This is a genomic window from Arthrobacter burdickii (assembly GCF_030433645.1).
In the GTDB taxonomy this organism is placed as follows: Bacteria; Actinomycetota; Actinomycetes; order Actinomycetales; family Micrococcaceae; genus Arthrobacter_D; species Arthrobacter_D burdickii.
The window spans coordinates 1,479,487-1,706,872 of sequence record NZ_JAROCG010000001.1 but is presented as its reverse complement, the minus strand read 5'-3'; the positions used below and the strand labels follow the sequence as shown (position 1 = coordinate 1,706,872).

At 68.2% G+C, this 227,386-nt stretch carries 219 protein-coding genes and 4 tRNA genes (2 of these 223 running past the window's edge); 91 read left to right on the top strand and 132 right to left on the bottom strand.

The features are described from left to right. Positions 1-260, bottom strand: the start of a protein-coding gene (locus P5G52_RS07990) for a PfkB family carbohydrate kinase (RefSeq protein WP_301226291.1). Its footprint begins 874 nt before the window's first position; 260 of the gene's 1,134 nt are visible here — the first part of the coding sequence; the start codon lies at positions 258-260; its stop codon lies beyond the left edge, outside the window. Between the two features lie 115 nt (positions 261-375). Here P5G52_RS07990 and P5G52_RS07985 point away from each other — a divergent pair, with 115 nt between their 5' ends. Next, positions 376-1,746 (top strand): family 4 glycosyl hydrolase, encoded by a 1,371-nt coding sequence (locus P5G52_RS07985; RefSeq protein WP_301226289.1) that lies wholly within the window; start codon positions 376-378, stop codon positions 1,744-1,746. A 25-nt stretch (positions 1,747-1,771) separates the two neighbouring features. Here P5G52_RS07985 and P5G52_RS07980 read toward each other — a convergent pair whose 3' ends face one another. The 9 genes from P5G52_RS07980 to glmS all read right to left on the bottom strand — a co-directional run bounded on the left by P5G52_RS07980 (position 1,772) and on the right by glmS (position 15,483). After that, positions 1,772-2,524 carry an HpcH/HpaI aldolase family protein gene (locus tag P5G52_RS07980; protein ID WP_301226287.1) on the bottom strand — a complete coding sequence of 251 codons (753 nt, stop codon included), beginning with the start codon at positions 2,522-2,524 and terminating at the stop codon, positions 1,772-1,774. Between the two features lie 90 nt (positions 2,525-2,614). Then, positions 2,615-3,661 carry an L-glyceraldehyde 3-phosphate reductase gene (gene mgrA, locus P5G52_RS07975; protein ID WP_301226285.1) on the bottom strand — a complete coding sequence of 349 codons (1,047 nt, stop codon included), beginning with the start codon at positions 3,659-3,661 and terminating at the stop codon, positions 2,615-2,617. 55 nt (positions 3,662-3,716) lie between these two features. Next, entirely contained in the window at positions 3,717-4,916 is a 1,200-nt protein-coding gene (locus tag P5G52_RS07970; protein WP_301226283.1) for a GGDEF domain-containing protein, read from the bottom strand. 158 nt (positions 4,917-5,074) lie between these two features. After that, a complete protein-coding gene (gene treZ / locus P5G52_RS07965; RefSeq protein WP_301226281.1) occupies positions 5,075-6,829 on the bottom strand; it encodes a malto-oligosyltrehalose trehalohydrolase in 1,755 nt (584 codons plus the stop codon). Next, positions 6,826-9,147 carry a malto-oligosyltrehalose synthase gene (gene treY / locus P5G52_RS07960; RefSeq protein WP_301226279.1) on the bottom strand — a complete coding sequence of 774 codons (2,322 nt, stop codon included), beginning with the start codon at positions 9,145-9,147 and terminating at the stop codon, positions 6,826-6,828. The genes treZ and treY overlap by 4 nt, the downstream gene beginning before the upstream one ends. A gap of 48 nt (positions 9,148-9,195) precedes the next feature. Then, positions 9,196-11,382 carry a glycogen debranching protein GlgX gene (glgX, locus tag P5G52_RS07955; protein WP_301226277.1) on the bottom strand — a complete coding sequence of 729 codons (2,187 nt, stop codon included), beginning with the start codon at positions 11,380-11,382 and terminating at the stop codon, positions 9,196-9,198. Positions 11,383-11,518: 136 nt separating this feature from the next. Next, entirely contained in the window at positions 11,519-13,072 is a 1,554-nt protein-coding gene (locus P5G52_RS07950; protein WP_301226275.1) for a bifunctional ADP-dependent NAD(P)H-hydrate dehydratase/NAD(P)H-hydrate epimerase, read from the bottom strand. 44 nt (positions 13,073-13,116) lie between these two features. Continuing rightward, positions 13,117-13,488 carry a holo-ACP synthase gene (locus P5G52_RS07945; protein WP_301226273.1) on the bottom strand — a complete coding sequence of 124 codons (372 nt, stop codon included), beginning with the start codon at positions 13,486-13,488 and terminating at the stop codon, positions 13,117-13,119. A 54-nt stretch (positions 13,489-13,542) separates the two neighbouring features. Next, the gene (glmS, locus tag P5G52_RS07940) at positions 13,543-15,483 is read right to left on the bottom strand and encodes a glutamine--fructose-6-phosphate transaminase (isomerizing) (protein WP_301226271.1); all 1,941 of its coding nucleotides are present in this window, start codon (positions 15,481-15,483) and stop codon (positions 13,543-13,545) included. A 61-nt stretch (positions 15,484-15,544) separates the two neighbouring features. On the opposite strand from glmS, the gene coaA reads away from it, so the two are divergent. Both coaA and P5G52_RS07930 read left to right on the top strand, forming a co-directional pair. Next, a complete protein-coding gene (gene coaA, locus P5G52_RS07935; RefSeq protein WP_301226269.1) occupies positions 15,545-16,522 on the top strand; it encodes a type I pantothenate kinase in 978 nt (325 codons plus the stop codon). 2 nt (positions 16,523-16,524) lie between these two features. Continuing rightward, positions 16,525-17,343 carry a D-alanyl-D-alanine carboxypeptidase family protein gene (locus tag P5G52_RS07930; RefSeq protein WP_301226267.1) on the top strand — a complete coding sequence of 273 codons (819 nt, stop codon included), beginning with the start codon at positions 16,525-16,527 and terminating at the stop codon, positions 17,341-17,343. Between the two features lie 59 nt (positions 17,344-17,402). On the opposite strand, the gene P5G52_RS07925 is transcribed toward P5G52_RS07930, so the two are convergent. The 3 genes from P5G52_RS07925 to P5G52_RS07915 all read right to left on the bottom strand — a co-directional run bounded on the left by P5G52_RS07925 (position 17,403) and on the right by P5G52_RS07915 (position 20,188). Then, on the bottom strand, positions 17,403-18,137 hold the full coding sequence (locus P5G52_RS07925) for an SDR family NAD(P)-dependent oxidoreductase (RefSeq protein ID WP_301226265.1): 735 nt from the start codon (positions 18,135-18,137) through the stop codon (positions 17,403-17,405). Positions 18,138-18,297: 160 nt separating this feature from the next. Beyond that, positions 18,298-18,663 carry a VOC family protein gene (locus tag P5G52_RS07920; RefSeq protein ID WP_301226263.1) on the bottom strand — a complete coding sequence of 122 codons (366 nt, stop codon included), beginning with the start codon at positions 18,661-18,663 and terminating at the stop codon, positions 18,298-18,300. Between the two features lie 109 nt (positions 18,664-18,772). Further along, positions 18,773-20,188: an amino acid permease gene (locus tag P5G52_RS07915; protein ID WP_301226261.1), complete on the bottom strand. Its 1,416-nt coding sequence runs from the start codon at positions 20,186-20,188 to the stop codon at positions 18,773-18,775. A gap of 193 nt (positions 20,189-20,381) precedes the next feature. Here P5G52_RS07915 and P5G52_RS07910 point away from each other — a divergent pair, with 193 nt between their 5' ends. The 4 genes from P5G52_RS07910 (at position 20,382) to sigJ (ending at position 24,050) form a co-directional block, all read left to right on the top strand. Continuing rightward, positions 20,382-20,750 carry a hypothetical protein gene (locus P5G52_RS07910; protein WP_301226259.1) on the top strand — a complete coding sequence of 123 codons (369 nt, stop codon included), beginning with the start codon at positions 20,382-20,384 and terminating at the stop codon, positions 20,748-20,750. Between the two features lie 128 nt (positions 20,751-20,878). Then, complete coding sequence (locus P5G52_RS07905) at positions 20,879-21,958, top strand: phosphotransferase family protein (protein ID WP_301226257.1); 1,080 nt, start codon at positions 20,879-20,881, stop codon at positions 21,956-21,958. A 74-nt stretch (positions 21,959-22,032) separates the two neighbouring features. Beyond that, positions 22,033-23,169, top strand: coding sequence for an FAD-dependent oxidoreductase (locus tag P5G52_RS07900; RefSeq protein WP_301226255.1), 1,137 nt, complete (start codon positions 22,033-22,035; stop codon positions 23,167-23,169). A 14-nt stretch (positions 23,170-23,183) separates the two neighbouring features. Continuing rightward, complete coding sequence (gene sigJ, locus P5G52_RS07895) at positions 23,184-24,050, top strand: RNA polymerase sigma factor SigJ (RefSeq protein WP_301228710.1); 867 nt, start codon at positions 23,184-23,186, stop codon at positions 24,048-24,050. 5 nt (positions 24,051-24,055) lie between these two features. Here sigJ and P5G52_RS07890 read toward each other — a convergent pair whose 3' ends face one another. Further along, the gene (locus P5G52_RS07890) at positions 24,056-25,426 is read right to left on the bottom strand and encodes a TrkH family potassium uptake protein (protein WP_301226253.1); all 1,371 of its coding nucleotides are present in this window, start codon (positions 25,424-25,426) and stop codon (positions 24,056-24,058) included. A gap of 134 nt (positions 25,427-25,560) precedes the next feature. Next, positions 25,561-27,543 (bottom strand): APC family permease, encoded by a 1,983-nt coding sequence (locus P5G52_RS07885; protein WP_435868656.1) that lies wholly within the window; start codon positions 27,541-27,543, stop codon positions 25,561-25,563. Between the two features lie 260 nt (positions 27,544-27,803). On the opposite strand from P5G52_RS07885, the gene P5G52_RS07880 reads away from it, so the two are divergent. From P5G52_RS07880 to P5G52_RS07860, 5 genes are all read left to right on the top strand, one after another. After that, positions 27,804-28,802, top strand: coding sequence for a TIGR03885 family FMN-dependent LLM class oxidoreductase (locus P5G52_RS07880; RefSeq protein WP_301226249.1), 999 nt, complete (start codon positions 27,804-27,806; stop codon positions 28,800-28,802). A gap of 253 nt (positions 28,803-29,055) precedes the next feature. Continuing rightward, entirely contained in the window at positions 29,056-29,520 is a 465-nt protein-coding gene (locus P5G52_RS07875) for a DUF4383 domain-containing protein (protein ID WP_301226248.1), read from the top strand. A gap of 124 nt (positions 29,521-29,644) precedes the next feature. Then, positions 29,645-30,535, top strand: coding sequence for a diacylglycerol/lipid kinase family protein (locus tag P5G52_RS07870; protein ID WP_301226246.1), 891 nt, complete (start codon positions 29,645-29,647; stop codon positions 30,533-30,535). A 228-nt stretch (positions 30,536-30,763) separates the two neighbouring features. After that, entirely contained in the window at positions 30,764-31,513 is a 750-nt protein-coding gene (locus P5G52_RS07865) for an alpha/beta fold hydrolase (protein WP_301226244.1), read from the top strand. 130 nt (positions 31,514-31,643) lie between these two features. Continuing rightward, a complete protein-coding gene (locus P5G52_RS07860) occupies positions 31,644-31,886 on the top strand; it encodes a hypothetical protein (protein WP_301226242.1) in 243 nt (80 codons plus the stop codon). A 63-nt stretch (positions 31,887-31,949) separates the two neighbouring features. Here P5G52_RS07860 and P5G52_RS07855 read toward each other — a convergent pair whose 3' ends face one another. Then, on the bottom strand, positions 31,950-32,150 hold the full coding sequence (locus tag P5G52_RS07855) for a hypothetical protein (RefSeq protein ID WP_301226240.1): 201 nt from the start codon (positions 32,148-32,150) through the stop codon (positions 31,950-31,952). 331 nt (positions 32,151-32,481) lie between these two features. Between P5G52_RS07855 and P5G52_RS07850 the strand changes: the two genes are divergently transcribed. Genes P5G52_RS07850 through P5G52_RS07840 form a run of 3 tightly spaced genes read left to right on the top strand, consistent with a single transcriptional unit; the run spans position 32,482 to position 37,562 of the window. Continuing rightward, on the top strand, positions 32,482-33,891 hold the full coding sequence (locus P5G52_RS07850) for an MFS transporter (protein WP_301226238.1): 1,410 nt from the start codon (positions 32,482-32,484) through the stop codon (positions 33,889-33,891). A gap of 3 nt (positions 33,892-33,894) precedes the next feature. After that, entirely contained in the window at positions 33,895-36,051 is a 2,157-nt protein-coding gene (locus P5G52_RS07845; RefSeq protein ID WP_301226237.1) for a molybdopterin oxidoreductase family protein, read from the top strand. Next, a complete protein-coding gene (locus P5G52_RS07840) occupies positions 36,048-37,562 on the top strand; it encodes an FAD-dependent oxidoreductase (RefSeq protein WP_301226236.1) in 1,515 nt (504 codons plus the stop codon). Before P5G52_RS07845 ends, P5G52_RS07840 begins: the two co-directional genes overlap by 4 nt. Before the next feature lie 149 nt (positions 37,563-37,711). Here the strand turns inward: P5G52_RS07840 and P5G52_RS07835 are convergent, their stop codons facing one another. From P5G52_RS07835 to nirB, 3 genes are read right to left on the bottom strand one after another with little or no spacing between them, the layout of a single operon-like run. Further along, positions 37,712-38,833 (bottom strand): uroporphyrinogen-III synthase, encoded by a 1,122-nt coding sequence (locus P5G52_RS07835; RefSeq protein WP_301226235.1) that lies wholly within the window; start codon positions 38,831-38,833, stop codon positions 37,712-37,714. Then, positions 38,830-39,882, bottom strand: a complete 1,053-nt coding sequence (gene cobA, locus P5G52_RS07830) for a uroporphyrinogen-III C-methyltransferase (RefSeq protein WP_301226234.1) — start codon at positions 39,880-39,882, stop codon at positions 38,830-38,832. The genes P5G52_RS07835 and cobA overlap by 4 nt, the downstream gene beginning before the upstream one ends. Positions 39,883-39,885: 3 nt before the next feature. Next, entirely contained in the window at positions 39,886-42,555 is a 2,670-nt protein-coding gene (nirB, locus tag P5G52_RS07825; RefSeq protein WP_301226233.1) for a nitrite reductase large subunit NirB, read from the bottom strand. A gap of 266 nt (positions 42,556-42,821) precedes the next feature. Here nirB and nirD point away from each other — a divergent pair, with 266 nt between their 5' ends. The 3 genes from nirD to P5G52_RS07810 all read left to right on the top strand — a co-directional run bounded on the left by nirD (position 42,822) and on the right by P5G52_RS07810 (position 45,651). Further along, positions 42,822-43,211, top strand: coding sequence for a nitrite reductase small subunit NirD (nirD, locus tag P5G52_RS07820; RefSeq protein WP_301226231.1), 390 nt, complete (start codon positions 42,822-42,824; stop codon positions 43,209-43,211). A gap of 37 nt (positions 43,212-43,248) precedes the next feature. Continuing rightward, positions 43,249-44,046, top strand: coding sequence for a sirohydrochlorin chelatase (locus P5G52_RS07815; protein ID WP_301226229.1), 798 nt, complete (start codon positions 43,249-43,251; stop codon positions 44,044-44,046). 216 nt (positions 44,047-44,262) lie between these two features. Continuing rightward, complete coding sequence (locus P5G52_RS07810) at positions 44,263-45,651, top strand: MFS transporter (RefSeq protein WP_435868694.1); 1,389 nt, start codon at positions 44,263-44,265, stop codon at positions 45,649-45,651. A 33-nt stretch (positions 45,652-45,684) separates the two neighbouring features. Here P5G52_RS07810 and glmM read toward each other — a convergent pair whose 3' ends face one another. The 4 genes from glmM to P5G52_RS07790 form a co-directional block, all read right to left on the bottom strand. Then, positions 45,685-47,043, bottom strand: a complete 1,359-nt coding sequence (gene glmM, locus P5G52_RS07805; protein WP_301226225.1) for a phosphoglucosamine mutase — start codon at positions 47,041-47,043, stop codon at positions 45,685-45,687. 223 nt (positions 47,044-47,266) lie between these two features. After that, positions 47,267-47,764: a 30S ribosomal protein S9 gene (rpsI, locus tag P5G52_RS07800; RefSeq protein WP_301226223.1), complete on the bottom strand. Its 498-nt coding sequence runs from the start codon at positions 47,762-47,764 to the stop codon at positions 47,267-47,269. Between the two features lie 41 nt (positions 47,765-47,805). Then, positions 47,806-48,249, bottom strand: a complete 444-nt coding sequence (gene rplM / locus P5G52_RS07795) for a 50S ribosomal protein L13 (RefSeq protein WP_301226221.1) — start codon at positions 48,247-48,249, stop codon at positions 47,806-47,808. Positions 48,250-48,522: 273 nt separating this feature from the next. Next, positions 48,523-49,722, bottom strand: coding sequence for a glycosyltransferase family 87 protein (locus tag P5G52_RS07790; protein WP_301226220.1), 1,200 nt, complete (start codon positions 49,720-49,722; stop codon positions 48,523-48,525). A gap of 547 nt (positions 49,723-50,269) precedes the next feature. Here P5G52_RS07790 and P5G52_RS07785 point away from each other — a divergent pair. From P5G52_RS07785 to P5G52_RS07745, 9 genes are all read left to right on the top strand, one after another. Next, entirely contained in the window at positions 50,270-50,458 is a 189-nt protein-coding gene (locus P5G52_RS07785; protein ID WP_301226218.1) for a Flp family type IVb pilin, read from the top strand. An 80-nt stretch (positions 50,459-50,538) separates the two neighbouring features. Continuing rightward, positions 50,539-50,928 (top strand): TadE/TadG family type IV pilus assembly protein, encoded by a 390-nt coding sequence (locus P5G52_RS07780; protein WP_301226216.1) that lies wholly within the window; start codon positions 50,539-50,541, stop codon positions 50,926-50,928. Further along, positions 50,925-51,950 (top strand): pilus assembly protein TadG-related protein, encoded by a 1,026-nt coding sequence (locus tag P5G52_RS07775; protein ID WP_301226215.1) that lies wholly within the window; start codon positions 50,925-50,927, stop codon positions 51,948-51,950. The genes P5G52_RS07780 and P5G52_RS07775 overlap by 4 nt, the downstream gene beginning before the upstream one ends. A gap of 55 nt (positions 51,951-52,005) precedes the next feature. Beyond that, positions 52,006-52,782, top strand: a complete 777-nt coding sequence (cpaB, locus tag P5G52_RS07770; RefSeq protein ID WP_301226213.1) for a Flp pilus assembly protein CpaB — start codon at positions 52,006-52,008, stop codon at positions 52,780-52,782. After that, positions 52,779-53,978 carry a CpaE/TadZ family protein gene (locus P5G52_RS07765; protein ID WP_301226211.1) on the top strand — a complete coding sequence of 400 codons (1,200 nt, stop codon included), beginning with the start codon at positions 52,779-52,781 and terminating at the stop codon, positions 53,976-53,978. The genes cpaB and P5G52_RS07765 overlap by 4 nt, the downstream gene beginning before the upstream one ends. A 14-nt stretch (positions 53,979-53,992) precedes the next feature. Then, complete coding sequence (locus tag P5G52_RS07760; RefSeq protein WP_301226209.1) at positions 53,993-55,504, top strand: TadA family conjugal transfer-associated ATPase; 1,512 nt, start codon at positions 53,993-53,995, stop codon at positions 55,502-55,504. Beyond that, positions 55,501-56,445, top strand: a complete 945-nt coding sequence (locus tag P5G52_RS07755; RefSeq protein ID WP_301226207.1) for a type II secretion system F family protein — start codon at positions 55,501-55,503, stop codon at positions 56,443-56,445. The genes P5G52_RS07760 and P5G52_RS07755 overlap by 4 nt, the downstream gene beginning before the upstream one ends. Before the next feature lie 53 nt (positions 56,446-56,498). Further along, entirely contained in the window at positions 56,499-57,338 is an 840-nt protein-coding gene (locus tag P5G52_RS07750; RefSeq protein ID WP_301226205.1) for a type II secretion system F family protein, read from the top strand. A gap of 119 nt (positions 57,339-57,457) precedes the next feature. Next, on the top strand, positions 57,458-57,835 hold the full coding sequence (locus P5G52_RS07745) for an Hpt domain-containing protein (protein ID WP_301226203.1): 378 nt from the start codon (positions 57,458-57,460) through the stop codon (positions 57,833-57,835). Between the two features lie 20 nt (positions 57,836-57,855). Here the strand turns inward: P5G52_RS07745 and P5G52_RS07740 are convergent, their stop codons facing one another. Further along, positions 57,856-58,647 (bottom strand): response regulator transcription factor, encoded by a 792-nt coding sequence (locus P5G52_RS07740; RefSeq protein ID WP_301226202.1) that lies wholly within the window; start codon positions 58,645-58,647, stop codon positions 57,856-57,858. 233 nt (positions 58,648-58,880) lie between these two features. On the opposite strand from P5G52_RS07740, the gene P5G52_RS07735 reads away from it, so the two are divergent. The 3 genes from P5G52_RS07735 (at position 58,881) to P5G52_RS07725 (ending at position 63,265) form a co-directional block, all read left to right on the top strand. Then, positions 58,881-60,527: a sensor histidine kinase gene (locus tag P5G52_RS07735; RefSeq protein ID WP_301226200.1), complete on the top strand. Its 1,647-nt coding sequence runs from the start codon at positions 58,881-58,883 to the stop codon at positions 60,525-60,527. Continuing rightward, positions 60,528-61,151 carry a prepilin peptidase gene (locus tag P5G52_RS07730; protein WP_301226198.1) on the top strand — a complete coding sequence of 208 codons (624 nt, stop codon included), beginning with the start codon at positions 60,528-60,530 and terminating at the stop codon, positions 61,149-61,151. A gap of 263 nt (positions 61,152-61,414) precedes the next feature. Then, a complete protein-coding gene (locus tag P5G52_RS07725) occupies positions 61,415-63,265 on the top strand; it encodes an HNH endonuclease signature motif containing protein (RefSeq protein WP_301226196.1) in 1,851 nt (616 codons plus the stop codon). Positions 63,266-63,291: 26 nt separating this feature from the next. Here P5G52_RS07725 and P5G52_RS07720 read toward each other — a convergent pair whose 3' ends face one another. The 39 genes from P5G52_RS07720 to P5G52_RS07530 all read right to left on the bottom strand — a co-directional run bounded on the left by P5G52_RS07720 (position 63,292) and on the right by P5G52_RS07530 (position 97,554). Then, positions 63,292-64,236 carry a tRNA pseudouridine synthase A gene (locus P5G52_RS07720; RefSeq protein ID WP_301226194.1) on the bottom strand — a complete coding sequence of 315 codons (945 nt, stop codon included), beginning with the start codon at positions 64,234-64,236 and terminating at the stop codon, positions 63,292-63,294. A 22-nt stretch (positions 64,237-64,258) separates the two neighbouring features. Continuing rightward, the gene (gene rplQ, locus P5G52_RS07715; protein WP_301226192.1) at positions 64,259-64,852 is read right to left on the bottom strand and encodes a 50S ribosomal protein L17; all 594 of its coding nucleotides are present in this window, start codon (positions 64,850-64,852) and stop codon (positions 64,259-64,261) included. A 64-nt stretch (positions 64,853-64,916) separates the two neighbouring features. After that, positions 64,917-65,927, bottom strand: coding sequence for a DNA-directed RNA polymerase subunit alpha (locus P5G52_RS07710; protein WP_055769255.1), 1,011 nt, complete (start codon positions 65,925-65,927; stop codon positions 64,917-64,919). A gap of 151 nt (positions 65,928-66,078) precedes the next feature. Continuing rightward, positions 66,079-66,480, bottom strand: a complete 402-nt coding sequence (gene rpsK, locus P5G52_RS07705) for a 30S ribosomal protein S11 (protein ID WP_026531448.1) — start codon at positions 66,478-66,480, stop codon at positions 66,079-66,081. A gap of 169 nt (positions 66,481-66,649) precedes the next feature. Next, the gene (gene rpsM, locus P5G52_RS07700) at positions 66,650-67,027 is read right to left on the bottom strand and encodes a 30S ribosomal protein S13 (protein WP_087076867.1); all 378 of its coding nucleotides are present in this window, start codon (positions 67,025-67,027) and stop codon (positions 66,650-66,652) included. 162 nt (positions 67,028-67,189) lie between these two features. Next, positions 67,190-67,303 carry a 50S ribosomal protein L36 gene (rpmJ, locus tag P5G52_RS07695; RefSeq protein WP_043440658.1) on the bottom strand — a complete coding sequence of 38 codons (114 nt, stop codon included), beginning with the start codon at positions 67,301-67,303 and terminating at the stop codon, positions 67,190-67,192. A gap of 21 nt (positions 67,304-67,324) precedes the next feature. Further along, the gene (infA, locus tag P5G52_RS07690) at positions 67,325-67,546 is read right to left on the bottom strand and encodes a translation initiation factor IF-1 (protein ID WP_019481515.1); all 222 of its coding nucleotides are present in this window, start codon (positions 67,544-67,546) and stop codon (positions 67,325-67,327) included. A 307-nt stretch (positions 67,547-67,853) separates the two neighbouring features. Further along, a complete protein-coding gene (map, locus tag P5G52_RS07685) occupies positions 67,854-68,681 on the bottom strand; it encodes a type I methionyl aminopeptidase (RefSeq protein WP_301226185.1) in 828 nt (275 codons plus the stop codon). An 11-nt stretch (positions 68,682-68,692) separates the two neighbouring features. Beyond that, positions 68,693-69,256, bottom strand: coding sequence for an adenylate kinase (locus P5G52_RS07680; protein ID WP_301228708.1), 564 nt, complete (start codon positions 69,254-69,256; stop codon positions 68,693-68,695). A 5-nt stretch (positions 69,257-69,261) separates the two neighbouring features. Further along, complete coding sequence (secY, locus tag P5G52_RS07675) at positions 69,262-70,572, bottom strand: preprotein translocase subunit SecY (RefSeq protein WP_301226183.1); 1,311 nt, start codon at positions 70,570-70,572, stop codon at positions 69,262-69,264. A 223-nt stretch (positions 70,573-70,795) separates the two neighbouring features. Continuing rightward, positions 70,796-71,293, bottom strand: a complete 498-nt coding sequence (gene rplO / locus P5G52_RS07670) for a 50S ribosomal protein L15 (RefSeq protein ID WP_301226181.1) — start codon at positions 71,291-71,293, stop codon at positions 70,796-70,798. Continuing rightward, complete coding sequence (rpmD, locus tag P5G52_RS07665) at positions 71,293-71,511, bottom strand: 50S ribosomal protein L30 (RefSeq protein ID WP_301226179.1); 219 nt, start codon at positions 71,509-71,511, stop codon at positions 71,293-71,295. Before rpmD ends, rplO begins: the two co-directional genes overlap by 1 nt. Further along, positions 71,511-72,248 carry a 30S ribosomal protein S5 gene (rpsE, locus tag P5G52_RS07660; RefSeq protein ID WP_435868655.1) on the bottom strand — a complete coding sequence of 246 codons (738 nt, stop codon included), beginning with the start codon at positions 72,246-72,248 and terminating at the stop codon, positions 71,511-71,513. Before rpsE ends, rpmD begins: the two co-directional genes overlap by 1 nt. After that, the gene (rplR, locus tag P5G52_RS07655; protein WP_087076881.1) at positions 72,245-72,628 is read right to left on the bottom strand and encodes a 50S ribosomal protein L18; all 384 of its coding nucleotides are present in this window, start codon (positions 72,626-72,628) and stop codon (positions 72,245-72,247) included. Before rplR ends, rpsE begins: the two co-directional genes overlap by 4 nt. A gap of 2 nt (positions 72,629-72,630) precedes the next feature. Continuing rightward, positions 72,631-73,167 carry a 50S ribosomal protein L6 gene (gene rplF, locus P5G52_RS07650; RefSeq protein ID WP_087076883.1) on the bottom strand — a complete coding sequence of 179 codons (537 nt, stop codon included), beginning with the start codon at positions 73,165-73,167 and terminating at the stop codon, positions 72,631-72,633. Positions 73,168-73,185: 18 nt separating this feature from the next. Continuing rightward, on the bottom strand, positions 73,186-73,584 hold the full coding sequence (rpsH, locus tag P5G52_RS07645; protein ID WP_043440638.1) for a 30S ribosomal protein S8: 399 nt from the start codon (positions 73,582-73,584) through the stop codon (positions 73,186-73,188). A gap of 87 nt (positions 73,585-73,671) precedes the next feature. Beyond that, complete coding sequence (rplE, locus tag P5G52_RS07640; protein WP_301226172.1) at positions 73,672-74,247, bottom strand: 50S ribosomal protein L5; 576 nt, start codon at positions 74,245-74,247, stop codon at positions 73,672-73,674. Next, positions 74,247-74,621 (bottom strand): 50S ribosomal protein L24, encoded by a 375-nt coding sequence (rplX, locus tag P5G52_RS07635; RefSeq protein ID WP_301226170.1) that lies wholly within the window; start codon positions 74,619-74,621, stop codon positions 74,247-74,249. Before rplX ends, rplE begins: the two co-directional genes overlap by 1 nt. Positions 74,622-74,624: 3 nt before the next feature. Next, positions 74,625-74,993, bottom strand: a complete 369-nt coding sequence (rplN, locus tag P5G52_RS07630) for a 50S ribosomal protein L14 (protein WP_049829173.1) — start codon at positions 74,991-74,993, stop codon at positions 74,625-74,627. Positions 74,994-75,368: 375 nt separating this feature from the next. Then, positions 75,369-75,680 (bottom strand): 30S ribosomal protein S17, encoded by a 312-nt coding sequence (gene rpsQ, locus P5G52_RS07625; RefSeq protein ID WP_087076889.1) that lies wholly within the window; start codon positions 75,678-75,680, stop codon positions 75,369-75,371. After that, positions 75,677-76,021, bottom strand: a complete 345-nt coding sequence (gene rpmC / locus P5G52_RS07620; RefSeq protein ID WP_087076891.1) for a 50S ribosomal protein L29 — start codon at positions 76,019-76,021, stop codon at positions 75,677-75,679. Before rpmC ends, rpsQ begins: the two co-directional genes overlap by 4 nt. 2 nt (positions 76,022-76,023) lie before the next feature. Then, on the bottom strand, positions 76,024-76,440 hold the full coding sequence (gene rplP, locus P5G52_RS07615; RefSeq protein ID WP_049829176.1) for a 50S ribosomal protein L16: 417 nt from the start codon (positions 76,438-76,440) through the stop codon (positions 76,024-76,026). Next, positions 76,441-77,286, bottom strand: coding sequence for a 30S ribosomal protein S3 (gene rpsC, locus P5G52_RS07610; RefSeq protein ID WP_104118808.1), 846 nt, complete (start codon positions 77,284-77,286; stop codon positions 76,441-76,443). Beyond that, the gene (rplV, locus tag P5G52_RS07605) at positions 77,287-77,652 is read right to left on the bottom strand and encodes a 50S ribosomal protein L22 (RefSeq protein WP_049829178.1); all 366 of its coding nucleotides are present in this window, start codon (positions 77,650-77,652) and stop codon (positions 77,287-77,289) included. 37 nt (positions 77,653-77,689) lie between these two features. Next, positions 77,690-77,971, bottom strand: coding sequence for a 30S ribosomal protein S19 (gene rpsS, locus P5G52_RS07600; protein WP_026549122.1), 282 nt, complete (start codon positions 77,969-77,971; stop codon positions 77,690-77,692). A gap of 12 nt (positions 77,972-77,983) precedes the next feature. Further along, complete coding sequence (gene rplB / locus P5G52_RS07595; RefSeq protein ID WP_055768070.1) at positions 77,984-78,823, bottom strand: 50S ribosomal protein L2; 840 nt, start codon at positions 78,821-78,823, stop codon at positions 77,984-77,986. Between the two features lie 31 nt (positions 78,824-78,854). Then, a complete protein-coding gene (rplW, locus tag P5G52_RS07590; RefSeq protein WP_087076895.1) occupies positions 78,855-79,160 on the bottom strand; it encodes a 50S ribosomal protein L23 in 306 nt (101 codons plus the stop codon). Then, a complete protein-coding gene (rplD, locus tag P5G52_RS07585; protein ID WP_301226160.1) occupies positions 79,157-79,780 on the bottom strand; it encodes a 50S ribosomal protein L4 in 624 nt (207 codons plus the stop codon). Before rplD ends, rplW begins: the two co-directional genes overlap by 4 nt. A gap of 4 nt (positions 79,781-79,784) precedes the next feature. Next, the gene (rplC, locus tag P5G52_RS07580) at positions 79,785-80,441 is read right to left on the bottom strand and encodes a 50S ribosomal protein L3 (protein WP_301226158.1); all 657 of its coding nucleotides are present in this window, start codon (positions 80,439-80,441) and stop codon (positions 79,785-79,787) included. A 16-nt stretch (positions 80,442-80,457) separates the two neighbouring features. Next, positions 80,458-80,766 (bottom strand): 30S ribosomal protein S10, encoded by a 309-nt coding sequence (gene rpsJ, locus P5G52_RS07575; RefSeq protein WP_026531952.1) that lies wholly within the window; start codon positions 80,764-80,766, stop codon positions 80,458-80,460. 510 nt (positions 80,767-81,276) lie between these two features. Next, positions 81,277-82,467, bottom strand: coding sequence for an elongation factor Tu (tuf, locus tag P5G52_RS07570; RefSeq protein WP_087076901.1), 1,191 nt, complete (start codon positions 82,465-82,467; stop codon positions 81,277-81,279). 202 nt (positions 82,468-82,669) lie between these two features. After that, entirely contained in the window at positions 82,670-84,784 is a 2,115-nt protein-coding gene (gene fusA, locus P5G52_RS07565) for an elongation factor G (RefSeq protein ID WP_301226155.1), read from the bottom strand. An 87-nt stretch (positions 84,785-84,871) separates the two neighbouring features. Continuing rightward, the gene (gene rpsG / locus P5G52_RS07560) at positions 84,872-85,342 is read right to left on the bottom strand and encodes a 30S ribosomal protein S7 (RefSeq protein WP_087076905.1); all 471 of its coding nucleotides are present in this window, start codon (positions 85,340-85,342) and stop codon (positions 84,872-84,874) included. A 1-nt stretch (position 85,343) separates the two neighbouring features. Continuing rightward, positions 85,344-85,718 (bottom strand): 30S ribosomal protein S12, encoded by a 375-nt coding sequence (rpsL, locus tag P5G52_RS07555; protein WP_087076907.1) that lies wholly within the window; start codon positions 85,716-85,718, stop codon positions 85,344-85,346. 366 nt (positions 85,719-86,084) lie between these two features. After that, positions 86,085-89,978 (bottom strand): DNA-directed RNA polymerase subunit beta', encoded by a 3,894-nt coding sequence (locus P5G52_RS07550; protein ID WP_301226153.1) that lies wholly within the window; start codon positions 89,976-89,978, stop codon positions 86,085-86,087. 175 nt (positions 89,979-90,153) lie between these two features. Then, positions 90,154-93,663 carry a DNA-directed RNA polymerase subunit beta gene (gene rpoB, locus P5G52_RS07545; protein WP_301226152.1) on the bottom strand — a complete coding sequence of 1,170 codons (3,510 nt, stop codon included), beginning with the start codon at positions 93,661-93,663 and terminating at the stop codon, positions 90,154-90,156. A gap of 313 nt (positions 93,664-93,976) precedes the next feature. After that, positions 93,977-95,596, bottom strand: coding sequence for a phytoene desaturase family protein (gene crtI / locus P5G52_RS07540; RefSeq protein WP_301226150.1), 1,620 nt, complete (start codon positions 95,594-95,596; stop codon positions 93,977-93,979). Further along, positions 95,593-96,486: a phytoene/squalene synthase family protein gene (locus tag P5G52_RS07535; RefSeq protein WP_301226148.1), complete on the bottom strand. Its 894-nt coding sequence runs from the start codon at positions 96,484-96,486 to the stop codon at positions 95,593-95,595. The genes crtI and P5G52_RS07535 overlap by 4 nt, the downstream gene beginning before the upstream one ends. Positions 96,487-96,492: 6 nt before the next feature. Next, positions 96,493-97,554, bottom strand: coding sequence for a polyprenyl synthetase family protein (locus P5G52_RS07530; RefSeq protein WP_301226146.1), 1,062 nt, complete (start codon positions 97,552-97,554; stop codon positions 96,493-96,495). A 127-nt stretch (positions 97,555-97,681) separates the two neighbouring features. Here P5G52_RS07530 and idi point away from each other — a divergent pair, with 127 nt between their 5' ends. Both idi and P5G52_RS07520 read left to right on the top strand, forming a co-directional pair. Next, on the top strand, positions 97,682-98,290 hold the full coding sequence (idi, locus tag P5G52_RS07525) for an isopentenyl-diphosphate Delta-isomerase (protein ID WP_301226144.1): 609 nt from the start codon (positions 97,682-97,684) through the stop codon (positions 98,288-98,290). A 79-nt stretch (positions 98,291-98,369) separates the two neighbouring features. Continuing rightward, positions 98,370-99,569 carry an acetyl-CoA C-acetyltransferase gene (locus tag P5G52_RS07520; RefSeq protein ID WP_301226142.1) on the top strand — a complete coding sequence of 400 codons (1,200 nt, stop codon included), beginning with the start codon at positions 98,370-98,372 and terminating at the stop codon, positions 99,567-99,569. A 105-nt stretch (positions 99,570-99,674) separates the two neighbouring features. Here P5G52_RS07520 and rplL read toward each other — a convergent pair whose 3' ends face one another. The 8 genes from rplL to P5G52_RS07480 all read right to left on the bottom strand — a co-directional run bounded on the left by rplL (position 99,675) and on the right by P5G52_RS07480 (position 105,096). After that, the gene (rplL, locus tag P5G52_RS07515; protein ID WP_133082401.1) at positions 99,675-100,055 is read right to left on the bottom strand and encodes a 50S ribosomal protein L7/L12; all 381 of its coding nucleotides are present in this window, start codon (positions 100,053-100,055) and stop codon (positions 99,675-99,677) included. 57 nt (positions 100,056-100,112) lie between these two features. Then, positions 100,113-100,712 carry a 50S ribosomal protein L10 gene (gene rplJ / locus P5G52_RS07510; protein ID WP_301226138.1) on the bottom strand — a complete coding sequence of 200 codons (600 nt, stop codon included), beginning with the start codon at positions 100,710-100,712 and terminating at the stop codon, positions 100,113-100,115. 264 nt (positions 100,713-100,976) lie between these two features. Then, on the bottom strand, positions 100,977-102,068 hold the full coding sequence (locus tag P5G52_RS07505) for a GNAT family N-acetyltransferase (protein WP_301226136.1): 1,092 nt from the start codon (positions 102,066-102,068) through the stop codon (positions 100,977-100,979). A 103-nt stretch (positions 102,069-102,171) separates the two neighbouring features. Next, positions 102,172-102,876, bottom strand: coding sequence for a 50S ribosomal protein L1 (gene rplA / locus P5G52_RS07500; protein WP_301226134.1), 705 nt, complete (start codon positions 102,874-102,876; stop codon positions 102,172-102,174). 147 nt (positions 102,877-103,023) lie between these two features. Beyond that, a complete protein-coding gene (rplK, locus tag P5G52_RS07495) occupies positions 103,024-103,455 on the bottom strand; it encodes a 50S ribosomal protein L11 (protein WP_087030133.1) in 432 nt (143 codons plus the stop codon). Between the two features lie 123 nt (positions 103,456-103,578). Beyond that, positions 103,579-104,508 (bottom strand): transcription termination/antitermination protein NusG, encoded by a 930-nt coding sequence (gene nusG, locus P5G52_RS07490; protein ID WP_301226131.1) that lies wholly within the window; start codon positions 104,506-104,508, stop codon positions 103,579-103,581. Between the two features lie 104 nt (positions 104,509-104,612). Beyond that, positions 104,613-104,870, bottom strand: a complete 258-nt coding sequence (secE, locus tag P5G52_RS07485; RefSeq protein ID WP_225437453.1) for a preprotein translocase subunit SecE — start codon at positions 104,868-104,870, stop codon at positions 104,613-104,615. Between the two features lie 153 nt (positions 104,871-105,023). Next, positions 105,024-105,096, bottom strand: a tRNA-Trp gene (locus tag P5G52_RS07480). Positions 105,097-105,408: 312 nt separating this feature from the next. Between P5G52_RS07480 and P5G52_RS07475 the strand changes: the two genes are divergently transcribed. Beyond that, the gene (locus P5G52_RS07475) at positions 105,409-106,644 is read left to right on the top strand and encodes a pyridoxal phosphate-dependent aminotransferase (RefSeq protein WP_301226128.1); all 1,236 of its coding nucleotides are present in this window, start codon (positions 105,409-105,411) and stop codon (positions 106,642-106,644) included. Between the two features lie 15 nt (positions 106,645-106,659). Here P5G52_RS07475 and P5G52_RS07470 read toward each other — a convergent pair whose 3' ends face one another. Together P5G52_RS07470 and P5G52_RS07465 are read right to left on the bottom strand one after the other, a co-directional pair. Beyond that, positions 106,660-107,340: a LuxR C-terminal-related transcriptional regulator gene (locus tag P5G52_RS07470; RefSeq protein ID WP_301226127.1), complete on the bottom strand. Its 681-nt coding sequence runs from the start codon at positions 107,338-107,340 to the stop codon at positions 106,660-106,662. Between the two features lie 92 nt (positions 107,341-107,432). Then, positions 107,433-108,740 carry an ATP-binding protein gene (locus tag P5G52_RS07465; RefSeq protein ID WP_301226125.1) on the bottom strand — a complete coding sequence of 436 codons (1,308 nt, stop codon included), beginning with the start codon at positions 108,738-108,740 and terminating at the stop codon, positions 107,433-107,435. 124 nt (positions 108,741-108,864) lie between these two features. Between P5G52_RS07465 and P5G52_RS07460 the strand changes: the two genes are divergently transcribed. The 4 genes from P5G52_RS07460 (at position 108,865) to P5G52_RS07445 (ending at position 112,063) form a co-directional block, all read left to right on the top strand. Continuing rightward, on the top strand, positions 108,865-110,553 hold the full coding sequence (locus P5G52_RS07460; protein ID WP_301226123.1) for a PspC domain-containing protein: 1,689 nt from the start codon (positions 108,865-108,867) through the stop codon (positions 110,551-110,553). Further along, positions 110,550-110,804 (top strand): hypothetical protein, encoded by a 255-nt coding sequence (locus P5G52_RS07455; protein ID WP_301226121.1) that lies wholly within the window; start codon positions 110,550-110,552, stop codon positions 110,802-110,804. Before P5G52_RS07460 ends, P5G52_RS07455 begins: the two co-directional genes overlap by 4 nt. 106 nt (positions 110,805-110,910) lie before the next feature. Further along, positions 110,911-111,153, top strand: coding sequence for a PspC domain-containing protein (locus P5G52_RS07450; protein WP_301226119.1), 243 nt, complete (start codon positions 110,911-110,913; stop codon positions 111,151-111,153). A 106-nt stretch (positions 111,154-111,259) separates the two neighbouring features. Further along, positions 111,260-112,063 carry a carotenoid biosynthesis protein gene (locus P5G52_RS07445; RefSeq protein ID WP_301226117.1) on the top strand — a complete coding sequence of 268 codons (804 nt, stop codon included), beginning with the start codon at positions 111,260-111,262 and terminating at the stop codon, positions 112,061-112,063. A 97-nt stretch (positions 112,064-112,160) separates the two neighbouring features. Here the strand turns inward: P5G52_RS07445 and P5G52_RS07440 are convergent, their stop codons facing one another. From P5G52_RS07440 to P5G52_RS07430, 3 genes are all read right to left on the bottom strand, one after another. Continuing rightward, entirely contained in the window at positions 112,161-112,850 is a 690-nt protein-coding gene (locus P5G52_RS07440; RefSeq protein WP_301226115.1) for a DUF305 domain-containing protein, read from the bottom strand. 91 nt (positions 112,851-112,941) lie between these two features. After that, positions 112,942-114,369, bottom strand: a complete 1,428-nt coding sequence (locus P5G52_RS07435; RefSeq protein WP_301226113.1) for a phytoene desaturase family protein — start codon at positions 114,367-114,369, stop codon at positions 112,942-112,944. Beyond that, positions 114,366-115,232 carry a UbiA family prenyltransferase gene (locus P5G52_RS07430; protein ID WP_301226111.1) on the bottom strand — a complete coding sequence of 289 codons (867 nt, stop codon included), beginning with the start codon at positions 115,230-115,232 and terminating at the stop codon, positions 114,366-114,368. Before P5G52_RS07430 ends, P5G52_RS07435 begins: the two co-directional genes overlap by 4 nt. A 235-nt stretch (positions 115,233-115,467) precedes the next feature. On the opposite strand from P5G52_RS07430, the gene P5G52_RS07425 reads away from it, so the two are divergent. The 3 genes from P5G52_RS07425 to P5G52_RS07415 all read left to right on the top strand — a co-directional run bounded on the left by P5G52_RS07425 (position 115,468) and on the right by P5G52_RS07415 (position 117,798). Beyond that, complete coding sequence (locus P5G52_RS07425; RefSeq protein ID WP_087076953.1) at positions 115,468-116,493, top strand: 6-phosphofructokinase; 1,026 nt, start codon at positions 115,468-115,470, stop codon at positions 116,491-116,493. 7 nt (positions 116,494-116,500) lie between these two features. Continuing rightward, positions 116,501-117,220 (top strand): GNAT family N-acetyltransferase, encoded by a 720-nt coding sequence (locus P5G52_RS07420; protein ID WP_301226099.1) that lies wholly within the window; start codon positions 116,501-116,503, stop codon positions 117,218-117,220. 206 nt (positions 117,221-117,426) lie between these two features. Further along, a complete protein-coding gene (locus P5G52_RS07415; RefSeq protein ID WP_301226097.1) occupies positions 117,427-117,798 on the top strand; it encodes a DoxX family protein in 372 nt (123 codons plus the stop codon). A 16-nt stretch (positions 117,799-117,814) separates the two neighbouring features. Here P5G52_RS07415 and P5G52_RS07410 read toward each other — a convergent pair whose 3' ends face one another. The 4 genes from P5G52_RS07410 to P5G52_RS07395 form a co-directional block, all read right to left on the bottom strand. Further along, positions 117,815-118,249, bottom strand: coding sequence for an ankyrin repeat domain-containing protein (locus tag P5G52_RS07410; RefSeq protein WP_435868693.1), 435 nt, complete (start codon positions 118,247-118,249; stop codon positions 117,815-117,817). Between the two features lie 80 nt (positions 118,250-118,329). After that, positions 118,330-119,418, bottom strand: coding sequence for a CAF17-like 4Fe-4S cluster assembly/insertion protein YgfZ (gene ygfZ / locus P5G52_RS07405; RefSeq protein ID WP_301226095.1), 1,089 nt, complete (start codon positions 119,416-119,418; stop codon positions 118,330-118,332). A gap of 112 nt (positions 119,419-119,530) precedes the next feature. Beyond that, on the bottom strand, positions 119,531-120,130 hold the full coding sequence (locus P5G52_RS07400; RefSeq protein ID WP_087076961.1) for a heme-binding beta-barrel domain-containing protein: 600 nt from the start codon (positions 120,128-120,130) through the stop codon (positions 119,531-119,533). 210 nt (positions 120,131-120,340) lie between these two features. Then, positions 120,341-121,093: a hypothetical protein gene (locus P5G52_RS07395; RefSeq protein WP_301226092.1), complete on the bottom strand. Its 753-nt coding sequence runs from the start codon at positions 121,091-121,093 to the stop codon at positions 120,341-120,343. A gap of 182 nt (positions 121,094-121,275) precedes the next feature. On the opposite strand from P5G52_RS07395, the gene P5G52_RS07390 reads away from it, so the two are divergent. The 9 genes from P5G52_RS07390 to asd all read left to right on the top strand — a co-directional run bounded on the left by P5G52_RS07390 (position 121,276) and on the right by asd (position 130,671). Then, positions 121,276-121,983, top strand: a complete 708-nt coding sequence (locus P5G52_RS07390) for a winged helix-turn-helix transcriptional regulator (RefSeq protein WP_301226090.1) — start codon at positions 121,276-121,278, stop codon at positions 121,981-121,983. Between the two features lie 219 nt (positions 121,984-122,202). Then, the gene (mshD, locus tag P5G52_RS07385) at positions 122,203-123,174 is read left to right on the top strand and encodes a mycothiol synthase (RefSeq protein ID WP_301226089.1); all 972 of its coding nucleotides are present in this window, start codon (positions 122,203-122,205) and stop codon (positions 123,172-123,174) included. 75 nt (positions 123,175-123,249) lie between these two features. Then, complete coding sequence (locus P5G52_RS07380) at positions 123,250-125,472, top strand: RNA degradosome polyphosphate kinase (protein WP_301226088.1); 2,223 nt, start codon at positions 123,250-123,252, stop codon at positions 125,470-125,472. Beyond that, positions 125,472-126,440 (top strand): NUDIX hydrolase, encoded by a 969-nt coding sequence (locus P5G52_RS07375; RefSeq protein ID WP_301226087.1) that lies wholly within the window; start codon positions 125,472-125,474, stop codon positions 126,438-126,440. Before P5G52_RS07380 ends, P5G52_RS07375 begins: the two co-directional genes overlap by 1 nt. Positions 126,441-126,557: 117 nt before the next feature. Beyond that, positions 126,558-127,097 (top strand): VOC family protein, encoded by a 540-nt coding sequence (locus P5G52_RS07370; RefSeq protein WP_301226085.1) that lies wholly within the window; start codon positions 126,558-126,560, stop codon positions 127,095-127,097. Between the two features lie 53 nt (positions 127,098-127,150). Then, positions 127,151-127,903 (top strand): MerR family transcriptional regulator, encoded by a 753-nt coding sequence (locus P5G52_RS07365; RefSeq protein ID WP_301226083.1) that lies wholly within the window; start codon positions 127,151-127,153, stop codon positions 127,901-127,903. 180 nt (positions 127,904-128,083) lie between these two features. Further along, on the top strand, positions 128,084-128,863 hold the full coding sequence (locus tag P5G52_RS07360) for a thymidylate synthase (protein WP_301228705.1): 780 nt from the start codon (positions 128,084-128,086) through the stop codon (positions 128,861-128,863). Then, a complete protein-coding gene (locus P5G52_RS07355) occupies positions 128,860-129,423 on the top strand; it encodes a dihydrofolate reductase (protein ID WP_301226081.1) in 564 nt (187 codons plus the stop codon). Before P5G52_RS07360 ends, P5G52_RS07355 begins: the two co-directional genes overlap by 4 nt. A 108-nt stretch (positions 129,424-129,531) precedes the next feature. Next, entirely contained in the window at positions 129,532-130,671 is a 1,140-nt protein-coding gene (gene asd, locus P5G52_RS07350) for an aspartate-semialdehyde dehydrogenase (RefSeq protein WP_301226079.1), read from the top strand. Here asd and P5G52_RS07345 read toward each other — a convergent pair. Next, positions 130,668-131,480 carry an ANTAR domain-containing protein gene (locus P5G52_RS07345; RefSeq protein ID WP_301226078.1) on the bottom strand — a complete coding sequence of 271 codons (813 nt, stop codon included), beginning with the start codon at positions 131,478-131,480 and terminating at the stop codon, positions 130,668-130,670. The two genes, asd and P5G52_RS07345, sit on opposite strands and share 4 nt — an antisense overlap. Before the next feature lie 159 nt (positions 131,481-131,639). Here P5G52_RS07345 and P5G52_RS07340 point away from each other — a divergent pair, with 159 nt between their 5' ends. After that, positions 131,640-132,068, top strand: a complete 429-nt coding sequence (locus P5G52_RS07340) for a hypothetical protein (RefSeq protein ID WP_301226077.1) — start codon at positions 131,640-131,642, stop codon at positions 132,066-132,068. A gap of 42 nt (positions 132,069-132,110) precedes the next feature. Here P5G52_RS07340 and P5G52_RS07335 read toward each other — a convergent pair whose 3' ends face one another. From P5G52_RS07335 to P5G52_RS07310, 6 genes are all read right to left on the bottom strand, one after another. Next, positions 132,111-133,202: a UDP-N-acetylmuramate dehydrogenase gene (locus P5G52_RS07335; protein ID WP_435868654.1), complete on the bottom strand. Its 1,092-nt coding sequence runs from the start codon at positions 133,200-133,202 to the stop codon at positions 132,111-132,113. Beyond that, on the bottom strand, positions 133,199-133,639 hold the full coding sequence (locus tag P5G52_RS07330) for a MaoC family dehydratase (protein ID WP_301226075.1): 441 nt from the start codon (positions 133,637-133,639) through the stop codon (positions 133,199-133,201). The genes P5G52_RS07335 and P5G52_RS07330 overlap by 4 nt, the downstream gene beginning before the upstream one ends. A 2-nt stretch (positions 133,640-133,641) precedes the next feature. Next, positions 133,642-134,091 (bottom strand): FAS1-like dehydratase domain-containing protein, encoded by a 450-nt coding sequence (locus P5G52_RS07325; protein ID WP_301226073.1) that lies wholly within the window; start codon positions 134,089-134,091, stop codon positions 133,642-133,644. Between the two features lie 82 nt (positions 134,092-134,173). Further along, positions 134,174-134,404 carry a hypothetical protein gene (locus P5G52_RS07320; RefSeq protein ID WP_301226071.1) on the bottom strand — a complete coding sequence of 77 codons (231 nt, stop codon included), beginning with the start codon at positions 134,402-134,404 and terminating at the stop codon, positions 134,174-134,176. A gap of 35 nt (positions 134,405-134,439) precedes the next feature. Then, the gene (locus P5G52_RS07315; protein WP_301226069.1) at positions 134,440-135,429 is read right to left on the bottom strand and encodes a DUF2797 domain-containing protein; all 990 of its coding nucleotides are present in this window, start codon (positions 135,427-135,429) and stop codon (positions 134,440-134,442) included. A gap of 53 nt (positions 135,430-135,482) precedes the next feature. Then, the gene (locus P5G52_RS07310; RefSeq protein ID WP_301226067.1) at positions 135,483-136,532 is read right to left on the bottom strand and encodes an ATP-dependent DNA ligase; all 1,050 of its coding nucleotides are present in this window, start codon (positions 136,530-136,532) and stop codon (positions 135,483-135,485) included. Between the two features lie 166 nt (positions 136,533-136,698). Between P5G52_RS07310 and P5G52_RS07305 the strand changes: the two genes are divergently transcribed. The 5 genes from P5G52_RS07305 to P5G52_RS07285 all read left to right on the top strand — a co-directional run bounded on the left by P5G52_RS07305 (position 136,699) and on the right by P5G52_RS07285 (position 140,466). Then, positions 136,699-137,760 (top strand): phosphatase PAP2 family protein, encoded by a 1,062-nt coding sequence (locus P5G52_RS07305; protein ID WP_301226065.1) that lies wholly within the window; start codon positions 136,699-136,701, stop codon positions 137,758-137,760. Between the two features lie 131 nt (positions 137,761-137,891). Further along, entirely contained in the window at positions 137,892-138,521 is a 630-nt protein-coding gene (locus tag P5G52_RS07300) for a class I SAM-dependent methyltransferase (protein WP_301226063.1), read from the top strand. A 71-nt stretch (positions 138,522-138,592) separates the two neighbouring features. After that, positions 138,593-139,762: an RtcB family protein gene (locus P5G52_RS07295; protein WP_301226061.1), complete on the top strand. Its 1,170-nt coding sequence runs from the start codon at positions 138,593-138,595 to the stop codon at positions 139,760-139,762. A 73-nt stretch (positions 139,763-139,835) separates the two neighbouring features. After that, positions 139,836-140,264 carry a hypothetical protein gene (locus P5G52_RS07290; RefSeq protein ID WP_301226059.1) on the top strand — a complete coding sequence of 143 codons (429 nt, stop codon included), beginning with the start codon at positions 139,836-139,838 and terminating at the stop codon, positions 140,262-140,264. Positions 140,265-140,292: 28 nt separating this feature from the next. After that, positions 140,293-140,466, top strand: a complete 174-nt coding sequence (locus P5G52_RS07285) for a hypothetical protein (protein WP_301226057.1) — start codon at positions 140,293-140,295, stop codon at positions 140,464-140,466. 125 nt (positions 140,467-140,591) lie between these two features. Here P5G52_RS07285 and P5G52_RS07280 read toward each other — a convergent pair. The 7 genes from P5G52_RS07280 to P5G52_RS07250 all read right to left on the bottom strand — a co-directional run bounded on the left by P5G52_RS07280 (position 140,592) and on the right by P5G52_RS07250 (position 147,657). Continuing rightward, positions 140,592-140,665: transfer RNA gene (locus tag P5G52_RS07280), tRNA-Met, on the bottom strand. Positions 140,666-140,719: 54 nt separating this feature from the next. Next, positions 140,720-140,791 (bottom strand) — tRNA-Thr (locus P5G52_RS07275). A gap of 131 nt (positions 140,792-140,922) precedes the next feature. Further along, positions 140,923-142,842: a DEAD/DEAH box helicase gene (locus tag P5G52_RS07270; RefSeq protein ID WP_301226055.1), complete on the bottom strand. Its 1,920-nt coding sequence runs from the start codon at positions 142,840-142,842 to the stop codon at positions 140,923-140,925. A gap of 335 nt (positions 142,843-143,177) precedes the next feature. Next, a complete protein-coding gene (locus tag P5G52_RS07265; RefSeq protein WP_301226053.1) occupies positions 143,178-143,834 on the bottom strand; it encodes an MOSC domain-containing protein in 657 nt (218 codons plus the stop codon). A gap of 36 nt (positions 143,835-143,870) precedes the next feature. Beyond that, a complete protein-coding gene (locus P5G52_RS07260) occupies positions 143,871-144,545 on the bottom strand; it encodes a response regulator (protein WP_301226051.1) in 675 nt (224 codons plus the stop codon). Then, a complete protein-coding gene (locus tag P5G52_RS07255) occupies positions 144,542-146,278 on the bottom strand; it encodes a sensor histidine kinase (protein ID WP_301226049.1) in 1,737 nt (578 codons plus the stop codon). Before P5G52_RS07255 ends, P5G52_RS07260 begins: the two co-directional genes overlap by 4 nt. After that, a complete protein-coding gene (locus tag P5G52_RS07250) occupies positions 146,278-147,657 on the bottom strand; it encodes a glycosyltransferase 87 family protein (protein ID WP_301226046.1) in 1,380 nt (459 codons plus the stop codon). Before P5G52_RS07250 ends, P5G52_RS07255 begins: the two co-directional genes overlap by 1 nt. A gap of 141 nt (positions 147,658-147,798) precedes the next feature. On the opposite strand from P5G52_RS07250, the gene P5G52_RS07245 reads away from it, so the two are divergent. Both P5G52_RS07245 and P5G52_RS07240 read left to right on the top strand, forming a co-directional pair. Next, complete coding sequence (locus P5G52_RS07245) at positions 147,799-149,004, top strand: amidohydrolase (RefSeq protein ID WP_301226044.1); 1,206 nt, start codon at positions 147,799-147,801, stop codon at positions 149,002-149,004. A 12-nt stretch (positions 149,005-149,016) separates the two neighbouring features. Continuing rightward, positions 149,017-149,442: a hypothetical protein gene (locus P5G52_RS07240; protein ID WP_301226042.1), complete on the top strand. Its 426-nt coding sequence runs from the start codon at positions 149,017-149,019 to the stop codon at positions 149,440-149,442. Between the two features lie 164 nt (positions 149,443-149,606). Here P5G52_RS07240 and P5G52_RS07235 read toward each other — a convergent pair whose 3' ends face one another. Together P5G52_RS07235 and P5G52_RS07230 are read right to left on the bottom strand one after the other, a co-directional pair. After that, positions 149,607-150,770, bottom strand: coding sequence for a cystathionine gamma-synthase (locus P5G52_RS07235; RefSeq protein WP_301226040.1), 1,164 nt, complete (start codon positions 150,768-150,770; stop codon positions 149,607-149,609). A 27-nt stretch (positions 150,771-150,797) separates the two neighbouring features. Next, entirely contained in the window at positions 150,798-152,174 is a 1,377-nt protein-coding gene (locus P5G52_RS07230) for a cystathionine beta-synthase (protein WP_301226038.1), read from the bottom strand. Positions 152,175-152,309: 135 nt separating this feature from the next. Between P5G52_RS07230 and P5G52_RS07225 the strand changes: the two genes are divergently transcribed. Further along, positions 152,310-153,464 (top strand): SLC13 family permease, encoded by a 1,155-nt coding sequence (locus P5G52_RS07225; protein WP_301226036.1) that lies wholly within the window; start codon positions 152,310-152,312, stop codon positions 153,462-153,464. A 45-nt stretch (positions 153,465-153,509) separates the two neighbouring features. Next, entirely contained in the window at positions 153,510-154,592 is a 1,083-nt protein-coding gene (locus tag P5G52_RS07220; RefSeq protein WP_301226034.1) for a tartrate dehydrogenase, read from the top strand. Here the strand turns inward: P5G52_RS07220 and P5G52_RS07215 are convergent. Next, positions 154,589-155,863, bottom strand: coding sequence for a CapA family protein (locus tag P5G52_RS07215; RefSeq protein ID WP_301226032.1), 1,275 nt, complete (start codon positions 155,861-155,863; stop codon positions 154,589-154,591). The two genes, P5G52_RS07220 and P5G52_RS07215, sit on opposite strands and share 4 nt — an antisense overlap. Positions 155,864-155,969: 106 nt before the next feature. On the opposite strand from P5G52_RS07215, the gene P5G52_RS07210 reads away from it, so the two are divergent. Together P5G52_RS07210 and P5G52_RS07205 are read left to right on the top strand one after the other, a co-directional pair. Continuing rightward, positions 155,970-156,944: a DNA-3-methyladenine glycosylase family protein gene (locus P5G52_RS07210; RefSeq protein ID WP_301226030.1), complete on the top strand. Its 975-nt coding sequence runs from the start codon at positions 155,970-155,972 to the stop codon at positions 156,942-156,944. A gap of 45 nt (positions 156,945-156,989) precedes the next feature. Next, complete coding sequence (locus tag P5G52_RS07205) at positions 156,990-157,280, top strand: putative quinol monooxygenase (RefSeq protein WP_301226028.1); 291 nt, start codon at positions 156,990-156,992, stop codon at positions 157,278-157,280. A gap of 59 nt (positions 157,281-157,339) precedes the next feature. On the opposite strand, the gene trxA is transcribed toward P5G52_RS07205, so the two are convergent. Continuing rightward, positions 157,340-157,732 (bottom strand): thioredoxin, encoded by a 393-nt coding sequence (gene trxA / locus P5G52_RS07200; protein ID WP_301226026.1) that lies wholly within the window; start codon positions 157,730-157,732, stop codon positions 157,340-157,342. Between the two features lie 92 nt (positions 157,733-157,824). Here trxA and P5G52_RS07195 point away from each other — a divergent pair, with 92 nt between their 5' ends. Continuing rightward, complete coding sequence (locus tag P5G52_RS07195) at positions 157,825-158,256, top strand: DUF1810 domain-containing protein (protein ID WP_301226024.1); 432 nt, start codon at positions 157,825-157,827, stop codon at positions 158,254-158,256. Between the two features lie 17 nt (positions 158,257-158,273). Here the strand turns inward: P5G52_RS07195 and P5G52_RS07190 are convergent, their stop codons facing one another. Together P5G52_RS07190 and P5G52_RS07185 are read right to left on the bottom strand one after the other, a co-directional pair. Further along, entirely contained in the window at positions 158,274-159,494 is a 1,221-nt protein-coding gene (locus P5G52_RS07190; protein ID WP_301226022.1) for an MFS transporter, read from the bottom strand. A gap of 36 nt (positions 159,495-159,530) precedes the next feature. Next, a complete protein-coding gene (locus P5G52_RS07185) occupies positions 159,531-159,968 on the bottom strand; it encodes a MarR family winged helix-turn-helix transcriptional regulator (RefSeq protein WP_301226020.1) in 438 nt (145 codons plus the stop codon). A gap of 142 nt (positions 159,969-160,110) precedes the next feature. Here P5G52_RS07185 and P5G52_RS07180 point away from each other — a divergent pair, with 142 nt between their 5' ends. After that, entirely contained in the window at positions 160,111-160,551 is a 441-nt protein-coding gene (locus P5G52_RS07180) for a DUF6314 family protein (protein WP_301226018.1), read from the top strand. Here the strand turns inward: P5G52_RS07180 and P5G52_RS07175 are convergent. Together P5G52_RS07175 and P5G52_RS07170 are read right to left on the bottom strand one after the other, a co-directional pair. Next, the gene (locus P5G52_RS07175) at positions 160,535-161,596 is read right to left on the bottom strand and encodes an acyltransferase family protein (protein WP_301226016.1); all 1,062 of its coding nucleotides are present in this window, start codon (positions 161,594-161,596) and stop codon (positions 160,535-160,537) included. The two genes, P5G52_RS07180 and P5G52_RS07175, sit on opposite strands and share 17 nt — an antisense overlap. Before the next feature lie 260 nt (positions 161,597-161,856). Further along, on the bottom strand, positions 161,857-163,251 hold the full coding sequence (locus tag P5G52_RS07170; RefSeq protein WP_301226014.1) for a glycoside hydrolase family 6 protein: 1,395 nt from the start codon (positions 163,249-163,251) through the stop codon (positions 161,857-161,859). 638 nt (positions 163,252-163,889) lie between these two features. On the opposite strand from P5G52_RS07170, the gene P5G52_RS07165 reads away from it, so the two are divergent. Further along, positions 163,890-164,291: a hypothetical protein gene (locus P5G52_RS07165; protein WP_301226012.1), complete on the top strand. Its 402-nt coding sequence runs from the start codon at positions 163,890-163,892 to the stop codon at positions 164,289-164,291. 57 nt (positions 164,292-164,348) lie between these two features. Here the strand turns inward: P5G52_RS07165 and P5G52_RS07160 are convergent. After that, positions 164,349-164,430 (bottom strand) — tRNA-Tyr (locus P5G52_RS07160). Between the two features lie 88 nt (positions 164,431-164,518). Continuing rightward, complete coding sequence (locus P5G52_RS07155) at positions 164,519-164,908, bottom strand: hypothetical protein (RefSeq protein ID WP_301226010.1); 390 nt, start codon at positions 164,906-164,908, stop codon at positions 164,519-164,521. 159 nt (positions 164,909-165,067) lie between these two features. Here P5G52_RS07155 and P5G52_RS07150 point away from each other — a divergent pair, with 159 nt between their 5' ends. Further along, positions 165,068-165,556, top strand: coding sequence for a YajQ family cyclic di-GMP-binding protein (locus P5G52_RS07150; protein ID WP_301226008.1), 489 nt, complete (start codon positions 165,068-165,070; stop codon positions 165,554-165,556). A 13-nt stretch (positions 165,557-165,569) separates the two neighbouring features. Here the strand turns inward: P5G52_RS07150 and P5G52_RS07145 are convergent, their stop codons facing one another. After that, positions 165,570-166,526, bottom strand: coding sequence for an IS481 family transposase (locus P5G52_RS07145; RefSeq protein ID WP_301226006.1), 957 nt, complete (start codon positions 166,524-166,526; stop codon positions 165,570-165,572). A gap of 587 nt (positions 166,527-167,113) precedes the next feature. Here P5G52_RS07145 and P5G52_RS07140 point away from each other — a divergent pair. Then, a complete protein-coding gene (locus P5G52_RS07140) occupies positions 167,114-167,992 on the top strand; it encodes a glycosyltransferase family 2 protein (RefSeq protein ID WP_301226004.1) in 879 nt (292 codons plus the stop codon). Next, positions 167,982-168,977, top strand: a complete 996-nt coding sequence (locus tag P5G52_RS07135; protein ID WP_301226002.1) for a glycosyltransferase family 2 protein — start codon at positions 167,982-167,984, stop codon at positions 168,975-168,977. Before P5G52_RS07140 ends, P5G52_RS07135 begins: the two co-directional genes overlap by 11 nt. Before the next feature lie 129 nt (positions 168,978-169,106). On the opposite strand, the gene htpX is transcribed toward P5G52_RS07135, so the two are convergent. From htpX to P5G52_RS07120, 3 genes are all read right to left on the bottom strand, one after another. After that, positions 169,107-169,985, bottom strand: coding sequence for a zinc metalloprotease HtpX (gene htpX, locus P5G52_RS07130; RefSeq protein ID WP_301226000.1), 879 nt, complete (start codon positions 169,983-169,985; stop codon positions 169,107-169,109). Between the two features lie 115 nt (positions 169,986-170,100). Next, complete coding sequence (locus tag P5G52_RS07125) at positions 170,101-171,387, bottom strand: MFS transporter (protein WP_301225998.1); 1,287 nt, start codon at positions 171,385-171,387, stop codon at positions 170,101-170,103. 693 nt (positions 171,388-172,080) lie between these two features. After that, the gene (locus tag P5G52_RS07120) at positions 172,081-172,785 is read right to left on the bottom strand and encodes a lipase family protein (protein ID WP_301225997.1); all 705 of its coding nucleotides are present in this window, start codon (positions 172,783-172,785) and stop codon (positions 172,081-172,083) included. Between the two features lie 92 nt (positions 172,786-172,877). On the opposite strand from P5G52_RS07120, the gene P5G52_RS07115 reads away from it, so the two are divergent. The 3 genes from P5G52_RS07115 (at position 172,878) to P5G52_RS07105 (ending at position 176,025) form a co-directional block, all read left to right on the top strand. Continuing rightward, complete coding sequence (locus tag P5G52_RS07115; RefSeq protein ID WP_301225995.1) at positions 172,878-173,366, top strand: Fur family transcriptional regulator; 489 nt, start codon at positions 172,878-172,880, stop codon at positions 173,364-173,366. Between the two features lie 7 nt (positions 173,367-173,373). Next, a complete protein-coding gene (locus tag P5G52_RS07110) occupies positions 173,374-174,861 on the top strand; it encodes a catalase (RefSeq protein WP_301225993.1) in 1,488 nt (495 codons plus the stop codon). Between the two features lie 156 nt (positions 174,862-175,017). Further along, entirely contained in the window at positions 175,018-176,025 is a 1,008-nt protein-coding gene (locus P5G52_RS07105; RefSeq protein WP_301225991.1) for an adenosine deaminase, read from the top strand. Between the two features lie 50 nt (positions 176,026-176,075). Here the strand turns inward: P5G52_RS07105 and P5G52_RS07100 are convergent, their stop codons facing one another. Beyond that, positions 176,076-177,089 (bottom strand): SDR family oxidoreductase, encoded by a 1,014-nt coding sequence (locus tag P5G52_RS07100; protein ID WP_301225989.1) that lies wholly within the window; start codon positions 177,087-177,089, stop codon positions 176,076-176,078. 156 nt (positions 177,090-177,245) lie between these two features. On the opposite strand from P5G52_RS07100, the gene P5G52_RS07095 reads away from it, so the two are divergent. Continuing rightward, positions 177,246-177,884 carry a YitT family protein gene (locus P5G52_RS07095; protein ID WP_301225987.1) on the top strand — a complete coding sequence of 213 codons (639 nt, stop codon included), beginning with the start codon at positions 177,246-177,248 and terminating at the stop codon, positions 177,882-177,884. Positions 177,885-177,906: 22 nt separating this feature from the next. Here P5G52_RS07095 and P5G52_RS07090 read toward each other — a convergent pair whose 3' ends face one another. Together P5G52_RS07090 and P5G52_RS07085 are read right to left on the bottom strand one after the other, a co-directional pair. Continuing rightward, positions 177,907-180,456: an MMPL family transporter gene (locus P5G52_RS07090; RefSeq protein ID WP_301225985.1), complete on the bottom strand. Its 2,550-nt coding sequence runs from the start codon at positions 180,454-180,456 to the stop codon at positions 177,907-177,909. A gap of 35 nt (positions 180,457-180,491) precedes the next feature. Beyond that, positions 180,492-181,151 (bottom strand): TetR/AcrR family transcriptional regulator, encoded by a 660-nt coding sequence (locus P5G52_RS07085; protein WP_301225983.1) that lies wholly within the window; start codon positions 181,149-181,151, stop codon positions 180,492-180,494. Positions 181,152-181,274: 123 nt separating this feature from the next. On the opposite strand from P5G52_RS07085, the gene P5G52_RS07080 reads away from it, so the two are divergent. The 3 genes from P5G52_RS07080 (at position 181,275) to P5G52_RS07070 (ending at position 185,622) form a co-directional block, all read left to right on the top strand. Then, positions 181,275-182,249 carry an aldo/keto reductase gene (locus P5G52_RS07080; protein WP_301225981.1) on the top strand — a complete coding sequence of 325 codons (975 nt, stop codon included), beginning with the start codon at positions 181,275-181,277 and terminating at the stop codon, positions 182,247-182,249. Between the two features lie 76 nt (positions 182,250-182,325). After that, positions 182,326-183,768 (top strand): DUF2254 family protein, encoded by a 1,443-nt coding sequence (locus P5G52_RS07075; protein WP_301225979.1) that lies wholly within the window; start codon positions 182,326-182,328, stop codon positions 183,766-183,768. Between the two features lie 69 nt (positions 183,769-183,837). Continuing rightward, a complete protein-coding gene (locus P5G52_RS07070; protein ID WP_301225977.1) occupies positions 183,838-185,622 on the top strand; it encodes an N-acetylglutaminylglutamine amidotransferase in 1,785 nt (594 codons plus the stop codon). Positions 185,623-185,659: 37 nt separating this feature from the next. Here P5G52_RS07070 and P5G52_RS07065 read toward each other — a convergent pair whose 3' ends face one another. Beyond that, on the bottom strand, positions 185,660-186,406 hold the full coding sequence (locus tag P5G52_RS07065; protein ID WP_301225975.1) for a GAF and ANTAR domain-containing protein: 747 nt from the start codon (positions 186,404-186,406) through the stop codon (positions 185,660-185,662). A gap of 123 nt (positions 186,407-186,529) precedes the next feature. Between P5G52_RS07065 and P5G52_RS07060 the strand changes: the two genes are divergently transcribed. After that, a complete protein-coding gene (locus P5G52_RS07060) occupies positions 186,530-187,447 on the top strand; it encodes a cation diffusion facilitator family transporter (protein WP_301225973.1) in 918 nt (305 codons plus the stop codon). Next, entirely contained in the window at positions 187,447-187,833 is a 387-nt protein-coding gene (locus tag P5G52_RS07055) for an ArsR/SmtB family transcription factor (RefSeq protein WP_301225971.1), read from the top strand. Before P5G52_RS07060 ends, P5G52_RS07055 begins: the two co-directional genes overlap by 1 nt. On the opposite strand, the gene P5G52_RS07050 is transcribed toward P5G52_RS07055, so the two are convergent. The 5 genes from P5G52_RS07050 to P5G52_RS07030 all read right to left on the bottom strand — a co-directional run bounded on the left by P5G52_RS07050 (position 187,830) and on the right by P5G52_RS07030 (position 194,699). After that, complete coding sequence (locus P5G52_RS07050) at positions 187,830-188,273, bottom strand: DUF779 domain-containing protein (protein ID WP_301225970.1); 444 nt, start codon at positions 188,271-188,273, stop codon at positions 187,830-187,832. The genes P5G52_RS07055 and P5G52_RS07050 overlap by 4 nt on opposite strands. An 8-nt stretch (positions 188,274-188,281) precedes the next feature. Next, positions 188,282-189,805: an acetaldehyde dehydrogenase ExaC gene (gene exaC, locus P5G52_RS07045; protein WP_301225968.1), complete on the bottom strand. Its 1,524-nt coding sequence runs from the start codon at positions 189,803-189,805 to the stop codon at positions 188,282-188,284. Between the two features lie 137 nt (positions 189,806-189,942). After that, on the bottom strand, positions 189,943-191,676 hold the full coding sequence (locus P5G52_RS07040; RefSeq protein WP_301225966.1) for a M23 family metallopeptidase: 1,734 nt from the start codon (positions 191,674-191,676) through the stop codon (positions 189,943-189,945). Between the two features lie 192 nt (positions 191,677-191,868). After that, on the bottom strand, positions 191,869-193,221 hold the full coding sequence (locus P5G52_RS07035) for a GAF domain-containing protein (protein ID WP_301225964.1): 1,353 nt from the start codon (positions 193,219-193,221) through the stop codon (positions 191,869-191,871). A gap of 56 nt (positions 193,222-193,277) precedes the next feature. Continuing rightward, entirely contained in the window at positions 193,278-194,699 is a 1,422-nt protein-coding gene (locus tag P5G52_RS07030) for an FAD-dependent oxidoreductase (RefSeq protein ID WP_301225962.1), read from the bottom strand. Between the two features lie 186 nt (positions 194,700-194,885). On the opposite strand from P5G52_RS07030, the gene rarD reads away from it, so the two are divergent. After that, positions 194,886-195,848 (top strand): EamA family transporter RarD, encoded by a 963-nt coding sequence (rarD, locus tag P5G52_RS07025; RefSeq protein WP_301225960.1) that lies wholly within the window; start codon positions 194,886-194,888, stop codon positions 195,846-195,848. Positions 195,849-195,894: 46 nt separating this feature from the next. On the opposite strand, the gene P5G52_RS07020 is transcribed toward rarD, so the two are convergent. The 4 genes from P5G52_RS07020 to P5G52_RS07005 form a co-directional block, all read right to left on the bottom strand. Next, entirely contained in the window at positions 195,895-196,419 is a 525-nt protein-coding gene (locus tag P5G52_RS07020) for a MarR family winged helix-turn-helix transcriptional regulator (RefSeq protein ID WP_301225958.1), read from the bottom strand. A gap of 269 nt (positions 196,420-196,688) precedes the next feature. Next, entirely contained in the window at positions 196,689-198,209 is a 1,521-nt protein-coding gene (locus P5G52_RS07015) for an APC family permease (RefSeq protein ID WP_301225956.1), read from the bottom strand. Continuing rightward, positions 198,206-199,099: a universal stress protein gene (locus P5G52_RS07010; protein WP_301225954.1), complete on the bottom strand. Its 894-nt coding sequence runs from the start codon at positions 199,097-199,099 to the stop codon at positions 198,206-198,208. Before P5G52_RS07010 ends, P5G52_RS07015 begins: the two co-directional genes overlap by 4 nt. Positions 199,100-199,101: 2 nt before the next feature. Then, entirely contained in the window at positions 199,102-200,565 is a 1,464-nt protein-coding gene (locus P5G52_RS07005; RefSeq protein WP_301225952.1) for a flavin monoamine oxidase family protein, read from the bottom strand. A gap of 86 nt (positions 200,566-200,651) precedes the next feature. On the opposite strand from P5G52_RS07005, the gene P5G52_RS07000 reads away from it, so the two are divergent. Next, positions 200,652-201,323, top strand: a complete 672-nt coding sequence (locus P5G52_RS07000) for a TetR/AcrR family transcriptional regulator (protein WP_301225950.1) — start codon at positions 200,652-200,654, stop codon at positions 201,321-201,323. Positions 201,324-201,357: 34 nt separating this feature from the next. Here P5G52_RS07000 and P5G52_RS06995 read toward each other — a convergent pair whose 3' ends face one another. Further along, positions 201,358-201,936, bottom strand: coding sequence for a TetR/AcrR family transcriptional regulator (locus P5G52_RS06995; RefSeq protein WP_301225948.1), 579 nt, complete (start codon positions 201,934-201,936; stop codon positions 201,358-201,360). Between the two features lie 280 nt (positions 201,937-202,216). Between P5G52_RS06995 and P5G52_RS06990 the strand changes: the two genes are divergently transcribed. Beyond that, the gene (locus tag P5G52_RS06990) at positions 202,217-202,816 is read left to right on the top strand and encodes a GNAT family N-acetyltransferase (RefSeq protein WP_301225946.1); all 600 of its coding nucleotides are present in this window, start codon (positions 202,217-202,219) and stop codon (positions 202,814-202,816) included. A gap of 60 nt (positions 202,817-202,876) precedes the next feature. On the opposite strand, the gene gabT is transcribed toward P5G52_RS06990, so the two are convergent. Both gabT and P5G52_RS06980 read right to left on the bottom strand, forming a co-directional pair. After that, positions 202,877-204,262, bottom strand: coding sequence for a 4-aminobutyrate--2-oxoglutarate transaminase (gabT, locus tag P5G52_RS06985; protein WP_301225944.1), 1,386 nt, complete (start codon positions 204,260-204,262; stop codon positions 202,877-202,879). Between the two features lie 26 nt (positions 204,263-204,288). Then, positions 204,289-205,719 carry an aminobutyraldehyde dehydrogenase gene (locus tag P5G52_RS06980; RefSeq protein ID WP_301225942.1) on the bottom strand — a complete coding sequence of 477 codons (1,431 nt, stop codon included), beginning with the start codon at positions 205,717-205,719 and terminating at the stop codon, positions 204,289-204,291. A 164-nt stretch (positions 205,720-205,883) separates the two neighbouring features. Between P5G52_RS06980 and P5G52_RS06975 the strand changes: the two genes are divergently transcribed. Beyond that, positions 205,884-207,305, top strand: a complete 1,422-nt coding sequence (locus tag P5G52_RS06975) for a PucR family transcriptional regulator (protein ID WP_301225940.1) — start codon at positions 205,884-205,886, stop codon at positions 207,303-207,305. Between the two features lie 109 nt (positions 207,306-207,414). Further along, positions 207,415-208,659: a sensor histidine kinase gene (locus tag P5G52_RS06970; RefSeq protein WP_301225938.1), complete on the top strand. Its 1,245-nt coding sequence runs from the start codon at positions 207,415-207,417 to the stop codon at positions 208,657-208,659. Positions 208,660-208,702: 43 nt separating this feature from the next. On the opposite strand, the gene P5G52_RS06965 is transcribed toward P5G52_RS06970, so the two are convergent. Next, the gene (locus tag P5G52_RS06965; RefSeq protein WP_301225936.1) at positions 208,703-210,388 is read right to left on the bottom strand and encodes a sensor histidine kinase; all 1,686 of its coding nucleotides are present in this window, start codon (positions 210,386-210,388) and stop codon (positions 208,703-208,705) included. A gap of 231 nt (positions 210,389-210,619) precedes the next feature. Here P5G52_RS06965 and P5G52_RS06960 point away from each other — a divergent pair, with 231 nt between their 5' ends. The 3 genes from P5G52_RS06960 (at position 210,620) to P5G52_RS06950 (ending at position 212,607) form a co-directional block, all read left to right on the top strand. Continuing rightward, entirely contained in the window at positions 210,620-211,720 is a 1,101-nt protein-coding gene (locus tag P5G52_RS06960; RefSeq protein ID WP_301225934.1) for a SpoIIE family protein phosphatase, read from the top strand. A 103-nt stretch (positions 211,721-211,823) separates the two neighbouring features. Then, positions 211,824-212,156, top strand: a complete 333-nt coding sequence (locus P5G52_RS06955) for an STAS domain-containing protein (protein WP_301225932.1) — start codon at positions 211,824-211,826, stop codon at positions 212,154-212,156. Then, positions 212,149-212,607 carry an ATP-binding protein gene (locus tag P5G52_RS06950; protein WP_301225930.1) on the top strand — a complete coding sequence of 153 codons (459 nt, stop codon included), beginning with the start codon at positions 212,149-212,151 and terminating at the stop codon, positions 212,605-212,607. The genes P5G52_RS06955 and P5G52_RS06950 overlap by 8 nt, the downstream gene beginning before the upstream one ends. 230 nt (positions 212,608-212,837) lie before the next feature. Here P5G52_RS06950 and P5G52_RS06945 read toward each other — a convergent pair whose 3' ends face one another. Continuing rightward, positions 212,838-213,806: an alpha/beta hydrolase gene (locus P5G52_RS06945; RefSeq protein ID WP_301225929.1), complete on the bottom strand. Its 969-nt coding sequence runs from the start codon at positions 213,804-213,806 to the stop codon at positions 212,838-212,840. Between the two features lie 139 nt (positions 213,807-213,945). On the opposite strand from P5G52_RS06945, the gene P5G52_RS06940 reads away from it, so the two are divergent. The 3 genes from P5G52_RS06940 to P5G52_RS06930 all read left to right on the top strand — a co-directional run bounded on the left by P5G52_RS06940 (position 213,946) and on the right by P5G52_RS06930 (position 215,544). Beyond that, positions 213,946-214,581 carry a trimeric intracellular cation channel family protein gene (locus tag P5G52_RS06940; RefSeq protein ID WP_301225928.1) on the top strand — a complete coding sequence of 212 codons (636 nt, stop codon included), beginning with the start codon at positions 213,946-213,948 and terminating at the stop codon, positions 214,579-214,581. A 61-nt stretch (positions 214,582-214,642) separates the two neighbouring features. Further along, positions 214,643-215,068 (top strand): hypothetical protein, encoded by a 426-nt coding sequence (locus tag P5G52_RS06935; protein WP_301225926.1) that lies wholly within the window; start codon positions 214,643-214,645, stop codon positions 215,066-215,068. Then, positions 215,068-215,544, top strand: coding sequence for an HIT family protein (locus tag P5G52_RS06930; RefSeq protein WP_301225924.1), 477 nt, complete (start codon positions 215,068-215,070; stop codon positions 215,542-215,544). Before P5G52_RS06935 ends, P5G52_RS06930 begins: the two co-directional genes overlap by 1 nt. 186 nt (positions 215,545-215,730) lie before the next feature. Here P5G52_RS06930 and P5G52_RS06925 read toward each other — a convergent pair whose 3' ends face one another. The 4 genes from P5G52_RS06925 to P5G52_RS06910 all read right to left on the bottom strand — a co-directional run bounded on the left by P5G52_RS06925 (position 215,731) and on the right by P5G52_RS06910 (position 220,097). Continuing rightward, the gene (locus tag P5G52_RS06925; RefSeq protein ID WP_301225922.1) at positions 215,731-216,555 is read right to left on the bottom strand and encodes a type IV toxin-antitoxin system AbiEi family antitoxin domain-containing protein; all 825 of its coding nucleotides are present in this window, start codon (positions 216,553-216,555) and stop codon (positions 215,731-215,733) included. A 359-nt stretch (positions 216,556-216,914) separates the two neighbouring features. Next, positions 216,915-218,009 (bottom strand): polyprenyl synthetase family protein, encoded by a 1,095-nt coding sequence (locus P5G52_RS06920; protein WP_435868653.1) that lies wholly within the window; start codon positions 218,007-218,009, stop codon positions 216,915-216,917. A 9-nt stretch (positions 218,010-218,018) separates the two neighbouring features. Continuing rightward, positions 218,019-219,335 (bottom strand): geranylgeranyl reductase family protein, encoded by a 1,317-nt coding sequence (locus P5G52_RS06915; RefSeq protein WP_301225920.1) that lies wholly within the window; start codon positions 219,333-219,335, stop codon positions 218,019-218,021. Further along, positions 219,336-220,097 carry a demethylmenaquinone methyltransferase gene (locus tag P5G52_RS06910; protein ID WP_301225918.1) on the bottom strand — a complete coding sequence of 254 codons (762 nt, stop codon included), beginning with the start codon at positions 220,095-220,097 and terminating at the stop codon, positions 219,336-219,338. Between the two features lie 165 nt (positions 220,098-220,262). Between P5G52_RS06910 and P5G52_RS06905 the strand changes: the two genes are divergently transcribed. The 4 genes from P5G52_RS06905 to P5G52_RS06890 all read left to right on the top strand — a co-directional run bounded on the left by P5G52_RS06905 (position 220,263) and on the right by P5G52_RS06890 (position 224,162). Further along, positions 220,263-221,603, top strand: a complete 1,341-nt coding sequence (locus tag P5G52_RS06905; protein WP_435868652.1) for an isochorismate synthase — start codon at positions 220,263-220,265, stop codon at positions 221,601-221,603. 145 nt (positions 221,604-221,748) lie between these two features. Then, entirely contained in the window at positions 221,749-222,522 is a 774-nt protein-coding gene (locus tag P5G52_RS06900; RefSeq protein WP_301225916.1) for a transporter substrate-binding domain-containing protein, read from the top strand. A gap of 72 nt (positions 222,523-222,594) precedes the next feature. Beyond that, positions 222,595-223,380: an amino acid ABC transporter permease gene (locus P5G52_RS06895; RefSeq protein ID WP_301225914.1), complete on the top strand. Its 786-nt coding sequence runs from the start codon at positions 222,595-222,597 to the stop codon at positions 223,378-223,380. Positions 223,381-223,385: 5 nt separating this feature from the next. Next, the gene (locus tag P5G52_RS06890; protein WP_301225912.1) at positions 223,386-224,162 is read left to right on the top strand and encodes an amino acid ABC transporter ATP-binding protein; all 777 of its coding nucleotides are present in this window, start codon (positions 223,386-223,388) and stop codon (positions 224,160-224,162) included. Here the strand turns inward: P5G52_RS06890 and menD are convergent. Continuing rightward, the gene (gene menD / locus P5G52_RS06885) at positions 224,159-225,874 is read right to left on the bottom strand and encodes a 2-succinyl-5-enolpyruvyl-6-hydroxy-3-cyclohexene-1-carboxylic-acid synthase (RefSeq protein ID WP_301225910.1); all 1,716 of its coding nucleotides are present in this window, start codon (positions 225,872-225,874) and stop codon (positions 224,159-224,161) included. The genes P5G52_RS06890 and menD overlap by 4 nt on opposite strands. A 73-nt stretch (positions 225,875-225,947) precedes the next feature. Continuing rightward, a protein-coding gene (locus tag P5G52_RS06880) for a PhoX family protein (protein ID WP_301225908.1) crosses the window boundary here: on the bottom strand, positions 225,948-227,386 show its 3' portion. Its footprint extends 622 nt past the window's final position; only the last 1,439 of its 2,061 coding nucleotides appear in the window; its start codon lies beyond the right edge, outside the window — the gene reads right to left on this strand; it ends in the stop codon at positions 225,948-225,950.

Below are 227,386 nucleotides of genomic sequence, written 5' to 3'. Positions count from 1 at the left end.
TGGCCGTAGCCGTCGTCGCCGAAGGCCGCAGAGAGGGTGGTGCGGAGTCCCAGCCTGCTCGCGGCGATGGCCTGGTTGGCGATACCGCCGGGCCCCGACCCCATGCCGTCGGTCCACACCTCCGTGCCCGGGGACGGAAGCTGCTCCAGGCCGGTGAAGATGATGTCGAAGAACACCTGCCCGGCGAGCAGGAGGTCGAATTCGGGTCCGTCCGGGCCGCGCAGAGCCGCTAGCGGATCGAAGCGGTGCTGTTGGGACATGTACGGCACAATACTTGCAGAACGCCGGACGCGGGCGGCGGCACCGGAACGTGCGGCGCCCGACGACGGCGGCTCCCACGCGGGAGAACAGGCCACGACGGAAGCAGGACGAACCGTGCCCACAGCGAACGGAACCGGTGCCACCCTCGTCATCGCCGGCGGCGGAGGCTTCCGGGTGCCCCTCGTGTACCGCGCCCTCTCCGACGGGCCGTTCGCCGGGCTCGTGTCCGACGTCGTCCTGCTCGATGCGCTGCCGGAGCGGGCGCAGGCCATCGCCCGGGTGCTCGATGCCATGCCGGCGGCCGGCGGCGGTCCCGCACCATCGGTCCGGGTGGAGGAACGCCTCGAGGACGCCCTGCCCGGCGCGGACATCGTCTTCGCCGCGGTCCGCAGTGGCGGAACGGAGGGACGCATCCTCGACGAGCGCGTGGCCCTGTCCGCCGGACTGCTCGGGCAGGAGACCGTGGGCGCGGGCGGCATCTCCTACGCCCTGCGCTCCATCCCGGACATGATGCGGGTCGCCGCCGCCATGCGTGACCTCGCGCCGAAGGCATGGCTCATCAACTTCACGAACCCCGCCGGGATGGTGACCGAAGCGGTCTCGACGGTCCTCGGCTCCCGGGTCATCGGCATCTGCGACTCGGCCTCGGGACTCATCACGCGGGCCGCACGGGCGGCGCAGGTGGACCTGCGGGGCTCGCTCACCGGCGTCGACTACGTAGGGCTGAACCACCTGGGCTGGCTCCGGGGACTCGACGACGGCGGGGGCGACCGCCTCCCCGGCCTGCTCGCCGATCCGCTGCGCCTGTCCGGTTTCGAGGAGGGCCGCCTGTTCGGTCCGGACCTCCTCCGGGTCCTCGGCGCCCTGCCCAACGAGTACCTGTTCTACTACTACTTCCACCGCGAGGCCCTGCTGTCGATCCGCAGCGCGGATCGAACGCGCGGGGAGATCCTGCGGGATCAGCAGCGCGGCCTCTATCCGGGCCTCGCTGCGGCCGACGATCCGTTCGCCGTGTGGGAGGACGCGCGGCGGGAACGGGAGTCCGGCTACCTCGCCGAGGCCCGTGCGGCGGACGAAGAGCGGGACGAGGCGGACCTCGCCGGCGGCGGCTACGAGCGCGTGGCCCTCCAGGTCATGCGGGCGCTGCTCACGGGCACGCGCTCGGAACTCGTCCTGAACGTCCGCAACGGGTCCACCTTCCCCGGGCTGCCGGAGGACGCCGTCGTCGAGGTTCCGTCCGTCGTGGACGCCGGCGGCGCACGGCCGCTTCCCGCCGCCCCCCTGACTCCGCACCAGCTCGGTCTCATGTCCACCGTGAAGGCCGTCGAGCAGCAGACGATCCGGGCGGCGGTGCACCGGGACCGCGATTCCGCACTACGGGCCCTGGCGGGACATCCCCTGGTCGATTCGTTCCATGCGGCGGTGAGGGTCCTCGCAGGCTACGAGGAGTCGTTCCCCGCGCTGAAGGCGTCCTGGGCCGGCTGAGCCTGCCCGCGGCACCCATGCGCCCTCAGGCGTCGCCGTGCACCTGGCGCCGGACCGCCTCGACGCCGAACGGCAGCAGGGCGGTGTCCGTGGTGGCGGCGATCCAGGAGAAGCCCGCCCCGGCGAGCAGCACGGCCCGTCCGGGTGTTCCGGCGTAGGCGCCGGCCAGGATCCCGGCATTCCTGCAGGCACGGACGATCCGTCCGAGCGGCGTGCCGTCACCGGTGGCTGCCAGGAGGTCCTCCACGTCCAGTCCCAGGGCGAGCGACAGATCGAACGGACCGACGAAGACCATGTCCACCCCGGGCACGGAGGCGATCTCCTCGACGGCGTCGAGCGCGTCGGCGGTCTCGACCATCACCGCGCACAGCGGGACGTCGTGAGGTCCGCCGTCGGACCCTGGGCCGTACGCCGGCCTGCTCCCCTGCAGCGGACCCCAGCTGCGGGCACCGTGCGGCGGGTAGCGGCTCGCCGCGACAGCCGCTTCGGCGTCCGCCACGCTGCTGACGAGGGGGACGACGACGCCGTCCGCGCCGGCGTCGAGCGCCCGGCCGATCAGCGCGGCGTCGTTGGCGGCCACGCGCACGAGCATCGGGGCTGCGTCCGCCGACCGGTGGCCGAGGGTGTCCCGGAGCGAGCGGTCGTCGAAATGGCCGTGCTGGGCGTCGAGGCCCACCCAGCCGAGACCCGACCGCGCGAGTTCGCCGGTCAGGCGGGGCTCGCCGAGCGTGGCCCAGAGGCCGAGCAGCGGATCAGAGGACGGTGTTCCGGGAGTCATGCCCCCATTGTGTCGGACCCAGGGCATCCGAGGGCGGAACGGAGTCGGATGGCGGGCCGAAAAGCCTGGACCGCCATCCGGATCGGAGCATCAGGCGTCGAGCGCCCGGGCCCACAGGTTGATGTCCGAGTCGACGGCGAACTCGTCGATGGCGCGCAGTTCCTCGGACGTGAAGTCGAGGTTCCGCACCGCCGCCAGGCTGTCCTCCAGTTGCCGCACGCTGGACGCGCCGATGAGCGCCGACGTGATGGGCGTGCCCTTGGCCTGGGGACGCAGGATCCAGGCGATGGCCATCTGGGCAAGGCTCTGTCCGCGCTGCTCCGCGATCCCGTTGAGTCCGCGCACGCGGCGGAGGTTGTCCTCCGACAGGTGGTCCTCCGACAGCGACTTGGACGCAGCCGCCCGGGAATCCGCCGGCACGCCGTCGAGGTAGCGGCTCGTCAGCAGGCCCTGCGCGAGCGGGGAGAACGCGATGGAACCGGCGCCGACGGTCTCGAGGGCCTCGGGAAGGTTCGGCGTCCCGTTCTCCACCCAGCGGTTGAGCATCGAGTAGGAGGGCTGGTGGATGAGCAGCGGGGTGCCCAGGTCCTTCAGGATCGCTGCGGCTTCCAGGGTGCGCTCGGGCGAGTAGGACGAGATGCCCGCGTACAGGGCGCGGCCGGACCGGACGGCCGTGTCCAGGGCACCCATGGTCTCCTCGAGCGGGGTCCCGGGATCCGGGCGGTGGCTGTAGAAGATGTCGACGTAGTCGAGGCCCATCCGCTCGAGCGACTGGTCCAGGCTCGCCAGCAGGTACTTCCGCGAGCCGAAGTCACCGTACGGGCCGGGCCACATGTCGTAGCCGGCCTTGCTGGAGATGACGAGTTCGTCGCGGAACGGCCGGAAGTCGTCCTTCAGGTGACGCCCAAAATTGGTCTCCGCGCTTCCGTAGGGCGGCCCGTAGTTGTTGGCCAGGTCGAAGTGGGTGACGCCGAGGTCGAACGCCCGGCGCAGGATGGCCCGCTGCGTGTCGAAGGGCTTGTCGTCCCCGAAGTTGTGCCACAGTCCGAGGGACACGGCGGGCAGGTGCAGGCCGCTCTTTCCCACGCGGCGGTAGGGCATCTTCTCATAACGGTCTTCAGCGGGGTGATAGGTCATCCCTTCATCCTAGGCGAGCGCCCGCCTGCCCCCGCGGAGCTCCGGGCCCCCGGCCCTACTGGAGCCGGAAGTGCGCCTGGACCTGCTCCGCCGACCCGGTCCTGCGCGGAGGTCGGACCGCCCGGACGGAGCGGTTCCGTCCGCCGGCCTTCGCCGCATACAGCGCCCGGTCCGCGGCGGCGATCGAGGCGTCGAGGTCGTAGTCGGCTGCCTCGAGAGCGGCGACGCCGTAGCTCACCGTCGGCATCTGGATGCCTCCGGGCGCGGAGTGTCCGCGGAGGGCCCTGCTCACCTCCCGGGTGATGTCCTCGCTCCGCGCGACGGACGCCCCGGGCAGCAGGAAGACGAACTCCTCGCCGCCGTAGCGTCCCACGAGGTCGGTGGACCGGACGGTGTCCGTGCTGGCGTCGGCGAACGCCTTGAGCACCGCATCCCCCGCGGGGTGCCCGTGCGTGTCGTTGACGGCCTTGAAGAAGTCGAGGTCCGCGAGGATCAGGGTCCCGGGGCTGCTGGTGCGCGCCAGCCGGTCCACCTGGACGCGCGCGAGGTCGAGGAAGCCCGCGCGGTTGAGGAGCCCGGTCAGCGAGTCCCGGTCCGCGCGCCTTCGGAGGTCCGTGGCGATCTGCTCGGCGCTGAGGGCGGCGGCGCTGAAGGACACGACGACGAGGAGGAGCATGGTGATCAGGGTGGTGATCCCCGAGCCGAAGTAGGTCGTGAAGACGTGGCCGTCCTGGCCGCCGGCGACGAACGCGACGCACCGCCCCAGGTAGAGGAGCGCGAGGAACCCGGACGCGAACGCCAGTGGCGCCTGCACCCTGCTGTAGCTGCTGGGCAGGCGCCACAGCTCCCAGGAGGCGAGGCCGATGGTCAGCGACATCATGCCGAGGAACACCGGGCCTCCCGACCACGTGTTCGTCGCAGGACTGTCGACCACCGAGGCGAGCAGGGTCAGGAGCGGAGCCGCCGACAGCTGGAGCCATGCGGGTTTGCTGGTGCGGAGGGTCCGCGCGCCGGCCCAGACGCTGGTGGCCCCCATCACCAGCAGCATGTTGCCCAGCGGGTTGGCCCACACCTGGTGGACGGTGCCGTCCAGCAGGTACGCGAAGGAGCCCGTGAAGAAGAACGCGATGGCGGCGCACCACCAGGCGCTGTAGGCGGACCGGGTCTGGCGGAAGGCGACGGTGTAGAACAGCACGAAGAGGGTGACGGCAAGAGCGCCGAACGCCACCCGCAGTGTCGTGATGTCCAGGGTCATGGTGTTCCTGCCGCCTCGTGCTTCCCGGTCCCGTTCTCCTGCAGGGACGCGACCGGCCTTCCCCCGGGGAAGGAGTCCCAGCCCAGTATGACGGAGTCCCCTGACCCTTCGGCCGATCCGGTCCCCGGTCCTGCCGGAACCCTTGGAGAGTCCCCGAGCTACCCTGCGGAGAGGCTGAGGACGACAGACGCGTGGGGCGGCACCTGCACGCCGTCGTCGAGCAGCCCGACGCCATCGACCGTGGACAGCAGGACGTCCGCGTCCGCCCCGCGCACGGGCACGGTGACCAGTGCGTCGCCCAAGTTCAGGACGACGGCGGTGCTGCCGCGGTGCAGGACGAGCCAGCGGTTCTCCTCGTCGAAGTCCACCGAGATGCTGCCGAAGTCGGCGTCGCGCAGTTCGGGGCGGGAGCGGCGCAGGCGGATCAGTTCACGGTAGGTGGCGAGCAGTTCGGCGTGGTGCCCCTGCTCCGCCTCCGCCCAGTCCAGCTTCGCCGAGGCGAAGGTCGCCGGGTCCTGGGGGTTGGGGACGTCCTCGGGCTTCCAGCCCATGCGCTCGAATTCCTTCAGGCGCCCCTCCGCGGTCGCTTTGCCGAGTTCAGGCTCCGGGTGGGAGGTGAAGAACGGCCACGGCGTGGAGGCGCCGTACTCCTCACCCATGAACAGCATCGGGGTGAAGGGTCCCAGGATGGTCAGGACGGCGGCCTGCGCGAGCTGCGCCGGGTTCAGCGTGGCGCTGATGCGGTCGCCGGCGGCCCGGTTGCCGATCTGGTCGTGGTTCTGGGCCGCGACGACGAGCTGGAGGGGCGAGACGCGGGACGGATCGATCTCGCGGCCGTGGTGGCGTTCGCGGAACGACGAGTAGGTCCCGTTGTGGAAGAAGCCCTTCTCCAGGACCTTCGCGAGGGCGCCGACCGAGTTGAAGTCGAGGTAGTACCCCTCGGTCTCCCCCGTGAGGTTGACGTGCACCGCGTGGTGGAAGTCGTCGCTCCACTGGCCCGCGAGGCCGTACCCTCCCACGTCGCGGCCCTGGATGAGCCGCGGGTTGTTGAGGTCCGACTCCGCGATCAGGAACAGCGGCTTGCCGAGTTCGGCGGCGCATTCGTCGGTGCGCTCGGCGAATTCCTCGAGGATGTGGACGGCGCGCTCGTCGTGCAGGGCGTGGACGGCGTCGAGGCGCAGGCCGTCCACGTGGTAGTCCGTGAACCACATGAGCAGGTTCTCGACGACGTAGTCGCGCACCTCGTCCGACTGCGGTCCGTCGAGGTTCAGGGAGTCACCCCACGTGTTCGACATCCCCTCCGTGAGGTACGGGCCGAAGAGGCCGAGGTAGTTCCCGCTGGGGCCCAGGTGGTTGTGGACGACGTCCTGGATGACGCCGAGGCCCTTCTGGTGGGCGGCGTCCACGAAGCGCTGGTAGGCGGCCGGCCCGCCGTAGGTCTCCTGGACGGCGTACCAGAGGACGCCGTCGTAGCCCCAGTTGTGGGTGCCGTTGAAGGCGTTGACGGGCAGCAGCTCGACGTACTGCACACCGAGGTCGACGAGGTGGTCCAGCTTGCCGATCGCGGCGTCGAGCGTCCCCTCCGGCGTGAAGGTGCCGAGGTGCATCTCGTAGATGACGCCGCCGTTGAGGCCGGGCGACTGCCAGGACTCGTCCTGCCAGTCGTGGGCGGACGGGTCGAAGGTGCGCGAGAGTTGGTGGACGCCGTCGGGCTGGCGGCGCGAGCGCGGATCGGGCACGGGCGTGTCGGAGCCGTTGACGAGGTAGCCGTAGGAGACGTCGTCGGTGGCTGTCGGAGCCTTTTCCGGGTGCCACCAGCCTCCCTCGCCCTGGGTCATGGGGTACTCGGTGCCGTCGGCGACGAGGGTGAGGGACTCGGCGCGGGGCGCCCAGACGTCGAACGGTGAACTCATGATGCGTCCTCCTGGACCAGTAGGGCTACGGGGAAGGTGGAGAAGATGTCGGCCGCGCGCACGGTGCCGCCGTGGACAGCGGTACCGGTGAGGGCGCAGGTGTAGCTGCCGGGTGGGAGCTCGATGGTCGTCCCGCCCCAGCCGCCGCGCTGCGCGAGTCCGTAGGGCAGGCGGGTGAGGAGCGTGACCGCTCCCCCGCGATCGAAGCCGAAGACGTGGTCCGCGGCCTCCCCGGACGCCGGGACGGCGGTGTAGCCGGTGAACAGTTCGGGGCGGTCCCGGCGCAGCTTCAGGGCGCGGGTCACCACGAGCAGCTTCGCGTGCGCGTCGGCCCCGAGCGGGGGCAGTGCCCCGAAGTTGAGGTCGGTGAGCACCTGCCGGCGTGCGTCGTAGTCCACCTCGCGGCGGTTGTCCGGATCCACGAGGGAGGTGTCCCAGAACTCCGTGCCCTGGTACACGTCCGGCACGCCGGGCATGGTCAGCTGGAGCAGTTTCAGGCCGATGGAGTTCGACCATCCCGCCTGCTGGATCCGTGCGACCAGGCCTTCGATGACGGCGTTGACCGAGGCGTCGTCGAACGCGGCGTCGACGGCGGCGTGCATGCCGCGCTCGAACTCCTCGTCCGGCGCCGTCCAGTGCGTGCTCAGGTCGGCCTCGCGCGAGGCCTTCTCCGCGTAGGCGTGGGCCCGTTCCCTGCTGAGCGGCCAGGCCCCGATCAGGGACTGCCAGAGCAGGGGCGCGAAGGTCGGATCCCCGATGGGTGCGAGGTCCTCGAGCCCCGAGAGCACATCGGTCCAGACATCGGGCAGTTCGGACAGCACGGAGATCCGCGAGCGGGTGTCCTCGCTGCGCTTGGTGTCGTGCGTGCTGAGCGTGGTCATGGCCAGCGGGCTGTCCGTCTCCCGCTCGAGCAGCCGCCGGTGGAGTTCCAGCGGATCCAGCGAGAAGATCGCAGGATCGGCACCGACCTCGTTGAGCGAGACGAGCCGGGAGTAGCGGTAGAACGCCGTGTCCTCGACGCCCTTGGCCATGACCATCCCCGAGGTCTGCTGGAACCGCCGTGCGAGTTCCGTCAGCCCGTTCGCACCGTCGGCCCCGTCCAGGAAGGGGTTCAGGAGCGGGTGCAGCGCGGTGATGGTGGCCGCGAGGTCGGGGCGGCGCACCTGCGCGTCCCGCACCGCCTCGGCGAGGTGGTCGGCGCCGCCCGGGAGGTAGCTGCGGTAGACGGGGAAGCAGGTCAGCAGCTCGGCGATCGCATCGGCCGCGGAATCGGCGTCGAGGTTCGCATCGTCCGGGACGAGCCGTGCGAGGCGCAGCACCTCGGAGCGGAGGATGCCGTCGGCGATGCCGCGCTTGGTCCCGTGGATCATCTCGTGGAACGGGTCCACGGGCACGGACTGCGTGAGGACGTGCTCCCCGGCAGGGTCGGTGAAGAGCCGATCGATGTCGGCGAGCGCGTCGTAGCCCGTGGTGCCCTCGGTGGCCCAGTCCTCCGGGAGCTTCTCCCCCGGCTCGAGGATCTTCTCCACCAGGACGTAGGCACCGCCGGTCAGGGTGAAGAGGTCGTCGAGGTAGCCCTTGGGGTCGGCAAGTCCGTCCGGGTGGTCGATGCGCAGCCCGTCCACGAGTCCCTCGTCGAACCACCGCTTCACTTCGCTGTGGCTCTCCTCGAACACCCATGGCACCTCGACGCGCAGGCCCGCCAGGGTGTTGACCCCGAAGAAGCGCCGGTAGTTCAGCTCGGCGTCGGCGCGGCGCCAGTTCACAAGTTCGTAGTGCTGGCGCGCGTGGACCTCGGCGCCCGTGTCACCGGGATGGGCCGTGCCCTCGGCGATCGGGTAGCGGTTGTCGTAGTAGTGCAGTTCGCCGTCGACGACGGTGAGCTGGTCGAGCTCGCCGTCGCCGTCGCCCAGGACCGGCACACGGATGCGCCCGTTCCCGGCGTCCCAGTCGACGTCGAAGGCCTCCGCCATGCGTGAGCCGCGGCCCTCCTTCAGGAGTTCCCACCACCACGCGTTGTCGGCCGGCGTCTCGATGCCCATGTGGTTCGGGACGATATCCACGAGCACCCCCATGCCCGCGGCCCGGGCAGCCTTGCTGAGAGCGGCAAGGCCGCCGGGACCGCCGCGGTCGGGGTCGACGGCGGTGGGGTCGGTCACGTCGTAGCCGTGGCCGGACCCCTTCTCCGCCGTCAGGATCGGCGACAGGTACACCCAGTCCACTCCGAGGTCGTGCAGGTACGGCACCAGGGCCGCAGCCCGATCCAGGTCGAACTCGCTCCGGATCTGCAGCCGGTAGGTCGATTTCGGTGTCAACACGTGGGGGTCCTCCTGGGATGGGGGGTGGGTGTACCTGTCGGGGTGGTGCTAGGGGGTACCGGTCTTGGCGGTGACCTCGTTGGCGAGGATCGCCAGGGATGCCGCGACCGAGTGGTCGAGGTCCTCGACCTCCGTGTGCGCCCGCAGGACCACCATGGACTTCGCCTCGATCGAGATCGTGGCGCCGGCAGGAATCGCCTCGCTGTCGGCGTACTTGCCGGCCGTGTCGATCACTTCGTCCCACGAGGTCCCGTACTCGTCGGAGGGGATCGTGAAGTCCACGGCCTCGTCGTGGGCGTTGAAGTACAGGAGGAAGTTGGCGTCGACGATGCGCTGGCCGCGCGCATCGCGGCCCTGGATGCCCTGGCCGTTGAGGAACACCCCGATCGAGCGGCCGAAGCCACTGTTCCAGTCCTCGGGCGCCATGAGCTCGCCGGACGTGTCGAGCCACACGATGTCCGGCAGCGCCTCGCCCTCGCCGCGGCGCACGGGACGCCCGTCGAAGAAACGGCGGCGGCGGAAGGTGGGATGCTCGGACCGCAGGTGGTTCACCGCCGCGGTGAATTCGAGCAGGGGCTGGTCCATCTTGTCCCAGTGCACCCAGCTGAGTTCGGAGTCCTGGCAGTAGGTGTTGTTGTTGCCCTGCTGCGTCCTGCCCAGCTCGTCTCCGTGGAGCAGCATCGGGACACCCTGCGAGAGCAGGAGGGTCGCGATGAAGTTGCGCTGCTGCCGCACGCGGATCGCGAGCACCTCGGGGTCATCGGTGGGGCCCTCCACCCCGCCGTTCCATGAGCGGTTGTGCGATTCGCCGTCGTTGTTGTCCTCGCCGTTGGCCTCGTTGTGCTTCTCGTTGTAGGACACGAGGTCGCGCAGCGTGAACCCGTCATGGGCTGTGACGAAGTTGATCGACGCCACGGGGCGGCGCATCGAGTGCTCGTACAGGTCCGCGGAGCCGGTGAGGCGTGAGGCGAACTCGCCGATGCTGGAGGGCTCCCCGCGCCAGAAGTCGCGGACCGTGTCGCGGTACTTGCCGTTCCACTCGGTCCACTGCGGCGGGAAGTTGCCCACCTGGTAGCCGCCGGGGCCGACGTCCCACGGCTCGGCGATGAGCTTCACCTGCGAGACCACGGGGTCCTGCTGCACGAGTTCGAAGAAGGCCGAGAGGCGGTCCACCTCGTAGAACTCGCGGGCGAGGGCCGAGGCGAGATCGAAGCGGAAGCCGTCGACGTGCATCTCGGTGACCCAGTAGCGCAGCGAGTCCATGAGCAGCTGCAGGGAGTGCGGGTTGCCGACGTTGAGCGAGTTGCCCGTGCCCGTGGTGTCCATGTAGTACTGCTTGTCGTCCTCCACCAGGCGGTAGTAGGACGCGTTGTCGATGCCGCGCATCGAGATGGTGGGGCCCATGTGGTTGCCCTCGGCCGTGTGGTTGTAGACGACGTCGAGGATGACCTCGATGCCGGCGAGGTGCAGCTCGCGCACCATGGCCTTGAACTCCTGGACCTGCTCGCCCTGGTCGCCCGAGGAGTTGTACTTGTTGTGCGGCGCGAAGAAGCCGATGGTGTTGTAGCCCCAGTAGTTGGAGAGGCCCTTCTCCTGCAGCGTGCTGTCGTTGACGAACTGGTGCACGGGCATCAGCTCGATCGCCGTGACGCCGAGCTTCTGCAGGTGCGCGATCACGGACGGGTGCGCGATACCTGCGTAGGTGCCGCGCTGCTCCTCCGGGATGTCCGGGTGCAGCTGGGTGAGTCCCTTGACGTGGGCCTCGTAGATGACGGACTGGTGGTACGGCGTGCGCGGCATGCGGTCGCCGTCCCAGTTGAAGAAGGGGTTGACGACGACGCCGAGCATCATGTGCGCCGCGGAGTCCTCGTTGTTGACCGAGTCCGGGTCACCGAAGTTGTAGCCGAACAGCGCCTGATCCCAGTCGAGGTCACCCGAGATGGCTTTGGCGTACGGGTCCAGAAGGAGCTTGTTCGGGTTGCAGCGGTGTCCCTCGGCCGGGTTGTTGGGGCCGTGGACCCGGTAGCCGTACTTCTGTCCGGGGGTCACGTGCGGCAGGTAGCCGTGCCAGACATAGCCGTCGACCTCTTTCAGCTCGACGCAGGTCTCCGTGCCGTCATCGTCGAAGAGGCAGAGGACGACGAGGTCCGCGACCTCGCTGTAGAGCGCGAAGTTCGTCCCCGTGCCGTCGTAGGTCGCTCCCAGGGGATACGCATCGCCGGGCCATAGTTCCATGAGTTCTCCTTGGTGTCTTCTGCCGCGGACGCCTTTCGGGGCGGCCGCGGTGATACTGGCAGGCTTCGGGGCTGGTGCCCCGACCGCTTGCTCCATACATAGCGCATTCATCTGTCGGTGCGGTTAACTGCGTGCCTCACATCGCTAGGCGACGCTCCTCGAGGAGGTCCGCGACGACCGCGCCGATGTCGGCGGGCAGGTCCGAGACGATCACCGGGCCGCGCAGTGCCGCGCGCCGGCCGGCGCTTCCGTGGATCAGCGCCCCGGCCGCGGCGACCGCTGCCCACAGGTCTTCCTGCGCGACGCCGATCCGGCCTGCTGCGCCGCCGTCCTCCGCGAGCGTCGCCGCGAGCGCGCCGACGATCCCGGAGAGGGTGTCCCCGGAGCCGGCCGTGGCAAGCCAGGGCGTCGCGTCCGCCTGCACGAACAGTGCCCCGGACGGCGCGGCGACGACGGTGGTGAACCCCTTGAGCAGCACCGTGGCGCCGGTCGTCTCGGCGGCCCGCAGCGCGAAGTGCGCGGGTTCGGCCTCGATCTCGGACCGCTCGGCGTCGAGGCCGCGTTCGGCCAGCAGCTGGCGCAGCTCCCCCGCGTGGGGCGTCAGGATGACCTGCGGGCCCACACGCTCGGGTACGGCGCCGAGCGCTCCGGCATCGACGATCGTGGGCAGGCCCGAGGCGATGGCATCGACGGCGCGTTGGCGCTGGTCGTCGTCGTCCACGGCGCCGGGCCCGACGAGCCACGCCTGTGACCGCGCATCAGCGATGGAACCGGCGGACGCCACGGCTTCCGGGTTCCGCTGGTGGATCAGGGCGGCGACGGCGTCCGGACCGAGGTAGCGGACCATGCCGACTCCGGTCGCGAGGGCCGCACCGACGGCCAGCGCGGCGGCTCCCGGGTAGCGGGCCGATCCGGCGGCCACGCCGAGGACACCGCGCGAGTACTTGTGGTCCCGGGCGCGGGGCGGGCGCAGCAGGGCGGCGGCGTCGGGCGCCAGCAGGGTCCGCGCCACGGGGACCAGGGAGGAGAAATCGAGGCCGATGTCGACGACGTTCAGCTCGCCGGCCGCCACGGCGCCCTCACCGATCAGGAGGCCGAGTTTCGCCGCGCCGAAGGTGACGGTCGCATCCGCGTGCAGGACGGGGCCCTCGACGAGGCCCGAGTCCGTGCCGATGCCGCTGGGTAGGTCGCAGGCGACCACGATCGTGGAGCGCGTTCCGCGCGGACCGGCCGCCGCGTCGAAGGCCCCGACGAAGCCTGCGGCGGCTCCGCGGAGCCCTCCGCTGGCACCGGTTCCGAGGATCCCGTCGATCAGGACGTCGGCGGCCGCCGCATGCGTGGCGAGCTCGGACGGATCGGCGTCGCCGAGCCGGACAGTGGTTCCGCCGGCCCCCACGAAGGCCTCGAGCGAGACGGTGTGCACGCGGTCGGAGGTGAGGATCGCCGTCGCCCCGACGCCCCGGCGCAGGAGCCTCTCCCCCGCGTACAGGGCGTCCGCGCCGTTGTTGCCGCTGCCGGCCAGCACGACGGCGGTGGCTCCGTAGATGCCGCGCCCGTCGGCACGCAGCAGGCCGAGGACGACGCCGAACAGCCCGTGGGCAGCCTTCTGCATCAGGGTGTTCCCCTGGCCGGCGTCGATGAGTGGTGCCTCCGCAGAGCGGATGTCACCACCGGAAAAGGCGTTGAGCATATGGTCCAGCTTAGCGGTAAGCGGGCCGATGATCAGTACGGTTACTATTTCTTGACGGCCGGAGCGCGGCCTTCCGCTACGACCATGGCTGTGGCAAGACCCCCGTCGTGGCTGATGGAGAGGTGCCAGGTCTCGACGCCCCGGGCCCGTGCGGCGTCGGCCACGGTGCCGTCGATGACCACCGACGGTGCACCGGCCTCGTCGACGGCGATGGTGCAGTGCTGCCAGTTCATGCCCACCGGCGCGCCGAGGGCCTTGGCGATGGCTTCCTTGGCGGCGAAGCGGGCAGCCAGGGACCGGGTGTTGAGCCCGCGTTCGGACGGCACGAAGAGCCGCTCGACGAGGGCCGGGGTCCGCTCGAGCTGCTGGCGGAAGCGTTCGATGTCCACGACGTCGACGCCGATACCGACGATCATGCGGCGCACCGACGGAGTGCCGCCGCGGAGAACCGCGGCGGCACCGGGACCGGACTACTCAACCGTGACCGACTTCGCCAGGTTGCGCGGCTGGTCGACGTCGTAGCCCTTGGCGCTGGCCAGGGCGAGCGCGAAGATCTGCAGCGGGACCGTGGTGAGCAGCGGTGCGAGGAGCGTCGGGGACGCCGGCACGTAGAAGACATGCTCGGAGTAGGCCTCGACCGAGGTGTCGCCCTGCTCCGCGATGACGATCGTGACGGCGCCGCGTGCGCGGATCTCCTGGACGTTCGAGACCACCTTGGCATGCAGGGAGTCCCGAGCGCGCGGGGACGGCATGACCACCACGACGGGCTGGCCCTCCTCGATGAGCGCGATCGGACCGTGCTTGAGCTCACCGGCGGCGAAGCCCTCGGCATGGATGTAGGCGAGCTCCTTGAGCTTGAGGGCGCCCTCCATGGCCACGGGGAAGCCGACGTGCCGGCCGAGGAAGAGCACCGATTTCGCGTTCGCCATGTCCGCGCCGAGCTGCTTGATCTTATCGGCGTCGTCGAGGATGGCCTGGATCTTGACGGGGATCTCCGAGAGGTCCGCGAGCACGTCCGCGATCTCGTCACGGAACTTGTTGCCGCGCAGCTGGGCGAGGTACAGGCCCAGCAGGTAGGCCGCGGTGATCTGCGCGAGGAACGCCTTGGTCGAGGCGACGGCGATCTCTGGGCCGGCGTGCGTGTAGAGCACGGCGTCCGATTCGCGGGGGATCGTGGAGCCGTTGGTGTTGCAGATGGCCACGACCTTGGCGCCCTGCTCGCGGGCGTACCGGACGGCCATGAGCGTGTCCATGGTCTCGCCGGACTGCGAGATGGCGACCACCAGGGTCTTCTCGTTCACGATCGGGTCGCGGTAGCGGAACTCGTGCGAGAGCTCCACCTCGGTGGGGATGCGGCACCAGTGCTCGATGGCGTATTTCGCCACCTGGCCGGCGTACGCGGAGGTACCGCAGGCGAGCACCACGATCTTGTCGACGGAGCGCAGGATCGACTCGTCGATGCGCAGTTCGTCGAGCACGAGCCTGCCCGAGACGTCGGACCGTCCGAGGAGCGTCTGGCCGACGGCGTCCGGCTGGTCGTGGATCTCCTTCTCCATGAAGGACTCGAAGCCGCCCTTCTCGGCAGCGGCTGCGTCCCAGCTGACGTGGAACTCCGTGCCCTCGGCGGGTGCGCCGAAGAAGTCGGTGATGGTGACGTCGTCGGGCGTGATGGTGACGATCTGGTCCTGGCCGAGCTCGACGGCGCGGCGCGTGAAGTCGATGAAGCCCGAGACGTCGGAGCCGAGGAAGTTCTCGCCGTCGCCGAGTCCGACGACGAGCGGGGAGTTGCGGCGCCCGGCGACGACGGTGCCCGGCTGGTCCTGGTGGATGGCCAGCAGGGTGAAGGCACCGTGGAGGCGCTGGCAGGCCTGCTGCAGGGCCAGGGTCAGGAGGTCGCCCTGGGCGCCGCTCTCGACGAGTCCGCGGTAGAGGTAACCCACGAGCCCGGCGGCGACCTCGGTGTCCGTGTCCGAGACAAAGGTCAGGCCCTCCCCCGTGAGTTCGGCCTTGAGCTCGGCGTAGTTCTCGATGATCCCGTTGTGGATCAGTGCGAGCTTCCCTCCGTCGGCCAGGTGGGGGTGCGCGTTCTGGTCGGTGGGTCCACCGTGCGTCGCCCACCGCGTGTGCCCGATACCGGTCAGCGAGCGGGGCAGCGGGTCGGCGGCCAGCTCCTCCACGAGGTTTGTCAGCTTGCCCGCCTTCTTACGGGACTCGATGCCGTCGGCGGTGATGACCGCCACGCCCGCGGAGTCGTACCCGCGGTACTCGAGGCGCCGGAGGCCCTCCATGACGACGTCGAGCGCTCCGTGCTGCCCATCGGCCGGCTCCTGGCCGAACGCCGGGGCGACAGAGTCCAGCACCGATGATCCCTGGCCGTGGTCCCGGCCTACGTATCCCACAATTCCACACATGGCATCAAGCCTACCGGTGGCTGTGTTTGTTAATGCGCAGGGCACCGGGCAGAATCGACGGGTGAGTGAGAGAAGCACGGGTACGCAGCAGGCCACCAGTGCCGAATCCATCACACCCTTCGTCGAGCTGGACCGCCAGATGTGGTCGCGCCTGTCCAACGAGATCGAGAGCCCGCTCAACGTCGAGGACGTGCAGCGCCTGCAGGGCCTCGGGGACACGCTGAACCTCGACGAGGTGCGCGAGGTGTACCTTCCCCTCTCCCGCCTGCTGAACCTCTACACCGCCGCGGCCGGGCAACTCCACGCGGCCACCAACACGTTCCTCGGGGAGACGACCACCAGGACGCCCTTCGTGATCGGCGTCGCCGGATCCGTGGCGGTAGGCAAGTCGACGACGGCGAGGGTGCTCCGCGAACTGCTGCGGCGCTGGCCCGACACCCCGGATGTGGAACTCATCACCACCGACGGCTTCCTGTACCCCAACGCCGAGCTCGAGCGGCGCGGACTCATGCAGCGCAAGGGCTTCCCGGAGTCCTACGACCGGCGTCGCCTGCTCCGTTTCGTCAGCGAGATCAAGAGCGGGGCGGCCGAGGTGCGCGCCCCCTGGTACTCGCACCTCACGTACGACATCGTCCCCGGCCGGGAAGTGGTGGTCCGGCGGCCCGACGTCCTGATCGTCGAGGGCCTCAACGTCCTCGCGCCCGCACGTCCACGGCCCGACGGCATCACCGGCCTCGCGCTCAGCGACTTCTTCGACTTCTCCATCTACGTCGACGCGAAGACCTCCCATATCGAGCAGTGGTACATCGACCGCTTCCAGTCCCTGCGGTCCAGCGCCTTCGCCGACCCGGAGTCCTACTTCCACCGGTACGCGAACCTCACGGACGAGGAAGCCCGCCAGACCGCCCAGGGCATCTGGGAGCGCATCAACGAACCCAACCTCGTGGCCAACGTGCTGCCCACGCGCGGCCGCGCGCAGCTCGTCCTGACCAAGGACGCCGACCACTCCGTCCGCCGCATGCTCCTGCGAAAAACCTGACCGTGCGCGTCGTGCCGTGCGCGGTCCTGGTGCTCCTGGCCCTCGGGCTCCCGGCCTGCTCCGCGCCCGGCCCTGCAGGAACTGCCGCCTCCGCTGCGGCGACGCAGGACCCCTCCCCTACCGGCTCTCCGGCCCCCGCCGGTGACCTTCCCGCGCCGGCCCAGCGGGAGCCCGCGCCCGTGAGCACGGAGAGCGCCGAGGCATCGGCCCGCCCCTCGTCCCCTCCCCCGGATCTGCACTCCGATCCGGGCGCCGTCGACGTCGTCGTGAACAAACGGCGTCCCCTCGTACCGCTGGACTACGCTCCCACCGGGCTGCGCCTGCCCGAGGTGGCCACCGCCGGCGACACGCTCCTGCGCTCCGACACCGCCGTCGCCGTGGAGGAGATGTTCGCGGCGGCGGAGGACGACGGCGTCGGCCTGGTCCTCCTCAGCGGCTACCGTTCCTTCGCCGACCAGGAATCGACGTACGCCCACTGGGTGGATGAGTACGGGGACGCGGCGGCGGCGGACACCGTGTCCGCTCGGCCGGGCTACTCGGAGCACCAGACGGGGCTCGCGTTCGACATCGGCCAGGCGGACGGCGCGTGCTCGCTCGTCCTGTGCTTCCGCGATACCGCCGCCGCCCGGTGGACGGCAGAGCACGCGGCGGACTTCGGGTTCCTCCTGCGCTACCCGCTGGGATTCCACGGGATCACCGGCTTCTCGGCCGAGTCCTGGCACTTCCGCTACGTCGGCAGGGACGTGTCCCTCGTGATGAAAGCTGCCGGGACCCGGACGCTCGAGGAGCACCTCGGCCTCCCGGCGGCTCCGTCCTACTGACGGCACGCCTGGCCCGGAGGCTCCGGAGGTATCGGGTCTTCTCCGGAATCGGGCCCTGGTCAGAGCCCGGGGGCCAGGGGCACGCCCGTCTCCTCCGCCAGGGCCTGCAGGAGCCGGTCCTGGAACGCGACGTCGTGCACCGCCGAGTGTGGCTCGCGCCGTCGGCGGTGGTACCAGTACCCACCGCTCGTGAGGGCGTCAGGATCGTCTCCCGTCGCGAGCCATACCTGGGTCTGGTGGCCGAGCTCGAGGTCGTCGGGGGCGTTGGGTCCGCCCATCCTGGTCGGGACCCAGCCGGGATCCACTGCATTGCTGAGCAGTCGGGGCTGCAGACGGGCGAGCGCGACGGCGAGCGTCGTCACGAAGAGCTTGCTGTCCCCGTAGGAGCCCGGCGCGCCACCGCGCCAGTCCACTCCCTCGAGCGACGCGCGCCCGCCGTAGTGGGAGCCGCTGCTCAGGTAGACGTGGCGCCGCGGGCCCCGGAGCAGCGCGGTCAGGAGGTAGGGCGCGATGACGTTGACTGGGAAGACCGCCCGCCCGCTCCAGACGCCTGCATTGTGGATCACCGCGTCCAGCGGCTCCGCCCCGTCCAGTTCCGCCGCGATGCGCAGCACTGCATCCCGGTCCTCGAAATCCCCCAGCACGAGGCCCGCCCCTCGGCGGGTGAGGTTCTCGAGGGCGGCCGCCCGGTCCGAGTTGCGGGCGTGCACCACGACGTCGTGCCCGTTCCCGAGCAGCGTCTCTGCTGCTGCCAGCCCGAGCCCGTCGGCGGAGCCGGTGACCAGGATCCTCATGCTCGTACCGCCTTTCGAGTTCCTGACGCACTCTTCATCGGAGCTGCTCCCTCCCAGAGATGGACCACCCGCGACCCGTGCGACCGCCGGCGATCAGCCTAGGGTCCCGCGTGCCGACGGCGCGCCGCAAGACCGAACGAAATCCGCGGAGCCGGTCCACCTAGCTTCCGGCAGGGGCTTCCCTGGGTCCCAGGATGCAGAACTCGTTGCCTTCCGGGTCCGCGAGCACGGTCCACGGCTGCGGACCTTGGCCGATGTCGACGGCACGAGCGCCCAATGCCAGCATGCGTTCCACCTCGAGCGCCGGGTTGTCCGGGCGGAAGTCGAGGTGCAGCCGGTTCTTGACGGTCCTGGGGTCCGACACCGGCACGAACACCAGCCCCGGCAGCCGATCCGGTGAGGGGCGGATCTCGAACTCGTCATCCGACTCGAAGGTCACCACCCAGCCGAGCGCGGCGGCCCACCAGCGTCCGAGCTCACCCGGCTGCGCCGCGTCGATGACCAGCTGTTCCCATTCGAGACTCATGGCATCACTCTAGTGAGCGAGACCAGAGATTCCGTGCTGCTCCCGCTAGCAGGTCAGACCGTGGACCCGGTGCGCCGGCGGGACGCTGGGCGCCCCGCCGCAGTCCCCGTCAGGCGCCGCGGCGGGCTTCCTCCGGTGCAGTCGGAGCGGCGGCGCCGGACCGTCCCGGGGTCTTCTCGCCGTGCGAGTGGTACCGCCACAGGCCGATGCCGACGACGACAGCGGCCAGAGCCAGCGAGAGCAGGAGTGACTCCCGGGTCGTGTCCAGGATGAGCATGCCGATCAGCAGGGCGACGATGCTGACGATGGCCACCCAGGTCAGGTACGGGAAGAGCCACATTCTCAACGGGAGGGCCTGGGCGGACGCGCCCATCCTGCGGCGGAGGATCAGTTGCGAGGCGGCGATCACGAGCCACACGAACAGGGCGATGGCTCCCGAGGTGTTGACCAGGAAGAGGAAGACCGTGTCCGGGGCGATGTAGTTCAGGCCGACGGTGATGAAGCCGACGACCGTGGAGGCCAGCACTGCCGCGGCCGGGACGCCCCGCTTCGAGATGCGCATCCAGGCGCCCGGGGCGTCGCCCCGGTGGGAGAGCGAGAACAGCATGCGGCTGGCCGTGTAGAGGCCGGAGTTGAGGCAGGACAGCACGGAGGTCAGCACGACGATGTCCATGATGGTGCCGGCGCCCGGGATTCCGAAGAGCTCGATCACGGCGACATACGGGCTCTTGGCCACGGAGGCCGAGTTCCAGGGCAGCAGGGTGACCACGATGGCGATGGACCCGATGTAGAAGACCAGGATGCGCCAGACGGTGGATTTCACGGCCTTCTTGACCGCGTCGACGGGGTTCTCCGATTCACCGGCCGCGATCGTCGCGATTTCGGCGCCGAAGAAGGAGAAGACGACCACCAGGATGCCTGCCAGCACCGCGCCCGGCCCGTTGGGCATAAAGCCGCCGTTGCCGACCAGATTGTCCAGCCCAGGGGCAGGAACGCCGGGGATGAGCCCCAGGATCGCCGCAAGGCCGAACAGCAGGAACAGCACGATGGCGGTGACCTTGATGGAAGCGAACCAGAACTCGAACTCCCCGAAGGACTTCACGGAACCGAGGTTGGTGAGGGTGAGGAGGACCATCAGGAGCAGCGCCCAGACCCACTGGTCGATGCCCGGCACCCAGCGGTGCATGATGGCGGCGCCGGCCGTCGCCTCGATGCCGAGGACGATGATCCAGAACCAGGCGTAGAGCCAACCGATGCTGAACCCCGCCCAGCGTCCCAGCGCCTTGTCTGCGTACGTGGAGAAGGAACCGGTCTCCGGGTTGGCTGCTGCCATCTCGCCGAGCATGCGCATGACGAGGATGACCACCAGTCCTGCGGCGAGGTAGGCGACCAGGATCCCCGGACCTGCCTGCTGGATCGCGGCACCGGATCCGACGAAGAGTCCGGCGCCGATCACGCCGGCGATGGCGATCATTGACAGGTGCCGCGGTTTCAGGGATTTCGACAGCTGGTGCTCAGCAGGCATGGAAGGGCCGTTCTTCGGAGGGTGGTCGGACCGGCTGCAGCGGAAGTCGCGGTGCTGCGGGCGACAGGACGTTCTACCCTAAACCGCCGGCCACGGGATGGAAAAACGATCCAGGGAACCCGGACGCGCCGATGGGGCTCGCGTGGGCAGGCCCTCGTAGACTGGTCCCCACACCATCCCGAGGAGTTTCGTCGTGCCCTATCGCAGTAAGGACCTACTTCAGCAGTGGGTACGTGAGTTCGCCGCGACCGGCGCGACGTCGAAGAGCGTCATCGAGGTACTCCGGCACGACGGCGGAGCAGGTGCTGATACGGGCCTGGTGGTGATGCGGATGACCGACCTGCCGTCGGACGTCTACCTTCACCCCGTCGCTCCTGGTAACCCTAGGTGGGAAGTCAACTTCGGACCGCGCGAGCGGGACCTCACAATGAGCGCGGGGAAACTACGCGACCTTGCGAAGGAGCTGACCGAAGCGGCAGCGCTGTGCGAGTTCTTCGAACAGAAGTCGGCACAGCACGCCTCGCAATCGGGGCGGACCGCGGTGCCGACTCAGACGCAGTAGACCTGCCGCACCGGACCTGCCAGGACACGGTCTCCTGCGGCGGAATCACACCGCCTGGCCGGCGTCGTCCTTGTCCTCCTCCGGCATCGGACGGACACTGGGGTGTGCAGAACGTCGAGGTTTCTGCTGTGACCCTGGAACGGGTCGCCGCGTCAGCGATGCAGGCTGATCAGCCGGTGCAGGTACTGGACCACGAGTTCGAACCGTTCGGGCTGTCCCCTGCCAACATGACGACCGGTGGACTGTGGCGGCTGCGGGGCACAGCTGCCGACAGCCGGGGCTTCCATGCATTCCACGCCGTGCTGAAAGTGATCTCCACTCCCCTCCGGTGGTCCGGCATCGATGCTGTTCCCCCGGAGATGAGGGCCGACCTCGTTGCCCAGATGCCCTGGCGCACCGAGGCGGACGTCTACGAGAGCACCTTGAAGAGCTTCCTTCCTCCGGGACTACGGATCCCCGACCTCTACTTCGTCGAACATCTCGATGAGGAGAGCGCCGGCATCTGGATGGAAGACGTCCAGGAGGATCCCGCGCCGGCGTGGGATGCCGGGCGCTACGCGCACATGGCCTATCTCCTCGGGCGGCTGGCAGGTGTGCCGGGGGCTCCGATGGGAGTCCGGCGCGACCTGGCGGACTTCGTGGCGGGCCCCGGTGAGCATGTTTTCATCCCCATGCTCCGTTCGGGGATGCTGCACTCCCTCCCCGTGTACGACGGCGTGATCGATGAGCACCTCGAGCGGGACCTGCTCGCCTTCGTGGAGCAGATCCCCCTTCTTCTGGCAGAACTGGCGACGTTGCCGATGGCACGGGCCCACGGCGACGCCTGCCCCCAGAACCTCCTGCAGACCGGCTCCGGAGCGGTCGCCCTCGACTGGGGTAGCTTCGGCGCGATGACGGCGGGGTACGACCTCGGCCAGCTGCTCGCGGGACGGGTCAATGACGGGCTGATGGACGGCGCGATGCTCCCCCTGCTCGCTCCTGCCTGCGTGGAGGCCTACGGGCAGGGACTGAGAGCGGAAGGCGCCCCGCTCTCCCCGGCCCTTGTGCGGCGGGGCTTCGCGATCTCCATGGCGATCCAGAGCGGGCTGTCCGCCCTGTTCCCCCCGCAGCTGGACGAACCCATCACGGACGAGCTCCGCGATCTCGTGCACGCCCGGGCCGGCATGGCGCGCTTCCTCATCGACGAACTCAGCGCCTCCGCACTGTGACACCAGGCGGACGTGTCACAGAACTCCTGCGGGCGGTGTCTTGATGATGTCGATGAATTCCGAAGGAGTGTGTGATGTCTGGAACGGTGCGTGTAGTGGTGGTCGGTGGCGGATACGCCGGAGTGATGGCGGCGAACCGGGCTGCGGGAGGCACGCCTGGTACGGCTCCTGTCGAGGTGGTCCTGCTCGATCCGGGGACGCAGTTCACCGAGCGGATCCGGCTGCACCAGGTCGGCGCGGGGGGCCGGAATACGGCAGGGGTGGACTGGGCGGAGGTACTGCACCCGCAGGTGCGTCGGATGCAGGCCCGGGCGCTGAGCATCGACTCCGGGAACCGGCGGATCCGGGGCGACCATGGGTCCGTCCGTTTCGACTGGCTGGTCTATGCCGTCGGCAGCGGGGAACAGCCCACGGCCCTGTTGTCGGTGACGAATCGGGCAGCAGCAGGATCGACACGGGAAGCGATCGCCGGACTGGCTCCCGGCTCGGCGGTGACGGTGGCCGGGGCCGGTCCGACCGGAGTGGAGGTGGCGAGCGCGCTGGCGGTGGCGCGCCCCGACCTGCTCATCACGATCGTTGCGCCATCGGGTCTGGCTCACCCAGTTACCGGGCGGCACGCCGTGGCCCGCCGCCTGCAGCACCTCAAGATCTCCGTCGAGGAAGGGGTAGTGGATCCGGTCACCGGGACGATCACGTCCGGCGGACATTCCCGTCCTTCGGCCGCGGCGACGATCTGGACGGCTGGGCTCGCTGTGCCGTCCCTGGCCTCGGACAGCGGACTTCCCGTGGACGGGGACGGCCGGCTCCTGGTGGACGCGACCCTCACCGTGCCGGGGCACGAACGCATCATCGGTGCCGGTGACGCGGTGTGTGTCACCGGAGCCGCCGGGGCACACCTCCGCGCCTCGTGTGCGGCGGCCATCCCGATGGGGGCCCACGCCGCTGACACCGTGCTCGCCCGCCTGTCCGGCGTCGCGCCGTCGGCCATCGACATCGGCTATCTCGCGCAGTGCCTCGATCTGGGCGCCGGGCGAGGACACCTGCAGCTCGTGCACCCCGACGACGCACCCCGGGTCGTGGCACTGTCCGGACGGAGTGCGGGGTGGGCCAAGGAGCAGATCTGCCGGATGACCGTGGCGTGGCTAGCCAGGGAGGCCCGCAGGCCGGGATCCTTCAGAGGGCCGACAGGCCCGGCGGTGCCCGTAGGCTGATGCCTGTGGCACCCATGACGGAGCAGGACGAGTTGTTCGCCGCCCACCGCTCGATGGTCTTCGCCATCGCCTACGAGATCCTCGGCACCCGTGCCGACGCCGACGACGTCGTCCAGGACACCTACCTGCGCTGGGCGGGGGTGGACCTGGGCCAGGTCCGCACTCCCCGGTCCTACCTCGCGGCCATCGCCACCCGCACCGCGCTCAACGCGGTGCGGACGGTGGCCCGCCGCCGGGAGGACTATCCGGGGCCCTGGTTACCGGAGCCCCTGGTGGCGGAGGGAGACACCCCGGAGCAGCACCTCCTGATGCAGGAGCAGCTCAGTTACGCCCTGTCGGTGCTGCTGCAGCAGACCACGCCGGAGCAACGCGCCGTGTTTCTGCTCCACGACGTCTTCGGGTTGCCCTACCAGGCCATCGCCGAGGCGGTCGGCAGGAATGCGGCGGCGGTCCGGCAGATCGCCGTCCGCGCCCGGACGCGGCTCACCGCCGTCGACCGCACGGCGATGGGCGCCGAGAGCACCGCCGTGGCCCTCAGCGCGTTCCTGGACGCGCTGGCCACCGGAGATCTCCAGGCCCTGATGGATGTGCTGGCCCCCGACGCGGTCCTGCTGTCCGACGGCGGGGGCAAGGTCGTCGCTGCCCGCAAGCCCATCCTGGGAGCAGAGGCCATCGCGGCGTTCCTGCTGAAGATCGCCCGCACTCCCGTGCCGCGGATGCGCGTGGACATCGGTCCGCTCAACGGTGGCCCGGGAATCCTCATCCGCTCAGGGGAGGAACTCGAACTGACCCTCGCTGTGGCCCTGGATCACCAGCACAGGATCACCGGCGTCTACCTCGTACGCAATCCGGACAAGCTGCGCCAATCATTGGCCGGATAGTCGTCCTACCCGATGATCGGGCGTTCCTCCGGGAGTCGGTAGAAATGGGGACGGGTGGAGAGGGCAAGTGCGGAGGCCACAGCGACGGTACCGATGCGTCCGGTGAACATCAGTGCCATGAGGACCCATTGGGCGGATGGGGGCAGTCCGTAGGTGATCCCCGTGCTCATGCCGACGGTTGCGAAGGCGGAGACCGACTCGAAGAGTACTTTCTCCAGGCTGTGGTCGGTGACCATGAGCAGCAGCATCGTGCCGCTGATGACGGCGGCGATTCCGAGCAGCGCCACGGAGAGCGCCTGGCGCTGGGAGGACGAACTGATGGACCGGTGGGCGATGGTGACCTGGTCGCGGCCCCGGACTTCATTCCAGATGGCGAAGCCCAGCACCAGGAAGGTGGTGATCTTGATGCCGCCGGCGGTGCCCGCGCTTCCGCCACCGATGAACATGAGGATGTCGGTGACCATGAGCGTCTCGGGCGCCGCGGCGCCGTAGTCGATGCTGTTGAATCCCGCCGTCCGAGGGAACACACTGCCGGCGAAGGAGCCCAGGAGCTTGCCGGTGACGGAGAGGTGCCCGAGGGTTTCGTCCCGATTCCATTCGAAGGCCGCGAACAGAATCATCCCGGCGGCCAGGAGCAGGAGCGATCCGTAGATGGTCAGGCGGAGGTGGACCGTCCAGTTCCTGGGCCTCACGTTCCCGCGGGTGAGCTGAATGATGACAGGGAAGCCCAGCCCTCCGGCGATGATCGCCAGGCAGATCGGGGTGATGATCCACGGATCGTCGGCGAAGCCGATGAGGTTGTCGCTGTAGAGGGAGAAGCCGGCGTTGTTGAATGCCGATACGGAGTGGAAGACGCCGTGCCAGATCGCCGTCAGGGGATTCCGGTCGTAGGCGATCCAGAAACGCGCCGCCAGGATGACGGCCGTGACCCCTTCGAAGCCCACCATGATCCTGGCCACCCGGAGGAGCACGGCCCGGACGTCACCGAAATTCAGGGTGTGCGTTTCCGACTGGGCGACGAGCTGTCCGCGGAGTCCGATGCTCCTGCGGACCAGCAACGCGAGGAGGGTGGCAAGGGTCATGATCCCGAATCCGCCTGCCTGGATGAGGCCGAGGATGATGGCCTGGCCCAGGGGGGTCCAGTACGTGGCGGTGTCCACCGTGATGAGTCCTGTTACGCAGACGGCGGACACGGAGGTGAAGATCGGGGGCATGAGGCCCTCGGGTCCCGAACCGGTCCGTGATGCCGGCAGCATCAGCAGGAGCGCGCCCACGATGATGACCAGCAGGAAGGCCACCGGCACCGCCCTGACCGGGTGGGAGATGAGCCGCCCGACGAGGCCGACTTCCCTCCGGAATTCCTTGTTCCTCAGCATCTTCCGCACGGCAGCGATGCCCGGGACTTCGGGGCCCGGCCTGGACCCTTCGCTCGGTCCTGGGTCGGCGCGCGGGACCCGGTCCGGGGTCGGGATCGGGCCTGTTCCCGATAGCGGGCGTCCGGTTGTCCTGCTCATCCGACGTGGATGCCCGGGCGACGCTCCGGGTCGGGTTCGTTCTCACGGATGATCTCGCGCACTACTGGCGCGGTGTCACCTCGGCCCAGGAGCAGGTAGCGCATGAGGTGGGCCAGGGGGTTGCCTTCCGACCAGTCGAAATAGGCGTGGGGCTTCGCCCCCGTGGCGTCCCGCAGTGCCAGGAGGATGGCCGCGATGGCGTTCGGCGCTGCGGGGCTCTGGGCGCGCAGGACCCGGTGGCCGTCGACCTCGACGCCCTGGACGTACAGGACCTCGCTGAATCCGGAGGGATCGGTGACGTCGATCTCCAGGAAGATCACGTCGGCACTGCCCGGCACCGGGTTGTTCTCACGCTGGGCTGCTTCCTTGCCGGCGTATTCCGCTGCGTCGCGCGCCTCCGGCCGGTTCGCGATGAGATTCAGCCGCCCGTCGAACTCGAGCGAGTCCTCGATGAATCGGCGCGCGTCGTCGTCGAAGTCGATCCTGTCGACGCGCAGCTCGGTGGTGCGGCTCACCCTCGACACCAGCGACACGACGATGATCCCCAGGATGAAGAAGGCGGAGATGGTGATGCCGTCGGGCTTCTCGATGACGTTCGCTGCCAGGGCGTAGAGCATGACCAGCGTCAGCGCGGAGAATCCGACGGCCGCGCCGCGTTGCTTCTTCCTGATGGCCGAGATGGTGACCGCGATGGCCCCGGAGACCATCATGGCAAGGACTCCGGTGGCATAGGCGCCGGCCTGGGCATTGACGTCCGCGTCGAAGCCGATGGTGATCAGGATGCTGATCGCCGTGTAGACGAGCACCACCGGCCGGATGGCGCGCGACCAGTCCGGGGCCATGCCGTAGGAGGGCAGGTACCGGGGAACGATGTTGATCAGCCCTGCCATCGCGGAGGCGCCGGCGAACCACAGGATCAGGATGCTGCTGATGTCGTAGATCGAACCGAAGCCGTTACCGAGGTGTTCATGGGCCAGGTACGCGAGGGCGCGACCGTTCGCTTCACCGCCGTCCTGGAAGGCCTCGGCGGGGATCAGCACGGTGGTGACGAAACTGCTACCGATCAGGTACACGCTCATGATCAGCGCCGCCACGGTGAGCAGTTTCCGGGTGTTGCGGATCCTTCCGCGCAGTTTCTCCTCCGGCGTCGTCCCCTCGGCCGCGACCAGAGGCATCATGCTCACCCCGGTCTCGAATCCTGAGAGCCCCAGGACCAGTAGCGGGAAGGCGACCAGGGCGGGGCCGACGACGCTCCCCACACCTCCTCCGCCGGACGTCAGTGCCTCGGTCCATGTCGACAGGGCGCCCGGCGTGGAGAGGATCTCGACCAGTCCCGCGCCGATGATGACGGCGTTCAGGGCCAGGAACACGGCCACGAGGGGAATGGCCACGGCCACCGCCTCGGAGAAGCCGAGCAGGAACACACCCCCCAGGATCAGGAGCATGACGACGGTGATGGGTACCGCGTGACCTTCCAGGAAGGGCGGCAAGTAGGGATTCTCGAGCAGGTGCACGGTGGCGTCCGCTGCAGAGAGGGTGATGGTGATGATCCACGACGTCGCAACGAAGCCGAGAAGGACCAGGACGAAGACCTTGCCCCGCCAGAACGGCAGCAACCGCTCCAGCATCGCTACCGACCCCTGTCCCCGGGGACTTTCCTCCGCCACCCGGCGATACATCGGAAGCATGCCCAGGAGCGTCAGTGCGACGATCAGCAGGGTGGCCAGTGGCGACAGGGCGCCGGCGGCCAGGGCAGCGATACCGGGCAGGTAGGACAGGGTGGAGAAGTAGTCGACTCCGGTGAGACACATGACCTTCCACCAGCTCTGCTGGGCGCCGTGGTCTTCCGCAGCCACAGGGCCGACCGGATGATTCACCCGGTGCTTGAGCAACCACCGCGCCAACGGCCTGCCGGGCTCCGCCTCCCGTGCGGGATTGGGAACAGTGGCAGGAAGGGAGGGGTGGGCGGAAGCCGACAAGGACGCGTCTTTCTGTTCTTCCGGACCCGGGGTGCCCGGCTCCGCATCAGAGGCTGGTAACACCCGGAGCGTAGCAACGGGGGCGGCTCATGCCGTCGATCATGATGCTTCCTTAACGGCCGCTGCCGACTGACGGTCACCCGCTCATAGCAGCTGTCCGCGCGGGAGCGGATTCGTCGGTGACCCTTGTCCTCGACGGCCGTCCTGCGGAAGCTGGGATGACGACACCCGCCCGTTCGACCAGTGAAGAGGTACTTCCCGTGACAGAGCTCGGCTTCCACTGTTCGCATGAACAACTCGGACCTCGGCAACTCCTCGACAACGTGAAGAAGGCGGAGGACGCCGGCTTCACCGCCGCGATGTGCTCGGATCACCTGAGCCCGTGGAGTGAGCGCCAGGGCGAGTCGGGCTTCGCCTGGACGTGGCTGGGGTCCGCGCTCGAGGCCACGTCGCTCTCGCTCGGGGTTGTGACCGCGCCGGGCCAGAGGTACCACCCGGTCATCACCGCGCAGGCGATCGCCACCGTGGAGTCGATGTACCCCGGCAGGTTCTGGGCGGCGTTGGGCAGCGGGGAGGCGATGAACGAGCACGTCACAGGCCAGAGGTGGCCTTCCAAACCGGAACGCAAAGCGCGCCTCGCAGAGTGCATCGACATCATCCGGGCGCTCCTGGCCGGGGAGGAGGTCAGCCACCAGGGCCTGGTCACGGTCGACAGGGCTCGGGTCTGGTCGCTCCCCGACACTCCGCCGCCCCTCATCGGAGCGGCAGTCACCCGGGAAACCGCCGCCTGGGTGGCCTCCTGGGCCGACGGTCTCGCGACCATCCTGCAGCCGATGGACGAGCTGCGAAAGGTCATCGATGCGTACCGGGACGCTGGGGGCCGCGGCGACGTCGTCATCCAGACCCAGGTGAGCGTGGCACCCAGCCGCGAGGAGGCTCTGTCCATCGCCCACGACCAGTGGCGGACGAATGTCTTCCCACCGCCCCTGTGCTGGGACCTCGAGACCGCCGAGCACTACGACCAGGCAGCCGAGCACGTCACCCCCGCTGCCGTGGCCGAGTCCGTCTTCGTCACCGACGATCCCGGCCAACTCGCCGATCTCCTCGCGGCGATCTCGGAGCAGGGTGCGGACCGGATCTACCTGCACAACGTCGGCAAGGAGCAGGATTTCTTCCTTACAGCGATGGCGGAGCAGGTCATGCCACAACTGGGCCTCCCCCGGCGACACGCACCGCACGACGTCGTAGCGGGCTCCTGACCAGCTCCGGTCGGGCACCGGCCGGCCCGATACCCGACCCCTGATCCGGGGCGGCGCCCGGCAGAACCCATAACATTACGCGGCACGCCATGGCACGCCCCGCACACAAAACGAAGCTAGCTTAGTAGTGTGGAGGTGATGCACCGGCCACCCCTCAGGACGGCCGGCGCATCGGTCTCACCCATCCTTCGACGACTGCACCACGAACATCATCAGTCGCAGCAGCACCACTCACTCAACTGGGAGAACAATCATGACCACAGCAAGTACGCCCCGAGCGGGCACCCGCACCAACGTCCAGAAAGCGGCCCTCGCCGTCGGCGCAGTCTTCCTGCTCGTCGGTCTCCTCGGCTTCGTCCCGGGCATCACCAGCCAGTACGACCAGCTCAGCTTCGCCGGGCACGAGTCCGGCGCCATGCTCCTCGGCCTGTTCCAGATCTCGGTCCTGCACAACATCGTGCACCTGCTCTTCGGTGCTGCCGGTATCGCCATGTCCCGCACCATCAGCGGAGCACGTTCCTACCTCCTGTACGGGGGGATCATCTACCTCGTCCTCTGGATCTACGGCCTGGTCATCGACCAGAACTCGGACGGCAACTTCGTGCCCCTCAACGGAGCGGACAACTGGCTCCACTTCCTCCTCGGCGTCGGCATGGTCGCCCTGGCCCTGCTCCTGACCCGCAACCGCGACCACAACCGCAAGGCCGCGCACGCCTGACCGGTCCTGAATTCCAGCGCGACAGCGCACCAATGAGGCTCCGGAACATCCGTTCCGGAGCCTCATCCGTCTGCGAGCCCGCGTCGGGTGTCGAAACGAAGACGGCTTACTATACGGTTTGTCCATGACCTCACCGCGCCGGTTCGACACCATCACGATCATCTTCAATCCGAACAGCACGGGAGACGCCCCGACGCTCGCTGCCGGGCTCCGCGACGAACTCGTGCCGGCACTGCCGGAGTCGGAGGTGAGACTGCAGCCCACCGAACACGCGGGGCATGCGATCGACCTCGCCCGGGAAGCTGCTGCGGCAGGCAACGCCCTGGTCGTCTCGGTCAGTGGGGACGGCGGGTACAACGAAGTGGTCAACGGTGTGATGGCCAGCGGCCGGGACGACGTCGTCTGCGCAGTGCTCGCCGCCGGCAACGCGAACGACCACCGCCGCGTGACGGGACGCAAGCCGCTGGCCGAGGCCATCGTCGAGGGCCGGGTACGCCGGATCGACGTGCTGCGCCTGAGCATGGACGAGCCGGGATCCCCACCGGTCCATGCCCATTCGTACATCGGCTTCGGGCTCACGCCGGTCATGGCGATCGATCTGGAGAAAGGGAGCAAGGGCGCCATCAAGGAGATGTTCTCCGTGGCACGCACCTTCCGGAAGTTCAAGCCTTTCGAGATCCGCCAGACTGATGGAAAACACCGGAAGTTCGACAGCCTGATTTTCGCGAACATCTCCCAGATGGCGAAGTACGCGACCTTGAGCGAAGCCGACGAGCAACCGAACGACGGCAAATTCGAGGTCGTCATCTTCCCGCATGCGGCCAAGTGGCGGATTCTGCTGACGGCCCTGCGGGCCGCGACGAAGGGGCTGGGCGACCAGCCCAGCTACTCGCAGTACCGGTTCTCGACCCTCAAACCCATGCCGTACCAGATCGACGGTGAAGTGAAATCCGTGGAAGCGAATACCGCCATCACCATTGAAAGCGTCCCGCGCGGCCTGTCGACCCTCGGTTGATCATCAACCCTCGCCAGGTTCCGCCAGCACGCCCCCTCATGTGCACGTCCAGGCCTCCGGCCTGCCCAACCCCGACAGGAAACTGATCCGCCCGTGGCCCTCCGATCCGCCAGGTACCTTCCGCCTGCCCTCCTACCCCGTGGGACGGAGGCGACGGCGAGCAGCCGGACGATCGAGGGTGACGGGGGGCTGTACCGGTTGCACCGGCACAGCAGATCGGGAGATGCCGTGCCAGGACCGGTGTTCGTGCTGGTGCACGGCATCGGGATGTCGCACCGCTACTTCGACCGCTTGCAGGCGGAGCTGCTCGATCACGGCGATGTCGCGGTCTTCGATCTTCCTGGTTTCGGTGGCACTCCCCGTCCCTCGCGCCGCTTCGGTGTGGCGGACTACGCGCACCTGATGGGGCAGGCCCTCGAGCAGGCCCAGTTGTCGTCATGTGTCCTCGTGGGGCATTCGATGGGTGCGCAGTTCGTCACCGAGCTGGCGCTGCAACGCCCCGATCTCGTCTCCGCGGTCGTCCTCATCGGTCCGGTCACCGATACGGCTCATCCCTCCGCCGTCCGTCATGCCGCGGCTCTGGCACTGGACAGCCTTCTGGAGAGGCCCTCGACCAACTTGCTGGTCACCGGTGCGTACCTTCGGTGCGGCATCCGGTGGTACCTGACCGAGCTGCCCGTGATGCTCGGCTATCGCCTCGATGATCAGCTTGCCCGGGTGGTCCAGCCCGTCCTGATACTCCGCGGAACCATCGACGCGATCGCCGGCCGGGCCTGGTGCCGGCGGCTCGGCCGAGCAGCCCGCCGCGCGATGGTGGTGGAGGTACCCGGCCAACCGCACGGCGCGCATCGCGGCGCTGCGCCTCTGGTCGCCCGGGAGATCGTGCAGTTCCTCGGCCGCTACTCCTCCGGCACAGTTCCGGAGGACCTCCGGCACGGTGCTGGAGGGGTAACGCCGGAGACGGAACTCCTGGGATGAGGACGGCCACGACCGGCCACACGCACAGCGCGGCCGGGACGGCAAGGACTGTCGGCTGCTTCAGCACGGCCCTTGCACCTACCCTCGCTCATGCAGAATGGAGCACTGGGACGCGTGCTAGGAGGAGCCTGTGAGCTTTGAAGACCTTGATCGGGTGGTAGCTGCAGCACGGAAGGACACCGCTGCCGTGCACGATGATCTGTCCGCCAGTATCGACCCGCCGGAGGAGCTCCAGAGCGCAGTGGCATCGGCGATCAGCAACGGCGAGTCCCTGGCCGCAGTCGCGGCCATCGCCGACCTGTCGCCCCTGGCGGCGCTGGACGTGCTGGAGAGGCACAGCCCCCAGGCGACCCCGGCCTCATCGATCAGCTGACCCGACCGGCTGATCTGCCCCGCTGAACTCCCCGGCTGACCCGGTGCGGCGCGTGCGCCGGTGTCAGGTCTCGAGCATGTCCCGCATGTCGAGTTCCTCGTTGACTTCCTCGAGCCGGAATTCGGTCTCGGCATGCGCTTCGCCGTCGGTCGCGTACTCGAAGTCCAGCTCACGGTGGACCTTGCTGTTCAACACCTCGACCTGCTCCGTCGGCAGCGAGCCGACGTCGGGGAATGCCTCGTGGGGCGCGATCCTGCTGTTCATAACCATCCATTTCCCACTGGGTCGACGAAAGCTCCATGCCGGGCTTCCGCTGTCAACAGCGGCAGGAACGGGAGCGCCGCCACTGATTGTAGGCATACCGGAAGACGCCCATCGGCCGCGGGGCGGGTCATCCCGTGAAGCTTGAACCAATCTTGAGCGACCGTGCGCACCGACGGCGACCTGCGGGAGCCGGGTCCGCCGAAGTTCTCACAGCGGCCCGGGCCCTTGGATAGGTGAACGTCACGGAGCGTTTACGCAGCACGCAAGGGCCGGAAATGCGCGCTCACTAGCGTCAGGGGAAAGCAGGAACACCCATCCCCTGGAGGACTCCGTGAGCATTGACGAAGCATCATCGCCCCTGGCCGCCCCGCCGGCAGCTCCGGCGAGCGCGCCACCGCTGGGGCACCGCAGCGGCCGCTGGATCGACAACTGGGACGCCGAGGACACCGCGCAGTGGAACAGCGTCGGCAAGTCCATCGCCAGGCGGAACCTCCAGTGGTCCATCGGCTGCGAATTCCTCGGCTTCGTGGTCTGGCAGCTCTGGTCGATCGTCGTCGTGTACCTGCCCGCGGCGGGCTTCACCTTCTCGACGTCGCAGATCTTCTGGCTGATCTCCATGCCGTCCCTCGTCGGAGCCACCCTGCGCATCCCCTACACCTTCATGGTGCCGAGGTTCGGTGGCAGGAACTGGACCATCATCTCGGCCCTCCTGCTGCTGATCCCGACGGTCGGGCTCGCGCTCTGCGTCGCGAACCCGGAGACCCCGTTCGGCGTGATGCTCGCCGTCGCGGCGCTCGCCGGCTTCGGCGGTGGCAACTTCGCGAGCTCGATGGCGAACATAACCTTCTTCTACCCCGCCCGCGAGAAGGGCTGGGCCCTGGGCCTGAACGCCGCGGGCGGCAACCTCGGTGCGGCCGTCGCCCAGCTCGTGGTGCCCATTGCCGTCGTGCTCGGTGCCGCCGCGACCCTGAACCTGCCGCTCGCCGGCCTGCTCTGGGTGCCCCTGATCCTCGTCGCTGCCTTCGGCGCCTGGAAGTACATGGACAACCTGTCCAGCGCCAAGAGCGACCTCGCCGGTTCGCTGGCGGCCGTCCGTGAACCGCACCTGTGGATCATGGCGCTGCTCTACATCGGCACCTTCGGGTCCTTCATCGGATTCGCCGGGGTCTTCCCGAAGCTGATCGCCGATACCTTCCCCGCGTTCTCCACGATCGCCATGGGCCCGGTCACGCTGGGCCTGGCCTTCCTCGGCCCCCTGGTCGGTTCCCTCGCCCGGCCCTTCGGCGGGCGCCTCGCGGACCGGTTCGGCGGAGCACTCATCACCGTCGGGGCATTCGCCGTCATGGCGGTCATAGCGCTCGCCGTCGTCTGGACGCTCCCCCTGGCCAACTTCTGGCTCTTCCTCGGCCTGTTCCTCGTGCTCTTCGCCGCCGCCGGATCGGGAAACGGCGCCACCTACCGGATGATCCCGGTGATCTTCGCCCGGCGCGGTGCCGCCGCAGGATCGGCGGAGCTGCGCGAATCCGTCAGCACGGCCCGCAGGTCGGCGGCGGCCCTCGGCCTCATCTCGGCGGTCGGTGCCTACGGCGGCTTCCTCATCCCGCAGGTCCTCAACGCCTCGAAGGGCGCCTCCGGCAGCTACGAGGGCGCGTTCTACGGGTTCGTCTGCGGCTACGTCCTGATGCTCGCCGTCACCTGGTTCTTCTACCTCCGCCGCTCCTCGACGCTCGGCAAGGTCTGACCGGTGGAGCAGGCCGGGACCGGGCAGCAGACGCACTGCCCCTACTGCGCCCTCCAGTGCGCCATGACCGTCACGGCGAGCAGCCACGGCAGGAACGACGGCGTGACGATCACCGGCCGGGAGTTCCCCACCAACCGCGGCGGGTTGTGCCGGAAGGGCTGGTCCGCCGCGGACCTGCTCAGCCACCCGGACCGGCTCACCGCACCCCTGGTGCGCGGCGCCGACGGCGTGCTGCGGGAAGCGGAGTGGGATGCCGTACTGCACCTGATCGCCGACCGGGTCCGCAGCATCCAGGCGGAGTCCGGCCGGGACTCCGTCGCGGTGTTCGGCGGCGGCGGCCTCACCAACGAGAAGGCGTACACGCTGGGCAAGTTCGCCCGGCTTGCGCTGCGCACCTCCCGCATCGACTACAACGGCCGGTTCTGCATGTCGTCGGCGGCGGCGGCCGGGAACCGCGCGTTCGGCGTCGACCGCGGCCTCCCCTTCCCCCTGGAGGACCTCGACGCCGCGTCCGTGGTCCTGCTCCTCGGCTCGAACACCGCGGACACCATGCCGCCGTTCGTCCAGCACCTCCGGGGGGCGCAGGCCGCAGCGGGCCTGATCGTCGTCGACCCCCGGCGCTCCGCCACCGCCCGCCTGACCGACCAGGGCAAGGGCGTCCACCTCCAGCCCACGCCCGGTACGGACCTCGCGCTCCTCCTCGGCCTCGCGCACGTGGTGGTCGCCGAAGGCCTCGAGGACCGCCGCTACCTCGCAGCACGGACCAGCGGGTACGACGACGTCGCACGCGGGCTGGCCCGCTGGTGGCCGGAGCGCGTGCAGGGCATCACGGGCGTCCCCGCCGCCGCGATCCGGGCGACGGCGAGGCTCCTGGCGCAGGGAGCACGCAGCGGAGCACAGGGCGGTCCTGGTGCCTACATCCTCACCGGCAGGGGCATCGAACAGCACGCGGACGGCACCGACACGACCACCGCGGCGATCAACCTCGCGCTCCTCCTCGGATTGCCCGGCACGCTGCACAGCGGCTTCGGGACGCTGACGGGCCAGGGCAACGGGCAGGGCGGCCGGGAACACGGCCAGAAGGCGGACCAGCTGCCCGGCTACCGGAAAATCACCGACCCTGCAGCCCGCGCGCACGTCGCCGCGGTCTGGGGGGTGCCGGAGGATGCCATCCCCGGACCCGGACTGCCCGCCGTCGAACTCCTCGCCTCCCTCGGCCGGCCGGGCGGCACCCGCTGCCTCTTCGTGCACGGCGCCAACATTGCCGTATCGGCACCGAATGCCTCGACGGTGATCGACGGACTCCGGTCGCTCGATCTCCTCGTCGTCTCGGACTTCTTCCTGTCCGAGACCGCCGCTCTGGCCGACATCGTGCTGCCCGTCCTCCAGTGGGCCGAGGAGGAGGGCACCGTGACGAACCTCGAGGGCCGGGTCCTGCGCCGCCGCGCCGCCGTCGCCCCTCCCCCCGGCGCCCGCAGCGAGCTGTGGCTGATGCAGGAGCTCGCCCGCCTGCTCGAGGCGCCGTCGCTCTTCAGCGACGACCCGGCGACGATGTTCGATGAGCTCGCCCGCGCCAGCGCCGGCGGGATCGCGGATTACTCCGGACTCGACTACAGCGTGCTCGAGGGCGGAGCGGCCGCCTACTGGCCCTACCCCGCGGGGAGCACCGGCACTCCCCGCCTGTTCCTCGACGCGTTCACCCATCCGACCGGTCGCGCCGTGCTGGTGCCGGTGGCTCCCCGGTCGGCCGCCCTCGACGCACGGGTTCCTGCCCCGCTCCTGCTCGCCACGGGCCGGCTGCTCGAGCACTACCAGTCCGGGACGCAGACCCGGCGCGTCACCGAACTGCTCGCCGCCCAGCCGGCGGCCCGCCTGCAGCTCCATCCCGCCACCGCCCAGGACCTCGGCATCGCGCAGGACGACCCCGTCGTCGTCACCAGTGCCCACGGCGAAGCCCGGGCGCTGGCGGACCTCACTGCCGACATCCGCCAGGACACCGTCTTCCTCGCCTTCCACTACGCGGAGGCGGAAAGCGCCAACCGGCTCACGGGAGGCGCCACCGATCCGGTTTCAGGCATGCCCGAGTTCAAGACGACACCGGTCCGGGTCGCGTCCCTGTCCACCCGCGCATTCACCGACCAGCTGGAGGCCATCGCATGAGCAACGCCGCACCTGTTCCGGAACGGATCGTCGTCGTGGGCTTCGGGCCCGTCGCCGCGCGGCTCATCGAGCACCTCGAGCCGTTCGTCGCCGCCGGATGTGTGGCGTTGACGGTGATCGGCCAGGAGCAGGACGCCGCCTACAACAGGGTGCTCGTCGCCGACGTTGCGGTGGGCCGCACGCGGGAGTCCGCCATCCGGCTCGCCGACGCGGCGGCGCTGATCGCCGCGGGTGTCGACGTCCGGCTCGGCGCCCGTGCGGCGAGGGTGGACCGGCCCTTCCGGCGGGTCCTGCTCGACGACGGACAGGCCATCGGCTACGACCGCCTGGTCCTCGCCACCGGATCACGCCCTCTCCTGCCGCGGCTCGAGGGGCTCCACGACGAGCTCCTCCTCCCGCCGGGCGTCAGCTTCCTCCGGGACCTCTCCGACGCGCGAGCCGTGTCGGCGGCCCTGGCCGCGCGGCAGCGCATCGTGGTGCTGGGCGGAGGCATCCTCGGCATCGAGGCAGCCCTCGCCGCCGCCGAGGAAGGAGGACGCGTGACGCTCGTCCACAACGGCAGGGCCCCCATGGAGCGGTTCCTCGGTGAGGGCTCACGGGTCCTGGCCGCGGCCCTGACTCGGGCCGGCATCACCGTGGTGGCCGGCACGTCCACAGGCATCACCCTCACGGACGGGCGCTTCTCGGGTCTCACCCTCGAGGGCGGGACCCAGGTCAACGGCGGCGCCCTCGTGCTCGCCTGCGGCGTGAGGCCGCGTACCGAACTCGCCGACGGCTGCGACCTTCCTACTGCCGCCGGGATCCTCGTGGACCACGAACTCCGCGCACTCGACACCCAGGACATCTGGGCGATCGGTGACTGCGCCGAGGTGCGCTGCTGGGACGGCTCCTGCCCGGCATGCATCGGTGTCACCACGCCGCAGGGGCTGATCGGCCCTGGCTGGCAGCAGGCGGACCAGCTCGGTCGGGCTTTCGCGGCGGACCTGTCCGGCGTCCCCGCCGCCGTCGTCGGCCTGCCCGACCGGCGGGACGCCGTCCTGGTCCTCAAGGCCCGCGGTGTCGACGCCGTGACCGCGGGTGAGACGGACGCCGATCCGTGGACGGTGGAACCGGGCCTCGCCGTCGCTGTGTGGACGGACCCGGGGCACGGTCGCTACGCGAAGATGGTCACGCGCGACGGCGTGCTGACGGGCCTCGTGTGCGTGGGCATGCCGCGGACCGGCGCGGAACTGGTGCTGCTCTTCGAACGCGGCAGCGAACTCCCCGCCGATCGCTCCAGCCTCCTGCGGCTCGACAGCATCGAGGGTGCCGGCGCAGCTCGGACTCCAGGACCCGACGCGACCCTGTGCCGGTGCGCGGGGATCACGCGGGGCACGGTGCAGGAGTCCGTCCACTCGGGCTGCGCGACGGTGCAGGACGTCTCGGTGGGCACGCGGGCCGGAACCGGCTGCGGGGGCTGCCATGACGAGATCCGGGCCGTCATCGAGCAGCACTTCGCCGTGGCATCGTGACAGGCATCGCGACAGGCATCGTGACAGGCATTGTGACCGGCATCGTGAGCGGGTGGCCCCGCCGGTTGAACGGGGCGGGGCGTCGCCGGAGGGCGTCGTCGGAGGGCGCGGACGGGTGATGCAGGACGGGCCGCGAGCGCGGCCAACACCTACACGTGCAGCCGGTACCCGCGCTTGACCACGGTCTCGACCAGGCCGGGGTCCGGCAGGGACTTCCGCAGCCGGTTCACGTTCATGTCGAGGGCATGGCCGGCACCGGTGTGTGCGAGGAGGTGCGTCAACGCATCTCGGCTGAGGACGGCACCGCGGGCTGACAGCAGCGCCTTGAACAGCACGAGCTGCGCGGGCGCCAGCTCCACCTGGACCTCGTCCACCCTGACGGACCTGCCCCGCACCTCCACGTAGCCGGAGCGGGTCCGGAGCTGCTCGACGTGGTGTTCGGCGAGGTGGTCGCAGACGAGGCGGATCAGGGCACCCATGCGGTAGCGGTCGGGCACGATGGGCTCGATGCCGGCGTCGAGCAGGGGCTGCGCGGTGACCGGCCCGACGGCGGCCGCGAGGACGCTCCGGCGGAACCGCTGGATCAGTTCCTCCTGCAGGCCCTGCTCGGCGGCCGTGTTGAACAGCGCGTCCACGGCGGGGGCGCTCGTGAAGGTGACGCAGTCCAGCTGCCCGGCGCAGACGGCCTCGATCAGCCTCGGCAGCCGCTCGGAGCCCTCGGGCTTGATCCAGCGGTACGGCGTGACGGTGAGCAGGGTCGCGCCCGCCGCGCGGAGCCGGGCCAGCTGGTGCGCGTCGGCGTAGGCGTGCAGCTGTACGCCGATGGTGAGGCCTGAGAGGTCCTGCTGCAGCAACTCGTCGACCAGCGTCGCCGTCGTCTCGTCGGAGCTGATGCCGACGTCGTCGAGCCCGGCCGCTCGCACCGCTCCCCGCGCCTTGGGCCCGCGCACGTAGATGCGGCCGTTTCCCAGGACGTCCAGCAGGTCGTCACCGAGCCCGGCGGCGTCCGCCGCCTCGAACCAGCGGCGCATGCCGTAGGCGGTGGTGATGAGAAAGAGGTCCGGGCGGGCGGCCACCATGGCAGCGGTGTCCGAGAGCAGCTCCACGTCCTCGGCGATGGGCGCGATCTTCAGGGCCGGTGCGTGGAACACCGAGGCGCCGCGCCGCTCGAGGGCGTCGATCAGGTCCCCCGAGCGGCGGTCCGACGTCACACCGATACGGAAGCCGGCCAGCTGCCCTCCCGACCCGTCCAGTCGGATCGCCTCGGTCATGACGCCAGCGATTCGGTCAGGCGGGCGAGGTGCGCGGCTCCACCCTGTAGGTCGAGGCCCACGCGCACCACCTCCCCGATCACGAGCACCGCCGGGGACTGGCACCGTGCGGCACCCGCCGCCGTGACGATCGTGGCGAGGGTGCCCGCCGTCGTCCGCTGGGACGCGCTGTACCCGCGCTCGACGACGGCGACCGGCATGTCCGGGCGCATCCCGGCGCGGCCGAGGCCGGCGACGAGCTGGGGAAGCGTGGAGACGCCCATCAGGACCACGATGGTCCCGCCGAGGCCGGCCAGGTGCTCGTGCTCCTCGTCGCTCAGCGGAGCGTGGCCGGACACCACCGTGAACAGGTGGCTGACGCCCCGGTGGGTGACCGGGATACCGGCGGCAGCAGGGACGGAGATCGCCGAGCTGACACCCGGCACTACACGGCACGGCACCCGGGCCGCGAGGCATGCTGCGAGCTCCTCGCTCCCGCGCCCGAAGACGAAGGGATCGCCGCCCTTGAGTCGGACCACGGCGTTGCCGTCGAGCGCGTACCGGACCAGGAGATCGTTGATGCCGGCCTGCGGCACGCGGTGGTGGCCCGGCAGCTTCCCGACGTCCACGAGGTCGGCCGCCGGGGCGAGCTCCGCGAGCGCGTCCGTCGGGGCGAGCCTGTCGTACAGGACGACGTCGGCCTCGCGGAGGGCCGCGGCCGCGTCGAGGGCCAGGAGTCCGAGTGCGCCCGGCCCGCCACCGACGAGGGTCACGGTGCCGCTCCCCTGCGCAGCTGCCTCCCGCACGAACAGTGCGCCGCTGCGGCGGCACCGATCGCGCAGTGCGTCCATCGCGCAGTCCGGATCCGCGTTGGGTGCCTCGCCCACCGCGTCTCCGACCGCGACGACGAGCGCGGCGCCGACGAGCACCGCGTCCGTGCAGGCCTGGGCAGTCTCCCGCCGGTCGACGTCGGCCCCTGCGGCCCTGTAGCGGGCCACGACCCTGCGCGAGGCCCGCTCGGCCCCGAGGACCACGACGCGACGCCCGGCCAGATCGATCTCGAGTTGCATGATTCAGCCCTCGGTTCCTGGTGCGGTTCCTGCTGCGGAGCGGAGGGGGATCGCCGCTCCGAGGTTCGTGCGACGGGCCTGCGCCTCGATCTCGGCGGGGGTGGCCGGCCGGCGCTGGCCCCGCTCCTCGACGAGGACGATCGACTGGTCCGCGGCGTCCGGAGCGTTGACGAAGGACCGGAAGCGGCGGAGCCGGTCGGGGTCCCTGAGCGTTGCCGCCCACTCGTCCTCGTAGTGCTCGATATGGCGGGCCATCGCTGCCTCGAGGTCCTCGGCAATGCCGAGGGAGTCGTGGATGACGACGTCGCGCACGTGGTCGAGCCCGCCGTCGAGGTCGTCCATCCAGCGGGCCGTCCGCTGCATGCGATCGGCGGTGCGGATGTAGTACATGAGGTACCGGTCGATGTAGCGGATGAGCGTCTCGCCATCGAGGTCCTGGGCGAGGAGCTGCGCGTGAGCGGGCTGGAAGCCGCCGTTGCCGCCGACGTAGAGGTTCCAGCCCTGGTCGGTGGCGATGACGCCGACGTCCTTCCCCCGCGCCTCGGCGCATTCCCGTGCGCATCCGGAGACACCCATCTTGAACTTGTGGGGGGCGCGCAGCCCGCGGTAGCGCAGTTCGAGGTCGATCGCCATGGCCACCGAGTCCTGCACGCCGAACCGGCACCAGGTGGAGCCGACGCACGACTTCACGTTCCGCAGGGCCTTGCCGTAGGCCTGGCCGGATTCGAAGCCCGCCTCGACGAGGATCTTCCAGATCTCCGGGAGCTGTTCCAGGCGTGCACCGAAGAGGTCGATCCGCAGGGCCCCGGTGAGCTTCACGTACAGGCCGAACTGCTCGGCGACCTGCGCGATGACGGCGAGCTTCTGCGGCGTGATCTCCCCGCCCGGGATGCGCGGCACCACCGAGTAGGTGCCGTTGCGCTGCATGTTGGCCAGCGCACGGTCGTTGGTGTCCTGCAGCGTGCCGCGGCCGCCGTCGAGCACGTACTCCCCGCGCTGCGTGGCCAGGATGGAGCCGATGGCGGGCTTGCAGATGTCGCAGCCGTGGCCGGCCTTCGCCTCCTCCGTCGCTCCGAAGCGGCGGATGATGTCCTGGAAGGAGGCGAGGTCGAGGGCCTGGATGGCCTCGAACAGTTCGGGCCGCGACATCGCGAAGTGCTCGCAGATGCCCTTCGAGACGGTGCGTCCGGCCTTCGTGAGCTCACTGTCGAGCAGCTTCTTGAGCATCGGTACGCACGAGCCGCACTGGGTGCCGGCACGTGAGCACGCCTTGAGCGACAGCATGTCGAGCGCCGGCTCCTCGCCGCCGTCCCCCGTCCCGTGCACGGCGGACCGGCATGCGCCGGCGGTGACGTTGTTGCAGGAGCAGAGGATGACGTCGTCGGGCAGGTCGGACTGAGGAGCCTCACCGCCGCCGGCGGAGGAGAGGTAGGCCCCGGGCTCGGCGGGCAGCTCGCGGCCCAGCAGGGGCCGGAGTGCCGAGTAGGGCGCCGCGTCGCCGACGAAGATGCCGCCGAGCAGCGTCCGGGCATCGTCCGTGACGACGAGCTTCTGGTACAGGCCCCTCGCCGGGTCGGCGTAGACGATCTCGAGGCTGCCCGGAGTCTCCGCGAGCGCGTCACCGAAGCTCGCGACCTCGACGCCGGAGAGCTTCAGCTTGGTCGCGGTGTCGAATCCGGGGAAGGAGGACACGCCCCCGAGGATGCCGTCCGCGCAGACCTCGGCCATGGCATTCGCCGGGGCCACCAGGCCCATGCTGACGCCCTCGTAGCTCGCGACCTCGCCGATCGCCCACACACCCGGCAGGGCGGTCTCGCAGGCTGCGCTGATGACGACGCCGCCGCGGGGCGCCACCTCGAGCCCGGCGTCCCTCGCGAGCTCGTCGCGCGGCCGGATCCCGACGGCGAACACCACGAGGTCGGCGGGGAGGACGGACCCGTCGCTCAGCGCGACGCCGGTGACCCGCCCGCCGTCGTCCGTCTCGATGGAGGTCGGCGCACCGCCGCAGTGGATCCCTAGGCCCTTCGCCTCGATGAGGCGCCCGAGTGCCTGTCCCCCGCCCTGGTCGAGCTGCGCGTTCATGAGCCAGCCGGCCCGGTTGACGACCGTCGACTCGGCGCCGAGGTGCTGAAGTCCTCCGGCTGCCTCCAGGCCGAGGAGCCCGCCGCCGATGACGACGGCGCGCGGGGCCCGGCCGAGGCCGGCGGCGAGGCGGGCGGTCTCCGTGCGCAGCCACTGGACGTCGTCGAGCGTGCGGTAGACCGCCGCGTGCTCGCCGCCCGGCAGGGGCAGCCGTACGGCGTCCGATCCGGTGGCAAGGACCACGTCGTCGTAGGGGTACTTCTCTCCGGAGGCTCCCACCACGCACCGCGCCGCGAGGTCGAGTTTGACCGCCCGCTCACCGGTGACGAGCCGGATGGCCGGTTCGCGCCACATGAGCTGTTCGCCGAGGCTGAGGTCCACGTCGCCGGTCAGCGCGCTGCTCAGCGCCACGCGGTCATACGGTGCGTGCGCCTCCTCGGTGAGCACGGTGACGGAGAGTTCGTCGGTGCCGCGCCGCCAGAGGGCTTCGACGAACCGGTGTGCTGCAGGTCCCCCGCCCACGACGACGATGCGCCGTTCCGGCGCTGCGGGGACGTCCCCGGAGGGCCGTGATGATCGGTTCTCGCTCATGGTGTGCCTTCCATCCGGGCCGGGGTGGTCCCGCGTCTGGTTCCACCGTACGGAGGGGCAATTACTCCTGTGTGTCGCGGATGTATCGCAAAGTTAACTTCGGGCTCACCGGCGGGCGCCGGGCCGGTGAGGTGCAAGTTACCCGGGCGCAACAGCCCCGGGACCTGGTCGACACGTCCCCGGCCTAGCGTTGTGCTCAACGCACCGGACCCCGACAAACGCACCGGACCCCCGACATCAGCACTCGACATCAGCAGGAGAACGCCATGACCGAACTCGTACTCCAGCGCCCCACCGCACTCTCGGCCTGGGTGGCCGTCTGCCGACTCGACGACCTCGAGGAATGCTGGGGCGAGGCCGCACTGGTCGACGGGGAGCAGATCGCCCTGTTCCGGCTCCCCGGAAACCGGCTCTACGCCGTCGGCAACATCGACCCCCGGACGCAGGCTGCCGTCATGGCCCGGGGGATCGTCGGCTCGCGCGGCGCTGTGCCGACCATCGCCTCCCCGCTGCACAAGGAGGTCTACGATCTCGCCACGGGTGCCTGCCTGTCGGGTGGACAGGGACTCCGGGCGTATCCAGTGCGGTGCGTGGACGGCGTGGTCGAAGTGGGTGGAATCGAAGCGGCTGGAGTCGAAGCCCGCGGTGCCGCCTGAGCGCGTACGTTCCTCCATCAGTGCTTCAATGGCTGCCATGACCGCGCCTTCCAGCAATGCCCCCGTGCTCATCGCCTGCGCCCACGGCACGGACAACGTGCAGGGACGGCGCGAGATCGACGCCGTGCGGGCCGGGATCTCCGCGCTGCGTCCGGGGCTCGACGTTTTGGAGGCGTACGTGGATGTGCAGGTCCCCGACCTGGTGGACGTCGTGGCGTCGCTCCCGCCGGACCGTCCGGCCGTCATCGTCCCGCTGCTGCTGTCCGTCGGCTACCACGTGAAGGTGGACATTGCGCGGGTTGCCGCGAGCAGGCCGGGAACGGTGTCCGCTCTCCCATTGGGACCGGATCCGCGCCTCGCGTCCGTCCTGCAGCAGCGTCTCACCGAGGCGGGCGTGGCCGACGGCGATGCCGTGGTCCTCGCGGCCGCGGGGTCATCCGACGCGTGCGCCGCCGAGGACGTCGCGGAGGTGCGGGCGGTCCTCGCGGAACTCCGGACGGGTCCGGTGCAGCCGGGCTTCGGGTCGAAGGCCTCGCCGTCCGTCCCCGAGGCCGTCGCCGCCTACCGCGGGGGCCCGGATCGGGGTCCGGTCGCCCTCGCCTCCTACCTGCTCGCTCCCGGGTACTTCCACGACCAGCTGGCGAAGGCGGGCGCCGACGTCGTCAGCGCTCCCCTGCTGCCGAGTCCCGTCATCGCCGAGATCGCGCTCAGCCGGTACGACGACGCCGCCGCGCACCTCGCCGGCGGACTCCCCGGTCAGGAGGAACCCTGCCCGCGGCCGTGCCGCGCGCTGGTGTCGACATGCGTCCGGAGCGGTTCAGCCCAGCCGGTCTGATGCCGCCCGGGCCGCAGCGCCCCGCAGACCCTCTGCGGAGGAGCACAGCGGAGGAGCGGGACTAATTCCGTGGTCGGCGCAGTTATGCACTCGGGCCGGAAGCGGTCAGGTGCGCGTATGGCGCTCCGCCGAGAACAGGAATGAGACGACGTGACGACAGCGACGACCGAAGGAGTCGGCTTCCGGTCCCGGCGAGGACCAATTCTCATCGCCCTGATGCTGTCAACGGGTCTGGTGGCGATCGATTCCACGATCGTTGCGACAGCCGTACCGTCCATCGTGCAGGACATCGGTGGCTTCACGTCCTTCCCGTGGCTTTTCTCCGCCTACCTCCTGGCACAGGCTGTCTCGGTGCCCGTCTACGGGAAACTCTCGGACGTCGTCGGGCGCAAGCCGATCATTCTCAGCGGTATCGGTCTTTTCCTGCTCGGCTCGATTCTCTGCGGAGTGGCCTGGAGCATGCCGGCCCTCATCGCGTTCCGTGTGCTGCAGGGTCTCGGCGCAGGCGCGGTGCAGCCGGTGGCGATCACCATCGCAGGCGATATCTATACGCTGACCGAGCGGGCAAAGGTGCAAGGGTATCTTGCCAGCGTGTGGGCCGTCTCCTCGGTCGTGGGCCCAACTCTCGGAGGTGTGTTCTCCTCACTGGGTATCTGGCGTGGGATCTTCCTCGTGAACATTCCCCTGTGCCTGCTGGCCGGGTGGATGCTGCTTCGAACGTTCCACGAGAATATCGAACGCACGAAGCACCGGGTCGACTATCTCGGGGCGGGACTGTTGACGGTCTCACTCACCCTGATCATTCTTGGGGCCCTCGAGGGCGGTCAGGCGTGGGCCTGGAACTCTTTCATCAGCATCGCCGTCTTCACAGCCGGGGCGCTCCTGTTCGCCGCGTTCGTCCTCGTCGAGAGGAAAACCCCGGAGCCGGTCCTGCCGCCGTGGGTCGTGTCCCGACGGTTGCTCGCCACGACAGCGATGATCTCCTTCGGTGTCGGAGCGGTCATGCTCGGCCTCACCTCCTACGTGCCCACCTTCCTCGAAGGGGCCCTCGCGACCTCTCCGATTCTGGCTGGGCTCGCCTTGGCGGCGCTGACCCTCGGCTGGCCGATCAGCGCCTCCCAATCGGGCCGATTCTATCTGCGGATCGGATTCCGTAGGACGGCCCTGATCGGCGTCACCGTCACGGTCATCGGAACAGCCGTTCTTGCCCTCACCGCGTCCTCCCCCAGCATCCTGCTGGTGGCGGCGAGTTGTTTCATCGTCGGACTCGGACTCGGCCTGGTAGCGACCCCGAGCCTCATCGCCGCCCAGTCGAGCGTCGAGTGGGATGAGCGCGGTGTGGTCACCGGCACGAATCTCTTCGCACGATCGATCGGGAGTTCGATCGGTGTCGCCGTTTTCGGGGCCGTGGCCAACTCGATCTACGCCGGCAACCCGGGCGGCGACTCGGACGCGCAGACAATCGTCTCGGCCTCCACCGCGGTGTTCCTGGCGGTTCTGATCGGTGCACTTCTCACCGTCGTCGCCGTCGTCGCAATGCCGGCCACAAGCAAGACCACCCCAGAGGGGTCTGCCGAGACGGACACAGCGTCCTCAGGTCAGTAGGACCCTCGGGTCCGTGCTGCGACCGAGGGCGCCTCAGGCGACCTGCTCGAGCGAGAGGCGCTCCTGCACGGTGGCGGCGAGTTCCTCGGCGATGCGCTGGGCCGTCCCGGTATCGGCAGCCTCGACCATCACGCGGACGACCGGCTCGGTGCCCGAGGGACGCAGCAGGACCCGCCCGGTCTCGCCCAGGATCTCCTCCGCCTCACGGACGGCCTCCTGCACTCCCTCGTCCGAGGTGGCCGCCGTACGGTCCACGCCCTTGACGTTGATGAGCACCTGCGGGAGCTTCGTCATGACGGCCGCGAGCTCCTTGAGGCTCTTGCCCGTCGCAGCGATGCGCGCGGCGAGCTGGAGGCCGGTGAGGACGCCGTCGCCGGTCGTCGCATACTCGGCGAAGATCACGTGGCCGGACTGTTCGCCGCCGAGGCTGTAGTCGCCGTCGCGCATGCCCTCGAGGACGTAGCGGTCCCCGACGCCGGTCTCCTTGAGGGAGATCCCGGCCTCGCGCAGGGCGATCTTCAGTCCGAGGTTGCTCATCACGGTGGCCACCAGGGTGTCGTCCTTGAGCTTCCCGGCGTCCTTCATGGCCAGTGCCATGACGGCCATGATCTGGTCGCCGTCCACGACCGTGCCCTCGTGGTCCACCGCGAGGCAGCGGTCCGCGTCGCCGTCGTGGGCGATGCCGAGGTCAGCTCCGTGCTCGAGCACGGAGGCCTGGAGCTTCTCGAGGTGCGTGGAGCCGTAGCCGTCGTTGATGTTCACACCGTCCGGGTCCGCGCCGATGACCACGATGTCCGCGCCGGCGTTCTTGAACACCTCCGGGGAGCAGCCGCTCGCCGCACCATGGGCGCAGTCGAGGACCACCTTCAGCCCGTCGAGGGAGTGCGGGAGGGTCTGGAGCAGGTGGACCACGTAGCGGTCCTCGGCGTCGGCGAAGCGCTGGATCCGGCCCACATCGCCGGCGACGGGGCGGCGGCGTGTGTTGGCCATCTCGGCCTCGATGGCGTCCTCGAGCGCGTCGCTGAGCTTCTTGCCGCCGCGGGCGAGGAACTTGATGCCGTTGTCCGGAGCCGGGTTGTGGGAGGCGGAGATCATGACGCCGAAGTCGGCGTCGAGGTCGGCGACGAGGAACGCCGCGGCCGGCGTCGGCAGCACGCCGGCGTCGTAGACGTCGACGCCGGAACTGGCGAGACCCGCTTCGACGGCAGCGGCGATGAACTCACCGCTGATCCGGGGGTCGCGGGCGATCACGGCAGTGGGCCGTCGATCGCCGTCGACCGCGTTGTGGCCGAGCACGACGGCGGCCGCCTGGGCCAGCTGCAGGGAGAGTTCCGCCGTGATCAGGCCGTTGGCCAGGCCGCGCACACCATCGGTGCCGAATAACTTGCTCATCGTGGATCATCCTAAGTGAAGAACATGAGACCGCTCAGGTGGGTCCCCCAACAGGTTAAAGCACGATGCCCGCCCGGAACCCCGGACGGGCATCAGCGCGTGTCCCTACATGACGAAAGAATGTGACCCAGCCCGCGCCCTGGAGCGTGGAGCCAAGAGGCAATTTTCGCCGAGGGGACCCGAGCGGAATCGCGCCTGCGATTCCGCTCGGGGAAGGCGAAAATTACCTCTTGGAGTACTGAGGCGCCTTGCGTGCCTTCTTGAGACCAGCCTTCTTGCGCTCGATGACGCGGGCGTCACGGGTCAGGAAGCCTGCCTTCTTGAGGGCGGGGCGGTTGTTCTCGCGGTCGATCTCGTTCAGCGTGCGCGCAACACCGAGGCGGAGGGCACCGGCCTGGCCGGAGGGTCCACCACCGTGGATGCGGGCGATGACGTCGTACGCACCGTCGAGCTCGAGGAGCTTGAACGGGTCGTTGACTTCCTGCTGGTGCAGCTTGTTCGGGAAGTAGTCAGCGAGCTCGCGCCCGTTGACGATCCACTTGCCGGTGCCGGGGACGAGGCGCACGCGGGCGACGGCTTCCTTGCGGCGTCCAACGGCTCCGCCGCCGACGGTCAGCGCGGGGCGCTCCTTCGCGGTGGTCTCGCTGGCCTCGGTGGACTCTGAGGTGTAGCTCGTAAGCTCCTCAGTGGGTTCATTCAGCTCTTCGGTGTTCTGAGCCACGGTTCTCCTTGAAGTGATTTCTTAAGTGTTGGTGGCCAGGACTACTGGGCGACCTGGGTGATTTCGAACGTCTTGGGCTGCTGTGCGGCGTGGGGGTGCTCAGCGCCGCGGTAGACCTTCAGCTTGCCGATCTGCTGTGCTGCCAGCGAGTTCTTGGGAAGCATGCCGCGGATAGCCTTCTCGACTGCGCGCTCCGGGTTCTTGTCCAGGAGTTCGACATAGCTGGTCGACTTCAGGCCGCCCGGGTAACCCGAGTGGCGGTAGGCGCGCTTCTGCTCGAGCTTGGAGCCGGTGAGGGCTACCTTTTCAGCGTTGATGATGATGACGAAATCGCCCATGTCCATGTGGGGAGCGAAGGTCGGCTTGTGCTTTCCGCGGAGCAGGATTGCGGTCTGGCTGGCAAGACGGCCGAGGACGACGTCGGTTGCATCGATTACGTGCCACTGGCGGCTGATGTCGCCTGGCTTCGGGGTGTACGTACGCACGGTTATGGCCTTCGTTTCTATTTCGGTGTCGCCCGCATCCACGGAAACCTCCGTGCCCGCGGGCTCAGCTTATTCATGCGTTACCGGAACTTCAGGTGAGGGCTGAAATACGACCAGTTATCCCGTAAATCTCGGCTCCGCCCCCGGGCCAGGTGGTTCTGCAACTGAACCGCTCCGAGAGGCGCAGACGTATCGAGCTGGGATACGCACAACGACTACCAAGATTAGCCTGCCGGCATGCCTCAGGTCAAAATGGCGGGGCACCCGCTCGCGCTAAGCTACGGTACGCTCTGGCCGCGCGTCCTTCCTAACTCGCTGCGCGAGGAGTCTGAGGGACTCGATCCACAGAATCACCAGCGGAATGGCCGTCCACGGCGCGGCACCGATCGAGAACGGCCAAACGAGCTGGCCGGCTGTCAGATGGAACGCTGGCGCGAGCCACGTGGTGCAGAAAGCCGCCGCGAGGCTCAGGCGCACCGCAACCGTGGGCCGATTCTCGAGCAGGCACAGGGCAACCGGGAAGAAGAGGACGGCGTCGTAGACGACGAGGTGTGGGGAGAACACGACGGTGGTGGACAGTGTCGCGATCAGCACCAGCATTCCGTCCCGGCCCCGGGCATGCCCCTCCTCCCCCGCGGCAAAGGGCTGGCTGAATAAGCGTCGCCTCCGCATCAGCTGTCTTACGAGGACTATCGCTGCAGCGACCAAAACGACGATGCTCAGGATCGAGCCGATAGGACTCGGCGCCGACGCGGGCAGCACAGCGTGCAGGAAGGCCGGAAAGCTGACCATCTTCCAGGCCTGGTCCTGCTGGACCTGCTCGCCGAAGCCGCTTCCGGTGATTGCATCGACCCAGCGCGCTATCCCCACTGGCCCCACCAGTGCGAGGCTCAGCCCGGCCTGAAGGAGACCCATCACCAGAAATCCGGAGAGCGCACCGAACCTCCGGGTCACAAGGAGCGCCAGCGGTACCAGGACTACATGCTGGGGCTTCAGGAGCGCCAAACCGAGGGCGGCGCCCGCGACGAATTGATGGCGGCCAGCGATCAGTCGTAGCGCCAGGAGCCATACCGCAAGCACGAATGCCGAGTCCTGCCCGCCGCCGAGCAACTCGAAGGCGGGAGCGCTGGCGCAGAGCACCAGCACCACGAGGCCCCTTCGACGCGCTATCAGCATGGGCGCCACGAGGCGTAATGACCACAGGCAGGCAGCCAGCAAGATCACGTTGATGACCAGCCACACTCCAGCGCTCGCTGGATATTCGACGAGCGCCGATGGTACGTATAGCGCCGCGACGAGAGGCGGTGACACGAACCATGACACGACCGAGGACGTGCCGTTGATCGATTCCTGGAAACCCATCTGGCGCTCGATGCTGTACAGGTCGGTGCCGTGTCCGTCGAGCAATAACGCCCCTCCGGTCCAGTGCGCCAAGTAGTCGGGCAGCACCGTACCGAATACCGCTGGGGCCACGAGCCGCTGGACCGTGGAGACGGCCAGGATGACAGCTCCTAGGACCACGAAGATGAGCGGATAGTTCCGCAGCCTCTCTCGGGTTAGGAGCGAATCAGCACGTACCGCGCCACGCCGGAGCGCTGCATGCAGCCCGCCCGGGGTCGAAGTCTCAGCCATGAGGCGAAACACTACGTCAGGATCGGGCCCCGGCCGGCGATGACGCGATATCCCGCTGTGCGACGGCGACCGATTGGGCTCTGCGCCCGTTGCAGAACGAGCACCACCGCAGCGAACTAGGAAGCTCCCGCCGGGGCTTCATACCTGCATGCCGTAGGGCGAACTACGCGTGAGTGATCACCGACTACTCACGTGCAGGAGGAGGTTGCCCGGTAAAACGCAGGTTCTCCGCAGGAGAAGGGCCGAAGGATGAAGCTTCCCTCAGGTTCGGCTCGTTTCAGGCATTCAGCACTGAATCGGCTATTAGATTTTTGCTCAGAGCTGGCACAGCGTCAGCCCCTCGGACCTTCCGTCCACGGTTCGTCCATTCTCATCCAAGGAGCTCGCCATGATCGCACTGTACGCAACCCTCTCGACCGTCCTCCACACCGCCAAGGCACGCCTGGCCGACGAGGAGAAGGGCGCGACCATGGTCGAGTACGGCCTGATGGTCGCCCTCATCGCTGTCGTCGTCGCCGTCGCCGCCGCAACGCTGGGCACTCGGATCGTCACCCTCTTCAACGGCATCCTCGACTAACTGCCTTTTACGCAAACGGCTCTGGTCGCACATTCGCCAGAGCCGTTTGCACTTAACCCGCCATCGTCCGGAGATCTGTTGTGAAGCGATACCGAAATGAAAAGGGCGCTGTAGCAATCGAGCTTGCGTTCGTCCTGCCCGTCCTCCTGCTGATCCTCATCGGCATTCTCGAATTCGGCCGGGTGATGAACGTGCAAGTGTCCCTCACCCAGGCAGCCCGTGAGGGGGCACGGCACGCTGCCATTCATTATGACGACGGCACCATGAACGTGAGGGCGGCGGCTCTTGCGGCCGCTCCGGCACTGGCCGGCCTTCCCGTCACCGTCACCAGCAACGCCGCGGCCTGCGCGCCGAACCGGAACGTAACGGTGACGACAAGAGTGGTGCTGCCATCGATGTCCGGTTTCCTGGACGTTGGACTCTTCCCCATGAACCTCGACGGAATAGGGGTAATGCGATGCGGCGGATGAAGGAATCCGGCGACCGTACTTTCGCCGGTGATGAGCGCGGAGCTGTAGCCGTCGTCGTCGCCCTGATGATGGTGGTCCTGCTCGGAATGGCAGCCCTCGCCGTCGATGTCGGCGCTATGTACGTGGAGAAGGCCCAGCTCCAGAACGGTGCCGATGCTTCCGCACTGGCCATCGCCAACGATTGTTCTAGGGGAACCTGCGGCGCTGTAAACGGCACGGGCCAGTTCTTTGCCGACAGTAATGCAGGTGATGCCACAAGCGGCATCACCTCCATTACCTTTCCGACCGCCACGAGCGTGCGCGTACGCACCAACGCTCGCGAAGCTGGGACGGGCGCCAACCACTTCTCTCTCGCTTTCGCCCGCGTCCTCGGTTTCCAGAACACTCAGATCACAGCTACTGCGACGGCAAGCTGGGGCGCACCTAGCGGAGGTAGCACGCTGCCATGGACCATCGGTCAGTGCGTCTTCCGCCAGTCCCTCAGCGCGTCGCAGCGAACTCAGCTCGATTCGACCGGGAATTTTGTCGGTGACCCCACCCCCGTGCACATGCTTCTGAGATATGACAACAACCTCGATTACCCAGGCTGCGCAGGGCAGAACGGAGACGTTCGGGGTGGATTTGGCTGGCTCGATCGGGACGGTACCGGCTGCTCCGCCGCCGTGAATATCGGAACCGGTGAAGCGGGAAGTAATCCGGGGCTGGACTTCCCCGGCGAATGCTCTTCCATCATGGCCAGGCTCAGGGAAGAACCCGTCCTGATCCCTATCTACAGCAGCTCTGTTCTAAACGGGTCCCGCGCCACCTACACGCTGAGGGGGTTTGCTGCCTTGCAGATCACCGGTTACAAGTTCGGCGGTGGGCCTTCAGTAACCCACCTCGACCCTGCGGCCCCCAACTGCACCGGAAACTGCCGAGGCATCCAGGGCTTTTTCACCCGCTTCGTCTCACTTGATGACGGCCTCGTGACCTCGCCCACCGCACCCAATCTCGGCGCATCCGTCGTCGGTCTCTCCAACTAGGACCTTTTGTGACCCTGTTCACCACTCCCCCTCGTCATGGCAGGAGCCACCTACAGTGAAGACTCGACTTATCGGAGGACTGGCGGCCCTCGTCCTGGCGATCCTCGGCACAGCCCTACTGGTCCTCTACGTGGGAGCGGCCGATAGTCGCGCCCAGGAAGGACTCGACCCCACCAAGGTCCTCGTCGTCAGCGAGCGCGTTCCGGCCGGGACGCCGGTGGAGGATCTTCGGGCTCTGGTAACGACGGAGTCGCTGGTGAAGTCTGCCGTGGCCCCACGCGCACTGACAACCCTGGACGGCCAGGAGAACAAGATCGCGGCCGTTGACCTCCTGCCCGGCGAACAACTTCTCGCAGAGAGGCTCGTTGCACCCGAGGACTTTGCACCGGGCACTGTACCTGTTCCGGACGGCCTCGAGGAAGTCACTATCCTGCTCGCTCCCGAACGCATGCTGGGCAGCCGCATCGCGGCCGGCGACCACGTCGGCGTATACATTTCGGGCGAACTCGAGGACGAAGCCCCGGACCTTGATCGCCTGCCGGACGAAATGATCGGATTCAAGCAGCACACCAACCTCATTCTGCAGAACGTCCTGGTCACCGCCGTCCAACAGGCTGCCCCGGAGACAGAGGACTCGGCTAATGCGGACGCCGGGACTGACGGAGTCGCCATGCCGAACGGCTCCGCCTTTGTGACCCTCGCCCTGGACGATCTCAACGCGGGCAAGGTTATTTTTGGTGCCGAGTTCGGAAGTATCTGGTTCACGAAGGAATCCGCCACGTCCGAACAAGCTGATCCCCCAGTCATCACCATCCCAGAGGTCGTCAAATGAGCAGGTTCGTGATCATCACGGCAGTAAGGGACTTCGAGAGTCGCGTCCGGCAGGCAATTGCGGGCGTTCTTCCTGGAGATCTGCAGACCCTCCCGCCCGAAGCCGTCCTCCTCGTCCCGGACGCCCTCCTGCAGCAAGTCGCCGGTGGCCAGCCGGACGTGCTGATCTTTGGACCAGGGGTGCGGCCGGAAGATGCGATGGCCCTCGCGTCAATCTTCGACATCCAGTACCCGGAGATCAGCCTGGTACTCGCCGCCGCCACGACCCCCGATCTCATGCTGGGAGCCATGCGGGCCGGCATCCGCGACGTTATCAGCGCCGAGATCGACCTGAGTGAGCTGCAAGCGCTCCTGCAGAGGGCTTGCACAGCGGCAGAGCGACGCCGACGAAACAGTGGACAGCAGTCCGAGATGAGCGAGGTGCGCGGACGCGTGATCGCTGTGATGTCACCGAAAGGAGGCGTTGGAAAGACGACTGTCGCAACGAACCTCGCTATCGGGCTGGGGAAGATCGATCCAATGAGCGTGGTTCTCCTCGATCTGGATCTGCAGTTCGGCGATGTCGCGACAGGCCTCATGCTTGAACCCGAGCACAGCATCACGGAGGCCGTGCACGGTGCGGCTGCCCAGGATTCGATGGTCCTCAAGGCTTTCCTGACCGTCCATTCCGCCGGAATTTACGCCCTGTGCGCACCGCGGTCACCCGCGGAGTCCGACTACATCACCGCGGAGCATGTCACCCACCTCATCAACCAGCTCGCCACACAGTTCCGCTACGTCGTCGTGGATACTGCACCCGGCCTAGGCGAGCATTGCCTCGCCACACTGGAACTCGCCACGGACGGAGTGTGGATCTGCGGCATGGACGTGCCCAGCGTCCGCGGCCTGCATAAGTGCTTTAGCGTGCTCAGCGAGTTGCAACTCCTTCCGCAGAACCGGCACACCGTCCTCAATTTTGCCGATCGGAAGGCCGGACTGACCGTGCGTGACGTCGAGGTGACCTTGGGCGTTCCGGTGGACGTCGTCGTCCCCAGGTCGAGGAACCTTCCTTTCTCCACGAATCGAGGAATCCCGGTCCTCCAGGGCACGACGAAGGATGCTGCCTATCGCGGACTCCAGAAGCTCGTCGACCGCTTCGATCCCGCCCTCATGGCTGAGGCCCAGCGGAAGGCACACCGACGGGCGGTGATCGCGTGAAGCTCTCGGAGCGAATGAACCAGGCATCCCCCGCCCCCTCAGGTGTTGCTCCGGCCGAAGTGGATTCCGTGGTCCAACCGGACCCGTTGAGGCCGTTCGCTCCGGTCGTGGCGCCGGCCGCCAATACCCTGACGGCTTCGAACCCCCTCGGACACACGCCATCCACCCTTTCAGCACGCGTCGCCGGGCCAGCGGGAGCATTGCCCGGGCACCGCCCGCAGGCAACCGCTCCCGTCGTTGATGCCCTCGGAGGACTCAAGCAACGCGCCGCCGCCGCCCTTTTCGATCGCATGGGCAGCCGCTTCAGCGACGCGTCGGTCTCGGAGGAGGAGCTGCGCAAAACAGCGAAGGAGGAGTTGTCCGCCGTCATCGACGAGGAGCAGGTTCCGCTGTCTCCGGAGGAACGGCGTCGACTCATTCGCGAGATAGCGGACGAGGTCATGGGCTACGGTCCACTGCAGCGGCTCCTCGAGGATCCTTCGATCACGGAGATCATGGTCAACAGTTCCGAGCAGATCTACGTGGAACGCAAAGGACGGCTCACACTGACCGATTTGCATTTCACGTCGGACGATCACCTCCGACAGGTCATCGAGCGGATCGTTTCCAAGGTCGGTCGGCGCATCGACGAATCATCGCCTCTCGTGGATGCGCGGCTCGAGGACGGTTCGCGCGTCAATGCGATCATTCCGCCCCTCGCCGTGAATGGACCCTCACTCACCATTCGAAAATTCGCACAGGTACCTATCACGGTCAACGATCTCCTGGGCTGGGGCTCTCTGACTCCGGAAATGGCGGAACTTCTCGATGCATGCGTTAAGGCGCGGCTCAACATCATCGTCTCGGGCGGAACCGGCACCGGCAAAACCACCATGCTCAATGTCGTCTCCGGCTTCATCCCCGAGGACGACCGTATCGTCACCATCGAGGACGCTGTGGAACTCCAACTGCAACAGGCGCACGTCGTGCGGCTGGAGAGCCGGCCTGCAAACATCGAGGGCAAGGGCGCAATCGGTATTCGTGAGCTCCTCAAGAACTCCTTGCGGATGCGCCCTGACAGGATCATCGTGGGCGAGTGCCGTGGCGGTGAAGCGCTCGATATGCTGCAGGCGATGAACACGGGGCACGATGGGTCCCTATCGACCGTGCATGCTAACTCTCCGCGTGACGCGATTGCACGCCTCGAGACCCTTGTCCTCATGGCCGGCATGGACCTCCCTCTTCGAGCCATTCGGGAGCAGATCGCTTCAGCCGTGGATCTCATCATCCAGTTGACGCGCATGCGCGATGGCAGCCGCCGTGTGACACACGTCACAGAGGTGCAGGGCATGGAGGGGGAGATCATTACGTTGCAGGACGCGTTCCTCTTCGACTACTCGGCAGGTATGGACGCGCAAGGCCGTTTCCTCGGTCGACCCGTAGCGACTGGTATTCGCCCCCGTTTCCTCGACCGATTTGAGGAATTGGGGATTCAGGTATCGCCCGGAGTCTTCGCCACAGCACACCATGGGGGGGCACGGCGATGATGGTCTCGCCCGTGGTCCTGGGGTTCGGGATACTCCTGTGCTTTGTGTCGCTGCTGCTGCTTTTCGCCGTGGTCCTCAAGCCGAGGGCAGGAGCGATCCCGCTGAGCCGAAGGCGTCCCGGCGTGCCGCAGGAGTTGTCCGTCTTCAGCCGGGTCAGCTCATCGACGGTTGGGGCGGTCGATGACGCTCTGGGCAAATCGGGCGGACTGTATGGTAAGGATCTGTTGTATGACGCCGGTGTAAAGATGAGGCCTGCAGACTTCACCGTCTTCGTCCTGTCGATGTCCCTCGTTGCTGCGCTCCTCGTAGGATTCCTCTCTCACGTGGTGCTCGGCCTGCTCGTAGCCATCATCGTGCCGTTCCTTGCCCGCCTGGTGTTGTCCCTCAAGCGGGACAAGCGCAGAGCGCGGTTCGACGCGCAGCTTCCCGACACCATCCAGACGCTCATCGGTGGGCTGCGAGCGGGTCACAGCGTGATGCGTGCGATCGACGCAGTAGCCGCCGACGCCGAGGCGCCCGCCTCGGAAGAATTGGGACGGATTGTGAACGAGACGCGCATTGGAAAGGACTCTCACCTGGCGATCGAGGAGGCCGCCATCCGCATGGACAGCGAGGACTTCCGATGGATTGCACAGGCAATTCAAATTCACCGCGAAGTAGGTGGAGATCTCGCCGAAGTACTCGAGCATGTTCTCGAGACGATTAGGGAACGGAGCGAGATCAAAGGGCAGGTTCGGGCTCTCAGTGCTGAGGGAAAAATGTCCGCATACATCCTGATGGCAGTGCCGGTTGCAATTGCGGTACTGTTCGGCATTATTAATCCGCCGTATATGCTCGTCCTCGTCCAGAATTTTCTGGGAATCCTGATGATTTGTGCTTCAGCGGTCATGTATGCCATCGGCGGGTTCTGGCTCAGCCGCGTTATTAAGATCAAGTTCTAGGGGTCGCATTGTCACTCCTCGTCTGGTGCGCAGCAGCTAGCATCGTCTTCCCCGTGGCCTATCTTGGCTGGGCCCTCTCCACGTCCGACCGCAAATCCGTGCTCGCGATTCATGCCAACCTGAATCGCGGCATAAGTGAGCGCGGCGACAAGTCGTCTGGCGCGTCATCGGCGCTCACGGCGATCACCCACAAGGTGACACCCGATGTTTATGTCAGCAAGATCGACGGTTGGCTTGCCCTCGCAGGGAGGCCTGCTTCCATGCCGCTCGAAAAAGTCATCGTCGCAAAACCGGCGCTGGCCCTGATAGGCGCGTCCCTAGGGTTCCTTCTCTTCAGCAAGAATCCGGGATTAGGTTACGTGGCCCTCGGACTCTTCATCATCGCGCTGTTCTACTTCGTGCCAGATTTGCTCATCTACAACACTGGCATCAAACGTCAGGAAGCAATCCAGACTGAACTGCCGGACACCTTGGATCAGATGCTGATCTCTGTGGAGGCCGGCCTAGGGTTCGAGGCGGCCATGGCTCGTGCGGCCGCGAACGGCAAGGGGCCCATGGCTCAGGAGCTCACGCGTACCTTGCAGGACCTTCAGGTGGGACGCCCTCGCCGCGATGCATATCAGGCACTCGCCCAACGATCCTCGGTTGATGAGCTGAAGAGCTTTGTCGGCGCAATCGTCCAAGCCGACAAATACGGGATAGGAATCGCGAACGTCCTGCGCGCCCAGGCAAAGCAGTCGCGCGTCAGACGACGCCAACGGGCAGAGGAGAAAGCGATGCAACTTCCCGTTAAAGTACTGTTTCCCTTGCTTCTCTTCATCTTCCCAGTGATGTTCATCGTGATCCTCGGACCGGCTGTTATCAACATGATGAATACCTTCGGAGGGATGTGAACAAGGGACAACAGCCAACGTTTCGACTCAACCGGAGAACAGGGAAGCAATTGCGCAGTTATATGTCAGCATCAGCCGGTTTCCGGCCAATCGTCAGACCGCGGCCGTAGCCTGACATGGTGTTCTCAAATGTCGCCCCGATGATCCTGCCGCTCGTGGACCTCGCTGTCCTCTCCCAACTCGAGCGGCAGCTGAACGACCCCGTGCCTGCTCGGGCGTTCGCCCGCGACTACATCTCGGTGTTCGAGGAGCGTTATCTCCGCCTCACGAATTCCATCGGCAGCGTGGACCTCCCCGCCGCCCTCGACGCGGCCCTCAGTCTGCGCAACTCGTCTGCAATGGTCGGCGCGGCACGGCTTTCCGCGATGGCCGCGGACCTGGAGCTCGCTGTGACCTCAGCTGACCTGGAAACAGCACGCACGGCACTCACCGCGATCGAGCGCTGCGGACTGGATACCATCAACGAGCTCGAAACCCGGTATCTCACGCCCGCCTGAGGCCGCTCCAAGTCGTTGCTTCAGAAGCGGGCAGGTGTGAGCCGGTAGCCCACCCCCCGCACGGTTTGTAGCCAGCGCGGGTTCTTGGGGTCCTCGTCCAGCTTCCGCCGGAGGTTGCCGATGTGCACCTCGATGGCGCGTTCGTCGGAGTCGCTGATGTAGGCGTCCTCGCCGTAGTAGTCACCACGCACCACGCGCACCAGATCGGCCTTGGTCTTCACAGCGCCGTTGCTTTTCAGCATCTCGTGGAGCAGGTCGAACTCACTGCGCGTCAGCGGCAGCTCACGTCCGTCGAGGAGGACGGTGCGGGCCGCGGCGTTCAGGACCAGCCCGTTGTGCTTCAGAGCCGGCGACGACTCGGAAGGCAGAGCTGGAAGATCGGCAACAGCGACGGTAGGTGCTGCAGTGCCGGGGTGACCAACCGCCACTGGTTCGGGCACGGCTCGCGGGCGCCGCAGCATGGCAGCGATACGGGCGCGAAGCTCCCGCGGACGGAACGGCTTGGTGAGGTAGTCGTCAGCGCCGAGCTGCAGTGCCGTGAGGGTGTCCAGCTCGTCACCGCGCGACGTCAGCATGACGACGTAGCAGTTGCTTGAGCTCCGGATGCGCCGGAGCACCTCGTATCCGTCGATGTCCGGCAACCCGACGTCGACCGTCACCACGGTCGCGTCGTGCAGGCGGACCAGGTCGACGCCGGCCCTTCCGCTGGGCGCCACGTGGACGTCGAATCCCGACTGCCGCAGGACTGCCGCCACGAGATTTCGCACATCGACGTCATCCTCGATGACAACCGCTACGCCCGGATCGCTCATTCGGTTCCTACCCCCATGTGACCTGCGCTACCGTGCGCTCGACTCGTCATAAATCCCATTGTGCATGCCCGCGCACCGGAATTGTGCCGCCTTCCGGTGCGAAACGCGTTATAGGGGACATAATGTGAGGCAGTACGTAGGTCTCAGCGTCGGGAAGTTATTCAGTATGTGGTCTCTCATCTTTCCTTGGATAGTGCGTGCCTAGGGATGGCGGTGCCGTGTGGTTGCGGGGAATGGCATCGAGGTTCACCATCAACCGTTCTGTTGTGCTGTGCCAGATCCCCCTTACCGTGATCGTCGTCGTCATCGGTGTCACGGCACCCGTCCTCCGCCCCGGCCTGATGTCCAATTCGACCTTCGACCTCGGTTTCTCGATGATCCTGCTCCTGCTGGCCCTGAGCGTCGTGGTCCCGTGGCGTGAGCTTCCACGCGGCAGCCTTCTGGTCGTGCCCATCCTCGACTTCGTCGCCATCGCCCTGCTCAGGGCTGGCGCCACGGAGACGCAGCCAGCCCTCGGCGTCCTCGCCGTCTTCCCCGTGCTCTGGCTCATGCGCTCATCGCTACCCACCTGGGCGGCCCTCGTCCTCACCTGGACCGGATCCCTCCTGGTGACCGCCTGGCCGCTACTGTTTTCCTTCGATCCGTCGCGCATGCGCTCGTATCTCGGTATCCTGCTGCTCCCGATCGTGATGCTCTGCATCGCCGTCACCATCCGCGTCATGAGTCTCAGCGCGAGGGCCCGCGATCTGGAAATCGAACGCAAGGACCGTGAGCTCACCGACCTGCTGCGGGCGGCCATGGACCGTGAGCGCGTCCTGACCGCGATCCTCGACACCGTCGACGTCGGACTCACAGCCGTAGATGCACACGGCAACACCACACTCACCAACCGGCAACAGGAACTGTTCAACCGCCTCGCGACGGGGCACGACACGCACCGTTCCCTCTACTTCGGCGCGGACCGCACCACGCCGCTCCCCTTGGAGAAGAGACCCATTTACCGCGCTCTCACTGGCCAGACCTATGCCGACGAGCTCATCTGGGTCGGCGAGGGCGATGCGCAACGCGCCCTCTCGACGGCCGCCCGACCCATCAAGAATGCCGATGGACGTATCGCCGGTGCACTGATCGTGTGCAGTGACGTGACCGAACTCGTCGAGGCCGTCACCGCGAAGGACGCCTTCATCTCGAACATCTCCCACGAGTTCCATGCCCCCCTCACGTCTGTCCTCGGCTACCTCGAACTGGTCATGGAGGACGAGCACCCGCTACCCGCTCATCTCAAGGGCTACGTCGACGTCGCTGGCCGCAACGCCGAACGTGTCCTCCACCTCGTGGCCGATCTGCTGTCCACTGCAGGAGACAAGGTTCGAGTCCATCCCCGCCCGGTGGACCTTGCCGCCCTCATCGAGATGTGCGTGCGGTCCAACCGGCTCCGAGCCCAGAGGAACAAGGTGAAGCTCCAGAGCGACGCCCAGGACCCGCTCTGGACGCTGATCGACCCACTGCGGATCTCCCAGGTGCTCGACAATCTCGTGTCGAACGCGATCAAGTACTCCCCCGGCGGCGGCGTGGTGAGCATCCATGCAGAGGAGACGGAGACGTGCATCAACCTGCACGTCGAGGACCGGGGAATGGGCATGACGGAACAGGAGGCCCGGCAGGTGTTCTCGCGCTTCTATCGGACCCCGGCGGCACGGCATGCCGACATCGAAGGGGCGGGTCTCGGACTGGCGATCACCAAGTCCATTGTGGAAAGTCACGGCGGGGCGATCTCCTGTGTCAGCTCTCCGGGCAAGGGCAGCCGTTTCACGGTGTCGCTGCCGGTCAACGGCGATGTCAGCCGCGTACCCCAGGATTCGATGGAGGAGTCAGTCTAGGTGGTCCTCGCCCTTTCCATAGCCGTCCTCTCCGCCGCCCTTGGCTACGCGCTGTTCGCCCTCGCCGGCAGGGATCCGCGTACGGTCCTGCCTTCGTCCTGGCGGGTTCCCATGGCGCTACTGGCAGGAATCCTGGCGGGGGCCGGAAGTGTCGTCACGGGCTTGTCGTGGAACTTGCCGCTCCTCGTTGTCCTCGCGGCCTTCGGCGTCGTGCTCGGAGCGATCGACGCGCGTACCAAGCTGCTGCCGAACGCAATCCTGCTGCGGTTCCTGGCGATCACCGTTCCCCTGCTCCTCCTCGCGGGAGTGGTGACAGCAAACTGGAGCGGCCTGCTGGCTGCAGCCGCAGGAGGTGCGTGCCTGTTCGTCGTGTATCTCCTACTTGCCCTGATCTCGCCGGCTGGCATGGGGATGGGCGACGTGAAGCTTGCAGTCGTCCTCGGATTGTTCGGCGGCTGGGCGGGCGCCGCTGCATGGATGGGGACACTGCTCGGCGGGTTTCTCCTCGGCGGGATCGCCGGAATCGGCGTGCTCCTGCTACGCCGCGGGTCGCGCAACTCGAGCTTCCCGTTCGGTCCTGGCATGCTGCTCGCCGCTCTGGCGAGTTTCGTCCTGCTCGGCTAGTTGTACTGGAAGAGGGCGTTGGCGGTAAAGGCCTCTTCGGGTTGTCGCTACCGCACTCGCGGAGGGCCAGAGGGTCCTTACCGGCCGTAGAGCCTCTTTGATTCCTCCGCGGGGGGCCGTATGGGGCCGGAGCGTTACAGGTCCCACTCGAGCCCCGACCTGGGTGCACACCCTTTTCCCTACTTGTGTGAAGACCGCCCTTTAGTTGTCCACATAGGCTCCCGAGGCAGCTGCAGTAGTACGTGTGTTCGATAAATTGGGGTATGGCCATCGCCCCGATCGAGCGCTCCGTGCAGACCCCAAGTCCAGTGGGTCCGCTCGAGTCGGCGTGCGTTGCCCTCGCGGAGTGTGCTCGGGAAGTGAGCCTGCAGGGCCGTGTGCTGACCCGCTCGGAGGCGCTGCAGCTCATCGTCGACGTCGAACAGGCCTCGAGGATCGTGGATCACCTACAAGTTCTGGCCGCACGCCTCGCCCAAGAGCACTACCGGGTCGACGAGTCTGATCCCGGCGGGCCTGATCCCGGGAGTACATCCGGGAGTACGTCCGGGAGTACGTCCGGGACCGGGTCGCTTCTGGCCCGGGCCGAACAGGGCATCCGTGTCGAGACCCCGGCTCCAGCCGGTTTGAGCACCGCCTCCTCAGGCACCGGTGCGTTGTCCTCGGCGGGTGCAGGAACAGATGGGTTCAGGGATTGCGCGGACTTCCTGCGCGGGACCCTCGGTGTCAGCCGTGCCGAGGCCCGGCGCCGGCTGGCCCTGGCCGAGCTGGTGCTGCCGCGGATGTCCCCGACGGGCGCGGCACTGCCGGCCCGGCTGGGAACCCTCGGCGCGGCGGCGGAGGCGGCCCTGGTCAGTGGTCGGGCCGCGACGATCGTCTCCCAGGCCGTGCACCGGGTGCAGTCCTTTGCGACCGCGGAGCAGGTCGAGTCGATGGAGGAGCACCTGACCCGGCAGGCGGTGGAGTCCGACGAGGACATCCTGCGGGTCCTGGCCCACCGGTGGGAGGGTGTCCTGGATCAGGACGGGCAGGAACCATCGGAGAAAGTGCTCCGGGCACGCCAGGGCGTGTTCCTCAAGGGCCGGCGCCACGGACTGCACGTGCTGGAAATCGGTGCCACCGACGAGCAGTTCGAACACCTCGCCACCGTCATGAACACCGCCACGAATCCCAGGGCGCTCCCCGGCCACACCAGTACTGCCGGCGTTGCTGTCGCTGCTACCGGCGTTGCTGTCGCTGTCGAAAGCGCAGACGCTACCGCTGCCTTCGGTGCTGCTGCCGAAAGCGGCACAGGCACCGGTGACGACTCGTGTTCAGGCGCGGGTGACGATTCTGGCTGGGGTGCGGGTGCGGGCCGGTTCGGTGATCCGGAGGGTCCAACGAGGGCCCAGATGCTGCTGGAGGGACTGGTCGGAGCGTGCAGGATCGCCCTGAGCACGGCCGGTCTTCCCGCCACCGGTGGTCACCGGCCGCAGGTGATGGTGACCATCGACTACCAGGACCTCATCACCGACCTCAGCAGGAACCTCAACAGTGTCCTCACCGGCCAGACCCAGCACCCGGGCCAGCGGCCGGGACAGGCGGTCTTCGCCGGGCAGGTCAGCGCCAGGAGCATCCGGCGGATCGCCTGCGACGCGGACATCATCCCGGTCGTCCTCGGCGGTGCGGGCCAGGTCCTGGACCTCGGGAGAGCCCAGCGCCTCTTCCCACCGCACCTGCGCCGGGCACTGGTCGCCCGGGACAAGGGCTGCGCCTTCCCGGACTGTTCCATCCCGGCACCCTGGTGCGAAGCCCACCACATCGACCCCTGGTCCAAGGGCGGCAGCACAAGTATCAGCAATGGAGTGCTGCTGTGCTCACGCCACCACCACCTCATCCACCAGGGCGTGTGGCGGGCAGAACCTCGGGGCGGTGTCTCCTGGTTCCACGCACCAGGCCACCCCGGTCGGGCAGGAACACCCCGGAGAAACAGGTACTGGCAGGCCGGACAGATCGTCGACGACCAACTCCACCAACTCGATGAAGAACTCACACACGGAGAAGATGAAGAGCCGGCACCCGGAGAAATCCTCCAGGAGGAACCGCTCCCCCACCGGCTTCGGCCCGACCTCAGCTAGTCGGCGTCCGCCGCAGCGCTTCCTGACTAAGGCTCCAGGTGTCCGGCGTTCCTCCGGGAACGCGTCAGTTCAGCGCGAGCGGCAAGCTCCTCGTCGCCGGGATACGCGATCTCCTCGAGCACGAGCGGGTGCGGAGCGGCGAGGATGGACCGAGCGTCCTTGAGGCGGGCAGCGAGCCTCTCCGCCAGCCACACCGGCGGCAGCTCCCCCGATCCCACACGCAGCGTTGATCCGATGAGTGCCCGGACCATGTTGTGGCAGAAGGCGTCCGCCTGCACGGTAGCCGTGATGACGCCGTCGTGTCCGCGGGTGAACTCGTAGCGCTGCAGTTCACGAATGGTCGTAGCCCCTACCCGAGGCTTGCAGAACGCGGCGAAATCCTGCATCCCGAGCAGGTAGGCCGCACCCTCGTTGAGCAGCGCGACATCCAACGCCGCCGGGTGCCACAGCGTCGTGTGGCGGCGCAGCGGGTCCTGCCCAGCCGTGGTATCGGCGATGCCATAGCTGTACCGGCGCCAGAGCGCAGAGAAGCGGGCGTCGAAACCGGCCGGTGCGCGGGTAGCGGAGCGCACGACGACGGCGGGTACCGAGTTGCGAACGGATCGGCCGCGTCCCGTCATGCCATCGGTCAGCTCACGGTTGATGGTGCCGGTCAGCCGGCGCAGGAAGGCGTCGGCAGGCTCGACGTCACGGCCCCGCCCCATGCCCTCCCACTCAGCGTGCGTCAGGTCGACGTGGGCCACCTGGCCACGGGCATGGACACCGGCGTCGGTCCGTCCGCCCACAGTGAGGCGCGCCTGCCGGCGCAGGAGTGTGAAGAGGGCACCTTCGAGGATGCCCTGAACGGTGGTGAGCCCTGGCTGCAGGGCCCAACCCGAGAAGGGCGCACCGTCGTAGGAGATATCGAGGCGGACACGGACACGCAAAAGCCCGCCATCCCCGGAAGGGATGGCGGGCTCGAGCGTGGTCATGGCGTACGACGGAGGGGAAGAATTACTTCTTCTCGTCCTCGACGGTGCCTTCGACGACGACGACCTCATCTTCGGCGCCGGCTTCGGCGTCGACCGTGGTGTCCTCGGCTGCGACCTCGTCCGCAGCAGGTGCCGAATCGACCGACTCGACAGCCTCAGCGGTCTCCGGGACGTCTACGGACTCGGCGGCCGGTGCTGCGGCAGCGGCGGGAGCCTTGGCCTGCTCGGCCTCGGCGACGACGGACTGCTTGGCGGACATGGGCTCCAGCACCAGTTCGATGACGGCCATGGGAGCGTTGTCGCCCTTGCGGTTGCCGATCTTCGTGATGCGGGTGTAGCCACCCTCGCGGTTGGCAACAGCGGGGGCGATGTCCGTGAACAGCTCGTGGACGATGCTCTTGCTGCTGATGACACCGAGGACGCGACGACGCGACGCCAGGTCGCCCTTCTTCGCGAACGTGATGAGACGCTCGGCGTAGGGGCGGAGGCGCTTGGCCTTCGTCACCGTGGTGGTGATGCGCTTGTGCTCGAACAGTGAGGCGGCCAGGTTGGCGAGCATCAGGCGTTCGTGCGCCGGACCGCCTCCGAGGCGTGGGCCCTTAGTGGGTGTGGGCATGGTGATTTCTCCTCATTAGGTGTCCGTCCCGCCGCTTTCCAGCGACGGGCGGACAGATAGCGTTTTAGAGCTCTTCGTCGCCGTAGGCGGCGTCGTCCTCTTCGATGGCAGCAGCGCGGGCGGCAAGGTCGAAGCCTGGAGGGGAATCCTTCAGGGAGAGACCGAGCTCGACGAGCTTCGCCTTGACCTCGTCGATGGACTTCGCACCGAAGTTGCGGATGTCCATGAGGTCGGCCTCGGAGCGTGCAACGAGTTCACCCACGGAGTGGATGCCCTCGCGCTTGAGGCAGTTGTACGAGCGGACCGTAAGTTCGAGGTCCTCGATCGGCAGCGCCATGTCGGCAGCAAGTGCTGCGTCGGTGGGCGAAGGACCGATCTCGATGCCCTCGGCGGCGGTGTTCAGCTCGCGTGCGAGTCCGAACAGCTCCACCAGGGTGGTGCCGGCAGAAGCGACGGCGTCGCGCGGGGCGATGGCGTCCTTCGTCTCGACGTCGACGATCAGCTTGTCGAAGTCGGTGCGCTGCTCAACACGGGTCGCTTCCACGCGGAAGGTGACCTTCAGGACCGGCGAGTAGATGGAGTCGACCGGGATGCGGCCGATCTCCGAGTCGCCGGACTTGTTCTGCGAGGCGGACACGTAGCCGCGGCCACGCTCGATGGTCAGTTCGAGCTCGAACTTGCCCTTCGAGTTGAGGGTCGCGATGTGGAGGTCCGGGTTGTGGAACTCGACGCCTGCGGGAGGCGCGATGTCCGCAGCGGTGACGACGCCGGGACCCTGCTTGCGCAGGTAGGCGACGACAGGCTCGTCGTGCTCCGAGGAGACGGCAAGATTCTTGATGTTCAGGATGATCTCGGTGACATCCTCCTTCACCCCGGGAACCGTGGTGAATTCGTGCAGCACGCCGTCGATGCGGATGCTGGTCACGGCAGCACCGGGGATCGAGGACAGGAGGGTACGGCGGAGGGAGTTGCCGAGGGTGTAGCCGAAGCCGGGCTCGAGGGGTTCGATCACGAACCGCGAGCGGTTGTCGGCGACTACTTCTTCAGTCAGGGTGGGGCGCTGTGCAATAAGCACGTACATTTCCTTTCAGGAAGCATCCGCTATATGACGCTTCTGTATGGGCGGGACTGCGGGTCGGCCGGCTCGAAAGCTACTGGAACGGCACCGAACCGCCCTGCCGGAACGTTTCGTTTCCTTCAGGGCGGCACGGTGACCGGAAAGCAGATTAGACGCGGCGGCGCTTGGGCGGGCGGCAGCCGTTGTGTGCGCTGGGGGTGACGTCCGAGATGGAGCCGACCTCGAGGCCGGTGGCCTGCAGCGAACGGATGGCGGTTTCGCGACCCGATCCCGGTCCCTTCACGAAGACGTCGACCTTCTTGACGCCGTGCTCCTGGGCACGCTTTGCAGCAGCTTCTGCAGCCATCTGCGCGGCGAACGGGGTGGACTTGCGTGAGCCCTTGAAGCCAACCTCACCGGCGGAGGCCCAGGAGATGACTGCTCCGCTGGGGTCCGTGATGGACACGATGGTGTTGTTGAAGGTGCTCTTGATGTGCGCCTGGCCGAGCGCGATGTTCTTCTTATCCTTGCGACGCGGCTTACGCACCGCTCCACGAGTCTTGGGGGGCATTACTTCTCCTACGAAGGTATTGGGTAAAGCATTGAGTCGGATCGAATCCTGCCGGAGGTCCTACGAACAGGGGCCTCCGTTGGCGAGGGAGCCAGTGGGATGGGCCCCTGATGGCGGGGTTCCCTGGCCGGACGAGCGCTAGCGAGTCCGGTTAGGGGGCCATCAGGGACTAGCGTCCGACCTTCTTCTTGCCTGCGACCGTACGCTTCGGGCCCTTGCGGGTACGGGCGTTGGTCTTCGTACGCTGTCCACGTACGGGAAGGCCGCGGCGGTGCCGAATGCCTTCGTAGCTGCCGATCTCGACCTTGCGGCGGATGTCGGCTGCAACCTCACGGCGGAGGTCACCCTCGACCTTGAAGCTGCCTTCGATGTAGTCGCGGAGCTGGACCAGCTCGGCGTCGGTGAGGTCCTTGACGCGCGTGTTCGGGGAGATCCCCGTGTCCACGAGCGTCTTCTCTGCACGGGTCTTGCCCACGCCGTAGATATAGGTAAGCGCGATGACTACCCGCTTTTCGCGGGGGATGTCTACGCCAGCGAGACGTGCCATAGTGGCGGTGCTCCTTTGGTGTTACCGGAGGTCTGAAGCAGAACGTCCACGGAACTGGTGTTCCGGTCCCCGGCCTCCGTGCCGGGGGTGTACGTCCCACAGGGACGCTGTTCTGCCGTGAAATGTACTTCTACGCGTGGGAAGAACCTCTGGAAGAGGTTCTTAGCCCTGGCGCTGCTTGTGGCGCGGGTTCTCGCAGATGACGAGAACGTTGCCTTTGCGGCGGACCACCTGGCACTTCTCGCAGATCCGCTTCACGCTCGGGTTGACCTTCATGGTTTTCCTTCGAGTTGATTCTTATTTGTAGCGGTAGACAATACGGCCCCGGGTGAGGTCGTACGGGCTGAGTTCCACTACGACCCGGTCCTCAGGAAGGATTCGAATGTAGTGCTGGCGCATCTTTCCCGAGATGTGGGCGAGAACAATGTGTCCGTTGGCCAACTCAACGCGGAACATCGCGTTGGGCAGCGCCTCGTTCACAGTGCCTTCAATCTCAATGACACCGTCTTTCTTGGCCATATCCTCCGCTAACGTCTATGCCCGCCACTTGCATGGCGGACGGGTTTGGGGTTTTGATTGTCAGACCCGTCGGAAACCGGAGCTCGGACGGGAAGGTCTCCGGAGCCCAATTGGGCACGAAAAGCAGAGACAACCAACAGACAACTCTACGCTACCGTCCCCGGATCGTTAAATCGGACGGCAGGGTCCGCCCGGCTGCTGTATTAGGCGCCGCCGGGAACGACGAAGGTCCCGCACCGGAGTGCGGGACCTTCGTTCGTCATAGGTAGCGGACCGATACCGGGCCGACGCCGATCGCTCCGTGCCGTCAGCCGGCCAGCGGAGCCGGGGTGACGCCGAGCGGCTCGAGGCGCGACGCTCCCCCGTCCGGGGCCGACAGGACCCAGATGCCGCCGTCGTGCACTGCGACACTGTGCTCCCACTGCGAGGCGCGCTTGCCGTCGGTGGTGACAACGGTCCAGTCGTCGTCGAGCACTGCGGTTTCCAGCCCTCCCTGCACGAGCATCGGCTCGATGGCAAGGCAGAGTCCGGGCCGGACCTTGGGGCCGCGGTTCGCGCTGCGGAAGTTCAGCACGTCGGGCGCCTGGTGCATCTGCGTCCCGATACCGTGACCCACGTAGTCCTCGAGGATCCCGAGGGCGGGTCCGGGGACCGACGAGACGTAGTCGTCGATAGCGGCACCGATGTCACCGACGAACCGGGCGGAGGCCAGCGCCGCGATACCGCGCCACATGGCCTCCTCCGTGACGTCGGAAAGCCGCACGTCCTCGGGTCGCTGCGACCCGACGATGACGGTCCGCGCCGAGTCGGAGTGCCAGCCGCGGACGACGGCGCCGCCGTCGATCGAGATGATGTCGCCGTCCTGCAGCACGTAGCCGCCGGGGATCCCGTGGACGACCTCGGAGTTGACGGACGTGCAGATACTGGCCGGGAAGCCGTGGTACCCGAGGAAGTTCGACGTCGCGCCCTCCTCGCGGAGGACCTCCTCGAAGACCTCGTTGAGCTGCGCCGTGGTGACACCGACGACGGCCGCGGCGACGGTGCGGTCGAGCGCCGTGGAGAGCACCCGGCCGGCCTCACGCATCACGAGCATCTGGCTGGTCGTCTTGTACTCGATCTTCGGCTGGCGGAACATCCCCAAAAGTCCTAGCTCGCTACTTTGAGTGCTGCCATGACGCGCTCGGTGACCTCGTCGATCGCCCCGATGCCGTCGACCTTGGTGACGATGCCGCGCTCGTCGTACCGGGACACCACTGCTTCCGTCTGGTCGTGGTAGAGCCCGAGGCGGTGGCGGATGACCTGCTCGTTGTCATCCGAACGGCCGTCCAGCTTCGCCCGCCCGAGGAGCCGCTTCACGAGCTCCTCGTCATCGGCGGTGAGCTGCAGCACGACATCGAGTTCGAGCTCGTTCTCGCGGAGGATGTCGTCGAGTTCGGCGACCTGCGACGCGGTGCGCGGGTACCCGTCGAGGAGGAAGCCCTCCTGGACGTCGTCGGCCGCGAGGCGGTCGCGGACCATCCTGTTCGTGACGCTGTCGGGGACGAAGTCGCCGGCGTCCATGTACTTCTTGGCCTCGAGGCCGAGGGGCGTCTCCCGCTTCACGTTGTCGCGGAAGATGTCGCCGGTCGAGATGGCCACGACGTCGAGGCGATCCGAGATCCGAGCGGCCTGGGTGCCCTTGCCGGATCCGGGGGGACCGATGATCAGCATTCTCGTCAACGCAACAACCCTTCGTAGTGACGCTGCTGGAGCTGAGCGTCGATCTGCTTTACCGTCTCGAGTCCCACGCCCACCATGATGAGGATCGAGGTGCCGCCGAACGGGAAGTTCTGGTTGGCGCCGATGGCCACCAGTGCTATCAGCGGGATCAGGGCCACGAGTCCCAGGTAGATGGCACCCGGGAGCGTGATGCGTGAGAGCACGTACTGGAGGTACTCGGCCGTGGGACGCCCGGCGCGGATGCCGGGGATGAACCCGCCGTACTTCTTCATGTTCTCGGACACCTCGTCCGGGTTGAACGTGATGGCGACGTAGAAGTAGGTGAAGAACACGATGAGCAGGAAGTACAGCGCCATGTACAGCGGGTGGTCGCCGCGGGTCAGGTACGTGGTGATCCAGTTGACCCAGCCGGCCGGGGCCGTGCCGTCCTGCGGAGTGTTGAACTGTGCGATCAGGCTCGGCAGGTACAGCATCGAGGACGCGAAGATCACGGGGATGACGCCGGCCATGTTGACCTTGATCGGGATGTAGGTGCTGCTGCCGCCCAGCGTGCGGCGGCCCACCATGCGCTTGGCGTACTGCACGGGGATGCGTCGCTGCGACTGCTCCACGAAGATCACGAGGGCGACGACGACGACGCCCATGAGGAGGACGAAGGTGAACACCGTGGCGCCCTGGGTGCGGAGGATCTCACCGAGAGCGGTGGGGAAACCGGCGGCGATGGCCGTGAAGATGAGCAGCGACATACCGTTGCCCACACCCTTCTCGGTGATGAGCTCGCCCATCCACATGATGAGTCCGGTGCCGGCGGTCAGCGTGATGATCAGCAGGACGATGGTGATCAGCGAATCGTTCGGGATCAGGGGCACCGGGCAGTTGCCGAGCAGTGCGCCCGAGCGGGCGAGCGAGACCAGGGTGGTGGCGTTCAGCAGGCCGAGCGCGATGGTCAGGTAGCGCGTGTACTGGGTCAGCCTCGACTGGCCCTGGGCGCCTTCCTCGTGCAGTTCCTGGAAGCGGGGAATGACCACCCGGAGGAGCTGCGTGATGATGCTGGCCGTGATGTACGGCATGATCCCCAGCGCGAAGATGGAGACCTGGAGCAGGGCTCCCCCACTGAAGAGGTTCACGAACTGGTAGAGACCGCCCTCGGTGTTGCCCAGAGCGAGGCACTGCTGCACGTTTCCGTAGTCGACGCCGGGAGCGGGAATGAAGGCTCCGAGGCGGAAGATGGCAATGATTCCCAGCGTGAACAACAGCTTGCGCCGCAAGTCTGGCGTCCGGAATGCCCGGCCAATAGCGCTAAGCAAGCGTCCTCCTGAAGGTCTGTTGGTCCTGTGGCGGACCCTACACAACAACCGAGTCTAACGGTTGGTCACCCGTGGCAGAGCACCGGCGGGTGTGGTGGCCTGAGCCGAAAAAAGACTCCTGGTGGGCTGATACAGCCCTGCCCACCAAGAGTCTAGTTCCAAAGTGCCGCCGATCACAGCCAACCCCTCCCCCAGCGCGCCGGGGAAGGGGTTGGCCAGTGACCTACAGCTCGGTGACGGTCCCGCCGGCGGCGACGATCTTCTCTGCAGCGGATGCGGAGAAGGCGTCGGCCGAGACGTTGACGGCCACGGTGATCTCGCCGGTCCCCAGCACCTTGACGGGCTGGTTCTTGCGGACGGCACCGTTCGCTACCAGGCTGTCCACGGTGACGTCGCCGCCAGCGGGGTACAGCTCGGAGAGCTTGTCCAGGTTCACGACCTGGAACTCGACGCGGAACGGGTTCTTGAAGCCGCGCAGCTTGGGAAGGCGCATGTGCAGCGGCAGCTGGCCGCCGGCAAATCCTGCCTTCACCTGGTAGCGGGCTGCAGTTCCCTTGGTACCACGGCCTGCGGTCTTACCCTTCGAACCCTCACCACGGCCAACACGGGTCTTCGCCGTCTTGGCTCCGGGTGCGGGGCGCAGGTGGTGGACCTTGAGGGCGTGGACGCGCTCTGCTTTTGCCTCGGGTGCGGCCGAAGCCGCGGTGTTGTTCTCTGCCATTAGTTGGCCTCCTCAACCTTCAAGAGGTGCGGAACCGTGTTGATCATGCCAACGGTAACGGCATCGGCTTCACGGACCACGGTGTGGCCGATCCGCTTGAGACCGAGCGACCGCAGCGTGTCGCGCTGGTTCTGCTTGCCGCCAATGGCGGACTTGATCTGGGTGATCTCGAGCTGCGCCGAGCTCACGCGCACGTTCTTCGGTGTGATCGCGGTCATTACGCACCTGTCTTCTGAGCTGCGATTGCGCGCAGCATCTGGTGGGATGCGACCTCGTCGAGGGGCAGGCCACGGCGTGCCGCGACTGCCTGGGGCTCTTCGAGGCGCTTCAGCGCGTCAACGGTGGCGTGAACGATGTTGATGGCGTTCGCGGAACCGAGCGACTTGGAGAGGACGTCGTGGATGCCGACGCATTCCAGTACCGCACGCACCGGACCACCGGCGATAACGCCGGTACCCGGGGAGGCGGGACGGAGAAGAACGACGCCGGCTGCTGCCTCGCCCTGCACCAGGTGCGGGACGGTGCCACCGATGCGCGGAACGCGGAACATCGTCTTCTTGGCTTCCTCGACGGCCTTCTGGATGGCGGAGGGAACTTCCTTCGCCTTTCCGTAGCCGACGCCGACCATGCCGTTGCCGTCGCCTACCACCACGAGGGCGGTGAAGCTGAAGCGGCGGCCGCCCTTGACGACCTTGGCGACACGGTTGATGGTGACGACGCGCTCAATGAACTTGTCCTTGTCGTCATTGCGTCCGCCGTCGCGGCCGCCGTCACGGCCGCCACGGCCGCGCTCGCCGCCGCGGGAGTTGCCGCCACGCTCGCCACCGCGGGCGTTGCCGCGGCGGTTGGCGTCAGCCGACGCGGTGTCAGTTGCACCTGCAGCCGGAGCTTCGGCCGCGGGCTGCTCTGTAGCCGTATTCAATGGGGCTTCCTTTGCCTTGTTTTCCTCGGTCACAGTGCCAGCCCACCTTCACGTGCGCCGTCTGCGATTGCTGCAACGCGACCGTGGTACTTGTTGCCGCCGCGGTCGAAGACGACAGCTTCGACACCGACAGCCTTGGCACGCTCTGCAACAAGTTCGCCAACGCGCTTGGCCTTGGCGGTCTTGTCACCGTCGAATGCACGGAGGTCCGCTTCGAGGGTGGAGGCTGATGCGACGGTCACGCCCTTGGTGTCGTCGACGACCTGCACGAATACGTGGCGGGCCGATCGGTTGACGACCAGGCGGGGACGGACAGCCGTGCCCGAGACGCGCTTGCGTACACGGAGGTGGCGGCGTCCACGCGAGGCGGACTTGCTCTTCGAGCTGCGCTTCTTGTTGATGCTCAGACCCATGGTTACTTACCAGCCTTTCCGACCTTGCGGCGGATGATCTCGCCTGCGTAGCGGATGCCCTTGCCCTTGTAGGGGTCAGGCTTGCGCAGCTTGCGGATGGTTGCAGCGACCTCGCCGACCTGCTGCTTGTTGATGCCTGCGACCGAGAGCTTGGTGGGGCTGTCGACGGTCAGGGTGATGCCCTCGGGAGCCTTGACGGCGACCGGGTGGCTGTAACCCAGAGCGAATTCCAGGTCGCTGCCCTTGGCCTGCACACGGTAACCCGTGCCCACGATCTCAAGGTTCTTCTTGTAGCCCTCGGTGACTCCGACGATCATGTTGGAGATCAGCGTGCGGGTGAGGCCGTGGAGCGACCGCGACTCGCGCTCGTCGTTCGGGCGCGCGACGGTGAGGATGCCCTCGTTCAGGGAGACCTCGATGGGGCTGGGAACCGTGTGGCTCAGCTCGCCCTTCGAGCCCTTGACGGTGACCTCGTTGCCGTTGACTGCGACCTCGACACCGGCGGGAACGGCGATGGGGAGACGTCCAATACGTGACATTATTCTTTCCCTTTCCCGTTACCAGACGTAGGCGAGGACTTCCCCACCCACACCCTTCTTGGATGCCTGGCGGTCGGTGAGCAGACCGGAGGACGTGGACAGGATGGCGATGCCGAGGCCGCCAAGCACGTGGGGCAGGTTCGTGGACTTGGCGTACACGCGCAGACCGGGCTTGGAGATACGGCGGATGCCGGCGATGGAACGCTGGCGGTCCGGTCCGAACTTGAGGTCGATGGTCAGCTTCTTGCCGACCTCCGCTTCCTCTTCCTTCCAGCCGGCGATGTAGCCTTCGGCCTTCAGAATGTCCGCGACGCGGGCCTTCAACTTGCTGTACGGCATGGACACGGAGTCGTGGTAAGCCGAGTTTGCGTTGCGCAGACGCGTGAGCATGTCTGCGACAGGATCTGTCATTGTCATGTGGGCTCTTGCCCTTCCTCGAAACGGTTTCCGGGCTCCGGACGGCACTCAGGGTGCCGGCTGGAGTGGACCTGCAACGTAGTTAGATTAATCTTCGGATTTGAAGGGGAAGCCGAGCGCCTTGAGGAGCGCGCGGCCCTCGGCGTCGGTCTTGGCGGTCGTGACGACGGTGATGTCCATGCCACGTACGCGGTCGATACGGTCCTGGTCGATCTCGTGGAACATTGACTGCTCCGTGAGGCCGAAGGTGTAGTTGCCGTTGCCGTCGAACTGCTTGCCGTTGAGTCCGCGGAAGTCGCGGATACGGGGCAGGGCGAGGGAGATCAGGCGGTCCGTGAATTCCCACATGCGGTCGCCACGCAGGGTAGCGTGCGCACCGATGGGCATTCCTTCGCGGAGCTTGAACTGCGCGATGGACTTGCGGGCCTTGGTGACCTGCGGCTTCTGGCCCGTGATCGCGGTCAGGTCCTTGACGGCCCCGTCGATCAGCTTCGAGTCCTTGGCGGCGTCACCGACACCCATGTTCACGACGACCTTGACCAGGCGCGGGACCTGGTTGACGTTGGAGTAGTTGAACTCCTCCTGCAGGGCTGCCTTGATCTCGGACGCGTAGCGCGCCTTCAGGCGGGGAAGAACCCGGGCTTCTGTGGTTTCGACAGTCATTACAGATCCTTCCCTGATGACTTGGCCACGCGGATGCGGACAACACGCTCGCGGCCGTCGCGCTCGACGGTCTCGGTGCGGTATCCGACGCGGGTCGGCTTCTTGGTCTCGGGATCGACGACGGCGACGTTGCTGATGTGCACGGGTGCCTCGACAACTTCGATGCCACCGGTCTTGGTGCCGCGCTGCGACTGCCCGACCTTGGTGTGCTTGGTGATCCGGTTGATGCCTTCCACGAGGACGCGGTTGGTCTCGGGGAACACCTTCAGTACCTTGCCCTGCTTGCCGCGGTCTCCGCCGCGGTCCTGCTTGGCTCCGGTGATGACCTGGACGAGGTCACCCTTCTTGATCTTGAGCTTTGTCTTCTGTGCCATGGACTACAGCACCTCCGGCGCCAGCGAGATGATCTTCATGAAACGCTTGTCGCGGAGCTCGCGACCGACAGGGCCGAAGATACGGGTACCGCGGGGGTCGCCGTCGTTCTTCAGGATCACTGCTGCGTTCTCGTCAAACTTGATGTAGGAACCATCCGCGCGGCGGCGTTCCTTCTTGGTGCGGACGATGACCGCCTTGACGACGTCACCCTTCTTGACGTTGCCGCCGGGGATCGCGTCCTTCACGGTGGCGACGATGACGTCGCCGATGCCTGCGTAGCGGCGCCCGGATCCTCCGAGAACGCGGATGGTCAAGATTTCCTTGGCCCCCGTGTTGTCGGCGACCTTTAGCCGCGACTCCTGCTGAATCACTTATTACTCCTGTCGTCGCGCCGGTTCTCTCGTCGAGCCTTGCGGAACGGATATGGGTGGGCCCCGTAATACTGGTACTCAGCACGTGCACGCCGGGCGCGCGGCTGTGCGTGGATCGTTTGCACAGCGGATTTGTGATGAACAAGATTATCGGGCTTTTGCCTATTTGCCCGGTGTGAAGGAAACCCCCGAAGGGATGCCCCGCAAGCGGAAGTCCTGGGCAGGAAACCCTGCGGAGGAACCCTCGTGAGGGCATGCGCCAGCCCACCAGACAGACAAGGTTCCTATCGTATCGCGAAGATGCCCCGGACGCGAAATCGCGTCCGAGGCATCTGCTGCGGGGCCGGCGGGCCGGCTCCCCCTACTGCTCGGGTGTTACTTGGCCTTCTCGATGACCTCGACCAGGCGCCACCGCTTGGTAGCGGACAGCGGGCGGGTCTCACTGATGAGGACCATGTCGCCGATGCCGGCGATGTTCTCCTCGTCGTGCGCCTTGACCTTGGAGCTGCGGCGAAGCACCTTGCCGTACAGGGCGTGCTTCACGCGGTCCTCGACCTCGACGACGATCGTCTTTTCCATCTTGTCGGAGACGACGTAGCCACGGCGTACCTTGCGGTAGCCGCGCGAGTTGGCGTCGTGGACGGCCTTCTCGGTTCCTACGGTCGTTTCGCTCTGCTGCTCACTCATTTGGCGTCCTCCTCAGAAGCCTCGGTGTCCACGGAAGGTTCGTCCTTCGTGGAGGCCTTCTTGGCTTTCTTGGGCTTGTCCGCCTTCGCGGGCTTCGCTTCCTCGACGGGAGCTTCGACCTCGGGACGGATACCCAGTTCACGCTCACGCAGCACCGTGTAGATGCGTGCGATGTCGCGCTTCACCGAACGAAGGCGACCGTGGCTTTCGAGCTGGCCGGTGGCCGACTGGAAACGGAGGTTGAACAGCTCCTCCTTGGCCTTGCGCAGTTCTTCCACCAGACGGTCCTTATCGAAGCCGTCCAGCTGGTCTGTTGCCAGTTCCTTTGAACCCAGAGCCATAACTATTCACCACCCTCACGACGCACGATGCGTGCCTTCAACGGCAGCTTGTGGATCGCGAGGCGCAGGGCTTCGCGGGCTACCTCTTCGGAAACACCGGACAGTTCGAAGAGAACCCGTCCCGGCTTGACGTTGGCCACCCACCACTCGGGAGAACCCTTACCGGAACCCATGCGGGTCTCGGCAGGCTTCTTGGTCAACGGGCGGTCCGGATAGATGTTGATCCAGACCTTTCCGCCACGCTTGATGTGGCGGGTCATGGCGATACGAGCGGACTCGATCTGGCGGTTGGTGACGTATGCCGGGCTCAGAGCCTGGATACCCCACTCGCCAAAGCTGACCTCGGTGCCGCCGGTTGCAGCGCCGGAACGACCCGGGTGGTGCTGCTTACGGAACTTGACTCGACGTGGGATAAGCATCTAAGCCTGTCCTCCTTCAGTCGCAGCGGGGGCTGCGGCGGTCTCGGCGGGTGCCGAAGCACCCTGGCCCTCGGAGCGCTCGGGGGCACGACGACGACGGTCTCCGCCGCGGTCGCCACCACGGTCGGCACCGGCAGGGCCACGGCCCGGACGGTCTCCACCGCGGCCACGGGAGGGAGCTGCTGCAGCCTGGGCTGCAAGTTCCTTCGCCGTGACGTCACCCTTGTAGATCCAGACCTTCACGCCGATGCGGCCGAAGGTGGTCTTCGCTTCGAAGAAGCCGTAGTCGATGTTGGCGCGGAGCGTGTGCAGGGGAACGCGTCCCTCGCGGTAGAACTCCGAGCGGCTCATTTCGGCGCCACCCAGACGACCGGAGCACTGGACACGGATGCCCTTGGCGCCGGCACGCTGTGCGGACTGCATGGCCTTCTTCATCGCGCGGCGGAAGGCCACGCGGGAGGAAAGCTGCTCGGCGATGCCCTGGGCGACAAGCTGAGCCTCGATCTCGGGGTTCTTGACCTCGAGGATGTTCAGCTGGACCTGCTTGCCGGTGAGCTTCTCGAGCTCGCCGCGGATGCGGTCCGCTTCTGCTCCACGGCGGCCGATGACGATGCCGGGACGTGCCGTGTGGATGTCCACGCGGACACGGTCACGGGTGCGCTCGATCTCGACCTTCGCGATGCCGGCCCGGTCCATGCCGGTCGACATGAGCTGGCGGATCTTGATGTCTTCGCGGACGAAGTCACGGTAGCGCTGGCCCGGCTTGTTGCTGTCGGCGAACCAGTGTGACCTGTGGTCGGTGGTGATGCCGAGTCGGAACCCGTGCGGGTTTACTTTCTGTCCCACTTAGCGGACCTCCACTTTCTCAGGGGTAGCGACGACAACCGTGATGTGGCTGGTCCGCTTGTTGATGCGGAACGCGCGGCCCTGGGCACGCGGACGGAACCGCTTCATCGTGGGGCCTTCATCGACGAATGCTTCGCTGATGATGAGGTTGTCCTCGTCGAAGGCAACGCCGTCACGGTCCGCGAGAACGCGGGCGTTGGCGACTGCCGACTGGACCACCTTGAAAACCGGCTCCGAAGCAACCTGTGGGGCAAACTTCAGAATAGCCAGAGCCTCATTCGCCTGCTTACCACGAACAAGGTTGACGACGCGCCGGGCCTTCATAGGCGTTACGCGGATATGACGCGCAATAGCCTTGGCTTCCATTGCTTTCCTTCTCTCGTCTTAGCCGTAAGAGCAGCGCCTAGCGGCGCTTGCCCTTGCGGTCGTCCTTAACATGGCCGCGGAAAGTCCGCGTGGGAGCGAATTCGCCGAGCTTGTGCCCGACCATCGACTCGGTGACAAACACCGGGATGTGCTTGCGTCCGTCGTGCACCGCGATCGTGTGCCCGAGCATGTCGGGGACGATCATGGAGCGGCGGGACCACGTCTTGATGACGTTCTTCGTGCCCGATTCGTTCTCGCGAGCGACCTTTACGTAAAGGTGCTGATCGACGAAGGGGCCTTTCTTCAGGCTGCGTGGCATGTCTCCAGGCTCCTATCGCTTGTTCTTGCCGGAACGACGGCGACGCACGATGAGTGAGTCGCTCTCTTTGTTGGGGCGACGGGTACGGCCTTCGGCCTTACCGTTCGGGTTGACCGGGTGGCGTCCACCGGAGGTCTTGCCCTCGCCACCACCGTGCGGGTGGTCGACCGGGTTCATGGCGACACCGCGGACGGTCGGGCGGATGCCCTTCCAGCGGTTACGGCCGGCCTTGCCCCAGTTGATGTTCGACTGCTCGGCGTTGCCGACCTCGCCGATCGTCGCGCGGCAGCGGACGTCGACGTTGCGGATCTCACCGGAGGGCAGTCGTAGCTGGGCGAAGCGGCCTTCCTTGGCGACGAGCTGTACCGACGCACCGGCGGAGCGTGCCATCTTCGCGCCGCCGCCTGGGCGGAGCTCGACGGCGTGGATGACGGTACCCACGGGGATGTTGCGCAGCGGCAGGTTGTTGCCGGGCTTGATGTCAGCCCCGGCGCCGGCCTCGACGAAGTCACCCTGCTTGAGCTTGTTCGGCGCGACGATGTAGCGCTTGGTGCCGTCGACGTAGTGCAGGAGGGCGATGCGCGCGGTGCGGTTGGGATCGTACTCGATCTCGGCAACGCGGGCGTCGACGCCGTCCTTGTCGTGGCGGCGGAAGTCGATCAGGCGGTACTGACGCTTGTGTCCACCACCCTTGTGGCGGGTCGTGATCTTACCGGTGTTGTTACGTCCACCCTTCTTGGGGAGGGGACGGACCAACGACTTTTCCGGCGTCGATCGGGTGATTTCAGCGAAGTCGGCAACGCTCGAGCCACGACGGCCCGGGGTTGTCGGCTTGTATTTACGGATTCCCATAACTCAATTCCTCGTTAAAGTGGTCTCCGCTCTAGGAGAGCGGACCGCCGAAGATGTCGATCGAGCCCTCTTTGAGGGACACGATGGCACGCTTGGTGCCCTTGCGCTGGCCCCAGCCGAACTTGGTGCGCTTGCGCTTGCCAACCCGGTTGATGGTGTTGATCGATTCGACCTTCACGGAGAAGATCTTCTCGACCGCCAGCTTGATTTCTTCCTTGTTCGAGCGCGGGTCGACGAGGAAGGTGTACTTGCCTTCGTCGATCAGGCCGTAGCTCTTCTCCGAGACGACGGGTGCAATGACGACGTCGCGCGGATCCTTTGCGATGGTGCCGCTCACTTGGCATCCTCCTCGGAGATGGCGTCAGCCGATCCGACGAACTGCTCGTAGGCGGCCTGGGTGAAGATCACGTCGTCCGACACCAGCACGTCGTACGTGTTGAGCTGGTCTACGTAGAGGACGTGTACTGCGGGTACGTTGCGCACCGACAGCGCGGCGACATCGTTGGCACGCTCGATGACGACGAGCAGGCGGGGCCGCTCGGAGATCGCACGCAGGGTCTCGATGGCACCCTTGGTCGACGGCTTGTCGCCGGTGACCAGGGACTCGAGGACGTGGATACGGCCGTTGCGTGCCCGGTCGGAGAGTGCACCGCGGAGAGCGGCGGCAATCATCTTCTTGGGGGTGCGCTGGCTGTAGTCGCGGGGCGTCGGTCCGTGGACGATGCCACCGCCGGTCATCTGGGGGGCGCGGATCGAACCCTGGCGGGCGCGACCGGTTCCCTTCTGCTTGAACGGCTTGCGGCCTGCGCCGCTCACCTCGGCGCGGGTCTTCGTCTTGTGCGTACCCTGGCGGGCAGCCGCAAGCTGGGCCACGACGACCTGGTGCAGCAGGGGGATGTTGGTCTGTGCATCGAAGATCTCCGCGGGGAGATCGACCTTTACAGTGTTGGCAGCCATTTGGCTATGCTCCCTTCACGGCGGTGCGTACGAGGACGACCTGGCCGCGGGCGCCGGGGACGGCACCCTTGATCAGCAGCAGCGACTTCTCTGCGTCGACAGCGTGAACCTTGAGGTTCAGCGTGGTCTGACGAACGGCGCCCATGCGGCCTGCCATTTTCATTCCACGGAAGACGCGGCTGGGGGTGGATGCTCCACCGATGGAACCGGGCTTGCGGTGGTTCTTGTGAGCACCGTGCGAGGCTCCAACACCGTGGAAACCGTGGCGCTTCATGACACCGGCAAAACCCTTGCCCTTGGTGGTGCCGATGACGTCGACCGTCTGGCCGGCTTCGAACATCTCCACGGAGAGTTCCTGACCGAGCGAGTAGGAGTCGGCGTCGGACGTCCGCAGCTCGACCACGTGACGGCGGGGCGTGACGCCTGCCTTCTCGAAGTGGCCGGCGAGCGGCTTGGTGACCTTACGGGGATCGATCTGGCCGAAGCCGATCTGGACAGCGGTGTAGCCGTCCTTGTCCGCGGTGAGGAGCTGGGTGATGACGTTCGAGTCAGCCTGGACGACCGTGACCGGGATGAGGATGTTGTTCTCGTCCCAGACCTGGGTCATGCCGAGCTTGACGCCCAGCAGGCCCTTGACCTGGCGCGTAAGTGAAGTAGACATGTGTATCCGCTCTCCCTTACAGCTTGATTTCGATGTTCACGTCCGCAGGCAGGTCGAGACGCATCAGCGAATCAACGGCCTTGGGCGTGGGATCAATGATGTCGATCAGACGCTTGTGAGTACGCATTTCAAAGTGCTCACGGCTGTCCTTGTACTTGTGCGGGGACCGGATGACAACGAATACGTTCTTCTCCGTGGGCAGGGGCACGGGGCCCACTACCGTTGCGCCTGCGCGCGTCACCGTCTCAACGATCTTCCGTGCTGAAACATCAATGACCTCGTGGTCATATGACTTCAGCCGGATGCGGATTTTCTGTCCCGCCATGGCGTCTCGACTCTCTCTCTACATAACTGCCTGGGCAGTTCCGGTACGTACGTACATTTCCTGCGTCCGTTGTGCGACGCTTCCCTGCAGGCTGAATCCGGAAGGAATCCGGGTTCCTCACCCTGCTAGGGCTCCGACCCCCGCGCTCGGGCGTGTCGCTTTTCCTAGACACACACGGTCCGCGAATTCCGGCCGAGCCGAACGGGGTGGATTATATTTGGGCCGCACATGCCGGCGGACCACATCCCTGCATCAGGCATTATCCTGACCGGGAGAAGGTCTCAGACCGCGCGCGCGAGCGCTTGAACAACTTATCCAGTGTGGCAGAGACGCCGGGATAACGCCAATCGGGAGGGCCCTGCCACTCCTCTGCCCGACGATCCGGACCGCGCGCTCCCCCTCCGGCCCCGTGCCGCGAACGGGCTGCCCGCTTTGGAGCGCCGACACAAGAAGGGCCCCGCTGCATCAGCAGCGGGGCCCTTCTTCGACATCACGTCGGCAGTCGGAAGACTACTTCAGGATCTTGGTGACACGTCCCGAACCAACGGTGCGGCCGCCTTCGCGGATAGCGAAGCCGAGGCCCTCTTCCATGGCAATGGGCTGGATGAGCGCAACGGTCATCTCAGTGTTGTCGCCGGGCATAACCATTTCAGTGCCCTCGGGGAGGGTGATGACGCCGGTTACGTCCGTGGTGCGGAAGTAGAACTGCGGGCGGTAGTTCGAGTAGAACGGGTTGTGACGCCCACCCTCGTCCTTGGCCAGGATGTAGACGTTGGCCTCGAAGTCGGTGTGAGGGGTGATGGAACCCGGCTTCACGATGACCTGGCCGCGCTCTACGTCCTCGCGCTTGATGCCGCGGAGGAGCAGACCACAGTTCTCGCCTGCCCAGGCTTCGTCGAGCTGCTTGTGGAACATCTCGATACCGGTGACCGTGGTCTTCTGGACCGGACGGATACCGACGATCTCGACCTCGGAGTTGATGGCGAGGGTTCCGCGCTCGGCGCGGCCGGTGACGACGGTTCCACGACCGGTGATCGTGAAGACGTCCTCGACGGGCATGAGGAAGGGCTTGTCCTTGTCGCGCACGGGGTCCGGCACGTTGTTGTCGACAGCTTCCATCAGTTCCTCGACGGACTTGACCCACTCGGGGTCGCCTTCGAGGGCCTTGAGGCCGGAGACGCGGACTACAGGAGCCTCGTCGCCGTCGAAGCCCTGCGAGCTGAGCAGTTCGCGGACCTCCATCTCGACGAGGTCCAGGAGCTCCTCGTCGTCGACCATGTCGGACTTGTTCAGCGCGACCAGCAGGTAGGGAACGCCGACCTGGCGGGCGAGCAGAACGTGCTCGCGGGTCTGGGCCATGGGACCGTCGGTGGCGGCGACAACGAGGATGGCACCATCCATCTGGGCCGCACCGGTGATCATGTTCTTGATGTAGTCAGCGTGGCCGGGAGCGTCTACGTGTGCGTAGTGGCGCTTCTCGGTCTGGTACTCAACATGCGAGATGTTGATGGTGATGCCGCGCTGCTTCTCCTCGGGAGCCGAGTCGATCGACGCGAAGTCACGCTGCTCGTTGAGAGTGGGGTACTTGTCGTACAGCACCTTGGAAATGGCAGCCGTCAACGTGGTCTTACCATGGTCGACGTGACCGATGGTGCCGATGTTAACGTGCGGCTTAGTCCGCTCGAACTTTGCCTTCGCCACGGGTTCCTCCTAGAACGTTTGAGAAGAATTGCTTCCCAGCCGCGCTTTTCGCAGCTGAAACTCATGCAAGTCTACTGGGGGCTTTTGGTTTTGATGAAATTGCTGTGCGCTGCCGGCCCGACCGGGCCGGCAGCTGGAGAGGGGGCCGACCTGCCCTCGGACAGGCCGGCTCTCTCCGGAAATCCCGTTTCCGGGAGGGGGCTTACTCGCCGCGCGTCTTCTGGATGATCTCGTCGGCTACCGCCTTCGGGACCTCCGAGTAGCTGTTGAACTGCATCGAGTACACTGCGCGACCCTGGGTCTTCGAGCGCAGGTCACCGATGTACCCGAACATTCCGGACAGCGGAACGAAGGCACGGATGACCTTCACGCCGCTGGCGTCCTCCATCGACTGCATCTGTCCACGGCGGGAGTTGAGGTCACCGATGACTTCACCCATGTATTCCTCAGGGGTGCGCACCTCGACGTCCATCAGCGGCTCGAGCAGGACGGGCTGCGCCATCCGAGCAGCTTCCTTGAACGCCATACGTCCGGCGATCTTGAAGGCCATTTCGGAGGAGTCGACGTCGTGGTAGGCGCCGTCGAGCAGCGTCGCCTTGATGCCGACGACCGGGTAACCGGCCAGCACGCCGTCGTTGAGTGCGTCCTGGATGCCGGCGTCGACACTCGGGATGTACTCGCGGGGAACGCGTCCACCGGTGACCTTGTTGTCGAACGAGTAGAGCTCGCCCTCGGACGTGTCCAGGGGTTCGATCGCGATCTGGATCTTCGCGAACTGGCCCGAACCACCGGTCTGCTTCTTGTGCGTGTAGTCGTGCTTGGCGACGACGCGCTTGATGGTTTCACGGTAGGCGACCTGGGGCTTGCCCACGTTCGCCTCGACCTTGAACTCGCGGCGCATGCGGTCCACCAGGATGTCCAGGTGGAGCTCGCCCATGCCGGCGATGATCGTCTGCCCGGTGTCCTCGTTGAGGGACACCTGGAAGGTGGGATCCTCGGCCGAGAGCTTCTGGATGGCCGTGGAGAGCTTCTCCTGGTCACCCTTCGTCTTGGGCTCGATGGCCACCGAGATCACGGGAGCCGGGAAGCTCATGGACTCGAGGACGATCTGGTTGGCCGAGTCGGACAGGGTGTCACCGGTGGTGGTGTCCTTCAGGCCGATCGCTGCGTAGATGTGGCCGGCAAGGGCTTCCTCGACGGGAATCTCCTTGTTGGCGTGCATCTGGAACAGCTTGCCGATGCGCTCCTTCTTCGACTTCGTCGAGTTGGTCACCTGCGTGCCGGCGGACACCTGGCCCGAGTACACGCGGATGAACGTCAGCTGGCCGAAGAACGGGTGCGTCGCAACCTTGAACGCGAGGGCCGAGAACGGCTCCTCCGTGCTGGGCTTGCGCGTCAGCTCGGTCTCTTCGTCCCGGGGATCGTGGCCGATCATCGGGGGGACGTCGAGGGGCGAGGGCAGGTAGTCGATGACGGCGTCGAGCATCGGCTGCACTCCGCGGTTCTTGAACGCGGAACCGCAGAGGATCGGGTAGAGCTCGGAGTTGATCGTCATCTTGCGGATGCCGGCCTTCAGCTCCGCGATGGAGATCTCTTCGCCCTCGAGGTACTTGTTCATGAGCTCGTCGGAGGACTCGGCGACGGTCTCGACGAGCGTCGCGCGGTACTCCTCGGCCTTCTCCTGGAGGTCGGCGGGGATCTCCTGGACCTCGTACTTCGCACCCATGGTCACGTCACCCTTGACATCGCCGGGCCAGACGAGGGCGCGCATGTGGAGCAGGTCGACGACGCCGATGAAGTCGTTCTCGGCGCCGATCGGGAGCTGCAGCACGAGGGGCTTGGCGCCCAGGCGGCTGATGATGGTGTCGACGGTGAAGTAGAAGTCGGCGCCCAGCTTGTCCATCTTGTTGACGAAGCAGATGCGGGGCACTTCGTACTTGTCGGCCTGGCGCCACACGGTCTCCGACTGGGGCTCAACGCCCTCCTTGCCGTCGAACACGGCGACGGCGCCGTCGAGGACGCGCAGTGAGCGCTCGACCTCGACGGTGAAGTCGACGTGCCCGGGGGTGTCGATGATGTTGATCTGGTTGTTCTCCCAGAAGCAGGTCACGGCGGCAGACGTGATGGTGATGCCGCGCTCCTTCTCCTGTTCCATCCAGTCGGTGGTGGAGGCGCCGTCGTGCGTCTCACCGATCTTGTGGTTTACACCCGTGTAGAACAGGATGCGCTCGGTAGTGGTGGTCTTGCCGGCATCGATGTGGGCCATGATGCCGATGTTGCGGACCTTGTTGAGGTCGGTAAGCACGTCCTGTGCCACGGTGTCTCCCTTATTACGAAAATGGAGTTCTGCTGGACCGCCGGCCGGGCCGTCCCTGGTGGGGTTCCGGCCCGGCCGGCAGATCTGCTACCAGCGGTAGTGTGCGAAGGCCTTGTTCGACTCGGCCATCTTGTGCGTGTCTTCACGGCGCTTGACTGCGGCACCGAGACCGTTGGAAGCGTCCAGGATCTCGTTCTGGAGGCGCTCGGTCATGGTCTTCTCGCGACGGGCCTTGGAGTAGCCGACGAGCCAGCGAAGGGCCAGGGCGGTCGAACGACCGGGCTTGACCTCGACGGGGACCTGGTAGGTGGCTCCACCCACACGGCGTGAGCGGACCTCGAGGGTCGGCTTCACGTTGTCCATGGCCTTCTTGAGGGCTGCCACGGGGTCGCCACCTGACTTGGCGCGTGCGCCTTCGAGGGCACCGTAGACGATGCGCTCAGCGGTGGACTTCTTGCCGTCGACGAGCACCTTGTTGATCAGCTGCGTGACCAGGGGTGAACCGTAGACGGGATCGAGTACGAGCGGCCGCTTGGGGGCCGGGCCCTTACGAGGCATATTACTTCTTCTCCATCTTTGCGCCGTAGCGGCTGCGAGCCTGCTTGCGGTTCTTCACGCCCTGGGTGTCGAGCGCGCCACGGATGATCTTGTATCGGACACCGGGAAGGTCCTTCACACGTCCGCCGCGCACGAGCACGATGGAGTGTTCCTGAAGGTTGTGACCGACACCGGGGATGTAGGCGGTAACTTCGATGCCACCGTTGAGGCGCACGCGGGCGACCTTGCGGAGAGCCGAGTTCGGCTTCTTCGGGGTGGTGGTGTAGACGCGGGTGCAAACGCCGCGCTTCATGGGGCTGCCCTTGAGTGCGGGCGCCTTGGTCTTGGAGACCTTAGGTGACCGGCCCTTGCGGACCAGCTGGTTAATCGTAGGCACTTTCGTGTTCTCCGTAATGTCAGAAGATGAGATCCCTGTCGCCCTACTCCGCGGTTGCGGCCGCTTCGCAGGGCCCCGCCATCCAGAGGTCGGGATGATCAGTCGTTTGGCGCACTACCAACGAACAAGCTGCCGCGAAACGACTGTAGGCGTGCGAAAATGTGGCATTCGTTGTACAACTTACGTACAACGCGGAGATACGTTTCGCAACGCCGATCCTTTGCCACACAAACAATTGGTCCCAAGTCTACCAGAGATCCGGCATGCCCCTTCGCGTACCCCGCTCCCCGCTGGCGGGCGACGACGGGGCGAACGGGAAAGGCCCCGGACCTAGTGGTCCGGGGCCTTTCCGTCCGACAGTCAGGTTCAGCGGAAGTCGCTGTTGCCCATGTCGTAGTCGTCCAGCGGGATGGCGTGGAACTCGGGGCTCAGGCCACCCTCGACACCGGCGTAGTCGAAGTCGCTGAACGCGCTCGGACCGGTGAAGAGGTTCGCCTTGGCTTCCTCGGTGGGCTCGACCGTGACCTTCGTGTAGCGGTCCAGGCCGGTACCGGCCGGGATGAGCTTACCGATGATGACGTTCTCCTTGAGGCCCAGCAGCGGATCGCTCTTGCCTTCCATGGCGGCCTGCGTGAGGACACGCGTGGTCTCCTGGAAGGAAGCGGCCGACAGCCACGACTCGGTGGCGAGCGACGCCTTGGTGATACCCATGAGCTCGGGACGGCCGGACGCCGGCTTCTTGCCCTCGGATACCACGCGACGGTTCTCGTCCTCGAAGCGGCGACGCTCTGCCAGCTCACCGGGGAGCAGGTCCGACTCGCCGGACTCGATCACGGTGACGCGACGCAGCATCTGGCGGACGATGACCTCCACGTGCTTGTCGTGGATGCCCACACCCTGGCTGCGGTACACGCGCTGGACCTCGTCCACCAGGAACTCCTGCGCCTTGCGGGGGCCCAGGATACGCAGGATCTGCTTCGGGTCGACCGCACCGAAGACGAGCTGCTGCCCAACCTCGACGTGGTCGCCGTCGGCGACCAGGAGGCGTGCACGCCGGAGGACCGGGTACGCGATCTCCTCGGAGCCGTCATCCGGGGTGACCACCAGGCGAAGCTGCTTCTCGGCATCCTCGATGGTGACGCGCCCTGCGACCTCGGAGATCGGGGCGACACCCTTGGGGGTACGCGCCTCGAAGAGCTCCTGGATACGGGGCAGACCCTGGGTGATGTCCTCCGCCGATGCGACACCACCGGTGTGGAAGGTACGCATGGTCAGCTGGGTACCGGGCTCACCGATGGACTGTGCGGCGATGATGCCGACGGCCTCTCCGATGTCCACGGTCTTGCCGGTCGCGAGCGAACGGCCGTAGCACAGGGCACAGGTTCCGACACTGGACTCACAGGTGAGCACAGAGCGGACCTTGATCTCGGCGATACCGGCCTCGAACAGTTCACCGATGAGCACGTCCCCGACGTCGGAGCCCGCGGCAGCGAGCACCTCCCCCTTGGAATCGACGACGTCGGTGGCCAGCGTACGTGCGTACGCCGAGTTCTCGACCTCCTCGTGCAGCACCAGCTCGCCATCGGCGTTCGGCACGGCGATGGTGACCTTCAGGCCACGCTCGGTCCCGCAGTCGTCCTCGCGGACGATGACGTCCTGCGAGACGTCGACCAGGCGTCGGGTCAGGTAACCCGAGTTGGCCGTACGCAGGGCGGTGTCGGCGAGGCCCTTACGGGCACCGTGCGTCGCGATGAAGTACTCCAGGACCGACAGGCCCTCGCGGTACGAGGACTTGATCGGACGAGGGATGATCTCGCCCTTCGGGTTGGCCACGAGGCCACGGATACCGGCGATCTGGCGGACCTGCAGCCAGTTACCACGGGCACCGGAGGACACCATGCGGTTGATGGTGTTGTCCTTCGGCATCGCGTCGCGCATGGATGCGGCAACCTCGTTGGTCGCCTTGTTCCAGATGTCGATGAGCTCCTGGCGGCGCTCCTCGTCGGCGATGAGCCCCTTGTCGAACTGCGACTGGACCTTGGCGGCCTGCGTCTCGTAGCCCTCCATGATGCCGGCCTTGTTGATCGGCGCGGAGATGTCCGAGATGGCGACGGTGACGCCCGAGCGGGTTGCCCAGTAGAAACCGGCGTCCTTCAGGTTGTCCAGCGTTGCCGCCGTGACGACCTTCGGGTAGCGCTCCGCCAGATCGTTGACGATCGTCGAGAGCTGGCCCTTGTCAGCGACCTTCTCCACCCAGGGGTAGTCCAGGGGAAGCGTCTCGTTGAACAGGACCTGTCCGAGCGAGGTCTCGATCAGCGCCGGCGTACCGGGCTCCCAGCCCTCGGGAGCCTCGATGTCGGCACTGGGCACGAAGTTGTCCACGCGGATCCGGACCACCGAGTTGAGGTGGAGCGAGCCCATGTCGAACGCCATGATCGCCTCGGCGACGCTGGTGAAGACGCGGCCTTCGCCGGCACTTCCCTCACGCTTGGTGGTGAGGTGGTGCAGACCGATGATCATGTCCTGCGAGGGCAGGGTGACCGGACGGCCGTCGGACGGCTTCAGGATGTTGTTCGAGGAGAGCATCAGGATGCGCGCCTCGGCCTGGGCCTCGGGGCTCAGCGGCAGGTGGACTGCCATCTGGTCGCCGTCGAAGTCCGCGTTGAACGCACCACAGACCAGGGGGTGCAGCTGGAGGGCCTTGCCTTCCACCAGCTGCGGCTCGAACGCCTGGATGCCGAGGCGGTGCAGGGTAGGTGCACGGTTCAGCAGCACGGGGTGCTCGGTGATGATCTCTTCGAGGACGTCCCACACCTGGGGGCGGTAACGCTCGACCATGCGCTTGGCGCTCTTGATGTTCTGCGCGTGGTTGAGGTCAACCAGGCGCTTCATCACGAACGGCTTGAAGAGCTCCAGGGCCATCTGCTTGGGCAGACCACACTGGTGCAGCTTCAGCTGCGGGCCGACAACGATGACCGAACGGCCCGAGTAGTCGACGCGCTTGCCGAGGAGGTTCTGGCGGAAACGACCCTGCTTGCCCTTGAGCATGTCCGAGAGGGACTTCAGGGGACGGTTGCCCGGTCCGGTGACCGGACGGCCACGGCGGCCGTTGTCGAACAGGGAGTCGACCGCTTCCTGCAGCATGCGCTTCTCGTTGTTCACGATGATCTCGGGAGCTCCGAGGTCCAGCAGGCGCTTGAGGCGGTTGTTCCGGTTGATGACGCGGCGGTACAGGTCGTTGAGGTCGGACGTCGCGAAACGGCCACCGTCGAGCTGGACCATCGGGCGCAGTTCCGGCGGGATCACCGGCACGGCGTCGAGGACCATGCCCAGGGGGCTGTTCGTCGTCGTCAGGAACGCGTTGACCACCTTGAGGCGCTTCAGGGCGCGCGTCTTCCGCTGGCCCTTGCCGTTCTGGATGATGTCGCGCAGCATCTCTGCCTCGGCAGGCATGTCGAAGTTCTCGAGGCGCTTCTTGATCGCCTCGGCGCCCATGGAGCCCTCGAAGTACAGGCCGTAGCGGTCGCGCAGCTCGCGGTAGAGTCCTTCGTCGCCCTCGAGGTCTGCGACCTTCAGGGTCTTGAAGCGCTCCCACACCTGGACCAGGCGCTCGATGTCGGCGTCGGCGCGCTTGCGGACGTTCGCCATCTGGCGGTCGGCCGAGTCGCGTGCCTTCTTCTTGTCGGCAGCCTTGGCGCCTTCGCCCTCGAGACGGGCAAGCTCGTCCTCGAGGTCCTTGGCGATCGCGGCGATGTCGGAGTCACGCTGGTCCGTCATCTGCTTCTTCTCGAGGTCGTGCTCGGCCTGGAGGTTCGGCAGTTCGGCGTGGCGGTTCTCCTCGTCGACCGAGGTGATCATGTAGGCCGCGAAATAGATGACCTTCTCGAGGTCCTTCGGAGCCAGGTCGAGGAGGTAGCCGAGGCGCGAGGGGACGCCCTTGAAGTACCAGATGTGCGTGACGGGAGCAGCAAGCTCGATGTGCCCCATGCGCTCACGGCGCACCTTGGCGCGGGTCACCTCGACGCCGCAGCGCTCACAGATGATGCCCTTGAAGCGCACACGCTTGTACTTGCCGCAGTAGCACTCCCAGTCACGGGAAGGGCCGAAGATCTTCTCGCAGAAGAGGCCGTCCTTCTCGGGCTTGAGCGTGCGGTAGTTGATGGTTTCCGGCTTCTTGACCTCGCCGTAAGACCAGCCGCGGATTTCGTCCGCGGTGGCAAGGCCGATTCGCATGAGGCCGAAGGAGGATTCGCTGGACATAGGGTCCCTGTTCTCTCTTTGTTCTCTAAATTCTTGAAGTCTTGTGGGGTGCGGCGGGGAGCTAGGCCCATACCGGACCGGTGTTCGAGGAAGCGGCCTTCAATATTTCAAGGCCGTCCGCGGCCGCCAGAAATTTCGTTGGCCGCGTTCGAACACCGGTTCGGTGTGGTGAAACCTAGACTTCCTCGACAGAACTCGGCTCGGCCCGTGACAGGTCGATGCCCAGTTCCTCCGCGGCCCGGAAGACTTCTTCATCCGAGTCACGCATTTCAATCGTGGTGCCGTCGGTGGAGAGGACTTCCACGTTCAGGCAGAGCGACTGCATTTCCTTGATCAAGACCTTGAAGGACTCGGGAACGCCCGGCTCGGGGATGTTCTCGCCCTTGACGATGGCCTCGTACACCTTGACGCGTCCGTGGATGTCGTCCGACTTGATGGTGAGGAGTTCCTGCAGCGTGTAGGCCGCACCGTAGGCCTCGAGGGCCCACACTTCCATCTCACCGAAACGCTGTCCGCCGAACTGTGCCTTACCACCCAGCGGCTGCTGCGTGATCATGGAGTACGGGCCGGTGGAGCGCGCGTGGATCTTGTCGTCCACCAGGTGGTGGAGCTTCAGGATGTACATGTAGCCGACGGAGATCGGGTCCGGGAACGGCTCGCCGGAGCGGCCGTCGAACAGGCGCGCCTTGCCGGACTCGCCGATGAGGCGCTGTCCGTCGCGGGTGACGTTCGTGGATCCGAGCAGGCCGACGATCTCGTCCTCGGTGGCGCCGTCGAACACGGGGGTTGCGACGGTGGTCGAGGAGATCTCCCGGGGAAGGTTCGGGAGGTTCTTCATCCACTCGGGCTCGCCCTCGATCTTCCAGCCCTGCTTGGCTGCCCAGCCGAGGTGGATCTCGAGGACCTGGCCGACGTTCATGCGTCCGGGGACGCCGAGCGGGTTCAGGACGATGTCGACGGGGGTGCCGTCCTCGAGGAACGGCATGTCCTCGATCGGGAGGATCTTGGAGATGACGCCCTTGTTGCCGTGGCGGCCTGCGAGCTTGTCACCGTCCGTGATCTTGCGCTTCTGTGCCACGTAGACGCGGACCAGCTGGTTCACGCCCGGGGGCAGCTCGTCGTCGTTGTCGCGGTCGAAGATGCGCACGCCGATGACCGTTCCGGACTCGCCGTGGGGGACCTTCAGCGAGGTGTCGCGGACTTCGCGGCTCTTCTCGCCGAAGATGGCGCGCAGCAGGCGCTCCTCGGGGGTCAGCTCGGTCTCACCCTTGGGGGTGACACGGCCGACGAGGATGTCGCCGGCTTCGACCTCGGCACCGATGTGGATGATGCCGCGCTCGTCGAGCGCACCGAGGACCTCCTCGGAGACGTTCGGGATGTCACGCGTGATCTCCTCGGCACCGAGCTTGGTGTCGCGGGCATCGACTTCGTGCTCCTCGATGTGGATCGACGTCAGGACATCGTCGGAGACGATGCGCTGCGACAGGATGATCGCGTCCTCGAAGTTGTGACCCTCCCAGGACATGAACGCGACCAGCATGTTCTTGCCCAGCGCGAGCTCACCCTGGTCCGTGGACGGACCGTCGGCGATGATCGAGTTGTACTCGAGGCGGTCGCCCTCGGAGACCAGGACACGCTGGTTGTACGCGTTGCCCTGGTTCGAGCGGGCGAACTTCATGATCGGGTAGTTCGTCTCGGTGCCGTCGTCGTTGAGGACGCTGACCAGGTCGGCCGACACCTCCTTGACCACGCCTGCCTTCGTCGCGGTGACGGCGTCACCGGCGTCGACGGCTGCGTTCTTCTCCATGCCGGTGCCCACGAGGGGACGCTCGGAACGGAGCAGGGGCACGGCCTGGCGCTGCATGTTCGCACCCATGAGGGCGCGGTTGGCGTCGTCGTGCTCCAGGAACGGGATCATCGCGGTCGCGACGGACACCATCTGGCGCGGGGAGACGTCCATGTACTCGACCTCGGCGGGCTCGACGAGCACGGGCTCGCCGGAACCACCACGCGTCCGCACAAGGACCATGTCCTCGGTGAACGTGTTGTTCGCGTCGAGGGGCGCGTTCGCCTGGGCGATGAGGCGCTCCACCTCGTCGTCGGCGGTCAGGTAGTCGATCTGGTCGGTGACGATGCCGTCGACGACCTTGCGGTACGGGGTCTCGATGAAGCCGAACGCGTTGATGCGGCCGTACGAGGCGAGCGAACCGATGAGGCCGATGTTCGGGCCTTCAGGGGTTTCGATCGGGCACATGCGTCCGTAGTGCGACGGGTGGACGTCACGGACTTCCATGCCTGCGCGGTCACGGGAGAGACCACCCGGGCCCAGCGCGGACAGGCGACGCTTGTGCGTCAGGCCGGCGAGCGGGTTGTTCTGGTCCATGAACTGCGACAGCTGGGAGGTTCCGAAGAACTCCTTGATGGCGGCCACGACGGGACGGATGTTGATCAGGGTCTGCGGCGTGATGGCCTCGACGTCCTGGGTGGTCATCCGCTCGCGGACGACGCGCTCCATGCGGGACAGGCCCGTGCGGACCTGGTTCTCGATGAGCTCGCCCACGGCGCGGATGCGGCGGTTGCCGAAGTGGTCGATGTCGTCGACCTCGACGCGGAGCTCGACGTCTCCGCCGTCGCGCTTGCCGCCGAGGGTCTTGTCGCCGGCATGCAGGGCGACCAGGAACTTGATCATCGCGACGATGTCGTCGATGTTCAGCACCGAGGCGTCGGAATCCGTGAGGTCCTTGTCGATGCCGAGCTTGCGGTTGATCTTGTACCGGCCGACCTTGGCGAGGTCGTAGCGCTTCGGGTTGAAGTACAGGTTGTCCAGGAGGGTCTGGGCAGCCTCGACCGTGGGGGGCTCACCCGGACGCAGCTTGCGGTAGATGTCGAGGAGGGCGTCCTCGCGGGTCTCCGTCGCGTCCTTCTCCATGGTGGCGCGGATGGAGTCGTACTGGCCGAACTCCTCCAGGATCTGGCCTTCGGTCCAGCCGAGGGCCTTGAGGAGCACGGTGACCGACTGCTTGCGCTTGCGGTCGAGACGGACGCCGACCTGGTCACGCTTGTCGATCTCGAGCTCGAACCAGGCACCACGCGACGGGATGATCTTCGCGCTGAAGATGTCCTTGTCACTGGTCTTGTCCGCGGTGCGCTCGAAGTAGGCACCGGGTGAACGGACGAGCTGCGACACGACGACACGCTCGGTGCCGTTGATGACGAAGGTGCCCTTGTCGGTCATGAGGGGGAAGTCACCCATGAACACGGTCTGCTGCTTGATCTCGCCCGTGTTGTTGTTCATGAACTCGGCCTTGACGTACAGCGGGGCGGAGTAGGTCGCGTCGCGATCCTTGCACTCGGCCATCGTGTACTTGGGGTCTGCGAATTCCGGCTCGGAGAAGCTCAGGGACATGGTGCCCTGGAAGTCCTCGATCGGGGAGATCTCTTCGAAGATGTCAGCCAGCCCGGAGGTCGTGGCTACACCCTGCAGCCCCTTCTCCAGCGCTTCCTCAACGCGGGCCTTCCAGCGCTCGTTGCCGACGAGCCAGTCGAAGCTGTCCGTCTGGAGGGCGAGAAGATTGGGAACTTCAAGCGGTTCGTGAATCTTTGCGAATGAGAGCCGGGGTGCGGCGCCGTCGGCGTCGACCTGGCTGGTAGCGGTTGCATTATTAGAGGTGCTCGGGGCGACCAAGAGGGATCCTTCCACAGACCGTCAGGCTTGTCAGCGCATTCGCCTCAGCACCGCCACCGCAGTATGCTGCGGGGATCTCAGTGCCCACCAGTGTCCGCCCGCGTGACCCCAACCGTATGGCCAGGTTAAACAACGAGAGCAGAGCAAAGCCCACCGCTATATGAAGGCTGAGGTTTAGAGGGAAGACGCAAAGAACTACGTTACGGCATGCGTAGCGTAAAGTCCAATAGCTCCTCTCCCCTCCCTGCGTCAAGCCCACCACACCTGGTGGGGAGGACGTCCTGCCGGTAGCATCCGGCGGCCGGGGTCCGTCCTACCCGGCGGCAGGCTCCGGCAGCGGCCCCGTGCTGGTGTCGCCGCGCAGCCGTTTGACGATGAGTTCCGCACTGATGAGGCACATGGGGATGCCGATGCCGGGAACCGTGGAACTCCCCGCGTAGAAGAGGTTGCCGACCTTCGCGCTGCGGTTCGAGCCGCGGAAGAACGCGCTCTGCTTCAGGATGTGCGCCGGACCGAGCGACGTACCGCGCCACGCATTGAGGTCGTCGGCGAAGTCCTGCGGCCCGTAGCTGCGGCGGACGACGATGCGCTCGGCCAGATCGGGGATACCTGCCCACTCCGAGATCTGGCCGATGACGGCGTCGGCCAGGTCCTCGACCCTCGCGTCTCCCCCGCGCTCGAGCCCTCCCCTGCCGATCGTGACGTCCGCCGGGATGGGCACGAGAACGAACACGTTCTCGTGGCCGGCTGGGGCCACGGAACCGTCCGTGGCGCTCGGGCGGCACACGTACAGCGATGCCGGTGACGGCACGGAGGTCTCCTTGCCGAAGATCCGCCCGAAGTTGTCGCGCCAGTCCGTCGTGAACAGCAGGGTGTGGTGTTCGAGCTGCGGCAGGCTTCCCCGGACGCCCAGGTAGAGGAGCAGCGCACTGGGACCGGGCACGCGCTTCTGCCAGTACCCCTCCGGGTACGTCTGCAGGTCCGCCGGCAGCATCGTGGTCTCGGTGTGGTGGAGGTCCGCGGCGGACACGACGATGTCGGCACCGATCGACGTCGTCGTACCGTTCGTGCGGTAGGTGACCCCGCGCACCGTCGCGGCCCGGCGGTCGAGGGGGGACCTGCCGGGCGTCCGGGGCTCGGTGTCGATCGAGACGACGTCGGCGTCGGTGCGGATCTCGACGCCGGCGGCCACCGCCACCCGGCGCATCCCGTCGATGAGGGTGCTGAAACCGCCCATCGGGTAGAGCACGCCGTCGTCGAGGTCGAGGTGGCTCATCAGGTGGTACATGCTCGGCGCGTCGAAGGGCGAGCTGCCGAGGAACACGGCCGGGTAGCCGAGGATCTGCTGGATGCGCGGGTCCTGGAAGCGCTTCTCGACGAAGGACTGCAGCGGCTGGAGGAGCAGCGACGCGATCCGCGGGAGCCGGGCGAGGACGTCGGGCCGGACGAAGGGCAGGAAGGACTGGAAGGTCGAGTAGAGGAAACGCTTCTTGGCGATCTCGTAGGCGTCCTCCGCGGAGTCGAGGTACTTCGACAGCTGCTCGCCGGCGCCGGCCTCGAGGGATTCGAAAAGCTTGGTGACGGCTTCCCGGTCCGCGGGGACGTCGACCGCCCCGCCCTCCTCGAAGACGACGCGGTAGCCGGGATCGAGCTTCACGAGGTCGAGCTGCTCCGCGGCGCTCGTGCCCATCAGCCGGAAGAAGTGGTCGATCACCTCGGGCATCAGGTACCAGGACGGGCCGGTGTCGAAGCGGAAACCGCCCTGCTCCCAGGAACCGGCGCGGCCGCCCACCTGTCCGCGCTTCTCCAGGAGGGTGACGCTGTGCCCTTCACGGGCCAGCAGGGCCGACGTCGCGAGCCCGCCGATCCCGCCGCCGATGACGACGACGTCCTTGGCTGCCACGCGTATCCGCCCGCTCTGCTGGGGTGTCATGCCGACCTCTCCTGCGCGGCGAGTTCCGGTGCCGCGCGACCGGTGAAGGCTTGCGCCAGAATGCGGAGCTTGACCGGGGTGGGCACCCGGACCCGCGCCCGCAGGAGTTCGTCGGCCGGCGTGCGGCGCAGCCTGGCGGCGAGCTCGGTGAACAGTCCCTGTGCGAGGGTGACGGCGCGCCGCGGCGTCGGGGGCAGGCCCGGGAGCGCGGCGGCCGAGATGCGCAGGTCCCGGTCGATGTCGTCCAGGAGGCGGATCTTGTCCGCCTCCGTGAAGTTCCCCGGCCGCACGCCCGGGAAGTAGCTGCGGCCGAGGGTGGAGAAGTCCTCGGCGAGGTCCCGGAGGAAATTGATCTTCTGGAAGGCGGCGCCGAGGTGCCTCGCGCCGTCCACGAGCACGGCGTCCTCCTCCGGCGTTCCGGTCCGGCCGACGAGGAAGGCCCGCAGGCACATCAGCCCGACGACCTCCGCGGACCCGTAGACGTACAGGTCGAAGGACTCCTGCGTGTGCTCGCTCCGGGTGAGGTCGGCGCGCATGGAGGCGAAGAAGGGCCGGGTGAGGTCGACGCCGATGCCCGTGGCCCGTGCCGTGAGGGCGAAGGCGTGCACCACCAGGTTTGTGCTGTAGCCGGTGGTCATGGCCGTCTCGGTGTCACGCTCGAGGTCGTCCAGGAGTCGTCCGACCTCGTCCACCGGCAGCCCAGCTCCGGCAGCGGCGCCGTCCACGACCTCGTCGGCGACGCGCACCAGCGCATACACGGACTCGATGGAGGCGCGCGTGGTGCGGTCGAGGATGCGCGAGGCCATGCCGAAGGACGTCGAGTAGCAGCGGATGACCTCCGCGGAGGTTTTGAGCGCTGCCGCGTTGTAGCGTGCGAGCGGATCGTTCACGCCCACTCAGTGCACCCTGTCCACGACGGCCGTCACCACGGGGTGGAGGGCGGACCGCAGTGCGGAGGGCACGACGTCGGAGTCGAGGTGGGTGCGGGCGCGTGCGGCGTACTCGGCGGCGAGGTCCGAGGAGTAGTCCTTGGCACCGCTGTCGACGAGGATGCGCCGGACGAAGTCGGCGTCCGCCGCCGACATCCCGGGACTGCCGACGAGGGCCGAGATGTCCTCCCATTCCGGCCGCGCGGAGACGTAGGACAGGAGCGCGGTCCGCTTGCCCTCGCGCAGGTCTCCCCAGTTCGTCTTCCCGGTGCGCGTCTCGTTCCCGAAGACACCGAGCAGGTCGTCGGCGATCTGGTAGGCGATGCCGGCGTCCCGCCCGAAATCGCCGAGGCGGGCGATGAGCTCCTCGTCGGCGCCGGCGAGGACGGCACCTGCCTGGAGGGGTCCCTCGAAGGAGTAGACGGAGGTCTTGAGCCGGGCCATGTCGACGATGGCCTCCAGGGACGGCATGGCCGGATCCAGGGAGGTCTCGATGTCGAGGAACTCCCCCGCGGCGGACGCGAAGACCGCCTCGTCGAGGATGTCCCCGAGCCGGCGTCGAACGGCGGGGGGCGCCTCGACCCGCTCGAGCAGCCGGTAGGCGTTCGAGAGCGCCAGGTCCCCGGCGATGACCCCGGCGGAGAGGCCGACGTGATGTGCTCCCTCGGGTGACATGCCTGCCCCCTCGGCGATGGTGCGGTAGCGGCCGGAGACGTTGGGGATCCCGCGGCGGACGAAGTCGCGGTCGATCACGTCGTCGTGCACGATCAGGGCCGTATGGAGCAGCTCGAAGGCAGCACCGACCTCGGCCGCATTGGCGAGGTCGCGGCCGCCGAGCATCTGGTAGGCGGACATCACCATGCGGGGCCGGAATCGCTTCCCGCCGGCGGTACACCGCTCGAGGGTCTCCCAGAGGGCGTGGTACCCCGGTCCGATCCTCGCGGCACGGGCCTTGGACTCCTCGAAGAACCGCTCGAGCGCACTCTCGACCTGTTCGAGCCCGGCGGGCTCGACCAGCAGAGTGTCCATGTCCATAGGTAAAGTAAACAACGGATATGGCGCCCTGACGACACGTCGGGTGTATACAGCCGGGCCGGCCACCCGGCTGGAGCGAACCCCGCGTACCGCACGGACGATCAGCGAAAAGAGTGCCACGATGGCGAGCGAAGCAGGATATACGGCGCAGCGGACGGGCATCGACGGCGGTACGGGTCCGGAGACCGAGGTCGTGGTGCTGCTCGCCGAGGACGGCACTCCCGTCGGAACGCACCCCAAGGCGACCGTCCACACGCTCGACACCCCCCTGCACCTGGCCTTTTCCACGCACGTGTTCGACGACGCCGGTCGCATCCTCGTCACGCGCCGCGCCCTCGGCAAGAAGGCCTGGCCCGGCGTCTGGACCAACTCCTTCTGCGGGCACCCCGCACCGGACGAGCCGTTCGAGGACGCCGTCCAGCGGCGCGCGGCCCAGGAGCTCGGCTTCAGGGTCGCGGACATCCGACCCGCACTGCCGGAGTTCAGGTACCGAGCCGTGGACGCCTCGGGCATCGTCGAGAACGAGATCTGCCCCGTCTACACGGCCGTGGCGGACAGCCCCGTGGCTCCGCTGCCCGCCGAGGTCATGGACTACCAGTGGGTCGACGCACGCGAACTCGTACGTGCCGTCACCGCGACGCCGTGGGCGTTCAGTCCCTGGCTCACCCTGCAGCTCCCCCTGCTCTACCCGGAGGGCGCCGACGGCCCCGGACCCCGCGACGTCCCCTGAACGGCGGCGCAGCGGAAGCGCCACCAAAAAGTCCTAGTCTGGTAGCGGCACCATTTCAACGACGAAAGAGAGTTTCGCCATGGCGACACCCACGCCATCCCCCGACGACGTCGTCCTCGTCGGCGGCGCCCGCACACCCCTCGGGCGCCTCAACGGGCAGCTCGCCTCCTTCACCGCCGTCGAGCTCGGCGCACTGGCCATCACGGGAGCGCTGGAGCGCGCGGGCGTCGCTGCCTCCGCCGTGGACGCCGTCATCATGGGTCACGTGGTCCAGGCCGGCTGCGGCCAGAACCCGGCCCGGCAGTCCGCGGTCAAGGCGGGCATCCCCTGGAACGTCCCGGCCGTCACCGTCAACAAGGTCTGCCTCTCCGGCCTCACCGCCGTGATCGACGCCGCCCGCCTGATCCGCGGCGGCGAGGCGCGCGTCGTCGTCGCCGGAGGCCAGGAGTCGATGACCCGCGGACCCCACCTGCTGCCCGGCTCCCGCCAGGGCTGGACCTACGGGTCCATTCCCGCCCTCGATTCGGTGGCGCACGACGGCCTGACCGATGCCTTCGACGACGAGTCGATGGGAGCGTCGACGGAGCGCGGGAACGTCCGTCTCGAGATCGACCGCACGGCCCAGGACGGGGTCGCGGCGGCGTCGCACCAGCGTGCGGCCGCCGCGACGGACAGCGGCGTGCTGACCGAGGAGATCGTCCCGGTCCGGGTGCCGCAGCGCAAGGGCGACGACGTCGTCCTCACCAGCGACGAAGGTATCCGGCCGGCCACGACCGTCGAGTCCCTCGCGAAGCTCCGGCCGGCGTTCAATCCGGACGGCGCGATCACGGCGGGCAACTCCTCGCCCCTGTCCGACGGCGCCGCGGCGCTCGTCGTGACCACACGCTCCTACGCCGAGGAATCCGGACTGACGGTGCTGGCCGTCGTCGGGCGGCCGGGCCAGGTCGCGGGACCGGACAACACGCTCCACTCGCAGCCGTCCGAGGCGATCAAGCAGGCCCTCGGGCGGGCCGGCTGGACGGCCGGAGACCTCGACTTCATCGAGATCAACGAGGCGTTCGGGTCCGTGGCCGTCCAGTCCCTCAAGGACCTCGACTACCCGCTCGAGAAGTGCAACATCCATGGAGGGGCCATCGCACTCGGGCACCCCATCGGTGCGTCCGGTACACGGCTCGCCCTCCACGCCGCGATGGAGCTGGCCCGCCGGGGCACCGGGAAGGCCGCCGTGAGCCTCTGCGGCGGCGGCGGCCAGGGTGAAGCCCTCCTCCTCTGGCGCTGAGCGGCTCCGGCCCGGAACACGAAAGAGCCCCGCTTCGCGAGAAGCGGGGCTCTTTCGTGTACTGCGGCAACACCGGCCTTCGCCGGGCTGCGGGTGCAGCGGGTGTTACTTGAGGGTGACGGTGGCGCCGGCGGCCTCGAGGGCCTCCTTGGCCTTGTCTGCAGCTTCCTTGGTGACGCCCTCGAGGACGGCCTTGGGGGCGCTGTCGACAACGTCCTTGGCTTCCTTCAGGCCCAGCGAGGTGAGGGCGCGAACTTCCTTGATCACTGCGATCTTCTTGTCGCCAGCAGCCTCGAGGACGACGTCGAAGGAGGTCTGCTCCTCTTCGGCGGCTTCGCCGGCTCCGCCACCGGCGGGGCCTGCAACTGCAACTGCAGCAGCGGTGACATCGAAGGTCTCCTCGAACAGCTTTACGAAGTCCGAGAGTTCAATGATGGACAGTTCCTTGAAAGCTTCAATGAGCTCTTCGTTGGTGAGCTTCGCCATGGGAGGCGTCCTTCCTTTAGTGGTGCACTGCACCGGAGTGTGGGGATCGAAGCGAAACTAGTTCGCTTCGGTTGCTGCGGCTTCCTCGGCGGGAGCCTCCGCGGCAGCTTCTGCAGGAGCAGCGGCTTCCTCGGCAGCAGGAGCGTCAGCGTCGGCTGCAGGTGCAGCGCCGCTTCCCTCCTCGAGCTTGATGCGCAGTGCATCGACGCTGCGGGCCAGGGCGGACATCGGCGCCTTGAGGACACCTGCCACCCGGGCGAGCTGGAGTTCGCGCGACTCGAGGGCTGCCAGGGCAACGACCTCGGATGCGTCGAGGGCCTTGCCCTCGAAGATTCCAGTCTTGATGACGAGCTTCGGGTTGGCTTTCGCGAAATCCGTGAGGCTCTTGGCCGCAGCAACGGCGTCACCCTTGATGAAGGCGATCGCGGTGGGTCCGGACAGCTGGCCATCGAACGCGTCGATGCCGGCTTCCTTTGCCGCGATGCCCGTCAAGGTGTTCTTGACGACGGAGAACTTCGTGTCCGTGCCAAGGGCACGGCGCAGTTCCTTGAGCTGAGCAACAGTGAGCCCGCGGTATTCGGTCAGGACAGCCGCGGTGGAGTCCTTGAAATCGGTGGTGATCTCGTCCACTGCAGAAACCTTTGTTGGCGTTGCCATAACCCTCCTTCCGGGGAATATGCGCCGGTCTTCCAGCTCCAATAAAAAACGCCCCGCGCAGATGCACGGGGCTTTGCTCGACACGGGCACAGGCCGGTGGAGAGGAGCTTCGTTCACCTGCGTAGGCCGTCCCTCACGGGAACTTTCGGATCCTGTTCCTTTTCCGGGCCGCGCAGGAGTGCGCTGCAGGAAGGGGAGATGGATCGACCGACGGTCTTTGGTAGTTAAAGCCTACGTGACTCTGCGGGTTCGACCAAATCCACGCTAGCCGAGGGTCTTCTGCCATCCGGCCGTGCGGCCCGACGGACGGAAGCCCAGTGCGACGTTGACGTCGAGCATGTGGGAGTTCTCCTCGGCGTTCCACGTGTAGATGCGCTGTGCGGTCGGCCATTCGTCGAGCACGCGCCGCAGGTTCGCCGCCTTGAGCCACAGGCCCAGCCTGTGCCCACGGTGCCCGCCGAGCACCAGGGTGTCCTCCTGGTACACCACGGCGGGCTTCGCCTCCGACCGGTCGAGGATGGTGTGCCCGACCAGCTGTCCGCTCGCGGTATGGCGGACGGCGCAGACCAGGGTCTCGGCACCGGCCATGCGGGCGCGGTCCTCCTCCCGCCGGATGCGGTCGGCGTCCCACGCCTCCTCCTCCTGGGCGAACCCGCCGAGCGGCGGATCGGTGCTCATCCTCTGGCGCAGGAGCGAATAGTCGTCGATGAGGTCCTCCGGGCAGCTGTCCGTCCAGCCCACGAGGTCGTAGTCCCCGGAGCCCACGGCGCGCGCCTCGCGCTCCTGCCGCGCGATGCCGTCCCGCCCGCCCTGCACGTCGGCGAGGTGCAGGACGCTCTGCCGATCCACCTGCACCAGCTCGAATCCCGACCGCAGGGCAAGAATGGCCGACGGATCGGTTGCCGGGAACGAGCCGGCGCCGGAGGCCGGTACGAGGACCGGGCCCGCCTCCGGCCCGTCGTCGACGCGCACTTCGCTCCAGGCCATGGCGATGGAGCGGCCCCGGTCCGCCATCTCCTGCTCCGCGAAGGCAAGGAGCGCGGTGGCGATCCCCTGCCTCCGGTAGGACGGCAGGACCTCGATCTGCACGACGGCGCTCCGCAGGTTGTCCCGAGGCGGGATGCCGATGCCCACGTTCGCGACGATGCGCCCGCGGTCCCTCGCGACACCCAGGACGAACCCCCGGTCCGCCGTCGGCTGGTCCCTGGCGAGCCGCTCCGCCGGATCCATCCCGTGGTCGTCGTGACCCCAGATCGCACGCTCGACGGCGTCCGACACGCGGGCGCTCTGTGCGAAGTCGTCCCCTTCGGGCTCGGCGAGGGTTGCGGGGACGCGGAGCAGGCTGATCGCCGTCATGCGCCGAGCATAGCCCTACCCGGTCGGGGTCCCGGCCGGGCTGGACTCCCTTAAACGCAGAAGCCCCGCGGCTCGCGCCGCGGGGCTTCTGCAGGGACCCGCCTTAGGAGGCGTAGACCTTGGTGACGTTCGGGTCGACGGGGATGCCGGGACCGAAGGTGGTCGAAACCGTTGCCTTCTGGATGTAGCGGCCCTTCGAAGCCGAAGGCTTCAGTCGGAGGATTTCCTCGAGCGCTGCGGCGTAGTTCTCGCCCAGCTTCTGCTCGTCGAAGGAGACCTTGCCGATGATGAAGTGGAGGTTCGAGTGCTTGTCGACGCGGAAGTCGATCTTTCCACCCTTGATGTCGGTGACAGCCTTGGCGACGTCCGCCGTGACCGTACCGGTCTTCGGGTTCGGCATCAGGTTGCGGGGGCCGAGGATCTTTCCGAGGCGTCCCACCTTGCCCATGAGGTCAGGGGTTGCAACCGCGGCGTCGAAGTCGGTCCAGCCGCCGGAAACCTTCTCGATCATGTCGTCGGAGCCGACGAAGTCAGCGCCGGCCGCGATGGCCGCCTCTGCCTTCTCGCCGGTCGCGAAGACCAGGACACGGGCGGTCTTGCCGGTGCCGTGGGGGAGGTTCACGGTGCCACGGACCATCTGGTCCGCCTTGCGGGGGTCCACTCCGAGACGGAAGGACACCTCGACCGTGGCGTCGAACTTGGAAGGGTTGGATTCCTTCGCGAGGACTACCGCTTCGAGGGGGGCGTACTGCTTGTCCGCCTCGATCTTCGCGGCAGCGTCCTTGTATGCTTTGCTGCGCTGTGCCATCTGCTTGTTCTCCTTATGCAGTCGTGGTCTGCGGACCGCGCCGGGCCCTGCCACTCACGCCGTCGTCCGCGGGATGCGGCGCCGTCGTGCTGTGAAATGGTGGTGTGCCCTGTCCGGCGGTGCCGGACGGAGCGGGAGGGAGGGGTATTAGCCCTCGACCGTGATGCCCATGGAGCGGGCGGTGCCGGCGATGATCTTGGCAGCTGCCTGCACATCGTTGGCGTTGAGGTCTTCCATCTTCATGGTGGCGATCTCTTCGACCTGGGCGTTGGTCAGCTTCGCAACCTTGACGGTGTGCGGCGTGCCCGAGCCCTTGGCGACTCCGGCTGCCTTCTTGATCAGCTCGGCCGCCGGCGGGGTCTTGGTGATGAAGGTGAACGAGCGGTCCTCGTACACCGTGATCTCCACGGGGATGACGTTTCCGCGCTGGGATTCCGTGGCGGCGTTGTATGCCTTGCAGAATTCCATGATGTTGACACCGTGCTGGCCAAGTGCGGGACCAATCGGAGGAGCCGGGTTGGCGGCGCCTGCATTGATCTGCAGCTTGATGAGGCCGGTGACCTTTTTCTTGGGGGCCATGAAAGGGTCCTTCTCTTGCATTGCGTTCCTGCGGGACAGGAGCGTCCCGCAGGGTGGTGGCCGTCATGGCGTGACGGCCTTCACGACGCTTCCCGGCCAAGCACGCCGGGAGTCGTCGAAGCTTTACTGGATCTTGGTGACCTGGTTGTACGAGAGCGTGACCGGGGTCTCGCGCTCGAAGATCGAGACGAGCACGACGAGCTGCTGCGACTCGTGCTTGATCTCGGAGATCGTCGCCGGAAGGGTCTCGAAGGGGCCCTCGTTGACGGTGACGGACTCGCCGACCTCGAAGTTGACGGTGGCGGGCGTGAACTGGGGCTGGACCGGCTTGCCCGACTCGGCGTCGGTGTGGACGATCGTGTGCTCGAGCATCGAGAACACCTCGTTGAGGCTCAGCGGGACCGGGTTGTGGGCGTTGCCCACGAATCCGGTGACACCCGGCGTGTGGCGGACCGCACCCCAGGACTCGTCGGTGAGTTCCATGCGGACCAGCACGTAGCCGGGGATACGCACGCGGTTGACGATCTTCCGCGTGGTGTTCTTGATCTCGACGACCTCTTCCATCGGCACCTGGATCTCGAAGATGTAATCTTCCATGTCCAGCGTCTGGATGCGGGTCTCGAGGTTCGCCTTCACGCGGTTCTCGTAGCCTGCGTAGGAGTGGATGACGTACCAGTCACCCTCCTGGCGGCGGAGCCTGGCCTTGAAGGCGGCAACGGGGTCCTCGGCGGGAGCTTCCTCCGAAGCCTCCCCGGCCTCGTCCGCGTCGGATGCGGCGGCATCGTCGACGGCGTCGGAGGCAGTGGCCTCGATCTCGTCGTAGTCGGCATCCACGTCGGTGTCTACCTCGTCGTCGGTCTCGTCGGCTTCGACGTCGTCGGCGAGGAGCCCGTCCTCGGCGGCGACATCGGTAGCGGCAGGGTAGTCAGCCGCGTCGGAGTCGTCCGCAGGCACGTCGGATTCGAAGGCGTCGACCTCCGCCTCCGTTCCGTACTCCTCGTTCTCCAGACCATCTTCGGGAGTGATCTGCCGTTCGAGTTCTTGCTCGGACACCTAGCCGCCTGCTTTCTGACATTCTTCGGAAGTTGTTCTGCTTGCCTGTACTCAGCCCGACACGTCAACAGCGGTGCCGGAACCTGCATTCCCGGAGGACGGCGTCAGCTGTCGCCGAAGACCCACACCGCGCCGGCCCCGAACAGGAGGTCCAGGGCGGTCACGAGGAGCATCATGATGACCACGAAGGCGAGGACGGTGATGGTGAACCGAACCAGTTCCCGGCGGGTGGGCGTGACGACCTTCCCGAGTTCCGCGAGGACCTGGCGGATGAACAGCATGATGCGTCCGAAGAACCCGCGCTGGGGAGCCTTCTTCTCGGAGGGGCTTCCCTTGGAGCTGCTCGCAGCCGTATCGGTCACCGTCAACCTCATCAATCTGTGTGGTGTTCCAGCCGGACCACCAGTGGCGCCCCCAGCTGATCATGTTTACCGCCGCGCGGGGCCTGTGCCTGCGCCGGGGCTTCGTGATCTGTTTCTGCCGGGCCTTCGCGATCCATCCGCGAAGGCCACGCGCAGGGCAGACAGGACTCGAACCTGCAACCTGCGGTTTTGGAGACCGCTGCGCTACCAATTGCGCCACTACCCTTTGGTTCGAAACCGGTACAGCTTCCACTCCGGCCGGCCCGGTGCGGGCAGGAACCATCATGGTGTTTCAACACCGAGGAACAAGTCTACGCAATCACCGCCGGAACGTCGAACCGGGGCGCTCCGACCGTGCCGCGGAGGGGGCCGGGCAGTCGCCCAACAGTCCCCGAGCGGCCCCCGGACGGGCTCGTCCGGGGGCGTCCGGGGCTGTCCCCGGCCTGCCGGTACGACGCGGGGACACCCGATGCGGTCTCGGGCGGGGGCCACCGCCTAAGCTGGAAGCTGCCACGAAGACCTCACGGAACGGGACCCGATGAACGCGACGACCGACGACTCCACCCGCGCAGCCCTCCCCCGGATCTCCCGGCGGATCGGCTCGATCGCGGAGTCCGCAACGCTGGCCGTGGATGCGAAGGCGAAGGCCCTCAAGGCTGCGGGCCGGCCCGTCATCGGTTTCGGTGCCGGCGAACCGGACTTCCCGACGCCGGACTACATCGTCGAAGCCGCGATCGCTGCCGCCCGCCAGCCCCGATTCCACCGCTACTCCCCTGCCGGCGGCCTTCCCGAGCTCAAGCAGGCCATTGCGGAGAAGACGCTGCGCGATTCCGGCTACGCCGTCGATCCCGCCTCCGTGCTCGTGACCAACGGCGGCAAGCAGGCCGTCTACGAGTCCTTCGCCACCCTCCTCGACCCCGGGGACGAGGTCCTCGTCCCCACGCCGTTCTGGACCACCTATCCGGAGGCCATCCGGCTCGCGGGCGGCGTTCCGGTCGAGGTGTTCGCCGGGCCCGAGCAGGGCTACCTCGTGACCGTGGACCAGCTCGAGGCGGCGCTGACACCGCGCACGAAGGTGCTGCTGTTCGTCTCGCCGTCGAACCCCACCGGAGCGGTGTACGGCGCCGATGCCGTCCGCGAGATCGGCGAGTGGGCTGCCGCCCGTGGGCTGTGGGTCGTGACGGACGAGATCTACGAGCACCTGACGTACGACGGCGTGCCCTTCACGTCGATCGCGACGGCAGCTCCCTCCCTCGGGGACAGGGTGGTCATCCTCAACGGCGTGGCCAAGACGTATGCGATGACCGGCTGGCGCGTGGGCTGGATGGTCGGTCCGAAGGACCTCGTCAAGGCTGCGACGAACCTCCAGTCGCACGCGACGTCGAACGTGTCGAACGTGCCCCAGATGGCGGCCCTCGCCGCTGTCTCCGGGCCGCTGACGGCGGTCGACGAGATGAAGGTGGCCTTCGACCGACGCCGCCGTGCCATGGTGGCGGCGCTGAACGAGATCGAGGGCGTCGAATGCCCCACCCCGCACGGCGCCTTCTACGCCTACGCGGACGTGCGGCCGCTGCTCGGCCGGAGCTTCGACGGCGTCACCCCCGCCACGTCCGCCGAACTCGCCGCGCTGATCCTGGAGAAGGTCGAAGTCGCCGTCGTGCCCGGTGAGGCCTTCGGACCGAGCGGCTACCTGCGCCTGTCCTATGCGCTCGGCGACGAGGACCTCGCGACGGGTGTGGGACGCCTGCAGGAGTTCCTCGGTTCCGCCCGGTAGGCAGCCGGCACCTCCTCAGAGCAGCTTGCGCTCCGTCGCCCAGCGCGTGAGTTCGTGCCGCGAGGACAGCTGCAGCTTCCGGAGCACGGCCGACACGTGCGTCTCGACGGTCTTCACGGAGATGAAGAGTTCCTTCGCCGTCTCCTTGTAGCTGTAGCCGCGCGCGATGAGCCGCATGACTTCGAGTTCGCGTGCCGAGAGGCGGTCGAGTTCGTCGTCGACGGCCACCGACGCGGTCCCGAACGCGTCCAGGACGAAACCGGCGAGCCGTGGGGAGAAGACGGCGTCCCCGGAGGCGATACGCTGCACGGCGTCGGTGATCTCGGGGCCGGAGATGGTCTTGGTGACGTAGCCACGCGCGCCCGCACGGATGACCGCGACGACGTCCTCCGCCGAATCCGAGACGCTGAGGGCCAGGAAGCGCGACGTCGTGCCGAGGGCGCTGCAGCGGTGGATGACCTCCGCTCCCCCGCCGCCGCGGCCTCCGGGCAGGTGGACGTCGAGGAGGACGACATCGGGCGCTGTGGAACCGATCACCGCTTCCGCCTCCTCGACCGTCGCCGCCTCGCCGAGGACACGGATCACGGGCCCCAGCGCGGCGCGGAGGCCCGAGCGGAAGATCCCATGATCGTCGACGATGACCACGGACACCGTTCCCGGTGCTGCCGCGTCCGCAGGTAGGTTCTCGCTGTCCACGTGCTCCCTCTTCCTCGCCGTTTCCCGGCCGTTGTTCCCTCTGTCGCGCCTCTGTCGTTCCCGGCCGTGCCCCTGCCGTGCCCCGCGGTGGCCTACGCGGCGCTTCCGGCCTGCCGTGGCAGCCGGAGCCGTACCTCGGTGCCGTCCCCGTCGCTGCGCAGCTCGGAGGATCCACCATGGCGGAGCATCCTGCTGGTGATGGATTCCCGGATCCCGAGGCGGTCCGCCGGGACCGCTGCCGGGTCGAAGCCGCTGCCCCTGTCCCGAACGAACACCTCCACGGAGTCCGGGCCCGCCTCGAGGTAGACGGAGACGGCGCCTCCCGCGTGCTTCGCCGCGTTCAGCATCGCTTCCCTCGCTGCCTGCGCCAGGGCGTCCTCGCCCGCCCCCAGCACTGCATCGCCGACGGCGACGACCGTGACGGGATGCCCGTAGCGGTCCTCGATCTCGCCCGCCATCCCGCGGAGGCGTTCGGCGAGGCTGCCGGGGTCCCTCGCCGGATCGGCGAACAGCCACTGGCGCAGTTCCCGCTCCTGCGCACGCGCCAGGCGCAGCACGTCCGTCTCGGAGTCCGCGCGGTTCTGGATGAGCGCGAGGGTCTGCAGGACGGAGTCGTGCAGGTGGGCCGCGATCTCGGCACGCTCCGTCTCCCGCACACGGGCTGCCCGCTCCGTCTCCAGATCGCGCCAGAACTTGAGGCCCCACGGCGCGAGGACCAGGACGACGCCGGCGAGGACGGCGAGCACCGCGACGAGGGTGGCCATGGTCAGAGTCCACGAGCCGCTGCTGGACAGGGCGACGAGTACGCCGGCGATGACGAGCACGATGCCCGCGAGCAGGCGCAGCACCCCGCCCGCCCGTCCGGCCCCCGCACGGTTCATGACCCTGGCCCTGCGCACGGCGTCGAGCTGGGACCATGCGAGGGCGGCGCCGGTCGCCACGACGGCGATCGGGACGAGGAAGCCCCAGTTCACCGGCAGCCCGAGCAACTGCACCACGATCACGGCCGCCGCGACCAGCAGCACCGTACCGAACAGGACCTCCCGCCGCCCGGCGCGCAGCGTCCGCTCGCGCCATGACTCGGGATCGAACGGGCCTGCCGCCGGACGGGATGCGGCTGCGCCGGCCTGCGCGTCCGACCGAGTCTTCCCGTTCTTCGCGCCGACGTCCTGCATGAAGGCGGCCGGGCCTGTCGGCCGTCCGTGCTCCGCGGCCTTGTCCGCCGCCGTCGGGACGAAGATCCAGAGCCAGGCGTACAGGAAGACCCCGGCGCCGGACGCCAGGGTCAGCACGGCCATGCCGATGCGGACCCAGGAGCGCTTGACCCCGAGGTGCACGGCGAGCCCGGCACAGACGCCGGCGATCACGCCGTCGGATCTGCGCAGCAGCGGGGGTCTCATACCCCCATCCAAGCACGACGGCGGGCGCTCGGGGCCGTTCCCCGATGCCAATCAGGGTGTAATCAGGGTCCGCTCAGGGTAGGCCCCGATAGTCGCACCCGGCCGCCACCAGAAGGATAGGAGCATGACTTCAGCACCCTCACCAGGCGGGCCGTCCTGGCAGCACGAACCGGCCGCATCCCATCAGGCGGAACCTCCCGCCTCGTCCTCGTTCTTCCGCTGGATCCGGGGTCTCGACATCACCCGGACGCCCGACCGCTGGGTGGGAGGTGTCGCAGGTGGCGTCGCCCGCCGCACGGGCCTCGATCTGGCCCTCGTCCGCGGCCTGATCGTGGTCCTCGCGGTCTTCGGCGGTATCGGCGTCCTGCTGTACGGGCTCGCCTGGGCACTGTTGCCGGAACCCGATGGGCGCATCCATGTGGAGCAGGCCGGACGGGGCTCCTGGACCTCCGGGCTGACGGGAGCCGCCGTGCTCGTGGCGATCGGCCTGTGGCGCCCGGACGTCTCCGCGCATGACGGCGGTGCCGGTGGCCTGCTGTGGACGCTGTTCTGGATCGGGGCCGTCGTCCTCTTCGTCTACTGGATCGTCAATCGCTCCGGCAGGGGCGGCTCCCGTCCCGGCAGCCCGTACCCGGGCCCCACCGGCGGTGGACCCGGCCAGCCGCAGCCCTTCGGCCCGATGCCCTACGGGCCGGCGGAATCCCCGGTGACACCGGCGCCCGGCTCCTCCAGCGGCCCGTCCGGGCCCGGTGACGGACAGTCAGGAGCAACCGGCGCGTCCGCCTTCTCCGGGAAGCATGCAACCGGATCCGACCCCGGAGACGTGGACGGCGATCCCGCCCCGGGCTCCCCCGAGGCGCCTGCGAAGCACTCTCCGGAACCCTTCCAGCAGTCCTCTTCGGAGAATGACACCGAGTCCTACCCGCGGCCCTACACGCAGACCTACCCGCTGCCCTACCAGCCGGCGCCCTGGGCCGCGGGGTCCGGCTATCCGGAGGCCGACGCCGCGTGGTCCAAGGGCCCGGGGGGACCGGAGAACCTCCCGCCAGCCATCCGGAACCACCGAGCCGACCGCATCCGGCCCTCCGGATCGGTGACGGCCCTCCTTCTCGGCGGGGCGACCATCACAGCGGCGGTCCTCCTCGTGCTGGACTACACGCGCATCCTCGACGTCGCCAACGCCGCCGCGGTGGCGCTCGCGGCAGCCGCCATCGTGCTCGCGCTCGGCATCGTCGGACTGGGCGTGCGGGGACGGAGCTCGGGCCTCGTGGGCGTCACAGCTGCGCTCGCAACCATCGGCGCGCTCATCGCGTCCCTCACCGTCGTCGGTGGCTCCTGGGTCGTCGCGCAGGAGACGACGACCACGCCGGCATCACTCCAGGCGGCGTCCGACGGCTACAGCGTCATGGCAGCGCAGGCCACGATCGACCTCGCCGGCCTGCCCTCACCCGCACAGGACGTCGTGGTCCCGGTGAACTCCCTCGCCAGTGACGTCACCGTCATCGTTCCGGAGGACGTGCCCGTCGAGGTACGCACCCGGATGGCCCTCGCCAATGCGGACGCCCTGGGAACGACGGCGGACCCGGACACCCTGTCGCCCGCTTTCCGGGGCGACGGAGGCGTCCTCCAGTTGGGCCGGGGCCAGCTGAACCCCGACGCGACAGGAGCCGCCCTGATCCTCGATGTGAGGGGCGCCCTGAGCAACCTCACCATCCTCACCGCAACCGGTACCGGTATTGATACCGGTACCGGAATCGATGGCACCTTCCCGCCGCAGAGCACCGGCACCACCCGTACAGGAGACACACCATGAGCACCTCGATCACCGGACCGCAACGCCGTCCACGCGTCGTCACCATCGTGTGGGGGGCTGTGATCCTCGCGGTCGCAGGCCTGGTCCTGCTCGGCCAGTTCGTCACACTCGACATCGACCCCGTGGTGGTGGCGCTCGGCCTGCTCATCGGCGTCGGACTGTCGCTCGTCGCCGGGGGCATCCTGTCCCTGCGGACCCGCACGACCACCGACAGCCAGGACGACGACGCGGTCCACGCTCCGGAATACTGAGCGGATACCGGCCATGTCAGAACCATCCGCTTCTCCCTATCCTTCCCCTATCCCTTCCAGATCCCTTCCCTCGTTCCAACCTCCGTCCCGATCGAAAGGCACTCCGATGCAATCCCTCTACAGCTTCCTCCGCTCCTCCCCCATCAAGCGGGCTCCCGGCGGCATCTTCGGCGGCATCGCGTCCGGCATCGCCCGGCAGTACGGCTGGCGCGTGAGCTACGTCCGCATCGCCATGCTGCTCAGCTTCCTCCTCCCCTTCATCGGCCTCCCGCTCTACCTGGTCCTCTGGCTCCTGCTGCCCAAGACCGACGGCAGCATCGCCCTGGAGCAGCTCCTCAGGCACCGTTAGGGACCGCACCGAACGAACACAAGGGGCATCCGGGGACCAGTTCACTCCCGCGGATGCCCCTTCCTCTTGCGTCCAGGACCACCGTGTACCTGCAAGGATGGATGCCGTGCCGAAGACCTCCACCACCCGCAGCTTCCCCCGCCTGCTCATCGCGTCCTGCGCGTTCCTCTTCATCTCCGGTTACTTCGTGGTGCGGTTCCCGGACGTGGAAGGCGCGAGCTATGCGTCCTACGGCTTCAACCTGCTGATCGCCCTGCCGGCGTTCATCGCCCTGGTACGGCAGTTCGGCGCCGCGCGCGGCGCGGCAGCACTGGTGGCGGTCTCCGTCTTCGGCTACCTGATCGAAGGCTTCGGCGTCGCGACGGGCGTGCCCTACGGCGATTTCCACTACGGGGATCCGCTGGGTCCCACGATCCTCGGCCTCGTGCCGTACCTGCTGCCGCTCTCCTACGTCCCGCTGGTGATCGGCGCGGTGGCCGCCGTGTCGGGCACCGGAACGGCCCTGCGCAGGATCGTCCTCGGTGGACTACTGCTGGTCGTCATCGACGGCGTCCTGGATCCGGGAGCCGTAGCCCTCGGCTTCTGGATCTGGGAGGGCGGCGGCCCCTACTACGGGGTCCCGCTCTCGAACTACGGCGGATGGCTGCTTTCGGGGCTTATCGCCTCGGCGCTCGTCACGGGGATCGGGGGGCGTCGCCTCACCGACCGGGTGCTGCGACCGGGCCTGCTCGACAGCCTGCTCGTCTCGATGTTCCTGTGGCTGGGTGTCTGCATCTTCTCGGGGCTCGTCTTCCCCGCCGTGCTCGCCGCCGGCCTGATCGTCCTGCTGGTGCGACGACGCCTGCAGCTCGCGCGTGCGGTCGACCCCGTGCCTGCCGGCACGACAGGACTCGCAGCGCCGCGCCACTGAGCAGGCGCCACTGAGCAGGCGCCTCGGCCCCGGAACGGCCGCCCCTCCTCCAGGGACGGGGTGGCTCCCCCGTTGCCGACAGGAGGCGCGGAACCGATCAGAGGTGCTCGAGGAGGCCGGCCATCTGATCGATCTCGGCCTGCTGCGTCTCGGCGATGGTCTCCGCCAGCCGGAGAGCTTCCGGGTCCTGGCCGTTGTCGATCTCGTCTTGCGCCATGCCGATCGCACCCTCGTGGTGGGCGGTCATCGACTCGAGGAAGAGGCGCGATGCTTCATCGCCCTCGGCGGCGTCGAGTTCGGACATCTGGTCCTCGCTCATCATGCCGTCCATCGATCCGGAAGCAGAGTCCGAGCCGGAGTCCGAGCCCATGTCGTGGCCTTCCATGCTCCCTCCGGCTTCGAGGGGTTCACCCCACGCTTCGAGCCAGCCGGTCATGGTCCCGATTTCCGGCCCCTGGGCGTCCCTGATCGCGGTCGCGAGGTCCAGGACCTCCGTGCTGATGCCGTCCTTCGACAGCATCATGTCGCTCATCTCGACGGCCTGCCGGTGGTGCGGGATCATCATCTGCGCGAACATCACGTCCGCGTCGTTGTGCTCCTCCGGCGGAGCGTCCGCGCCGGAGGTCGCAGCATCCGCGCCGGAGGTGGCAGCGTCCGCGCCGGAGGTCGGAGCGGAGGCGCCGGAGGTGTGGCCGGTGTGGGTATCGCCGCTGCCCGGGGAGCCGCAGGCGGCGAGGGCGAGGGCCGTGACGAGGGTCAGTGCTGACAGGGGAAAGGAGCGCTTCATAAGGTTCGGATCCTTAGGTACGGGGAAGCAAGGGCCGGCAAGGGACGGGCGCCGTCGCCGGAGCGTCTCACCGGCGATCAGGTCCCACCGGTCAGGCGGGAGACCCCAGGCGGGCCAGCAGCTTCTGGGTGGACATCATCGCCCCGCCGAGCACTGCCGGCAGGCCACCCCCGGGGTGGACCGACGCGCCGACGCGCCAGAGCCACGGCCGCAGCGGATCCGAGTAGCCCGGGACGTGGAGGGGCCCGCTCCGCCAGGTCGGATGGACGGCTCCGTAGAGTGCACCGCCTGCGGAACCGTGCTCGCCGAAGTAGCCCGGATCCAGGATCTCGTAGGCCTCGAAGTACTGCTCGACGGGCAGGGGCAGCCCCAGGACGCGCGTCGTCCGGTTCAGCTCGCGGCGCACGAAGGGATCCTCGAGGGAGTAGCTCTTGCCGTTCGCCGGAGCGGTGAGCAGTAGCGCGAGGGTCGCCGACGCGTTCGGATAGACGCCGTGGGCGGGGTAGTAGTTGGCGAAGGCCATGGTCTGCTCCGGCTCGTCCCCGGCTTCGAGGCTGGCGTAGAGCGCCGCGGGGTCGTCGGGCAGGATCACGCCGTGGCGCGCGGTCCCCTCCGGGAGCGGTTCGGCGAGGACGGCGTAGATCCCGACGGCCGAGCAGGTGAGCTTCCTCGGGGTGCGGGGACGCCGGCCCGCCAGCAGGCCGGTGAGCCGGGAGGCATCGAGTCCGCTGACGACGGCGTCGGCCGGGTAGGTGCCGACGGCGGTCACCACCCGCCGTCGTCCGATGCGCTGCACCGGCTCTCCCGTGCGGATCTCCACGCCGGCCTCGACGGCCAACCGCTCCAGTGCCAGCACCAGTTCGTAGACGCCGCCCTCCGGGATCCAGACGCCGTCGTTCGCCATGATGGCGGGCATGCTCGCGTACAGGGCGGGCGTGCGGGTGGGACTGACGCCCGCGTTGAGGGTGTGGATCGCGATGACCTCGCGCAGTCCCTCGGGCAGCCAGGGCAGGCTGTCGAGATAGCTCCGCGTGGTGAGCCGGCGGCCGTACACTCCGGCCAGTCGAGCCAGCGCGGGATACGACGCCTGCTCCAGCGGTCCCGTGGTCAGCAGGCTCGAGACATCCCCACCGAGGATGCCGTGCTCGGCCGCGAAACGCTCCCATGCCCCGTGCCAGGGGTGCCCCTCCGGAACGGGCAGGGCGCACTCCTCCCCGCGGTAGTAGTAGGTGCCGACCTCCTGCAGCCGCTCCAGGCGGAGGTCGGCCACGTCCGCCGCGCTCGCGGAGCCGGACGGTGCGACGGCGTCGAGCCGTCGCAGGAGTTCCTCCCAGACACCCGGGAAGGTGAACAGGGACGGACCGGTGTCCATGCGCTGTCCCGCCACCTCAACGCGGCGGCTCTTCCCGCCCAGGTGCCCGGCGGCCTCGAGCAGGGTCACGCTGTGGCCCGCCCGGGCGAGGAGCGCGGCGGCGGTCAGCCCGCCGATCCCGCCCCCGACGACGACGACGCGGCTCACCGGTAGAGCCCCAGCGTCAGGGCGGCCACGAGCTGCACGCCGGCGACGGTCCCGGCCACGTAGGGGAAGGCGATGGAGTACCGGTACAGCCGGTGGCCCGTCTCGGGGCGCGGGTCGCGATACAGGCCCAGGAGCAGCCAGCCGGCGATGAGTGCGTTCACGACGGCCACCGGGATGTTGACGAGCGCGAAGCACACCGTCGCCGCAGCCCACCACGCACCGCTCCAGGCCACGACCCCGCGAGCGCCCAGCCGAACCGCCGTCGTCGTGATGCCCGCTCCCCTGTCCTCGTCGATGTCCTGGACGGCGTCGTAGGTGTGCTTGGCCGCGCTCCAGGCCATCAGGCCGATCGCGGCGGCCCAGACCGGCTCGTCGCCGAGCGCATAGGGCACGAAGACCAGGGGGAAGGCGTAGGCGGCGTTGCTGATCGAATCGAGGTAGGGCCGGGCCTTGAAGCGCAGTGGTGGCGTGGAGTAGAAGACGAAGACGAGCGCGTACAGCGCGATCCAGGCGAGCGCCGCCGGGGTCAGCGTCACCACGAACCAGACGAGGAACGGCACGTTGGTGACGAGGACCCAGAGCCAGATGGCCCGGACCTCGGAGGCGCGGATCCGGGCGCCCTCGAGCGATCCCTTGCGCGGGTTGAGTGCGTCGGTGTCCTGGTCGAAGATGTCGTTCACGCCGTAGATGAGCAGGTTGAACGGCAGCGTGAGCCAGACCAGGAGGGCGAGGACTCCCGCGTCCCAGAAGGTGCCCGTGAGCCACATGCCGACGACGCCGGTGCCCAGGGTGTTGATCCAGAGGACCGGCCGGGAGATATGGACCATGCGCAGCGCCGCTGGCGCGAAACCTGCCTGGGGCACTGCTGCGTCCTCCTCGGACCGGCGGGGGCGCAACGGACGGGTCTGGGCCGCTCGTGCGCCGGGTGCCCCCAGCCTACGTGGTTCCGGGACGGGCGCGGCGCAGGGAGGGGTGCGGGCCGGAGGCCGATGTGACGCAGTCGGGTGGGCTTCCGCGGTGTGTCTAGAATCATAGCTGGGCCCGACGGCGTGCTCCCCCAGGATCATCCACCCCCCTCGTCGAAGGAACCCCAGCCACATGAAGATCGGAATCCTCACCAGCGGCGGCGACTGCCCCGGGCTGAATGCCGTCATCCGCGGCGCGGTGCTCAAGGGCATCAAGGTGCACGAGCAGGAGTTCGTCGGATTCCGTGATGGCTGGCGTGGCGTCGTCGAGGGCGACATCATCGACCTTCCCCGCCACGCAGTGCGCGGCATCTCCAAGCAGGGCGGCACGATCCTCGGCACCTCGCGCACCAATCCCTTCGAGGGCAAGGGCGGAGCGGAGGCCATCAAGGAGAACATGGCGCGCCTCGGCATCGACGCGATGATCGCGATCGGCGGTGAAGGCACCCTCGCCGCGGCGAAGCGGCTCACGGACCTCGGCCTGAAGATCGTCGGAGTCCCCAAAACGGTCGACAACGACCTCGACGCCACCGATTACACCTTCGGTTTCGACACGGCTGTCCAGATCGCGACCGAGGCGATCGACCGGCTCCGCACCACCGGCGAATCGCACAGTCGCTGCATGATCGCGGAGGTCATGGGCCGGCACGTGGGCTGGATCGCCCTGCACGCCGGCATGGCCTCGGGCGCCCACGCCATCCTGATCCCCGAGCAGCAGACCAGCATCGAGCAGATCGCCGAGTGGGTCGCGACCGCGAACGCCCGAGGACGCGCGCCCCTCGTCGTCGTCGCCGAGGGCTTCGTGCCCTCCCACATGGAGCAGGCGCACTCCGAGCGTGGTCTGGACACGTTCGGCCGCCCCCGTCTGGGTGGCATCGCCGACCAGCTCGCACCGGAGCTGGAAGCACGCACGGGTATCGAGACCCGCGCGACCATCCTCGGCCACATCCAGCGCGGCGGCGTCCCGACGTCGTTCGACCGCGTGCTCGCCACCCGCCTCGGGATGGCCGCCGTCGACTCCGTGAAGGACGAACTGTGGGGCACCATGGTCTCGCTCCACGGCACCGAGATCGCGCATGTCGGCTTCGAGGCGGCGCTCGGCAACCTCAAGCGGGTTCCGCAGCACCGCTACGACGAAGCCGCGATCCTGTTCGGCTGAGGTCCCCGTGGAACTCGACCCCGGGACGGTCTCGATCATCCAGCTCGCCTGGTCGCGTCTGCTGGGGCTCGACGACGACGCCCTCGCCGACGGCGGCGAGGGCCGCCTGTACAGCATCGACGACGACGCCCCGGTGCTGACCTTCGTGACGCTGTTCGGCCGGGAGGTCCTTCGGGGCCCGGGGTGGGCCGTCGACGCGGGGAGGCACCTACCGGCCCTGGAACTGCGCAGCTCCTCGACCCTGCTCACGCTCAGCCGCGACCACGGCGGGCGCGGCCTCGGCGAGGCGCAGCTCTACTTCTGCGATGCCCTGCCCGAGTTCGAGGGCCCGTCGGCCGTCGTGTCCAGCGAGGCGGGCCTCGTCCGGGCGCTCGAGCGGCTGTGCCCGCCCGACGACGTCGCCGAGGCGGATCTCAGCGGCGTGGAGCACCCGTTCGTCCTCGTCGACGAGGGCGACCAGGAGACGGACGAACCGACTCCCCTGGCCGGCGCGGGCTACGACATCTGGGAGGGCATCCTGGCCCATCTCGCGGTCCTGACGCCGCCCGAGCATCGACGGAAGGGCCACGCCCAGCGCATCACTGCCGTGGCCGTCGAGGAGGCCATGGCCGCAGGACTGGTCCCGCAGTGGCGCGCGAGGACCGACAACACCGCATCCCAGCGGACCGCCCGCCGTGCGGGGTTCGCCTTCGCCGGGACGCAGACATCGGTGCTACTCGACAGCTGACCCGCGCCGGGGAAAAACCCGGCGCGGGTACTCGGGGTGCGGGTACTCGACGGACGGTGTCCGCGCGGCGCCGGGGACGCTGTGCAAGGGACGAACGCCGCAGTCCCCTGCTGCTGCCTTCCCCGACTTTTCCCCGGTGCGAACCCGTAGCCAATGCACCCCGAGGGGCGCATGCTTACCCTGTCGGGGCTTCGGGAGGAGAAGTCATGCATATCGCCTTGTGGATCGTGGCCGGTGCGCTAGCAGCCTTCTTCCTCGCTGCCGGCGTCGCGAAGACCTTCCAGCCCATCGACAAGCTCTCGTCCCGGCAGGGGATGACCTGGGTGAACGACAAGCCGGGCTACGCGCGCACTGCTGGTGTGTTCGAGATCCTGGGTGCTCTGGGGCTGATCCTCCCCGGGATCTTCCGGGTGGCCACGTTCCTGATCCCGGCAGCAGCAATCGGGCTGGCGCTGATCATGGCGCTGTCGATCGCGTTCCACCTCTCGCGGGGCGAAAAGGGATTCACCATCAACATCGTTGCTCTGCTGCTCGCGCTGTTCGTGGCCTGGGGACGCGCCACCGAGTGGGCCCTGTAGGCAGCGGTGGGTATAACTAGCCGAACAGCTCGACGAGCTCCGTCCGGCCGAACATCTCGGCAGCGGCACGGGCGGACGGGGTCCCCGCGTCGGGGTCCGCTCCGGCGTCGACGAGGAGCCGGACCACGTCCGTGTGCCCCTTGAAGACGGCGCCCGCCAGGGGCGTCTGCCCGCGGTCGTTGGCCTGGTCGGCATCGGCGCCGCGGTTCAGGAGGTCGCGCACGATGGCCGGGTGCCCGTTGTAGGCGGCGAGCATGAGCAGGCTGTCGCCGGCGGTGTTGGTGAGCGTGAACGGAACTCCTGCGTCGAGGTACCGCATCAGGAGCGCGCTGTCCCCTTGGCGGGCAGCATCGAACAGCGCGTGGGCCAGGGCAATCGCGGCCGCCGCCCCCGCGTCGTCGCCGGTTCCGCCCGGTCCTGCGTCGCCGTCCCTACCTGCGTCGGCATTCATGCCCGCACCGCCGTCCCTACCCGCATCGGTGTTCACTCCGGAGTCGGTGTTCGAGCCCGCACCGCCGTCGTTCCCGGCGCTCATCGCGGCCCCTTCAGGAATCCCGTAGCGCGCCCGACGACCTGCCCGGCGTCCGGTGCCACGATGACCTCCTGGCCTGCCGCGTACATCTCTTCGCCGTCCTGCACCAGGAGGTCGGCGGAGGCGTCGGCGGAGCGCTTGAGCACGGCGAGGGCGATCGGTCCCATCTCGTAGTGATGGCCGACCGACGTCACGCGGCCCACGGTGCGGCCCTCGCTGAGGACGGCGCTCCCTACGGCCGGGAGCGTGTGCTGGCTGCCGTCGAGGTGGAGGAAGGTCAGCCGGCGTGGCGGGTGACCGAGGTTGTGGACGCGGGCGATGGTCTCCTGCCCCTTGTAGCACCCCTTCGCGAGGTGTACGGCGGTGCGCAGGAGGTCGAGTTCGTGCGGGATCGTCTTCTCATCCGTCTCGAAGCCGTGTCGCGGCCGCCAGGCGGCGATGCGCAGGGCCTCGGCCGCGAGAGAACCGGCGAGGGCGAGCCCCGAGGACGTGACCGCCGCTTCCAGGCCGTCACGCGGCACGAGGTACTCGAACCAGGGCCGTTCCCGTCCCGGGTGTCCGGCGTCGTCGACCGTCGAGTAGGCATAGCCGCCCGACCCGGTGGAGGGCCACGGATCGTCCCAGACGAGGACGTCGTCGCCCAGTTCGGGCAGGGCCCGGGTCGCGCCGAGGACGGCCCATGCATCGGTGGCGTCCGTGACCTCGACGCGGAGCATGAACTTCATGCGCTCGAGCCAGGCGGCGAGCGGTGCTGCCTCGCTCCCTTCGGTGATGAGCCAGGCGACGGCGCCGTCGTCTACGACATGGACCGAGTGCTCGATGCGGCCCTGCACGGTGAGGAGCAGCGTCTCGGAGCTCTGTCCGGGCTGGAGGCCGAGGAGCAGCTGCGAGGACAGTGTGTTGAGCCAGCTGAGGCGATCGGGCCCGGAGACCGTCACGACGCCGCGGTGCGAGAGGTCGACGACGGCCTGACCGTCGGCGAGGAAGCGCTGTTCACGGAAGGGGTCGCCGTAGTGGGCGGCGACGCCGGTGTCCGGTCCGCCACCCTCGACGGCACCGGGACGGTTCAGGAGGGGGCTTGGGATCATGACGGTATAACGCCTTCCGGGCAGGACTATTCCTGCGTCAGCTGATGGGGTGCGGCGTGGCCGCACGGGGGTACGCGACCCCGCGGGGACGCGACGGCAGGGTGCTCCTCGGTCAGGAGGCTTTCTTCAGGATGGCGGAGGCGTGCGCCTCGAGCGAGTTGCCGTCCGCGGCGACGTCCCAGCGCCAGTACAGGTTGCCCTCGACGAGCCCGAACAGGCGCGTGGCGGCGGTGTACTCCTTGGAGTGCTGGCCGCGCATCACGAGGTCGGTGCTGAGCTGGATCTGCGGGCCCTTGATGCTCCCGTAGTAGAGCTCGGCGATACCGCCGGGGTGGACGATGGTGGCCGTGATGTCGAAGCCACCGGCGTCATTGCGGAACTGCTCGACCTCGTCGGCGGTCTTGAGGGCCGGGACGATGTCCGCGGGGCTCAGGCCGGGGCCGACGTCGGCGTCGTTCAGTTTGCGGTCGAGCGCCCAGAAGCCCGTCTCGACCGAGAGCGGGCGCAACTGCGAGCCCTGCTCGTCGATGAGCCACGATTCGGCGCTGTACTGCAGGTACGGGAGGCCGTTCTGCGAGAACACGACGCGCTGTGAGAAGCGCTCCGAGTCTGCCGTGCCCTCGCCGAGCATCCCGGTCCCCTCCCAGGTTCCGAGGAGCCACGACAGTGGGACGAGCTCGGGCGTCAGGTCGGTGGGCAGGTCAATCGACATGGGTACTCCGGGGTCAGTCGGCTACTTCTGGCCCTTGTACAGGCGCGTGATGACGAGGGCTGCGAAACCCGCCATGCCGAGACCGGCGACGACCAGCAGCGAGATGAAGAAGATTTCAAGAGCGAGGATGGACATGCTTCCATCCTAACGCCCGCTCCGGACAGCACGGGACGCTGGACCGCAGGGTGGCACCGGCGCCCTGATCCGTGCTCAGGACAGGAAGAGCTTGTCGAGGAAGTAGACCACGGAGCCGATCGCGAGCACCGGGGTGATGCCTGCCGCCACGGCCGCGAGAGGGTCCAGCGGCGCCTCGCGGCCGACCAGAAGCCGGCGCGTCCCGGCGATGACGGCCCCGCAGGCGAGTCCCACCACTGCCGCGGCGAGCTCGGGAACGTCGGTGAACAGCAGTGCGCCGAGGGGCCCGGCGAGCGCCGCGAGGGCGACGGCGGCGGGGGCCACGAGCCGGTCCGGGAGCGGCAGGAGGGAGACGGCGATCGCGACGAGGATGCTGACCCCGGTCACGAGCATCATGCCGGAATCGGCCGCGTTGGCGGCCAGGCGGTCCGCTGCAGCCCAGCCGGAGCCCATGCCGACGGCGATGACGCCCGCACTGGCACCGAGGGTGGACTCCAGGCGGTGGCTCTGGCCCGTCCCGCGCAGAAGCTGGATCATGAAGACCGCGCCGACACCGAGCGCCACGGACGCCGGGAACCAGGCCAGGAAGGCCGGCCCGGGCACGGTGGCCGTCAGGACCATGGCCAGCAGGGCGCTGAGCCCGATGGCCGCCGTCTGGCTCTTCCTGGCGGGGACGCGAAGGATGGCGGGCCACCCGATGGCGGCCAGGACGCAGGCCGCGCCGGCGGTGATGGCAGTGATCTGCAGGGAGGCGTACGAGGACGCGACGATGGCGCCTGCCGCCACGGCCGCGGCTCCGGCCGCAGTGGCCACGCTCGTCCTCTTCACTCCAGCAATACTGCCCTACCGGTACTTCGGACGGGAAAACCGGCCCGCGCCGATACGCCGCACGTGCGGCCGATCACACGGCTGCGGCTATACTTGTCGAAATCTCTACCGCCCTCGCCACCGGTTCCGGGAACGAGGGCACCGCTGCCCGATGATGCGCATACCCGATCCGTGGAGGACCCATGCCGCACATCCTGATGCTCACCAACACCACCGGCTCGTCGGTCGACATCCTGCCGGCCCTCGAACTGCTCAACCACAAGGTGCACATCCTCGCGGCGGAGCCCACGGCACTCCTCGAGACCGAACCCTGCGACGTCGTCCTGGTGGACGCGCGCAAGGACCTGGTCGGCGCCCGGTCCCTCACCCAGCTCCTCAAGGCCACCGGCCTGAGCGCGCCCCTGGTACTCGTCCTCACCGAGGGTGGCATGGCGGCGGTGGCGGCCAACTGGCTCGCGGACGACGTCGTCCTCGACTCGGCCGGCCCGGCGGAAGTGGAGGCGCGGCTGCGCCTCGTCATCGCGCGGTCGACGGCGGCGAGCGAGGAGACGAGCGCCGAGATCCACGCGTCCGGCGTGGTGATCGACGAGGCAAGCTACACGGCACGGGTCGGCGGCGAACCGCTGAACCTGACGTACAAGGAGTTCGAGCTCCTCAAGTACCTGGCGCAGCATCCGGGACGTGTCTTCACCCGGGACCAGCTCCTGCACGAGGTGTGGGGCTACGACTACTACGGCGGCACGCGCACCGTCGACGTCCACGTCCGGCGCCTCCGGGCGAAGCTGGGAGCGGACCATGAGCAGCTGATCGGGACGGTGCGGAACGTCGGGTACCGCTTCACGCTGACGCGCCTGCCGGAGGACCGCAGCCCGGTCAACCAGGACGCCTGACGCAACACCACGAGGACATACGCGAAAGCCCCCTCCACCTGCTGGTGAAGGGGGCTTTCGCGTATCCGGTCCTGATGGCCGGACCCTTGGTGGAGGACATACGGGTCGAACGTATCGCGGGCACCCCACTGGTGCATCCCCCTCGAGCAGTTACCGACACTACCCCACGCCGGCCGGTCGGCCAAACCGCAGGAAAGGAGCGGGGACTAGGCTGGGCGCATGACAGCCGCGCAGCACACCCCCACCTGGTCCGTCGACAGGGTCGAGGGTGCCCCTTCGCCCGCCGCCCTCGAGGAGATACACCGCCTCGCATCAGCCGCCACCGAGGCGGACGGGAACCCGCCCCTGTCCGAACAGACCCTGGTGACCCTCCGGGCGCAGGACGCCGGGGACCGGCTGCTGGTCGTCACGGCACGGACATCCGGACAGCAGGAGAGTGAACTGGCGGGCGTCGCCGTCATCACCCGCGGCGCCGAGGACGGCGCGGTGCTCGAACTCGTCGTCGCACCCGACGGACGCGGCGAGGGCGCAGGAACCGCGCTCATCGAGGCCGTCCTGGCCGAGGGCATCCCCGGCCTCCGGGGCTGGTCGCACGGGAACCACTCCGCTGCCGCCGACCTCGCCGCGCGATTCGGGTTCGAACCCGTGCGGGAGTTGTGGCGCATGCGCCTGACGCGTGCCGCCGTCGAGCAGTCCGTCCCCGCCCTGCAGCTTCCCGAGGGAGTGGCCCTGCGTGCGTTCGTCCGCGGCCAGGACGAGGACGCGTGGCTCGCGGCCAACGCGGCTGCGTTCGCCCACCACCCCGAGCAGGGCGCCACGACGCGCGCCGACCTCGAGGCACGGATGGACGAGGACTGGTTCGACGCCGACGGGTTCCTGCTGGCGGTGCGCGAGGAGGACGGCACCCTGCTCGGCTTCCACTGGACGAAGGTCCATCCCGCTGTCGGCGCGCACCCTCCCATGGGCGAGGTGTACGTGGTCGGCGTCACGCCGGAGGCCCAGGGCATGGGCCTCGGCAAGGCCCTCACCATCGCGGGCATCGAGTACCTCCACGGCAAGGGACTGCAGGCCATCATGCTGTACGTCGACGCCGACAACACCGCTGCCGTCGCCCTGTACCGGAAGCTCGGCTTCACCCGCTGGGACGTGGACGTCATGTACGCGGGCAAGGCGCAGCAACCCACCTTGTAAGGTTATTTTCGAGGCGCCCCCCGGCTGGTCCGAGCGGCGCGCTCGCTTACGCCCGCCCACGCCGCAGGAGACGCAATGGATTCAGAGACAAAACGCCGGGGAGCGTCACTGTACGGATCTTCCGAGACGGCACCGGCCAGGGCGACCCAGGACCGCATCGACATCCCGGACTTCGCCCCCAGCCTCCTGCCGTCCGGCGACATCCGGCCGGACCGCTTCCTGGACCGCGAGATCAGCTGGCTCGACTTCAACGCCCGCGTCCTCGAACTCGCCGAGGACCCCGACCTCTTCCTCCTCGAGCGCGTCAGTTTCCTGTCCATCTTCGCGTCCAACCTGGACGAGTTCTTCATGGTGCGCGTCGCCGGCCTGAAACGCCGCATCGCCACAGGCCTGGCAGTCCCCTCCGCCGCCGGCCTGAGCCCCATCGAGCAGCTCGAGAAGATCATGCAGGACGGCTACCAGCTGCAGCAGCGCCACGCGGCCGTCTTCGCCGAGCACATCCGGCCGGCCCTCGCCCGGGAGCAGATCCACCTCACCACGTGGGAGGAGCTCGACGAGCCCGCCAGGGCCGAGCTCCATAAGATCTTCGCCGAGAAGGTCTTCCCGATCCTCACGCCCCTCGCCGTGGACCCCGCGCATCCCTTCCCCTACATCTCCGGGCTGTCCCTGAACCTCGCCGTCGTGGTGCGCAACCCGATCAGCGAGAAAGAGCTTTTCGCACGCGTCAAGGTGCCCGACCAGCTGCCGCGCCTGATGTCCGTCGACGGACCCCGCGCCGGCAACGTCGCCGGACGCGTCGCGCGCTTCATCCCGCTGGAGGAGGTCATCGCCGTCCACCTGGACCAGCTCTTCCCGGGCATGGAGGTCCTGGAACACCACCTGTTCCGCGTGACGCGCAACGAGGACCTCGAGGTCGAGGAGGACGACGCCGAGAACCTCCTGCAGGCGCTCGAGAAGGAGCTGCTGCGTCGCCGCTTCGGCCCGCCCGTGCGCCTCGAGGTGACCACGGACATCAACCCGAGCATCCGGGCGCTCCTGTCCCGCGAACTCGGCGTCGAGGAGGACGAGGTCTACAACCTGCCCGCGCCCCTGGACCTGCGCGGGCTCAGCGTCATCGCCGGGATCGACCGCGGCGAACTCCACTACCCCAAGCACGTCCCGCACACGAGCCGGTACCTCAACGAGAGCGAGACCTCCAAGGCGGCCAACGTGTTCGCGGCGATGCGCCGCCGGGACATCCTGCTGCACCACCCGTACGACTCGTTCTCGACGTCGGTCCAGGCCTTCCTGGAGCAGGCCGCCGCCGATCCGAAGGTGCAGGCCATCAAGCAGACCCTGTACCGGACGTCGGGCGACTCCCCCATCGTCGACGCCCTGATCGACGCCGCCGAGGCGGGCAAGCAGGTCCTCGCGCTCGTGGAGATCAAGGCCCGCTTCGACGAGCAGGCGAACATCTCCTGGGCCCGCAAGCTCGAGCAGGCCGGCGTGCACGTGGTCTACGGGATCGTGGGCCTCAAGACGCACTGCAAGCTCTCGCTCGTGGTGCGGCAGGAGATCGACGGGCTGCGGCGCTACTGCCACATCGGCACGGGCAACTACCACCCGCGCACGGCGCGGTACTACGAGGACCTCGGACTGCTCACGGCCAACGAGCAGGTGGGCCAGGACCTGTCGCGCCTGTTCAACCAGCTCTCCGGGTACGCACCGAAGTCCACCTTCAAGCGGCTCCTCGTCGCTCCGCGCTCCGTGCGCTCGGGCCTGATCGACCGTATCGAGCGTGAGATCGCCAACAAGCACGCGGGCCTCGCAGCACGCGTGGTCATTAAGGTCAACTCGATGGTCGACGAGGCGATCATCGACTCGCTGTACCGCGCATCCCAGGCGGGCGTCCAGGTCGACGTGATCGTCCGCGGCATCTGCTCGGTGCGGCCGGGTGTCCCGGGCCTCAGCGAGAACGTGACCGTCCGCTCCGTCCTCGGCCGTTTCCTGGAGCACTCCCGCGTGTTCGCCTTCGCGAACGGCGGCGAACCGGCGGTCTTCATCGGCTCGGCCGACATGATGCACCGCAACCTGGACCGCCGCGTCGAGGCCCTCGTGCAGCTCAGCTCGCCCGAGGACATCTCCTACCTGATGAACCTCATGGACCGCTACATGAACCCCGCGGTCTCCAGCTGGCACCTCGACGAGACCGGCTGCTGGACGCGCCACCACAAGGACGACGACGGCGCGCCGCTCGAGGACATCCAGTCCTGGCTGCTCGCCTCCCGGGCCCGCCAGCGTGCGGTGTCGCGCCGCTGATGGCCGCCCCCACGAAAGTCGCCCCCGCCGCCGCGGTGCAGGCAAGCGGTGCCGCCGTGGTCGCTGCCGGAACGCTCTGCTGGCGCCTCGGGAAAGGCGAACTCGAGCTCCTCATCATCCACCGTCCCCGGTACAAGGACTGGTCCTGGCCGAAGGGCAAGCTCGATCCGGGTGAGACGACGCCGGAGTGCGCCGTCCGTGAGACGTTCGAGGAGGTGGGGTTGAGCGTCACGCTGGGCATCCCGCTCGCCACAATCAACTACCCGGTGTCCTCCCGGGACAAGGTGGTGCACTACTGGGCGGCCCGGGCCGAACGGCTCGTCCCTGCCCCGGACGGCAAGGAAGTGGATCGGGCCGAGTGGGTGTCGCCGGAGAAGGCGCGCGAACTGCTGTCCAATCCGTCCGACATCGAACCCCTGGACGCCCTCGTCGAAGCGCACCGGGCGAAGGACCTGCAGACCTGGCCGCTGATCGTCGTCCGGCATGCGAAGGCGAAGCCCCGGTCCTCGTGGAGCAGGGCCGAGGGCGAGCGGCCGCTGGCCGCGACCGGCCGGCGCCAGGCCGTCGCGGTCAGCCGGCTGCTGCAGGCTTGGAGCCCCGAACGCGTGGTGAGCAGCCCCTGGGAGCGCTGCGTCCAGACGATTTCCCCCTACGTGCACCAGCGCAGCGCGAAGCTGAAGCTCGTGGACGCCCTCACCGAGCACGACGCCGCCCGTAAGCCGGGGCGTGCGCGGAACGCCGTCGAGCGGGTCTTCGACAAGCGCCGCCCGGTGGCCATCTGCACGCACCGCCCGGTGCTCCCGCTCGTGTTCTCGGTCCTCGGCAGCCACATGACGAGCAGGCTGCGGAAGCTCCTCCCCGCCGACGACCCCTATTTGGCGCCGGGCGAGGCCGTGATCTGCCAGGTCAGCAGCTTCAACGCCGGGTGCATCGTCTCCGTGGAGCAGTTCCGCGCCTACGACGACTGACCGGCGCCGGGCGGGCAGTGGCAGTCCGGGAGAGGCTCCGTGATCCCGACTGCCGACGTACCGCCGGAGTTCCCGCCCTCTTGACCTTGACGCTACGGCAAGGTCGAGACTGGTGGCATGACTCCTCTCGAATCTCCGGTTCCCGCACCCGGACCCGGCGTGGAAGCCCCCGGCGTCACCCGTGACATCTACGGGATGCCCATGTTCGCGACCTTGCTGGTTGCCGACATCGAGGCCACGGTCTCCTGGTACACCGAAGGCCTCGGTTTCATCGTGCTGTTCACTCTCCCGGGTCCCGGGGGAAGCACCGCGCTGGTGCACCTCCGCAGATGGCAGTTCCAGGACCTGCTCGTCCGGCCATCGGTCGGCCCCGCCACTCCGGGGTCCGGCCTGATACTGAGCTTCGCTGCCGTCTACGACGAGATCGGGCAGCTGGCCGGCCGGGCCCGCGCCCATGGTGCCGGCACGGTCGAGGGGCCCGTCGACTCACCGTGGAACACCCGCGATGTCACGGCGACCGACCCGGACGGGAATGTCGTCGTCTTCACCGCCGGACGTCCACCGGAGGCAACCGATGCCGCGTTCTCCGAACGAATGCGACAGTGGAGCACGGAGCAGGGACTGTCGAAGCCTGACCCGCCGTGGGGTGCCCGATGACCGCACCGGGCCTGCGACGATCCACCGCACCGACGGGCGAAGGAGGCAGCACCGTGGATTGGCCGATCCAGGAGATAGCGCGGCTCGCCAACACGACCAGCCGAACGTTGCGTCACTATGACCGGCTCGGACTGCTGAGGCCGAGCCGTATGGGTCCCAATGGCTACCGCTACTACGACCAGGAGGCCCTCGTTCGCCTGCAACGCATCCTCATGCTGAGGGAGCTCGGGCTCGGGCTCCCCGAGATCGCGCGGGTCCTGGATCATCAGGACCAGACGGTGCCGGCGCTCCGCTCCCACCTCACGTGGCTGGCACAGGAACAACAACGGATCGAACGACAAATACGATCGGTCCGGACCACCATCGCTGCACAGGAAGAGGGCAGGCAACTCATGCCGGAAGACATGTTCGACGGGTTCGACCACACGCTTTACAGGGACGAGGTCGAGGAACGATGGGGCAGCGAAGCCTATGCCTCGGGGGACCGATGGTGGCGGTCGAAGACGGACGCCGAGAAGAAGGCCTTCACGGAGCAGCACCGCCGCATCGCGCGGGACTATGCGGCGGCACGCGACGCGGGTCTTGCACCAGGCAGCGATGTGGTGCAGGCGATCGTGTCACGACACCTCGACTGGCTCAACCTGTCCGCTGCAGCGACCGGGAACCCGGTTTCGGCCGAACATTTCCCGAGCTACGGCGACATGTATGCCACCGATGAACGATTCGCCCGCAACTACGGCGGCATCCCCGGTGCGGAATTCGTACGGGACGCCATTCGGGCATTCGCAGGAATCGACCCCGCGTAGCAGGGACCTCGTGATCGAGGCCCTCGCCGTCGCGGAACTGACGTGCCCACGCCGGTGACACCACCTCCCGGAGTGCCGCTGCCGCTCGCCGTGGACCGCCGGCCGGTCATGGTTTCCCCGTAGACTGGCCGGGTGAGCACCCCCATCCCCACCCCTTATGAGGATCTGCTGCGCGATGTGATGGCGAACGGCGCAGCCAAGAGCGACAGGACGGGCACCGGAACACGGAGCGTCTTCGGCCGGCAGTTGCGGTTCGACCTCCGCGAGTCCTTCCCGCTCATCACCACCAAGCGCGTGCACTTCAAGTCCGTGGCCCTCGAACTGCTCTGGTTCCTCCGCGGTGACTCGAACGTCCGCTGGCTCCAGGAGCGCGGCGTGTCCATCTGGGACGAGTGGGCGGACGACGACGGCGAACTCGGCCCTGTCTACGGCGTCCAGTGGCGGTCGTGGCCGACGCCCGACGGCGGGCACATCGACCAGATCGCCCAGGTCGTCGAAGCGCTGAAGACGAATCCCGACTCGCGCAGGCACCTCGTCTCGGCCTGGAACGTGTCGGAGATCTCCAACATGGCGCTGCCTCCCTGCCACGTCTTCTTCCAGTTCTACGTGACTCCCGGCGTCGACGGCGGTCCGGGCAGTCTGTCCTGTCAGCTGTACCAGCGGTCTGCGGACACCTTCCTCGGCGTCCCCTTCAACATCGCCTCCTACGCACTGCTGACCCTCATGGTCGCGCAGCAGACCGGCCTGGAACCGGGCGAGTTCATCTGGACCGGCGGTGACGTCCACGTGTACGACAACCACGTGGAGCAGGTCACGGAACAACTGTCCCGCGAGCCGTACCCGTACCCGCGCGTCGAGCTGAAGCGGAAACCCGCCAGCATCTTCGACTACACCCTGGAGGATTTCGACGTGGTCGACTACCAGCACCACCCCACCATCAAGGCTCCGGTGGCGGTATGAGTGACGCCCCCGCCCACACCCTGAGCGTGCCCGACGCCGTCGGGTCACGCCCCGTGGTCGGCATGATCTGGGCCCAGACCGAGAACGGCGTGATCGGCAGGGACGGCGGGATCCCCTGGCACCTGCCGGAGGACATGGCACACTTCAGGGCCACGACGACGGGGCATCCCGTGATCATGGGCCGCCGCACCTGGGAGTCCTTCCCCGAGAAGTTCCGGCCCCTGCCGGACCGCACCAACATCGTCCTTTCCCGCTCCGGGTCCGGAGACCTGCCGGGGGCGATCGTCGTCGATTCGCTCGACGCCGCCTTCGAGGCCGCGCAGGCCAGCCCGGGAGCCGAGGAGATCTGGGTCATCGGCGGAGGCCGGGTGTACGCCGACGCCCTGCACCGCGCCAACGCCGCACTCGTCACCGTTGTCGAGTCCTCCGCGGAAGGCGACACCGTCGCTCCCGCCCTCGGAACCGACTGGGCGCTCGCCGCACTGACCCCGGAGTCCGGGTGGCTGGAATCGTCGAACGGGACCAGGTACCGGATCAGCCTCTGGGTGCGGCAGGGCTAGCCGGCTCGGGATCGCCGCCGACTGCTGGATCGAGGTGCCCGGCAGGCGTGAGGGAGGCCTCAGTCACAAAGGGGACCGGACGCTATCCTCGCCCCTAAACTGGAGGGCATGACTTCAGTACCCGAGAGTTCCGCCCTGCCGTCCGTCGGATTCGTGGGATGGCGCGGCATGGTGGGCTCGGTCCTCATGCAGCGACTCCAGGACGAGGGCGATTTCGCCCGCATCAACCCCGTGTTCTTCTCGACGTCCGCCGCCGGTGGCGCAGCTCCGTCGTTCGCCGAGGGCGCCGGGACGCTCCAGGACGCGTACGACGTCGAGACGCTCGCCAAGCTGCCGATCATCGTGACCGCGCAGGGCGGCGACTACACCTCCGAGGTCTACCCCAAGCTGCGCGACGCCGGCTGGTCGGGGCTGTGGCTCGACGCCGCATCCACCCTGCGCATGGAGCAGGACAGCATCATCGTGCTCGACCCGGTCAACCGGTCCGCCATCGATGCCGGCCTCGCCGGCGGCATCCGCGACTTCATCGGCGGCAACTGCACGGTCTCCTGCATGCTCATGGGCCTGGGCGGGCTCTTCCGCAACGGGCTCGTGGAGTGGGGCACGTCCATGACCTACCAGGCGGCCTCGGGTGGCGGTGCCCGCCACATGCGCGAACTCCTCACCCAGTTCGGCGCCCTCCACAGCACGGTGGCCATCAACCTGGACGACCCCGCGTCCGCGATCCTCGACATCGACCGTGCCATCCTCACGAAGCAGCGGCACCCGAGCCTCGAGGCGACCCAGTTCGGCGTCCCCCTCGCCGGGTCCGTCATCCCCTGGATCGACAGCGACCTCGGCAACGGCCAGTCGAAGGAGGAGTGGAAGGCCGGTGCGGAGACCAACAAGATCCTCGGCACCGACACCCGCATCCCCTTCGACGGCCTGTGCGTCCGCGTGGGCGCCATGAGGTCGCACTCCCAGGCCCTGACCCTCAAACTGACCCAGGACCTGCCGGTCAGTGAGATCGAGTCGATCATCGCCGCGGACAACGAGTGGGTGCGCGTCATCCCGAACACCAAGACGGACACCCTCGCAGGCCTGACGCCGATTGCAGCGACGGGCTCGCTGGAGATCCCCGTAGGGCGCGTCCGCAAGCTCGAGATGGGCCCGGACTACATCAGCGCCTTCACCGTGGGCGACCAGCTGTTGTGGGGCGCGGCCGAACCGCTCCGCCGGATGCTGATGATCGCCACCGGGAACCTCTAGGACTCCCCCCTTTTAGCGGGCGCAGAACCCGGCGCGGACACCTGGTAGATCAGGGCGGTGGCGACATCCCGGAGCCGAACGTTGCTGTCGTTCGACATCTGCTTGAGGCGCTGGAACGCCTCGTCGCTCCCGCACCGGTATCGCCCCATCAGGATGCCCTTCGCCTGGTCGATGACTCCACGGGACGTGAGCGCCTCCTGCAGCTGCTCCACCTCACGGCGGGCCGAGTGGTAGAGGCTGGAATGCGCCATGGCGGTCGCGGCATACTCCACGAAGCGGCGTGAGGTCTCGCTCGAGGTTCCCGGCGTCGGCTCCTGCAGGTAGCCGAGCACCTTGACGAGGTCCTCACGGTAGTCGGTCACGTCCTCCACCTGCTGGAGGATGGCGATCAGCTCCCCGTCGTCGTCGAACACGGGGATGTTGACCGGGCTCCAGTAGCGCTCCACGAAAGCGCCCGGCTGGTCGGGATCGGGGATGTCGTAGCGGTGGATGATCATGCTGTCGCGCTGCCTGGTCGAGATCACCCGTTCCAGGGACTGGCGCATGGCCCGGGCGGGGGCATCGTCGGACTGCAGGGGATTCTCGGGGAAGAGCTCGAACGCCTGGTGCCCGACGAGTTCGTCCCGCGCCATGCCCGTCGCCTCCGCGAACGCCGTGTTGACGTCCAGGATGACGAAGTCCGTGTCCATCAGCGAGTAGGCCAGCGTCGTCGCCTCGAAGGTACTCGCGCGGAGGGCATCGGCCGCACCGACGGGACGACGCTGCGCGACGTGCTGCTGCTCGGCCATTCCACTCCCCTGTTCCGCCATTGCAGTCCTCCTCGCCCGAGACGATCCACCACCGGGCCGGGCCGGAACGTGCGGTCGTACGAACATCCGATGCTATCCAGTATTCCGGACATTCCGCCGGTGCATCGCGCTGTTGTCGCGGAGCGGGAAAAGGTCGGTGCGCAGCGGCAGGATATGCGCATGGACCCCGTGAACGCAGACACCATCCTCAAGCGCTTCTTCGCGGGCAGCAGCCACGTGCGGCACCCGGAGAGCCTCCTGCGCTACGAGCGGGTACAGTGCCACCTCCGGGACTACCTCGAACATGGAGCCGTCACCCGTCTGGCGGCCGCCGAGCGCGAGTTGCTCGAGCTGGAGCGACAGTTCGGCACAGCCGCCCCGTACGTCCAGGTGATGGGTGCCCGGGAACTGCTCCATGCCCTGCCGGACTTCCTCGCGGCCCCCCAGCTACTGCCCGATTTCCACGATCGCCTCGCCCAGATCAGCGTGGCCTCCCGTCTGGCCCAGTGGCTGTGCTCGCGGCGGCTCGTGCAGCGCGAGGACAGCTGGGGCGATGTCGTCCTCACGCGCGCCGCCGCCGAGCAGGCGCGGCGCTCCCCCGCGCTCTAGGAGTACGGGCCGGGACGGCCCGGCCTGCGTGAGCGGGGCTGCTCAGAGCTTGCAGTTGATGAGCAGCGGCTCCGGTTCCAGTCGGATGCCGAAGGTGCGCTCGACCCCGTCCCGCACGAGCCCGGCGACAGCCAGGAGGTCCGATGCCGAGGCGCCTCCCCTGTTGGTGACGGCCAGTGTGTGCTTGGTGGACAGCGATGCCCGCCCTCCCGCCGCAGCGTGCCCGTCGTCGTCGGCGAGGCCGAAGCCCTTCGAGAACCCGGCGTGCTCGATCAGCCAGGCCGCGCTGAGCTTCACCTGGCCGTCGGCGCCGGACGGGTACCGGGGAGCCTCGTCCGGCAGGCGGTCCGCAGTCTCCTGGGCGACGATGGGATTGGTGAAGAACGATCCCGTGCTCCAGGTGTCGGGGTCGGGGGCATCGAGCACCATGCCCTTGCCGGCCCGCAGCTTCAGTACCTCGCGGCGCACGTCGTTCGCGTAGGCGCGGGCGCCCACCTCGATCCCCAGCGCGCGAGCGAGTTCCGCATAACGGACCGGCTTGCTCAGGCGACCCAGTCCCAGCTGGAACTCCACCGACAGCACCACGTAGCGGGGCGACCCGTCGACGGTGCTGCGCTTGAGGAGGGAGTCCCGGTAGCCGAACTTCAACTCGAAGTTGGTGAAGCTCCTGATGCTGTCCGTCTCGCGGTCGTACGTCCGGACGGTGGCGATCGTCTGGGACACGTCCGATCCGTACGCCCCGACGTTCTGGACGGGCGTCGCCCCGGTGGAGCCGGGGATGCCCGAGAGGGCTTCGAGCCCGGAGAACGCATGCATCACCGTGTACCGAACGAGCTCGTCCCAGTCCTGGCCTGCCTGCGCCTTGACCATGACGCCGCCGCACGTGGCGTCGTCATCGTTCACCGTGAAGCCCGTGGAGGTGATGTGGACGACCGTCCCGTCGAAACCGTCGTCACCGATGAGGAGGTTCGAGCCCCCGCTGATGATCAGGAGCGGCTCCCCCGCGGCATCGGCGGCGCGGACCGCCTCGACGATCTCGGATTCCGTCGACGCTGCCACGAGAGTGCGCGCAGGTCCTCCCACGCGGGCCGTGGTGAGGTCGGCGAGGCGCGTGCCCGTCACGGGGACGGTCATGGGAGTTTCACCACGGCCTGGGCCTTGACGAGGACCTTCTGTCCGGCGAACGTCACGGTGAGGTCGATGCGCGCCGTCGACCGTTCGGTGTCGATCGCACCGACGACGCCGGTCACCTCGACGACCGCCCCGGGCTCACCGGGCTGCGCCGTCGTGTCCTCGACGATCACCGGCTTGGTGAAGCGCGTCTGGTAGTCCACGACGGCGGCCGGGTCGCCGATCCAGTCGGTCACGAGCTGCACCGCCGCACCCATCGTGAACATGCCGTGCGCGATCACGCCGGGGAGCCCGACGCCCTCCGCGAAGGACTGGTTCCAGTGGATCGGGTTGAGGTCGCCCGAGGCACCGGCATACCGCACGAGGTCCTGCCGGGTGATGCCGATGGTGGTGGAGCCGATCTGCTGACCGACCTCGAGGGAAGCTGTTGACACTGCCATGGTTACTGGTCCTCTCCGCGCACGAGAAGGGATGACGTCGACGTGGCCGTCGGCTCGCCGTCGACGGTCGAGATCTCGGCGCGTGTGGTGATCATCGCTCCGCCGCCCATGGCGCGCACCTGGTCCACGTGCAGTTCGGCGACGAGTTCGTCCCCGGCGAGGATGGGGCGGTGGTGGACGAACCGCTGGTCGGCGTGGACCACGCGGGTGAAGTCGATGCCCGCGCTCGGATCACTGATGAGCTGGGCGTCGGCACGCTGGGCCACGATGATGGCGAAGGTGGGCGGGGCCACGAGGTCCCGGTAGCCGAGCGCCGCCGCGGCGTCGACGTCGTAGTGCGCCGGGTGGGTGGCCTTGACGGCCCGGGCGAAGTCGCGGATGGCCTCGCGTCCCACGGAGTAGGTGTCTCCCGCGGGGTAGCTGCGTCCCTGCAGGTCTGGGTCGATGGTCATGGATCCTCCGGTGGAAGCGGCGTCGGGCGGTGCTGGTAATCCTGGTGCGGAATCTGTGGGTCGGCGCCGATCGGCGCTCGGGTCAGCGCGTGTCCGGCCTGCGGCGTCGGGTGTCGCGCGCGCGGACGACCATGCCTGCGAGGTGGCACACCATGCCGACCACGATGATCGGGATGCCCGTGACGACGAGACCGGGCCGGTCCGTCGCGGCGCCGACCACGGCGATGAGGATGCCGATCGCCGTGGTCACCAGTGCCGAGACCACCAGCCGTCGGTACAGGTCCGAGCCGGTCTCCCAGGGCGTATTCAGCATGATCCGATTCTACTGCCGACGGTGGGGGTCATTGCTCAGAAGAGGGCTTCCTGCACGGCGGGTACCGGTGTGCTGAAGTCCCCGAGGCGCAGCCGCCTGCCCTTGAGCTGGGCGAGGTCCGCGACGAACACCAGGTCCGCGCCCTCGATCGAGACCAGGGCCGACGGGCCGATCAACTCCCGGATGATGAACCCGTGCTGCCCGCTCCCGAGGGGTTGCGGGTACGGCTGCAGTCCACTCAGGCCGAGGACTGCGGACCAGGACGGCGGCGGGTCGAACTCCTCGTGCACCACCTCGAAGCCATCGATGCCGATCCCGCCCTCGAGCAGCCCCCGGGCAGCCAGGGCGAAGCCGTCATTGATGGATTCGAGCCGCGCGAAGGGCAGCGGCGCGCACAGGGATGCCGCCTTGGCCCCGGACCTCACGGCCTGCTGCAGGCCCACCGTCCGGGTCACCTCGTCCTCGAGGATCCGGACGATCCGCCCGTCGGCCGCATGGGCGACGAACTGCGCGACGACGGCGCCCTGTTCCACGAGGCGCGCCCGCTTCCGGGGATCCGACGCCGTGCCGACCTTGCTGGAACCATCCGCGAACGTCGCGACATACAGCCAGTGCGGCTGGTCGAGGTATCGCTTGAGCCCGGCCGGAGCGATGCCGGAGCGGTGGATGTCGTGCATGAAACGGACGTCGTCCTGGGCGAAGCACCGGGTGCACTGGTAACCGCGTTCGGCCGGCGCCTGGTCCGCGCAGGGCACCCCGGTGCGGTCATCGCGTCCGTGGACGCGCTGGAACCCCAGGCAGAACCTGCCCTCCTCCGGAACCTCGAAGGCCAGCTTCCTCCCGGGGAGGTCGAGGTCCCATCGCCCGTCGTCGTGCGCTCCGTCGCCCGCCTGCGCCCCGGACGGTTCCTCGGACACCTTCTCCGGAGGCACCGAGTGCACCTTCTCCGGAGGCACCGGGTGCAGCGACAGGACGGGACCCGCGGCGTGCCAGCTGACGCCGCTGCAGAGGTAGATGGGGTTCATCCCTTCAGCCTAGACAGGCGGAGCGGCGGTGCGGTCTGCGGAAACCGGGCAGCTCAGGCGAGCACCTTGCTGAGGTCGTAGGCCGCGGGGATCTCGAGCTGCTCGAAGGTGCAGGAGCGGGCCTCGCGGTCGGGCCGCCACCGTTCGAACTGGACGGTGTGGCGGAAGCGGTCGCCCTCCATCTGGTCGTACCGCACCTCGACGACCCGGCGGGGCTCCAGCCGGATATAGGACACGTCCTTCGCGGAGGCGAAACGGCTGCGGTCGGTCGCGCCGAGTTGGACGCCGCCGCTGTCGTCGCGCATCACGTCGGGCTCCAGCTCGTCCACGAGCTCCAGGCGCCGCTTGTCGGAGAAGGCCGAGATGCCGCCCACGTTCCGCAGCTCGCCGCCGTCGTCGTACAGGCCGAGCAGCAGGGAGCCGACTCCCTGGCCGGACTTGTGCACCCGGTACCCGAGCACCACGACGTCGGCGCTGCGATGGTGCTTGACCTTGAGCATGAGCCGCTTGTTCGGCCCGTACGCCGCCGCGAGGGGCTTCGCCACGACGCCGTCCAGTCCGGCGCCCTCGAACTCCACGAGCCAGCGCCGGGCGAGCTCGACGTCGTGCGTGACCTGCGACAGGTGGACCGGCGCGGAGAAGGATTCCCCGATGCCTTCGAGCGCTGCCCGCCGCCGGCTGAAGGGCACGCCCGTCAGGTCGTTGTCGTCGACACCGAGGAGGTCGAAGGCGATGAACGACGACGGCGTCTGCCCCGCGAGGAGGCGTACCCGGCTCTCCGCCGGGTGGATGCGCTGGGACAGGGCCTCCCAGTCCAGCCTCTCCGCGCCGTGCTCACCCTGGCGCACCACGATCTCGCCGTCGACGACGCAACGTCCGGGGAGGTTCTCGAGCAGCGCGTCGACGAGCTCGGGGAAGTAGCGGGTGAGCATCTTCGAGCCGCGGCTCCCGATCTCGCAGGTGCCGTCCTCGATCCTCACGATCGCCCGGAAGCCGTCCCATTTCGGCTCGTAGAGCAGTCCGCCCGGAACGCCGTCCGGCTCGGGGACGGAGTCCACGGCCTTCGCGAGCATCGGCTGGACGGGAAACGGCAGGTTCGTCATCCCCTGACCCCACTGCCGCCGCGGTGCGCGCCTCCGACTTTCGTGCCTGGAACGTCGTCTCCGGACATGCTGCTCTCCCGTGGGTAGGGTGTGGCTGCCCGGTGCAATTGTGGGCATTACTAACAAATGAGTAACGAATCGCATCATACTGCGCTAGAAATGTCTGATGAAGCTGAAAGCTCCGCCACCGACGCGCGTCCTGCCCGGGTTCTTCCGCGTTCCCTTCACCGTGGCGGCCTCCTTCAGCGTCCTCACCGCGGGGACAGCCGTGGTTTTCGACCTGCCGCTGCGTGACCCGGACGGTTTCCTGGGTCCCAGCTACATCCGCCTGCCCTTCCTCCTGGGCGCGATGATCCTGGTCGACGTCGCCTCGCGGACGCTGCTCCAGCGGTCCTCCTCGCGGAACCTCCTCGGTCTGGCTGCTGCCGAGTTCCGCCGTCGATGGTCCGGGCCACGGCTGGTGGCCACCTCGGTGGGGATCCTCACCTTCTACCTCGCGTATGTCTCGTACCGCAATATGAAGAGCTTCCTGCCATTCATCCGTGACCGGGTGATGGATCCTCTTCTCCAGCAGAGCGATCGATGGCTCACCGGTGGCAGCCATCCCGGGGATGCGCTCCAGGATGCTCTCGGGACAGGACTGAGTGCCCATGTCCTGTCCGTCGTGTATGTGTCCTACCTCTACTTCGTCCCGCTGTCCATTGCCGCTGCCCTCGCGTGCTCCCGGCAACTGTCCCGCGGGGCATGGTACGTCAGCGCGGTGTCCTTCAACTGGATGCTCGGCGCGGCAAGCTATTACGCGCTGCCCTCCCTGGGGCCGATCTTCGTCGAGCGGATCCACTACACGGACCTGCCCGACACGGCCGTCACGAACCTGCAGGAATCGCTGTACCGGAGTCGGTTACGGGTCCTCGTCGATCCCCACGCCACGGACTCCATGTACGGCATCGCTGCCTTCGCTTCCCTGCACGTGTCAGTGGTCTTCACCGCCGCCCTGATCGCGCATCTGGTCCGTCTGCCGCTCGTCCTGCGGGCAATCCTCTGGGTCTACGTCCTGCTCACCGCCCTCGCGACCGTCTATTTCGGGTGGCACTACCTCGTCGACGTCGTTGCCGGCGCCGCCATCGGCGCACTCGCGACCTGGTTGGCAGGACTCGCAACACCTCCGTCAGCACACACTGACCAGCGGGTGGAGCAGCAGTCGCGGACGATCGGCCTGCGCGCCTGACACACCGGCTGCAGCCTCTTGCCGGGCGAGCAAGTCCGGACCGCATCCTTGGCACATGCGCTCGTGGGCTCGATGATGGGTGCGCAGGTGGCGCCCCATCCGGCGGCGCCGCAGACCGGGAAGGGTACGCCGTGCGGGTTGAGTACACACAGGAATTCTGGGACGACCGCTACCGGCAGCACACGAGGATCTGGAGCGGCAGACCGAACCGGCAGCTCGTCGCGGTGGTGGAGGACCTGCCGCCGGGAAGGGCGCTCGACGTCGGCTGCGGGGAGGGAGCGGATGCCGTCTGGCTCGCCTCCCGCGGCTGGGCGGTCCTGGGGATCGACATCTCCGAGGTCGCCCTGTCCCGGGCACACGCCCATACGGCGGACCTCGATGCCTCCGTCGCCGAACGCCTGGAGTTCCGGCAGGTGGACCTGCTGGCCTCGCCGGAGTTGCCCGGCAACCTGGACCTCGTCTCCATCCACTTTCTGCACCTTCCCGAGCCGGCGCGTTCCCGCATCTTCCGCGCGCTGGCCCCTCTCGTCGGTGCCGGTGGGACACTGCTGATCGTGGCCCATGATCCCTCGGACCTGAAGACCGAGATCCGGCGGCCGCCGCAGCCCGAGCTGTTCTACACGCCGCAGGAGATCGCGGACCTCCTCGACGACGCCTGGGACATCCGGGTCTGCGAGTCGCGCCCGCGGACCGAGCGCACGGGAGACGGCCGAGACGTCACCGTCCACGATGCGGTGCTCCAGGCGGTACGGATCCGCTGAGGCATCCGCAAGGGTCCGGCGGGAGGACGTACGGCCTGCCGTCCCGCCGGGCTCCTCGGTAGCCTCGACGGATGGAGTGGATCAGCGAGAAGTACGTCAATTTCGCCAGCATCATCGATGACGCGACGCTCGCGCAGAATCGGATGACGAGCTCGATGCCGTTCGTGTACCCGCACTTCGCCTCCATGCCGGACGCCCACCTCGGCCTGGGATGCGCCGTCGGCTCGGTCCTGCCGACCCTCGGGGCAATCATCCCCGCAGCGGTCGGCGTCGACATCGGCTGCGGAATGGTCGCCGTGCGCACCGACTACACCGCACGGGACATCGCACGCCTTGATCGCCGTGTCCTGCGCGAGGCGATCGAACGGGCCGTCCCCCTCTCGGCCGGCAACAACAACAAGCGGGTGAGCGCCTCGGCCGAGCCCCGCATCGACTCCCTCGAACGGGAGGCGCGCTCGGCCGGCTTCGACCCGTCGACCTACGTGAAGGCATGGCGCCTGCAGCTCGGGACGCTCGGGTCGGGCAACCACTTCATCGAGGTGTCCCTCGATGAAGTGGACGACGTGTGGCTCTTCCTGCACTCCGGGTCCCGGGGCATCGGGAACCGCATCGCGCAGCGGCATATCGAGGTAGCACAGGACTACTGCGCACGCCGGTCCATCACCCTGCCGCACCGGGACCTCGCGCACCTCGAGGAGGGCACCCCCGAGTTCGACCGGTACATCAGCGAACTGATGTGGGCGCAGAAATTCGCGCTGCTCAACCGTGAGGAGATGATGGACCGCGTGGTCCGCCAGTTCACCTCCTGGGTCGGCAAACCGGTGGAGGAGCGCGAACGCATCAACTGCCACCACAACTACACGCAGCGGGAGACGCACTACGGCAAGGATGTGTGGCTGTCGCGCAAGGGAGCCATCGCCGCCGACCCCGGGCGTCCCGGGCTGATCCCCGGTTCGATGGGCACGCGATCCTACGTGGTCACGGGCAGGGGCAACCGGGAGGCGATGGATTCGGCCCCGCACGGGGCTGGGCGTGAGTACTCCCGCAATGCTGCCCGCAGGACGTTCACGCAGGACCAGCTCCGTGCCGCCATGCGGGGCATCGAATTCCGGGACACCCCGGCGTTCCTCGACGAGATCCCCGCAGCCTACAAGGACATCGACGTCGTCATGCAGGATGCGAAGGACCTGGTGGACGTCCGCCATACGCTACGGCAGGTCATCAATGTGAAGGGCGACTGATCGGCCACCGCGGCCGTCGAACGGCCGACCGGGTGCACCGGGAACGGGAGTGGCGGCGGTTAGGCTGACGCCCATGTCCATCCCGGCCGTCCCGCCGACACCGGCCCCGATCCTCGTGGAGGTCGCATCCGACGTTCCGTGGTGGGAGATCGTGGGCGCCCTCGCTCCGGTCGCGGTGCTCATCGCGGCGGTCCTGGCGGCCGGAACGGCCTTCGCCACCCTCCAGCAGCGCGCGACGGCGGACCGGGCCGCCCTGGAGCAGAAGCGGCGCGCCGACGACCGTGCCGAATGGTGGCGCAGGACGCAGTGGGCCATCGACGCCGCGACGTCCCTCGACCCGATCCGGCAGGAAGCAGGAGTGGAGGCACTCCTCCAGCTCTCCTACAGCGACCTGGCCACCGAGGAGGACCGCCGGATCCTCGACGCGATCTGGGTGAGCAACCCCGTAGCCAATCCGGAGGACCCCGATGCTGGACTGCCCGACGGCGGTACCGGACAATGAGACGAGGATGAGGACAAGGAGAGCGCCGATGACCGATACAGCACGCGTGCGGCAAGCCCCGTCCGCGCAGGCGGGCTACCGGCGGCCCGCCGATACCCCGAGGGTGACAGCGGCGAAGGCACGTCTTCGGGTCGCACTCGACCAGCAACTGGGCCGCAAGACCCCGCAATCAGTGAAGGATGTCGCGGAAGGCAAGCGATAGGCCTCCTCCAGACCTTCGGATCGAAGCATCAGAACGAAGCCCGGCAGGCACGCCTGCCGGGCTTCGTCGTCCGGTATCCGGAGAACGAAAAAGGCCCCGGAACCGAAGTTCCGGGGCCTTGCCCGTAGCGGTGGTGGGACTCGATCCCACGACCTCACGATTATGAGTCGTGCGCTCTAACCAGCTGAGCTACACCGCCCTAAATGAGGCTGCCCGCACCGATCGGATGATCGTCACGGGCCCCTCATTTACGAGCCCCCCACCGGAATCGATCCGGTGACCTCGTTCTTACCAAGAACGCGCTCTACCACTGAGCTAGGGGGGCAACAGCAAGAAACTTTACCAGTTCCGAGCCGCTGGTGCGAAATCGACAGCCGCCCCCTGAGGGACGGACCCCGGATTCCGCATCGGACCCGTGCAGTGCACGGGTCCGACGGGGTTTTGCCTAGCTAGTTCCTACCACTGCTCGGACTGCGCGGTGGAGCGTCCTGCTCCGGCTCCGGCACCCTTGGCGTGGCGGGGCTTGCGGTTGGCGTCTCCCGAAAACCGGGTGTCGCCGTCACGCTTCGGGAAGTCCTTCTTGAAGGGCTTCTTGAACTCGCCTGCGCCGCGGTTGCCTGCGGGCTTGCGTCCCTTGTCGAGCTCGAGGTGGATGAGCTCGCCGCCGATGCGCGTCCTGGAGAGTGCGCGCAGCTGGTCGGTCGTCAGGTCCGCGGGCAGCTCCACCAGGCTGTGGTCCGCACGGATGTCGATGCCGCCGATCTGCGAGGAGGACAGGCCACCCTCGTTGGCGATGGCACCGACGATCGAGCCCGGCATCACGCGCTGGCGACGGCCCACCGCGATGCGGTAGGTGGCGTTGCCCTCGGTGAGCGTGCGCGTCGGGCCGCGGGACCCGAAGGCATCCTTGCGTCCCTCGGCACGCTCGCGCTGTCCGGCGGGAGCGACGGGGATGTCCTGCACGAGGATCGGCTGGCCGCCCTGCGCCATGACGGCAAGGGCTGCAGCGATCTCGCTGGCGGGCACGTCGTGCTCGCGCTCGTAGGTGGCGATCAGATCGCGGAAGAGCGCGACGTCCTTGCCGGCCAGCGTCTGCGTGATCTTGTCCGCGAACTTGCTGAGGCGCAGCTCGTTGATCTTCTCGGTGGAGGGCAGCTGCATCTGCTCGACGGGCTGGCGCGTGGCCTTCTCGATCGAACGGAGCAGGTACTTCTCACGCGGGGTGATGAAGAGGATCGCGTCACCTGAACGGCCTGCACGGCCGGTGCGGCCGATGCGGTGCACGTAGGACTCGGTGTCGTTCGGGATGTCGTAGTTCACGACGAGCGAGATGCGCTCCACGTCGAGACCGCGGGCTGCTACGTCCGTGGCGACGAGGATGTCGATCTTGCCTTCGCGCAGCGCCTCGACGGTGCGCTCGCGCTGCTGCTGGGGGATGTCTCCGTTGATGGCTGCAGCCGTGAAGCCCCGTGAACGCAACTTGTCCGCCAGGTCTTCGGTAGCCGCCTTGGTACGGACGAAGGCGATGATGCCGTCGTAGTCCTCGACCTCAAGGATGCGGGTCATCGCGTCGAGCTTGTGCGGGCCCATGACCTGCAGGTAGCGCTGGCGCGTGTTGGTGCCCGTCGTCGTCTTGCCCTTGACGGAGATCTCGGCCGGATCGTTCAGGTACTTCTTGGCGATTCGGCGGATGGCCGGGGGCATGGTCGCGGAGAACAGTGCAACCTGCTTCTCCGCCGGCGTCGAGGCGAGGATCTTCTCGACGTCCTCGGCGAAGCCCATGCGCAGCATCTCATCGGCCTCGTCGAGGACGACGTACTCGAGGTTCGAGAGGTCCAGGGACCCCTTCTCGATGTGGTCGATGACGCGGCCGGGGGTACCCACGACGACCTGCGCTCCGCGGCGGAGACCGTTGAGCTGGGGGCCGTAGGGCGATCCGCCGTAGACGGGGAGGACGGTGAAGCCCTCCATGTGCTTGGCGTAGGACGTGAAGGCGTCGGCTACCTGCAGCGCGAGCTCGCGGGTCGGTGCGAGCACCAGGACCTGCGTGTTCTTGCTGGGTCCGCCGTTGACGTCGGCCAGTTCCGCCATCTTGGACAGCGCGGGCACGGCGAACGCGGCGGTCTTGCCGGTGCCGGTCTGCGCCAGCCCGACGACGTCGCGGCCTTCGAGCAGCGCGGGGATGGTCGCTGCCTGGATGGGTGAGGGCTTCTCGTAGCCGAGGTCGTTCAGCGCCGCGAGGATACGGCCGTCGAGGTTCAGCTCGGTGAAGCGGATATTCACGCCGTCGTCGTCGGACTCTGCTGCGGGAACCGCTGCGGTGGTCTCGGTGACGAGGGTGGTGTCGGTGATCTGCTCGGACAGGTTTTCAGGCACGGAAGAATTCCTTCAGGTAGGTGCCGGACGGCCTGACAGGAAGAAGCCTGCAGTGCCGAATGAACATGGAAATCCGGCACTGTTTCAATCCCGAGGCCGAACTTCCTCGTCACACCGTGGTCTCTGCTCTCTCAGCAGTGATGTGTGACTTTTCTTCTAGCCGGCGCTCCCTGATGAATCTGCTCGCGAGTCTGTGCTCCGAGCCCCAACACAACCTATCCGGCCCTGAGGGGCGGAAATAAAGGGAATACCGGTGTGGGGGATATATCCAGTCTACTGCACAACCGGATCGATCCGTTCCATCCGGGGTCCTCCGGGAGGTGACCTTCGGCACGTCAGGCCGGCGAGGCGACCCTCAGTGCCTTCAGCACGGCCTTCCGGACCTGCGGGGTGAGCGTGAGATGCCCTTCGGCCGCGGTGTCGAGCAGCCTCTGCGCCTGCGGCTCGTCGAGGCCCGCGTAGACCTGTGCCGCGGTGACGCCGTGGTCGGGGACGCTGTCCACGTGGATGGTGTCGCCCGCGACGATGCTGCCCTTCGTGACGACGCTCAAGTAGGTGCCCACACGGTTCGCCTCCGCGAAGCGCTTCACCCAGGATTTCTCGCCGAGGTACCGGGCGAAGTTCACGCAGGGCGTGCGCGGCATGGTCACTTCGAGCACCACCTGCTCCCCCACGCGCCAGCGCTCGCCGATGACGGCATGGGAGGCGTCGATACCCGCCACGCGGAGGTTCTCACCGAACAGGCCCGGCGTCACCTCGCGTCCCAGCTGCTGCGACCAGTAGTCGGCGTCGTCCTGCGCGTAGGCGTAGAGGGCCTTCGTGGGTCCGCCGTGGTGCTTGCGGCTCGCCTGGACGTCGCCGGTCAGGCCCAGCGGGTGCACGTTCACCGGCCCGTCGACCGCCCGTTTGTCGATCGCGGTGACACCGGTCGAGTCCCGCGTGGGAAGGAGCTCGTGCACGCGACAGATGGCGAGGAGGGTACCGGTGGTCATGGCGACCATCCTAGGGGCACCTCGCCGGCCTCCCCGTCACGGCTCGAACCGGTAGCCCATGCCACTCTCGGTCACGAAGTAGCGGGGCGCACCCGGATCGGGTTCGAGCTTCTTCCGCAGTTGCGCCATGTACACGCGGAGGTACTGGACGTCCTTCGCATACGCCGGACCCCACACATCGAGCAGCAGCTGCTGCTGCGAGACGAGCCGGCCCGGATGTGCGATCAGGCGGTCCACGATCTTCCACTCGGTGGGCGTGAGCCGGATGTCCCTGCCATCCTTGAGCACCCGGCGGGCTCCGGCGTCGAGCGTGAAATCGGGTGTCTCGATGACCGGCGCGCCGGCCTCGGCCGCCGCACGCCGGCTGGCCGCGCGGAGGCGTGCGAGCAGTTCATCGAGGCCGAACGGCTTCGTCACGTAGTCGTCCGCGCCTGCATCGAGCGCATCGACCTTGTCCTGCGAGCCGTGCCGGGCGGACAGCACGATGATGTGCACCTGCGACCAGCCGCGGATCCGACGGATGACGTCCACCCCGTCGATGTCCGGCAACCCGAGGTCCAGCACGATGATGTCGGGGTGGTGTTCGGACGCGGCTGCGAGTGCCGTCTCGCCGTCGACCGCCGTCACGCACTGGTAGCCGTAGGCGCGGAGGTTGATCTCCAGGGCGCGGAGGAGCTGCGGTTCGTCGTCGACGACGAGCACCCGCGTCACAGCTCCACGACTCCCGTCGAGATGGGCAGGCGGATGACGAGCGTCAGGCCGCCGCCGGGAGTCTGCTCGGCGTCGAGCACGCCGCCCATGACCTCCGTGAATCCCTTGGCCACCGCCAGCCCGAGCCCGACGCCGGCCCCCGACGGAGCGTCGTCGAGCCGCTGGAACGGGCGGAACATGGCGTCGACGTCGTCCCGGGACACACCGTGTCCGTGGTCGATGACGCGCAGCTCACTGGCCGGGAAGCCGTTGATCAGGGCCTTCCCGGTACCGCCCACGGATGCGGTGACCTCGATCGGGGAACCCGGCGCGTACTTCACCCCGTTCTCGACGATGTTCGCGATCACGCGCTCCAGCAGCCCGGGGTCTCCCTCGATGGCGGGCAGGTTCGGCGGGATGTGCACGCGGACGCGGTCCTCGGGCACGTTGGCGAGGGCGGGCCCGACGACGTCGATCCATCGCAGCGGCCGCACGTGCGCGTTCACCGCGTCCCCGGTGATACGCGACATGTCCAGCAGGTTGTTGACGAGCGCGTCCAGCCGGTCCGAGTAGTCCTCAATGGTTTCCAGCAGTTCGTCCTCGTCCTCCTTGGAGAAGGTCACATCGGACTGCCGGAGGCTGCTGACGGCGAGCTTGATCCCGGCGAGGGGGGTCCGCAGGTCGTGGGACACCGCACGCAGGATCGCCGTACGCATGACGTTGCCCTCGATGAGCCTCTGGTTGGTGCGCGTGCTCGCGAGGAGTTCCTGCCGCTGCAGCATCGAGCGGAGCTGGCCGGCGAATGCCGTCAGCAGTCCGCGCTCGCGCGCCGAGAGGTGGTGCCCGTAGAGCGCGAGGAAGAAGTCGCCGTCGACCGTCTCGACCGTGGTCGCGGCGTCCATCGTCCATCGGTCCATGTCACCTGCCTGCGGGTCGGCGCGCAGCCTGGCTCCTGTCCTGGCTTCTGTCCTGGCGCCCGCAGTGGTTGCCGCAACGGTTGCCGCCGCCCCTCCGGGGACGGCTCCCGGGAGGGCAGGACCGGGTACCGGTGGGCGCACGGCCAGGGCCTTGCGCTCCATCCTTCCGCCGCCCGCCGCCTCGCCGTGCACGCCCCCGTCCTGCGCAGCGCCGCCCTGCGCGCCGCCCTGCGCGGTCCCGTCCTGCGCAGCGCCGTCCTGCGCGCCGCCCTGCGCACCGCCCGCGTGGTCGTCTGACTCGTCATCGTCGTCCTGCTCCGGGGGGCTGACGAGCCCGAACAACGCCACGGCATCCACGTCGAACTGGGTCTGGACGTGGCGCAGGAAGCCCTGGAGCGTGTCCTCCTCGGCCAGTGCGCCGCGCGCGAGTTCGCCGAGCAGGGCGGCCTCCTGCTGCGCCAGGGCCGCTTCCCGGGACCGGCGTGCCGACAGCCCGACGACGAGCGACACCGTCACCGCGACGGCGATGAAGATCAGCACTGTGATGACGTTCTCGGCATCCGAGATCTCGAGGGACCCGAAGGGCTCCGTCGAGGTGTAGTTCAGGATGATGCTGCTCCACAGGGCGCCGAGCAGCGCGGGCCAGAGGCCGCCGATCAGGGCGACGGCGATGACCCCGGCGAGCTGGAAGAGGACGTCGACCGCGAGCAGCGAGTTCCCCGCCAGGAAGACGGCCGTCTCGAGCAGCGGCGGCAGGACCAGTGCGACGGCGCAGCCGGCGGCTACCCGCGGGCGGCTGACCGGAGCCGCGAGGGTGCGCCGCGCTGCGGTCACCATCAGCGGTTGCCGCGGAGGGCGCCGTCGTCGAGCCGGCCGTGCAGGGCGCCGGACACGCGGTCCCTGGCAGTGCTGCCGCCTGCCGTGGCCCGCTCCTCGTCACGTGGACGCACCGCTTCGTGCGGGTGCATCGCCCGCTCCGGGCGCACCGCTCGCAGCCTCCGCGACAGGAGGACCCAGAACACGGTGACGGCGAGCGCGCAGAACACGCCGGCGCTGGACGCCATGAGCCAGCCGGTCACCAGCTGGGAATCGAGGTCGTCCGCGCCCAACAGCTGACCGATCGTCTTGGGCGAGTAGATGAAGACCAGGAGGGTGAGCACGAAGAGTACGGCTGCCGTCGTACGGTGTGCACGCAGTTCCCTGGGAAGCCCTGCAGCCTGGCCGGCGAGGACCGCCAGGACCACGACGATCCAGACCCAGTGGTGTGACCACGAGATCGGTGAGATGAGAAGCATGAGCAGCGACGTCATGGCGATCGGCAGGAACCGGTCCGCGCGCCGCCGGGCCTCGCGGATGATGTAGGCGGTCGCCGCCACGAGCAGCAGTGAGATGAGCAGCCACGGAAGGGTGGAGGGAAAGTCCGGGCCCAGGAAGTGGAGGATGGCACCGCGGAGGGAGAGGTTGTCCACATACCCCTCGCCGCCGATCCGGCCGGTGTCCCGCAGCATCTGCAGCCAGTAGGTCGCCGATTCGGCCGGCAGCAGGAGGAAGCCCAGCGCGATGGTCCCGAAGAAGCCGGCCGCCATGGTGAACAGCTGCTTCCACTCGCCGCGCACGAGGAAGTACAGGCCGAAGACCAGAGGCGTCAGTTTGATGCCGGCCGCGATGCCCGTGAGCAGTCCGGTGGGCATCCGGCGGTGCGGTCCCGAGAGGAGGTCGGCGGCGATCATCGCGAAGAGCAGGATGTTGACCTGCGAGAAGGCCATGGTCTCGCGCCACGGGCCCAGGAGGGAGACGAGCCCGGTTCCGGCGATCGCCAGCGGCAGTGCCGTAGGGTGCATCACCACGTCCCGGACGGTGCGGAAACCGCCGAGGTACCGCGTTACCAGCAGGGACGTCGCGGCGGCGATGAGGATCGACAGCCACACGAACAGCAATGCGCCGGTCTCGGCGCTGACGAGCGTGAGCACAGTGAAGGCGAGCGCCGCGAACGGCGGATACGTGAAGAGGAGGGATCCCTCGCCCTCCCCGAAGGAGCGCGTGTACAGCGAGCCGTCGCCGTCGACCACGGACTGCCCGCCCATGCGGTACACCCGGAAATCGAGGCCGATGACGTCGGCCCAGGCGAACGCCCAGGCCACCAGGGCCCAGGCCACCGCCACTGCGGCGACAAGGCCCAGCGCCCGGACTCCTGCCGCTGTACTGCGCTGGCTCATGCTTTCCTTCCGATGGACAGGGTGCGGTCACCGGTCCCGGTGGCCCGGAGAACGGCTCATCCAGTGTAGGCACGGCTCCCGGGCTGCCACCCGCGGCCGGATATGGTGGAAATCACCCCGATCCCCCGCGAAAGGCCGACCATGTCCTCCCCCAGCGGCACAACCCCGCCCGCTCCCGCCACAGCAATCACCAACGCCCACGTCGTCCCGATCGACGGCGAGCCCTTCGACGGCACGGTCGTCGTCGAGGACGGGCGCATCACGGCGCTCGGTTCCTCCGTTCCCGTGCCCGACGGCGCCACCGTCATCGACGCGGCAGGAAAGTGGCTGCTCCCCGGGTTCGTGGACGCCCATGTGCACCTGGGCACGCACGAAGAGGGCGAGGGAACAGCCGGGGACGACACCAATGAGATGACCGAGCCCAACACGGCTGGCGTCCGGGCGATCGACGCCATCAACCCCTATGACCCCGGGTTCGACGACGCGCTCGCGGGCGGGGTCACCACCGTGAACGTGAACCCCGGCTCCGGCAACCCGATCGGCGGGCTCGCCGTCGCCATCCACACGCACGGGCGTTACCTCGAGGAGATGGTGCTGCGCTCCCCCAGCGGACTGAAGTCGGCACTGGGCGAGAACCCGAAGCGCGTCTACGGCGGCAAGGGCAAGATGCCGTCGACCCGCCTCGGCACCGCGCTCGTCATCCGCGAGGCGTTCATGAAGGCCCAGAACTACATGGGCAAGGACGACGAGAACGCGCGGGACCCGCACCTCGAGGCCCTGGCCATGGTGCTGCGGCGCGAGATCCCCTGGCGCCAGCACGCACACCGTGCCGACGACATCGCGACAGCCCTCCGCATCGCGGACGAGTTCGGGTACGACCTCGTCCTCGACCACGGCACCGAGGCGCACCTGCTCGGCGACGTCCTCGCAGAACGCGGAACCCCCGTCCTGATCGGTCCCCTGTTCACCACGAAGTCCAAGGTGGAGCTGCGCGGCCGCTCCATCGCCAATCCCGGCAAGCTCGCGCGGGCCGGCGTCGAGATCTCGATCATCACGGACCACCCCGTCATCCCGATCAACTTCCTGGTGCACCAGGCCACCCTCGCAATCAAGGAGGGCCTCGACCGGGAGACCGCCCTGCGCTCCATCACCATCAACCCCGCGAAAGTCCTCGGTCTGGCGGACCGCCTCGGCTCGCTCGCCGTCGGGAAGGACGCGGACCTGGTGCTCTGGAGCGGCGATCCGCTCGATGTAATGCAGCGTGCCCTGCAGGTGTGGATCGGCGGCACCGAGGTCTACTCCTACGACACCGAGACGCGCAGCGGCACCGTCGCTCCCCGGGGCTAGGCAGCCTTCCCGGTGAGTCCTCGGAAGGATGCCCTGCCGCCCCGGCCGTGGACGCTGCGGGCCGCGATCGCCCTGTGGCTCGTGGTCGCGGTGCTGCTGCTCGTCGCGGCGGGCACGTTCATCGCATCGGCTGCGGTGCAGGACCTCGACCGTGCAGGGTTCATCGGGCTCGGCACGCTCCTCGGGGCGCTCGCCATCCTGCAGTTGCTCCTCCTGCTCCCGCTGCGCCGGGGCAGGAGGAGCGCCCGCGAGCTGCTGAGCACCATCGGCATCATCGCGGGAGTGCCCGTCGTCGTGCGCGGGACGCCGGGCCTGTCACTGATCGCCGTCGGGATGCTGGTAGCGGTGCTGCTCCTGTGGCTGCCGCAGAGCAGTGCCTTCTTCCAGCAGACCCAGCCGAAGGCGAGGAAGCGCTTCCGGCTGCCGGGGTCACGCTAGCCCCATCTCCGCCCGGGCACCCGGCGCAGCGGCGCAGACCCGGGGCGGCGCACCCCCGGATCTGGGCACCCGGCGCGGCGGCGAGGCCGGACACAGCTCCGGACACACGGAAGGCCCCTCCAACCGGAGGGGCCTTCCGTGTAAAACAGCCGGCGCAGCGGGACCTAGCGCAGGGAGGAGATGGCCTGCTCGAGGTCACCGATCAGGTCCTCGATGTCCTCGATGCCGACGGACAGCCGGATCAGGTTCTCGGGAACCGCGAGTTCCGTGCCCTTGACCGACGCGTGCGTCATGTCGGAGGGGTAGTTCATCAGCGACTCGATGCCGCCGAGGGACTCCGCGAGGATGAAGACGTGGGTCGACTCCGCCACCTTCTTCGCGGCCTCCGCCCCGCCCTTGAAGGTCACGGAGATCATGCCGCCGAAGTCCTTCATCTGCGCTGCAGCGAGGTCGTGGCCCGGGTGCTCGGGCAGCCCCGGGTAGTACACGCGCTCCACCTCGTCCTGCTCCTGCAGCCAGCGCGCGATCGCGGTGGCGTTCGAGGAGTGGCGGTCCATGCGGACCCCGAGGGTCTTGAGTCCGCGCGTGGTGAGCCAGGCCTCCATGGGGGCGGACACGGCGCCGACGGCGAACTGCACGAAACCGATCTTCTCGGCGAGCTCGTCGTCGTTCACGACGACGGCCCCGCCGCTGGCGTCCGAGTGCCCGCCGATGTACTTGGTGGTCGAGTGCACGACCACATCCGCACCGAACGTGAGCGGCTGCTGCAGGTACGGCGACGCGAACGTGTTGTCCACGACGAGCAGGGCACCGGCGTCGTGCGCGAGCTGGGCGGTCGCGGCGATGTCGGTGATCTTCATCATGGGGTTCGACGGCGTCTCGACCCAGACCATCTTCGTGTTGTTCGCCGCGATGGCAGCCTGGACCGCAGCGGGGTCCGCCATGTCCACGGCCGTGTTGGTGATGCCCCACTGGGACAGCACGCGATCGATCAGCCGGTAGGTTCCGCCGTAGGCGTCGTTCCCGAGGACGATGTGGTCGCCGGGGCGGAGCGCGGCCCGGATGAGCGCGTCCTCGGCGGCGAGGCCGGACGAGAAGCTGAAGGCGTGCTTGCCGCCCTCGAGCGCCGCGATCTGGGTCTGCAGCGCATCCCGGGTGGGGTTGGTGCCACGCCCGTACTCGTACCCGTTGCGCAGCTTGCCGATGCCGTCCTGCGCGAAGGTGGTGGTCTGGTAGAGGGGCGGGATCACCGCTCCGGTCGTGGGGTCGGGGGTCTGGCCCGCGTGGACGGCTCGGGTGTTGAAGCCCTGGTCGTTCGAGTGCGTCACGATACTCCTGGAATTCGGATCGGGTTGTTACTTGCTCACATATGTCAGCAAGTCATGGCGCGTAAGAATTCCCACCGGGGACCCGACGAACGTCACCATCAGCGTGTCGCTGTCCTGGAGCCGCTCGCGCGCCGTGCCGATGGATTCGAGCGACCCGATCAGGGGCAGCTTCGCGTCCATGTGCTGCGAGATCTTGTCGGTGAGCTTGGCCTCGCCGTGGAAGATCTTCGCCGTCAGGGAGCGCTCGTCGACCGAGCCCAGCACCTCGCCCATCTTGACGGGCGGCTCCTGGGACAGCACCGGGATGCTGGAGACCCCGTACTCGTCCATGATCGAGATGACGTCGCGGACCGTCTCCGACGGGTGCGTGTGGACGAGGTCAGGGAGGGAGCCGCTCTTGGACCGCAGCACGTCACCGACGCTCCCGTCCTCGCCACTGTCCATGAAGCCGTAGGACTTCATCCAGTCGTCGTTGAAGATCTTGCCGAGGTAGCCGCGGCCGCCGTCGGGCAGGAGGACCACAACGACATCGTCCGCCGTCAGGTCCTTCGCGACGCGGAGGGCCGCGACGACGGCCATGCCGCAGGAGCCGCCGACCAGCAGACCCTCCTCGCGGGCGAGGCGCCGCGTCATCTCGAAGCTCTCGGCATCCGTGACGGCGTGGATCTCGTCCGGGATGGACGGGTCGTAGGAGTCCGGCCACATGTCCTCGCCGACGCCCTCCACGAAGTAGGGGCGCCCGGTGCCACCGGAGTAGATCGAGCCCTCCGGATCGGCGCCGACGATGCGTACGGGCCCGCTCGCGCGGTCAGCGGAAATCTCCTTGAGGTACCGCCCCGTGCCGGTGATGGTGCCGCCCGTCCCGACGCCCGTGACGAAGTGCGTGAGCTTGCCGTCGGTGTCGTTCCAGATCTCGGGGCCGGTGGTCTCGTAGTGGCTCAGGGGGCCGTTCTGGTTCGAGAACTGGTCCGGCTTGTAGGCGCCGGGGATCTCGCGGACCAGGCGGTCGGAGACGCCGTAGTAGGACTGCGGACTGTCGGGGGCGACGGCGGTCGGAGTGACGACGACCTCCGCGCCGTAGGCCTTGAGGACGTTGCGCTTGTCCTCGCCCACCTTGTCGGGCACCACGAACACGCACTTGTAGCCGCGCTGCTGGGCGACGAGGGCGAGCCCGACGCCGGTGTTGCCGGAGGTCGGTTCGACGATGGTGCCGCCGGGCTTGATCTTGCCCTCGGCCTCCGCGGCGTCGATGATCTTCGCCGCGATGCGGTCCTTCACCGACCCGCCGGGGTTGAGGTATTCGACCTTCGCGAGGACGGTGGCTGCGATGCCGTCGGTGACGGAGTTGAGCTTGACGAGCGGGGTGTTGCCGATCAGGTCAACAATGGAATTGGCGTACTTCATGCCTACAACGCTACCGGCTGGCGAGCCGACCTCCATGCCGCCGTTACGCCGCAGGACGTCCTCGCGCGGACGGAGGCCGTCGCGCAGTGCTCGCGGGCGTCCGTGCCATACTGTCCGGCGGAACGGAGACCACCCTTGAACCTTCGCAGTGCCTCCCGCGCGATCCTGCCGGTCCTCGCGGCGCTCTGCATCGGAACCGGCGCGCTGCCCGGTCCGGACCTGGCGGAGCTGTGGGGGCGCATCTGGCCGATCCTGCTCTTCGTGGCCGCCATGACGGTGGCCACCGACCTCCTCTTCGCTGCCGGGGTCTTCGAGAAGATCATCGCGGCCTCGGCCCGCGCGGCCGGAGGCCGGACCCTCGTCCTGTGGCTCGTGACGGTCCTCCTCGCCGTGGCCTGCACGGTGTTCTTCTCGCTGGACACGACGGCCGTGCTGCTCACTCCGCTCGTGGTGCTCCTCGCCCGCAGGGCCGGTCTGCCGCCGCTGCCGTTCGCAGTGACGATCGTCTGGCTCGCCAATACCGCGTCGCTGCTCCTGCCGGTGTCCAACCTGACCAACCTGCTGGTGCAGGAAGGGCTGCAGCTCAGCCCGGCGCAGTTCGCGGGCCTCGTGGCCGGCCCTGCGCTGGTCGGGGTCGTCGTGCCCTGCGCCGTCCTGCTGCTGATCTTCCGCCGGCAGCTCGCGGGGCGATTCTCCCCCGCCCCTCCCCGCCCGGCCGAGGACCGCGTGCTGCTGTACTGCGGGTACGCGGTCCTTGCACTCCTCCTGCCGGCACTCGTCAGCGGGCTGCCGGTCGCACTGAGCGCGACCCTCGCCGCGGTGGTCCTGGCCGTCCTCTGCGCGGTCCGCCGGCCCGGCGCGTTGACGGTGAAGATGCTCCCCGTTGCTCCGCTCGTCCTCGCGCTCAGCCTCTTCGTCCTCGTCACCGCCGCGCACGCACAGGGCCTCGACGCCTTTGTCGCCCCCATGGCAGGTACCGGCGAAGGGTTCCCGGACCTGCTGCGACTGGCCGCCGTAGGAGCGGCCGGAGCGAACGCCGTCAACAACCTGCCCGCCTATCTCGCCCTCGAGCCGTCCGCGGCCTCCCCGCTACGCCTCGCCGCCCTGCTCGTCGGCGTGAACCTCGGTCCCCTCGTCACTCCCTGGGGCTCGCTCGCGACACTCCTCTGGGCCGAGCGGCTGCGATCCCTGGGCCTGTCCATCCGCTGGGTGCCCTTCGGCCTCGCCGGGTTGCTGGTGACGGCACTGACGCTGCCGTCCGCCGTCGTCGTGCTCTCCTGGGGCCGATGAGCCTAGGCTGGAACGGTAAGCCGCCTGCCGATGAGGAGAACCACCATGACGAACACCTACCGGATCGCGGTCATAGCCGGCGACGGCATCGGCAAGGAGGTCATGCCGGAGGGCCTTCGAGCACTCCGCGCGGCCGCGGACGCGTACGGCTTCGAGGTGGACGCGGTCGAGTTCGACTACGCCAGCGCGGACTACTACCTGGAGCACGGCCAGATGCTGCCCGACGGCTGGTTCGAGGAACTGCGCCGCTTCGACGCGATCTTCTTCGGAGCCGTCGGCTGGCCCGACGTCGTGCCCGACCACGTGTCCCTGTGGGGCAGCCTGCTGCAGTTCCGGCGCCACTTCGACCAGTACGTCAACCTGCGCCCGGTGAGGCTGCTGCCCGGGATCACCAGCCCCCTCGCCGGCCGGAAGCCGGGCGACGTGGATTTCTACGTCGTCCGCGAGAACACCGAGGGTGAGTATTCGAGCGTCGGGGGCAGGATGTTCGAGGGCACCGACCGCGAGACGGTCATCCAGGACACCGTCATGACCCGCACGGGTGTGGATCGCATCCTGAAGTACGCCTTCGATCTTGCGCAGAAGCGCGAGAAGAAGCACCTCACGTCCGCGACGAAGAGCAACGGCATCTCGATCACCATGCCGTACTGGGACGAGCGCGTGGAGGCGATGGCGGGCAGGTACGACGACGTGCGCGTGGACAAGTTCCACATCGACATCCTCTGTGCGAACTTCGTACTCCACCCGGACTGGTTCGACGTCGTCGTGGCGAGCAACCTCTTCGGGGACATCCTGTCCGACCTGGGGCCGGCCTGCACCGGCACCATCGGCGTGGCGCCCAGCGGAAACATCAATCCGGACCGCACCTTCCCCAGCCTCTTCGAACCGGTCCACGGCTCCGCGCCGGACATCGCCGGCAAGGGCATCGCGAACCCGGTGGGACAGATCTGGAGTGCGTCGATGATGCTGGACCACCTCGGCGAGACGGAGGCAGCCGCCGGCATCCTGGGCGCCATCGAGTCGGTGCTGGCCACCGGCGGCGATGCGCTGACGCGGGACCTGGGCGGCACAGGGACGACGGCGTCGCTCGGCGGAACCATCGCCTCGGTCATCGCAGGGGCGCGCTAGCGTCCCGGGCCCTCCGTGGACAGCTCCCACTGACGAGCTCCCGCCTCGGCTGCGCCGAGGGATTCGACCACGCTCCGGGTGCGCTCCCGGACGGCCGCCTCCTGCTCGGGCGACGAGCAGGCGCCGGCCGGCTGGTCGGGCGCCAGCGAACACCAGCGATAGGGCCCGGCGACGATCAGCGACGGCAGCCAGTCCAGCCCGGAGACCGACCAGGCGCCCGCGTCGTCCCGGCTGAGGCGGGCCCGCACCATCAGCCCCTCGTTGTTGACCTCGTAGGTGGGCGACAGTTCGGTCACCCCGTTCCCCAGGCCGTAGACGATCCACGTGCCGTTGTACTTCTCGATGGGCAGGACCGAGTGGGTGTGGTGTCCGTAGATGAAGTCCACCTCGCCGCTGTCGGCGAGCGCGTGCGCCACCTCGGTCTGCTGGGCATTCGGGACGGAGGCGTATTCGTCTCCGGCGTGCAGGGCTGCGACCACGATGTCCGCTCCCTGCTCCCTGGCGGCCCTGGCCTTGGCGATCATCGTCGGCGCGTCGAGCATGTCCACCCGCCAGGGCTGGTCGGGCACCAGCCCGTTGAGGCCGTAGGTCGCTTCGATGACCGCCACCTTCGCCTCCGGCTGGTCGAGGATCAGGGCCTTCCCGGCATCGGCGGCGCTTACATAGGAACCCGTGTGCGGGAGGCCCGCCGCGTCCAGGGCCGCGAGTGAACGCTCTACGCCCTCCGGGCCCCAGTCCATCGAATGGTTGCTGGCAGTGGTGCAGGCGTCGTACCCGACTTCCTTCGCGGCGACGACGATCTGCGGGGGGACGTTGAACTGCGGGTACCCCGAGAAGGGCCCTTGAGGGTCGGCCACCGGGGTCTCCAGGTGGCAGATCCCCAGCGTCCCGGCCGCGAGGTAGGGGCGCTGCCCCGCAAGAAGCGGCTCGAAATCGAGCGGAGGCTTCCCCGTCACCGCCGCATCCTCCGCGGCCTGCTCCCACAGTTGCGGATGCACCAGGAGGTCGCCCGTGAGCACGATCCCGACGCAGTCCTCGCAGGCCTGGGAGGACTGCGTCGGGGACGACGACGGGGACGACGTTGCTGGAGCGGCCGGTGTCGACGTCTCCGCGGCATCGCCGGACCTGTCCGCGGTGCACCCGCCGCACAGCAGCGCCAGCCCCAGGAGGACGCCGAGACGCCTGCCCGTGCTCAGCGCGGGACGCGGACGCCGGCCCCTGGCCGCCGACGACGGGATCTTCCCCGCCCGAGCCCTCCGCACCTCTGCCATCTGCTGTTCCTTCCACCTCTTCCACCGGACGGCCCGATGGTACCCCTGCGGGACCCCGAGCATGACACATCCCGGGACCGCAGGGGCCTCGTGGGACGATAGACGCATGAGCATCGCCCCCGCCGCCGTTTCCTCCGGCGCGGAAGCTGCGGAATGGATTCCCGACGGCCCGTACAACCTGGCAGGGACGGTGGGTACGCTGCAGTGCGGCCCGCACGACCCCTCGTTCATCGTCCAGGGCCCTGATCGCTGGCTCGCGTTCCGGACGAGTGACGGACCGGTCACGCTCGCTCTGCGGCAGCGCGGCTCGTTGAACGACAGCCGCATCCAGGCCACGGCGTGGGGGCCGGGTGCCGCCCGGGCGCTCGAGTCCCTTCCGCGCCTGCTCGGCGCGGAGGACGACTGGAGTGCCTTCGACAGCCCCCGGTTCCGCGCGGGCCTGCCCGAGCTCGCCCGCAAGGGCCGGTACCTCGACCCGGGGCTACGGCTGCCCGCGTCGCGCCGCATGCTCGATACGGTGGCCCGGGCGATCCTCGAACAGAAGGTCACGGGCCTCGAGGCCAAGCGCGCCTGGCGCTACCTGCTCACGCGGTACGGGGATGCCGCTCCTGGTGCGGGAGATTCCGCCCCCGCGGCGCTCCGCCTACCCCCGACCGCGGAACAGTGGCGCCGCGTCCCCTCCTGGGACTGGCACAAGGCCGGAGTGGATTCGAAGCGCTCGGCGACCATCCTCAGGGCGGCCCTCGTGGCGAGCGGACTGGAGCGCCTCGCGTCGCTGCCGGGCGGGGAGGCCGTCCGCGCCGGCCTGCGGTCCGTTCCCGGCATCGGCGTGTGGACGGTGGCGGAAGTGGTGCAGCGCACGCACGGCTGCCCCGACTCCATCTCGGTGGGCGACTACCATCTCGCGGCCTACGTGGGCGCGGCCCTCACCGGCCGGCGGACCGACGACGCCGGGATGATCGAACTGCTCGAACCCTGGCGGGGGCAGCGCCAGCGGGTCGTCCGATCGCTCTACTCGAGCGGCTTCCGCAAGCCGACCTTCGGGCCCCGTCTGTCCCCCGAGGACCACCGGCGGCGCTAGGGCGCAGGAATGCGGCCGACGAACGAGCACCGCTAGGGTTGAGGAATGACCCAACCCGTAGACGTCACCGCAGTATTCACCCCCCTCGACGGCGAGTTCTTCCGCGTGAAGCTCGCCCTCGACATCGCCATCGAACAGGTGGTGCAGGAGCCCGGCTGCATCCGGTACGAGATCACGGACGCACAGGAGGACCGCATCGTCCTCACGGAGCAGTGGGAATCCACCGAACTCCTGGACACGCACCTGCGCGGACCTGCCGTGCAGGACCTCAACGAATCGCTGAGCGCGCTGCTGGCCAGGCCTGTCGATGTGGTGCGTTCGGACCAGGCGGCCTAATCCCCCCACGCAAGAGCCCCGCACTCATCGAGTGCGGGGCTCTTCTGGTTCGGGGAAGGCTACTGCGCGTCCCCGGCCGGGCTTCCGCCCTGGGCCTGCTGCTGCGCGATCTGCTCGTGCACCGCCTTCATGTCCAGTCCCTTGACGGCGTCGACGAGTTCGCCGAACTGCGTCGCGTTGAGGGCACCGGGCTGGGAGAAGACGAGGACCTTCTCGCGGAACGCCATGAGCGTCGGGATGGAGGTGATCCCTGCGGCCGCAGCGAGCGACTGCTCCGCCTCGGTGTCGACCTTCGCGAAGGTGACGTCCTCGTGCTGCTGCGAGACGGCGTCGTACACGGGCGCGAACTGCTTGCATGGCCCGCACCAGTCGGCCCAGAAATCGACGAACACGATGTCGTTGCCCTCGATGGTTTCCGGGAAGCTTGCCTCAGTGATATTGATTGTCGACATCCCTTAACGCTAGCGACCACCGCCGGACCTGTCAGGCCTGTTCGCTACCGATGAAGTGACCGCCCGTTCCCACGCTCCCACCGGAGGCCTGCATGACCGACACCTATGACCTCGCACGATTCATCGCCGCGCAGGAGGCCTCCGGCACCTATGAGCAGGCCCTCGCCGAGCTGCGGAACGGCCGGAAGGTGGGGCACTGGATGTGGTTCGTCTTCCCGCAGATGAAAGGACTCGGCAGCAGCCCGACGTCGGTCCGGTACGCCATCGGCTCGATCGACGAGGCCCGCGCCTACCTGGCACATACCCTGCTCGGACCCCGACTGATGGAAAGCGTCCATACCCTCCTCAACCTCCCGGGAAGCGATCCGGTCGGGGTACTCGGCGGGATCGACGCCCGCAAGCTGCAGTCCTCCATGACGCTCTTCCACCGGGCCGGCCCGCAGGAACCGTGGTTCAAGGCCGTGCTCGACCGGTACTACGCGGGCCAGGAGGACCGGGCGACGACGGCGATCCTCGACGGCTGACGCCGTCGCTCCCGTTCCTACTCGCCGACCTCGGCTGCGTGCGTGAGCGAGGCGCGGCCGGCGAAGACCACGGCTCCCGCGACGAGCACCATGACCGCAGCGACGGCGTAGGTGGCCTGCGGGTCGAAGATCTCGGCGAGCTTCGTCGCGGCGAAGGGTGCGAGCGCTCCTCCCATCCACCGGACGAAGTTGTAGCCGGCGGACGCGACGGGCCGCGGGAAATCCGAGACACCCATGGCGAGCTCCGTGTACAGGGTGTTGTTGATGCCCAGCAGGGCGCCGGAGATGATCACCAGCACGACGACGGCGGTCACCGAGCGCTCTGCGGCCAGGGTGAGGCCCACGAGCACGAGGACCAGGGCCGCGAGGGTCAGGAGCAGCACCCGGGTGGTGCCGAGCATGCGCTGCAGCGCGGGCGCCACGAGGACCGAGAAGACCGCGACCATGAGGCCCCAGCCGAAGAACACGGCACCGATACCGTACGCATCCATCCCCAGCACGAAGGGTGTGAAGGCGAGAATGGTGAAGAACCCGTAGTTGTAGAACAGGGCGCTCGACGCCGTGGTGCGCAGGCCCTTGTGCCCGAGTGCGACGAGTGGGTCCTTGAGCGATGTCGTGGTGGCGGGCCGGGGGGTGGCGGGCAGCAGGATGGTGAGGGCGATGAACGCCGCGGCCATGAGCACGGCGGTGCCGAAGAACGGCGCACGCCACTGCCAGCCGCCGAGGAGCGCACCGAGCAGCGGGCCGAGCGAGATCCCGAGGCCGAGGGCCGCCTCGTAGAGGATGATCGCTGTCGCGGTACCGCCGCTGGCCACGCCGACGATGACGGCGAGCGCGGTGGCCACGAAGAGCGCGTTGCCGAGGCCCCAGCCGGCCCGGAAGCCGACCAGCGTGGCCACGTCACCGGACAGGCCCGAGAGCGAGGCGAACACCACGATCAGTCCCAGTCCGAGCAGGAGCGTCTTCTTCCCGCCGATGCGCGAGGAGATGAAGCCGGTCACGAGCATCGCCACGGCCGTCACGAGGAAGTAGCTCGTGAACAGCAGGGACACCTGGCTCGGTGACGCGTCGAGGTTCTCGGCGATGGCAGGGAGGATCGGGTCGACGAGACCGATGCCCATGAAGGCGAACACGGCCGCCAGGGCTGTGGCCCATACTGCTTTGGGCTGCCGGAAGAAGGACTGCTTGTCCTCGTCAAGGACCGATGCGGGCTGCGCAGGCTGCGCGTGGGTGGTCACTCGGGTACTCCTAGGCGGTGGTTCAGGCGGTGTGGTTCAGGCGGTGTGGTTCAGTTTTTCGATGATCGGCAGGGCGGCCGCGAGCGTGGCGCGCTCGTCCTCGTCGAGCTGGTCCAGCAGCGCGGCCACGCGCTCGTTACGGCGCCTACTGGCCGCCTCCCAGGCCGCCCGGCCCTTGTCCGTGAGCTGGACGAGGACACCCCGCGAGTCGGTAGGATCCGGCTGCCGGAGGACGAGCCCGGCCTGTTCGAGCTTGATGATCTGCTCGGTGGCCGAGGGGACGCGGATGCCGAGGTTGGCGGCCACACGGCTCACCCGGAGCGGTTCCTCCGCCGCCATGCTGAGGGTGCTCATCTGCATGGTGGTCAGCTCCCCGTCGCTGTCCATGGAGCGGCTGAGGTACACGGCGTGGCGCAGGGTGGTGCGGAAGGACTGCGCGAGGGCCAGCAGCCGCACGTCGGTAGAGAGACTCATAGTTAGGTAGCCTAACATTATTGCGATGCCCGGGCAAGCCGGCGATGGAGCCGGACATAGTCGTAGCAGGACGGTGTCGCAGCAGGACGTAGAGTGCCAGAAGGCGCCGACGTGGCGCGGAGGACCGAGGGGAGGCAGCCGAGTGGCATCGAGCGCAGCCCTCCCCGTCGTCGACCCGCTCGCCTTCCTCGCCGGCAGCTGGTCGACCCGCCGCCACCTGCTGGACCGCTCGAGCGGCACGGAAGGGATCTTCACGGGTATCACCACCTTCACGCCCGACGACGACGGGCTGCGGTGGGACGAGGAGGGCACCATGTCCTGGCCGTCCTTCCAGGGGCCCGCCTCCCGCTCCTACCGGGTCACGGCCCAGGGCACGACGATGGCGATCCACTTCCCGGACGGACGGTTGCTCTGCCGGCTCGACCTCCGCAGCGGCAGGGCACACGACGAGCACTGGTGCTCTCCGGACACCTACCTCGTCGACTTCCGGGTTCCCTCGTTCGGCACGGTCGAGTACTCCTGGGACGTCACCGGACCGGCGAAGGACCACCTGCTGACGACGACGCTCACGCGCCAGGACTGAAACCCCGCTCAGGCCCTCGCCCGGCGGAAGCCTTCGCGCGCTCGCGCGGCCTGGACTTCAGCGCCGGCAGTTCGAACAGCAGGTTGACCGAGGCGTGCTCCCTCGTCGAGTACATCCAGGCGAGGCCGAGCGGCACCCCGACGCCTCCGAGGAGCAGCAGGGGGAACACGAACCACTCCCCCGCCAGTCCGAGGCCATCGGCGAGCGCGAGCGTGATCATGATCGGTCCGAGGTGCGCGACGTAGAAGACGATCGAGTAGCGCCCGACGAACTCGAGCGCGCCCGTCGCCCAGGTGGATCCCAGCCGGGGGAAGAGCCAGCAGACGACGACCAGTCCACCCAGGACTCCCCAGGCGTACTCCGTGCGGTACAGGACGTTCCGGTCGAGCACGTTGAACACGCCCACGGCGACTGCCGAGGCCGCTCCCGCACCGAGCAGCCAGGGATTAGCAGGAGCCCGCTCCAGGAGCCGGGGATGCACGGCGCACCAGGCACCTAGGAAGAAGAACGCAGCGAGGAAGACCATTGTCTCGGGCCGACTGCCGTCGGGCAGCACCAGCGAGGCCACCAGGCCGGCACCTGACGCGACGAGCGGCGAGATGCGCCGCAGCGGGTAGGCGAGCGCGTAGAAGGCGAGGATGAACCAGAGGTACCAGAGGTAGGTCGGTGCGAGGTAGAAGATCTGTGCCACGCCGCCGGGGCTGAGATCGCCGCTCGCCGCCAGGATGATCAGCGACCAGAGGAGATACGGCCATGCGACCAGGGAGACCTTGCCGGCGAGGTACTCGCGCCATGGTTTCGCGACCGACCGCGGCAGCAGGATCCCCGAGAGGAACATCAGGACGGGCATCCGGAAGGGCTCGAGGAAGAGGTTCAACCCGTCGATACCGGCAGTGGATCCGCCGGCGACCCGGAGGGACTCCCCCGCGTGCAGCACGACGACGAGGAGGATGGCGACGCCGCGCAGGCTGTCCAGCCAGCCGATCCGCGGCCCGGGCGTAGTGCTGATGGCGGCCTCCCCGTCGACTCGGTACGTCCTGAGCATGCGTACTGAGGCTTCGTGGACGACGCTCCCGCGGATGGCCCCGCGGCCGGGATGAGTGGATGAAATCGATGACGGGGGTGCGGATCGCAGCTCACGGAACTGCGCCGGTGGCTGTCAGGTGCGGAGCAGCGCCACGGCGAAGATCGCCACGGCAAAGACAGAAGGCCCGCTCCACGGGAGCGGGCCTTCTGTTCTGGTGTTGGTGAAGCAAGCCCACGCCCGGACCACTGTCAGGGACCGGACGCGGGCGTGCCCGCCGGCTAGAACTTGGCCTTGTTGATGAGTTCCTGGGCGCGTTCCGGGAAGAACAGGCCGGCGCGGGGTCCTCCGTTGCAGGTACCGTCCGACTCGCCCGGAGCCTTGAGCCAGAGGAAGGCATCGACGTTCGGGACTCCGGAACTGAGGGTCGGCAGCTTCCCGAGTCCCTGCCCGGTCGGGTTGCACCACGTGGTTGCTGTGGCGACACCGTTCCGGCTCGTGTCCACGATCATCTTCCACGGGAGCTTGGAAGCCGTGATGACCCTGTTCCCGTAGTCGATGATGGAGGCGTTCGAGTTGTAGGCGGACACGTTCACGCTGATGCCGTCGATCGTGACTCCTGCCGGAATGATCCGCTTGACGCGGTTCGCCATCTCCGACGCGTCGATCCAGTTCGACGCGTCGACGTAGACCTTCGCCTTCGGGTTTGCCTTGAGCTTCTGCACCGCGTACTTGAGGGACTCGATACGCTCCGTCTGCTGGGCGGCCGGCAGGTCTCCGAGGTGGCCGAGCGCATCGGGCTCCACGGCGACGATGACGGGAGCGGTGCCGATCCCTGCGGCGAGGGCGTCGATCCATGCCCGGTATGCCGCGGGGTTCGCAGCCCCGCCGGAGGAGTAACTGCCGACGTCCCGGATCGGGACGTTGTAGGCCAGCATGCTCACGACCTTCCCGTTCGCCGCAGTCACCCGCTGCCGGGCTTCGGCCTGAACTTCGGCCGGTGTGCCGCCTGCGAACCAATGGGCCGTCGGAGTGGTCTTCAGGATCTCGAATCCGGCGAACTGGTCGACCTGTCCGGGCCCGTCGTACAGGACCCCCGTGGTCGTGGAAACCGGGGTTGTTGCAGCAGGAACAGTGAGGTTCTGCTCGACCGAGCTGAGGCGCAGGGCCCCCCAGGCGTAGGAACCCGCGGGAGGTCCATCGAACACCATCAATCGAAGCTCGTAGACGCCCGCTGGGAGTGCCGGGAGGCTGAGGTTCTGGGTCGTCGTCCCGGTGAGGTCCCGGCCCTCCACGAACACGTCCGCTTTCCTGACGTTGTTCTGCCACGCTTCGACGTAGACGACCTTGTTTCCCTGTGAACCCGACGGTGAGGTGATGGTGACGGCGAGAGAGGTCGCCTTTCCAGCAGCCACAGATCCGAAGCGGATCGAACCGTCCCACGTGGCGGGAGCCGCGGTGGGTGTTGCGGAGGGGCTGGGGCTCGGGCTGGGTACGGGCGCATCCGTGTCGTTCGCCTCGATCCATGCTTCGACAGCCGTGAGCCGCTGGGCCAGACAGGCCGTCTCTGCCGTTGTACAAGGGGCAGTGAAGTCGGTGGCTGCCGCAGCACCGGAGGCGCTGAGCATCACCCCGACCACTGCCAGAGCAAGAACCTTCGTGGATCTGAGACGCATCGTGCTTCCTTATGTGAGCCGCGGGTTCGGCGCTCGAGAGTGCTTCGAACCCAGCAGAATCCGGACCTGAGCCAGCCGGATGAATTCCGAGAAGACTACATATGGTGTGACCCTTGTTACGGATGATTCCAGTGTGAAAGCAGATTATTCGGCAAAACCTGCGGGTGTCATGGGGATCCGCAGCCTCGTAGCCCGGCATTCCGGGACCGGTTGCGGGTCGTGATCGTCCTGGGGCGGCGGGACCGAGTAGGCCAGGTGGAAGCTTGTGAGGTGTCGGATGTCGGTGTCGCTGTCTGCGGCGCGGTCACCAGGGGTCCTCAGTGGGCCGAGCGGATCGGCCGGAGGCTTGGGAGCGCCTGGACGGCTGTGAAGAAGCGCCAGCATGCCGCCCGCCGCACGGAACATCCCTTGGTTGGATGCGACTCGCCATCCATCCGGAACTCGATTACCCCCGGCTACGCGCCCATCCCTCGATCCACGAGAGGAAAAGTCCGCGCTTTCTTCACTTCTGAGCAGAGCAGTCAGCAATTACTACATCTACGCGGTGTGGCTCACGTTCTACCTCGTGTTCTTCCTCGCCGCACAGGAAGGAGGCTTCCCCCACTCGTTCAGGACAGTGCGAGCGTGGGGCGACGCAGATGTTCCTGGCGTTCGTGGGTCTCGCCACCGTCGTGCCACAGGGACTTGTGCTTCCCGTGGTTCTGCTGTCGAGCCTGGTCGCGGTTCCGGCAGCCATCGCGGTTCCTTTCGAGGCGTGCAGGATCGCGTGGCTTGCCCGCCTGGGCGCCTATGTCGGCGTGCGGACCTTGCCGATCTACCTGCTGCATCCGCTTGTGCTCTGCAGCGTTGCGTTTCTTCCCGGCGTACCGGCAGTTGAACGCTTAGTGAGCACGGTCCCCGGTGACGCCCTGTACCCGTTGGGCCTTACGGTGGCCGTCATCGTTGTGTCCTTGGCGATCCACGAGCTCCTGCGGGCGATCCCGGCGAACCCTCTGTTCAGGCTGCCTGCGGGACTTGCCAGGAGCCTGACCACCGCTTAACCACGAAAGGCCGGTACTTCCGCTGTTTCTAGCGGAAGTACCGGCCTCTCCTTGCTGTGGCAGATGAGGGATTCGAACCCCCGTAGGCGTTGCCAGCTGATTTACAGTCAGCCCCCTTTGGCCGCTCGGGTAATCTGCCGAACGTCTTCGTAGGAAGACCGCCCGCAGCAAGCGCGGGCAAGACAACTTTACAGACAAACCGCTCCAGTGACGAATCGGGCGGAGCGTTACAGCCCCGCGGCCACTCTGCGCTCGATCTGGGCATAAAATCCGTCGGCCTGTTCGGGCGTGACCATCCGCAGCAGCACCGCCCGGTCGAGGTCCGCGCGGACGCCGGCGAGACGGTCCGCCGAGGAGGGCTCTCCGCCCACGGTGACCGTCGATGCGGCGTTCGGTGACGACCCCGGGCGGAGTCCGAGGATCAGGTTGCGAGCCTCGTAGTCGAAGGAGTCCGAGAAATCCGAGGAGTCCACGCCGGCGACCACCGCCGGCGGGACTGCGAGCGCGGGTGCTGCGGCAAGGCCGGCCACAGATGCCGCCGCTGCCGCAGCGAGGAAGGATCCTGCCACCGCCCTGCGGAGGCGGACCCGGTAGCGGCGGCGTGGGTTCGTGGACATCGTGTGGCTCCTCTGGTGCGGCATGTGGCTCCACCGTGCCACCCGACCGTGTGCGCACGCCCGGCGGGAACTGGCACGGAGCTGTGAACCGTTCGGCGCCCAGCGCAGGGGTTGCGGATAGTCTTGATGCAAGAAACCCAACCACCCCGAGGAGGCACCGTGGCGAGCGAATCCACGTTCGACGTCGTAAGCAAAGTGGACAAGCAGGAGGTCGCCAACGCGCTCAATCAGGCGCAGAAGGAGATCGCCCAGCGGTACGACTTCAAGGGAGTCGGCGCCGAAGTGGATTTCAGCGGCGAGAAGATCCTCATGAAGGCCAACTCGGAGGAGCGCGTCCTGGCCGTGCTCGATGTCCTGCAGTCCAAGATGATCAAGCGCGGCATCTCCCTGAAGTCCCTCGATACCGGCGAGCCCTACCCGTCCGGCAAGGAATTCCGCCTGGAGACCTCCATCAAGGAGGGCATCGCCCAGGACATCGCCAAGAAGATCAACAAGCTCATCCGCGACGAGGGGCCGAAGGGCGTCAAGTCCCAGATCCAGGGTGACGAGCTGCGCGTAAGCTCCAAGTCCCGCGACGACCTGCAGGCCACCATGGCCCTGCTGAAGAACTTCGACGAAGCCGACCTGCAGTTCGTCAACATGCGCTAGGTGTACTGGGCCATCAGGTTGGTGACACTCGGGTGATGGGTGTGGCTCCGATGCCGGTGTGGATGCGTTCAGTGTTGTAGTGCTGGAGCCAGGGTGCAAGGGCGGCTTGGCGTTGAGCGCTGCTGGTGAAGACCTGGCGGTAGGCCCATTCGGTTTGGAGTGTGCGGTTGAAGCGTTCGGCTTTGCCGTTGGTCCAGGGGCAGTGGGGTTTGATGAAGCGTTGAACGGCTCCGAGGTCCGCCACGGCCCGGGCGAATGCGGCGGAGTTGCGGTAGGCGAAGGCGTTGTCGGTGATGACGCGTTCGATACGGTTGATGCCTTGTTCGGCGAAGTAGATGCCGGCGCGGACGAGGAACCCCGCGGCGGTTGCGCCTTTTTCGTCGGGGAGGACTTCGGCGTACCCGACCCGGGTGTGATCATCGATGGCGACGTGGACGTAGTCGTAGCCGATGCCGCGGCCTCTGACCTGCTCGGAACGCCCGTGCGCCCGCCAGCCACCACCGGCCGGTATCCGTCCGAGTTTCTTGACGTCCAGGTGGACCAGCTCGCCGGGGGTGGTGCGCTCGTACCGGTTCGAGCTCGCCCGCGACGCACGAATTGGGGTCCCGGTGAGCGGATCGCAGTCCGCGAAACGTGGCACCTGATGGCGGTGCAGGATCCGGGTCACGGCGCGTGCCGGGACACCCGTGGCGGCCGCGATCCGCAACGGCCCGAAGCGCAGAGCCTGCCGGGCCTGCAGGACTTCCTGTTCCCGATCGGCGCTGGTATGCCTGGGCGATGATCGTGGTCGGCTCGAACGGTCCCGCAGCCCCGCGGTTCCTTCGGCCCGGTACCGGCCGACCCACCGGTACGCGGTCTGGCGGGACACGCCCAACTCGGCAGCGATATGGGCGACCGGGCGACCTGCCGCCACCCGATCAACAAGCAACTGTCTTCCATGCACCGTCAGACGAGCATTAACGTGGGACACGAGGACCTCCGGTCGCGAAGTGTGGGAACTAGACAGCTCCACTAAGCCCGGAGGTCCTCCTCTTATCAAGCCCCAAGCGTCAACAACGTCCCAGCCCAGTACAGCTAGGCTCCGGCAGCGGGCAGTACTGGCATCGAGTGTTCGAGGGCGGTGCGCCTGGCCGCCGCCCTCGCCGCGGTCAATCATTCAGGGAGCGACGATCGACCCCACCGTCACGTCTCCTGCTCCGTGGACCGCGGCAGGTAGTGATCGGCGGCGCACGAGTACCGCAGGGCCGGCCACCTAGCCGAAGGGCCGTCAACCCAAGTATCGGTCGAATAGCGCGGGTATCAGATTGCAGGTAATTCGGGTATCACGGGCCGGCGACACCTCAACGATCGGGGTTTAAGCTGAATTTCACCAAGCAGTATCTTCGAATTCACCCTTTATTCACCGGGAATTCGGAGGTCCGGCTCGGAGGACGGGCTCTCGGGACGACTTCGGTCGCATCGAGGGCGGAGGAACCGCCGTCGACCAGGTCTGTTGGGGACCCCTCCTGGCTCTAACCAGCTGCCGCGGGCCGCCACGCCCATTCCACTCGTAAGACGGTGAAATCCTTGTCAGTTAGCGTTCCTGATTCCCGTACGCTTCGGAGCGGGGACACGCAGGCTCCGCGAGCGTCGATCAGCGTCGTCATCCCCACACTCAACGAAGCGAAGAATCTCCCGTGGGTGCTTCGCCGGATGCCCGCCTACGTGGACGAGGTCGTCATCGTCGATGGCCGTTCGGTCGATTTCACCGTGGAGATCGCCCGGGCGCTTCGGGCCGACGTCGTCGTGGTCGCCGAACCCCGTGCAGGGAAGGGGACCGCCGTCCGGGCCGGATTGGCGGCCAGCACCGGGGACATCATCGTCATGCTCGACGCCGATGGAAGCATGGACCCGCAGGAGATCGGCTGGTTCATCTCCCCGCTCCAGCACGACTTCGATTTCGTCAAGGGGTCGCGGTACATCACCGGGGGCGGTTCCGCGGACCTCACCCCGCTACGCGACGTCGGCAATCGTGCGCTCACGGAATTGGCCAACGTAGTACTGCGCAGCAATTACTCGGACCTCTGCTACGGCTATATCGCACTGCGCAAAGAGTGTCTCGACGTCCTCGAACTCGAGTCGGACGGATTCGAGATCGAGACCGAGTTGATCGTCAGGGCCGCCCGCGCAGGCCTCCGTATCGCGGAGGTGCCGAGCCTGGAACTCAACCGGATATCCGGGAACTCGAACCTCCAGACCTTCCGCGACGGATGGCGCGTACTCCGCACCCTCGCCCGCGAGTGCGGCTCCTGGGATGCTCCGACGGCAGGAGCCCGCCCGGAAGCCCTCCGGCGCGTCAAGTACAGCTACCCGAGTGTCCGTTTCCCCCGCACACCGACCGATCCGCAAAGCGTTCTTGCAGTGCCACATGAGGTAGGAGAGCTCCATGCCCAGTGAAATACCCACCGTTTCCGTTGTCATCTGCACATACACGGAGAAGCGTCTGAGCCTTCTGGCCAAGGTCGTCGACTCCGTCCGGGTCCAGTCGCTCGCCCCGGAACAGATCATCCTCGTCGTCGACCACAACGAGGACCTGTACAAGCGCCTCATCATGGACTTCCAGGACGTGGTGCTGGTCGAGAGCGGTGGCCAACCGGGACTCGCCGGTGCTCGTAACACCGGAGCAAGCGTCGCCACCGCGGAGATCATCGCCTTCCTCGACGACGACGCCGAGGCCGCGCCGGACTGGCTGGAGCGCCTGGCCGCCTTCTACGACGATCCTGACGTACTCGCCGTCGGAGGGCGCGTCGACCCCGTGTGGGAGACGGCCCGCCCCGCTCACTTCGGCGAGGAACTCGATTGGATCGTCGGATGCAGCCACCGGGGTATGCCCCGCGTGGCCACCGAGGTCCGGAACCTGATCGGTGCGAACATGTCCTTCCGCCGCGAGGTGCTGGAGCACGTCGGCGGCTTCAACCACGAGCTCGGCCGACAGGCGGTCAAGCCGCTCGGCTGTGAGGAGACGGAAATCTGCATCCGTGCGAGCCTCGCCCTGCCCGGAGCCCGGATCGTCTATGACCCCGCGGCCGTGGTGAACCACCATGTGCCCGCGACCAGGGGGACGCTGAACTACATGCTGTCGCGCGCCTGGTCGGAAGGGCTGTCCAAGGCGCAGGTGAGCCACCTCGTCGGGCACAAGCGGGCTCTTCGATCGGAGCGCTCGTACGTGCGCAGGATCCTTCCTCGGGCGGTGCTGTCCGGGATCCGGGACTGGGGGTCGGGGAACGACACGGCCGGACTCAGCCGGGCGGGCGCCGTCCTCGCGGTTCTGGCGTGCACGACCGGAGGGTATCTCCGGGGACGACAACTCGCCCATGCCGCGACGTTCCGGACGACGCAAGGTGCACCGGCCCAGAACGAGCCGTGGAGAACCGTCACCTGAGCGGAGCCATCATCCCGGTCCTTCAGCAGCCCGGTGGTGCTTAGACCTCGTGGCGCCCCTGCCCTCTACGGAGAGCAAGGGCGCCACGGGAGTGGCAGGGCGCCCCCGACTCCCTGAAGGAGGACGGCGTCAGCGGAGCGGACGGCCCGCCATGCCCTCGAGGCGCGCGATGCGCTCGCCCATCGGCGGATGGGTGGCGAACAGCCGGCCCATGCCCCCGCCCCTGAACGGGTTGGCGATCATGAGGTGCGAGGTGTTCACGAGGCGCTGGTCCTGCGGGAGCGGAGCACGCTGGGTGCCGGTCTCCAGCTTCCGAAGTGCCGAGGCGAGCGCCAGGGGATCGTCGGTCAGGACCGCGCCGTCCTCGTCGGCGTCGTACTCGCGGGTCCGTCCGATGGCCGTCTGGACGAGGCCCGCGGCCAGCGGGGCGAGGATGGCGAGGAGCAGCGCGCCGATGGCGTTGCCGCCCTGGTTCCGGTTGCCGCCCATCATGCCGGTGAAGGCGAACATCTGCGCGACAGAGGTGATGACACCTGCGACGGCGGCCGCGATGGACCCGGTGAGGATGTCGCGGTTGTAGACGTGCATGAGCTCGTGTCCGAGGACACCGCGCAGTTCGCGCTCGTCGAGCAGCTGCAGGATGCCCTGCGTGCAGCACACGGCGGAGTTCTCCGGGTTACGGCCGGTCGCGAAGGCATTCGGGGCCATCGTCGGCGAGATGTAGAGCCTCGGCATGGGCTTGTTGGCGCGTGCGCTCAGCTCCCGGACGATCCGGTACATGGCGGGCGCCTGCTGCTCGGTGACCTCGACGGCGGCCATGCTGCGGATGGCGATCCTGTCGCTGTTCCAGTAGCTGTAGGCGATCGACCCGACGCCGAAGAGGGCGAAAATCCAGATGAAGGACGAACTGCCCGTGGCGCCGGCGATCACCGCGCCGAAGACGAGGAAGATGCCCATGAGGGCGCCGAACAACAACGCCGTCTTGGCACCGTTGAAATGGTTGTGCACTGTCACTCCTTGGATGTGGCGGCCCGGTGGCCCATCAGTACAACGGAGGGTCGGAGCGGGGTGTTCCGATCATCGTACGGCGGAGCGCTGCACGGCGGCTGGGAAGAAGCAGCGGTCAGGGCTCCGGCCGGCGGGAATCGTACCGGGCGAAGCGCGGCTGCCAGCGGGCCACGGCGAGCACCAGCACCACGCAGCAGAGACCACCCGCGACGGCGGTCCACCCCTCCCCCAGCCACGCCGCCTGCCCACCGGCCACCATGTCCCCGAGGCGGGGACCACCCGCGACGACGACGATGAAGACACCCTGGAGGCGTCCGCGCATCGCGTCCGGCGTCGCCGACTGCAGGATGGTGTTGCGGAAGACGCTGCTGATGGAGTCCGCGACGCCCGCGAGGACGAGGCACGCGGACGCGGGCAGCACCCACACGGACAGTTCCCCCTCGCCGGGTGCCGGCAGGGAGGATGAGGTCGCGAGGACGACGACCAGCCCGAAGCCGGCCACCGAGGCACCCCACCCGACGATCGACCAGATGACGGCCTGGCCCTGCTTGTGCACGCGGCCCAGTGGCCCCGAGAACAGGCCGGCCAGCACCGACCCGAAGGCGGCGGAGGCGAGCAGGATGCCCACGGTCCGCTCGCCCCCGCCGATGAGCACCGCGCCGACGGCGGGCAGCAGCGCGCGCGGCTGGGAGGTGATCATGGCGATGAGATCGAGGATGAAGGTCATGCGGATGTTCGGCCGTGTGCCGAGGAAGCGGAAGCCCTCGAGTACCGTGGCGAGGCCCGCCCGCCGGGTGGGGCCCTCGGGTGGCAGGGGCGGGAGGCGGAAGACGGCCCACAGCGCGAACGTGAAGGTGACGACGTCGACCGTGTACGTCCAGGCGTAGCCCACCTGTGCCACGAGGACACCGGCGAGCAGCGGGCCGACGGTGAACGCGAGCCCGAAGGTGATCATGCTCAGCGCGTTCGCCGCGGGCAGCAGTGCCGGGCGGACGAGGCGCGGGATGATCGAGCTGCGCGTGGGCTGGTTGATACCGGCGGCTCCCGACTGGATGGCGATCAGGATGTACAGCAGCCAGACGCTGTCGGCACCGAGCCAGGCCTGGGCCGCGATGGCCATGGTGGTGCCCCACAGCGCCAGGCCCGAGAAGAGCGCCACCCTGCGGCGATCCTGCGCATCCGCGACCGCACCACCGTAGAGGCCCGCGACGACGAGCGGCACCAGGGCGAAGAGGCTGAGCAGCCCGACGCTGAAGGTCGACTGCGTGAGCGCGTAGATCTGCAGGCTCACGGCAACGATGGTGAGCTGCGTACCGATGGCGGAGAGTGCCGTTCCGATGTAGAGCCGGCGGAATGCCGGGGACTCCCTCAGCGGGGTGATGTCGGCGAGGAGTCTGGGCACGGGGAGAGTCTAGCCGGGCATTGGTTCGTACCAGCAACGACCTGCTGGCTACTCCAGGGGGCCGCAGACCGTGATTGCCGCTTCGGGGTACCGGGTTCCGGCGTCCGATGGGGGGCCGTCCCCTGCGGCAACCCGGAGATAGGACTGCCCGGGCGGTGAGGGGGACCGGGAGAATGAGGTGTCGCGAGCAGCACCGATGCTCCTGACGGGTCTGCAGGCCGCCGGATCATCGTCGCGCGGCGAGGGGCAGGCACCCGGATAGACGTCGCACACCCTCAGTGGCTCGCCCACCTCGGGCACGGCCGGAGACGGTCGAGGTGCATCGTGCGGAGGAGGGAACATCTCCCCGCGGGCTGTGGACACGTAGGTAGCTCCTGCAAGCGCGAGCCCGACGACGGCGGCCAGCACCCGACGCCGGTGCCCCGCCGACCCGCCGGCCTCGGCACGCGGTCCCCCGCAGGGCGGCTCGGCGCACGGAGCACCCAGGTCCGTGATCCGGACCGGAATTCCCGGTTCCTCCGGGGCCTCCATATCCTGCCCCATACGACTACCTTGCGCCCGTCTCCCTGGGACCGCAACGCAGCGGCATCACGGTGGGCGGGATGCCTCGTCCAGCGAGCCGGAATGTGCCCGGAAGGCTCCCTGTGGGCCTCCGGAATGCCCCCAGTGGGCGTCGGCCGGCGTCAGGCCGCGTCAGGCGGTGTCGCGCTCCCCCGCCTCGATGGCGCGGTCGACCTCCTGCAGCACACGCGCGTCCGCGATGGGGCGGAAGTGGCCCATCGTGTCGAGCTGGATATTGCGTGCACCCTCCACGAAACTGCCGCCCGGGATGTGCGGGTCGAACCGGCCGTAGATCGAGGTGATGTGCGCATTGATCTCGAGATTGGCGAGCAGCGCCCGCAGGGTCCGGTCCCGGGGGGAGAAGGCGCGGATGCTCGGCAGGAGGAAGAAGTTGGCGTAGACGGAGCCGGAGAACGGCGTGTTGATCGCCACCAGGCGGGTGATGCGTGGAGCGATGCTCGACATGGTCATGAGGAACTTGCCGATCAGTCCGCCCTTGCTGTGCGCGACGACGACGACATCGGTGAGGTCGTGCTCCTCGATGTAGCCGGCGGCCAGCAGAGCCATGGCTTCGACGGTGCCGCGGTTGTAGCCCAGCTTCTGCACCACGTGGACCGGATGGCCGGCCCGGTGCAGGTGGTCGGCGATGGGCCGCATGAACTGCCACGTCTCGTAGATGCCCGGGATCAGCAGCACGGGAACCTTGCCGGCGGGCGCGCCCGGCGCAGGCGTGAGATACCGTGCCGGGTCCTCCCGGAGGATGAAGCCGTGCACCTGCCAGAAACCGACATAGGCGTAGTCCAGCATCCAGGCCCGGCCCCGCTCGAGGAGATTCACGCTTTCCACGGTACCGACCCGACGGGCCGCGTGGTGTGCAAGTTAGTCGCGCCTTATTGTGACTTACTCAGATTTACTGATTGACTCGGGGCATGACGCAGACAGCCAGCACCCCGGAGGCCCGTGAGGCCCGGTGGTCGGCTGCACTGCACTCCTCCCACCGGAGGGTGACGCGCCAGCGCCTCGCCGTCCTCGCCGCCGTCGAGCAGTCGCCGCATGCCACCGCCGACGAGGCCGCCACCGCGGTCCGCGCCGCCCTGCCGCACATCACCGTGCAGTCGGTCTACGTGGTCCTGGCCGACCTCACCGACCTCGGCCTCCTGCGCCGCATCGACACGCCGCACTCCCCCGCCCGGTACGAGACCCGTGTGGGCGACAACCACCACCACGCCGTCTGCACCGGCTGCGGCCGGATCGAGGACGTGGACTGCGCCGTGGGACACGCCCCCTGCCTGACTCCCGAGTGGTCGCCCGGCGCCCACCGCATGACCATCCAGATCGCCGAGGTCCTCTACCAGGGCCTCTGCGACGACTGCCGCTCGGCAGCCCCCAGCCCCCAACCATCCGAATCCCACGAATAGGAGCACTATGTCCGCGAACTTCAGCACCACGCAGTCCGGCGCCCCCGTCATCGATGACAGCAACTCGTCCGTCCTCGGCCGCGACGGCGCCGTCCCGCTGACCGACCACTACCTCGTCGAGAAGCTCGCCCAGTTCAACCGAGAGCGCGTCCCCGAGCGCGTGGTGCACGCCAAGGGCGGCGGAGCCTTCGGTGTCTTCGAGACCACCGAGGACGTCAGCATGTACACCCGCGCGGCGCTCTTCCAGCAGGGCACGACGACGGAGACCCTCCTCCGCTTCTCCTCCGTGGCCGGCGAGCAGGGTTCGCCCGACACGTGGCGCGACCCTCGCGGCTTCGCGCTCAAGTTCTACACCTCCGAGGGCAACTACGACCTCGTGGGCAACAACACCCCGGTGTTCTTCATCCGCGACGGCATCAAGTTCCCTGACTTCATCCACTCGCAGAAGCGCCTCCCCGGCACCAACCTGCGCGATGCCGACATGCAGTGGGACTTCTGGACCCTGAGCCCCGAATCGGCACACCAGGTGACCTGGCTGATGGGCGACCGCGGCCTGCCGAACTCCTGGCGCACCATGAACGGTTACGGCTCCCACACGTACATGTGGATCAACGAGTCCAACGAGAAGTTCTGGGTCAAGTACCACTTCAAGTCCAACCAGGGCCACGAAGTCCTCACCGTCGACGAGGCCGAGTCGCTGGCCGGCTCGGACGCCGACCACCACCTGCGCGACCTGTCCGAGAACATCGCCAGGGGCAACCACCCGAGCTGGGACCTCAAGGTCCAGATCATGCCCTACGACGACGCGAAGACGTACCGCTTCAACCCGTTCGACCTCACGAAGGTCTGGCCGCAGGCCGACTACCCCCTGATCCCGGTCGGCAGGCTCACGCTCAACCGCAACCCGGAGAACTACTTCGCGCAGATCGAGCAGGCCACTTTTGCGCCGTCGAACTTCGTGCCCGGCATCGCCGCGAGCCCGGACCGCATGCTGCAGGCCCGTATCTTCTCCTACGCGGACGCCCACCGCTACCGCGTGGGTACCAACCACGCGCAGCTGCCGGTGAACATGCCGAAGAACGAGGTGCGCAACTACTCGAAGGACGGCGCCGGCCGCTACCACTTCAACTCCGCCTCCACCCCGGTGTACGCACCGAACTCGGTGGGCGGACCCGCCGCGGACCCCGCACAGTACGGTGCGCACGGCGGCTGGGAGAACGACGGCGACCTCGTCTACGCGGCCCACTCGCTGCACGCGGAGGATGACGATTTCGGCCAGGCCGGAACGCTGTACCGCGAGGTGTTCGACGACGCCCAGCGTGCCCGCTTCCTCGAGACGATCACCGGTGCGGTCGGCGGCGTGAAGAGCGACGAGATCCGCGCCCGGGCCGTCCAGTACTGGGCCAATGTGGATGCCGAGCTCGGCGCGAAGCTTGCCGCGAACCTCGGCCGCGGCGTCACGCCGGCCACCGAGTCGGAAGCAGCCCTCTACTAGGGGGACCGCACCGGCCTGCAGAACCACTGCAGGAACCGCACGAACACCCGCACGAACGAAGGGCGGACCCGCACGGGTCCGCCCTTCCGCGTCGGCGCCACCGGAACCCGGAACCGGCGTTCGCCACGTGGTGGTGCGCTCTCCTAGGCTGGGGTGATGCCGTCACTGCCCTGCGCCGAACTCCACCTGCACATCGAGGGGACCCTCGAGCCGGACCTCATCTTCGCGCTCGCCGCCCGCAACGGGATCGACCTCCCCTACGCCGACACCGCGGACCTCGCGGCCCGTTACGCGTTCACGGACCTTCAGTCCTTCCTCGATCTCTACTACGCGAACATGGACGTGCTGCGCACGGAAGAGGACTTCGCGGACATGACGCGGGCGTACCTCCGCCGCGCAGCCGCCGCCGGCGTGCGCCACGCCGAGATCATGATGGACCCGCAGGCCCACCTCGCCCGCGGCGTCGCCCTCGAGACGTGCGTGAACGGAGTGGCCGGGGCCCTCGCCACGAGCGAGGCCGAGTTCGGCGTCAGCACGGCGCTCATCGCCGCGTTCCTCCGCGACCGTCCGGCCACCGAGGCGCTCGGGGTGCTGCAGAACCTTCTCGCCATGGACGCCCCCATCATCGGTATCGGTCTCGACTCGGCGGAGGTGGGATATCCGCCGTCGCTCTTCGCCGAGGTGTACGACCGCGCCCGCGGCGCCGGACTGAAATGCATCGCGCACGCAGGCGAGGAGGGTCCGCCCGCCTACATCTGGGAGGCGCTCGACGTCCTGCGGGTGGACCGGCTGGACCACGGCATCCGCTGCATGGAGGACGAGGCCCTCGTGGAGCGGCTCGTCCTCGACCGCGTACCGCTGACCGTCTGCCCGCTCTCGAACGTCCGGCTCCGCGCCGTCGACACCCTGCCGGCCCATCCCCTGCCGGAGATGCTTGCGCGTGGGCTGAACGTGTCGGTGAACTCGGACGATCCTGCCTACTTCGGCGGCTACGTGGACGACAACTTCACTGCGCTGGGGAAGGCCTTCGGGCTCGGAGCGGACCAACTCGCCACGCTTGCCGGGAACTCCTTCCGGTCCGCGTTCCTCGATGCCGGACGCCGTGCGGCGCTGCTGGCCGAGGTGGAGGCCTGGCGGGCCGCGGAACAGGCCGGCACCGCCTGACCCCGGACGCTACCGCCCTGCTGCGGCGGGAGGTCCGCCCGGTCCGCGCCTCAGCGCCGTCGGCCCAGTGGCGACAGGGCGGTGCCGATGGCGGTCCCGGCAAGGAGCGCCGCCAGAGCAGGGTGCTTCTCCGCCTTGAGGTAGTAGCTGCGGCCACGGACCCAGCCCTGGTGCGTTCCGCGCTCGTGAAGGCCGTAGCCCGGCTGGTGCAGGGCGCTGTCGCCGGTCCGCCGCGACGGCCTGTCCGCGCGCTGCGACCGGTACATGTGCCATTCCATGAACCGGTCCATGAGCCGTGGGGCGATGGCAGCGGCAACCACCCCCAGCTTCACCTGGGACCCGATGAAGAGGTCACGGGTGGGATGCACGGCGGCGTGCAGGATGGCCTCGGCAACGGCCTCGGGCGGGTAGATCATGCCGCGATGCGCGGGCTGCTGGTCGATGTAGCTCTGGGCGTGCTCGTTGTAGGGGGTGTCGATCCGACCCGGGTGCAGCAACGTCACGCTCACCGGCACGCCCTGCGCCTCCATCTCCATCCGAAGGGCGTCGGTCCACCCGTGGACGGCATGCTTGGTGCTCGAGTACGTGGACTGCACCGGGGTGGCACGGTCGCCGAAAACGCTGCCCACGGTGACGATGGCTCCCGACGCGCCGGTCCGCCCCCTGTACTGCCGCACAGCCTCCCTGGACCCGTAGACGACGCCCCAGTAGTTCGTATCCATCATGCGGTGCATGTCCTCGATAGACACCTCGTCCACGGACCCGAAGATCGACACCCCCGCGTTGTTGACCCAGGTGTCGAACCCGCCGAACTCCTGTCGGGCCACGACGGCGATGTGCTCGACGTCCTCCTGCCGACCGACGTCGGCGACGACGTGCTGTGCACGTCCGCCCGCAGCACGGATCTCCTGCTCGAGGGACCGGAGGGCCTCACCGTTGCGGGCGGCCAGGACGACGGCGGCTCCGCGCTTCGCCGCCATCCGCGCCGTGACCAGGCCGATGCCGCTCGAGGCTCCGGTGATGACGATGACCTGGTCCTTCAGGGACTTCAACTGGGATGTCATGGCTCAACACTCCTGTGCGCGGGAAGGACCGCACAACGTATTCGCGGCCGCGACGGATCACCGCAGGGGCCTTCACCGGGCCCGGATTCTGTGCTTTCCTTCACATCCGGGGGAATTCATTGGTCCCGCGCAAAAGGCCGGTGATACCTTGCGGCCATGGACACCACGACGCACCGCCCCGAGCTCGACGACGCGGACCTGATCGTCCGGCACTCCCTGCTGGAGGACGTCCTCGGGATCGTCACGGGCACGTTCACGGTGTCCCTCGGCCTGTTCCTGCTCAAGACGAGCGGCGCGGTCACCGGCGGTACGGCCGGCCTCGCCCTGCTGCTGAGCTATGTGGGAGGACTCCCCTTCAGCGTCCTGTTCTTCGCCGTGAACGTGCCCTTCTTCGCCCTGGCGGTGTGGAAGAAGGGCTGGGACTTCACCCTGCGCACCATGGCGGCGGTCGCCCTCGTCTCGGGCCTGTCCTACCTGCACCCGCTGGCACTCGGCGGGCTGACCCTCGACCCGCTCTACGCCGCCCTCGGCGGCAACCTGCTGGCCGGGGTCGGACTCCTCATCCTCTTCCGGCACAAGGCGAGCCTCGGCGGGTTCAACATCCTCGCACTGATCCTGCAGGAACGACTGAACTGGCGGGCCGGGTACGTGCAGATGGCACTGGACACGGGCATCATCCTCGCCGCCTTCACCGTCGTCGAGCCGGTGGCCGTCCTGCTGTCCGCGATCGGTGCCGTACTGCTCAACCTCGTGCTGGCCCTCAACCACCGGCCCGGGCGCTACCTCGGCGCGTAGCCGCCCGGGCCCCGTAACCGCCCTATACCGGGACCGGCTCACGCTCCTTCTCCTCGCGCAGGAGCTTCGCGCCCTCGACGTCGACGTCGGGCAGGATCCGTCCGAGCCACGCGGGCAGCCACCACGCATGCCTGCCCAGGAGGTACATCGCTGCCGGGACCAGCGTCATGCGGACCACGAACGCGTCCAGCAGCACCCCGAAGGCGAGCCCGAACCCGATGGGGCGGACCATGGCGAGGTGCGAGAACACGAAGCCGGCGAAGACGGAGACCATGATGATGGCCGCGGCCGTGACCACGCGCGCCCCGTGGCTGAAGCCGACGCGCACCGCCGCCTTAGGGTCGCCGCCGTGGACGAACGCCTCGCGCATGCCGGACACCAGGAACATCTGGTAGTCCATGGCGAGCCCGAAGAGCACACCGATCAGGATGATCGGGAGGAAGCTCAGGATCGGCCCCGGGTTCGTGATGCCGAAGAAGTCGCCCAGCCAGCCCCACTGGTAGATGGCGACCGTGGCGCCGAAGCTCGCGAGCAGCGAGAGCAGGAAGCCCGCGGTCGCGATGATGGGCACGAGGATCGAGCGGAAGACCAGCAGCAGCAGAATCAGCGACAGCCCGACGACGATGCCGAGGTAGACCGGCAGCGCCTCCATGAGCTTGGCCGAGACGTCGATGTTGGCGGCCGTCTGGCCGGTGACGGCGATGGGGACGCCGGTCTGTTCCTCGAATTCGTCGGTCGAGTTCCGCAGGTCGCGGACGAGGTTCTCCGTGGGCTCGCTGGCCGGACCCTCCTCCGGGATGACCTGGAAGATCGCCGTGCGGCCGTCCTCGCTCACCGTCGCGGGCACGGAGGCGGCTACGCCGGGGACGTCGCGCAGCAGGTCGTTGACGTCCAGCTGCAGGGCCGTGAGCTCCGCCTCGCCGGCCGTCTCGGGCAGGGACCCGACGACGATCAACGGCCCGTTGGTTCCTGCTCCGAACTTCTCGCCGATGGTGCTGTAGGCCTGGAACGCCGTCGAGTCGGCGGGCTCCGTGCCGCCGTCGGGCAGCCCGACGCGCAGTTGCGCCGCCGGAACGGCGATGACGCCCAGCAGGACCACACCAGCAAGGACCGTCAGGACGGGCTTCCGGGTTGCGAGTCCGCCCCAGCCGGCGCCGTTCGCCGCGCGCTGGTCCGCGAGGGACGTCCCACTGTCGCTGTCCAGGGGCACCGCGGCCGAGTGCTTGTGGCCGCGCGCCCTGTCCCAGCGGCGCTTCGAGATGATCCGCCGCCCCATCAGGGCGAGGAGGGCCGGCGTCAGGGTCAGCGCCACGAGCACCGAGACGGCGACCGTGCCGGCAGCCGACAGGCCCATCACGGTCAGGAACGGCAGCCCGGGGACCGCCAGCGCCGCCAGCGCAACGATCACCGTGATGCCCGCGAAGAGGACCGCATTGCCTGCCGTTCCGGTCGCGCGGGCGATCGACTCCTGCATCTCCATACCGTGCAGCAGCTGCGTCCGGTGGCGGTTCACGATGAACAGTGAGTAGTCGATGCCGACGGCGAGGCCGAGCATCAGGGCGAGGACCGGCGAGATGCTGTTCAGCTCGACGACGCCCGAGAGTGCGAACGTGATGCCCACGCCCACGCCGACGCCCACCACGGCCATGAGGAGCGGCAGGCCGGCAGCGATCAGCGTACCGAGCATGACGATGAGGACGGCGGCAGCGACGGCCAGACCGAGGGCCTCCGTGGCGCCGACGATGCCGGAGACGTCTTCGACGATCTCCTTGCTGTAGTCGACGGTCACTCCTGCGGACTCGGCCCCTGCGGCCTGCTCCTGCACGCTTTCCCGCAGTTCAGGCGAGACGCTGTTGATCTGCTGGTCGAACTGGACGCTGGCGACGGCGGTGGAGCCGTCCTCGGACAGGAGGCGAACGCCGGAGGTGGCGTCCACCTGCCGTTGCCCGAGGTCGAGCTGGGTCCTGCTCGACTCGAGCCGCTCGCGTCCGGCTTCGAGCTCCGTCCGGCTGGCGTCGAGCTGGGCCTGTCCCTGCTGGAGCTGCTCCTCGATGGCTGCGACCCGTGCCGGGCGAAGCAGACGGCGGGCCTGCTCGAACTGGGTGCGCTGCTGGTCGAGCTGCGCCTGCCCCTGCTCGAGCTGCGCCTCGCCCGCACTCAGCTGCTGCTCCCCCGCCTCGAGCTCGGCACGTCCTGACTCGAGGTCCTTGGCTCCGGCTGCCATCTGGTCCGCCACGTCGAACGGATCGATGACGCCCCGGACGCCGTCGAGCCCCGAGATGGCGGCCAGCGCGGACTGGACGCCCTCGCGCTGCTCCGCCGAGAACGCGGCCCCGTCGTCGGTGGTGAAGACGACCGTGCCCGTGCCGCCGACGGCCTCGGGCAGCTCCTCCCGCAAACGGTCGGAGATGCGCTGCGACTCGGTGCCGGGGATCGTGAAGTTGTTCGTCAGGGTGCCGGAGAAGGCGACGGCGGCGCCTCCCACTGCGAGCATGATCGCGAACCAGGCGGAAATGACCCACCATCGCCTGCGGAAGGCGAACGAGCCGAGCCGGTAGAGCAGAAAAGCCATGAGGAGTCCTTGCGGGGAGTTGGAAAGCGGAAGGATCAGGAACCGGCAGGAGTGCCGTCGGGGACGGCGACGGGATCGGCGAAGCCGTCCCGCAGCATGGTCAGGGAAGCGAGGATGCGTGCCTCGAGCTGCTTCCCGGCGTCGTCGCCCGGCTCCGGCGTACTCGCCGCCCAGTCCCGCATCGCGGCCTTCGTGCAGGACAGCACGCACCCCACGAGGGCCGAGAGGTAGAGATCCGGTGCGGCGGCCCCTAGCCGGCGACGCAGTGCCCCGACGATCCGGGTTTCGGCCCGCTCCCACGAATGGAGCTGGGCGCGCAGGAGATCCGGATTCGTGTCCGCCATGCGGAAGAGTTCGCCGTGCAGCGACAGACCCTCCATCCGCGTCGTCTCGCTGAAGGAGCGCACGATGGAGTCGAACAGCGGCTCGTCCTGGGGCATCTCCCCGAAGACCTCGAGCGCCAGCTCGAGGAACGTGTCGGTGCGGACGGTCAGCGCATCCTCCGCGCTGTGGAAGTAGTTGAAGAACGTCCGGCGTGAGACACCGGCGCGTCCGGCGATCTGGTCGACGGTGAAGGCCCCCGGCCCGACAGACCGTGCGAGGTCGAAGGCCGCGTCGGCGATCGCGCGGCGCGTGTCGACCTTGTTCTGCTCGCGGCGCCCCAGCGGCTCCGCGTTGTCGGTTGTACTCAGCACGAACCAAGCCTAGATGCGAAGTTGCACACCGTGCAACAAAGGCGATCGCGGGATTTCCCTCGTGACCCGCTCCTGCCGGGCGTACTCTTGCCCAGGCACCTACCCTCGACTCCGGAGGCATTCATGAAGACCATCACCCTCGGCTCCGGCCTCGACGTCTCCCGGCTCGGTCTGGGCTGCATGGGAATGTCCGCGTTCTACACGGGCAGCGGCAAGGACGACGCCGGTGCGACGAAGACCATCCACCGCGCCCTCGATCTCGGCGTCACCTTCTTCGACACCGCGGAGATCTACGGCCCCTACACGAACGAGGAGCTGCTGGGCCGTGCCCTCCGGGGCAGGCGCGACGACGCCGTGATCGCGACGAAGTTCGGGACGATCCGCCACACGGCCGGCGATGCCCGGGGTCTGGACGGCAGCCCGGAGAACGTGCGGCTCTCGGTCGAAGGATCCCTCAAGCGCCTGGCGACCGATTCCATCGACCTCTACTACCAGCACCGCATGGACCCCTCCGTGCCGGTGGAGGACACCATGGGCGCCCTGGCCGAACTGGTCCAGGAGGGCAAGATCCGGCACATCGGCCTCTCCGAGGCAGCGCCGGAGACCATCCGCAGGGCGCACGCGGTCCACCCGGTGACAGCACTGCAGACCGAGTATTCGCTGTGGAGCAGGGATCCCGAAGCCGAGATCCTCCCGCTGGTGCGTGAGCTCGGCATCGGCTTCGTGCCCTACTCCCCACTCGGCAGGGGATTCCTGACCGGGACCATCCGCTCGGTCGACCAGCTCGACGAGACGGACTTCCGCCGCAACAACCCCCGTTTCGCGGGAGAGAACCTGCAGGCGAACATCCGGATCGTGGAACAGGTGGACGATGTCGCACGCCAACTCGACGCCACCCCCGGGCAAGTCGCCCTTGCCTGGCTCCTGGCGCAGGGAGACGATATCGCCCCGATCCCCGGCACCAAGCAGGTGCGCTACCTCGAGGAGAACGTCGCGGCCGACGCCCTGGTCCTCACGGAGGACCAGCTGGCGCAGCTCGGCGCCGTCGCGGCTCCCGTCGGGGACCGTTACGAGGACATGTCGGCCGTCAACCGCTAGCCGGAGGGCGGTACCGGCGGTCCGCAAGGGCGAACTTTCCGCCCGGAACCGTCGTTCACGGTGATAGACCGTAAGGATGCTTGCTGATTCACCGGGGGTCGGCCACGACCCGTTGCGCAGTTCCGGCGGGCTCCACGAGGCCAACCGGTTCCAGCGCGGTGTCGCGGAGTTCCTGCGCCTTCCGCTGGTTGTGACCGCTGCCTTCTGCCTCGTAGCTGTCGGCGTCTCGCTGCTGGACCGGCTCACCTCCGACGACGCCGGCGTGCGCACGGTGGTCCGGTCCATCGTGTCCGAGGAGGGCGCCGTCGACTTCCTCGCCGCCGTGGCCACGAGCCTCCTGACGGTCACCTCGATCACCTTCTCGGTCCTGCTCCTCGCCGTGCAGCAGACGGCGAGTTCCCTCACCCCGGTGGTCTTCGACCAGTTCCTCCGCAGGACCTCGAACCAGCTGTATTTCGGCTTCTTCATCGGCGCCACCGCTTTCTCCTTCCTCGTCCTCGGGCTCGCCCGTCAGCAGCCCGCCCCGCTCTACAGTGCCGCCCTGACCCTGGTCCTGGCCGTAGCCGCCCTCGTGGTCCTGCTCATGCTCATCCACTCGACGATCGACCAGATGCGCCCCGAATCCGTGGTGCGCTCCATCCACGAACTCGCGCTGCGCGCCCGGGAGGTGGAACTGAAGATGCTCGGGCGGACCCGGATGGCGCGCCACTCGGACCCGGACGAGCCCGAGCGCGAAGTGCACGCCATGGATACCGGCTTCGTGGTCACGGTGGACACCGAGAAGCTCGGGCAGATCGCCGCGGCGGCGGGGGATGACGTCGAGGTGATCGTGGAGGGCCGGCTGGGCGAGTACCTGGTGTTCGATGACCTCCTGGTGCGGCTCGTCGGCGTGGGGCCGGAGGATTCCAGCTACGACGAGGAGGTGATCAGCGCCTTCGGCATCGACGACATCCGCGATGTGAACGTCGAGTCCGGGTACGCCCTGGACCAGCTGGAGAACATCGCCTGGGAGACGGGTACCAGTGCCTCGCAGAGTCCCCAGACGGCGTCGACGGCGGTGCGTACGCTCAGTGACCTGCTGGGCCGGTGGCTCATCGCGGGCGAACGCGACCGCTCGGACCGGAGCATCGCGCGGGACGAACTCCCGGTCGTCTACACCGACGGCGCGGTCGAGCGGGGCATGGTCGCCCTGTCCACCCTGCTCGTCGGCGCCTCCGAATCCCGCCAGGCGCAGACCACGGCCAAGATCCTGCACTCCTTCGCCCGGCTGCTGCCCAGGCTGCAGGACACCGATCGGCCGGCCTTCGACCAGGCCCTGGACGCAGCCCTTCCCGCGGTGATCCAGCAGGCCGAGATCCCGCCGCTTCGCGACGCACTCGCCGAACTCGAGAAGGTCATGGACCGGCACGGACACGACACCGAACGCGTCCGGCTCACCCGCGACCTCCTGCGGGAGGCGACGGTCCGGATGATGCCGAAACCCTCGGACGAACCGGAAGCCGCCAACCCCCGGAGATAGCGGGGACGCAGATGACGCAGGCCAAGGAGGAGCTCCGCACTGTGTGGAGCCCAGGAAGAAGGAGAAGACATGTGTGGGATTGCCGGGGAGATCGCCTTTCGGGGCGCCCGTGCCGAGCAGGAACCCGTCGCGCGTATGACCGCCGCGATGGAATCGCGGGGGCCGGATGGTCATGGGGCCTGGACCAACGGGTGGGTCGCGCTGGGACACCGGAGGCTCACCATCATCGATCTCTCCGATGCCGGCGCACAGCCGATGTACGACGGCGGCTCCGGGCTCTCCCTCGTGTTCAACGGCTGCATCTACAATTACCCCGAGCTCCGTGCTGAGCTCGGCGGGGACCGTGTCTTCTCCTCCACGAGTGATACGGAGGTCGTCCTGCGCGCCTACGAGCGCTGGGGTGAGGACTTCGTGGACCACCTCGTGGGCATGTTCGCCATCGCCATCGTGGACGAGCGCCGCGAGCGCGTGGTAATGGCCCGGGACCGGCTCGGCATCAAACCCCTCTACGTGGCGGACCTGCCGGGACGGCTGCGCTTCGCGTCGACCCTTCCCGCCCTCGTGGCCGGTGGAGGAATCGACACCTCGATCGACGAGGTGGGGCTCCACCACTACCTGAGCTGGCACTCGATCGTCCCTGCACCGCGGACCATCCTGCGTGGAGTGCGGAAGGTACCCCCCGCGACGGTGCGGGTCATCGACGCCGACGGCAGCCAGCGCGATCGCGTGTACTGGAAGCCCGACTACGTGCGGGACCCGGACAAGGCGGACTGGAGCGCGGCCGACTGGCAGGATGCGCTCCGGGAGTCCCTGACCACCGCCGTCCGCCGCCGCCTCGTGTCGGACGTACCCGTGGGCGTACTCCTGTCGGGCGGCGTCGACTCGAGCCTGATCGTCGCGCTCCTCGCGGAACTCGGCCAGGAGGGACTCAGCACCTTCAGCATCGGCTTCGACGGTGCGGGCGGTGAGGAAGGGGATGAGTTCCGCTACTCGGACCTGATCGCCGAGAAGTACGGGACCCGGCACCACCGGATCTCCATCGACAGCGGGGAGCTGGTGCCGGCCATCGAGGACACCATCGCCGCCATGACGGAGCCGATGGGCACGCAGGATGTTACGGGGTTCTACCTGCTGTCCAAGACCGTCTCGGAGCACATCAAGGTGGTGCAGTCCGGCCAGGGGGCGGATGAGGTCTTTGCGGGCTATGCCTACCACCAGCCCGCGGGCACCGCCCCGCGTGATGCGGCGCTCGATGCGTTCCGGGGCGCGTTCCTGGATCGCACGCACGTAGAGATCGCCGACGTCGTCGAACCGGAGTGGTATGCCGACACCGATGTCAGCAGGGCCCTGTTGGAGGCGCACCTCGGCGCACCCGGCGCGGAGACCGCCCTCGATGCCGTCCTGCGGCTCGACACGCACCTGCTGCTGGTTGATGACCCCGTGAAGCGCGTGGACAGCATGACGATGGCGTGGGGTCTCGAGGCCCGCGTCCCCTTCCTCGACCAGGACCTCGTCAGCCTCGCAGCCCAGTGCCCTCCCGAGCTCAAGGCCACACAGGGCGGGAAGGGCATCCTCAAGGACATCGCGCGCCGGGTCATCCCGGCGGAGGTGATCGACCGACCCAAGGGCTACTTCCCGGTCCCACCGGTCAAGTACCTCGCCGAGCCGCTCCTCTCGACGGTCCGTGACGCCCTGCGGGCCCCCGAGGCGAAGGACCGCGGGCTCTTCCGCACCGACTACGTGGACCTCCTGCTGGATGAACCGAACGGGCACTACAGCCCCGGGGGAAACAACATGCTGTGGCAGCTGGGCGTGCTGGAACTCTGGCTGCAGCGCCACGGCATCACGGGATGACGTAGCGGTCACAAGGGCCCGTCAGTACCGGATCCTGTCAGCGTCGGCCGGTGCGGCGCACGGGAAGGGTGCCCGTGTTCGCCAGTTCCTCCGCCACCGCCAGGAGTTTGGCGTTCGTCTCCGTGGACACCTGCACCAGCATGATGAATGCCTGTCCTGCCGTGACGCCGTACCGCTCCATCAGGATGCCCTTCGCCTGGCCGATCAGGTCCCGGGTGGCGACGGCATCCCTGAACTGGTGGAGTTTCTGCGCGTCGGCGAAGGCGACGGCGGCATGGGAGGCGACCAGCAGCCCCACGTAATCGGACTCGTCGGTGAAGGCATGCGCCGAGCGGCCGATGAGGTTCAGTGCGCCGAGGTTGTCCCCCTCGACGAAGAGCTGGAAGGAGAGCATGCTGCCCGCTCCCGCCGCGGCCGCCTCGGCGGAGAACGCGGGCCACCGGTCCTCGTTGCGCATGTCGGGCACGCGGACAGTCTGTTCCTCGTAGGCGGCGCTCATGCAGGGTCCTTCGCCGGTGCGCTCCTGCAGTTCGTCGATCGTCCGTGCGAGGGCCCCTGACGCAGCACGCGATTCGACCCGGCGGCGCCCGAGCACCAGGGTGATCGAACCCTCGTCGGCGCCGGGAACCAGGGTGATCGCGGCCCGCACCAGGTGCTCCAGGACAGCGTCCTCGCTGTCCTCCCGCTGGAGGGACCGGGCGAGTTCGCTCAGCTTTCCGGCGACGTCGTCCTGCGGCACGCTCCAGGCGTCGTCACGGACCGGAAGTGCGTCATCCGTGGTCATGGCAGCCCTCCTGCTCGATCGACACAGTCCTGGGGGCGGAAGCCCCCGGTGGCCGCAAGCATCACGGTACCAGCGACTTCCGCCGCCCGGGCCGGTGTTCACCCACCGCTGTACTATCTCCTCATGGGTTCGCACCACCACCACGCCCCCAGCGCGGCAGCCGGCCGCAGGCCGCTGGTCGGCGCGCTCGTGATCACGCTCTGCGTCTTCGTCCTGCAGGTCATCGGGGCGCTGTGGACCGGCAGCCTGGCGCTGCTCTTCGATTCGGTGCACGTCCTGACCGACGCGGCCGGCCTGGCGATGGCCCTCGGGGCCGTCACGCTCTCGGTCCGCCCCGCCACCCCTCGGCGTTCGTGGGGTTTCCGTCGTGCAGAAGTCATCGCCGCACTGCTGCAGGCAGCGTTCCTGCTGGCGGTCGGGACCTACGTGGTCATCGAGGGAGTACGGCGCCTGATCTCACCCGAGGACGTGGCCGCACCGGAGATGATCGTCTTCGGCGCTGTCGGCCTCGCCGGGAACGTCGCCGCCCTCGTCCTGCTTGCGCGCCACCGCGCCGCCAGTTTCAACCTGAGGGCCGCGTTCCTCGAAGTGCTCAACGACGCGCTGGGGTCGGTGGCCGTCATCACCGCCGCCGTCGTCATCGCCCTGACAGGATGGATGCGCGCGGACGCCGTCGTCGCCCTCCTCATCGGTGCGCTCATCATCCCGCGCACCCTGACGCTGCTGCGCGAGACGATCGACGTCCTCCTCGAGTCCACGCCGGTCGGGATCGACCTCGAGGAGGTGCGCTCCCACATCGCCCGCCTCCCCCAGGTCCGGGACGTCCATGACCTGCACATCACCCAGATCGCCACCGGCCTTCCCGTCCTCACGGCGCACATCGTCGTCGACGACTGCTGCTACCGGGACGGCTCGGCCCACGCCGTCCTCGACCAGCTCCAGGAATGCGTCGGCCAGCACTTCGACGTGAGCATCGACCATTCCACGTTTCAGATCGAGCCACTGGGCCACGTGCCCCACGAGACGGAGCTGAGCCACTGATGCCGGCGACCCTGACCCCGACGACCGTGACCTCGACCTCGGTGCTGGAGCGTGTGGGAACGGCCCTGTCGGACCCGACCCGCGTGCGGGTCCTGGTGGCCCTGCGGGACGCACCGGCGTATCCCAGTGAACTGGCCGAGGTCCTGGGCGTGAGCCGCCAGAGCCTGTCCAACCACCTCTCGTGCCTGCGCGGGTGCGCTCTCGTCGTGTCCGTGCCCGAGGGGAGACGGTCGCGCTACGAACTCGTGGATCCGAAGCTCGGCCACGCCCTCACCGATCTCCTCGGGATCGTGCTGGCGGTCGATCCGGAGCACCAGGATCACGGGTACCGGAGGACTCCTGACGGCGCAAGGAGCCCGGGTGACGGTCCCGGGCCCCTTCCCTAGCCCATCAGCCTCGAGCGGATGAGGAAGCGCTTGCCCTCCGGAGCTTCGACGGAGAACCCGCTCCCGCGGCCCTGCACCACGTCCACGGTGAGGTGGGTGTGGCGCCAGTACTCGAACTGCTCCCGCGACATCCAGAACTCGATGAGCCGGGGCGCGTCGCCATCCGCCGGGCCGGCGGCGTCTCCGCCGCCGTGCCCGTCCGGACGCCCCGACCCAGCGGTGATGTCGAGGACGCCGAGGAGGATGTCCGCCTCGGCGGTGAGGAACTCCCCCGCGGGATAGCACATCGGCGACGAACCATCGCAGCACCCGCCCGACTGGTGGAACATCAGCGGCCCGTGGACGAGCCACAGTTTGTCCAGCAGTTCGACGGCGCTCATGGTCAGCGCCACCCGGGAGACGGTTTCCCCCGGGATGGTCACCGAGGCCTCGACGGTCATCGCAACTCCTAGAAGAACCCGAGCTTGGATTCCGAGTAGCTGACCAGCAGGTTCTTGGTCTGCTGGTAGTGGTCCAGCATCATGGCGTGGTTCTCCCGGCCGATACCGGAGGACTTGTAGCCGCCGAAGGCCGCTCCCGCGGGGTAGGCGTGGTAATTGTTCACCCAGACCCTGCCCGCCTCGATCTCCCGGCCCGCGCGGTAGGCCACGTTCCCGTTCCTCGACCAGACTCCGGCGCCGAGGCCGTAGAGGGTGTCATTGGCGATCTCCATGGCTTCGGCGTAGTCGGCGAAGCGCGTCACGGACACGACCGGTCCGAAGATCTCCTCCTGGAACACCCGCATGCTGTTGGTGCCCTCGAACACCGTGGGCTTCACGTAGTAGCCCTCGGCGAGGTCGCCGTCGAGCACGTTCCGCTCGCCTCCGATGAGGACCTTCGCACCCTCCTGTGCGCCGATGTCCATGTAGGACAGGATCTTCTCGAGCTGGTCGTTGGAGGCCTGGGCACCCACCTGCGTCTCCGTGTCGAGCGGGTTGCCCTGCACCATCTTCCCCACGCGGGCGATCGCATCGGACATGAACGAGTCGTAGATCGAACCCTGCACGAGGGCACGGGACGGGCACGTGCAGACCTCGCCCTGGTTGAAGGCGAAGAGCGCGAAGCCCTCGAGCGCCTTGTCGTAGAACGGGTCGTTGCTGTCCGCGACGTCGGAGAAGAAGATGTTGGGGCTCTTGCCGCCGAGCTCCAGCGTGACGGGGATCAGGTTCTGGCTCGCGTACTGGCTGATCAGGCGGCCCGTGGTCGTCTCACCGGTGAACGCGATCTTGCGGATGCGCTTGCTCGAGGCCAGCGGCTTGCCCGCCTCGACACCGAACCCGTTGACGACGTTCACGACGCCCGCGGGCAGGATGTCGCTGAGGAGCTCCATCAGCACCAGGATGGACGACGGCGTCTGCTCGGCAGGCTTCAGCACGACGGCGTTCCCCGCGGCGATAGCGGGGGCGAGCTTCCAGGTGGCCATGAGGATCGGGAAGTTCCAGGGGATGATCTGTCCGACGACGCCGAGCGGCTCGTGGTAGTGGTAGGCCGTCATGTCGTCGTCGAGCTGCGACAGGCGCCCTTCCTGCGCGCGGATTGCGCTGGCGAAGTACCGGAAGTGGTCGGCCGCGAGCGGAATGTCGGCGGCGAGGGTTTCACGCACCGGCTTGCCGTTGTCCCAGGTCTCCGCGACCGCGAGCATCTCGAGGTTCGCCTCGATGCGGTCGGCGATGCGGTTCAGGACCGAGGCCCTCTCGGCGACCGAGGTCTTGCCCCAGGCGGGAGCGGCCTTGTGTGCCGCATCGAGCGCGAGTTCGATGTCTTCCGCAGTGCCGCGCGCGACCTCGCAGAAGCTCTTGCCCGTCACGGGAGAGATGTTCTCGAAATACTGGCCCTTGCTCGGGGCGACCCATTCACCGCCGATCCAGTTCTCGTACCTCGGCTTGAAACTGACCTTCGAACCGTCCTGGCCGGGCTGGGCGTAAACAGGCATTGTCGAACTCCTTGAACTCCGTGAATGCGGGACGTCGTCGTCCCTGTTCCACAGCGTAGGAGCCGGATAGTTGCAGCAACGTTGCATGCGGGCGTTCCTCGCGGACGCCCGTGGCCACGGTGCGGGCCGAGCGGCGCCTAGCCCTGCCCGGACGTGGCGCCTGCCGCACCCTCGACCGGCTGGGACGGGTCCGTCCCCGGGGAAACCGTCTCGGGATCGGCGCCGGGGTCGGTGTCGGGTTCGGTGTCGGGTTCGGTTGACGGATCAGCGGGGGCCTCGGGGTCGCCGCACGGCGGGTCGGCCGGGTCGGTCTCCTTGCCCGAAGCCCGTTCAGCTTCCGGGGTCGGGTCCGTGCCCGGCTCTGAAGTTCCGGTGGTCGGGTGCGTGCCGGGTGCGGAAGGAACCGATACGGGTTCAGGCGTCGCTGAAGCGGACGTCGGGGTCCCCGATGGCGCGGGATCCGTTGTCGACGTGCCATCTGCCGACGAATCCGGAGTCGACGGGTCGGTGTCACACGACGGGTCCGTCGTCGGGGTCGGATCCGGGTCGGGAACCGGGGTCGGAGCCGGGGTCGGAGCCGGCGTCGGAGCCGGCGTCGATTCCGGGGTGGGAGCCGGCGTCGTATCCACCGGCTTCGTAGCGTCCGGGCCGGCGGGGTCCGACGGGGTCGACTTCGGCGGCGTTGAAGGGCTGGACTTCGGCTGGGTCGACGTCGGCGGGACCGGTGGGGTCGTCGGCTTCACCGGGGTCACCGGCTTCGGCGGGGTCGTCGGCTTCGGCGGGGTCGTCGGCTTCACCGGGGTCGTCGGCTTCGTCGGGGTCGTCGGGGTCCCCGGCTTTGCCGGGACGGACGGGCTGGAGGCACGCGGAGCGGTCGATCCCGGCTTGGCGGGCTTCGACGGAGCGCTCGGGGTGGTCTTGGGAGCACCACTCGCAGCAGGCAGTTTGGGGGCCCGGGGTGCCGGACCGGGCACGTTCGGCGTCGCAGGCTTGGAGGGCTGCTGTCCCCCGGATCCGACGATTCCCGAAGGACCGGATGCCACGGGGAGTGCACCGGGTTCCGTGGTCGGTGCCGGCTGGTCCGAGCGGGTGGAGGATTGCGCCCAGGCCGGGATGTCGGATGCACTGCTGCCGCTCGGCGAGTAGTCCTTCAGCTCGCCCTTGCGCTCTCCGTGCCGGGTGGAGACCAGCTTCCACCGCGCGGGGTCGACATGTTCTCCGTCGAGGATGGTCTCGAAGTGCAGGTGGCAGCCGGTCGAGGAACCCGTCGAGCCCACTTCGGCAATGGGGTCGCCGCTGTTGACGGTGTCCCCCTCCACGACCGAGATGCCCTGAAGGTGGTTGTAGCTCGTGATGAGGCCGTTGCCGTGATCGACCTCGACCCGGTTGCCGCCTCCCCACTGGTGCCAGCCGACGGCACGCACCGTGCCGGCGTCGGCAGCATAGACCGGAGTGCCGCAGGGGGCGGAGTAGTCCTGACCCGTGTGGAATTCCCCCGCCTCCCCGGTGATGGGGCTCATGCGGAACCCGAAGGAGGAACTCGGGGCGAGCTCGTCGAGGGGTGCGAACAGCTTGCCCGCGGGCGGTCGTTGCGTGGGGACTGCGGTCGTCGAGACAGGGTCTGCGCCGGCTCCGCTTCCTGCGGGCTTCGGGGCCACCGTCATGCGCGGACCTACTGCGTCGAGCGCATCAAGACTGTCGAGCGGCGCGAGGAGGGACGAGCCCACGACACCCGTCGGAAGGTCATCACCCTGGAGGACCGCGGAATGGCGCGGCGCGCCGGGCGCCACGGCCGACGCCGCTTCCCACGACTGCGGGACGATCCCCTGGAATCCGACGAAGCAGACCACCATGGCCAGGCTTGCATTCATTCTCGTGCGGGAGGTACGGACGATACGCACCCCAGGTGTTCCCGGGTGCTGGCCAGCCTGCGTCACGAAATTCCCCTTGTAGTGGTGCGTCTGGTGATCCATCCGCAGGACCGCTCTGCCCGCCGGATCGTCGGCCACCATGGACAACGGTAGCCCGATCCCGGCCATGTCGCGACGAATTGTCGAGATCCGCTACCAAAATTTAGGAGAACTTGAGCCGGACGACGGTGCGGCTGACAGTTCCGCCTCGAGCCACTCCACGTGCGCGACGACCGCAGCCCGCTTCGGGGACCGCCCGGGCAGGACCCGCAGCGCGACCTGCCATGCCTCGGCGTCGTACTCCGCCTCGGCGAGGGCAAGGTACTGCAGCACCGTGTCCGGCGCCCCGTCGTTGAGGACGGCGTCCCGCAGCAACGCCGACACCTCGCCGCGCAGGCGCACGATGGACGGTGCCTGTGAGCGGGGAAGCACCGGCCCGCGGTAGATCTCGAGCGCCATGCGGTGTGCGCCGCGGTGCAGGTAGTTCAGGACCTGGACGGCGTCCACGACCAGCTCGGTGGGCACGCGGTACGGCCTGGACTGGGGAACGATCCCGCCGCCGTGCCCCGCCAGGACCTTGCGCAGCCGCAGCATCTCGGCACGGACCGTGGTGACCGATGCGTCCTCGGGGTAGGCCATGATCGCGAGCTGGTCCGCGGTCAGCCCCTCCGGATGCAGTGCCAGGAGCGTCAGCAGTTCCGCGTGGCGGGGACTGAGTTCCAGCGCCGCCCCTCCGGCATGCACCACGCCGTGATCCGTGCCGAGGATCTGGAGGCTGTTCCGGTACAGGGCCGCCGGTGTACAGGCCGAGCGGCGCCGCTTCGCCCCCGGCAGCCGGCTCCTGAGCCGGTGGATGCTCAGGTGCGCCTCCGCTGCGGCAACCGCAGCCTCGACGAGCGACAGCGTGGATGTGGCGACGGCGTCGGCCGTTCCCGTGATGTCGATGACGCCGAGCACCGTGCCCGAGTCGGGGTCGTGGAGGGGCACGGCCGTGCAGCTCCACGGGTGGGCCAGGGGGCTGAAGTGCTCGGCTCCCGCTATCTGCACGCTGCGCTGCAGGGCCAGTGCGGTGCCCGGCGCACTGGTGCCGACGCTCGCCTCGGACCAGTCCGTGCCGGCCATGAACAGCATGCCTTCGGCCCGGCGCCTCAGGTCACGGTCGCCGTCGACCCACAGCAGCCGGCCGTTCTCGTCCCCCACCGCGACGAGCATCCCCGACTCCAGGCTCGGCTGCACGAGCAGGCGGTCGATGACGGGCATGATCGCGGCGAGGGGGTGCCCCTGGCGGTACGCCTCGAGGTCCTCCTCGGAACAGAACATCCGGGCACGCGCCGTGCCCGGATTCGGCAGGAACGCCAGCGACCGGAGCCAGGAGTCGTGCACGATGCCGCGCAGGGACCCGTCCACGCCCTCTCCCTGGCCCAGCGCCTCATGGGCCGCGAGGGCCTTCCGCTGCAGGACGTCGGAGGACAGCTCCGCTACGGGGATGGAACGGGACGGCGACATCGGCACTCCGCTTCGTGATCGTCCCGTGACCGGGGACAGGCCACAGTGTAGCGGGACTACTCGCCGCGAGAAATGGCCACCATGTCCTCACGGGGCACGAGCTTCACTCGCTCGCGTACGAGTTCCGCGTTGCCCGACGTGTTCACGAAGTTTGCTCCCAGCTTCAGCTCGTGGGCGTCCAGCTTGAGCCAGCCTTCCCACGTCGTGTACCGCACGCCGCGCTCCGAGAGGAGGTTGATGATCGCGTCCTCGGACGGGTCCTCGGCGGGAGGAAGGTTGAGCCGGTCCTCGAGGAGGAATCCGATCGTCTCCAGCGCGTCACCCTTCGTGTGCCCGATGAGGCCCACCGGCCCGCGCTTGATCCACCCCGTGGCGTAGATCCCCGGGACGGGCTTGCCGTCCTCGTCGATGACGCGTCCGCCCTCGTTCGGGATGACGCCGCGCTTGTCGTCGAAACCGACCTCGGGCAGTTCCGAGCCGAAGTACCCGATGGCCCGGTAGACGGCCTGGACGGGGTAGTCGATGAACTCGCCCGTTCCGCGGACGTTGCCGTCCCCGGTCAGCTCCGTGCGCTCGAACTTCATGCCTGCGACCTTGCCGGGCGTCTCGGGCGAGTCGTGGATCTCCACGGGCGAGTGCAGGAAGTGGAGGTGCAGGCGCCGGGAGGCACCCGTCGGCTCATCCTCCACCAGCCAGTTGGTGAGGGTCTTGACCATCGTCTTGGTCTGGTTGTTCGTCGCGATCTGCTCCTCCGAGCCCGCGTCGAAGTCGAAATCCTCGGGGTAGAGGACGATGTCGACGTCGCGGGTGTGGGAGAGTTCGCGGAGTTCGAGCGGGGTGAACTTCACCTGGGCCGGACCGCGCCGGCCGAACACGTGGACGTCGGTCACCGGCGAGGACTTCAGGCCCTGGTAGACGTTGTCCGGGATCTCGGTGGAGAGGAGGTCGTCGGCGTGCTTCGACAGGATGCGCGCGACGTCGAGTGCGACGTTGCCATTGCCGATCACGGCGACCTCCTTCGCGTCCAGGGGCCAGTCGCGGCTGACATCGGGGTGGCCGTCGTACCAGGAGACGAAGTCGGCACCTCCGAAGGAGCCCTGGAGGTCGATGCCCGGGATGTCCAGGTCGGCGTCCCGGATAGCGCCCGTCGCGAAGATCACGGCGTCGTAGAAGCGGCGGAAGTCGGAGAGCGTGAGGTCACGGCCGTAGTTGACGTTGCCGAGGAAGCGGATGTCCCCGCGGTCCAGCACCTTGTGCAGGGCGTTCACGATGCCCTTGATGCGGGGGTGGTCAGGAGCAACCCCGTAACGGATCAGGCCGTAGGGTGCCGGGTACTGGTCGAAGAGATCGATGCTGACGGCAAAATCGCCGCCCTGGACCTCGTTCGACTTCGTCAGGATGTCGGCAGCGTAGACGCCTGCCGGACCGGCGCCGATGATCGCGACCCGCAGCGGTCGTGCCGCAGCTGAGGTAGACACTGATTAGCCTTCTTCCCGGGATGCTCCTGGTGGATAGCGCGGCGCAGAATAAGCGCACGCTTCCCTATTCTAAATGCCGGCACGCAGCACCGCCGAAATCAGTGGCAGGGATCTCGTCCGGCGCACCCGTCCCCCGTGCGCAGGCCGGGAGGGAATAAAGGCCGGTCGGGGCGGGTTCACGCCCTCGTGACTGGAACAGGCGAAAAGACTCAGCGACCCGCGAGGAGCGAGAACTCGGTAGGCATCCTCTTCGGCATCGGCGCCTACGGGCTCTGGGGTCTGCTGCCGCTGTACTTCCTGGTCCTGGCGCCGGCCGGTCCGATCGAGATCGTCGCCAACCGCGTGCTCTGGTCCCTGCTCTTCTGCGCGCTCCTCCTGACGGTCCTGCGCTCCTGGCGGCCGGTGCTCGCCGCCCTGCGCACCCCGCGGATCGTCGGGACGCTCGCCGTCGCGGCGCTCCTGATCGCCGTCAACTGGTTCGTGTACACCTACAGCGTCACCACGGGACAGGCCATCGAGGCCGCCCTGGGCTACTTCATCAATCCCATCGTCTCGGTGCTGCTGGGCGTGATCGTGCTGCGCGAGAAGCTGCGGCCGCTGCAGTGGGCGGCGATCGGCATGGGTCTGCTGGCAGTGGTCGTCCTGGCCGTCGGATACGGGGCCGTCCCCTGGATCGCCCTGTCCCTCGCCTTCTCCTTCGGCCTTTACGGCTTCGCGAAGAAGAAGGTGGGCTCGCGCGTGGACGCGATAACGAGCCTCAGCATCGAGACGGCGGCCCTGGCGCCGATCGCAGCGGCGGTCATGCTCTGGCTCGGGTCGACCGGTGATGCGACCCTGATGACCGAGGGGACGGGCCACTTCTGGATCATGGCCGCGTCGGGAGTCATCACCGCCGTCCCGCTGATCTTCTTCGGTGCTGCGGCCCGGCGCCTGCCGCTGACCACGATCGGGCTCCTGCAGTACCTCGCCCCCGTGCTCCAGTTCGTTCTCGCACTCCTGGTCCTCCACGAGGAGATGCCCTTCGAGCGGTGGATCGGCTTCGGCCTCGTGTGGGCGGGCCTCATCCTCCTGACCGTCGACATGCTGCGGACCGTCCGCCGTCAGCCACGGCTTGCGAAGACCCCCGAACCGGCCGCGACGGCGGCCTGAGGACGGGTCCCCTCCACGGCAGTCCTCAGCGCCGTAGCACCGCCGGTCAGTCCGGGTGCGGAAGCTGCACGGACGTGCCGGGCGCCGTGCCGCCCCCGACCTCTGCACCGAGGTAAGACGCGTTGAAACGCGACAGCAGACCGACGAGGTCGACGACGTCGGCCTGGTTCCAGCCCTCGAGCTGCCGGCGGAAGGCCCTGCGCCGGGCCCCGCGAGCACGCTCCACCCTGCGCATGCCCTCCTCCGTCAGTGCCACCGGGTGGGAGCGCTCGTCGTCGCCGGTCCTGCGGCGTTCCACGAGGCCCAGCCGCTGCAGCGCCGCCACATGTCCGCTCACTGCGGATTTGCTCATGCCCAGCGTCGCCGCGAGGTCGGTGACCCTGCACGCCCGGGCGATGCGCACTGCGGTCAGGACGCTGTACGCGGCCGGTTCCATCCCGGGGTCGATGTCGCGGGCGAGGACACGGCACACCAGTTGCTCGCTGCGGCACATCGCGGCCGCCTTCTCCTCGACCGCGTCGAGCGCGGCACGGCGGGAATCGCTTCCTGCCCGTTCATCGCGTCCTTCCATGGCCGAATAGTAGGCATGCGGGAGGGCATCGGCACCCTATTATGACGGCATTACCCGCCCTGATGACTGCGGGAGAGCGATGCAGCCGGCTGGTGCCGGCGCCGGTCAGGCCCGCGTCGTCGGCCTCGGCAGTCCCCTGAGCGGACACGGGGACGGCACGGCCGGGGGCGCCGCGGAGTTGATCCACTCCTCCGCAGCGCTTCCGGCCATGCCGCCTCGTCCGTCCAGCTATTCCGGTCCGTTGTTTCCGGTCCGTTATTCCCGGGCAGTTATTCCACGGGTGCGGTCCCCTGGGTGATCACTTCCTGGCGGAAGAAGGCCGGGTTGATCCGCGACCACACCAGCATCAGCACCACGCCGAGCAGGATGACTCCGATGCCGAGGATGAACACCATGCCGACGCCGAACAGCTCCGACCCGGAACCGTACTCGGGATCCATGGAGTCGACGGCCGTCTTGAAGAACATGACCAGCAGGATCACGCCACCGAGCAGGGGTGCCAGGAACCGGAAGAACATGTGGCGGATGCTCGAGAACGCCTGCGCCCGGAAGTACCAGACGCACGCCAGGGCGGTGATGCCGTAGTAGAAGCAGATCATCAGGCCGAGGGCCGTGATGGTGTCCCAGAGTGCGTTCTCGGAGACCAGCCGGGTGAACACGTAGAAACCGGCGGCGGCGACGGCGGCGGCGACGGTCGCGAAGCTCGGTGACTTGTGCTGGGGACTGATCCGCCCGTAGCCCTCGGGCAGGGCCTTGTAGTGGCCCATCGCCAGCAGCGTGCGCGCCGGGGAGACGAACGTGGACTGCAGGGACGCGGCCGAGGAACTGAGCACGGCCATGGACATGAGGATGGCGAAGGGGCCCATGACGGGACCTGCGAGCGTCGCGAAGATGCTCTCCTGGTTGTCCGGGTTGCCCGCGCCCAGTTCGCCCTCGCCCACGCCGGCGAAGGCGAGGGTCGCGAGCGCGACCGTGAGGTAGATGACGACGATGACGAAGACGGTCAGCGCACCCGCGCGGCCCGGGGTCTTCTTCGGGTTGGTGGTCTCCTCGCTCATCGTGAGTGTCACGTCCCATCCCCAGTAGATGAAGATCGAGAGCGAGACGCCCGCGGCGAAGGCGGAGAAGGATCCGACGGCGAACGGGTTGAACCACTCCGCACTGATGGGCGTCGCGTCGAAGGCGGTGCCGTCGGCGACGTGGAGGAAGGCTGCGATCGCGAACCAGGCGAGGACCACTAGCTGGAAGGTGACGAGCACGTACTGGACGGTCTTGGTGGCCTCCATCCCGCGGTACGAGACGTAGCAGGCGAGGGCGATGAACACGAGTGTCGTCGCGATGTTCACCGGCAGGTTCAGCGTGAGGTCCGCGATGGCGGGATCGTTGAGCAGCTGGGCGAGCATCAGGTAGAAGAAGTCCACCGCGACGGCGGCGAGGTTGGACAGCACGATCACGGTGGCGGCAACACTCGCCCAGCCGCTGATCCAGCCGATCCAGGGCCCGAAGGCGCGCGTGGCCCAGGTGAAGGACGTCCCGGAGTCCGGCATGGAGTTGTTCAGCTCGCGGTAGCCGAGGGCCACGAGCAGCATGGGGATGAAGCCCACCAGGAAGATGGCCGGGAGGTTGACCCCCACTTCCGCGACGGTGGGGCCGAGGGCTGCGGTCAGGGTGTAGGCGGGGGCCACGGAGGACACCCCGATCACCACGGCGCCCAGCAGGCCTACGGTCCCGGAGTCCAGGCCCTTGCTGCTGAGTCCTGTTCCCCTTTGTGTTGTCTCGTCGATGCTCATGCGTCCGCCTCTGTGGGTAAGGCGCCCGGGCCGGAAGTGGTGCCGGGCGTTGCGTACGTACGCGGGACGACGACCATGGGGATGGTCAGCGTACGTAGGATCTTGTTGGCCGTGGAGCCGAGGAAAATGCGCATGTGCTGCGCGAGGCGGCTCGATCCGACGAGCAGCACCTCCCCCTCGTCCCAGGCCAGGGCCTCGATGGCCTCCTCGACGGAGGCCCCTCGCGCGGTCTCGACGCTGACGCGTCCACCTGCCGCAAGGGACGACGCCGCCTCCGCGAGCCGCCGGTTCGCCTCGTCCTCCGCCCCGCCGGAATCCGGCTGGCCGGCGTCGAGCGAGACGAGGGATACGAGCCGCAGGGGCAGCCCGCGGCGTCGGGCCGAGGAGACGGCGACGGAGATGACGTCGTCGGCGCCCGCCCTCCGCCCGACAGCGCAGGTGAGGCGGGTGACGGGATCGGTGCGCCGGTAGGACCTGGGGGCCAGGGCCACCGGCACCGGGGACGCGTGCAGGAGGCTGCGGGCGACATTGCCGACACTGAACCGGGTGGCGAGCCCGCGTGAACTCGCGCCGATCACGATCAGGGACGCCTCGGTGTCCTCGGCCGCCTGGATGAGACCCTCCGCGTTCGATTCGGCCCGGACGACGACGCCGCGTGCGGAGACGTCGTCGGGCACGAGGGCGAGCCCCTGGTCCATCCACTCCCGCATCTGCTCGGACAGGAGGCTGTCGAAGCCCTTGCCCGGCGGGTAGGTCCCGGCGTAGGGCGAGTGCTCGGGCGTGACGAGGACGAGGTCCAGGGTGGCGTCCTGTCGGCGCGCCAGGGCGACGGCCAGGCAGACGGCGTCATGCCCGCGCTCGTCCGCCGTATAGCCGACGATATAGCGCACCGTCAGGATTCCCGGCCGGATGCTGCGGACTGCAGTCCGGAGGCGAGCTCACGGTGGATGGCCGCGGCGGTGCGCTGCCCCATCCGGATGGCGCCGTCGACGTGCTGGTAGCCCTCGGCCGCGATGTCCGAGCAGGACCAGTAGATGGGGCCGACCGGCGTGCGCTGGTCGCGTCCGTAGCGGTGCAGGCCACCGAGGTCGTAGCTCGACGCGTACGCGCCGCGCGTCCACTCCTCCGAGGCCCAGTCGGACTCGTAGTACACCTCGGGTTCGAGCGCCTGGGGGCCGAGGAAGCCGGCGATCGAGGCGAGGATCCGTTCGCGGCGCTCGTGCGGGGCGAGTTCGAACATCGCGTCGGCCTTCTCGTCCGAGATGAAGCCGACCAGGGTGCCGCGAGGGTCCTCGTGGTTGGTGTTGTCGTAGACCTCCTGGACGATCGAGTCGGCGCTGAACCCGGTTCCGGAGAGGCCTTCCTCGCGCCAGAACGGCGTGGCGTAGACGGCGTGCACCTTGATCACGAGCCCCAGAGACTGGTGCTGGTGCATCTGGTGCTGCCGGCGCGGCAGTGGCGGTTCGTAGCTGATGCGCGAGTAGAGGTTGGGCGGAACGGCGACGACGGCGTACCGTGCGTTGACCGTCGCCGTGTCCGAGACGACCGTCACTCCCTCGGCACTGTCGCGCCCGTCCATGCCGCTCCACCGGAGGGTGCGAACCGGGCTCGAGAGGACCACGTCCTCCCCCAGTTCAGCGGCCATGCGCTCGGACACGGACTGCATTCCGCCGATGACGCGCTTGTCGAGGATGAAGTCCTCGTCCACCAGGTTCGAGAACGAGCCGGCGGTCGCTGCCATGAGGATCGCCTGCAGCGTGGAGAAGGAGTGGGCGGGCTTGGTCAGCATGCCGCCGGCGATGAACAGGCCGATGTTGTTGCAGGCCTCCTCGTCGTCCGACTGCTGCCGCAGCCAGTGGTGGAAGGAGATGGTGTCGAGGGCGCGGGCGTCGGGGTGGTTCCAGGGCGCTTCGGGTCCCGCCTCCGCCACGAGGCGGTCCAGGAGGGTGATGAGGCGCTCCATCTCCTCCCGTGTGTAGTCGCTGACGGGGAACATCTCCCCGGTGTAGCGGACAGGCTTCCCATCGGGGCCGATGTAGACGGAGTCGCCCTCGCGGTAGCGGGAGAACGTCCCGAGGCCCAGTTCGTCGAGGAGCCCGATGAGGGCGGTCTGGTCCGGGGAGACCCACTGGCCCCCGACCTCGATGACGGCGCCATCGATGACGTCGGTGTGCGTCCTTCCACCCACGCGGTCCCGTGCCTCGATGACGGCGACCGAATGGCCGGCCTTCTTCAGTTCCCGTGCGGCGGTGAGGCCGGACGGCCCCGCTCCGATGACGACGACGTCGCGCTCGATGATCTTCACGTGTTCCTCCCGGGCCTGCATGACGCAGGCCACTAAATGAATGCCGTTCATTATTTCGCCCTACTATAGCCATGGGTGCCGCCGGAGGGAAGGGCGCGCCCGTAGAGTTAACGCCACCGCAACAGGGAGCAGGATCCATGACCGCAGCTTCATCGGCACCCCGGCGAGCGGGGCGGCCTCCACGCAGCGTCCTCTCGAGGGACCGCATCACCGCGGCGGCCCTCGACCTCATCGCCGCCGAGGGCTACGAGGGGCTGACCATGTCCGCCCTCGCCCGACGGCTGCGCGTGGCACCCTCGGCCCTCTACAACCATGCCGAGTCGAAGCAGGAAGTGCTCCGGTGGGTGCAGGACCATGTAATGACCATGGTGGATTTCAGCACTTTCGCGGACGAGCCGTGGGACGAGGCCGTCCGGCGGTGGGCCTGGTCCTACCGGGAGGTCTTCGCTCGGCACGCGCCCCTGATCCCCGTCATCGCCGTCCTGCCCGTGACGGATGCCGCAGAGACCCTGCGCATGTACGAGGAGGTGGCCCAGGGCTTCCTGCGGGCGGGCTGGCCGGAGGACCGGATCGTACCGGCAATCGTGGCGCTGGAGTCCTTCATCTACGGCTCGGCGCTCGACGTCGCCGCACCCGGCGACATCTTCGACTCGGGCACCCTGGCCCACCAGTTTCCCGTCTTCACCTCCGCGGTGCGCAGCGCGACCGATTCGGCGGGCGCCGAAAGCGCTGCCGACGCCGCCTTCCGCGCAGGGCTCGACGGCATGATCGCCGGCCTGCGCCAGCAGCTGGCGGCCTATTCGTCCTGACGCGCTATTCGTCCTGGCGCGCGGGCCGGACGAGCTATTCGTCCTGGCGCGCGGGCCGGACGAGCTGTCCCATCCGGTACGCGGTGGAGTGCAGCACGTCGGAGAACGTGTCGCTGTCGCTGTCGAGCCAGTCGGCCAGCGCGATCTCGAACACCAGCATGCCGTAGCGCGCCACCAGGCGTGCTTCACGTCCGCCCACGCCCTGCCCCGCGAGCGCCTCGGTGATGACCCCTGCGAGGAGGAGGTTCTTCAGCAGCTCGCGTTCGCGCAGGCCCTGGTCCGAGCCGATGATGGCCCGCCGGGCCTGCAGTGCCGGCCGCCAGCCCTCGAACGGCCCGGCTGCCATTGCCTCGAACCCGTGCATCACGATGCCGAGCGGTGACAGGAAGGCGGGAGCGCCCGCTACGAGGGGGGCGACGACGGCGGGGAGTTCCCGCTCCAGCAGGAAGAGCACCTCGCGCTTGTCCGGGAAGTGGCGGAAGAACGTGCGGGTGGTGAGCCCCGCGCGGGCGGCGATCTGGGGTACGGAGGTCGCAGCAAAGCCCTGTTCGGCGAAGAGCTCGAGTGCTGCGCGTTCGAGGCGCAGCGCGGCGTCCGGTGCCCATCGACTCATGCGCCCACCCTAGTCGATGACAGGGTATGCCATCACGACTGAGTGACGACATACCCTGTCATCATTTGATGCGTGAGCACTCGAAGGGGACGGACCCGGCCGTCTAGAGGCACTCCTCGATGGAGAACGGGCAGGTGCCCGGCTCCGGGCGCCCGTGGTCCGGCGTCGTGAGCCTACTGATTGCTAGAAGGACTAGCTTTACGGATGCCGAGCTAGCTGTTACGGTCTGAGGACGGTCAAGCAACGGCCTACCCCTTTTGTCGATTATTCGAGGTTCGTCATGTCTGTTGCCCCTCTCTCCCCAGCCCCCTCGCAGCACGCGGAGTACGGCTCCCGGAGCGCCTGGTCGGACCTGGACGCTGTGGACTTCGCCCCGGCGCCGGACTCGCCCGCGGCCCTCGGCCCGGTGGTCCCTGAGGTCCCCCACGACCTGTCCGCCGTGTCCACCCGCGAGCTCCGCGTCCTGTGCAACCAGTTGTACCGCGTGCTGGACACCGATTTCCCGCCCTTCGGCCTGCAGGAAGACTACGAAGCCGTGGTCGAAGTCCTCGCCGACCGCGAGGCCCGGGCAGCCGAACGCTCCGAGAGCGAGAAGCTGCGCGAGAAGTTCCGCGACAATCCCGTGAGCTCGCGCTTCGAGCTCTTCCACGACGGCACCATGGTGGGCTACGTGAAGTACGACCTGCGGGCGGGACGCATCCGCCTGCTGGAGACCGTCGTCGGTCCCGACCACCGCGGTGCCGGCCTGGAGCCCGTCCTCGTGCGGGAGGCCCTGCTGGACGCCCACCGCCGCCGCCTCGCGCCGATCCCGTACTGCAGGCACGCACAGGCCTTCCTGGCCGAGAACCCGCAGTTCCGGGCGCTCATCCCGGTCGGCTGACAGCCCTCCAACCAAACAAGGCCCGCAGCATCGCTGCGGGCCTTGTTTCGTGCTCGGTGGTCAGCCGGCGTTCACCGTGCGGATGGCGTTCGTCAGCACGTCGAGGCCGTCCGCCAGCAGCTCGTCGGTGATGACGAGCGGCGGCAGCAGGCGGACGACGTTGCCGTACGTTCCGCAGGTCAGGATGATGACGCCCTCGCGCAGGCATAGTGCCGCGATCGCCTTGGTCGCGTCGGCGTTGGGCGCCTTGCTCCCGGCTTCCACGAACTCGATCGCGAGCATTCCGCCACGGCCCCGGAGCTCACCGACGATACTGGCGTCGCCCAGCTCGGACTGCAGGGCGGCGAATCGCTCCGTGACCTGGGCCTCGATGTGCCGGGCCCGGCCGATGAGGTCCTGCTCCTTCATGGAGGAGATCGCACCCAGCGCGGCGGCGCACGCCACAGGGTTGCCGCCGTAGGTGCCGCCGAGGCCGCCGGCGTGGACGGAGTCGAGCAGGTCCGCCCGGCCCGTGATGGCCGAGAGCGGCAAGCCGCCGGCAATGCCCTTCGCCATCGTGATGATGTCCGGCACCACACCCTCGTGGTTCACCGCGAACCACTCGCCGGTGCGGCAGAAGCCCGACTGGACCTCGTCGGCGATGAAGACGACGCCGTTTGCCTTGGCCCACTCGGCCAGGGCCGGGAGGAAGCCGTCGGCGGGCACGATGAATCCGCCCTCGCCCTGGACTGGCTCGATGATGATCGCGGCGACGGACCCGGCGCCGATCTGCTTCTCGATCATCGTGATGGCGCGCTGCGCCGCCTCGGGCCCCGTGATCGCGGGATTCTCCTCGCGGAATGGGTAGCTCATCGGCACGCGGTAGATCTCGGGGGCGAACGGACCGAAGTTGGTCTTGTAGGGCATGGCCTTGGCCGTCAGTGCCATGGTCAGGTTGGTGCGGCCGTGGTACGCGTGGTCGAAGGCGACGACGGCGTCCCTGCCGGTGGCCAGGCGTGCCACCTTGACCGCGTTCTCCACGGCCTCGGCGCCCGAGTTGAACAGGACGGTGCGCTTCTCGAAGTCACCGGGGGTCAGCTCGTTGAGCTGCTCGGCGACGGCGATGTAGCCCTCGTAGGGCGTGACCATGAAGCAGGTGTGGGTGAAGTGCTCAGCCTGCTCCTTCACGGCCCCGACGACCGCGGGATCGGAGGCTCCGACGGTCGTCACGGCGATGCCCGAGCCGAAGTCGATGAAGGAGTTGCCGTCGACGTCGTGGATCACGCCGCCGTCGGCATCCGCGACGTAGACGGGGACGGTCGAGGCGACACCCTTGGCGACGACGGCGGCACGCCGGGCGGCGAGTTCCGTCGACTTGGGGCCGGGGAAGTCGCCGTTGATGCGGCGCTTCTGCTCGAGCCGGAAGCTCGGCGCGACCGCGCCGGAAGGAGTTGCGTACGTTGTCATGCGAGTTCCTTATCTAGACGGGACGATCAGACGTCCAGCACGCTCATGACGTGCTTGATGCGGGTGTAGTCCTCCACGCCGTACATGGAGAGGTCCTTGCCGTAGCCGGAGTGCTTGAAGCCGCCGTGCGGCATCTCGGCGGTGAGCATGATGTGCGTATTGATCCACACGGCGCCGAAATCGAGGTCGCGGGAAACGCGCATCGCGGTTCCGTGGTTCGAGGTCCAGACGCTGGAGGCCAGGGCGTAGTCCACGCCGTTGGCGAGCTCGACCGCTTCCTCCTCCGTGGTGAACGTCTGGACGGTGAGGATCGGCCCGAAGGTCTCCTGCTGCACCACGGGATCATCCTGGCGGGCGCCGGTGATGATGGTGGGTTCGAAGAAGTAGCCCTTCGTCCCCGCACGCTTGCCGCCGGTCGCGATGCTGCAGTGGGCGGGCAACGCGTCGACGACCGCGTTCACGGCGTTGAAGTGGTTGATGTTGTTGAGCGGCCCGAAGTAGTTCTCGGAGTCGTCCTCGCTGCCCGTCTTCAGGGTGGCGGTGTGGGCGACCATGGCGGCGACGAGGTCGTCGTGCGCCTCCTCCTGCACGAGCACGCGGGTGATGGCGGTGCAGTCCTGGCCGGCGTTGAAGAACGCGAACTCCGTGATCGCCTCTGCGGTCTTCGTGAGGTCGGCGTCGGCGAAGACGATGGCGGGCGCCTTGCCGCCCAGCTCCAGGTGTGCCCGCTTGAGGTCCTTGGCCGCGGCGGTCGCGACGGCGATCCCGGCACGCACGGATCCGGTGATCGACACGAGGCCGGGCACGGGGTGCTCGATCATCGCGGCGCCGGTCTCGCCCGTGCCGAGCACGACGTTCAGGACGCCGTCGGGCAGGATGCCCTGCGTGAGGCGCGCCAGCACGAGGGTGGACTCCGGCGTGGTGTCACTGGGCTTGAGCACGACGGTGTTCCCGGCGGCGAGCGCGGGGCCGATCTTCCAGATGGCCATGAGGAACGGGTAGTTCCACGGGGCCACCTGGGCGACGACGCCGATGGGCTCCCGTCGCACGAACGACGTGTGGCCTTCGAGGTACTCGCCCGCGGACTTGCCCTCGAGGATGCGCGCGGCGCCGGCGAAGAACCGCAGCTGGTCGGCTCCTGCGGCTACCTCCTCGGCCGCGATCATCTCGCGTACCTGGCCCGTGTTCCGATGCTGCGCCTCGACGAGCTCATCGCTCGCGGCCTCGACGGCGTCGGCGAGCCGGAGCAGCAGGAGCTGGCGCTGGCTGGGCGTGGTCCGCTTCCAGGTGGTGAAGGCGCGTGCCGCGGCCTGCATGGCGTCGTCGACGTCCGCACGGGTGGAGACCGGGGACTGGGCCACCACTTCCCCGTTGGTCGGGTTGACAATGTCCAGGAGTTCGGTCCCGGCCGGCGTCACGAACACGCCGTCGATGTAGTTCTGAAGGGTCTCAGCCACGCTGCAGTGCCTTTCACGAGGTGGAGTCCGCGGGCAATCCGGATGCAACCGGCCGCAGGTATCGAGACGACGGTACCGGGAGGAGGTAACCTCCGCCACGTGTATCTGCACAGCAGATACCGGAAGGTCCCGTGCAAAGGCACAGCCGCACGTAAGCTGGCTCCATGGCCATCACCCTTCCCGACCTCCTGTCCGATCCCGCCCTCGGACTCGTCGCGGAGGGCCGTTCCGAGGCCCCGGCCTCCTCCATCCAGTGGGTCGCGGTGACGGAACTCGAGGACCCCCGGCCTTTCCTCAACGGCGCGGAGGTGGTCCTCACCACGGGTGTGCGGCTCAAGACGGGGGCTGCGCAACGGGCCTTCGTGCAGCGGGTGCACGAGGCGGGAGCGCTGGCCCTCGGTTTCGGTGTCGGCCTCACCCATCGCAGAATCCCGCCGGCCGTGCTGGCGGAGGCGGACGACGTCGGCCTGCCCGCCTTCCGTGTCCCCTACGAGACCCCCTTCATCGCCATCGGCAAGAAGGTGGCCGACGCCCTGTCGGCAGACCACTACGCCGGCCTCGAGAACCTTCTGGAGGGGCACGCCGTCCTCGCATCGGCGCTGCTCGGGGCAGGAGGTCTCGGCTCCCTCCTCGGCGAGCTCGCCAGGATGCTCGGCACCGACGTCGCACTCTTCCAGTACGGTGCGCGCATCGCGGGCCCCCCGGACCCTGCCCGGGCGCGCGTGGATCCCCCCGAATGGCACCGGCTCCCGATCGCCACGGGTCTCAAGGACCGGTGCACCCTCGCCATCGCGGAACCCTACGGGCACGCGGCGATCGTCGACTATGCGCAGAGCCTGATCTCGGTCGAGCTCACCAACCAGGCCAGGAACCGCACCGGGGCGCGGACCGCGGCCGGCCAGTTGCTGGAGGACGTTATGCGCGGCACCCTCGCCGGGGCGGAAGCCGCAGCCAGGCTCGCCAGTTCGGGCATCGACACCTCGTCCCGGCACAGCGTGCTGATCGTCGACGTCGCGTCGGGGCAACGCCGTGCGCTGCGGACACTTCCCCTGCCCGACGGCTGGAACAATGCCGCCGCCGCACTCGTGGACGAGCGGCTCGTCCTCGTACTCCCGGCGGGCGCCGCACCGGAGCCGGCGGACCTGAGCCGGTACCTGCACGGCGCCGGGCTCACCTCGCGCATCGGGGTCGGCGGGACCTACGCCCAGCCGAACGGGCTGCGCTGGAGCTACTTCGAGGCACGCGAGGCGCTGCAGCGGGGCCAGTCGGTGAACCTCGCGGACCGGCTGAGCATCACCTCCCTGCTGATGTCGAGCGCCGATGTGCCCCTCGCCGACCTCGCCGGCGAGACCCTGAAACCGCTCGAGGCCTTCGACGAGGCGCACGGCGCGGGCCTCCTGTCCACCCTCCAGCGCTACCTCGACCTCGACGGCTCGGTCGCCGCCGTCGCCGCCGACCTGGACCTGCACCGCAACACCATCCGCTACCGGCTGCAGCAGGTCCTGACACTGACCGGGTACGACCCGGCGGTCACCGCGGACCGCGTCCACCTGTACCTCGCCCTCCGCGTGCGGGCACTCGGCTGACGCGACCGGCACCCGTTCGCAACATCCGTGCGCGGCGGCACCGGCGGGCGAAACCTCATGCGATAGTTGGACCTACCTACACCGGTCTCAAAGTTCTTCGGGGGTATACATGTCAGTGCTTCATGCCGACGAGTGGGACCTGGAGGAGCTCGCCCGCCAGACGGCCCTCCAGGACTACCGGCTTCCCTACGGCGAGACCGACGGCCTCCCTGTGGACAAGCGCGACTACGAGACTCCCCCGGAGCTCCTCAACCTCGTGAAGCTCGCCGTCCGGGTCAGCGGCATGGACGCGGGCGTCATCAACATCATCACCGCCGACCAGCAGCACCAGATCGCCGCCGTGGGAGTGGACGCAGGAGTCTGCTCGCGGGACGACTCGATGTGCTCGAAGGTCTTCCGGTCCGGCTCCATCACCGCGCTCGCCGACGCGTCCCTCGACCCGCGCTTCGCCGACAACCCCTTCGTCAACGGCCGCATCGCGGACGTGCGGGCGTACGCGTCCGTTCCACTCGTCACCGGGAGCGGGTACGCGCTCGGCACCCTCTGCGTCTTCTCCCTCCGGGCGATCGGCTTCGGGGTGGAACAGCGGGAAGGACTCGAGATCCTCGCCCGGCAGGTGGTCGAGGTCCTCGAACTGCAGCTCACGACGCGCCAGCTCGTCGAAGCCCTCGAGGTGGTGCGCCGCAGCAACGAGGACCTCGCGGGCTTCGCCGCGCGCGTCAGCCATGACCTGAAGAACCCCCTGACGGCGATCCTGGGCTACACGGAGCTCAGCGAACAGGACGATGACGTCGAACCTTCGGGACCGGCAGCACGCTACTTCAGCATCATCCGCGGCAGTGCCAGCCGGATGCTCTCCACCGTCGAGGAGGTCCTCGAGTTCTCCCGGATCGGCGGGACGATCAGCCGCCGGTCCGTACGGCTGGGCACGATGGTGAACGCCGTCCTGCAGGACGTCCTGCCGCTCAGCAGCGCCTACGACGCCGTCGTGACGGTGCAGGACGCGCCACTGCTGGTGGATCAGGCGCAGGTCACCGCACTCCTGCAGAACCTCGTCTCCAACGCCATCAAGTACTCGGCGGACGGCAGGCCTCCGCGGATCGAGGTCCTCGCGAGCGTCGGCGAGACCCAGGTGCTGCGCGTCGTCGACCACGGCAGGGGCATCCCTGCCGAGGACCGGACGAGGGTACTGGAGCCGCTCGTGCGCCTGCAGCGCGACGGTGATCCCGCAGGCACCGGCATCGGCCTCGCGACCTGCTCGCGGATCGCGGCAGCACACGGGGGATCGATCAGCCTGGCGGAGACACCGGGCGGCGGCACGACCGTGACCGTGGACCTCGGCCCCGCAGCCTGACGCGGGCGCACTGCGCGCCGGCCTCCTCGGGCTCCTGCGCCCCTTACCGTTCCTGCGACTGCAGCTGCTGGTTCCGGCCGGCGTACGCGAGCGGAAGACGGAAGGTGAACGTGGAGCCTTCGCCCTCGACGCTCCGGCAGCTGATGGTGCCGCCATGGCGCTCCACGATCGCCTTCGAGATGGCGAGGCCGAGCCCGACGCCGGGGATGGCCGCATTGCGTGCCGCCGAGGTCCGGAAGAACTTCGAGAAGACACCGCGGAGCTCCTCGGCGGACATGCCGCTGCCCTGGTCCGTCACACTGCACTCCACCTCGCCGTCGACCTCCGCGGCGCGGACCGTCACGCGTCCTCCGCCCGGTGAGTACTTGACGGCGTTCGAGAGCAGGTTGTCGAGCACCTGACCTATCCGCGACGCGTCGCACAACGCCACGAGGCCCGGCTCCGTGGAGTCCTCGAAACGCACCTGGGGGTTGATGTTGCGCTCCCTGGCGTTGGCCACGCGCTGGACGACCAGTTCGGAAAGGTCCGTGGGCACAGGCGTGATCTCCGGTGAACCCTCGGCCGTCGAGAGCAGGTCCACCACGAGCTTGTGCAGGCGCTCCGAATTACGCGACACCACCTCGAGGCCGGAGGCGACCTCGGGCTGGAGATCGGGCATGCCGGTGAGCAGTTCGAGGTAACCCCGGATCGCGGTCAGGGGCGTCCGCAGTTCGTGGGACACCGTGGCCACGAACTCGTCCTTCGCGTTCAGTGCGGTGACGAGTTCGGTGACGTCGTTGAACGTCACGACGGAACCCTCCCGGGAGCCGGCCTGGTTGGTCATCAGGCGCGACGACGTCGAGAGCACCCTCTGGTGGGGCCGCTCGCCCCACCAGAGCAGGTAATCGGAGAAGACCTGGCCCTCGGCCGCGCGCCGCGTCGGCCGCCGCGCCTCGGGCATGGCCGACTGGCCGTCCTGCTGGAAGATCTGGAGGTCCGCCTCGGGGGCGTCGCCAGTCCCGCCCGCAAGCGCCCGGAAGTGCTCGAGCTTGCGGTTCGTGAGCATGGGCCGGCCCGCCTCGTCCACGGCCATCAGCCCGATGTCCACGCTGTTGACCACGGTCTCCAGCAGACGTTCGCGCCGCGCGCTCTCCTCCAGGAGGACCTGCAGCGCGCGGTCCTTCTCCTCCACGACCGCCTGCTGCGCCATCATGCTCGCCGTCATGACACGGATGGTCACGCCGATGGCGAGCATGATGAACGGGAGGAGGAAGGACTGGGTCAGCGACTCGAGGCTGACCGCTGCACCGCCGACGAAGACGGGTGCCCAGACGATGCCGAGCGAGGCGAGGAAGCCCACCGCGAGGGCGGCGCGCGGGTAGAGCCCGGAGGCCGCCAGCCAGATGACGGGGAACACCGCCAGCAGGCCCACACCGGTGATGACGGTGCCGGCACCATGGCGCATGAGTCCGATGGGGACGAAATCGAGGAGCGGGATGACGAGGAAGCTGGCGTGAGGAAGACGGTGCCAGGGCACGAGCACGCACACCGCCAGCAGCACGACCTGCAGTCCCACGCCGACCAGGAAGGCCTGGCTCGCCAGGAGGTCCCGGTGGAACAGGAAGCCCCCGACGACGATGAGCAGGACGGTCAGGGAGAGCGGCAGCTGGCTCAGGACGACACGCATCCGGAGGGTCAGTTCGTGGAACTGCCTCGTGTTGAGCGTGAGGTGGGAGAGCACCCTGTCCATCAGTCGGCCATCCCCCTTGTCCGTCGTCGAGCCGTCCCGTTCCTGCAGGACGTGGCAGACGGACCTCCCGCGCCAGTGTCCACAGAATAGCGCGGGAGTCCCGGTATTACGGGTGCTGAAAGTGCCGCCGGGCCTCAAGATCACATCAAGTTCGGCGCAACAACCCGCCGATCGCGGCGAAGCTACGTTCTGCGTCCAGACGATCGCGCGGCGTAGCGTTTAATGAGGACCATGACTGCCGCCCCGGAAATACGCCGTGCACTGGTTGTTGAGGACGACGTAGATATTCGGGGCCTGCTCGTGCAGATCCTGAAGCGTGAGGGCTTCGAGGTGACCGAAGCCGCCACCGCCCGCGAGGGTCTCGAGAAGGCCCGCGCCGGTGCCGACCTCATCACGCTCGACCTCAACCTGCCCGACGGCGACGGCGTGGAGGTCTGCCGTGCTGTCCGCGAGTTCTCCGACGCCTACATCCTGATGATCACCGCCCGCACGGACGAGATCGAGCGCCTGACCGGCCTCGAGACCGGCGCGGACGACTACATCAGCAAGCCCTTCAGTCCGCGCGAGCTCGTCGCGCGCATCAACTCCCTCTTCCGCCGCCAGAGCCGCCAGGCGGCCGTCGACGTCGCCAACGCGGACGAGCGCCAGCGCGCCGCCGAGGTCCAGAAGAACCTCCTCCCCCGCGACAACCTGAGGATCCAGGACTACGAGCTCGCCGGACGGTTCCGGCCGTCCCGCAGTGTCGGAGGTGACTTCTACGACTGGTACGGCACGCCGGACGGACTGCACCTCACCGTCGCGGACGCGATGGGCAAGGGCATGGGTGCCGCGCTGATCGCAGCGACCGTCCGCGCGATCATGCGGTCCGTGGCGCCCCAGCCGAGCATCGAGACCGCCTTCGCGACGGCGGCGCGCGCCACGGAGGCGGACCTCGAGCAGACCAGCTCGTTCGTCACGCTCTTCCACGGGCGCCTCGATGCCGCCACCGGCGTCGTCGGCTATGTCGACGCGGGCCATGGCCTCGCACTGCACGTCGCGGCCGACGGTGGCGTCACGCGACTCTCGTCGGGGGGACCACCCGTGGGTGCCTGGCCGGACCAGGCGTGGCCGCCCGGTACGGTCAGCCTCCGGCCCGGCGACTCCCTGGCCATCGTGAGCGACGGCCTGCTGGACATCTATGAGACGGTGGACCAGTTCACGGAGGCAGTAGCCGGCGTCATCACGGCCGCCTCCAGCGCGGAGGACGCCTGCGCGGTCCTGCTGGACATGGCTGACGTGCCCGAGGTGGCCGACGACGTCACCGTCGTCGTCCTCCAGCGCCTGCTGGGCTGACCGGCGCCGGGGAGCGGCGCCGCTCCGAAACACCCAGGAATACTTCAGGAACACTTCAGGAACACTTCAGGAACGCGGACAGGGATCGGAAGAGGAAGTACACATGGAATTCACCACGCAGGACAAGGGACGCTACACCGAGGTGTCGGCCAGCGGCCGCCTGAACATGGTCGCAGCGCCCAAGCTGCGCGAGGTCATCGACGAGGTCGTCAGCGGGGGCGGCAAGCGGATCGTCGTCAACCTCGCGGACACCAGCTTCATGGATTCCTCCGGCCTCGGCGCGCTGATCGGCTGCCTCAAGCTCGCCCGGCAGTCGGGCGGGGACCTGCGCATCGCCGCCGTGCAGCCGCAGGTGAACATGGTGCTCGAACTGACCAGCATGCACCGCGTCCTGACACCGCACGCAACACCCGAGGAAGCCTTCCTCAATGACTGACATCCTGGCCCGGCGCACCCTCGAGAAGCCGGCCGACGAGCAGGCGATCGAGGACCTGCACGGCATCCTGGACCAGCTGTGGCTCGATGCGGCCTTCGTGCCCGCACTCGACCAGATGGCCTTCACCACGGCCGTGATCGAGGCCGCGAGCAACGTGGTGCAGCACGGCGTCCCCGAAGCCGGGTGCGACCTGCTCCTCGGAGTCGACCTCACCGTCGCCCCAGGACGCCTCCGTGCGGTCATCAGCGAGATCGGGGCCGCGGCGCTCGATCCGGTGCCCGACCTCGACGGACCACCCCTGGTCTCCGACCCGGACGAACTGCTCGAGGACTACGACGAATCCGGCCGCGGACTCTCGATGATCCGGGCACTCGTCACCACGGTCACGGTCGAGCGCCAGGGCGATACCAACGTGTGGGTCCTGTCGCGGGACTCCGGCGCAGGAAACTGACCCCTCGGGCCGTGCGTCAGGTGGGCGCCGGTGCGTTCCCGCATGGCGCCTGCAGAGAGCGTCGTTCCACCGTCGGGTGGGCACGCCGGTGCATTCCCGCATGGCGCCTGCAGCGAGCGTCGTTCCGCCGCGTCGGGTGGGCACGGCGGTGCGTTCCCGCACAGCGCCTGCAGAGAGCGTCGTTCCCCCGTCAGTCCGCTGACGCGGAGCCGCTCGCGGCGTCCGCTCCGCTAGGGCAGTGGCGGCCGCCCCAGGAACGCCGCGATGTCCGCATAGACCTCCCTGGACTCCGGCAGACGCGGGAACGCGGGGAAGACGTGGAACGCGCCGGGATAGACGTTCAGTGTGACGTCGGCGCCGGCGGCGACCGCCCTGTCCCGGAACACGGTCGCGTCCGCCATACACACGTCGCGGGTGCCCTGGTAGATGCGCGTGACCGGCACCGTGGCCAGCAGATCATCGGGAGCGCATGCGGGGCTCACCAGCGATGTCCTCGGATCGTCGCCCCCGGCCCACCACAGCCCGGCCTGCACCCCGCCGCCCACGGAGAGCATCGGGTCGACGGCGTCGTACTTCGGGATGGAGGGATTGGTGGCCGTGACGTCGAGCCACGGGGAGAACGCGACGATGCGGCCGGGCGCGGGCAGGCCGGCGTCGCGGAAGGCCCACGGTTGGGCGATGGCGAGCGCCCCGCCGGCGGAATCACCCATCAGCGTCACGTCGTCCGGCGCCGCGGTGCGAAGCACCTCACGGTAGACGCTCACCAGATAGGGAAAGGCCTCGCGGTAGGTGCTCTCCGGAGCCAGGCGATACAGGGGCACGGTGACGGCAGCACCCGTCCGCCTGGTCAGCTCGGCGATGATCCACCAGTGCGGTCGGCTCAATTCGTTGATGTAGATGCCGCCATGCGTGTAGACGATGTGCGACCGCGTGCCTCCGAGGAGCGGCCGGACCGTGAGCGTGCGGACACCATCGACCCGCTTCTCCTGGATGGTGTGAGTCTGCCTGAAGGTCCAGGGGATGGCGGCCATCGACGGGTAGGTCCGGCCCGGGTACTTCGAGTTCACCCAGTCGGTACCGGTCAGGTTCCTCTTGGTGGGAAGGAGGCTGATGAGCAGGGACGCGAGGCGCATCGGCCGTGAGCCGTCCTTCACGCTCGGTTCGACCGTCTCCGTGCCTGCTGCGTATCCGCGCGTCATGGGCCCAGCCTAGGGGAACCGAAGCCGACGCCGCCTCTGTCATGCTGGTCAGGGCCCTTCTGCCGCCCGTCGACGTGCCGCCCGTCGACGAACGGGCGCAGCGCCCCGCCGCACCCGTTCCGGTCCGCCGAAGGAAGACATGGATACCGCTTCACACATCGCCCTCGCCGCCGACCTCCTCGGCGTCTTCTTCTTCGCGGTCTCCGGCTCCCTGCTGGCGGCACGCAAGGGCTTCGACATCGTCGGTTCGCTCCTCCTCGCATCGCTCGCATCACTGGGTGGCGGAGTGGCCCGGGACCTCATCATCGACGTTCCACCAGCGGCCTTCACCACTCCCGCCTACCTGCTGCCTCCGCTCCTCGCCACCGTCCTCGTCTACTTCGTCTTCTCCGGCGTCGAGCGCGTCAAGCGGGTCCTGGTGATCTTCGATGCCGCCGGACTCGCCCTGTTCTGCATCACCGGCACGATCAAGGCACTCGAGGTCGGCCTGAATCCCGTGTCCGCGGTCCTGCTCGGCGTGACCACCGCCGTCGGCGGGGGCCTGCTGCGCGACGTCGTCGCCAACGAGATCCCGCAGCTCTTCGATCCGCGCGACATCTACGCCCTGCCCGCACTGCTCGGCGCCGTCGTCGTCACCGCGCTGTACCTCACGGGGACCTTCACGCTCTTCACGGGCAGCGTGGCGGCGTCGCTCGTGTTCACCCTGCGTGTCCTCGCCTGGCGCTACGGCTGGCACGCCCCGCTCGCAGCAAGGACGTCCAGCGCACGAAGGTGACCCGGGCGCGGGGCGCGGCGGCTAGGATGGGAGCATCCCCACCACCACTCCTGGAGTACTTGTGACTGAGCTGTTTGCCGACAAATTCCGCGCCCTCGTGCCCCAGTACTTCGAGGGCGAGTGGGCCGAGGAGGACGGCCTGTCCGACGACGAGCTCGCCCAGATGCTCGAGGGCAAGGACTTCGAACTGCCCTTGGCGCTCCGGGAGTTCTACCGTGCGGTCGGAGCCACCGAGGACATCATGGAGGCCTACCACTTCTTCTGGGATCCCGACGAACTCGAGATCGAGGACGGCTTCCTCCTGTTCCTCGAGGACGAGGACGAGCAGTTCACGTGGGGCATGCGGGCGGACCAGCTGGACGTGCCGGACCCCATCGTCTGGCGGCGCAACAACGCGCGGGGCGAGTGGCAGAGCGAGGAGGGCACGTTCAGCGAATACGTGCTCGACCTGTTCGAGTGGGTCTTCGAGGAGGACGACGAGGACTGATGGAGTTCGCCCACCACGCCCCCGAGGGCTACCAGTGCCCGTTCTGCGACCTGGCGCGCGACGACTTCAGCAACCCGAAGAACCTGTGCCGCCCCGGCGATGTCATCTACTCGGACGACCTCGTGCTGGCGTTCATCGCCTCCCACGGCTTCGAACCGAACCCCGGCCACGTCCTCATCACCCCGCGCGCGCACGTCGAACTGCTGTATGAACTGCCCGACGACGTCGCTGCCCGCATCATGACCCTCACCCGTGACATCGCGATCGCCATCAAGCGGGCATGGAGCCCGGACGGCGTCTCCACGCGGCAGCACAACGAGCCAGCGGGCAGCCAGCACGTCTGGCACTACCACCAGCACGTGCTCCCGCGCTGGCACGACGACGGCTTCTACTTCACGCCGAAGCGGCCAATCGTCGACCCGGCGATCAGGGCACGGAAGGCCGACGAGCTGAGGGCTTTCCTCCCGGCGGCGTAGCCCCGCCTGTACTGCCCTGTTCGGCCGTTCCCCGGCTTCGCCGTGGTTCCCGTCCCGCCGGGGGCCCGCTAACGCGGCTTCGTGCACGGGTTTTGGGCAACAAGAGCGTGTCCTACGACGACACGCCGGTTATCAGAGTCAATTGCCCGTCAAAGGCGTGCACGAGGCCGCATCTGGCCGTCGATATCAGCGGATCGGTCGGCGTCCAAGGGCCTTGAAGACCATGGCGAGAAGCTCCTCCGGCTGGAACATGACGTCCTCGTAGCAGAAGCGAAGCACGGTGTAGCCGCCGATGACCGTCATGTTGTTCCGCATGCGATCGAGCCGGAGTGCCCGCCGGTCGGAGTGGAATGCGGCACCGTCTATCTCCACGACGAGGCATTCCTCGACCAGGAAGTCGACCCGCCCCACGCCCGCTATCCGGACCTGGGAGCGAACACCGAGACCGGCCCCGCGCAGGAGGAGTCGTGTAACGACTTCGATCGGCGATTCGCCGGTGAGGTCGACCGACGCCAACGCTGCGCGAGCCCTGCCGTTGCGCTTTCCAGGCAGCCGAGACTCGAGAAACACCGCCTCAGTGTCACCGCGTCGAAGAGCACATTCGACCATAGGGACCGACTCGTCGGCAGGGCGGCACTGCAGCACGTGCACCAGCACGTCGGCCAGGCCGACGAGTGGCAGCCGAGGGTGCGGAGGAACGGTGACGACGCGATGGTTGATGCAGCCGGTGGCCGAGCGGGTCGGCCGGCTGACATGCACATCGATCGCGGGTCGGACGAGCCAAAGCCCATAGTGGACCGCGGCGGAGACACACGTGAGCCGCGCTCCCGCATCGACCGCCTGGATGAACTCCGGTGGCGCGTCGGGAAGGGCCAGGACTCCCCGTCGAACGCGGAGAAGCCTGCCGTCGCCGATATAGCGCTCGATCGCCCGCTCCCCCACCCCGCGCTGCAGCAGGGCACCCGTGGAAGCCACACCGCCCGATACTGCGAGAATGTGCTCGATCGTCATGGACCAAGCCAAGAGGCTGGCGCCCGGGATCGGCGCTGAACCCACGGCTATGTGGACGGGCCGCGGGGCGCAGCGGCGGGCGCATGTCGGCGCCCGTGACGCGCAGCGGGTGCAGCTACGTGCGGAAATGACTACCAGTGACGACAGGGGGGTGCAGCGACACGCCAGGATGCGGCGTCGTGCACGCGTTTCATCGTGGAGGACGCGTGTCGTCACGGGACACGCCGATTATCAAGGACACTCCCCCGGGAAAGCCGTGCACGAAGCCGCAGGAACGACGGCGCGGCGCGACGGCAGCCGAAACACTGGCCGGTACGAAGCCGCAGGAACGACGGCGCGGCGCGGCAACCGCAGGAGAGCTAGACGTCCCTGCTGACGACGGCCTGCGCGAAGCTCGCCAGCGCCTGTTTGACCGTGCTGTCCGGCAGCGGCTCGAGGGCGGCCACGGCGTCGTCGGCCCACTGCTGAGCCACGGCCCAGGCCTCCTGCGTCTGGGGGTGGGAGCGCACGGCTTCGACGGCGCCCGCGAGCGCCTCGTCCGAGGAGAGGTCACTGTCGACGAGGGCGATGACGTCGGCCGCGGATGCATCCCCCGCAGCCGCGGCGCGGCGCAGCAGGATGACCGGCAGGGTGGGGACGCCCTCGCGCAGGTCCGTGCCGGGCGCCTTGCCCGACGTGACCTTCAGGCCGGTGACGTCGATGACGTCGTCGGCGAGCTGGAAGGCCACACCGACCTTCTCACCGTAGGAGACCATGACGTCGACCACCTCGGGAGAGGTGTCCGCGAACAGGGCTCCGAGCTGGCCCGAGGCCGCCACGAGCGAACCGGTCTTGTCCGCGATCACGGAGAGGTAGTGCTCGAGGTCGTCCTGGCCGTCCCGCGGGCCGACGGTCTCATGCAGCTGGCCCAGGCACAGCCGCTCGAAGGTGCGGGCCTGGATACCGAGGGCTTCGCCGCCGAGTTCGGAGACGAGGATCGATGCCCGGGCGAAGATGAGGTCGCCGGTGAGGATGGCGACGGAGTTGCCCCACACCTCGTGCGCGGTGGGTGCGCCCCGCCGGTACGGCGCGGAGTCCATGACGTCGTCGTGGTACAGCGTGGCGAGGTGCGTCAGTTCGACGACGACGGCCGCCTGGACCACCTTGGCGTGGGTCGGGTTACCGAGGTGGGAAGCGAGGATCGTCAGGAGGGGGCGGATGCGCTTGCCGCCGGCCTCGACCAGGTGGCGGCTCGTGGCATCGGCCAGGGGATCCGAGTGGGCGATGGCTCCGCGGAGCTGCTTCTCCACCTCCGCGAGGCATGACGAGACGGACGGCCCCAGATCCGGGTCCTCGGCGATGAGGGCGAAGCCGGGAGGCAGACGCAGGGCGTCGGCGTCGTCCGGGATGTCCGCCGTGTCCAGCGCGCTGTTCGGACCCACGCTGGTCCACCCGGAGTTGAAGGATTGTGTCACGGTCTAAGACTAACCAAGTGGGGCGGCGCTTTGCGCACGCAGGTGGCCCGTCAGGGACGGCTGGTTGGAGGTGGGCGGCACGAGCGACTCGAGCAGGTGGATGACGCGGTCCTCGAACCCGCGGCCGCCGGCGTCGGTCAGGTTGGCGAGCATCCGCACCACGAACCGCATCAGCACGGGCACCGGCATGCCGGTGCGCAGCGCCAGCGAGAGGATCGCCGGCTTGCCGATCAGCTGCGCGAAGACGCGTCCGAGCGTGAAGTGGCTGCCCCACTGCGCCCGCACGTACGGCGCGTACCCGGACATCACCTGGTCGCGTCCGAGCGGCGTCGCCACTGCCTGGGCCCGCGCGATGAACTCGGCGGCGTAGCGTGCCGATTCCATCGCGTAGGAGATGCCCTCGCCGTTGAACGGGGACACCATGCCGCCGGCGTCGCCGAGGAGCAGCAACCCGGGGCTGTAGTGCGGCGTGCGGTTGAAGCCCATGGGCAGGGCCGCACCGCGGATCTCGCCTACCTGGTTGGCCGGCGTGAAGCCCCATTCGGACGGCATGCCCCCGGTCCAGTCGCGCAGGACCTGCTTGTAGTCGAGCTTGCCGAACTCCGCGGACGAGTTGAGGATGCCGAGGCCCACGTTGGACGTGCCGTCGCCGACGCCGAAGACCCAGCCGTAGCCCGGCAGCGGCTTCCCGGTGGCGTCCGGGAGTTCCAGCCACCCTTCCATCCAGTCGTCGTTCGTCCGGGGGCTCGTGAAGTACGTGCGGACGGCGACGCCGAGGGGCCTGTCGTCGCGCTTCTGCAGTCCGAGGCTGACGGCGGTCCGCGTCGAGTTGCCGTCGGCGGCGAGGGCGACGTCGGCCGTGAAGGTGCGCGTCTCGCCGGTCTTGCGCCCGTCGGCGTCGAGCAGGTTCACGGTGACCCCGGTGACCCGGCCGGCGTCGTCACGCAGCGCGGAGGACACGGAGTGACCCTCGAGGATCGTGGCCCCGGCCGAACGGGCGTGCTGCGCAAGTGCTTCGTCGAAGCCGAGGCGCGTGCGGACCAGTCCGTAGTCGGGGAAGTCGCTCAGTTCGGGCCAGGGCACCTCGACGGTGCGCTTGCCCGCGATGAGACGGAGCCCCTTGTTGCGGCGCCACCCCTCGCTCTCGTCGTGCGGGAGGCCGAGGAGCTGCAGTTCCCGCGTGGCCCGGGGGGTCAGGCCGTCGCCGCACACCTTCTCGCGGGGAAAGTACGTCTTCTCGAGAACGGTGACCTCGATGCCGGCACTGGCGAGGTAGTAGGCCGCCGCGGAGCCGGCCGGGCCCGCCCCGACGATGAGCACGGACATCTAGACGGCCGCCGACGTGCGGCGCAGGCGGACCTGCCCCGGCAGGAGCGGCTCCTCACCGGGAGCCGCGGGGGCCTTGGTGGCGCGGTGGACGGCGACGATGCCGCCGTTGAGGTTTCGGTATTCGACGTCGTTCCAGCCGCTCTCGCTGATCCACGCCGCGAGCTCGTCCTGGTTCGGCCAGGCCCGGATGGACTCGGCGAGGTAGACGTACGCGTCGGGGTTGGAGCTCACCTTGCGGGCGATCGCCGGGAGTGCCCGCATCAGGTATTCGGTGTACGTGGTGCGCCAGAGCGCGACGGTGGGCGAGGAGAACTCCGCGATGACCAGCCGGCCGCCCGGGCGCGTGACGCGGAGCATCTCCGCCAGCGCCTTCCTCGGCTCGTTGACGTTGCGGAGCCCGAAGGAGATGGTGCTCGCGTCGAAGGAGTTGTCCGCGAACGGCAGGTTCGTGGCGTCGCCGGCGACGAAGGCGATGTCCGGCCGCCTGCGCTTGCCCACCTTCAGCATGCCGAGCGAGAAGTCGCAGGCAACGACGTCGATCCCGGCGTCCGCGTACGGCTCGCTCGAGGTGCCGGTGCCGGCAGCGAGGTCGAGCACGCGCTGGCCCTGTTCGGCCCCGACCGCGTCGACGACGATGCGACGCCAGCGGCGGGTCTGCCACACCGACAGGACGTCGTTGACGACGTCGTACTTGGGGGCCACGTCGTCGAACATGGCCGCTACTTCGTCAGGGCGCTTCTCCAGGGATGCACGATTCACCCGCTCATTGTCTCAAACAAACACCCCGCACCTAATCGGCGCCGATCCCCGATCCGGGCGGCGCCGGACAGCCCCGGCCGCGTAGCCTCGGGCCTCCCGGGACGTGCCGAAGCTCACGGCCGGGCACGGATGCGGCGCGGAGCCGCGGAGTACGCTTGGAGCATCATGAGCACTCCGTCCCTCACTGCGCTGACGCCTGCGCCCGGACAGTCCCGCGGGCTCCGCAGCATCACGGTGGCCCACGGCGCCATGGATCCCCGGTCCGGCCTCCTCGAGTACGTGGTGCGCAACGATGCTCACACCTGGATCCGCCGCGGCGGCGGGCTCGTCGCCTACGGGGAGACGGCGAGATTCACGGGAACGGGGCCGGACCGCTTCACCCAGGCCCAGGAGTGGTGGCGCCGCGAACTCGCCGGCGCGGAGGTCCTGGACGAGCTGGGGGTCCCAGGTTCCGGCCTCATCGCCTTCGGGTCCTTCGCGTTCTCCAAGACCTCCTCGCACCCATCGCGCCTGATCGTCCCCGAGGTGGTGGTCGGCTGCAGCGAGGGAAGGAGCTGGCTGACCTACATCACGGACGACGCCGAGGCCGAGTTGAGCGCCGCCTCGGCGGAAGCGGCGCTCGCCGCCTACCTCGCCGCCCCCGACGCCGGCCGCTCCCCCAGTCCCGGCGACAGCCTGGGCCCGGGCGTCCTCAGTGAGGACCAGTACAAGCTCGCCGTTGCGGAGGGCGTGAAGCACGTGCAGGCCGGCGAGCTGAGCAAGCTCGTGCTGGCGCGCGACGTCGTCGCGCACCTCGAGACGCCGGTGGCCACCGCCCAGGTGCTGCGCGAGCTCGCCGTGCGGTACGAGGACTGCTGGACGTACGCCGTCGACGGCCTCATCGGCTCGACCCCGGAGATGCTCATCAAGGTGGAGGACAACACGGCCCGGGCGCGCGTCCTCGCCGGCACCCTCGACCGGGCCGACGCCCCCGAGGGCGATCCCGGTTACGCCGACCGCGTCCTGGCCGGCTCGGAGAAGCAGCTCCACGAGCACCAGATCGCCATCGACTCGCTCACCGAGACCCTCGAGCCCTTCACGAGCTCGATGACCTCGCACAGCGAGCCCTTCGTCCTGCAGCTGCCGAATGTCTGGCACCTCGCCTCGGACGTCACGGCCCAGCTCGCGCCCGACGACGCCGGCCAGGTCCCGACGTCGTTGGCCCTGGTCCAGGCGCTGCACCCCACCGCGGCCGTCTGCGGGACACCGACGACCGTCGCCGGAGCCCTCATCCGCGAACTGGAACACCTCGAGCGCGGCCCCTACGCGGGGCCGGTGGGCTGGATCGACGCCGGCGGAAACGGTGAATGGGGCATCGCCCTGCGCGGAGCGGTCATCGAGGCTCCCACCCGCGTCCGGCTGTACGCGGGCTGCGGCATTGTGGAGGGCTCCCAGCCCGCGGCCGAACTGGCCGAGACGTGGAGCAAGTTCCGTCCCATGACCGAGGCCCTCGGGCTCTCGCGCTGAGGCGGAGCTCTGGTTACCAATAGGCAATACCTGTAGCCTGTGATGCACATCTCTCTTTCGTCGCTAGAATCAGCACGACCTTTTTTCCGTTCCGTTCCTTTCCGCCCGTCCCAGTGAGGTACCCATGTTTTCCAAGAAGTCCGCAATGCTGGCCGCCCTGGCCGCCGGCGCCCTCGCGCTGAGCGCCTGCGGCGGAGGTTCCGACGACGCCGGCTCCGGCTCCGCCGAGGAGAGCGGCCTGAACCTCGTCTCCGAGGGCTCGCTGACCGTCTGCTCCGACATCCCCTACCCGCCCTTCGAGTTCGAGGAGAATGGCGAGTACACCGGCTTCGACATGGACATCATGAAGGAGATCGCCTCCGGCCTGGACCTCGAGCTCGCCGTCCAGGACGTCGAGTTCAACGGCCTCCAGAGCGGCGCCGTCCTCGCGGCCCGCCAGTGCGACATCGGGGCCAGCGCGGTCACGATCACGGAGGAGCGCAAGGCGAACCTCGCGTTCTCGGACCCGTACTACGACTCGCTGCAGTCCCTCCTCGTTCCCGCGGATTCCGACATCGCCTCGATCGACGACCTCGCCGGCAAGCAGGTCGGCGTCCAGCAGGGCACCACCGGCGAGACCTACGCCACGGAGAACGCGCCCGAGGCTGAGATCGTCCAGTTCCCCTCGGACGCGGAGATGTACGCCGCCATCCAGGCCGGCAACGTCGACGCCCTGCTGCAGGACCTCCCCGTCAATCTCGGCCACACCGAGGACGGCTCCTTCACCATCGCCGAGGAGTTCAAGACCGACGAGCAGTACGGCTTCATCATGGCGAAGGAAGGCAGCGACGAACTGGTCGCCGCCGTGAACGAGCAGCTCACCGCGCTCCGCGACAACGGCAAGTACCAGGAAATCTACGACTCCTACTTCGCGCAGTAGCCCATCCGACCCGTGCGGCCCGGAGCTCCGGGCCGCACGGGTGCCACTTCCCGAAGGAAGGTAGTCCCCCGCGTGAAACGATCGACACGCAGGCGCCTGATCCAGGGCGCCCTCTACGCGGTATTCGCCGCCGTAGTCCTCCTCATCGTCCTCGCCGCCGACTGGGCGAAGATCCGTTCCAACTTCTTCGACCTCGACGTCGCCGCCGCCTCCTTCCCGGAGATCGTCACAATCGCGGCGAAGAACACCATCGTCTACACGGCCATCGCCTTCCTCGGCGGATTGCTGCTCGGGCTCGTCCTCGCCCTCATGAAGCTCTCGCCGGTCCTGCCGTACCGCTGGCTCGCCACCGGCTACATCGAGCTCTTCCGCGGCCTTCCCGCCCTGCTGGTGATCTTCGCATTCGCCTACGCGGTGCCGATCGCGTTCCAGTGGCATCCGCCGGGCGGCAACGCGGGCGCGGGCCTGATCGCCCTCATCATCGTCTCCTCGGCCTACATCGCGGAGACGATCCGTGCCGGTATCGAGGCTGTGCCCAAGGGGCAGGTGGAAGCCGCCCGCTCACTCGGCATGAACTCCGCGTGGACCATGGTGACCGTCGTCCTCCCCCAGGCCTTCCGGATCATCACACCTCCCCTGACCAACGAGCTCGTGATCCTCATCAAGGACACGTCCCTCCTGTTCATCGCGGGCATGGCCATCGGCGACCGTGAGCTGACCACGTTCTCGCGTGACGCCCTGACCAGCCAGGCGAACGCGACGCCGCTCGTGGTGGCCGCGGCGATGTACCTGATCATCACGCTGCCGCTGACCCAGCTGGTCGCGAAGCTCGAACGACACAACAAGAGAGGCCGGTGATTCCGGTGTCCCATCCAGCATCGGGTGCCACGGCACCGGGATCGACGGCGGCAGTGCCGGCCATCGAGGTCCGCGCGCTCTGCAAGACCTTCGGCAGCAACGAGGTGCTCAAGGGCATCGACTTCCACGTGGACCAGGGCGAGGTGGTGTGCGTGATCGGCCCCTCGGGTTCCGGCAAGTCGACCCTGCTCCGCTGCGTGAACCGGCTCGAGGAACCGACCACGGGCACGGTGATGGTGGAGGGCATCGACATCACGGACAGCGAGACGGACCTCGACGATGTGCGTACGCGCATCGGCATGGTCTTCCAGCAGTTCAACCTCTTCCCCCACCTCACGGTCCTCAAGAACCTGACCCTCGCACAGCAGCGCGCCAAGCGGCGCAGCAGGTCCGAGGCCACGGAGATCGCGCGGAGGAACCTCGCCAAGGTGGGCCTCGCGGAGAAGGCCGACGCCTTCCCCGCACAGCTCTCCGGCGGCCAGCAGCAGCGCGTCGCCATCGCCCGCGCGCTGTCCATGGACCCCGACATGATGCTCTTCGACGAGCCCACCAGCGCGCTGGACCCCGAGCTCGTCGGCGACGTCCTCGAGGTCATGAAGGAGCTCGCCAAGGAGGGCATGACCATGATGGTGGTCACGCACGAGATGGGATTCGCCCGCGAGGTCGGCGACCGCGTCGTCTTCATGGACGGCGGCGTCGTCGTCGAGCAGGGCAAGCCCGAGGACGTCCTCGGGAACCCGCAGCACGAGCGGACGAAACTGTTCCTGTCGAAGGTGCTCTAGCCGGGCACCGGCCGGACCCCGTCGGACACCGCAAGGCGGATGCGCGCGTGGAGGTCCCGGAGCGTACTGCGGTCCGTCCGGACCTCGAGGATGGAGCGGCCCCGAATGGGCCGCTCCATCGCCGTATCCAGCTCCTCCAGCGTGGTCGCCCGCTCGTAGTGCAGCCCGTAGGCAGCGGCGAGCGCGGCGAGGTCCACGGTGTGCGGTGTCCCGAACAGGCGCTCGACGGCCGCCCCGTACCGCTCCGTCGTCGCCTCCGCGCCGTGCTCGAGGAGGCCGAAGATGCCCCCGCCGCCGTCGTTGAGCACCACGATGTGGAGGTCCGGCTGCGGTTCACCGCTGCCGAGGAGCAGCCCGCCGACGTCGTGCAGGAACGTCAGGTCGCCCATCAGCACGCGTGTCGGGATGCCGGCGGCGAGTGCCACGCCCGTCGCCGTCGAGACGGTGCCGTCGATCCCGGCCAGTCCCCGGTTGGCGAAGACCTCCAGGGGGTGCCAGTCGGTCGCGGCGACGAGGTCGACGTCGCGGATGGGGTTGGAGGAGCCGAGCACCAGGTTCCCGTCCGTGTACTCCCACACCGCGTCGGCGACGTGCAGACCCGTGATGCGGTCCTCGTCCGCCAGCAGGGACTGGACGGCGGCGTCCGTGCTCGCTCCCGCCTCCCGCCACGAGCGGAGCCAGCCCTCCTCGCCGCGCCCCGCGAACTCCAGCAGATCGGGCAGGGTGTCGATGATGCGCTCGGTGCGCCGACCCTCCTCGAACCAGGCCACCGGCGCGGGCAGGTACAGGGCGTGCTCGACGTCGGCCCGCGCGAGGAGCGCTGTGACCGGACGCGACAGCGTGGGGCGACCGAACGTCACCACGCGCGTGATCGCCGGGCCGAGGTGCTCGAGCAGCAGCCGGTAGGGGGCGATCGCACTGGTGCCGAAGCGCGCGTTCGACGACGGTTCGGCGAGCAGTGGGAGGTCCAGGTGCGCGGCGAAGACCGCGGCCAGCTCTCCTGCTCCGTGCCCGGCGACGACGACGGTCCGGGTGCCGTCGCGCTGCCCGTTCGCCGGCGCCGGGGCGCCCGTCGCTGCGGCCGGGACCACCGCGGGTCCGGGCACCGGGGCCGCGGCGGGAACCGTCGTCGCGCCGGTGGGCACGAGCGGATCGCGGTAGGCGAGGTTCAGGTGCACCGGCCCGGGCGGCTGGGTGGGCACCCCGTCCGCCGGCCGACCGACGGCGGCCCGCAGTGCGTCCGTGATGGGACCGGTCGGATCCTCACCGGCCCTCAGGTCGAGGTTCGCCCGCACGTGCACGCCGAACAGGTCCGGCTGCACCGTGGTCTGGTTGGCGCCAGTCCCCCGCAGCTCCCCGGGTCGGTCGGCGGACACCACCACCAGGGGGACCGCCGCATGGTTGGCCTCCATGACGGCCGGCAGCAGCTCCCCCACCGCCGTTCCCGACGTCGTCACCACGGCGGCGGGCCGCTGGGCGCCGAGTGCGAGGCCCAAAGCGGTGAAGGCGGCCGACCTCTCGTCGATCCGCACGTGCAGGCGGACGCGCCCCGCCGCCTCCGCGTCGGCGAGCGCATACGCGAGGGGCGCGCTCCGGGAGCCCGGCGCGACGACGACGTCGACGACGCCGCCTGCCACGAGGGCCGCGACCGCGCGGGCGGCCGAGGCGGCGGAGTCGAGCGGAGCTGGCGGGGGCGTCGCTGGTTTCGTCACGGTCCCATCCTTCCACCCGGACGCACACCCTCGGAGAAGGGGGTGCGCCGGGCCGGGCGTCCGGCGATGATCCCTAGGCGCGGTAGACCTGCACCACGGAGGGCCGGGGAAGCGCTGCCTGGCCCTTGCCGGGGGCGCTCCCGGACGGCACGTAGTCGGGGAAGGAGGAGTGCTGGTTCGCCCAGCTCCCATCCTCACCCGGGTGCTGCACGGCGACGAAGACCGTGCCCTCCTGGTCGTGGATGATCGGACCGCACGTCTCGGCGTCCCGCGGTACCGCGAGGAACTGCTGCACGCGTCCGCGCTCCGCTCCTTCGAGGCCCACCTTGAACAGTCCGTCGCTGTAGCCGACCGTGCCCGGCTGGCCGTCGGTGGAGATCCACAGGTTGCCCTGGGAGTCGAAGGCGACGTTGTCGGGGCAGGAGATCGGCGAGACCTTGTCCTTCGGGTAGCCGCCGAAGTACGTCGCCGGGCTGCGTGCAGGGTCGCCGCAGACGAGGAGGAGGTTCCAGGTGAACCGGGTACCCGACGCGTTGCCGCCCGCCTCGCTCAGTTCGACCACGTGGCCGTCACGGTTCAGCGTGCGCGGGTTGGCCTCGTCCGCGATCGCGTTGGACCCTACGCCGCGGTTGGTGTTGTTGGTGCAGGCGACGTAGACCCTGCCGGTGAGGGGGTTCGGTTGCACGTCCTCGCAGCGGTCCATCTTGGTGGCGCCCATCCTGTCGGCGGCGAGGCGGGTGAAGACGGCGACCTCCTCGGCGGTCATCCCGGCGACCACGGACCGGTTGTCGACGAGGAGCGGCAGCCACTCGCCGACGCCGTCGAACGCTCCGTCCGAGGGCAGCCTGCCGCTCCCGTCGATCTCGGCGACGGAATCGCCCTGGAAGCGTGCGACGTAGAGCGAGCCCTCACTCAGCAGCGTCATGTTGGCCTTGCGTGCGGCGGCGCTCGTGCCGGGCTGGACCGTGTTCGTCGACACGAACTTGTAGAGGTAGTCGAAGCGCTCGTCGTCGCCCATGTACGCCACGACGCGGCCGTCGGACGCGACGGTCACGTTCGCGCCCTCGTGCTTGAAGCGTCCGAGCGCGGTGTGCTTCTTCGGCGTGGAGGTGGGGTCGAAGGGATCGACCTCGACGATGTAGCCGAAGCGGTGCTTCTCGTTCTCGTAGCCGGCGTTGCGTGTATCCCACCGCGCCTCGTCGATCTCCCAGCCGCGCGCTGTCGGACGGTTGGTGAGGCCGTAGCGGCGGTCGCCGTCGCTGGTGCCGGTGGCCACGAAGTAACCGTTGAAGTTCTCCTCACCCGAGAGGATGGTGCCCCAGGGCGTGGTGCCGCCGGCGCAGTTCCCGAGCGTTCCGAGGATGGTGCGGCCCGCGGGGTCGTCCTTCGTCTTCAGCAGGTCCGACCCGGCGGCGGGGCCGGTGACCTCGTACGGGGTGGTGGTCAGGTAGCGGCGGTTGAGCGGGGCGCCCTGCACGTAGGACCACGGCTTGTTCCTGTTCCTGCGCTCGA

Excerpts from the sequence above, each read along its gene's own strand:
- P5G52_RS07980 (WP_301226287.1), bottom strand. The coding sequence starts at position 2,524 with ATGACTCCCGGAACACCGTCCTCTGATCCGCTGCTCGGCCTCTGGGCC.
- mgrA (WP_301226285.1), bottom strand. The coding sequence starts at position 3,661 with ATGACCTATCACCCCGCTGAAGACCGTTATGAGAAGATGCCCTACCGC.
- P5G52_RS07970 (WP_301226283.1), bottom strand. The coding sequence starts at position 4,916 with ATGACCCTGGACATCACGACACTGCGGGTGGCGTTCGGCGCTCTTGCC.
- treZ (WP_301226281.1), bottom strand. The coding sequence starts at position 6,829 with ATGAGTTCACCGTTCGACGTCTGGGCGCCCCGCGCCGAGTCCCTCACC.
- glgX (WP_301226277.1), bottom strand. The coding sequence starts at position 11,382 with ATGGAACTATGGCCCGGCGATGCGTATCCCCTGGGAGCGACCTACGAC.
- P5G52_RS07950 (WP_301226275.1), bottom strand. The coding sequence starts at position 13,072 with ATGCTCAACGCCTTTTCCGGTGGTGACATCCGCTCTGCGGAGGCACCA.
- P5G52_RS07945 (WP_301226273.1), bottom strand. The coding sequence starts at position 13,488 with ATGATCGTCGGTATCGGCGTCGACGTCGTGGACATCGAACGCTTCCGC.
- glmS (WP_301226271.1), bottom strand. The coding sequence starts at position 15,483 with ATGTGTGGAATTGTGGGATACGTAGGCCGGGACCACGGCCAGGGATCA.
- P5G52_RS07925 (WP_301226265.1), bottom strand. The coding sequence starts at position 18,137 with ATGAGGATCCTGGTCACCGGCTCCGCCGACGGGCTCGGGCTGGCAGCA.
- P5G52_RS07920 (WP_301226263.1), bottom strand. The coding sequence starts at position 18,663 with ATGAGTCTCGAATGGGAACAGCTGGTCATCGACGCGGCGCAGCCGGGT.
- P5G52_RS07915 (WP_301226261.1), bottom strand. The coding sequence starts at position 20,188 with ATGCCTGCTGAGCACCAGCTGTCGAAATCCCTGAAACCGCGGCACCTG.
- P5G52_RS07900 (WP_301226255.1), top strand. The coding sequence starts at position 22,033 with ATGTCTGGAACGGTGCGTGTAGTGGTGGTCGGTGGCGGATACGCCGGA.
- sigJ (WP_301228710.1), top strand. The coding sequence starts at position 23,184 with ATGACGGAGCAGGACGAGTTGTTCGCCGCCCACCGCTCGATGGTCTTC.
- P5G52_RS07890 (WP_301226253.1), bottom strand. The coding sequence starts at position 25,426 with ATGCTGAGGAACAAGGAATTCCGGAGGGAAGTCGGCCTCGTCGGGCGG.
- P5G52_RS07875 (WP_301226248.1), top strand. The coding sequence starts at position 29,056 with ATGACCACAGCAAGTACGCCCCGAGCGGGCACCCGCACCAACGTCCAG.
- P5G52_RS07870 (WP_301226246.1), top strand. The coding sequence starts at position 29,645 with ATGACCTCACCGCGCCGGTTCGACACCATCACGATCATCTTCAATCCG.
- P5G52_RS07855 (WP_301226240.1), bottom strand. The coding sequence starts at position 32,150 with ATGAACAGCAGGATCGCGCCCCACGAGGCATTCCCCGACGTCGGCTCG.
- P5G52_RS07840 (WP_301226236.1), top strand. The coding sequence starts at position 36,048 with ATGAGCAACGCCGCACCTGTTCCGGAACGGATCGTCGTCGTGGGCTTC.
- P5G52_RS07835 (WP_301226235.1), bottom strand. The coding sequence starts at position 38,833 with ATGACCGAGGCGATCCGACTGGACGGGTCGGGAGGGCAGCTGGCCGGC.
- cobA (WP_301226234.1), bottom strand. The coding sequence starts at position 39,882 with ATGCAACTCGAGATCGATCTGGCCGGGCGTCGCGTCGTGGTCCTCGGG.
- nirB (WP_301226233.1), bottom strand. The coding sequence starts at position 42,555 with ATGAGCGAGAACCGATCATCACGGCCCTCCGGGGACGTCCCCGCAGCG.
- nirD (WP_301226231.1), top strand. The coding sequence starts at position 42,822 with ATGACCGAACTCGTACTCCAGCGCCCCACCGCACTCTCGGCCTGGGTG.
- P5G52_RS07815 (WP_301226229.1), top strand. The coding sequence starts at position 43,249 with ATGACCGCGCCTTCCAGCAATGCCCCCGTGCTCATCGCCTGCGCCCAC.
- P5G52_RS07810 (WP_435868694.1), top strand. The coding sequence starts at position 44,263 with ATGCTGTCAACGGGTCTGGTGGCGATCGATTCCACGATCGTTGCGACA.
- glmM (WP_301226225.1), bottom strand. The coding sequence starts at position 47,043 with ATGAGCAAGTTATTCGGCACCGATGGTGTGCGCGGCCTGGCCAACGGC.
- P5G52_RS07785 (WP_301226218.1), top strand. The coding sequence starts at position 50,270 with ATGATCGCACTGTACGCAACCCTCTCGACCGTCCTCCACACCGCCAAG.
- P5G52_RS07775 (WP_301226215.1), top strand. The coding sequence starts at position 50,925 with ATGAAGGAATCCGGCGACCGTACTTTCGCCGGTGATGAGCGCGGAGCT.
- P5G52_RS07765 (WP_301226211.1), top strand. The coding sequence starts at position 52,779 with ATGAGCAGGTTCGTGATCATCACGGCAGTAAGGGACTTCGAGAGTCGC.
- P5G52_RS07760 (WP_301226209.1), top strand. The coding sequence starts at position 53,993 with ATGAACCAGGCATCCCCCGCCCCCTCAGGTGTTGCTCCGGCCGAAGTG.
- P5G52_RS07755 (WP_301226207.1), top strand. The coding sequence starts at position 55,501 with ATGATGGTCTCGCCCGTGGTCCTGGGGTTCGGGATACTCCTGTGCTTT.
- P5G52_RS07740 (WP_301226202.1), bottom strand. The coding sequence starts at position 58,647 with ATGAGCGATCCGGGCGTAGCGGTTGTCATCGAGGATGACGTCGATGTG.
- P5G52_RS07735 (WP_301226200.1), top strand. The coding sequence starts at position 58,881 with ATGGCATCGAGGTTCACCATCAACCGTTCTGTTGTGCTGTGCCAGATC.
- P5G52_RS07725 (WP_301226196.1), top strand. The coding sequence starts at position 61,415 with ATGGCCATCGCCCCGATCGAGCGCTCCGTGCAGACCCCAAGTCCAGTG.
- P5G52_RS07720 (WP_301226194.1), bottom strand. The coding sequence starts at position 64,236 with ATGACCACGCTCGAGCCCGCCATCCCTTCCGGGGATGGCGGGCTTTTG.
- rplQ (WP_301226192.1), bottom strand. The coding sequence starts at position 64,852 with ATGCCCACACCCACTAAGGGCCCACGCCTCGGAGGCGGTCCGGCGCAC.
- rpsK (WP_026531448.1), bottom strand. The coding sequence starts at position 66,480 with ATGCCCCCCAAGACTCGTGGAGCGGTGCGTAAGCCGCGTCGCAAGGAT.
- rpsM (WP_087076867.1), bottom strand. The coding sequence starts at position 67,027 with ATGGCACGTCTCGCTGGCGTAGACATCCCCCGCGAAAAGCGGGTAGTC.
- rpmJ (WP_043440658.1), bottom strand. The coding sequence starts at position 67,303 with ATGAAGGTCAACCCGAGCGTGAAGCGGATCTGCGAGAAGTGCCAGGTG.
- infA (WP_019481515.1), bottom strand. The coding sequence starts at position 67,546 with ATGGCCAAGAAAGACGGTGTCATTGAGATTGAAGGCACTGTGAACGAG.
- map (WP_301226185.1), bottom strand. The coding sequence starts at position 68,681 with ATGTTCCGCCAGCCGAAGATCGAGTACAAGACGACCAGCCAGATGCTC.
- P5G52_RS07680 (WP_301228708.1), bottom strand. The coding sequence starts at position 69,256 with ATGCTGATCATCGGTCCCCCCGGATCCGGCAAGGGCACCCAGGCCGCT.
- rplO (WP_301226181.1), bottom strand. The coding sequence starts at position 71,293 with ATGGCAGAGAACAACACCGCGGCTTCGGCCGCACCCGAGGCAAAAGCA.
- rpmD (WP_301226179.1), bottom strand. The coding sequence starts at position 71,511 with ATGACCGCGATCACACCGAAGAACGTGCGCGTGAGCTCGGCGCAGCTC.
- rplR (WP_087076881.1), bottom strand. The coding sequence starts at position 72,628 with ATGGGTCTGAGCATCAACAAGAAGCGCAGCTCGAAGAGCAAGTCCGCC.
- rplF (WP_087076883.1), bottom strand. The coding sequence starts at position 73,167 with ATGTCACGTATTGGACGTCTCCCCATCGCCGTTCCCGCCGGTGTCGAG.
- rpsH (WP_043440638.1), bottom strand. The coding sequence starts at position 73,584 with ATGACAATGACAGATCCTGTCGCAGACATGCTCACGCGTCTGCGCAAC.
- rplE (WP_301226172.1), bottom strand. The coding sequence starts at position 74,247 with ATGACTGTCGAAACCACAGAAGCCCGGGTTCTTCCCCGCCTGAAGGCG.
- rplX (WP_301226170.1), bottom strand. The coding sequence starts at position 74,621 with ATGGCACAGAAGACAAAGCTCAAGATCAAGAAGGGTGACCTCGTCCAG.
- rpsQ (WP_087076889.1), bottom strand. The coding sequence starts at position 75,680 with ATGAGTGAGCAGCAGAGCGAAACGACCGTAGGAACCGAGAAGGCCGTC.
- rpmC (WP_087076891.1), bottom strand. The coding sequence starts at position 76,021 with ATGGCTCTGGGTTCAAAGGAACTGGCAACAGACCAGCTGGACGGCTTC.
- rplP (WP_049829176.1), bottom strand. The coding sequence starts at position 76,440 with ATGCTTATCCCACGTCGAGTCAAGTTCCGTAAGCAGCACCACCCGGGT.
- rplV (WP_049829178.1), bottom strand. The coding sequence starts at position 77,652 with ATGGAAGCCAAGGCTATTGCGCGTCATATCCGCGTAACGCCTATGAAG.
- rpsS (WP_026549122.1), bottom strand. The coding sequence starts at position 77,971 with ATGCCACGCAGCCTGAAGAAAGGCCCCTTCGTCGATCAGCACCTTTAC.
- rplB (WP_055768070.1), bottom strand. The coding sequence starts at position 78,823 with ATGGGAATCCGTAAATACAAGCCGACAACCCCGGGCCGTCGTGGCTCG.
- rplD (WP_301226160.1), bottom strand. The coding sequence starts at position 79,780 with ATGGCTGCCAACACTGTAAAGGTCGATCTCCCCGCGGAGATCTTCGAT.
- rplC (WP_301226158.1), bottom strand. The coding sequence starts at position 80,441 with ATGTCTACTTCACTTACGCGCCAGGTCAAGGGCCTGCTGGGCGTCAAG.
- rpsJ (WP_026531952.1), bottom strand. The coding sequence starts at position 80,766 with ATGGCGGGACAGAAAATCCGCATCCGGCTGAAGTCATATGACCACGAG.
- rpsG (WP_087076905.1), bottom strand. The coding sequence starts at position 85,342 with ATGCCTCGTAAGGGCCCGGCCCCCAAGCGGCCGCTCGTACTCGATCCC.
- P5G52_RS07550 (WP_301226153.1), bottom strand. The coding sequence starts at position 89,978 with ATGTCCAGCGAATCCTCCTTCGGCCTCATGCGAATCGGCCTTGCCACC.
- crtI (WP_301226150.1), bottom strand. The coding sequence starts at position 95,596 with ATGACACCCCAGCAGAGCGGGCGGATACGCGTGGCAGCCAAGGACGTC.
- P5G52_RS07530 (WP_301226146.1), bottom strand. The coding sequence starts at position 97,554 with ATGGACACTCTGCTGGTCGAGCCCGCCGGGCTCGAACAGGTCGAGAGT.
- idi (WP_301226144.1), top strand. The coding sequence starts at position 97,682 with ATGGCGAGCGAAGCAGGATATACGGCGCAGCGGACGGGCATCGACGGC.
- P5G52_RS07520 (WP_301226142.1), top strand. The coding sequence starts at position 98,370 with ATGGCGACACCCACGCCATCCCCCGACGACGTCGTCCTCGTCGGCGGC.
- rplL (WP_133082401.1), bottom strand. The coding sequence starts at position 100,055 with ATGGCGAAGCTCACCAACGAAGAGCTCATTGAAGCTTTCAAGGAACTG.
- rplJ (WP_301226138.1), bottom strand. The coding sequence starts at position 100,712 with ATGGCAACGCCAACAAAGGTTTCTGCAGTGGACGAGATCACCACCGAT.
- P5G52_RS07505 (WP_301226136.1), bottom strand. The coding sequence starts at position 102,068 with ATGACGGCGATCAGCCTGCTCCGCGTCCCCGCAACCCTCGCCGAGCCC.
- rplA (WP_301226134.1), bottom strand. The coding sequence starts at position 102,876 with ATGGCACAGCGCAGCAAAGCATACAAGGACGCTGCCGCGAAGATCGAG.
- rplK (WP_087030133.1), bottom strand. The coding sequence starts at position 103,455 with ATGGCCCCCAAGAAAAAGGTCACCGGCCTCATCAAGCTGCAGATCAAT.
- P5G52_RS07475 (WP_301226128.1), top strand. The coding sequence starts at position 105,409 with ATGAACGCGACGACCGACGACTCCACCCGCGCAGCCCTCCCCCGGATC.
- P5G52_RS07465 (WP_301226125.1), bottom strand. The coding sequence starts at position 108,740 with ATGAGACCCCCGCTGCTGCGCAGATCCGACGGCGTGATCGCCGGCGTC.
- P5G52_RS07460 (WP_301226123.1), top strand. The coding sequence starts at position 108,865 with ATGACTTCAGCACCCTCACCAGGCGGGCCGTCCTGGCAGCACGAACCG.
- P5G52_RS07455 (WP_301226121.1), top strand. The coding sequence starts at position 110,550 with ATGAGCACCTCGATCACCGGACCGCAACGCCGTCCACGCGTCGTCACC.
- P5G52_RS07450 (WP_301226119.1), top strand. The coding sequence starts at position 110,911 with ATGCAATCCCTCTACAGCTTCCTCCGCTCCTCCCCCATCAAGCGGGCT.
- P5G52_RS07440 (WP_301226115.1), bottom strand. The coding sequence starts at position 112,850 with ATGAAGCGCTCCTTTCCCCTGTCAGCACTGACCCTCGTCACGGCCCTC.
- P5G52_RS07425 (WP_087076953.1), top strand. The coding sequence starts at position 115,468 with ATGAAGATCGGAATCCTCACCAGCGGCGGCGACTGCCCCGGGCTGAAT.
- P5G52_RS07415 (WP_301226097.1), top strand. The coding sequence starts at position 117,427 with ATGCATATCGCCTTGTGGATCGTGGCCGGTGCGCTAGCAGCCTTCTTC.
- P5G52_RS07410 (WP_435868693.1), bottom strand. The coding sequence starts at position 118,249 with ATGAATGCCGACGCAGGTAGGGACGGCGACGCAGGACCGGGCGGAACC.
- ygfZ (WP_301226095.1), bottom strand. The coding sequence starts at position 119,418 with ATGATCCCAAGCCCCCTCCTGAACCGTCCCGGTGCCGTCGAGGGTGGC.
- P5G52_RS07400 (WP_087076961.1), bottom strand. The coding sequence starts at position 120,130 with ATGTCGATTGACCTGCCCACCGACCTGACGCCCGAGCTCGTCCCACTG.
- P5G52_RS07390 (WP_301226090.1), top strand. The coding sequence starts at position 121,276 with ATGCCGCACATCCTGATGCTCACCAACACCACCGGCTCGTCGGTCGAC.
- mshD (WP_301226089.1), top strand. The coding sequence starts at position 122,203 with ATGACAGCCGCGCAGCACACCCCCACCTGGTCCGTCGACAGGGTCGAG.
- P5G52_RS07380 (WP_301226088.1), top strand. The coding sequence starts at position 123,250 with ATGGATTCAGAGACAAAACGCCGGGGAGCGTCACTGTACGGATCTTCC.
- P5G52_RS07375 (WP_301226087.1), top strand. The coding sequence starts at position 125,472 with ATGGCCGCCCCCACGAAAGTCGCCCCCGCCGCCGCGGTGCAGGCAAGC.
- P5G52_RS07370 (WP_301226085.1), top strand. The coding sequence starts at position 126,558 with ATGACTCCTCTCGAATCTCCGGTTCCCGCACCCGGACCCGGCGTGGAA.
- P5G52_RS07360 (WP_301228705.1), top strand. The coding sequence starts at position 128,084 with ATGGCGAACGGCGCAGCCAAGAGCGACAGGACGGGCACCGGAACACGG.
- P5G52_RS07355 (WP_301226081.1), top strand. The coding sequence starts at position 128,860 with ATGAGTGACGCCCCCGCCCACACCCTGAGCGTGCCCGACGCCGTCGGG.
- asd (WP_301226079.1), top strand. The coding sequence starts at position 129,532 with ATGACTTCAGTACCCGAGAGTTCCGCCCTGCCGTCCGTCGGATTCGTG.
- P5G52_RS07345 (WP_301226078.1), bottom strand. The coding sequence starts at position 131,480 with ATGGCGGAACAGGGGAGTGGAATGGCCGAGCAGCAGCACGTCGCGCAG.
- P5G52_RS07340 (WP_301226077.1), top strand. The coding sequence starts at position 131,640 with ATGGACCCCGTGAACGCAGACACCATCCTCAAGCGCTTCTTCGCGGGC.
- P5G52_RS07335 (WP_435868654.1), bottom strand. The coding sequence starts at position 133,202 with ATGACCGTCCCCGTGACGGGCACGCGCCTCGCCGACCTCACCACGGCC.
- P5G52_RS07330 (WP_301226075.1), bottom strand. The coding sequence starts at position 133,639 with ATGGCAGTGTCAACAGCTTCCCTCGAGGTCGGTCAGCAGATCGGCTCC.
- P5G52_RS07325 (WP_301226073.1), bottom strand. The coding sequence starts at position 134,091 with ATGACCATCGACCCAGACCTGCAGGGACGCAGCTACCCCGCGGGAGAC.
- P5G52_RS07320 (WP_301226071.1), bottom strand. The coding sequence starts at position 134,404 with ATGCTGAATACGCCCTGGGAGACCGGCTCGGACCTGTACCGACGGCTG.
- P5G52_RS07315 (WP_301226069.1), bottom strand. The coding sequence starts at position 135,429 with ATGAACCCCATCTACCTCTGCAGCGGCGTCAGCTGGCACGCCGCGGGT.
- P5G52_RS07310 (WP_301226067.1), bottom strand. The coding sequence starts at position 136,532 with ATGACGAACCTGCCGTTTCCCGTCCAGCCGATGCTCGCGAAGGCCGTG.
- P5G52_RS07305 (WP_301226065.1), top strand. The coding sequence starts at position 136,699 with ATGAAGCTGAAAGCTCCGCCACCGACGCGCGTCCTGCCCGGGTTCTTC.
- P5G52_RS07295 (WP_301226061.1), top strand. The coding sequence starts at position 138,593 with ATGGAGTGGATCAGCGAGAAGTACGTCAATTTCGCCAGCATCATCGAT.
- P5G52_RS07290 (WP_301226059.1), top strand. The coding sequence starts at position 139,836 with ATGTCCATCCCGGCCGTCCCGCCGACACCGGCCCCGATCCTCGTGGAG.
- P5G52_RS07285 (WP_301226057.1), top strand. The coding sequence starts at position 140,293 with ATGACCGATACAGCACGCGTGCGGCAAGCCCCGTCCGCGCAGGCGGGC.
- P5G52_RS07265 (WP_301226053.1), bottom strand. The coding sequence starts at position 143,834 with ATGACCACCGGTACCCTCCTCGCCATCTGTCGCGTGCACGAGCTCCTT.
- P5G52_RS07255 (WP_301226049.1), bottom strand. The coding sequence starts at position 146,278 with ATGGTGACCGCAGCGCGGCGCACCCTCGCGGCTCCGGTCAGCCGCCCG.
- P5G52_RS07250 (WP_301226046.1), bottom strand. The coding sequence starts at position 147,657 with ATGAGCCAGCGCAGTACAGCGGCAGGAGTCCGGGCGCTGGGCCTTGTC.
- P5G52_RS07245 (WP_301226044.1), top strand. The coding sequence starts at position 147,799 with ATGTCCTCCCCCAGCGGCACAACCCCGCCCGCTCCCGCCACAGCAATC.
- P5G52_RS07230 (WP_301226038.1), bottom strand. The coding sequence starts at position 152,174 with ATGAAGTACGCCAATTCCATTGTTGACCTGATCGGCAACACCCCGCTC.
- P5G52_RS07220 (WP_301226034.1), top strand. The coding sequence starts at position 153,510 with ATGACGAACACCTACCGGATCGCGGTCATAGCCGGCGACGGCATCGGC.
- P5G52_RS07215 (WP_301226032.1), bottom strand. The coding sequence starts at position 155,863 with ATGGCAGAGGTGCGGAGGGCTCGGGCGGGGAAGATCCCGTCGTCGGCG.
- P5G52_RS07210 (WP_301226030.1), top strand. The coding sequence starts at position 155,970 with ATGAGCATCGCCCCCGCCGCCGTTTCCTCCGGCGCGGAAGCTGCGGAA.
- P5G52_RS07205 (WP_301226028.1), top strand. The coding sequence starts at position 156,990 with ATGACCCAACCCGTAGACGTCACCGCAGTATTCACCCCCCTCGACGGC.
- trxA (WP_301226026.1), bottom strand. The coding sequence starts at position 157,732 with ATGTCGACAATCAATATCACTGAGGCAAGCTTCCCGGAAACCATCGAG.
- P5G52_RS07195 (WP_301226024.1), top strand. The coding sequence starts at position 157,825 with ATGACCGACACCTATGACCTCGCACGATTCATCGCCGCGCAGGAGGCC.
- P5G52_RS07185 (WP_301226020.1), bottom strand. The coding sequence starts at position 159,968 with ATGAGTCTCTCTACCGACGTGCGGCTGCTGGCCCTCGCGCAGTCCTTC.
- P5G52_RS07175 (WP_301226016.1), bottom strand. The coding sequence starts at position 161,596 with ATGCTCAGGACGTACCGAGTCGACGGGGAGGCCGCCATCAGCACTACG.
- P5G52_RS07170 (WP_301226014.1), bottom strand. The coding sequence starts at position 163,251 with ATGCGTCTCAGATCCACGAAGGTTCTTGCTCTGGCAGTGGTCGGGGTG.
- P5G52_RS07165 (WP_301226012.1), top strand. The coding sequence starts at position 163,890 with ATGTTCCTGGCGTTCGTGGGTCTCGCCACCGTCGTGCCACAGGGACTT.
- P5G52_RS07155 (WP_301226010.1), bottom strand. The coding sequence starts at position 164,908 with ATGTCCACGAACCCACGCCGCCGCTACCGGGTCCGCCTCCGCAGGGCG.
- P5G52_RS07135 (WP_301226002.1), top strand. The coding sequence starts at position 167,982 with ATGCCCAGTGAAATACCCACCGTTTCCGTTGTCATCTGCACATACACG.
- P5G52_RS07115 (WP_301225995.1), top strand. The coding sequence starts at position 172,878 with ATGACGCAGACAGCCAGCACCCCGGAGGCCCGTGAGGCCCGGTGGTCG.
- P5G52_RS07110 (WP_301225993.1), top strand. The coding sequence starts at position 173,374 with ATGTCCGCGAACTTCAGCACCACGCAGTCCGGCGCCCCCGTCATCGAT.
- P5G52_RS07105 (WP_301225991.1), top strand. The coding sequence starts at position 175,018 with ATGCCGTCACTGCCCTGCGCCGAACTCCACCTGCACATCGAGGGGACC.
- P5G52_RS07100 (WP_301225989.1), bottom strand. The coding sequence starts at position 177,089 with ATGACATCCCAGTTGAAGTCCCTGAAGGACCAGGTCATCGTCATCACC.
- P5G52_RS07095 (WP_301225987.1), top strand. The coding sequence starts at position 177,246 with ATGGACACCACGACGCACCGCCCCGAGCTCGACGACGCGGACCTGATC.
- P5G52_RS07090 (WP_301225985.1), bottom strand. The coding sequence starts at position 180,456 with ATGGCTTTTCTGCTCTACCGGCTCGGCTCGTTCGCCTTCCGCAGGCGA.
- P5G52_RS07080 (WP_301225981.1), top strand. The coding sequence starts at position 181,275 with ATGAAGACCATCACCCTCGGCTCCGGCCTCGACGTCTCCCGGCTCGGT.
- P5G52_RS07075 (WP_301225979.1), top strand. The coding sequence starts at position 182,326 with ATGCTTGCTGATTCACCGGGGGTCGGCCACGACCCGTTGCGCAGTTCC.
- P5G52_RS07070 (WP_301225977.1), top strand. The coding sequence starts at position 183,838 with ATGTGTGGGATTGCCGGGGAGATCGCCTTTCGGGGCGCCCGTGCCGAG.
- P5G52_RS07065 (WP_301225975.1), bottom strand. The coding sequence starts at position 186,406 with ATGACCACGGATGACGCACTTCCGGTCCGTGACGACGCCTGGAGCGTG.
- P5G52_RS07060 (WP_301225973.1), top strand. The coding sequence starts at position 186,530 with ATGGGTTCGCACCACCACCACGCCCCCAGCGCGGCAGCCGGCCGCAGG.
- P5G52_RS07055 (WP_301225971.1), top strand. The coding sequence starts at position 187,447 with ATGCCGGCGACCCTGACCCCGACGACCGTGACCTCGACCTCGGTGCTG.
- P5G52_RS07050 (WP_301225970.1), bottom strand. The coding sequence starts at position 188,273 with ATGACCGTCGAGGCCTCGGTGACCATCCCGGGGGAAACCGTCTCCCGG.
- exaC (WP_301225968.1), bottom strand. The coding sequence starts at position 189,805 with ATGCCTGTTTACGCCCAGCCCGGCCAGGACGGTTCGAAGGTCAGTTTC.
- P5G52_RS07040 (WP_301225966.1), bottom strand. The coding sequence starts at position 191,676 with ATGAATGCAAGCCTGGCCATGGTGGTCTGCTTCGTCGGATTCCAGGGG.
- P5G52_RS07035 (WP_301225964.1), bottom strand. The coding sequence starts at position 193,221 with ATGTCGCCGTCCCGTTCCATCCCCGTAGCGGAGCTGTCCTCCGACGTC.
- P5G52_RS07020 (WP_301225958.1), bottom strand. The coding sequence starts at position 196,419 with ATGGAAGGACGCGATGAACGGGCAGGAAGCGATTCCCGCCGTGCCGCG.
- P5G52_RS07015 (WP_301225956.1), bottom strand. The coding sequence starts at position 198,209 with ATGAGCATCGACGAGACAACACAAAGGGGAACAGGACTCAGCAGCAAG.
- P5G52_RS07005 (WP_301225952.1), bottom strand. The coding sequence starts at position 200,565 with ATGAACGGCATTCATTTAGTGGCCTGCGTCATGCAGGCCCGGGAGGAA.
- P5G52_RS07000 (WP_301225950.1), top strand. The coding sequence starts at position 200,652 with ATGACCGCAGCTTCATCGGCACCCCGGCGAGCGGGGCGGCCTCCACGC.
- P5G52_RS06995 (WP_301225948.1), bottom strand. The coding sequence starts at position 201,936 with ATGAGTCGATGGGCACCGGACGCCGCGCTGCGCCTCGAACGCGCAGCA.
- P5G52_RS06990 (WP_301225946.1), top strand. The coding sequence starts at position 202,217 with ATGTCTGTTGCCCCTCTCTCCCCAGCCCCCTCGCAGCACGCGGAGTAC.
- gabT (WP_301225944.1), bottom strand. The coding sequence starts at position 204,262 with ATGACAACGTACGCAACTCCTTCCGGCGCGGTCGCGCCGAGCTTCCGG.
- P5G52_RS06975 (WP_301225940.1), top strand. The coding sequence starts at position 205,884 with ATGGCCATCACCCTTCCCGACCTCCTGTCCGATCCCGCCCTCGGACTC.
- P5G52_RS06970 (WP_301225938.1), top strand. The coding sequence starts at position 207,415 with ATGTCAGTGCTTCATGCCGACGAGTGGGACCTGGAGGAGCTCGCCCGC.
- P5G52_RS06965 (WP_301225936.1), bottom strand. The coding sequence starts at position 210,388 with ATGGACAGGGTGCTCTCCCACCTCACGCTCAACACGAGGCAGTTCCAC.
- P5G52_RS06960 (WP_301225934.1), top strand. The coding sequence starts at position 210,620 with ATGACTGCCGCCCCGGAAATACGCCGTGCACTGGTTGTTGAGGACGAC.
- P5G52_RS06955 (WP_301225932.1), top strand. The coding sequence starts at position 211,824 with ATGGAATTCACCACGCAGGACAAGGGACGCTACACCGAGGTGTCGGCC.
- P5G52_RS06950 (WP_301225930.1), top strand. The coding sequence starts at position 212,149 with ATGACTGACATCCTGGCCCGGCGCACCCTCGAGAAGCCGGCCGACGAG.
- P5G52_RS06945 (WP_301225929.1), bottom strand. The coding sequence starts at position 213,806 with ATGACGCGCGGATACGCAGCAGGCACGGAGACGGTCGAACCGAGCGTG.
- P5G52_RS06940 (WP_301225928.1), top strand. The coding sequence starts at position 213,946 with ATGGATACCGCTTCACACATCGCCCTCGCCGCCGACCTCCTCGGCGTC.
- P5G52_RS06930 (WP_301225924.1), top strand. The coding sequence starts at position 215,068 with ATGGAGTTCGCCCACCACGCCCCCGAGGGCTACCAGTGCCCGTTCTGC.
- P5G52_RS06925 (WP_301225922.1), bottom strand. The coding sequence starts at position 216,555 with ATGACGATCGAGCACATTCTCGCAGTATCGGGCGGTGTGGCTTCCACG.
- P5G52_RS06915 (WP_301225920.1), bottom strand. The coding sequence starts at position 219,335 with ATGTCCGTGCTCATCGTCGGGGCGGGCCCGGCCGGCTCCGCGGCGGCC.
- P5G52_RS06905 (WP_435868652.1), top strand. The coding sequence starts at position 220,263 with ATGAGCACTCCGTCCCTCACTGCGCTGACGCCTGCGCCCGGACAGTCC.
- P5G52_RS06900 (WP_301225916.1), top strand. The coding sequence starts at position 221,749 with ATGCTGGCCGCCCTGGCCGCCGGCGCCCTCGCGCTGAGCGCCTGCGGC.